Consider the following 227,374-nt stretch of genomic DNA (forward strand, 5'->3'; position numbering starts at 1 on the left):
TGCTGCCGTTCTTCTCGTTCATGACGTTCCTCATCGCGGTCCCGACCGGTGTGAAGTTCTTCAACTGGATCGGCACGATGTGGAAGGGGTCCCTGTCCTTCGAGACCCCGATGCTGTGGGCGACCGGCTTCCTCATCACCTTCACCTTCGGCGGCCTGACCGGCGTCATCCTGGCCTCGCCGCCGATGGACTTCCACGTGTCCGACTCGTACTTCGTGGTGGCGCACTTCCACTACGTCGTCTTCGGCACCGTCGTCTTCGCGATGTTCTCCGGCTTCCACTTCTGGTGGCCGAAGATGACCGGCAAGATGCTCGACGAGCGCCTCGGCAAGATCACGTTCTGGACGCTGTTCATCGGCTTCCACACCACGTTCCTGGTGCAGCACTGGCTGGGCGCGGAGGGCATGCCCCGTCGTTACGCCGACTACCTGGCGGCCGACGGCTTCACCGCCCTGAACACGGTCTCGACGATCGGCTCGTTCCTGCTCGGCATGTCGATCCTGCCGTTCCTCTACAACGTGTGGAAGACCGCCAAGTACGGCAAGCCGGTCGGCGTCGACGACCCGTGGGGCTACGGCCGTTCGCTGGAGTGGGCGACGTCCTGCCCGCCCCCGCGGCACAACTTCCTCACCCTGCCGCGGATCCGCAGCGAATCCCCGGCGTTCGACCTTCACCACCCGGAGATCGCCGCTCTCGACCAGCTCGAGAACGCGCCTCACGGTGAGAAGGCTCTGGCTGGTGGCAAGGAGGCCGGCAAGTGAAGATCCAGGGCAAGATGTTCATGTGGCTGAGCGTCTTCCTGCTCGTCATGGCGGTCGTCTATGGCGTGTGGTCGAAGGAGCCGGCCGGCACCACGGCCCTTTTCCTGGCCTTCGGTCTGAGCATCATGGTCGGCTTCTACCTGGGCTTCACGGCCCGGCGGGTCGACGTGGGCGCGCAGGACAACAAGGAGGCCGACGTCGCGGACGACGCCGGCGAGGTCGGGTTCTTCAGCCCGCACAGCTGGCAGCCGCTCGCCCTCGGCGTGGGCGGTGCGCTGGCCTTCCTGTCGGTCGCGATCGGCTGGTGGCTGCTGTACTTCTCGGCGCCGATCATCATGGTCGGCCTGTACGGCTGGGTCTTCGAGTACTACCGCGGTGAGAACCGCACCCAGTAGCACGCGAAGAACGCGTCAGGAGCCCGGACACTCCGTCAGGAGCGTCCGGGCTCCTTCGTTTGCAGCAATACCGTTCCCCCGTACGCCTCACCCGGCGCGCCGTGCTCGACCCCGCTCCCTAGCGTCGAGGTCATGAACACATCTCCGCGCACCCGCACCGTCTGCAGCTGCACGCTGCTGGTGATCGCCCTCGGCGCGGGCGTCACCGCTTGCGGCAGCGGCGGCAACCCGCTGACCTCGAAGCCGTACGACGCGTCGGACGAGATCTCCTTCAACGGGCCCTCCGGCGACCGGAAGAAGGCCGACCCGGACAAGCCCCTGGAGGTCACCACCGACGGCGACGGCCGCATCACCGACGTCACCGCCGTGGACGCCACAGGGCGCTATGTGACGGGCGAACTCTCCGCCGACGGCACCCGGTGGCACAGCACCTCCCCGCTGGCCGCCAACGCCCACTACACGGTCCGCGTGAGCACCGAGGACGACGACGGGGCACCCGGCCGCAAGGTCCTCGCCTTCGACACCAGCCGGCCGACGACCAAGAAGCGGCTGACGGTCGCCTTCGGACCCGACTCGGGCACGTACGGGGTGGGCCAGCCCATCACCGCCAAGCTGAACAAGCCGGTCGCGGACAAGGCGCAGCGGGCCGTCGTCGAACGGGCCCTCAGGGTCGACTCCGTGCCCGCCGTGCAGGGCGCCTGGCACTGGGTGGACGACAAGGAGCTCCACTACCGCCCGAAGGACTACTGGCCCGCCCACGCCACCGTCTCGGTCAAGAGCGACCTCGACGGCGTCAAGATCGGCGACCGGCTGTGGGGCGCGAAGTCCAAGCCCCTGAAGCTCACCATCGGCGACCGCGTCATCGCCGTGACGGACGCCTCGTCGCACTCCCTGACGTTCTACAAGAACGATGAGGTGGTCAAGCAGATCCCGGTCACCACCGGCAAGCCCGGCTTCGACACCCGCAACGGCGTCAAGGTGGTGCTGGAGAAGCAACAGTACGTACGTATGCGCGGTACCACCGTGGGCATCGCCGAGGGCTCGGCGGACTCCTACGACCTGCCCGTGTACTACGCCACGCGCGTCACCTGGAGCGGCGAGTACGTGCACGCCGCCCCCTGGTCGGTGGGCTCCCAGGGCTACGCGAACGTCTCCCACGGCTGCACCGGCATGAGCACCGACAACGCCGAGTGGTTCTTCGACCACGTCCGCGAGGGCGACGTCGTCAAGGTCGTCAACTCCGAGGGCGACACGATGGAGCCCTTCGGCAACGGCTTCGGCGACTGGAACCTGGCCTGGACGAGCTGGCGCAAGGGCAGCGCGCTGGTCGCCGGGACACCGGACGGGCCGAGCCCGGCCGAGCGGGCCCGGCTGCGGCCGGAGAACGTTTGAGGAGGACCGGTTTCCTACGCGCTCTGCCGAAGGCTCCTGCCGCGCATCAGGGAGGCCAGGGCGGAGGCGAACTCCACGGGATCCACCGGCAGCGTCACCGCCGCGTCCGCGCGGCTCCACGTGGCCAGCCAGGCGTCCTGCGGCCGGCCGATCAGCAGCAGCACCGGCGGGCAGTCGAAGACCTCGTCCTTGATCTGCCGGCACAGGCCCATGCCGCCCATCGGCACGGCCTCGCCGTCCAGGACGCAGACGTCGATGCCGCCCTTGTCCAGCTCCGTGATGACGGCGGCCGGGGTCGCGCACTCCACGAACTCCACCACCGGGACGTCCGGCGCGGGCCTGCGCCCGGTCGCCAGCCGAACCTGCTCGCGAGTGTTGGAGTCGTCGCTGTAGACCAGCACCGTGGCGGTCGGCTGCATTGTTCCTCCGAGACGTCTGCGTCGTACGGAAAGGCCCGTTGCGGCGGATGTTACTCCGTTCAACACCACGTCAACACCGGTATCGACGGGAGCAACACTCCGAACGGCACCCCCCGGAGTGAGGGCGGGATAAGCGACCGACATAATGTCGGTCGTGGCGACAGCAACGACAGTAGAAACCGGGCACGCGCACCCGTCGGTCAACCGGCCGAACCTCACCAGCGTCGGAACCATCATCTGGCTGAGTTCCGAGCTGATGTTCTTCGCGGCCCTCTTCGCGATGTACTTCACCCTTCGATCGGTGACCGGTCCGGATCACTGGAAGGAGATGGCGAGCCATCTCAACCTTCCGTTCTCCGCGACCAACACCACGATCCTGGTGCTCTCCTCCCTGACCTGTCAGCTCGGCGTCTTCGCCGCCGAGCGCGGGGACGTGAAGAAGCTCCGGGGCTGGTTCATCATCACCTTCGTCATGGGTGCGATCTTCATCGGCGGTCAGATCTACGAGTACACGGAGCTGGTGAAGAAGGACGGGCTCTCCCTGTCCTCCGACCCGTACGGCTCGGTGTTCTACCTGACCACCGGCTTCCACGGCATGCACGTGACAGGCGGCCTCATCGCCTTCCTGTTCGTCCTCGGCCGCACCTACGCGGCCAGGAGGTTCACCCACGAGCAGGCGACCGCGGCCATCGTCGTGTCCTACTACTGGCACTTCGTCGATGTCGTGTGGATCGGCCTCTTCGCCACGATCTACCTGATCAAGTAGCCGGGCCCGTCCCGCGTGCGCCCGCGCGGCGCACAACCCAAAAGCATCGACGCAGAAGATCCTGACACCGGGGTAATCCGTGAAAAAGCTCTCCGCACGACGACGCCATCCGTTGGCGGCGCTCGTCGTCCTACTCCTCGCGCTGGCATGCACCGGGGGGCTGTACGCCGTGTTCGCGCCCGCGAGCAAGGCGCAGGCCGATGACACCGCCCAGTCCCTTGCCATCGACGAGGGCAAGAAGCTCTACTCCGTGGGCTGCGCAAGCTGCCACGGAACCGGCGGTCAGGGCACCACCGACGGTCCGAGCCTGGTGGGTGTGGGCGCCGCGGCCGTCGACTTCCAGGTCGGCACCGGCCGTATGCCGGCCCAGCAGCCGGGCGCGCAGGTCCCGAAGAAGAAGGTCATCTACACGCAGGCCGAGATCGACCAGCTCGCCGCGTACATCTCCTCCCTGGGCGCCGGCCCGTCCGTCCCGACGAAGGCGCAGTACGGCCCCGACGGTGCCGACATCGCCAAGGGCGGCGAGCTGTTCCGCACCAACTGCGCGCAGTGCCACAACTTCACCGGCAAGGGTGGTGCGCTCACGCACGGCAAGTTCGCGCCGAGCCTCGAGGGTGTCGCGCCGAAGCACATCTACGAGGCCATGCAGACCGGCCCGCAGAACATGCCGTCGTTCCCCGACACCACGCTGTCGGAGCAGAACAAGAAGGACATCATCGCGTACCTGAACGCGGTCAACGGAGACGACACCGAGAGCCCCGGCGGCCTTGAGCTGGGCGGTCTGGGCCCGGTCTCCGAGGGCCTGTTCGCCTGGATCTTCGGACTCGGCGCGCTGATCGCGGTCGCCGTCTGGGTCGCCGCTCGGACCGCAAAGGCCAAGAAGTCATGAGTAGCCAAGACATTCCAGAAGAGAACCTGCCCGCTGAGCAGGACGCGCACGGCGCCGTAGGCATCGCGGACGAGAAGGACCCGTTCGCCGACCCCGGTCTGCCGCCCCACGAGCACCGGATCCAGGACATCGACGAGCGGGCCGCCAGGCGGTCCGAGCGCACGGTGGCCATGCTGTTCACGGTCTCGATGCTGGCCACGATCGGCTTCATCGCCTCCTACGTGGCGATCCCGCACGACAAGGCCATCTACGTCTTCCCGATCGGCCACATCAACGCGCTGAACTTCGCGCTCGGCCTGACCCTCGGTCTGGCCCTGTTCGCGATCGGCGCGGGCGCGGTCCACTGGGCCCGCACCCTGATGTCCGACGTGGAGATCGCCGACGAGCGGCACCCGATCGAGGCCTCGCCCGAGGTCAAGGCCAAGGTCATGGCCGACTTCAAGCAGGGCGCCAAGGAGTCCGCGCTCGGCCGTCGCAAGCTGATCCGCAACACGATGTTCGGCGCGCTGGCCCTGTTCCCGCTCTCCGGCGTCATGCTGCTGCGCGACCTCGGTCCGCTGCCGGGCACCAAGCTCCGCCACACGCTCTGGTCCAAGGGCAAGCTCCTCGTCAACATGAACACCAACGAGCCGCTGCGTCCCTCCGACGTCGCGGTCGGCTCGCTCACCTTCGCCAAGCCCGAGGGCCTGGAGGAGAAGGACGAGAACTTCCAGACCGAGATCGCCAAGGCGGCCCTGATGATCGTCCGGCTGCAGCCGGAGAACATCAAGGACAAGCAGGAGCTCGACTGGTCGTACCAGGGCATCGTCGCGTACTCGAAGATCTGCACCCACGTCGGTTGCCCGATCTCCCTGTACGAGCAGCAGACGCACCACGTGCTGTGCCCCTGCCACCAGTCCACCTTCGACCTCTCCGACGGTGCCCGGGTGATCTTCGGCCCCGCCGGTCACGCCCTGCCGCAGCTGCGCATCGGCGTGAACAGTGACGGTTACCTCGAAGCGCTCGGCGACTTCGAGGAGCCCGTCGGTCCTGCCTTCTGGGAGCGCGGATGAGCACCAACCAAAACAACGAGGCCCGGCGCGGCAAAGCGCCGGCGGGCGAGCGCGTCGCCGACTGGGCCGACGGCCGTCTGGGGATCTACTCCCTGGCCAAGAGCAACATGCGCAAGATCTTCCCCGACCACTGGTCGTTCATGTTGGGCGAAGTGTGCATGTACAGCTTCATCATCATCATCCTCACGGGTGTGTACCTGACGCTGTTCTTCCACCCGTCGATGAACGAGGTGGAGTACCACGGCAGCTACATCCCGCTGCAGGGCCAGATGATGTCCGAGGCGTTCAACTCGACCCTGCACATCTCCTTCGACGTGCGCGGTGGTCTGCTGATCCGGCAGATCCACCACTGGGCCGCGCTGATCTTCCTCGCGGGCATGTTCGTGCACATGATGCGCGTGTTCTTCACCGGCGCGTTCCGCAAGCCGCGTGAGGTCAACTGGCTGTTCGGCTTCCTGCTGTTCGTCCTGGGCATGTTCACCGGCTTCACCGGTTACTCGCTCCCGGACGACCTGCTCTCCGGCACCGGTGTCCGCTTCATGGAGGGCGCGATCCTGTCCGTGCCGGTCGTCGGCACGTACCTGTCGTTCTTCCTCTTCGGCGGCGAGTTCCCGGGCGGCGACTTCGTGGCCCGCTTCTACTCGATCCACATCCTGCTGCTGCCGGGCATCATGCTCGGCCTGATGGTGGCGCACCTGATCCTGGTCTTCTACCACAAGCACACGCAGTTCGCGGGTCCCGGAAAGACGAACAACAACGTCGTCGGCATGCCCCTGCTGCCGGTGTACATGGCGAAGGCCGGCGGCTTCTTCTTCCTGGTCTTCGGCGTCATCGCGGCCATCGCGGCGATCGCCTCGATCAACCCGATCTGGGCCATGGGCCCCTACCGTCCGGACCAGGTGTCGACCGGCGCCCAGCCCGACTGGTACATGGGCTTCTCCGAGGGCCTGATCCGTGTGATGCCGGGCTGGGAGATCAACCTCTGGGGCCACACGCTCGTCCTGGGCGTGTTCATCCCGCTGGTGATCTTCCCGCTGGTCCTGGTCTCGATCGCGGTCTACCCGTTCATCGAGGCCTGGGTCACCGGCGACCGCCGGGAGCACCACATCCTGGACCGTCCGCGCAACGCCCCGACGCGTACCGCCTTCGGTGCGGCGTGGATCGCCTGGTACTTCGTGCTGCTCGTCGGTGGTGGCAACGACCTGTGGGCCACGCACTTCCACCTGTCGATCAACGCGATCACCTGGTTCGTCCGGTGTGCGTTCTTCGTCGTGCCGGTGCTGACCTTCGTCGCCACCAAGCGGATCTGCCTCGGCCTGCAGCGCCGGGACAAGGACAAGGTGCTGCACGGTCGCGAGTCCGGCATCATCAAGCGCCTGCCGCACGGTGAGTTCATCGAGGTGCACGAGCCGCTCAGCCAGGAGGCGCTGCACACCCTCACGGCGCACGACCAGTACAAGCCGCTCGAGCTCGGCCCGGCGGTCGACGAGAACGGCGTCGAGCGCAAGGTGAAGGGCTCCCAGAAGCTGCGCGCCAAGCTCAGCGAGGCGTACTACGGCGAGGAGTCCCAGATCCCGAAGCCGACCGTCGAGGAGTACAAGGAGATCACGAGCGGCCACGGCCACCACTGATCGCTGCGCTCGCCACGCGCACCCGAAGGGCCCCCGTCCGATCTTCGGACGGGGGCCCTTCGCGGTGCCCCGGCCTGGATAGGGTGGGGCACACACTGCGTTACGTACACGACACGTCTACGACCATCAGGAGCGGCCCCATGAGCGCTGTGACCCCCGCTGGAGGCGACACCGCGGCGGGCCGTTCCTGGCCCCTGCTGCTGAACGGCCTGCTGACCGGCAAGGACCTGTCCACCGACGACACCGCCTGGGCGATGGACCTCATGATGCGCGGCGAGGCGACCGACGCGCAGATCGCCGGCTTCGTGGTGGCGATGCGGGCCAAGGGCGAGACGGTCGAGGAGATCAACGGCCTGGTCCGCACGATGTACGAACACGCGAACGTCATCGAGGTGCCGGGCCCGACCGTGGACATCGTCGGCACCGGCGGCGACGGCGCGAAGACGGTGAACATCTCCACGATGTCGTCGATCGTCGTCGCGGGCACCGGTGCGCGGGTGGTCAAGCACGGCAACCGGGCCGCCTCCTCGGCCTCCGGGGCGTCCGACGTCCTGGAGAAGCTGGGCGTCAACCTGGAGCTGCCCGTGAAGCGGGTTCCCGAGGTGGCCCAGGAGGCCGGGATCACCTTCTGCTTCGCCATCAAGTTCCATCCGGCGCTGCGTCATGTGGGCGCCGCCCGCGGCCAGTTGGGTATCCGCACGGTCTTCAACGCGCTCGGCCCGCTGACCAACCCCGCGAAGGTGCGGGCGCAGGCGGTGGGTGTGGCCGATCCGCGCATGGCGCCGATCGTGGCCGGCGTCTTCGCCGAGCGTGGCAACTCCTCCCTGGTCTTCCGTGGCGACGACGGCCTCGACGAGCTGACGACGACGGCCACCTCGCGCGTCTGGATCGTCCGGGACGGCAAGGTCACCGAGGAGTCCTTCGACCCCCGTGACGTCGGCCTCGACCTGGTGCCGGTGGAGGCGCTGCGGGGCGGGGACCCGTCGTACAACGCGGAGGTCGCCCGGCGGCTCCTGGACGGCGAGACGGGCCCCGTGCGGGACGCCGTCCTGCTGAACTCGGCGGCCGCCCTGGTGGCCCTCGAGCCGACGGAGGCCTCCCTGGCCGACCAGTTGAGGGCCGGCATGGCGAAGGCCGCCGAGTCCATCGACTCCGGTGCGGCCAAGCGGGCGCTGGAGCGCTGGGTGGCGGCCAGCAACGCGTAGGGAGTGCGTCGAGCGCGGTCCCGTCATCCGGACGCGGGTTGCGGGACCGCGATCACTTCACGTACGTTCCTGTACCAGGTCATGAGTGACAGTCATGAGGCCCCGGCCGACTGTCCGGCAACCCTCCGTCCGTGGCGGGGTGCCCCGGGTGAAGACCAGGCCGTAGGCAGCGAGGTCTGCGGCAAGCGCGGATCCCTCACGAGCCGGGGATCCTGGTCGTCGAGGAGTCTTCCGTGAGCAAGCGAATGCGATAGGGCCGCAGAGCCCCGCCTCCGCGCACCCCTTTTCTCTTTCCGGCCCGCACGCGCGCGCCCTTTCACGGGAGTTCCCCATGTCTGTCTCCACCGCTGCCTCCGCCCAGACCGTTTGTGCCCCTCTGCCCGTTCTGGGCAGGGATGTCACCGTCCCGCTCGTCACCGGTGGCGAGGTGACCTACGCGGCGCTCGACTACGCGGCCAGCGCGCCCGCCCTGCAGCGCGTCTGGGACGACGTCGCGGCCTACGCCCCGTACTACGGCAGCGTCCACCGCGGTGCCGGCTACCTCTCCCAGCTGTCCACCGACCTCTTCGAGAACGCCCGCACGACGGTCGCCGAGTTCCTCGACTGCCGCGCGGACGACCAGCTGGTCTTCACCCGCTCGACGACGGACTCCCTCAACCTCCTCGCCCGCGCCCTGCCCGCCGGCTGCCAGGTCTTCGTCTTCGAGACCGAGCACCACGCGAGCCTGCTGCCCTGGCAGGACGCCTCGGTCACCTACCTCGACGCCCCGCGCACCCCGGCACAGGCCGTGGCGACCCTGGAGCGCGCCCTCGCCGAGCGCGACCCCCACGGCCCGGCCCTGGTCTGCGTCACCGGCGCCTCGAACGTCACCGGCGAGCTGTGGCCGGTGCGCGAGCTGGCCTCGGCGGCCCACGCGCACGGCGCCCGGATCGTCCTGGACGCCGCCCAGCTCGCCCCGCACCACCCCGTCTCCGTCCGTGACCTGGACGTCGACTGGGTCGCCTTCTCCGGCCACAAGCTGTACGCCCCCTTCGGGGCCGGGGTCCTGGCCGGCCGCGCCGACTGGCTGCGTGCGGCCGACCCCTACCTCGCGGGCGGCGGCGCCAGCCGCAAGGTCACCCGCCGCGAGGACGGGGGAGTGGACGTGGAGTGGCACGAGAGCGCGGCCCGCCACGAGGCCGGCTCCCCGAACGTCATCGGCGCCTACGCCGTCGCGTCGGCCTGCAAGGCCCTCACGGAGGCCGGCTTCGACACCCTGGTGGCCCGCGAGCGGTACCTGATCGGCAAGGTGCGTGCGGGGCTGGCCGAGGTCCCGCAGGTGAAGGTGCTGTCCCTCTTCGGCGACGACGCCGACCGGGTCGGCGTCATCTCCTTCGTCGTCGAGGGCTGGAACAGCTCCCACTTCGCCGCCGCCCTCTCCGCCGAGTACGGCATCGGCGTCCGCGACGGCCTCTTCTGCGCCCACCCGCTGGTCCGCACCCTGCTCGGCTCCGACCCGCAGACCCAGGGCGAGTGCGGCGCCCCCGAGGCCGCGCCGGGCGAGAAGTCCCTGAACGCGATTCGGGTCAGCTTCGGCGCGGGCACCCCGGACGAGCACGTCGAGCGCTTCGTCGGCGCCGTGAAGGAGCTGGTGAGCGCCGGCGCGAAGTGGACCTACCGGACTGAGGACGGCCGCTGCGTGCCGGCGGTCTGACCGGACGGGGTCAGGAGGCGGCGCTCAGGAGTCGAGACCGATCGCGAACGCCGCCTCCAGGTCGTGCTGGGAGTAGGTGCGGAACGCGACATGCGTGTCCGTGGCCTCGACGCCGGGGATCTTGCTGATCGAACCCGGGATGACCTCCGCCAGGTCCTCGTGCCGCCGCACCCGCACCATCGCGATCAGGTCGTAGGTACCGGTCACGGAGAAGACCTCGCTGACGGAGTCCAGCGCGGCGATCCGCTCCGCGATCTCGGGGATCCGGTCCACACTGGTCTTGATCAGGACGATCGCGGTGATCACGGCTGGTTCTCTCCCTCGGGTGCCGGAGCTGGGGCGGCCTTCACTTTAGTCGTACGGCGGAAACCCGCCCACGCGCAGACGAAGCCCAGCCCGAAGCCCACCAGGTGGGCCAGGTAGGCCACCCCCGGCCCCTCCGGCGCCCGCCCCGCCGCCAGCCACTGCAGGCTCGCCCAGAACGGCAGCACGACCCACGCGGGGAAGCGCAGCGGGAGGAAGAAGAGGAACGGGAGCAGACTTGTGACCCTGGCCCCGGGGAAGAGGTACAGAAAGGCGCCCAGGACCGCTGAGACCGCCCCGGACGCGCCGACCAGCGACTGCCCGGACGCGGAATTGGCCGCCGCGTACCCCAGCAGGGCCAGGTAGCCGCAGCCGACGTAGAAGACGGTGAACCGCACGCGGCCCATGCGTTCCTCGGTCATCACTCCGAAGACGAACAGGAAGAGCATGTTGCCCAGCAGGTGCACCCAGCTGCCGTGGACGAAGAGGGCCGTAGCGGGGGTCAGGGCGGCCCGGGGAGAGCCCGCGAAGAGCTCGGCGGGCACCACGCCCCAGCGGTGGAAATAGGCGCGCTGTGCGGCGAGCAGCGCGTCGCCGGAGCCGTAGGCGGGATTCAGCCCCGCCGCCGGACCGGTCACGAAGACCAGGCAGCACAGCGCGATCAGCGCGTATGTCACGGGCGCCGAGGGACGCCGGATCGATCTGCTGACGGTCGCGCTCCAGGTGCCGATCATGAACACAGAGCATGACGTAACAGGACGCAGCCGCCCAGACCGCCTCGCCGCCGTGGACGGACCAGCGGCAGGTTGCCGCCAGGCCGTAGGGTTACGGCCACACGCTCCAGGGAAACTGGCGCGTCACGGACACTAGAAGGAAGAGCACAGTCACGATGACGGTTCCCCTGCCGACCGCCACGACGCGGTGGCGCTGCACCCTCTGCGGCAACCTCACGCGCTTCGACGTGACCCGCTCGTCGAAGGTCGTCGAGTACGTCCACCTCGACCTCGCCGGTGAGCCGAAGGTCGAGGAGCGCGAGGTGGTCAGTGAGACCATCGAGTCGGTCCGCTGCCGCTGGTGCAACGCCGTGGATCAGGTGGAACTCGTGGACAGGCCGGGCGCCGACTCCTGACGGGAGCGGCCCGTACAGGTGATGGGGTGTGACGGATGGTGGAGACACAAGGCGGGGGGCCGGGGGACGGCGCCGCCGAGGTGCTCGACCGTCCGCTGCCCGACGGGGTGCGCCGCAGAGTCGTACAGATCGTCTCCGACGGGTTCGGCGGGCTGACCGTCGCGGAACTGCCCGCCCAGCTCAGGCAGTACGCCCGGTTCGCCCCGAACCGGCGGACCAAGTTCGCGGGCAACGCCATGGCGGCCGCGCTGGAGACCGATCCGCTGTTCCGGCAGCGCATCGGGGAGAAGCTGAGAGAGGCCCAGCCGGAGCTCTCCGGCGCCCTCGACTCCGGCTCGCCGCCCCCGGCCGCGGATCCGCTCGACGTGGCGGCCGCGGCCTATGTTCTGCGCCCCACGGGCTGGGTGAAGCTGGTGACCGCGGCCGGCGAGGAGGCCCAGCGGGCCGACGCCGAGCGCGCCGACGAGGAGAGCCGCGCCGAGCTCGAGCGGCTGCGCGAGGAGCTCGCCGCCGCCCGCGATCAGACGCGCGCCGAGACCGAGCGGCTGCGCCTGGAGCTGGAGGCCGCCAAGAAGGAAGCGGAATCGCTTCACCGCAAGCTGCGCGCCGCCCTCAGTGACGTCAAGCGCGGCGAGGCCGCCCTGCGCAAGGTCCAGGGCGAGATCGAGGCCGTGCGCTCCGAGGGGCAGGCGCAGGTGTCCCTCGCCGAGACCGAGAGCCGGCGGCTCAAGGCGCGACTCGGGGAGGCGGAGGCCGCCCTGGAGGCCACGCGCAAAGCAGCGCGGGAGGGGCGCAGTGTCGAGGACATGCGCGTCCGTCTGCTTCTGGACACCGTTCTGGACGCGGCGCAGGGTCTCAGGCGTGAACTGGCCCTGCCTCCGGTGTCCGTGAGACCCGCGGAAACCGTGGATGCGGTCGAACCGGGACGAATGACCCCGAAGGACATCGCCGCGCGCGCCCTGTCCGAGCACGATCCGGCCGTTCTCGACCAGCTGCTGGCCCTGCCGCAGGCGCACTTGGTGGTCGACGGCTACAACGTGACCAAGACCGGCTATCCCCAGATGCCGCTGGAGAAGCAGCGCCTGAGGCTGCTGGGGCAGCTCTCCCAGCTCGCCGCGCAGACCGGCGCCGAGGTCACCTGCGTCTTCGACGGGGCCGAGCTGGCCGCTCCGGTGCTGCTCGCGCCACCGCGGGGCGTGCGGGTGCTGTTCTCCAAACCGGGCGTCACGGCCGACGAGTTGATCCGGCAGCTGGTGCGCGCCGAGCCGCCGGGGCGGCCGGTCATCGTCGCCTCCACCGACCGGGAGGTCGCCGACGGGGTGGCCCGGGCGGGCGCCCGGCCGGTCGCGTCTGCCATGCTTCTGCGGCGGCTGTCCTGAAGGTCGAAGTTGCGGGCTCAATGACCGAATTGGCGGTATCGTCACGCAACGTAGTGTCAACCGCGCATCACTGCATGTGAGTTGTGTGTAAAGAATGCATGCCGTGACGAGATTTTGCTCCTGAGGATTTGAACTGATCACGAGTAGGTCACTAGGGTCTGGCCTCGAACCTCCGAGCGGGTGATCACTCAAAAGAAGGAGTTCACCTCCGTGGCGTCCCACCGTCGACCCAAGCAGCCGAGCCGAGCGCGTGTGACCGTGCTCACCACAGCAGCCGCTGCAGCCGTTGCCTTCAGCGCGAACGCCGCCAACGCGGCGCCGAGCGAGAAGCCCTCCAAGGACGAGGTCAAGGCGAAGGTCGACAAGCTCTACGAGCAGGCCGAGCAGGCCACCGAGAAGCTCAACGGCGCCAAGGAGAAGCAGGAGAAGCTCCAGAAGGAGATCTCCACCATCCAGGACAACGTGGCGCGCGGCCAGGAGGAGCTCAACGAGCTCCGCGACTCCATAGGCCTGGCGGCCGCCGCGCAGTACCGCACCGGCAGCATCGACTCCTCCGTCCAGCTGTTCCTGTCGTCGAACCCCGACGACTACCTGGACAAGGCGTCCACCATGGACCAGCTCAGCGCCCAGCAGGTCGAGGCGCTGAAGAAGATCCAGGAGAAGCAGCGCGAGCTCGCGCAGCAGCGCGCCGAGGCCTCCGACAAGCTCAAGGACCTCGCCGACACGCGCGCCGCGTTCGCCGCCCAGAAGAAGGACGTCCAGGGCAAGCTCGCCCAGGCGCAGAAGCTGCTCAACTCCCTGACCGCCGCCCAGCGTGCCGCCCTCGCCGCCGCGGACCAGCGGGCCAGCCGCAGCGCGAGCGAGCGGGTGGACCTCGGCAACTCGACCTCCGCCTCCAACTGGGCCTCCGCCGCCTTCCACGCCGCGCAGACCCAGATCGGCAAGCCCTACTCTTACGGCGCCACCGGCACCGCCGCCTACGACTGCTCGGGCCTGACCTCCTGGGCCTACGCCCAGGCCGGCGTCACCATCCCCCGCACCTCGCAGGCACAGGCGAACGCGGGCACGAGGATCTACAGCCAGAGCCAGCTCAAGGTCGGCGACCTCGTGCTCTTCTACAGCGACCTGCACCACGTCGGCCTCTACGCCGGCAACGGCATGGTGCTGCACGCCCCCCGCACCGGCACCAACGTGCGCTACGAGTCGATCGGCAACATGCCGTTCCAGTTCGGCGTCCGGATCTGACGCCGGTTCCCCGTCGACCCGGTCACAACACGACCCCCGAACGGGCGAATTACGACAACTTGCGCTGACCCCACGCCCCGCCGATGACCTGCGTCAGAGGCGGGGCGTCACTGTGTGTTGCCGCTGGGGTCTTTGGCCGGGGCCCTTCCGCGGGGCTACTGTCTGCCGCGTTTCCCCGCCACGGCGGAGAGGCAGTTCCTGTCGCCAACGGAAGGAGCGCGGGTCGCGTGGGGTCCCATCGCCGCCTTGCACCGTCGTCCGGGTTCAACCGGGGCGCCGGCGCCGCCCTGTGTGTGCTGTCCGCCGCGGCCGCCGCCCTCGGGGCCGTGCCGGCGAACGCCGCGCCGCACGGCGACACCAAGGCCGAGGTGGACCGTCTCTACGAGGAGGCCGAGAAGGCCACCCAGGCCTACGACAAGGCCGACGAGACCGTCGACACCCTGCGCCGCGAGGTGCGCGACGCCCAGGACCAGATCGCCCGCCGCCAGCTGCGCGTCAACTCCATGCGGGAGACGCTCGGTTCGCTGGCCGGCGCCCAGTACCGCTCCGGCGGCATCGACCCGACCGTCGCCCTGCTCTTCTCCGACGACCCGGCCGACTACCTCGACAAGGCCTCCGTCCTCGACCGGATCAGCTCCCGCCAGGCCGGCCAGCTCAAGGAGCTGCAGTCCGCGATGCGCGAACTCGCCCAGGAGCGCGCGGAGGCCGCCGGCAAGCTCGCCGAACTGGAGCGCAGCCGCAAGGCGGTCATCTTGCACAAGAGGACCGTCGAGCACAAGCTCGCCAGGGCCCGCGAACTGCTCAACTCCCTGCCGTACGCGGAGCGCGCCGCCTACGACCGGGCCTCCCGCTCCGGCCGCGACGACATCCCCGACCTCAGCGGTGTCGTCCCGCCCGACAGCCGGGCGGCGGCCGCCATCGCCGCGGCCCGCTCCGCACTCGGCAAGCCCTACGTCTGGGGCGCCACCGGCCCCTCCGGCTTCGACTGCTCGGGCCTGATGCAGTGGTCGTACGCGCACGCCGGTGTCCATCTGCCGCGCACCTCGCAGGAGCAGCGGTACGCCGGACACCAGGTCCCGCTCTCCCAGGCGCAACCCGGTGACCTGGTCGTCTACCGGTCCGACGCCAGCCATGTGGCGATGTACGTGGGCAACGGTCAGGTGATCCACGCGCCCTATCCGGGCGCCCCCGTGCGCTACGACCCCGTCAACATGATGCCGGTGTCGTCCGTCACCAGGGTCTGACCTCGGCGCCGAATCCGCCTTACGATCGGGAAGTGGCTGGTCGTGGGCGGGTGTCGAGGTGGCGGGCGGTGGCGCTCGTGCTGCTGCTCGTGTGGCTGGCGGCCTGCGCCGGGCAGTCGGCCGGCGACAGCGGCCGGGCCGACCTGCAGCGCGTCCTGGACCGGCGGTCCACCGCCGTCCTCGACCGCGACCGCGCGGCCTTCCTGAGGACGGGCGCGCTCGGCTGGTTCGAGAACCTGCGCGGGGTGCCGCTGGCCTCCTGGTCGTACCGGGTGACCGGCCTGCACCGCAGGGGCGACGAGGCCACCGCCGACGCCGAGTTGCGCTACCGGATCCTCGGTTACGACAACGCCCCCGTCACCGTGGGCCGCACCCTCACCCTGTCCCGGCGGCCGGGCGGGCAGTGGTCCGTGAGCGCGGACGTGCCCGCCACGAAGGCCCCCCAGCAGCTGTGGGACCAGGGCCCGGTGACGGTCGTACGGGGAAAGCGCAGCCTCGTCCTGGGCACCGGCTCCTCCAGCGAGCAGCTGCACATGTACGCGGACCTCGCGGACCACGCCGTACCGGCGGTGTCGGGGGCGTGGGGCACCGACTGGACGCGGCACGTCGTCGTCGAGGCGCCGAAGTCGCTGCAGGGCATGGCGGGGCTGCTCGGCTCGCCCGCCTCCCAGTACCGGGGGATCGCTGCGGTCACCACGGGCGAGGTGGGCGGCCCGCCGAGCGCCCCCGCGGACCGCGTCATCGTCAACCCGGACGCGTACGCCCTCCTCGGCCCCCTCGGCAAGCAGGTCGTGCTCACCCACGAGACCACCCATGTCGCCACCCGCGCCCACACCACCCCCGCCACGCCGCTGTGGCTGTCCGAGGGGTACGCCGACTGGATCGGCTACCTCGGCACCGGCCGCACCCCGGGCCAGGCGGCGCCCGAGCTGGCGCACGCGGTCGACGACGGGCGGCTGCCGTCGGCGCTGCCGACCGACAAGGACTTCGGCTTCAGCGGCGACGCGACGAAGCTCGCCCAGGCCTACGAGGGCGGCTGGCTGGCCTGCCGGCTGATCGCCGCCCGGTGGGGCGAGGCGCGGCTCGGGGAGTTCTACCGCGCGGTCGGCGACCACAAGGTGCGGGCGGGGTCGGTCGAGGGCGCGATGAAGAAGGTGCTCGGGACGACGCCGGAGAAGTTCACCGAGCAGTGGCGGGACTATCTGCGGGTGGAACTCGGCTGAGCCGGGGCTGCCTCAACCGCCCTGCTCCAGGCGGTCGATGGCCTCCCGCAGCCAGGCCCGCTCGGCCTCGCCGGTGGCCCGCGCCACCCGCAGCATGCCCTCCCGGAAGATGTCGCCCGACTCCTCCGCGCGCACCGGCCTGCCGCCGTCGTAGAAGAAGCTGGACGGGGTCTCGAGGAACTCCAGCCGGCGGCGCAGGACGGCCGCCTGCTCGTGCGGGTCGGGCAGGTGGCGCAGGAACGCCAGGTGGGTGTTGAAGCGGACGTGGTCGGTGATCTCCGCCTGCTTGGGGTGGCGCAGGCGTTCCAGCAGATCCTCACGGCCCTTCCCGGTGAGGGAGAGCATGCGGCGCGGGGCCGCGCTCGCGCCAGGCTCGGTGTGCTGGTCGAGCTTGCCGGCGGCGACCAGCCGGGTGAGGGCCGGGTAGAGGGCGCCGTCGCTGACCGGGCGGACGTGGCCGCTGAGCGCCTTGATGCGCTCCTTCAACTCGTAGCCGTGCAGCGGCTGTTCGGCCAGGAAGCCGAGGATCGACAGCTCCAGCAACGTTCTTCCCTCCTTGCGGGCGCGATGACGCCATGATACCTCTTATCGAGCTACCTCTAATCGAGGTAGCTCGTTTCGAGGGGGTCGTCTCATGAACGCTCATCGCCGGCAGCTCGTCACGCTCGCCCGCCCGGTCTACTTCTCGCTCCTCGCCACGGTCGCCGCCGGGATCATCAACACGGTCTGGGTCTCCCGGCTCGGCGGGGCCGCCGTGGCCGCCGTGGCCGTCGCGACCAACACCGAGAACGTGCTGCTCGGCGTCTCGCTGGTGTTCGCCTCCGGCACGACCGTGCTGGTCGCCCACGCCAGGGGCGCCCGGGACCCGGGGGCGGTGCGGGCCGCCGTGCGCGGCGGCTGGGCGCTGTGCGCGGTGGTGACGCCGGCGGTCGTGGTGGCCGGGCTGCTGCTGCGCGAGCCGCTGGCCCGGCTGGTGCTGGGCGGGGGCGACGGCGCGGCCGTCCCGCTCGCCGTGGCCTACTTCGCGATCTCCCTGCCGGGCATCGCCGTCTTCTTCGCGCAGAACCTCCTCGACGGCATCCTCAAGGGCGCCGGTGACACCAGGACCCCGATGCGGCTGGCGCTGCTCGCCAACGGGCTGATCCTGGTCTGCGACCCGTTCCTGATCCAGCTGTACGGGGTGCGGGGCGCCGCCGCCTCGACGGTGCTGTGCCGGTGCGTGGCGCTGGGGGCGGGGCTGGTCGTGCTGCGGCGCAACCCCCTGCTGCGCGACTCCGCGGCGGCCCGGCCCGCCGAGGGGACCGGCAGGGCACTGCGCCGGACGCTCAGAACCGGGCTGCCGATGTCCGCCGACTTCACCGTCCGGCAGGGCGGGGCGCTGGTGCTGGTCGCCGTCGTGGCGCGGCTCGGGGTGACGGCGGTGGCCGCCTACGCGATCGCGTACAAGGTCATGTACGTCGCCACCATGGCGTTCTACTCCGTGCGGCAGGCGGCGTCGATCCACACCGCCCACACGCGGGGAGCGGGCCGGGACGAGCGGCGGGCCATCGGCCGGGAGGCCGTGCTGCTCTCCGGGGCGGTCGCGGTGGCGGCCGTCGCGCTGCTGGGTGTCGCGGGGCCCTGGGTCATGGCCGCCTTCGGCGCCGGGCCCGAGGTCGCGCACGCCGGGGTGCTGTTCCTGCGCTGCGTCGGGCCGTACCTGCTGCTGATGGCCTGCTTCATCGCGCTGGGCGGGGTCTTCGAGGGCAGCGGGGGAGCGCCGGTGCTGCTGCGCGTGACGCTGCTCGGCACGGCACTGCAACTCCCGCTCGCCTACGGGCTGTCCGGGCTCGGCCTGCCCGGCGTGTGCCTGGCGCTGGCGCTCGCGATGGCGGTGCAGTGCGCGGTGGCCGGCACGCTGTTCGTGCGGGCCGCACGGCGCCTCGGGGACGGATCCGGGCGACTGCGAGGACCCTCTTCCGGCCGGGTCGAACCGGGGGAGCCGGCGGCACCCTCGCATGGGGCCCCCGCGTGACGGGGACGGCTGTGGCCTCGGCGCGAGAACGCGCCGGAGCCCGTGCGCCGATCCGTCGCCCGGCCCCGCGTCAGGCGGGGGTCGACGGCTCCTTCGTGCGGCTCGCCTGAGCGGGCACGGAGGGCACGGGCTCGCGGGAGACCGTGGAGCGCCACAGCTCCCGCGCGCCCACCACGGCGGCCACGACCAGCAGGCCGTTGCGCAGCAGCAGCAGGGTGATGCCCCGGGTGTCGCTCGCGACGACGTGCTGGAACCACAGCGGGAACTCCAGCACCGTCACGAAGCACGCGGCGAGCGCGAGGCAGGCGGGCGCCCGCATCCGGCTGCCGCGGAAGCACAGGCAGACGGCGGCCGTGCCGACCAGCCACACCATGTACTGCGGGCTGATCACCCGGCTGGTGACGGTGAACATCAGCACCGCCACGAAGGCCGCGTCGGCGAGGGTGGTCGGCAGGAAACGGGTCGCCATCAGCCGCCACAGCAGCAGCCAGCCGAAGGCGACGCCGGTCAGGAACAGGGCGCCCGTGCTGACGGCGGTGACCCACGGGCCGAGGAACTCGATGGAGCCGTAGTTGAGCAGCACCTGCCCGTCCCAGGCGCCGAAGTGGCGGGCGACGTGGATGACCAGCGAGCCGAGCGACTCGACCTCGGTGCCCCGGTTCTTCTGGAAGGTCAGGAACTCGAACGCGCCCGGCATGAACATCGCGAACAGCCCCGCCACCACGGCGACGGTCCCCGCCGCCCAGCCCCAGGTGCTCCGCCTGCGGACGCCGAGCAGCAGCACCGCCGGCCACACCTTCAGCATCGCCCCGATGCCCACCAGCACGCCCGCCGCCCGCGGATGCCGGGCCCCGGCGAGCAGTGCGGCCACGGCCACCGCGGTCACCATCACGTCGTAGCGGGCGTACACGGTCGGCCCGAGCAGCGGCAGGCCCAGCACCCACACCCAGGCCCCGCGCAGCGTCCTGCCGGGACGCACGCCCGCGTACCCGAGCAGCGACAGGACCACCAGGTCGGCGAGGCAGGCCAGGACGAAGAAGGCCTGCGCGTACTGCAGGAACGGCAGCAGTGCCGGGGAGAGGATCGCCAGGGCGGCGGCGGGCGGGTACTGCCAGGTGACGTCGCCCAGCGGGAACGTTCCGGTGCGCAGGACGTCGTACCAGCCCTGGTAGATCACCGAGACGTCGCTCGTGACGTCGGGGCCCGGGAAGACCCACACCTTGAACACCCACAGCAGCAGCACCAGCCTGGTCAGACCCCAGGTCATCAGCAGGCCTGTGAAAGACCGCCTCGCACCCGCACTGTCCACCTGAGCCCCTGCCTGTCCGCAACCGTCTTGAGGGGAACATGATGTCCTGCCCGGCTGTGTGCTTGCCATAAACGTGGCCGGACGCCGCTGTGCGGACGGGCCGGACCGGCCGGCGTCGCGGCGTTTGGATAGGGTCGGCGGCGTGCGCAAGACCCTGATCGTGACGAACGACTTCCCGCCCCGCCCCGGCGGCATCCAGGCGTTCCTGCACAACATGGCGCTGCGGCTCGACCCCGAGCGGCTCGTCGTCTACGCGTCCACGTGGAAGCGGAGCAGGGAGGGCGTCGAGGCGACCGCCTCCTTCGACGCCGAGCAGCCCTTCACCGTCGTACGCGACCGTACGACGATGCTGCTGCCGACGCCGGCGGCGACGCGTACGGCGGTCGGGCTGCTGCGGGAGCACGGCTGTACGTCGGTGTGGTTCGGGGCGGCGGCGCCGCTCGGGCTGATGGCGCCGGCGCTGCGCAGGGCCGGCGCCGAGCGGCTGGTGGCCACGACCCACGGGCACGAGGCGGGATGGGCCCAGCTGCCCGCCGCGCGGCAGCTGCTGCGCCGGATCGGCGAGGCGACGGACACCGTCACCTACCTCGGCGAGTACACGCGCTCGCGGATTTCCTCCGCCCTGACGCCCGCGGCGGCCGGGCGGATGGTCCAGCTGCCGCCGGGCGTCGACGAGAAGGTGTTCCATCCGGCCTCGGGCGGCGACGCCGTACGGGCGCGGCTGGGGCTGACCGATCGGCCGGTGGTCGTGTGCGTGTCCCGGCTGGTGCCGCGCAAGGGCCAGGACACCCTCATCCTCGCGATGCCGCGCATCCTGGCCGCCGAGCCGGACGCGGTCCTGCTGATCGTCGGCGGCGGGCCCTTCGAGAAGGACCTGCGCAAGCTGGCCGAGGAGACCGGCGTCGCCGGCTCCGTGCGGTTCACGGGAGCCGTGCCCTGGTCCGAGCTGCCCGCGCACTACGGCGCCGGGGACGTGTTCGCCATGCCGTGCCGGACGCGGCGGGGCGGCCTCGACGTCGAGGGCCTCGGGATCGTCTACCTGGAGGCGTCGGCGACCGGGCTGCCGGTGGTCGCCGGCGACTCGGGCGGCGCCCCCGACGCCGTGCTGGACGGCGAGACCGGCTGGGTGGTCCGCGGCGGCTCCGCGGAGGAGGCGGCCGAGCGGATCGTCGTCCTCCTCGGGGACGCGGAACTCAGGCGCCGCATGGGGGAGCGGGGGCGCGAGTGGGTGGAGGAGAAGTGGCGCTGGGACCTGCTGGCGGAAAAGTTGAAGACGCTGCTATAGGCCCCTAGCCGGAACCCGATAATCCGCCCATGCTGCGCGCATGACAGCAAAACTGATGCAGCGTCAGCTGACGAGACGTCACATACTGGGCATGGCGGCCCTCCAGGCCGCCGCCGCGGCCGGTCTCACCCGCATCGGTCTGGAGTCCGCGCATGCCTCCGAGGAAGCGGCGGCCGTCGACAACGCGCCCGCCATCGTGATCGGTTCCGGCTACGGCGGCGCCGTCGCCGCCCTCCGCCTCGCCCAGGCCGGCATCCGCACCCTGGTCCTGGAGATGGGCCGCCTGTGGAACACCCCGGGCTCCGACGGCAAGGTGTTCTGCTCCACCGCCAACCCGGACCAGCGCTCCATGTGGTTCCGCACCCGCACCGAGGCCCCGCTGGCCACCTTCCTGTGGCTGGACGTCGTCAACAAGGACATCAGCCCCTACCCCGGCGCCCTGGACCGCGTGCACTACGACAACATGTCCGTCTACGTCGGGCGGGGGGTGGGCGGCGGCTCCCTGGTCAACGGCTCGATGGCCGTCACGCCCCTGAAGTCGTACTTCGCGGAGCAGTTCCCCACCGTCGACGCGGACGAGATGTACCGCACGTACTACCCGCGGGCCAACTCCATGCTCGGCGTCAACACCGTCGACCCCACGTGGTTCGAGTCGACCGAGTGGTACCGGTTCACGCGCGTGTCCCGCAAGCACGCCCAGAACACCGGTCTGAAGACCACGTTCGTGCCCAGCGTCTACGACTTCGCCTACATGCAGCGCGAGGCGGCCGGCACGGCCACCAAGTCCGCGCTCGGACAGGAGGTCATCTACGGCAACAACTACGGCAAGCGCAGCCTGGACAAGACGTATCTCGCCGCCGCGCTCGGCACCGGGAACGTCACCATCAACACCCTGGAGAAGGTGCGCTCCATCAGCCGGGCGAGCGACGGCAGCTGGGTGCTGACCGCCGACCGCATCGACCTGACCGGCGCGGTCGTGGAGACCAAGCAGTACGGCTGCACGTACCTCTTCCTCGGCGGCGGCAGCCTCGGCACCACCGAACTCCTCGTCCGGGCCCGGGACACGGGGGCGCTGCCCGCGCTGAACTCCAGCGTCGGGGCGGGCTGGGGCACCAACGGCAACACCATGGTGGGCCGCGCCAACCACCTCTGGGACACCACCGGCGCCAACCAGTCGACCATGCCCGTCATGGGCATCGACGACTGGGCCAACGCCGACAACCCCGTCTTCGCCGAGATCGCCCCGCTGCCGACGGGCCTGGAGACCTGGGTCAGCCTCTACCTGGCGATCACCAAGAACCCCGAGCGGGCGAGCTTCACCTACGACTCCGCGAGCGGCAGGGTGAAGCTGGGCTGGACCGCGGCCCAGAGCGCCGTCTCGGTCGCCATGGCCAAGAAGCTGTTCGACCGGATCAACTCGGCCAACGCGACCATCTACCGCTACGACCTGTTCGGCTCCTCCAGCAAGGTCTTCGCCGACGACTTCTGCTACCACCCGCTCGGTGGCTGCGTGCTCGGCAGGGCCACCGACGACTACGGGCGGGTGAAGGGGTACTCGAAGCTGTACGTCACCGACGGCTCGCTGGTGCCGGGCAACATCGGCGTGAACCCGTTCGTCACCATCACCGCGCTCGCCGAGCGCACGATGGCACGGGTCCTCGCCGAGGACACCTGAACCGGCCGGCGCTCTACTTCGCGTAGATCGCCTCGATCTCGCCCGCGTAGTCCTTCGCCACCACGTTCCGCTTCAGCTTCAGCGAGGGCGTCAGGTGGCCCGACTCCTCCGTGAACTGGGAGGACAGAATGCGGAACTTCCGCACCGATTCCGCCTTCGACACCGCGGCGTTGCCGTCGTCGACAGCGTCCTGGATCGCCGCGAGCAGATCCGGGTCCTCGCGCAGCGACGCCGCGGTCACACCCTCGGGCTTGCCGTGCTCGGCGGCCCAACGGCCCAGGAACTCCTCGTCGATGGTGACCAGCGCGCCCACGAACGGCCGCCCGTCGCCCACGACCATGCACTCCGCGACCAGCGCGTGCGCCCGGATGCGGTCCTCGATCACGGCCGGGGCGACGTTCTTGCCGCCCGCGGTGACGATGATCTCCTTCTTGCGGCCGGTGATCCTCAGGTAGCCGTCCTCGTCGAGGGTGCCGATGTCACCGGTGTGGAACCAGCCGTCGGTCAGCGCCTCGGCCGTCGCGGCCTCGTTGTTCCAGTACCCCTTGAACAGGTGCTCGCCGTGCAGCAGCACCTCGCCGTCGTCCGCGATCCGGATCACCGAACCCGGCAGCGGCTGCCCGACGGTGCCGATCTTCGTACGGTCCCAGGGGTTGAAGGCGGTCGCCGCACAGGACTCGGTCAGGCCGTAGCCCTCCAGGACCGTGAAGCCGATGCCGCGGAAGAAGTGGCCGAGGCGTTCGCCCAGCGGGGCACCGCCGGAGATGGCGTACTCGCCGCGCCCGCCCAGCACCGCCCGCAGCTTGCTGAAGACCAGCTTGTCGAACGTCTTGTGCTTGATCTTCAGACCGAGCGAGGGACCCGAGGGGGTGTCCAGCGCCTTGCTGTACGCGATCGCGGTGTCCGCGGCCTTGTCGAAGATCTTGCCCTTGCCGTCCGCCTGCGCCTTGGCGCGCGCCGAGTTGTAGACCTTCTCGAAGACGCGCGGGACGCCGAGGATCAACGTCGGCCGGAAGGAGGCCAGTTCGTCGGTGAGGTTCTTGATGTCCGGGACGCAGCCGAGCTTGATCGGCGCCATCATCGGGGCGATCTGCACCAGCCGGCCGAAGACGTGCGCGAGGGGCAGGAACAGCAGCACCGAACACTCGCCGGTGCGGAACAGGGGCCGCAGACGCTCGACGATGTTGCCGCACTCGGCGAAGAAGCTGCGGTGGGTCAGCACGCAGCCCTTGGGGCGGCCGGTGGTGCCCGAGGTGTAGACGATCGTCGCCGGGTCGTCGGCTCTCGCCAGCGAGCTGCGGTCCTCGACCATCGCGTCGGTGACGCCCTTGCCGAGCTCGCCCAGTTCCTCGACCGCGCCGGCCTCGATCTGCCAGACGTGCTTGAGGGCGGGCAGCCGGTCGCGCACCGACTCGACCGCGGCCGCGTGGTTGTCCAGCTCGACGACGACCGCGGTGGCCCCCGAGTCCGACAGGATCCACTGCACCTGCTCCGGCGAGCTGGTCTCGTACACCGGCACGGTGACGGCGCCCGCGCTCCAGATCGCGAAGTCCAGCAGCGTCCACTCGTAGCGCGTGCGCGACATCAGAGCCACCCGGTCGCCGGGCTGGACGCCCGAGGCGATGAGGCCCTTCGCGGCCGCGCGCACCTCGGCCTGGAAGGCCGTGGCCGTCACGTCCTGCCAGGTACCGCCCACCTTGCGGGCGATGACGGCGACATCGGGGTGCTGCGCGGCGTTTCTGCGGACGATGTCGGTGAGATTGCCGTCCGCAGGGACCTCGTACAAAGCCGGAAGGCTGAACTCGCGCAAGACTGCTGCTCCTCATAGGGCGCCGGCGCCACGACGTTGTGTGATGCGACGGTCGGTCCAAGGCTCGGGCAGGTGCCCGGGCGATCAATGGTTGAAAACCTGGGCACGACTGTGGACTGCCCGGACGTTACCCGCCGGTATGGCTTCTTCGACAGGGGGTCCCGACGAGATGTTCGCTGCGTCACACGGTTTGGTGTTCCTTCGCGTACGGTAGTCCACCCGCTAACTGACTGGCCAGTAACCGCAGGGCGGCTCGCCACTGTTCACGTACACCGCACACGCCTACCCTTGATCGTCATGGCATCCACACCGGACGGCAGGCGCACGACACGCGTCCACGTGGTCAGCGACGTGCACGGCAACGCCCGCGACCTGGCCCGGGCCGGCGAGGGCGCGGACGCCCTGATCTGCCTCGGTGACCTGGTCCTCTTCCTGGACTACGCCGACCACTCGCGCGGCATCTTCCCCGACCTCTTCGGCACGGAGAACGCCGACCGCATCGTCGAACTGCGCACCGCCCGCCGCTTCGAGGAGGCGCGCGAGTTCGGTGCCCGGCTGTGGGCGGGCATCGGCACGGACCGGCGCACCGCGATCGAGAAGGCGGTGCGCAAGCAGTACGCCGAGATGTTCGCGGCCCTTCCGGCGCCGACGTACGCCACGTACGGCAATGTCGATATGCCGACCCTCTGGCCGGAGTACGCCCGGCCGGGAACGACCGTGCTCGACGGCGAACGCGTCGAGATCGGCGGCTGGACGTTCGGCTTCGTCGGCGGCGGCCTGCGCACCGCGATGCGCACGCCGTACGAGATCGACGACGAGGAGTACGCGGCGAAGATCGAGGCCGTCGGCGAGGTGGACGTGCTCTGCACGCACATCCCGCCGGAGGTGCCCGAGCTCGTCTACGACACGGTGGCCCGCCGCTTCGAGCGGGGGAGCGTGGCCCTGCTGGAGGCGATCAGGAGGACCAGGCCCCGCTACGCCCTGTTCGGCCACGTCCACCAGCCGCTGGTGCGGCGCATGCGGATCGGGGTCACCGAGTGCGTGAACGTGGGGCACTTCGCGGGGACCGGCAGGCCCTGGGCGCTGGAATGGCCGGTGAACGCGGGCAGGGGGTGAACTCGGGCGCTCACGTGCGCGGTAGCCTTCACGCTGCACACACGTGCGCACGCAGACCTCTTTACCGGCCCGCATCTGGAGGAGCCACGGCGATGGCGGAACACACCAGCTCGAGCATCACGATCGAGGCGGCACCGGCCGATGTCATGGGGGTGATCGCCGACTTCGCGCGCTACCCCGACTGGACCGGCGAGGTGAAGGAGGCGGAGGTGCTGCAGACCGACGCCCAGGGGCGTGCCGAACAGGTCCGTCTCGTGATGGACGCCGGCGCCATCAAGGACGACCAGGTGCTCGCCTACACGTGGAGCGGGCAGAACGAGGTCTCCTGGACGCTGGTCAAGTCCCAGATGCTGCGCTCGCTCGACGGCTCGTACATCCTCAAGCCGGCGGGGGCCGGCGCGACCGAGGTCACCTACCGGCTGACGGTCGACGTGAAGATCCCCATGCTGGGCATGATCAAGCGCAAGGCCGAGAAGGTCATCATCGACCGGGCGCTGGCCGGTCTGAAGAAGCGGGTCGAGTCCGGGGAGAAGTAGCCGCGGCGGTTTGCCCGGGGCGTGCGCAGGTACCGTTCACCATCATGCGCACCATCCTGATCACCGGTCCTGGCGGCAGCGGTCGTAGCACCATCGCGGCCGCCACCGCCCTGGCCGCCGCCCGCGAGGGCACCCGCACCCTGGTGCTCAGTGCCGACCGCACCGACGCCCTGGGCACGGCCCTCGGCGCGACCACGGGCGCGGCCCCCACGACCGTCGCCCCGAACCTCACCGCCTGGCGTCCCGACGCCACCGCCGGGTTCCGGGACGACCTCACCGGTTTCCAGGAACGCGCGGCCAACGTCCTGAACCTGCTCGGCGCCTCCCGGCTGGACGCCGAGGAGGTCACGCCACTGCCCGGGGCGGAGGAGCTGACCCTGCTGCGGGCGCTGCGCGACGCGGCGCTCGCCGAGGCGCACGACCTGCTGGTCGTCGACCTCCCCGCCACCGCGCAGGCCCTCGCCCTGCTCTCCCTGCCCGAGGAACTGCGCCGCTATCTGCGCCGGCTGCTGCCGCCCGAGCGGCAGGCGGCCCGCGCCCTGCGACCCGTCCTCGGCAGGCTGGCCGGTGTCCCCATGCCCTCGGAGTGGCTGTACGAGACCGCCGCCCGGTGGGACCTGGAACTGGGCGCCGTCGAGGCCGTGCTCGCCGACCGCGGCACCGTCGTACGGCTGGTCGCCGAGCCCGGACCGGCAGGGGCCGACGCCGTACGGAGCGCCACCCTCGCCCTCGCCCTGCGCGGCCTGCGGGCCGACGCCCTGGTCGCCAACCGGGTGCTGCCCGAGTCCGCGGCGGACGGCTGGCTGGCCGGACCCCTCGCCCAGCAGCGCAAGGCACTGGAGGAATGGCGGGAGTCGTACGACGTACGGCCGGTGCACCACCTCGGCCGCGACCCGCGCGGCACCGACGACCTCGCCGCGCTGCCGGTGCCCGGCGTCAACGACACGACCTCCACCGTCGAGTGGCCGGTCGTGGACCGGCTCGCCGCCGACGGCGTGCTCGTCTGGCACATCCCGCTGCCCGGCGCGATACGCGGTGACCTGGACCTGATCCGGCGCGGCGACGAACTCGTCGTCACCGCGGGCGCCTTCCGCCGCATCGTGCCCCTGCCCTCGGCCCTGCGCCGCTGCACCGTCGAGGGGGCCGCGCTGCGCGAGGGCGAGCTGCGGATCCGTTTCGCGCCGGACCCGGCTCTGTGGCCCGCGAGGCAGTGAACGACATACGCCCGTTCGGGTAACGTCGTAGGGACGAACCGTAGTCAGGAGTCCGTCATGAGCGAAGAGCTCCCCCCGTCGGATGCCGGTGAGAAGGACGCCTTCGACGAGGTGCGGGCCACCGACGCCGACGCCTGGGCGACTGCGTGCGCCGAGGACCTCGCCGCGGAGAAGGCCCGCCGCCGGGCCGAGCACGGGCAGCCGCCGGTGTCGGCCACCGAGGAACTGCGCAAGCTCGTCGACGTGGTGTCGGAGAAGCTGTCGTCGATCCAGTCGCCGCTGCTCGGTGCGGTCGCGGGGCCGGCCGCCCAGCAGGTGGTCAAGCAGGTCGTCCAGCAGGCCAAGGCCGCCGTCGAGCCCGTCATAGAGCGCAACCCCGACGTCTTCGACCACCTGGCCGCGGCCGGCGGCGAACTCCTCGCCGCCTACCGCTCCGCCGTCCAGGCCCAGGAACGGCGCTGGACCAGCCGCCCGACCGACCTGCACAAGGACCTGGACGAGAACCGCGGGGGCGACGACGGCACCGGCCCCGGCCAGCGCATCGACCTGGACTGACGCCCCGGGCGTCCCACGGCCTGTCCGCCCGGCGGACGGCGGGAACCCCGGCGCCGGGGCCTCGGGTACGGTTGGCCGTAGCGGGGCTCGACCGAACTGAGGGATTCATGGGACTCACCATCGGCGTCGACATCGGCGGTACCAAGATCGCGGCCGGCGTGGTCGACGAGGAAGGCAACATCCTCTCCACGCACAAGGTGCCGACCCCGGGCACGCCCGAGGCGATCGTGGACGCCATCGCCTCCGCCGTGGAGGGCGCGCGCGCCGGGCACGAGATCGTCGGTGTCGGCATCGGCGCGGCCGGTTACGTCAACCGGCAGCGCTCCACCGTCTACTTCGCGCCGAACATCGACTGGCGCCAGGAGCCGCTGAAGCAGAAGGTCGAGGCCCGCGTCGGCCTCCCCGTCGTGGTCGAGAACGACGCCAACGCGGCGGCCTGGGGCGAGTACAAGTTCGGCGCCGGCAAGGGCCACCGCAACGTCATCTGCATCACCCTCGGCACCGGCCTGGGCGGCGGCATCATCATCGGCAACAAGCTGCGCCGCGGACACTTCGGCGTGGCCGCCGAGTTCGGCCACATCCGGATGGTCCCGGACGGCCTGCTGTGCGGCTGCGGCTCGCAGGGCTGCTGGGAGCAGTACGCCTCCGGGCGCGCCCTCGTCAGGTACGCCAAGCAGCGCGCCAACGCCACCCCCGAGCGGGCCGACACCCTCCTCGCCCTCGGCGACGGCACCCCCGACGGCATCGAGGGCAAGCACATCTCCATCGCCGCCCGCCAGGGCGACCCGGTCGCCGTCGACTCCTACCGCGAGCTGGCCCGCTGGGTCGGCGCCGGCCTCGCCGACCTCGCCTCCCTGTTCGACCCCTCCGCGTTCATCGTCGGCGGCGGCCTCTCCGACGAGGGCGAACTGGTCCTCGACCCGATCCGCAAGTCCTACAAGCGCTGGCTGGTGGGCGGCAACTGGCGCCCGGTGGCCGACGTCATCGCGGCCCGGCTCGGCAACGAGGCGGGCCTGGTGGGCGCGGCGGACCTGGCCCGGGAACCCGACCCGATCATGTAGCCGACCGGACCATGTACGAGATGAGCCCGCCGCGCCCCGCCTCGGGACGGCGGGCATCGTCGTATGTTGATCTCATGGAGACGAGCGAGCAGCTGCCCAACTCCCACACCGAGCCGGACGGTTCGGCCGTCATCCGGGTCCTGAGCTACAACATCCGCTCGATGCGCGACGACACCGACGCCCTCGCCCGGGTGATCGGCGCCTGTGCCCCCGACCTGGTCCTCGTCCAGGAGGCCCCGCGGTTCTTCCGCTGGCGCAAGAAGCTGGCCCGCCTCGCGGCCGCCTCCGGCCAGGTCGTCCTCACCGGGGGTGCCACGGCCGCGGGACCGGCGATCCTGTGCCATCTGCGCGCCACCGTCGAGCGCACCGAGGACGTGCTCCTGCCCCTCACCCCGGGCCAGCACCGCCGGGGCTTCGCCACCGCCGTCGTCCGGTTCGGCGCGGCCCGCGTCGGCGTACTGAGCTGCCACCTCTCCCTGCAGCGGGACGAGCGCCACGAGCAGGCGGGCATGCTCCTGGACCGACTCGCGGGCCTGGGCGTCGACCACGCCATCGCCGGGGGCGACCTGAACGACCGGCCCACCGGACACGCCTTCACCCGCCTCACCGAGGGCCTGCAGGACTGCTGGGCCACCGCTCCCTGGGGCGGCGAATACACCTTCGCGCCGGCCGCGCCCTTCCAGCGCATCGACGCGATCTTCGCGACCAAGGGCGTCGAGGTCCTCGGCTGCGGCGTTCCCCTGGGCGTCCCCGGCGTGACGGAGACGGACCTGAGGGCGGCCACGGACCACCTCCCGGTCCTGGCCGCCCTCAGGGTGCCCGCCGCCTAGTTACGGCCGCTGCTTCACCTTGTCCACGACGGCCCAGCTGTCCAGGTACGACAGCTGGGTGTACGTCTTCATCGCCGCCCCGTCACCCGATGTACGGGTGTCGCGGAAGCCGAGGAAGCGGTACGTGACCGGGTCGAAGACGAAGTAGCCGCCGAAGCCCGCGGTCCCCTTCGGCAGTGTCGGGTCGTCGTAGGTGATGGCCACGCCGACGCGGCCCTTGGCGTCCTTCTGGTGCGGGACGACCTTCACCCCGGGCACCATGCCGAGCGCCTCGTACGCCGCCGGCCGCAGCCCCTCGGGCATCACCGGGACGAGCTTGAGCAGCCCGGCGAGACTGAAGTGGATCTGCGACCACTCCTGATCGCCGATGTCGTCGAGAGACCGGACGTGCAGGCCGAAGAACCTGTTCTCGATCGCGAGGATCAGCTTCTCCGGGTCCGTCGGCAGCTTGCGCAACGTGCCCCAGTCCTGCGGCGGCCAGACGCTCTCGTCCGCCTTCAGCGGCGGCGACCACCAGCCCTTGCCGATCTCCATGATCCAGGACCGCCGGGAGCCGTCCACCGAGCGCCAGTCCTCGTCGACGTAGCTCTTCGTGGCGCCGGTCTTCTGGTTCGTCTCCTTGATGATCTCCTTGGTGTAGATGAACTGGTCGTCGCGCGGGGTGACCGTCCGCTCGTGCTCGCGCTCGTACGCGGCGGCCTTGTTGAGCACCAGCTGCGCGCTCACGTTCCGCATGGGCGGGGCGCTGGTGGCCGGTGCGTTGGTGGCCGGCGGGTTGGCCGTGCGGTGCGCGCCGGTGCCGTCGTCGTGCCGCACCGCCACCAGGACACCGGCGGCCACCGCGGCGGCGAGCGCGCCGGTCAGGGCGACGCGCAGGACGGGGCGGCGGCGCGGCCGGACGGCCGGGGCGGGGTCGCTCATCGCGGCGACCAGGCGCGAGCGCACCCGGCGCCGGGTCTCCTCGTCGAGCGGGGGAGCCCCCGCGTCGAAGTCGCGCAGTTCGCGCAGTTCGTCGATGTCACGCATGGGCGTCTGCCTCTCGGAAAGCCGTGGGATCGGTTCCGCCCAGTGCTTCGCGCAATCTGCTGCGAGCCCGGTGCAGCCGGGATCTGATCGTGCCGACCGGGACGCCGAGGGCCTCGGCGGCCTCCTCGTAGTCGAGGCCGGCCCAGGCCACCAGCAGTACGACGTCGCGGTGCCGGGCGGACAGCCCGGCCAGCGCGGCCGCCAGTTCCCGGCGCACCCCCGTGGCACCGGCCCTGGCGACCGCGCGTTCCGCGACCGGCTCCTCGTGCTCCACCGGCTCCGGCAGCCGGGCGAGCGCCTTGTAGCGGCGCGCCTCGGCCCGGCGGTGCCGGCCCACGAGGTTGGTCGCGATGCCGAACAGCCACGGGCGGGCGTCGGCACGCGTGAGGTCGTACGTATGGCGTCGCTGGAAGGCGGTCACGAAGGTGTCCGCCATCAGATCCTCCGCCGCCTCGGGACCGAGCCGCCGCGCCGCGTAACGGTGTACGGCGTGGGCGTGCCGGTCGTAGAGCGCGGCGAACTGCTCGGGCTCGTCCCGGGACCGCGCGATCACGCGGGCGTCGCTGTCCTCGCGATCCTCGTCGCGGGTGCCGGTGCCCGGTGGTCCGTCGGTCATCGGGGCTCCTTTCGTTCGTCCGAACGTCTCGAAGGCTTGGGCTCGTTCAGGGTGTTCACCCCTCCTTCGCCGATCGGCGGAGTCGAGTTCCCTTTCGGCGCCCGAGGCGCGTCCGGACGTGCGAGGGCCCGTCCGGAACATCTCCGGACGGGCCCTGCCGTCTCTGTGCGGACCGCGTCAGACCACGGCGCCCCGCCCCGGGTCGCCGTCGTCCTCCTCGTCCGTCCGCATCCGCATCACCAGCGTGGCGAAACCGCCCAGGAAGCCGCCGACGCCGAGCGTGGCCAGCCACCACGTCATGTCCCAGCCGAGGATCACCGCCAGCAGGAGCAGCACCGGGCCGCCGACCACACCGAGCCAGGCGAACTTGGCGGTCGCGTCGGCCGTCGGCAGCGGCGGCGGCTCCGGCGGTTCGAAGTGGCCCTCGTCGTCCTCGTCGAAGTCGTCCTCGGACGGCTCCGGCGCCGAGTGGTCGCGCGGGCCGACGCCGGGCGCGAAGGAGACCGAGCCGCCGAGCGGCTTCACGGGCTTCTCCGGCTTCGGCGCCGTCGCGGCCCCGGAGTCGTTCGGCTCGGGCTCCAGCAGCGCCAGGTCCTCCACCGACTTGAACGGCTTCGTGCCCGGCGGGTCCTTCGGCTCCTCGCCGTACCCCGCGACGATCGCCGCCCAGGCCGCCTCCTCGTCGAAGGGGACGCCCTGCTCCTCCGGCTCGCGGTCCTCGCGGTCCGAGTCGTGCTCAGCCACCTGCGGCCGTCCCTTCCTTGCCGACACCGGTTGCGAGCCGGCCGATGAACGCGAGGCTCTCCTCGAAGATCCGGTCCGCGTCATGGTCCAACGTCGCGACGTGGTAGCTCTGTTCCAGCAGGACCTCGCGCACGTCCCGGGACGAGACCCGGCCGAGGATGCGCGCCGAGTCGACCGGCGGCACCACGTGGTCCTGCGGGCTGTGCAGAAGCAGCAGCGGCTGGGTGACCTGCGGCAGCTCGGAGTCGACCAGCCGGAAGAAGTTGCGCAGGGAGTGGGCCGCGTGCAGCGGCACCTTGTCGTACCCCAGCTCCGTGCTGCCCTCCTTGGCGATGTCGCTGGCGATCCCCTTCGTCGTCCGCACGAGGTGCCGGGCCACCGGAAGGGCGTAGGCGGACAGGCCGTGCACCTTGTTCGCCGGGTTGACGACCACGACGCCGCTGACCGCGTCCCCGTGCTTCGCGGCCAGCCGCAGGGCCAGCGCGCCGCCCATGGACAGGCCGGCCACGAAGACCTGCTCGCAGCGTTCGACGAGGGCGCGCAGTTCGCGGTCCACCTCCGCGTACCAGTCCTGCCAGCCGGTGAGCTGCATGTCCTCCCAGCGGGTGCCGTGGCCCGGCAGCAGAGGCAGCGAGACCGTGAGGCCGCGCTCGGCCAGATACTCCGCCCAGGGGCGCAGCGACTGGGGTGACCCGGTGAAGCCGTGGCAGAGGAGGACGCCGACCTCGCCGCCTTCGTGGCGGAACGGCTCGGCTCCAGGAAGGACCGGCACCATCGGTCTCCTGTTCATGAGAGGGACGGTTCATGAGAGTGGCGTGAAGTCCAGGTTGTGCTTCACCGTACGCGACCGCACTGACACCGACCAGGGCCGTCGGCGCCTTTGACGGCGGGCCGGGTTAAGGTCTGATCGACGGAAACTGGAGGCACACGGGTGTTGTACGGCGCGATGAAGGTCGCTATCGGGGGACCGCTCAAGGTCGCCTTCAGGCCTTGGGTGGAAGGCCTGGAGAACATCCCCGCCGAGGGGGCCGCGATCCTGGCGAGCAACCACCTCTCCTTCTCGGACTCGTTCTTCCTGCCCGCGGTGCTCGACCGCAAGGTCACCTTCATCGCCAAGGCCGAGTACTTCACCACGCCCGGTGTGAAGGGCCGCCTGACGGCCGCCTTCTTCAAGGGCGTCGGCCAGCTCCCGGTGGACCGCTCCGGCGCGCGCGGCGCGGGCGAGGCGGCGATCCGCAGCGGCCTGGAGGTCCTGGAGCGCGGTGAGCTGTTCGGGATCTATCCCGAGGGCACGCGCTCGCCCGACGGCCGGCTCTACCGCGGCAAGCCCGGCGGCCTCGCGCGCGTGGCGCTCGCCTCCGGCGCCCCGGTCATCCCGGTCGCCATGATCGACACGGAGAAGATCCAGCCGCCGGGCAAGGTCATGCCCAAGCTCATGCGGCCCGGCATCCGCATCGGCAAGGCCCTGGACTTCAGCCGCTACCAGGGCATGGAGCACGACCGGTTCGTGCTGCGCGCGGTGACCGACGAGGTCATGTACGAGATCATGAAGCTCTCCGGCCAGGAGTACGTCGACATGTACGCGACGGCCGCCAAGCGGCAGATCGCGGAGGCGGCGAAGGCCGAGAAGGAACTGGCGAAGGAACAGGCCAAGGAGCAGGAAAAGGAATCGGCCGACGAGGAGAAGCCCGAGGCCTAGGCTTTCGGTCGAGGGGGGTGGGGGACGTGCCAAAGCGTGAGCGCGTCATGCGCATGTCGGTCGAGCAGCCTCTGTGGCGCGCGCTGACCGCGTACCGGGTGCTGACGATGCTGTACGCGGTCGGCCTGTTCGCGACCGCCTACGACGAGTACGACCACGCGGGCGTCGCCATCGGCTACTACGCCGTGCTGTTCGTCTGGACGCTCGCCACCCTGCCCCGCGTCCAGAACGCGGCCGCCTGCACCAAGCGCTTCCTCGCCGTCGACCTCGCCATCGCCCTCACCGGCATCCTGCTGACCCCGATCGCCGTCAACGACCACCACATCCAGAACGGCGGCCCCACCCTGCCGTCGATATGGACCGCCGGCTCGGTCCTCGCCTACGCCATCAAGGGCGGCTGGCGCTGGGCGGCGTTCGCCTCCACGCCGGTCGCCGTCGCCAACCTCGTCGAGCGCGGCGCCCCGGCCCGCGACACCGTCCACAACGTGATCCTCGTCTGGGTCGCCTCCATCGCCATCGGCTACGTCGTCGAGGTCGCCCGCGCCTCCGAGCGCACCCTCGCCCGCGCCCTGGAGATCGAGGCCGCCACCCGCGAACGGGAGCGGCTCGCCCGGGACATCCACGACGGCGTCCTGCAGGTGCTGGCCATGGTGCAGCGCCGCGGCGCGGTCCTCGGCGGCGAGGCGGCCGAGCTCGGCCGGATGGCCGGCGAGCAGGAGGTCGCCCTGCGCACCCTGGTCTCCGGCGGCCTGCTGCCGGTGTCGCGGGTGTCGGAGGACGCGGCCGAGGGCGCCGTCGTACGGGCCGTGGACGAGCCGTCGTACGACGAGGAGGGCCCGGTGGACCTGCGGGCGCTGCTCGCCCCGTACGCCGCCGCGAAGGTCGCCCTCGTCGAACCCGGCGCCCCGGTGCTGCTGCCGGCGCCCGCCGCGAAGGAGCTGGCCGCGGCCGTCGGTGCCGCCCTGGACAACGTCGGCAGGCACGCCGGCGAGGACGCGCGCGCGTGGATGCTCGTCGAGGACGAACCCGACGAGGTCGTGGTGACCGTCCGGGACGACGGGCCCGGCATCCCCGAGGGGCGGCTCGCCCAGGCCGAGGGGGAGGGGCGGCTCGGGGTCGCCCTGTCGATCCGGGGCCGGCTGCGCGACCTCGGCGGCAGCGCCGAGCTGATCTCGACTCCGGGGCAGGGCACGGAAGTCGAGCTGAAGGTACCCAAGAACGCGAAGGCGGGGCACAGATGACTGAGCAGCAGGGCCCGATCAGGGTCATGGTGGTCGACGACCACCCCATGTGGCGCGACGCCGTCGCCCGCGACCTGACCGAGTCCGGCTTCGACGTGGTCGCCACCGCGGGCGACGGCGAGCAGGCCGTGCGCCGCGCCCGGGCCGCCGGCCCCGACGTCCTCGTCCTGGACCTCAACCTGCCGCTCAAGCCCGGCGTCCAGGTCTGCAAGGAACTCGTCGGCCACAACCCCGCCCTGCGCGTGCTGGTCCTGTCCGCGAGCGGCGAGCACGCCGACGTGCTGGAGGCCGTGAAGTCGGGCGCGACCGGCTATCTGCTGAAGTCGGCGTCCACGGAGGAACTGCTGGACGCGGTCCGCCGCACGGCCGTCGGCGACCCGGTCTTCACGCCGGGCCTGGCCGGACTCGTCCTCGGCGAGTACCGCCGCCTCGCCTCCGAGCCCGGCCCCGCCCCGGGCACCGACGAGCCGGGGGCCCCGCAGCTCACGGACCGCGAGACCGAGGTGCTGCGCCTGGTCGCCAAGGGCCTGAGCTACAAGCAGATCGCCGAACGCCTGGTCATCTCCCACCGCACGGTCCAGAACCACGTGCAGAACACCCTCGGCAAGCTGCAACTGCACAACCGGGTGGAACTCGTTCGGTACGCCATAGAACGCGGACTTGACGACGAGTAAACCAACCGCCCGGTGATTCACCGGAATTGCCGCTCCGACCCATCCCTGTGTGACCTGGATCACCATTAGCGTGGCTGCACCAGGCAACCGCGGCGAAGGGACATTTCCATGCGTGTCGGAGTACTGACCGGAGGCGGCGACTGCCCCGGGCTCAACGCCGTCATCCGGGGCATCGTTCGCAAGGGCGTACAGGAGTACGGCTACGACTTCGTCGGCTACCGGGACGGCTGGCGCGGTCCGCTCGAAGGCGACACCGTTCCCCTCGACATCCCCGCGGTGCGCGGCATCCTGCCCCGCGGCGGCACCATCCTCGGCTCCTCGCGCACCAATCCGCTCAAGCAGGACAACGGCATCCGGCGGATCAAGGAGAACCTCGCCAAGCAGGAGGTCGAGGCGCTCATCACGATCGGCGGCGAGGACACCCTCGGTGTCGCCGCGACGCTGTCCGACGAGTACGGCGTGCCGTGCGTCGGCGTGCCGAAGACCATCGACAACGACCTGTCCGCCACCGACTACACCTTCGGCTTCGACACCGCGGTCGGCATCGCCACGGAGGCCATCGACCGCCTGCACACCACCGCCGAGTCCCACATGCGCGTCCTGGTCTGCGAGGTGATGGGCCGTCACGCCGGCTGGATCGCCCTGCACTCGGGCCTCGCCGGCGGCGCCAACGTCATCCTCATCCCCGAGCAGCGCTTCGACCTCGACCAGGTCTGCGCCTGGATCACCTCCCGCTTCAAGTCCTCCTACGCCCCGATCGTGGTCGTCGCCGAGGGCGCCATGCCCAAGGACGGCCACCTGGTGCTCAAGGACGAGTCGCTGGACTCCTTCGGGCACGTCCGGCTGTCCGGCGTCGGCGAGTGGCTCGCCAAGGAGATCGAGAAGCGCACCGGCAAGGAGGCCCGCACGACCGTCCTCGGGCACATCCAGCGCGGCGGCACCCCGAGCGCCTTCGACCGCTGGCTCGCCACCCGCTTCGGCCTGCACGCCATCGACGCGGTCCGCGACGGCGACTTCGGCAAGATGGTGGCGCTGCGCGGCACCGACATCGTCCGCGTCCCGATCGGGGACGCCACCGCCAAGCTGAAGACGGTGGACCCGAAGCTGTACGAGGAGGTCGGCGTCTTCTTCGGCTGAACCTGCCGAGCCGGCTGAACCGGCTGAACCGGCCGAACCGGCACCCTGGGGTTATGGGTCGTATATTCGGCCCATAACCCATCGCAACGGGAGCGGTTCGTGGAGATCCTTGCCTTCGGTGTCCAGGCGGACGAGAAGCCCCTGCTCGAGCGGGCCTTCGAGGGACATCACGAGGTCCGGTGTCTCGACGTCTTCCTCAACGAGGACACAGCCCCGATCGCGGCGGGCTACGAGATCGTCTGCACCAGCGTCAACTGCGGCCTGGGCAACCGTGTCCTGCAGACCCTCACGGTCGGCGGCACGCAGATGATCGCCCAGCGCTCCACCGGCTTCAACAACATCGACCTCCAGGTCGCCGAGCGGCTCGGCATGACCGTCGCCCGCGTCTCGTACTACTCGCCGTACGCCGTCGCCGAGTTCGCCTGGACGCTCGCCATGGCGGTCAACCGCCGCATCGTGCGCGCCTCCACGCGCACGCGTGACTTCGACTTCCGCCTCGACGGGCTGATGGGCCGCGACATGCACGGCCGCACCGCGGGCGTCCTCGGCACCGGCAAGATCGGCGAGGCCTTCGCCCGGATCGCCCACGGCTTCGGCATGCGGCTGCTGGGCTGGGACGTCGCCGAGAACCCCGCCTGCGTGGACCTCGGCATGCGGTACGTCCCCAAGGAGCAGCTCCTCGCCGAGTCGGACCTGATCACCCTGCACGTTCCGCTGATGCCGCAGACCCAGCACCTCATCGACGCCGACGCGCTCAAGGGGATGAAGGACGACGCGATCCTGGTCAACACCAGCCGCGGCGGCCTCATCGACACCGCGGCCCTCGTCGCCGAACTGCGCGAGGGCCGCTTCACGGGCGTCGGCCTCGACGTGTACGAGGCGGAGGCGGGCCTGTTCTTCGTCGACCGCTCCCTGGAGGCGATCGAGGACGACACCCTGGCCCGCCTGGTCACCTTCCCCAACGTCCTCGTCACCTCGCACCAGGCGTACTACACCCGGGACGCCGTCGGCCAGATCATCGAGGCCACAGTGCGGAACGTCCTCGACTACCGGGCGGGCCGCCGCTCGGAGAACGTGCTCGTGCCGCGCACCTGAGCGACGAGGTCACGGACGACCGAGGCGCCGTTCAGCGTCAGGACCGACTCCGGGTGGAACTGCACGCCCGCGAAGCCCGGCCCGCGCAGGGCGTGCACCTCGCCGTTGCCGGCCCGGGCCACCTCGACGCCGTGCGCGGCCAGCTCCCTGGCCGCCTCGTCGGCGCAGTGCGCCACGAAGCTGTTGTAGAAGCCGACCGTCTCCTCCCTCCCGAACAGGTCGATCACCGTCTGCGCGCCCTGGTAGGGCACCTCCTTGCGGACGATCTCCAGCCCCAGCTCGGCCGCGATCAGCTCGTGCCCGAGGCAGACGCCGAGCACACCGCTGCGGTGCGTGCCGATGACCTCGGCGGTCAGCTCGCGCAGGAACCGCATCTTCGGGTCGTCCAGGTCGCGGGGGTCGCCGGGGCCGGGCCCGAGCACGACGGGCCCCGCGTGCGCGAGAACGGCCTCCCTCAGGCCCGGCTCGTCGTAGCGCCGGACCGTCACGTCCAGTCCGCCGGCGCGCAGCATGTGCGCGAGCATCGCCGTGAAGGTGTCCTCGGCGTCGACGACCAGGGCGTGCCCGGCCGGCTCGTCGGCCTGCTGCTGCATCCGCAGCCAGAAGGGGGCGAGCGAGGCCCGGCGCCCGTCGAGCGCGGCACGCACGCGTGGGTCGTCGGCGAGACGCGCGCGCGTGTGCTCGGTACGCGGCCGGGAGGGACGTACGCCCAGCGCCGCCAGCACTCCCGCCGCCTTCGCGTGGGTCTCCGCCACCTCGCTCGCCGGGTCCGAACCCCGTACGAGGGTGGCGCCGACCGGCACCCGCAGCCGGCCGTCGGCGCCGATGTCGGCGGTGCGGATGAGGATGGGGGAGTCGAGGGTCTGGGCGCCGCCGGAGTCACGGCCGAGCAGCGCCAGCGCGCCCGCGTAGTAGCCGCGCCCCCCGACCTCGTGCCGCTCGATGACGCGGCAGGCGTTCTGCACGGGCGAGCCGGTCACGGTCGCCGCGAACATGGTCTCCCTGAGCACCTCGCGCACGTCCAGCGAGGACTTCCCGCGCAACTCGTACTCCGTGTGCGCGAGGTGGGCCATCTCCTTCAGCCGCGGCCCGATCACGACCCCGCCCATGTCACCGACGGTGCACATCATCTTGAGCTCCTCGTCGACGACCATCGACAGCTCCTCGATCTCCTTGGAGTCGGCGAGGAAGCCGAGCAGGTGCTCCGGGGTGGGGCCCTCGGCGGGATAGCGGTACGTCCCGCTGATCGGGTTCATCACGACCGTGCCGCCGGACATCCGGACGTGCACCTCCGGGCTGGCCCCCACCAGGGTGCGCTCCCCGGTGTGCACGACGAACGTCCAGTACGCGCCGCGCTCGCCCTCCAGCAGGCGCCGGAACAGCGCCAGGGCGTCGGCGCGGGAGAACCCCGCGATCTCCCCCTCGTACGTCCGCCGGATGACGAAGTTGGCGCCCTCGCCCTGCCCGATCTCCTCGCGCAGCACGCGCCCGACGATCTCGGCGTACTCCTCGTCGGCCACGTCGAAGCCGCCGCGGTCGACGCGGACGTCGTGGGAGGGCAGGGTGGCGAGCACCTCGTCCAGTGGCATGTCACACACCACCTCGGGCGTCAGCACCGCAAGCGGCGTGCCGTCGTCCCGCACGTCGAAGCCGCGCTCGCGGATCTGCCGGAAGGGGACGAGCGCGAGGCCCTCGTCCGGGAGGTCGGCGAGCCGGTCGTACGTGCGGACCGGGCCGAGCAGCACCTCCACGGTGTTCTCGTCGTGGCCCGGCGTGCGGCGGCGCAGCAGGGCGAACGGTCGGGGATCGTCGAGCAGGTCGACCAGATGCATGGGTCCGTTTTCCTTCTCGCTGGAGAGGAACGAACCCCCGGGAAACGCCGAAGGCCGCCCCTCGGGCGGCCTTCGCGAAGTCTTGCGTACGCGCAGTCAGTGGGCCGCCGGATGAGCGGTCCACCACCAGTTCTGGGTCGAGTGCGCGAACATGCGACGCACCCTACCCCATGTCCGTACCGCGTACGTGGTGTCTCATTTGTTGGGCATGGTCCTGGAGCCGTGACACGACCCCGTAATGTTTGGGGGGTGACCGTGAACGCTAAGACCAGCGCGAGCGCTGGCAACACCTGGCGAGATCTGCCCGCGGCGCAGCAGCCCGAGTACCCCGACCTTGAGGCTCTGCGCGCAGTCGTTGCGGACCTCGAGTCGTATCCGCCGCTCGTCTTCGCGGGCGAGTGCGATCAGCTGCGCGCCCGGTTGGCGGCCGTCGCCAAGGGAGAGGCGTTCCTCCTCCAGGGCGGCGACTGCGCCGAGGCCTTCGACGCGGTGTCGGCCGACCACATCCGCAACAAGCTCAAGACGCTGCTGCAGATGGGCGCGGTCCTGACGTACGCCGCCTCGGTGCCGGTCGTCAAGGTCGGCCGTATCGCCGGCCAGTACTCCAAGCCGCGCTCCAAGCCGACCGAGACCCGCGACGGCGTGACCCTGCCGACCTACCGCGGCGACTCCGTCAACGGCTTCGACTTCACCGAGGCCGCCCGCATCCCGGACCCCGAGCGGCTGAAGCGGATGTACCACGCGTCCGCCTCCACGCTGAACCTGGTGCGCGCCTTCACCACCGGCGGCTACGCCGACCTGCGCCAGGTGCACGCCTGGAACCAGGACTTCGTGAAGTCGTCCCCCTCCGGCCAGCGCTACGAGCAGCTCGCGCGGGAGATCGACAACGCGCTGAACTTCATGCGGGCCTGCGGCACCGACCCGGAGGAGTTCAAGACCGTCGAGTTCTACTCCTCGCACGAGGCGCTGCTGCTCGACTACGAGTCGGCGCTGACCCGCGTCGACTCGCGCACCGGCCAGCTGTACGACGTCTCCGCGCACATGGTGTGGATCGGTGAGCGCACCCGGCAGCTGGACCACGCGCACATCGAGTTCGCCTCGAAGATCCGCAACCCGATCGGCATCAAGCTCGGTCCGACGACGACGGCCGAGGAGGCGCTCCAGTACATCGAGCGTCTGGACCCCGACCGCGAGCCCGGCCGGCTGACCTTCATCGTCCGCATGGGCGCCGACAAGGTCCGCGACAAGCTGCCCGAGCTGGTCGAGAAGGTCACCGCCTCGGGCGCGACGGTGGCCTGGATCACCGACCCGATGCACGGCAACACCTACGAGGCGGCCTCCGGTCACAAGACCCGCCGCTTCGACGACGTGCTCGACGAGGTCAAGGGCTTCTTCGAGGTCCACAAGGCCCTCGGCACCCACCCGGGCGGCATCCATGTCGAGCTCACCGGCGACGACGTCACCGAGTGCGTGGGCGGCGGCGACGAGATCTTCGTCGACGACCTGCACCAGCGCTACGAGACGGCCTGCGACCCGCGGCTGAACCGCAGCCAGTCGCTCGACCTGGCGTTCCTGGTCGCCGAGATGTACCGGGACCAGTGACGGCGGCACCTGTCCCGAGGGCATGAAGTGGGGCGCGGATCACATACGATCCGCGCCCCATCCCACTTTTGCGGTCTCCGGACGCCGGGTAAGGTTAGGTTAGCCTTATCGATCTAGGTGGGAGGTGAGTCCGCGTGTACGTTTGCAGCTGTTTCGGCGTGACCGAGGCGCAGGTCCAGCAGCACGCGGACGGCGGTGCCTGCACCCCCCGCCAGATAGCCTCCGCCTGCAAGGCGGGCACGGACTGCGGCTCGTGCGTGCGCCGGATCCAGGCGATCCTCGGCCGGGGCGCCGTCCCGCGGCGGGAGGCGGCGGACCAGGGCCGACCGGTCCTCGCCGAGCTCGCGGACCTCGACGAAGCGGCCTAGCTCAGCTCTCCGGCTGTTCGATCAGCTGGGCGACGTACAGCGCCTCGCCGAGCTTCTCCACCAGTTCCAGCTGGGTGTCGAGGTAGTCGATGTGGTGCTCCTCGTCCTCGAGGATCGACTCGAAGATGTTCGCGGACGTGATGTCGCCCTTGTCGCGCATCACCTTGATCCCGCGCCTCAGGCGGTCGATCGCCTCGACCTCGATCTGCCGGTCGGCCTCGAACATCTCCTTGACGGTCTGGCCCACCCGCACGTGGAACAGCCGCTGGTAGTTGGGCAACCCCTCCAGGAAGAGAATCCGGTCGGTGAGCACCTCGGCGTGCTTCATCTCGTCGAACGACTCGTGCCGGGTGTACTTCGCGAGTTTCGTCCAGCCGAAGTTCTCCTGCATCTTCGCGTGCAGGAAGTACTGGTTGATCGCGGTCAGCTCGCCGGTGAGCTGCTCGTTGAGGAATTCGATGACCTCGGGGTCGCCCTGCATCGCAGAGGCTCCTTCCGACCGGGGGGAACAGGCAGGTTGCGCCGCATGATTCCACCGGCCCGCGAGGCCGTCCAGTAAGTTCACGCTTAGTAGGAGTTGCCCGAATCGGGCGGAGGCCGGTCATGGGCATCGCCGCGGGTCTGTCAGGATGGAGGCATGGGTCAGCCGGTGGAACGCGCATCAGGAGAAACCGGAGATTCCGTGCACCCGGGGCTTCCCCCCGGCCAGCGCCTGCAGCGCGGCTGGCCGGTCACGCACTACGGGCCCGTCCCCAAGTTCCGGCCCGAGCGCTGGGAGTTCAGGGTCTTCGGCGCCACCGCGGACGATGAGAAGCACTGCTGGAGCCACGAGGAGTTCACGGCGCTGCCGTACACCTCGGTCGTCGCCGATCTGCACTGCGTGACGAAGTTCAGCATGCTCGGCGCCGAGTGGGGCGGCATCCCCGCCTCCGCGATCCTGGAGATCGCCCCGCCCGCCCCCGCCGTCACCCATGTGATGGTCTGGGCCGAGTACGGCTTCAGCTCCAACCTCCGCCTCGACGACTTCGCGTCCGACCGCACCCTCTTCGCCACCCACAAGGACGGCGAGCTCCTGACCGCGGAACACGGTTTCCCGCTGCGCCTGGTCGTCCCGCACCTGTACGCCTGGAAGGGCCCGAAGTGGGTGCGCGGCGTCGAGTACATGACCGCCGACCGCCGCGGCTTCTGGGAGGAGCGCGGGTACCACAACATCGGCGATCCGTGGAAGGAGCAGCGCTACTCCTACCAGGAGGAGCCCGGGGAGGGGCCCGAGCTCTGAGCCCGTCCCCGGCCGCTCAGTGGTGTGCGTGGACCACGGCGTGGCCCTTGCCGCGCCCGATCATCCACTTGTTGACGGGTGTGGTGACCGCGAACGCGATCACCAGGGAGATCGCCAGCGAGATCCAGAAGAGCGTGTCACCGAGCCCGGCGTCCATGGCGTCCGGCCACAGCACGATCACGCCGTTGTCGATGAGCTCCATCACGGCGATCGACAGGGTGTCCGCGGCCAGCGCCACCCGGAACGCGGTGCGGAAGCCGACGCCGGCCCTCAGGACCCCGCGCAGGGTGAGCGAGTAGCCGAAGAAGAAGGCGAGGACGATCGCCAGGACCATCGTCGGGACGTTGCCCCAGCCGAGCGCGGTGCCGATCACCATGCCCAGCACCTCTCCGATGGCGCAGCCGGTGAGGCAGTGGAGGGTGGCCTGCGCGGCCATGGACCAGCTCGCGGGGCCGTGCCCTTGGGGGGCGTGGCTCTCCTGCCCGTGGACGTGTTCGGTGTGTGCCTGGTGCTGCATGGGTGCCCCCAATGCCGGATGACGGTTCCTGTACCGGACAGGAACCGTCATACCCCCTGGGGGTATTCCGGAACGGGTCAGGAATCCCGCAGTTTCTTCAGCCGCTCCACGTCCGCCGCGTGCCCCTCCTTGCCGCCGGGGGTCTCGATGATCAGCGGGACGCCCTCGGTGGCGGGGTGGGTCATCAGGGCGCGGAAGGGGTCCTCGCCGATGTGACCGGCGCCGATGTTCTCGTGCCGGTCCTTGTGGGCGCCGACGACGTCCTTGGAGTCGTTGGCGTGGATCAGCTTCAGCCGGCCCTCGCCGACCGTCTCCACCAGCAGGTCGAGCGTCTGGTGCATGCCGCTCGGTCCGGTCAGGTCGTGCCCGGCGGCGAAGATGTGGCAGGTGTCCAGGCAGACCCCGAGCTTCGGATGGGCGTCCAGCGCCTCGAAGTACGGGCCGAAGTCCCAGGTCCGCGAGCAGAGGGAGGCGCCCTGGCCGGCGGTCGACTCCAGCAGCAGGAACGGGTCGTCGTCGTGGGTCAGCTCGTCGAGCAGCGGAAGCAGGTGTTCGCGCACCTGCTTCAGGGCCACGGACCGCTCCCGGCCGCCGGTCGCGCTGCCGGTGTGCACGACCACGCCGAGCGCCCCGATCTCCCGCCCGCGCCGCAGCGAGTGCCGCAGCGACTCCACCGACCTCTCGACCGTCGCCTCGGTGTGCGAGCCGAAGTTGATCAGGTAGGGAGCATGGACGTACGCCGGAATCGCCTCGGCCGCGCAGGCCGCGCGGAACTCCTCGTCCTGCCGCGGATTGCCGACAGGCGTGGCCCAGCCCCGCGGGTTGGCGACGAAGACCTGCACGGTCTCGGCCCCGAGGTCGCGGGCGTAGGTCAGACCGACGGAGTTCAGGCCGCCGGCCACGGGCACGTGGCCGCCGACGGGGTTGCGGGGGAGGGAGGGGTACCGGCTCATCACCCGTTCAGGGTGTCATGCCTCCGCGGCCCTCCGTCACCGGATCTTGATGGTGATCGTCGAGCCCTTCGGCGCCGACTGACCACCCTTCACGGACTGCGCCTTGACCGTGTCGCCGAACAGGCCGAGCAGACCGCGGTCCTCGTCGACCTTGAATCCGGCGCCCTCCAGGGCCTTGTGCGCGTCGTCGACGCTGTCGCCGGTGACGTCCGGGACCTCGACCATCACCGGGCCCTTGGACAGCGTCAGCGTCACCATGTCGCCCTCGGCGGCCCGGCCGTCGCCCTGCGGGGTCTGCGCGGCGACCTGGCCCTTGTCGTAGTCCGAGTTGATCCGCTCGGCGGCGACCTTCACGTTGAGGCCGGCGTCCTCCAGGTCGGACCTCGCGGAGTCGAGGTCCTCGCCGGTGACGTCCGGGACGTCCACCGCGCTGCCCTTGCTGACGGTCAGCGCGACCGCCGAGCCCGCGTGCCGCCGCACGCCCGTGCCCGGCTCGGTGGAGATCACGGAGCCCCGCTCGACGCTGTCGCTGAACTCCCGGGTCACCATGCCCGCCTCGAGCCCGCTCTTCTTGAGCTGCGCCCTGGCCTCGGCCAGGGTCCGCCCCTGTACGTCGGGCACCTTCACGGTCTCGGGGCCGTCGGAGAGGGTGATCGACACGGAGGCGTTGTCCCGGACCCGGGCGCCGGGCTCGGGGTCGGAGCTGATGATCGTGCCCCGGGCCACCGTGTCGCTGTAGGCGTGCTTGACCGTCCCAAGGTCCAGCCCGGCGTGGTTCAGCTGCTTCTCGGCCTGCGTCCGGGTCTTCGCCAGCACCGGCGGGACCTTGGTGAACTGGCCGGAGTTGATGTACCACACGCCCGTGCCGACGCCGAGGATCAGCAGCACCGCGACGACGATCGCCAGCGGCCCGCGCCGGGAGCGCCCGTCCCGCGGGCGGGGCGGCAGCGGCGGGGGAGACTCCAGCCGGCTGGTGCGGTGCAGCGCCGGCTCCTCGTTCACCGGCAGCGGCCGGGGTGTGTGCAGCGCGCGCGGGATGACGCTCGTACGGTCCTCGGAGATGTCCCGGTGCTCCGCCGCGACCGCCCGTGGCGGCACCGCGTCCAGCTGGTCCGGGCCGAGGGCGGCCCGCACCTCGCGGGTCTGCGCGAGCAGCGCCACCGCGTCGTACGGACGGACGTCCGGGGTCCGGGCGGTCGCCGACGCGACCAGTTCGTCCAGCTCGTACGGCAGCCCCGGGACGACCGCCGACGGGGGCGGGACGTCCTCGTGGAGGTGCTTGTAGAGGACCGTGGCGGGGGAGTCCCCCTCGTGCGGCCGGTCGCCGGTGAGCATCTCGTACAGGACGACACCGCACGCGTACACGTCGACCCGGGGGTCGGCCGTGCCGTGCTCGATCTGCTCCGGCGCGAGGTAGGAGACGGTGCCGAGCACGGTCCCGGTGGTGTTGGTGACCGTGTCCACGGAGCGCACGAGCCCGAAGTCCGCGACCTTCACCCGGCCGTCGTCCCCTATCAGGACGTTCTCCGGCTTCATGTCCCGGTGCACGAACCCGGCCCGGTGCGCGGCGCCGAGGGCGGCGAGCACCGGCTCCAGGATGTCCAGGGCGGCGCGCGGCTGCAGCGCCCCGCGCTCGCGCAGCACGTCGCGCAGGGTGCACCCGGCGACGTACTCCATCGCGAGATAGACGTACGACCCGTCGGTGCCCTGGTCGAAGACCTGCACCACGTTCGGGTGGGCGAGCCGGGCGACCGACTTCGCCTCCCGGATGAACCGCTCGACGAAGGAGCCGTCGGCGGCGAGAGAGGGGTGCATCACCTTCAGCGCGAGCACGCGGTCGAGGCGGGTGTCCAGGGCCCGGTAGACCGTGGCCATCCCGCCGACCGCGATCCGCGCGTCCACGCGATAGCGGCCGTCGAGCACCTGCCCGACCAGAGGGTCCTGAAGGGTCGTATCCACGCAGGTGAGTGTACGAGCCGAGACTGACAGGGCCGTGGGTTCGGGTGAGATCGGGGCGTTACTGCAGCCGAGCTGTGACGGACCTCGCACCGCCGTCCGGATCTGATCGAACAGGCGTTCAGAACGCGGGGCGCTCCGGATCGAGGTGCGCGCGCCCCTCGTGCGGCGAGGACGCCTCCGCGAAGTGCCGGCGCGGAATGCGCCCCGCCCGGAACGCCAGCCGGCCCGCCTCCACCGCGTGCCGCATCGCCTCGGCCATCAGCTGCGGCTCCTGCGCCCGCGTCACCGCCGAGGCGAGCATCACGCCCGCGCACCCCAGCTCCATCGCGAGGGCCGCGTCCGACGCCGTACCGGCGCCCGCGTCCAGGATCACCGGCACGCGCGCGTGCTCGGTGATCAGCTGGAAGTTGTGCGGATTGCGGATGCCGAGCCCGGAGCCGATGGGCGAGCCGAGCGGCATGATCGCCGCGCATCCGACGTCCTCCAGCCGACGCGCGAGGACCGGGTCGTCGTTCGTGTACGGCAGCACGGTGAAACCGTCGTCGACCAGCGTCTCGGCGGCGTCCAGCAGCTCGATCGGGTCGGGCAGCAGGGTGCGCTCGTCGGCGATCACCTCGAGCTTGACCAGATCGGTGCCGAGCGCCTCGCGCGCGAGGCGTGCGGTCAGAACGGCCTCCTGGGCCGTGAAGCAGCCGGCCGTGTTCGGCAGGACTCGGATGCCCAGCCTGTTCAGCACCGACAGCACCGAGCCGTGCACCGACGGGTCCACCCGCCGCATCGCGACCGTCGTCAGCTCCGTGCCGGACGCCACCAGCGCGCGCTCCAGCACCTCCAGGCTGGGGGCACCTCCGGTGCCCATGATCAGGCGGGACGTGAAGGACGTACCGCCGATGACAAAGGGGTCGTCGGCCATGGGTCAGCCTCCTTGGACGGCGGTGAGGACCTCGACGCGGTCCCCCTCGGAGAGGGGCGTCGCGGGCCACTGCGCGCGCGGGACGACGGTTTCGTTCAGGGCGGCGGCCACTCCGGAGGGGGCCGGGGTCAGGGTGCGTACGACGGCGTCCAGGGCCGTGCCGGGAGCGAATTCGCGCCGCTCCCCGTTGACGGAGACGTTCATGCGGGCTGCTCCACGCGCGCGAAGCGCTTCGGGGTGAACGGGCGGGCCTCTTCGGGCAGTTCACCGGTGGCCAGGACATGCGCCATGGCGTCGCCGGTGACCGGCGTCAGCAGCACGCCGTTGCGGTAGTGGCCGGTGGCCAGCAGGAGCCCGGGCAGCTCGGTCGGGCCGAGCAGCGGCGCGTTGTCGGGGGAGCCCGGGCGCAGACCCGCCCGCGTCTCCGTCAGTGGCAGCTCGGTGATCCCGGGGACCAGCTCGTGCGCGTCGCGCAGCAGCTCGTACACCCCGCCGGCGGTGACCGTCGTGTCCCAGCCCAGCTCCTCGCTGGTGGCGCCGACGACCAGCTCGCCGTTCTCCCGGGGCACCAGGTAGACCTGGCTGCCGCGCACCACCGCCCGCACGGTACGGCTCAGGAACGGCGCGTACCGCTTCGGCACCGTCAGCCGGAGCACCTGCCCCTTCACCGGCCGCACCGGCGGCAGCACGTCGTCCGGCACGCCCGGCAGCCGCCCGCTGAGGCTGCCGGCCGCCAGCACCACCTGGCCGGCGGACAGCTCGGTGCCGTCGGCCGCTACGACGCCCGCGGCCCGGTCCCGCGCGACGCGGAAGCGCTCGGCCCACACCCGGTGGAACACCACGCCGGCCCGCTCGCACGCGGCCACCAGCGCGTGCGCCAGCCGCCGCGGATCGATCTGATGGTCGCCGTCGACCCGGAGCCCCCCGCGCACGCCCGGCGCGAGCATCGGCTCCAGGCGCCGGCAGTCACGCCCGGACAACCACTCGGACTCCAGCCCCGACTGCCGCTGCAGCGCGTGCAGTTCGCGCAGGTGCGCGCGGTCGTCGGCGTCGAGCGCGACGGCGAGCGTGCCGCACCGGCGGTAGCCGAGGTCGTGGCCGGTGGCCTCGGTGAGCTCGGCCACGAAGTCCGGGTAGCGGCGCGCCGAGGCCAGGTTGAGGCCGAGCAGGGTCTGCTCGCCGTAGTGCAGCTCCGTGACGGCGGCCAGCATCCCGGCGGCCACCTGGGCGGCCCCGCCGCCCGGCTCGGGATCGACCACGACTGTCGCGAGACCGCGCTGCGCGGCCCGCCAGGCCGTGACCAGACCGATGATCCCGCCCCCGATGACGAGGACGTCTGACGTACGTGACGACATGGGCGTCCAGCCCCTCCCTTCGCCGGCATGACCCGGATCAGGTTCGTACGGTCGGAGGCCGCCAGCCTCCCTCTCAGCCCGGTGCGTCCGGGCTCCCGCGAGTGCTTGTACGAGGGCCACCCTAGCCCGACCCCTCGCGCCTCGGTAAGAGAGCCTCCGGCCGCCGCCGTCGCTCACCGACGGTGTGGAACAGCTCACGGAGCACGACCCCTGACTGACACATAGTCAGTGTCTATGGTGATCAGGTGAGCGAGCAGACGACGCAGTCGCAGCGGCGGGTGGTCGTGGTCGGCGCCGGCATGGCCGGTGTACAGACCGCGGTCGCACTGCGGGAACAGGGCTTCACCGGCACCGTCACCCTGATCGGCGCCGAGCCCCACCAGCCGTACGACCGGCCGCCGCTGTCCAAGGCCGTCCTGCTCGGCAAGTCCGAGGGCTCCGCCTTCGACGTCGACTTCGAGGCACTCGGCATCGAACTGCGACTGGGACGCCAGGTGCTGGGCGTACGCCCCGACGAGCACCGGCTGGACACCGAGGCCGGGCCCGTCCCCTACGACGTCCTCGTCCTCGCCACCGGAGCCGAACCCATCATGCTGCCGGGCGCCGAGGGCGTGCCCGGCGTGCACCTGCTGCGCACCCTGGACGACGCCGAACGGCTGCGGCCCGTGCTCGCCCGGCAGCACGACATCGTGGTCGTCGGCGCGGGCTGGATCGGAGCCGAGTTCGCCACGGCCGCGCGCGAGGCGGGCTGCGCGGTGACCGTCGTCGAGGCCGCGGACCGGCCCCTCGCGGGCGCGCTCCCCGCCGAGGTGGCCGACCCCATGGCCGCCTGGTACGGGGACGCCGGAGCCGAGCTGCGCACACGCGCGCGCGTGGCGAGCGTCGAGCCCGGCGCGGTCGTCCTCGACGACGGCACGCGCGTGCCCGCGGGCGCGGTCGTGGTCGGCATCGGCGCCCGCCCCGCCACCGCCTGGCTCGCCGGCTCCGGCGTCGAGCTCGGCGCGCACCGCGAGGTCCTGGCCGACGACCGCCTGCGCGCCTCGGTGCCGGACGTCTACGCCGTCGGCGACTGCGCCTCCTTCCCCTCGGCCCGGTACGGCGAGCGCCTGCTCGTCCACCACTGGGACAACGCCCTCCAGGGCCCCCGCACGGTCGCCGCGAACATCGTCGGCGAGGCCACCGGCGAACCCCCGGCGGTCTACGACCCGGTCCCGTACTTCTGGTCGGAGCAGTTCGGCCGGTTCGTGCAGTACGCCGGGCACCACGCGTCCGCCGACACGACCGTATGGCGGGGCGACCCCTCCGGACCGGCCTGGTCCGTCTGCTGGCTGCGGGAGGACCGCCTGGTGGCGCTGCTCGCGGTCGGCAGGCCGCGTGACCTGGCCCAGGGGCGGCGGCTGATCGAGGCGGCCACCCCGATGGACGCCGGGCTGCTGGCGGACCCGGCGAAGCCCCTGAAGGCGGCGACGGCGTAGCCCGTACGCCGCTCGTCGGGCGGGCCCGACTTCCGACTGTCAGTCCCGGATGGCAGGCTTGATTCCGTGACCGAGATTGACGCAAAGATCGATGCTCTCGTCCCCGCCTGGCTCACCCTGCCCGACATCGCCGAAATGCTCGACGTGGAGGTGACGCGTGTGCGGCAGCTGGTCAAGGAGGGCCAGCTCATCGCCGTACGCCGTGGGGAGAACCGCGCGCTGCACGTTCCCGCCGCCTTCATCGACGGGGACAAGGTCGTCAAGGGCCTGACCGGCACCCTGACGCTCCTGCGGGACGACGGCTTCACCGACGAAGAGATGCTCGAGTGGCTCTTCACCCCCGACGACAGCCTGCCCGGCACCCCCGCGCAGGCCCTGAGCGAGAATCGCGGCACGGAGGTGAAGCGCCGGGCCCAGGCGCTCGCCGTCTGAACCGACCAGAACGACCCGAACACCGTCCGGAGTACGGGCCGTGGCCGGTGGTGGCCACGGCCGCGGAGCACCGCGGCCTGCCGCACCGGTCCGCGGCCCGTACACCATCCACACCCGGGGGACACCCGCATGCCCGTCACGTCCGGCGCCGACGCCCGCGCCCGGCTCTCCGACGCCCGGCTCTACCTCTGCACGGACGCCCGTAAGGCCCAGGGCGACCTGCCCGAGTTCCTGGACGCCGTCCTGGCGGGCGGGGTCGACATCGTGCAACTGCGCGACAAGGGCATGGAAGCGGCCGAGGAGCTGGAGCACCTGGAGGTCCTCGCCGAGGCCTGCGCCCGCCACGGCAGGCTTCTCGCGGTCAACGACCGGGCGGACGTCGCCCACGCGGCCGCCGCCGACGTCCTCCATCTGGGCCAGGGCGACCTCCCGGTCCCCGCGGCCCGCGCGATCCTCGCCGAGGACGTGCTCATCGGCCGCTCCACGCACGCGGAGGCGGAGGCCGAGGCGGCCGCCGTCCAAGAGGGCGTCGACTACTTCTGCACCGGCCCCTGCTGGCCGACCCCCACCAAGCCCGGCCGCCACGCCCCGGGCCTCGACCTGGTCCGGCACACCGCCGCCCTGGGCACCGACCGCCCCTGGTTCGCCATCGGCGGCATCGACCTCGGCAACCTCGACGAGGTGATCGAGGCCGGAGCCCGCCGGGTCGTGGTCGTCCGGGCCGTCACCGAGGCGGACGACCCCGGAGCGGCCGCCGCGGAGTTCGCGAAGCGGCTGCGGCAGCCCTGACGGACCCGGATGTCCAAGGGGTGGACAACAGCACGACAAAACGGTCAAATACCCGGTCTTCGGTTGGGGGACCGGGCGCCCCTGGTTAACCTGCGAGTATGGCCCTCGGAACCGCATCCACCAGGACTGATCGCGCACGCACCGTGAGCGACATGCTCGCCACGGGCAAGACGACGTACTCCTTCGAGTTCTCGGCGCCCAAGACGGCCAAGGGCGAGCGGAACCTGTGGAGCGCGCTGCGCAGGGTCGAGGCGGTGGCTCCCGACTTCGTCTCCGTGACGTACGGCGCCGGCGGCTCCACGCGCGCCGGCACGGTCAAGGAGACCGAGCAGATCGTCGCCGACACCACGCTGACGCCGGTCGCCCACCTCACCGCCGTCAACCACTCCATCGCCGAGCTGCGCAACATCATCGGCCAGTACGCGGACGCCGGCATCCGCAACATGCTGGCCGTGCGCGGCGACCCGCCCGGCGACCCCATGGGCGACTGGGTGCCGCACCCGCAGGGCCTGACGTACGCCGCCGAACTCGTCCAGCTCATCAAGGAGTCGGGCGACTTCTGCGTCGGCGTGGCGGCCTTCCCCGAGATGCACCCGCGCTCCGCGGACTGGGACACGGACGTCAGCCGCTTCGTCGACAAGTGCCGGGCCGGCGCCGACTACGCCATCACGCAGATGTTCTTCCAGCCGGAGTCGTATCTGCGGCTGCGCGACCGGGTCGCGTCGGCGGGCTGCGAGACCCCCGTCATCCCGGAAGTGATGCCGGTGACGAGTGTGAAGATGCTGCAGCGGTTGCCGCAGCTCAGCAACGCTCACATCCCTTCCGCCCTGAAAGAGCGGATCCTCACAGCAAAAGACGATCCGGCCGCTGTACGCTCCATTGGCATCGAATTCGCCACGGAGTTCTGCGCGCGACTGCTCGACGAGGGAGTGCCCGGACTGCACTTCATCACGCTCAACAACTCCACGGCGACGCTGGAAATCTACGAGAACCTGGGCCTGCATCACCCCCCGCAGGCCTAGACCGGCCGCACGGGTATACGACACACTGCGTAGCGGCGACTGGGAGAGGGGCGTACATGGGCTGGACGGTCCTCTACATCGCGTTCGGCATCGTCGCGCTGTGGCTGCTGGGCGAGGTGCTGCTGCAGTACAAGGCGCGGCTGCGCTGGCGACTGCTCGCCTTCGCCGGCTTCCTCGGCGTCGTGCTCGGTGTCCTCATCCCCTCGGTGATCGTCATCGGCCTGGGCGCCGCGGCGTTCGCGGTCGGCCAGACCTACGTCACCCTGTCGTTCCGCCGCGGCTTCTCGGCGGGCTGGGCGGTCAAGCGCCCCGAGGGCGACGGCCTCGGCGCCGGCCTCAAGGGCCGCCGCGGGAAGGCGGAGCGCCAAGACCCGACCCTGGAGGTGTCCGAGCTGGAGCCGGAGACCGACACGGACTACGGCCCGGAGCGTGCCGCCTACACCCAGGGCGCCGCCTACGGCGCGGACGACGACTACGACCGCGACGACGTCTTCACCCCCGCCCGCCCCACGGCCGCCGAGTCCACCGCGGTCTACGAGCCGCAGCCCCTGCCCGACGACACCGGCTCGTACGGCATATACAGCGAGTCCTCGTACGCCGCCGCAGACCCGTCGTACGCCAACGCCGGCCAGGCCCAGGACCAGTACGCGACGGCCGCCCAGGGCGCCGACCAGACCTACGGGTACGACTACTCCGGCTACGGCCAGCAGCAGTACGGCTACGACACCACCGGCCAGCAGCAGTACGCCGCCTACTCCGACCCGTACATCGGCACCCAGACCTACGGCGGCGGCGGCTACGACGCGAACTACGACCAGTACGCCCAGCAGGGCTACAGCCAGGAGCAGTACGCCACCGGCGGGTACGGCGAGACGCCGTCCGGCGGTGTCTGGGTCCCGCAGCAGCGCACCGACGAGACCTACGGCGGCGAGCTCCCGCCGGAGCAGCAGTACCCGTACCAGGGCAACGGCCAGCAGCAGCAGGGCGGCGCCGGGTACGACGAGCAGCAGTACCGCTTCTGAGGCCGTTCAGCCGCTCACTGCGATCCCCGGAACTCCGGCCCCTCCACGATCAGGCCGGCCACCAGCGCGCCCGACATGCCCGCGTGCGGAAGCCCGCCGCCGGGATGCGACCAGCCGCCGACGGTGAACAGGCCGGGAACCGCGGTGGTGTTCGCCGGGTGCAGCAGGCCTCCCTCGCCCGCGGCGAGCGCCGGCGGCGGCACCGCACCTCCCTCGGCGCCGGTCGCCTCCGCGATGTCGGCCGGGGTGCGCACCTCGTGCCACAGCAGGCGCTCGCGCAGATCCGGTACGGCCCGCTCGGCCACGGTGATCAGCTTCTCGGCCAGCTCGGCCAAGACCTCAGGCTCCGCCCAGCGCCGGTCGGGCTGTGCCGGCACCACCGAGGTGAGCGTGATCGCCTCGTGGTCGGCATCCGGGACCAGCCGCGGGTCGTCGGGCCGTAGGACGGTGACCGTCGGGCGGTCGGCCACCCCGGACGGTGTGCCGAACAGGGCGTCCAGCTCGGCCTCCCGGTCGGCCGCGTGCACCACGGTCCGGTGCGCCGTCCCCTCCGGGCGGCCGCCACGCAGCGCCAGCAGCACCGTGAGACGGCTCGGCAGCCCGTGCCGCGGCGGGACCTCGCCGTCGCCCCGGACGGCCGAACCCCGTACACAACGGCTCAGCGTCCCGGGCGCGACACCGGCGACCACGAAGTCCGCCTCCGCGACCGTCCCGTCCGCAAGCTCCACCCCTGTCACCCGGCCGTCCTTCTCCAGCACCCCCGTCACCTCGGCGCCGAAGCGGAACTCGACCCTGCGCGCCACGCACCGCTCGTGCACGGCGCGCGCCAACTCCCTCATGCCGCCCCGCACGGACCAGACGCCGAAGGCGTGTTCCATGTACGGCAGGACGGCCGCGCTCGCCGGCGTGACGCGCGGGTCGAGGCCGTAGGCGAGGGCGTGGCTCTCCAGGAGCGCCGCGAGCCGGGGGTCCCGCAGCTCCCAGGCGCCGACCTCGGCGAGGGTGCTCGCCCGCCGGGTGCGCAGCAGCCGCTTGTGCGCCACCGCCGGATAGGGCTCGCGCTCGGCCAGCACCGACCAGTTGGGCCACAGCGGCTCCTCCAGCAGCGGCCGCCGGGTGCGGTCCCAGGCCTCGCGGGCCCGCACCAGGAAGTCGCCCCAGCGCTCGCCCGCGGCCGCCCCGAGCGCCTCGTCCAGGGCGGCGACGACGCCCGCGCGCGAGGCGTTCGGCAGGGACACGCGTGTGCCGTCCGCGAAGAAGTGCCGGGAGGACGGGTCGACCTGGACCAGCTCGACGCGGTCCTCCAGCGGCTCCTTGCCGGTCTTGACGAACAGATCGCGCCAGACGGCGGGCAGGGTCAGCAGTCCGGGGCCGGTGTCGAAGCCGAAGCCGTCGCGCTCGAAGCGGCGCACCGCGCCGCCGTACGTCTCCGTACGCTCGTACACCGTCACCCGGTGGCCCGCGACGGCCAGCCGGGCGGCGGCCGCCATCGCGCCCATCCCGGCGCCGATCACCGCAATCCGTCCCATGCCCGCGACTTTATCGACCGCCACCGACAGTCACGGAACGGGAGGTGGCTCCGGCTGCGCGGCGAGCCGCCGCTCCTCCCGCCGCTGGGCCCTGCGCCGCAGGAACCGCCGGATCCGGGAGACCAGGAAGACCAGCACCACAAGACCGGTCAGCAGCAGCACGCCGGCGAGCGAGGCCGCCGCGAGCGGATGGAACATCGCGAACGTCACGATGCCGCCGACCCCGAGGTCCTCGGCGATGCTGATGACGATGTTGCTGAACGGCTCCGGCGAGGTGTTGACCGCCATCCGCGTCCCGGCCTTGACGGTGTGGCTGGCCAGCGCCGTGGAGCCGCCGACCAGGCCCGCGACCACGTCGTTCAGCGAACCGCTGTGCCCGGCGAGCAGCGCCCCGACCCAGGCGCCCGCGACCGGCCGGACCACGGTGTGCACCGAGTCCCACACCGAGTCGACGTACGGGATCTTGTCGGCGACGGCCTCGCACAGGAACAGCACGCCCGCCGCGACGAGGACCTCGGGCCGCTGGAGCGCCTCGGGGACGTCGTCGCTCACCCCGGTGGCACCGAACACGCCGAGCAGCAGCACGACGGCGTAGGCGTTGATACCGCTGGCCCAGCCGCTGGTGAAGACGAGAGGGAGTACCGACACGGACGCGATCGTAACCAGTGGGCGACGCGGCGTCCTGGGGGTGAGCACACAGACCTGAGTATCCGTACCTAGTGGGCGAGATGAGTACGCGCGCGGATGGGGGCCGACCTGCGCGAACGAGAAGGTGGAGACACGGAAAGGGGCGCGGCTCCGGCACCGGCGACACGGGGCGCCGGAACGGAGCGGCCCGCGATCCGCTCCTTCCGCCGGCCGCGGTCGGCGGGAGCGAGGCACGGGGGAACCCGGGGGAACGACCGCAACGGGGGTCCCGACGGGGGGACACGGGGGAGTACGGGGAAGCGCCGGTTCGAGGTGGCCCGCGGGGGACGCGGCCACAACGGACCGGCGCTTTTCGTCGTGCTCAGTCCCGGACGCGGCCGCTGACGCGGCCCTGCAGCAGCCGGGACAGGGCGGCGTGGACGTCGTCCAGGGAGCGCTCCGGCTGGAAGGACTGCCAGTCCAGGGCGGCCACCAGGACCATGCCGACCAGCGCCGACGCGGTCAGCGGCACATCGATCTCGTCGCTGAACTCGCCACCCTCCACGCCGTCCCGGAGCACGCCCTCCACGACGGCCACCGCCTGCTGGCGCACCACCATCAGCGTGGACTGCCAGGCCCGGTTGGTGCGCCACAGCTCGGCCACGTAGAGCTGGGTGAAGGCCGGATAGCGCTCGATGAAGACCAGGCCCGCCCGGATCATCGCGTCCAGGGCGTCGACCTTGCTGCCGCCGTCCCGTGCCGTCTGCTCGGCCGCCTCACGCAGGGAGGCGGTCAGCAGTCCGACGCCGTGCCGCAGCAGCTCCTCGAACAGGACGGACTTGCTCGCGAAGTTGTAGTAGACGGTGCCCTTCGCTACCCCGGCCCGCTCCGCGATCTCGTCCACGGTGGTGGCGGAGAACCCCTGCTCGGCGATGAGCGTGACGGCCGCCTCGTAGAGCTTCTGCCGGGTGGCCTCGCGGCGCGTGCTGCCGCCCGTCGTGGGACTGCTGCTTTCCATGGCCCCGATTGTCACAGGTACGCGCGTGCGCAGCGCCTTCTTCGGGATCACAGCGTCAGCTCCGGGTGCAGCCGGTCCAGCGTCCACACCTGCCGGCGGCGCGCCGACAGCGCCGTCAGCGCGAGGGAGCCGGCCGTGAAGGCGACGAGCACCACGCACGCATGCCAGACGGGCACGAGACCGCCTCCGGTGATGAGCCTGCGGAGGGCTTCCACGATGTAGCTCATCGGCAGGAAGGGGTGGATCGCATTGAAGAACCCGGGGCTGGTCTGCACCGGATACGTGCCGCCCGCGGACGTCAACTGCAGCATCAGCAGGGCCAGTACGAGGATCCGGCCCGCCGCCCCGAAGCGCGCGTTCAGCCACTGCACGATCGCCGCGAAGCACGCCGTCACCAGGAACAGGAAGCCCACCGTGCCGGCCGCCCGGGCCATCTCCAGGCCGATCGCCCAGTGCAGGACGGACATCAGGGCCACCGTCTGCAGCACGCCGACGGCCACCACCGGCAGCCAGCCGGCCAGCGCTATCCGCCAGGCGGGCGCGCCCGTGGCGAGCGCGCGCCGGTTCATCGGCGGGATCAGCATGTACGCCACCATCGAGCCCACCCACAGGGAGAGGGGGATGAAGTACGGGGCGAACCCGGTGCCGTAGTTGGGCGCCTTGTGCAGGTCCTTGGAGACCAGCCCGACCGGATCGGCCATCACCTCGGTGCGCCGGTCGCGGTCCTTCTTGTCGTAGTCGGGGATCTTGCCCGCGCCGTCGTGCAGGCCGCCCGCGAGCTTCCCGGAGCCGTCGGCGAGCTTGTACATGCCGCCGTTGAGGGTCTGGGCACCGGTCTCGAGCTCGCCGATGCCCTTGTCCAGGGCGGAGGCGCCGGAGCCGGCCGTGCCGAGCCCCTGGTGCAGCTTCTTGGCGCCGGCCGCGACCTTCCCGGCGCCCTCGTTCAGCTTGTTGATCTTGGATACGGCGTCGGTGAGGTTCTCCGACAGGTGCGGCGCACGGTCGGCGAGCGCCTGGGCCTGCCTCTGGAGGGTGGCGAGGTTGGCGTCGAGCTTCTTCAGGTCGCCGTCCTGGTCGCCGATCAGCGTGTTCAGGTCGTCGGCGATCGTCGCCACGTCGGCGGCGGCGACCTTGGCCTTCTTCAGGTCCGAGCAGGCCGGGTCCGGCAGCACGGGGTCCTCGCAGCGCGCCCGGTAGACGGCGTCGAGCGCGTCGGAGGCGGTGTGGGCGCCCTTGGCGGCGGCCGGGGCCGTCCGCACGAGGACGTCGAGGTTGTCGCGGATGCCCTTGGCGGAGTGGGCGACCAGCCGGGCGGTGTCCCCGATGGTCTGCTCGTTGTCCTTGAGGAACGGGCCCACCTTCTTGTCGATCCCGTTCACCTTGTCCGCGAGCGCCTGCGTGCCGGCCGCGACCTGCCGCGAGCCGTCCGCGAGGTCGCCGGCGCCCTTGTGAAGCTTCGTCAGCCCCTTGACGAGCTTTCCGCTGCCGCTCTCGGCGTCCTGCAGCCCGTCGGCGAGGTCCTTGGAGCCCTTCTTCGCCTTCCCTATGCCCCCGTTGAGCTGGTCGGCGCCCTTCGCGGCCTTCACGGTCGCGCCGTGGATGTCGGAGAAGGAGATGAAGATCCGGTCCAGGAAGGAGCGCGAGGCCTTCGTGGACGCGGCCGTGCGCACCTCGTTGAAGACCGTCTTGGAGATCTGTCCGACGATGTAGTTGTTGGCGTCGTTCGTGCGCACCCGGAGCGCGCCGGTCTCGGGGGAGTCTCCCGCGCTGGAGGCGATCCGCCTGCTGAAGTCGGCCGGCATGGTCAGCGAGAGGTAGTACGTGCCGTTCTCCACGCCCGCGCGTGCCTGCTCGTCGCTGACCTCGTGCCAGTCGAAGACCTCGCTGTCGCGCAGTCCCTTGGTGAGGTCGTCGCCCGCCGTGATCCGCTTCCCGTCTGCGGTGGCCCCCTTGTCGTCGTTGACGAGCGCCACCGGGATGCGGTCGAGCCGGCCGTAGGGGTCCCAGAACGACCACAGGTACAGGGCGCCGTAGAGCAGCGGCAGCACCAGCAGGGCGACGAGCGCGGCGCGCGGCAGTTTCCCCCTGCCGAAGCGCCGCAGCTCAAGAGCGGCCAGTTTCGGCGAGCGCATCGGCCTTCTCCTTCCCCGACGTGCTCACGGCCACGGTCTCCTCCGGGGCCTGGCTGCAGACGGCCAGCACCGTGGTCCCGGCCGCGGCGACGGACCGCAGCAGCGCCCAGACCTCGGCCTGTTCGGCGTCCGAGAGCTTGAGGTCGGTGTCGTCGACGCCGAGCAGCCGCGGGCCGCCGATGAGCGCCAGGGCGACGGACAGGCGCAGCGCCTCCAGCCGCTCCAGGTCGCGTACGGCGGTACGGGAGCCCTTGGGCAGGGTCTCCGTGTCCAGCCCGGCGGCGGCGAGGGCGGCGTCGATCCGCAGCCGCGCCTCCAGCAGGCGCTCGGCCCGCGGCCGCAGCAGCTCCCGCAACGAGTCGCCGAACCGGCGCTGCAGCAGGGCCCGTTCGCGCAGGTGCTCGCCGACGGTCAGGGCCGGGTCGAGGTCGGTCACCCCGGCGACGTTGGCCACCGCGCCGACGCGGCGGACGGCCGCCAGATGCTTGGGCAGTTTGGAGTCGCCGACCGTGGCCACTCCCTCGGTGGACCTCATCCGGCCCGTGAGTGCCAGCAGCAGGCAGGTGCGGCCGGACCCGGACGGACCCTCGATCGCGATCAGCGAGCCGGGCTCCGCGTCGAACGTGACGTCGCGGAAGGCCCAGCCGCGTGGGCCCTTGAGCCCGAGTCCGCGGGCCGTGACACCGATTCCGGGCACGGTTTCCCCCATCCCTGGATGTGTACTTCAATTGAACTGACTGGTCAGTGCAAAAACTACTCCGAACTTTCGATCGAAGCAAAAGCCCAGGTCGGAACGGATTGTCAGTGCCATACCCCACGATGGGCACATACGACATCCCGTATGTGGGCATGCCGTCACGCAGACGACAGGAGGTTCGTCATGGCCAGTTACCACGCAGCAGCCGCCCGTCGGCGCCGCGCCACCGGCCCTGCCCCCTCACTGACCGGACCGGCCAGCGACGTGCACCCGGTGCTCCGCCGGGCCGCCGCCCCGCCCGCCGCCCTCGACCTGCTCGCCCAGGCCCGCGCCGGACTGGACGAGGCGGCGGTCCTCGAGACGCCCAACGAGCGCTACGCCACGGCCCACCTCGCCGCCCTGCGCACGGCCGCCGCGGTCCTCGCCGCGCGAGGCCGCCCGGAGCCCACCCCTAGGCGCCGGGCCCGCATCCGGAGCGCTTGGGAAGTGCTCCCCGAGATCGCGCCCGAACTCGCCGAGTGGAGCGCGCTGTTCGCCTCCGGGGCCCGGCGCCGCGCCCGGGCCGAGGCCGGCATCCAGGGCGCGGCCACCCGCCGGGACGCCGACGACCTCATACGCGACGTGGCGATGTTCCTGCGCCTCGTCGAGCGGATGCTCGTCCTCCAGCCGGTCCTGCCGCAGCCCCGCCAGGACGCGGACCACCCGGGGACGGACCCGGACGCAGGCCGGGACTTCCCCGACACCGGGTGACCGGCACGGGTGACCGGGCCCGCCACGCGAGACGTTCCGCAGGGCACACCGCACGGTGACCAGGCAGGGCGTCCGAGGCAATAGGGTGGAGAACGCCTGAAGTCTTCCCCGCCGCGCGTGCGGGCCGGGAAGGCAGCCCGTTCGCTCCGCCGTGCAACAGGCGGTGCCGCGCCGAGGAGTCAACTGCCGTGTCGGACCCGCTACGACCTCGCGCCTCTCTCCGTACCGCCGTGGTCTGGGAAGTCCTCCAGGACGCCCTCGACCGGCGGGTCAAGGCCACGGGCCGCGACGCGCTGGACGTCCTCGACACCGGAGGCGGCAGCGGCAACTTCGCGGTGCCCCTCGCCCGCCTCGGCCACCGCGTGACCGTCGTCGACCCCAGCCCGAACGCGCTGTTCGCGCTGGAGCGCCGCGTCGCCGAGGCCGGCGTCGCCGACCGGGTGCGGGGCGTCCAGGGCGACGCGCACGGCCTCTTCGACGTGGTCGAGCGCGGCAGCCACGACGTGGTGCTGTGCCACGGCGTCCTGGAGTACGTCGACGACCCGGCCGAGGGCCTGCGCAACGCGGTCGCCGCCCTGCGTCCCGAGGGCGTGCTCAGCCTGCTGGCGGCCGGACTCGGCGGCGCCGTGCTCGCGCGGGCCCTGGCCGGCCACTTCAAGGAGGCCCGGCAGGCGCTCGGCGACCCGAACGGCCGGTGGGGCGAGGGCGACCCCGTGCCGCGCCGGTTCACCGCCGAACAGCTCACCGCCCTGGTCGAGGGCGCGGGCCTCCGGGTCGGCGCCGTGCACGGCGTACGGGTCTTCGCCGACCTTGTGCCGGGCGTGCTCGTCGACACCGAGCCCGGTGCCCTGGAGGCTCTGCTGAAGCTGGAGGAGGCGGCGGCGGAACTCCCCGCCTTCCACTCCGTGGCGACCCAGCTTCATGTGCTCGGTGAGACGCGAGGGGCCGACGAGGCCTGAGTCTCCTCCCGAGACGCGCCGCTGATCAGCGCGTTGGCTGCGCATGGAGTACGCCACAGGCCCCCCGTTCGGGGGCTCGGAGCCGTATGATCGAAGGAGATCACCCGGCATGACGGGCCGGTCGCTGGGGAATGGAAGATTCAGCGAGCCGGGACGTCGATGGCGGATTCCGGTTGGCCAATTGGCGCAGAGGGGCGGGTTTCACGGGGGCGATTCCCTGCCTATCCTGAAGGGACCCCCGGGTCGCCCCGGCGACTGCACGATGAGGAGGACTCCGTGCCGCTCTCGGAGCACGAGCAGCGCATGCTCGAGCAGATGGAGCGAGCGCTGTACGCCGAAGATCCCAAGTTCGCGTCGGCGCTCGAGGGAAGCGGGCTGCGTACGTACACCCGGCGGCGGGTCTACCAGGCGGTCGCGGGCTTCCTCGTGGGTATCGCGCTCCTCATGGCTGGAATGGTCGCCAAGCAGGTCTGGCTCAGCGTGGTGGGTTTCCTCGTGATGCTGGGCTGTGCCGTACTGGCCGTGACCGGTTGGCGCAAGGCTCCCAAGCCGGGTGAACAGCCCGCCGCGGGCGCCCCGCACGCGCGCCGCCAGGGAAGGCCGAAGCGCTCAGTGATGGACCGCATCGAAGAGCGCTGGCAGCGGCGCCGCGACGAGCAGGGCCACTAGCGCTCCCCATACCGATGAGGGGGTGACCACCACGGGTGGTCACCCCCTCACGTATGCCCGACGACGAGGCCTCGCATGTACGCCGGTGCCCGACGGTCCCGCATCGCCGGTGCCCGGCGGGAGGGCTCAACCCATCTGCGTCCGACGGTCGGCCGTCAGGCGGTGCGCTGTGGCCGCGGGCCGGCTGGCAGGGGGCTGTCCTGCGCCTGCGGGGCGGCTGGCAGGGCGCTCGCCTGTTGCCGTGGGGCGGCTGGCAGGGTGCCGCTCTGCGCCTGCGGGGCGGCTGGCGGGCGCTCACTGGCGCCCGCGTGCTGCCCTCTAGGCGCTCACCTGCGCCCGCGGCTCGACCGGCAGGGCGCGCTCCGCCTGCGCCCCGCGTGCCGGCTCTCAAGGCGCGCGCCTGTGCCCGAGGGTCGGGTGGCAGCGGCGCTCGCCCTGCGCCCGCGTGTGGGTCCTCAGCGCACTCACCTGCGCCCCGCGTGCCGGCTCTCAAGGCGCTCACCTGCGCCCGCGGCTCGACCGGCAGGGCGCTCGCCCTGTGCCCGTGACCCGGGCACGGGACGCTCGCCCTGCGCCCTGTGCCCGGGGCACAAGACGTTCGCTCGCCCTGTGCCCGGGGCCCCGGGCCTCAGCCGCTCTGCTGTCCCGACGGGCGTCGTAGCAGTGCGGTCCAGCGTTCCGTCGTGCGGTTCTTGAAGGCGTTCCAGCGGTCCGAGGTGTCCCAGAGGGCGCGGACCGCCGACCGTGGTGCGAGGACCGCGCGCACCCGGGTCGTCCAGCTCGCCCGTGAGCGCAGTGCCGCCCGCAGGGTGCGGACGTCGTCGGCCAGCCCGGGCGTGGCGTGCGGCCGTGGCGCGAACAGCACCTGTTCGACCGCGCTCGCCACCCGGTGCACCGACTCCGCGGCGACCGGTTCCAGTTCCCCGAGCCGTACGATTCGCGCCGCCGCCTTCCGCGGGGTCAGCGCGTCGTCCGGCACGATGCCGTAGTCCCAGGCGGTGTCGGTGAGCTCACGCCAGACGGCCAGCACATGCCCGGCGGCGACCTCGGCGGCGTACTGCGCCTCCGCCTCGACCGTCGTGGAGCTGCCCGTCAGTGTGACCTCACCGGCGGCGAGGCCGTCCGCGGACCGCTCCCTGCGGCCGCGTGCCGACACCGTGCCGGACGCGGAGTGCTGGGCCGAGGCCAGCCGCACCGTGCGCCGGCGGATGCGCCACAGCATGGGCAGCAGCGGCACGACGAGCGCGAGCAGACCGAGGAGCGTCCACCCGGCGACGTACCAGGCAGGACCGCCGCCTCCTGGCTTGGCCGCGTCCACCGGGAGGGCGTTGCCGCACTCCTGGAGCTTCTTCTGCTGCACCCCGCAGCTCGTGCTCGCCGACGGCGCCGCCGACGCGGACGCGCCCGCCGACTGCGAGCTCCGCGGCAGGTCGGGAAGGCTGCTGCCCGGCGTGTCCGACTGCGTGTACGACGGCGTCACGCCCCGGTTGGGGGTCGGCTCGAAGCGGGTCCAGCCCACGCCCTCGAAGTACAGCTCGGGCCAGGCGTGGGCGTCCTTCAGGCCCACCGACACCGAACGGTCCGACTGCGGGGTGCCGGGCGCGAAGCCGACCGCGACCCGGGCCGGGATGCCCAGGCTGCGGGCCATCGCCGCCATCGCGAAGGAGAAGTGGACGCAGAAGCCCTCCTTGTCCTTCAGGAACTTCGCTATCGCCTGCGGGCCGGTGCCGACCTGCACCTGGGTGCTGTACTGGAAACCGCCGTTGACGGCGAACCAGTCCTGGAGCTTGACCGCCTGCTCGTAGTGGCTCGTCGAGCCCTCGGTGACCTTGCGGGCGGTCGTCCGCACCACGTCGGGCAGCGACTTCGGCAGCTTGGTGTACTCGTCCTTCAGCGCCTTGGGCGGCTCCGGCGCCTCGGCCAGCTGCTCCGCCGTCGGCTGCACGTCGAGGCTCTTGACCAGGTACGTCTTGCCGCGGGTGGTCTCGCCGTGGTCGCCGACGAGCGTCATGCCCACCGGTTCGTAGCGCCACTTGCCGCCGACCTCCACGCCGCTGGGCGGGTAGGGCATCGGCAGCCAGTCCTGGGCGTACCAGTCCGCGGCCGAGACACGGGTCTCGATCTCCGCGCGCTTGACGTCCGGGCCGAGGCCCGTCGGGGTGGGGAGCTTGTCCGGCACGCCGGTGACATGCCGCTTGGACGGCTTCCAGGTGCTGCCGTCGAAGTCGTCCAGGGACACGATCCGCAAGTACAGGTCGGCGACGTCGCCGTTGGTCTTCAGGGACAGGACCTGACGGTCCTCGTCCACGTTCAGGCTGTCGCGCAGCGACACCAGGGGGTTGACCGCGGAGATCGTGCCCCCGCTGCCGTTGCCGGCCCCCACGCCCGTCCCGGCGCCGTCCAGCAGACCGCCGCTCATCGAGGGCAGAACGACCGGCACCACGAGGGCGAGCCCCAGGGCGAGCACCCCGATGCGCCGTCCGGTACGCACCGGCGCCATCGCGCCCGGCTCCCCGCCCGGGGTGCGCGGCGCCCCGCCGAACACCCGCCCCCACTGCGAGAGCCGGTCCCGGCCCTCCGCGAGGAGCAGCATCAGATAGCCGGCCGCCGCCACCAGGAACCACAGCCAGTCGGTACCGCCGTCGGACAGTCCCGCGGCGACGGAGTACAGCGCGAGCAGCGGCAGCCCGGCGGGGGCCGCGCTGCGGAAGGTCACCGCGAGGGTGTCCACCGCGAGCCCGATGATCATGACACCGCCGAGCAGCATCAGCCGGATGCCGTGCGACTCCAGCGGCGCCGGTATCGCGTACCGCGCGATGTCGTCGCCGCCCTGCTGCAGCAGATCGGCGAAGTGCCGGAAGGCCTCCGGCCCGGGCACGATCCCGATGAACGCCTGCTGCCGGGCGAAGACCAGTGTGAGCATCAGCAGGGTCACGAGGGCCTGCGCCGCCACCGTCAGCGGCCGGGCCAGCGGCACCCGCCGGGTCGCCGCGCCCACGCCGGTCTGCACGCCCAGCATGAGGGCCGCCTGCAGGATCCAGGTGGCGGGCGTGACCAGGGGCAGCAGGGCGCAGGACGCCATCAGCGTGGCCGCCCAGGTGCACAGTGCCAGTCGTGCCCGCCCGCTCATGAGCCCGCCCCCTCACCGTTCGCCCCGCTCGCCGCGGCCACGCCCAGACCCGCGCGCTCGCGGTCCGCCTGCCGCCACAGCTCGCTCAGCGCGGTGCCGCGCGGCACGCTCAGGGCCGTCCAGCCCGCCTCCCGCAGCATCCGCAGCCGCTCCTCACGCCGGTTCAACGGCCCGGGCACATCGGTCGGTTCCCGCACCCACGCGTCACTGTCCAGCAGGAAGGCGACCGCGCCCCCGCTGCGCTGGCGCATCTTGGCGACGATCGTGGCCTGTTCCTCGTCCAGGTCGCCGAAGAAGGCCACCAGCAGCCCCTCGTTGCCGCCGCGCAGCACGTCGTACGCCCTGGACAGGCCCGCGCCGTCCGAGTGGTCGACTACCGCGAGGGTGTCCATCATCAGCCCGGCCGCGTCGGCCGTCTCCTGGCTCGCCCCGGCGAACCCGTCGGCGCCCTCGCCGGGCACGGAGTTGCCGGTGTCGGTCAACAGCCGCACGGAGAAGCCCCGTTCCAGCATGTGCACCAGGACGGACGCGGCGCCCGAGACGGCCCACTCGAAGGCCGAGTCGGGGCCCGCGCCCCGGAAGCCGATGCCCCGGGTGTCCAGCAGCACCGTGCACCGGGCGCGCTGGGGCTGCTCCTCGCGGCGCACCATCAGCTCGCCGTAGCGGGCGGTGGAGCGCCAGTGCACACGGCGCAGATCGTCGCCGTAGCGGTAGCCGCGGGGAATCACGTCGTCCTCGCCGGCCAGGGCCAGCGAGCGCTGCCGCCCGTCGCCGTACCCCTTGGACTCGCCGCTGAGGCGCACCGGCGGCAGCGCCTCCACGCGCGGGATCACCGTCAGGGTGTCGTACGAGGAGAAGGAGCGGGTCAGTTCGCACATGCCGAACGGGTCGGTCAGGCGCAGCTGGAGCGGGCCCAGGGGGTAGCGGCCGCGCAGGTCGGAGCGGACGCGGTAGGAGACCTCGCGGCGCCCGCCCGGCTCGACGCGGTCCAGCACGAAGCGCGGGCGCGGGCCCAGGACGTAGGGCACCCGGTCCTGGAGCATCAGCAGGCCCGTGGGCAGCCGGGAGACGTTGTCCATCCGCAGATGGACCCGGGCCTCGCTGCCGGCGGGCACGCGCTCGGGGGAGAGGCGGCGGCTGCCCGCGACCCGGTAACGCGTGCGGTAGAGGAAGACCGCGCAGACCAGGGGCAGCGCGGCGAGCAGCAGGCCGACCCGCAGCAGATCGCTCTGGCCGAGGACGTAGGCGCAGATCGCGGCCGCGATGCCGGCCGCCAGGAAGGAGCGCCCACGGGTGGTCAGACCCGCCAGGGCGGTGCGGATGCCGCCCTTCTCACCGCGGTCGGCGTCCGCGGGCCCGCCCGCCCCGGTGGTCATCACAGCCTCCGCGGCGGCTGCTGGCCGTATGCCGGCGTGCCACGCCCGAGGGCGCCCTGCTGGGGCGTCGCGGGCACCGGCGTGCGCTGCAGGATCTCCTGGACGACCTGCTCGGCGGTGCGGCGGTTGAGCTGGGCCTGGGCGGTGGGCAGCAGCCGGTGTGCCAGGACGGCCACGGCGAGCGCCTGGACGTCGTCCGGCAGGGCGTACTCCCGGCCGCTCAGGGCCGCGGAGGCCTTCGCCGCGCGCAGCAGGTGCAGCGTCGCGCGCGGGGAGGCGCCGAGTCTGAGGTCGGGGTGGGTACGGGTGGCCGTGACCAGGTCGACCGCGTAGCGCCGGACCGTTTCGGCGACGTGCACCGAGCGGACGGCCTCGATCAGCTTGACCATGTCGTGCGCGTGCGCCACCGGCTGCAGGTCCTCCAGCGGGGACACACCGCCGTGCACGTCGAGCATCTGCAGCTCGGCCTCCACGCTCGGGTAGCCCACCGAGACCCGGGCCATGAAGCGGTCGCGCTGGGCCTCGGGCAGCGGGTAGGTGCCCTCCATCTCCACCGGGTTCTGCGTGGCCACCACCATGAAGGGGCTCGGCAGCTCGTACGTCTGCCCGTCGATGGTGACCTGGCGCTCCTCCATCGACTCCAGCAGCGCGGACTGGGTCTTGGGCGAGGCGCGGTTGATCTCGTCGCCGATCACGATCTGCGCGAAGATCGCTCCGGGCTTGAACTCGAAGTCGCGGCGCTGCTGGTCCCAGATCGACACGCCCGTGATGTCCGAGGGCAACAGGTCCGGGGTGAACTGGATGCGTCGCACCGAACAGTCGATGGACCTCGCCAGGGCTTTGGCGAGCATGGTCTTGCCCACGCCGGGGACGTCCTCGATCAGAAGATGTCCCTCGGCGAGCAGTACGGTCAGCGAAAGCCGTACGACCTCGGGCTTGCCCTCGATCACTCCTTCCACCGAACTGCGGACCCGCTCCACAGTGGCAGTCAGATCACTAAGGCTCGCTCGATCGTCATAGGTCGTCACCCGGCCCTCCTCGGCCCGTTCTTTCATGGGCCGATGCACAGACGTACGCCCCGGCCCACCCCGAATCACGGACACCACGCGGGAAAAGTTCCGCGCGGCGCCACACCCCGCATTCTTGCTGCCGTTACCGTTTCGTGTCACTCGACTGTGGACAAGTGGCCGCGATATGTCGGGTTTTACGGAGCTTGGGCTCCAGCATGCGCGCGTTCTGAGAAGAACGAGAAGGGCCGGGGACCGATCACACGGGGTCGATCTCGCGCAGCAGGCCGGTCTTCACGTCGAAGACGAAGCCGCGCACGTCGTCCGTGTGCAGCAGGAACGGCGAGGTGCGCACCCGCTGCATGGACTGGCGGACGTCCTGGTCGACGTCCGCGAAGGCCTCCGCCGCCCAGGCGGGGCGCTGGCCGACCTCCTCCTCCAGCTCGGTGCGGAAGTCCTCCGTGATGGTCTCCATGCCGCAGCCGGTGTGGTGGATGAGGACGATGCTGCGGGTGCCGAGCTTGCGCTGGCTGATGGTGAGCGAACGGATCACGTCGTCGGTGACCACGCCGCCCGCGTTGCGGATGGTGTGGCAGTCGCCGAGCTGCAGACCGAGCGCCTTGTGCAGGTCGATACGGGCGTCCATGCAGGCCACGACCGCCACGTGCAGCACGGGGCGGGCGTCCATCCCGGGGTCGGTGAACGCCTCGGCGTAGCGTTCGTTCGCCTCGACCAGGCGGTCGGTGACCGTGCCGCCTCGTATGGCGCCTTCGGATTCGGTGGAAACGGATGCGGAAGTCGTCATAGTCATGACGTTACTGGTCACCGCCGATTCGGTCTGCGTGTGAGGGTGGGAAAAGAGCGTCATCACGGTCCTCTTGTGAGGTAACCCACATAGGTGGCGGACGGAAAGCCGTACGGGTGATTTTCCCCGGTATGCCGCTTCGCACGCACCTCGGGGCGCGACGCGCAGGCCGGTTGATTGACCGCGAGACACCGTGGACTAAAGTGGCGCGAAGCGGGAGGCGAGGCTCTCCCTGCTGGACTGACATCCCCGGAGACCCGGCGATTTTCCGGGCTCTCCCCACGTGCGCGGCGCGTACGTACGGCTCGGCCTCCTCCCGCTCACGGCCGGCTGACGCTTCCGGCGCCGGCAGGCCTCCCCTTCACGAGCGGGCGGGGACCCGGCGGTGCGTACGGCCCAGCCGGACCTGAGAGGGCCCCTTGAGCCAGAGTCGACACGTCCCGGTGATGCTCCAGCGGTGCCTGGATCTGCTGGCGCCCGCGCTGGAGCGGCCGGGAGCGGTGGTCGTCGACTGCACCCTCGGACTCGGCGGTCACAGCGAGGCCCTCCTCCAGCGGTTCCCCGAGGCCCGGCTCGTCGCCCTCGACCGCGACAAGGAGGCGCTGCGCCTGTCCGGCGAGCGGCTCGCGCCCTTCGGCGAGCGCGCCACCCTGGTGCACGCCGTCTACGACGAGCTCCCCGACGTACTGGACCGGCTCGGTATCGCGCGCGTGCAGGGCGTCCTGTTCGACCTCGGCGTCTCCTCCATGCAGCTCGACGAGGCCGACCGCGGCTTCGCCTACGCCCAGGACGCCCCGCTCGACATGCGCATGGACCAGACGACCGGGATCAGCGCCGCCGAGGTCCTCAACACCTACCCGCCCGGCGAACTCGTCCGCATCCTGCGCGCCTACGGCGAGGAGAAGCAGGCCAAGCGGATCGTGTCCGCCATCGTGCGCGAGCGCGCGAAGGAGCCCTTCGACAACAGCGCGCGGCTCGTCGAACTCATCCGGGACGCCCTGCCGCAGGCCGCCAAGCGCACCGGCGGCAACCCGGCCAAGCGCACCTTCCAGGCCCTGCGCATCGAGGTCAACGGTGAGCTCTCCGTGCTGGAGCGGGCGATCCCGGCGGCCGTGAAGGCGCTCGCCGTGGGCGGACGGATCGCCGTCCTGTCGTACCACTCGCTGGAGGACCGGCTGGTCAAGCAGGTGTTCGCGGCCGGTGCGGCCACCACCGCGCCTCCCGGGCTGCCGGTCGTCCCCGAGCGGTACCAGCCCCGGCTCAAGCTGCTCACGCGCGGTGCCGAACTTCCCACCGAGGAAGAGGTCGCCGAGAACCGGCGGGCGGCACCGGCGCGGCTGCGCGGGGCCGAGCGCATCAGGGAGGACGCCGAACAATGAGGGGCGTGAGTGAGTTGGGAAACCGCACTCACTGGAGGCCGTGTGAGTAGGAAACCCGAACTGAGGGGGCGGGCCGCTCGTCTCGCCCGGCTCTTCCCCGGCCCGGGAAGCTCCGGGCAGGCGGCCCGCACCCCCTTCGTGCTTCTCGTCGTGCTCCTCCTCGGCGGCGGTCTGATCGGTCTGCTGGTGCTGAACTCCGCGCTCAGCGAGGGCTCGTTCAAGCTGGACGACCTGCAGAAGGACACCAAGAACCTCACCGACGAGGAACAGGCGCTCCAGCGGGACATCGACGCCTACTCCGCGCCGGACGCCCTCCAGCGCCGCGCCCGGGAGCTCGGCATGGTCCCCGGCGGCGACCCCGCCTTCCTCGCCCCCGACGGCACGGTCAAGGGGGTCCCCTCGGCCGCCGCCCAGCAGTCCGCCGCACAGATCCCGCTGGTCCTGCGCCCGCCGGAGACCCTCGCCCAGTCACCGGCCGACACCGTCTCGCAGGCCGGCACCCCCACGGCGGTCCCCACGCCCGCGCTCACCCCCACCACGATCCCCGGCAGGTGACGGAAGTGTCCGACAGGGAACCGCCGCGCCGCCGCGTGCCCGGCCCCGCGCGTCCCGTCCGCCCCGCCGCCGGCCGGCAGCGCCCCGGCCCCGGCGCCCGCCCGGCCGCCCGCCGCCCGGCACCGGCCCGCCCGGCGGCCCCCAAGCCGCTGCGCCTGGGCAGCCCGCGCCCCCGGCTGCGCCTGGTCGGCCTGGCCCTCGCCATCGTCCTGATCGCCTTCGTCGTACGACTGCTGCAGGTCCAGGCCGTCGACGCGAGCACCTACGCCGCCATGGCCGACCAGAACCGCTACGTCGGCCAGGTCCTGCCCGCCGAGCGCGGCGGCATCACCGACCGCGACGGCGTGGCCCTCGCGACCAGCGTGGACGCCTACGACATCACCGCCGACCCCACGATGTTCACCCGCGAGCAGCTGAAGATCGACGACGGGCCCGAGCAGGCGGCGGCACTGCTCGCGCCCATCCTCGGCGTGGACCAGGACGCCCTGGTCAAGAAGCTCCGGCCGAAGAACAAGGCGCTGCGCTACACCCTGCTCGCCCAGCGGCAGACGCCGCAGGTGTGGACGCAGATCAAGGACCTGAAGGCCGCGCTGGCGAAGAAGTCGGACACCGCCGACGTCCTGGCCGGCGTCTTCTCCACCCCCAGCAGCAAGCGGATCTACCCCAACGGCGCCCTCGCCGCCGGGATACTGGGCTGGGTCAACGCCGACGGCAAGGGCGGCGGCGGCATCGAGCAGGAGCTGAACAGGGAACTGTCCGGCAAGGACGGCAAGATCCGCTACGCCCAGTCCGGCGGCCGGCTGGTGCCCACCGCGGGCTCCACGGAGACCCCCGCGGTGCCCGGCAGCGACGTCGAGCTCACCATCGACCGCGACATCCAGTGGGCCGCCCAGAGCGCGATCAGCGAGCAGGTGAAGAAGTCCGGGGCGGACCGCGGGTACGTGATAGTGCAGGACACCCGCACCGGCGAGATCCTCGCGATGGCCAACTCGCCCGGCTTCGACCCGAACGACCTGTCCAAGGCGAACCCGAACGCCCTGCACAACTGGGCCGTCGAGGACGCCTACGAGCCCGGCTCCACCGCCAAGATCATGTCGATGGCCGCCGTGCTGCAGGAGAACGTGGCCACGCCGCTGACCCACGTCGTCGTGCCCAACCGGCTGCACCGCGGCGACCGTCTGTTCAAGGACGACATCGACCACAAGACCTGGGACCTCACGCTCAACGGCGTGCTCGCCAAGTCCAGCAACATCGGCACCATCCTGGCCACCGGCCAGCTCGGCAAGACGCAGGCACAGGCCAACCAGGTCCTCTACAAGTACCTGCGCGGGTTCGGCCTCGGCAGCTACAGCGGACTGGACTTCCCCGGCGAGACCAAGGGCATCCTCGCCCCGCCCGACAAGTGGTCGACCTCGCAGCAGTACACGATTCCTTTCGGCCAGGGCATGTCGCTCAACGCGCTCCAGGCGGCGTCGGTCTACTCGACGATCGCCAACGGCGGCGTCCGCGTCGCACCCACCCTCGTACGCGGCACGAAGGGACCCGACGGACGGTTCGTGCCGGCCGCGGAGCCCAGGAAGACAAGGGTCGTGAGCGCGAAGACGGCGAAGACGCTCGCCCAGATGCTGGAGTCGGTCGTGGACGACCAGGAGGGCACGGGCGCCAAGGCGCGCATCCCCGGCTACCGGGTGGCGGGCAAGACGGGTACGGCCAACCGCGTGGATCCGGCCACCGGCAAGTACCGCGGATACACGTCCTCGTTCGCCGGGTTCGCCCCCGCGGACAACCCTCGCGTGACCGTCTACTGCGCCATCCAGAACGCCACGAAGGGCAACTACTTCGGCGGCCAGATCTGCGGACCCATCTTCAAGGAGGTGATGGAGTTCGCACTCAAGACCCTCCAGGTCCCGCCGACGGGCGCCCAGCCCGCGCGACTGCCCGTCACCTTCACTCCCTGATCAGCGCAACCAGTCAGGAACGCTCCGTGACCATGATCACTCCCGACTCCGGCAACCCGGACACCCCCCGCCCCTCGCTTCGCCCGCAGGCGGGTGCGCCCGGTACGCTCACCGCCGTGCCACACGCTGATCAGTCCCAAACCACCCAGAAGGGCGTTTCCGTGACATACCCGGGGCCGCCGCGACCGGTTCAGGTCTCCGCCACACCCCTGACGGAGCTCGCCGATCAGCTGGGTGCCGCCGCGCCGGAGAGCGCCGCCGAGGTCACGGGCATCACCCATGACTCGCGCGCCGTCCGCCCCGGCGACCTGTACGCCGCCCTGCCGGGCGCCCGGCTGCACGGCGCCGACTTCGTGAAACAGGCCGCAGGCCTCGGCGCGGTCGCGGTGCTGACGGACCCGACCGGAGCCGAGCGCGCCGCCGCGACGGGCCTGCCGGTCCTGGTCGTCGACGACCCGCGGGCGCGGATGGGCGAGCTGGCGGCGACGATTTACGGCCACCCGGGCCGTGACCTGCTCCAGATCGGCATCACCGGCACCTCCGGCAAGACCACCACCGCCTATCTCGTCGAGGGCGGTCTCAAGACCAAGAACAACACCGGCCTCATCGGCACGGTGGAGATGCGCATCGGTGACGAGCGCATCAAGTCCGAGCGCACCACCCCCGAAGCCACCGACCTGCAGGCCCTGTTCGCCGTGATGCGCGAGCGCGGGGTCGAGGCGGTCGCCATGGAGGTCTCCAGCCACGCGCTGGTCCTCGGCCGGGTCGACGGCTGCGTCTTCGACATCGGTGTGTTCACCAACCTCAGCCCGGAACACATGGAGTTCCACTCCGACATGGAGGACTACTTCCGGGCCAAGGCGCAGCTGTTCACGCCGCGCCGCAGCAGGCTCGGCGTGGTCAACGTCGACGACGAGTACGGCCGCCGGCTGGCCAGGGAGGCCACCGTCCCGGTCGTCACGTACTCCGCCGAGGGCCACCCGGACGCCGACTGGCGGGCCGAGGACGTCCGAGTCGGTCCGATGGACTCGACGTTCACCGTCGTCGGCCCCGAGGGCGAGCGGATCGAGGCCAGGTCGCCCCTGCCGGGCGGCTTCAACGTGGCCAACACCCTCGCCGCGATCGCCGCCCTCGCCACGGCCGGGCTCGACCCGCAGGCGGCCGCCGACGGCGTCGCCGCCGTACCCGGTGTACCGGGCCGTCTGGAGCGCGTGGACGCCGGACAGCCGTATCTCGCGGTCGTCGACTACGCCCACAAGACGGACGCCGTCGAGTCGGTCCTGCGCGCCCTGCGCAAGGTCACCGAGGGCAGGCTGCACGTCGTGCTCGGCTGTGGCGGCGACCGCGACAGGACCAAGCGGGCGCCGATGGGCGCCGCCGCGGCCCGCCTCGCCGACACCGCCGTACTGACCTCCGACAACCCCCGCTCCGAGGACCCCCTCTCGATCCTTGCAACCATGCTCGAGGGCGCCGCGTCCGTACCAGCACACGAACGCGGTGAGGTGCAGGTCTTCGAGGACCGGGCCGCCGCGATCGCCGCAGCCGTCGCCCGCGCGCAGCCCGGTGACACCGTGCTCGTCGCGGGCAAGGGCCACGAGCAGGGCCAGGACATCGCCGGTGTGGTCCGTCCCTTCGACGACCGCCAGGTGCTTCGAGAAGCCATCCAGCAGACCCAGGGATGAACTTGTGATCGCCCTCTCTCTCGCCGAGATCGCAGCAGTCGTCGGCGGGCAGACGCACGACATACCGGATCCGTCCGTCCAGGTCACCGCTTCGGTCGTCCGGGACTCCCGCGAGGTGCGGCCCGGCAGCCTGTTCGTCGCCTTCGTCGGCGAGCGCGTCGACGGCCACGACTTCGCCCGGCAGGTCGTGGAGGCGGGCGCGGTCGCCGTCCTCGCGTCCCGGCCCGTCGGCGTCCCCGCGATCGTCGTCGACGACGTCCAGAGCGCCCTGGGCGCCCTCGCGCGGCACGTCGTACGACGGCTCGGCGCGACCCTCGTGGCCCTGACCGGTTCCGCGGGCAAGACCAGCACCAAGGACCTGATCGCCCAGGTCCTGCAGCGCAAGGCGCCTACGGTGTTCACGCCCGGATCGCTCAACAACGAGATCGGCCTGCCGCTCACCGCCCTGTCCGCCACCGAGGAGACGAAGTTCCTCGTGCTGGAGATGGGCGCCCGCGGCATCGGCCACATCCGCTACCTCACCGAGCTGACCCCGCCGCGGATCGGCCTCGTGCTCAACGTCGGCAGCGCCCACATCGGCGAGTTCGGCGGACGCGAGCAGATCGCGCAGGCCAAGGGCGAACTCGTGGAGGCCCTTCCGGAGGACGGCGCCGCGATCCTCAACGCGGACGACCCCCTCGTACGCGCCATGGCGTCCCGTACGAAGGCCAAGGTGATCCTCTTCGGTGAGACCGACGAAGCGGACGTACGGGCCGAGAACGTGCGACTCACGGACACGGGACAGCCCGCGTTCAGGCTCCACACACCCTCCGGTGCAAGCGACGTGACCATGCGCCTGTACGGTGAGCACCACGTGTCGAACGCGCTCGCCGCGGCCGCCGTCGCCCATGAGCTGGGCATGTCCGCTAGTGAGATCGCCACCGCGCTCTCCGAGGCGGACTCCCTCTCCCGCTGGCGCATGGAGGTCACCGAGCGACCGGACGGCGTGACCATCGTCAACGACGCCTACAACGCGAACCCCGAGTCCATGCGAGCCGCCCTGCGCGCGCTCGCGGCCATGGGCAAGGGACGTCGGACCTGGGCGGTGCTCGGCAAGATGGCCGAGCTCGGGGACGAGGCGCTCGCCGAGCACGACGCGGTCGGACGGCTCGCCGTCCGGCTCAATGTCGGCAAGCTCGTCGCGGTCGGGGGCAGGGAAGCGTCCTGGCTGCAACTGGGCGCATATAACGAGGGTTCGTGGGGTGAGGAGTCGGTGCACGTGTCCGACGCACAGGCGGCGGTCGACCTGTTGCGCAGCGAGTTGCGCCCGGGGGACGTCGTGCTCGTGAAGGCGTCCCGGTCGGTGGGGCTCGAAAGCGTGGCGCAGGCGCTGCTCGAGACCGGTGCCGCGGGTGGGGCTGATGCCCGATGATGAAGCAGATCCTGTTCTCGGGCGTCATCGGTCTCTTCCTGACGCTGGTCGGCACCCCGCTGCTGATCAAACTGCTGGCGCGCAAGGGCTACGGCCAGTACATCCGTGACGACGGCCCGCGCGAGCACGCCAGCAAGCGCGGTACGCCGACGATGGGCGGTATCGCCTTCATCCTGGCCACCGTCGCCGCGTACTTCCTGTCCAAGGTGATCACCGGTCAGCCGCCCACGTACTCGGGCCTGTTGGTCCTCGGCCTGATGTGCGGCATGGGCCTGGTCGGCTTCCTGGACGACTACATCAAGATCGTCAAGCGGCGTTCGCTGGGCCTGCGGGCCAAGGCGAAGATGGCCGGCCAGCTGATCGTCGGCATCAGCTTCGCGGTGCTCGCGCTGCAGTTCTCCGACGCTCGCGGCAACACCCCGGCCTCCACCAAGCTGTCCTTCATCACGGACTTCGGCTGGACCATCGGCCCGGTGCTGTTCGTGGTCTGGGCGCTGTTCATGATCCTCGCGATGTCCAACGGCGTGAACCTGACGGACGGTCTGGACGGCCTCGCCACCGGCGCCTCCGTGCTCGTCTTCGGCGCCTACACGTTCATCGGCGTCTGGCAGTTCCAGGAGTCCTGCGCCAACGCGCAGACCCTCACCAACCCGGGCGCCTGCTACGAGGTGCGCGACCCGCTGGACCTCGCGGTCATCGCCTCCGCGTTGATGGGCGCCTGCCTCGGCTTCCTGTGGTGGAACACCTCGCCGGCCAAGATCTTCATGGGCGACACCGGTTCGCTCGCGCTCGGCGGTGTCCTGACCGGCCTCGCCATCTGCTCCCGCACGGAGCTGCTGGTGGCCATCATGGGCGGTCTGTTCGTCCTCATCACCATGTCGGTCGTCATCCAGGTCGGCTCGTTCCGGCTCACCGGCAAGCGCGTCTTCCGGATGGCGCCACTGCAGCACCACTTCGAACTCAAGGGCTGGTCCGAGGTCCTGGTCGTGGTCCGCTTCTGGATCATCCAGGGCATCTGCGTGATCGTCGGACTGGGCCTCTTCTACGCGGGATGGGCAGCGGACAAGTGACCTCCTCGGTGCCTGAAGGATTCTCGGAGTTCCAGGGCAAGCACGTCACCGTCGCCGGGCTCGGAGTCTCCGGCATCCCGGCGGCCAAGGTGCTGCACGCGCGCGGGGCGATCGTCACGGTCGTCAACGACGGCGACGACGCTCGCGCGCGTGAACAGGCCGCGGAGTTGGAGGCGCTCGGCATCACCGTGCGCCTCGGCGACGGCGCGACCCTGCCGGACGGCACCGAACTCGTCGTCACCGCGCCCGGCTGGAAGCCGGACAAGCCGCTCTTCGAGGCGGCGCGCGAAGCCGGCCTGGAGATCTGGGGCGACGTCGAACTCGCCTGGCGGCTCCGGGGCCCCGACGCGGCCCCCTGGCTCGCCGTCACCGGCACCAACGGCAAGACCACCACCGTGCAGATGCTGGCGTCGATCCTGAAGGCGGCGGGCCTGCGCACGGCCGCCGTCGGCAACATCGGCGTCTCGCTGCTGGACGCAGTGCTCGGCGAGGAGCACTACGACGTCCTGGCCGTGGAGTTGTCGAGCTACCAGCTCCACTGGGCGCCGTCCCTGCGCGCCCATTCGGCGGCGGTGCTCAACCTCGCCCCCGACCATCTCGACTGGCACGGCTCCATGGAGGCGTACGCCCGGGACAAGGGCCGTATCTACGAGGGCAATCGGGTCGCCTGCGTCTACAACGTCGCCGACAAGGCCACCGAGGACCTGGTCCGCGAGGCCGACGTCGAGGAGGGCTGCCGGGCCATCGGCTTTACCCTCGGCACCCCGGGACCCTCCCAACTCGGCGTCGCCGAGGGCATCCTGGTCGACCGCGCCTTCGTGGAGAACCGGCACAAGAACGCCCAGGAGCTCGCCGAGGTCTCCGACGTCAACCCTCCGGCCCCGCACAACATCGCCAACGCCCTTGCCGCGGCGGCCCTCGCGCGCGCCTTCGGGGTGCCGCCCAAGGCCGTACGCGACGGCCTGCGGAACTTCACGCCGGACGCGCACCGCATCGCGCACGTCGCCGACGTCGACGGGGTCGCCTACGTCGACGACTCCAAGGCCACCAACACGCATGCCGCGGAAGCCTCGTTGGCGGCGTACGAGTCCATCGTGTGGATCGCGGGCGGGCTCGCCAAGGGCGCCACCTTCGACGAGCTGGTCGCCAAGTCGGCAAAGCGACTTCGCGGCGCCGTGCTCATCGGCGCCGACCGCGCTCTCATCCGCGAAGCGCTCGCGCGACACGCCCCGGAAGTACCGGTCGTCGACCTCGACCGGACCGACACTGGGGCGATGCTCGCGGCTGTCCAGGAGGCCCAGCGGCTCGCGGTCGAAGGCGACACGGTGCTGCTGGCCCCCGCCTGTGCCTCGATGGACATGTTCGCCAACTACAACAAGCGCGGTGACGCGTTCGCGGAGGCGGTTCGCGAACTCGGCGCCTGACCGACGTAGCGGAGGCGTCTGATGCCCAGTAGCCGTACCGGACGGCCGCCCGTACAGCGGGCCGTCGGACGCCCCGCCCGCCCGCGGCCGCCCCGCGACAACCCGGTGCTGCGCGCGTACCTGAACGCCAAGCGCGCCTGGGACCGGCCGCTGACCGCCTACTACCTGATCGCCGGCGGCAGTTTCCTGATCACCGTGCTCGGTCTGGTGATGGTCTACTCGGCCTCCCAGATCACCGCGCTGCAGATGTCCCTGCCGGGCTCCTACTTCTTCCGCAAGCAGCTGCTCGCGGCCGTCATCGGCGGCGTCCTGCTGCTCATCGCCTCCCGGATGCCGGTCAAGCTGCACCGCGCGCTGGCCTATCCGATCCTCGCGGGCGCCGTCTTCCTGATGGCGCTGGTGCAGGTGCCGGGGATAGGGATGTCGGTCAACGGCAACCAGAACTGGATCTCGCTCGGCGGTTCCTTCCAGATCCAGCCCAGCGAGTTCGGCAAGCTCGCCCTGGTCCTGTGGAGCGCCGACCTGCTCGCCCGCAAGCAGGACAAGAACCTGCTCAACCAGTGGAAGCACATGCTGGTGCCGCTCGTGCCGGTCGCCTTCCTGCTGCTCGGGCTGATCATGCTCGGCGGCGACATGGGTACGGCGATCATCCTCACGGCGATCCTGTTCGGCCTGTTGTGGCTGGCCGGGGCGCCCACCCGGCTCTTCGTCGGCGTGTTGTCGATCGCCGCCACCCTCGGTGTGATCCTGATCAAGACGAGCCCGAACCGCATGGCGCGCCTCGCCTGCATCGGCGCCACGGAGCCCAAGTCCGGCGTCGCCGACTGCTGGCAGGCCGTGCACGGGATCTACGCGCTCGCATCCGGCGGAATCTTCGGATCCGGGCTCGGTGCGAGTGTGGAAAAATGGGGTCAACTCCCCGAAGCGCACACGGACTTCATCTTCGCCGTCACCGGTGAGGAACTGGGCCTGGCGGGGACGCTGTCGGTACTCGCCCTCTTCGCGGCTCTAGGCTATGCGGGTATCCGCGTGGCCGGACGCACGGAGGACCCCTTCGTCAGGTATGCCGCGGGAGGCGTGACCACCTGGATCACCGCTCAGGCGGTGATCAACATCGGTGCGGTGCTCGGCCTGCTGCCGATCGCCGGAGTCCCGCTCCCGCTGTTCTCCTACGGGGGATCCGCCCTGCTGCCGACCATGTTCGCCATCGGGCTGCTGATCGCGTTCGCGCGTGACGAGCCCGCTGCGCGGGCGGCGCTTTCCATGCGGCAACCCCGCTTTGGTAGAAAGCGGGCGGGAGGCGCCGTGCGGGACCGGGGGCCTCGGAGATGGAACACGATGCGACGGCGTGCCTCGGCGGCGCGCTCGTCCGGAGAGCGGTGAATTTCGGTGCATGTCGTACTCGCCGGTGGGGGGACCGCCGGCCACATCGAGCCCGCGCTCGCCCTCGCGGACGCCCTGCGCAGGCAGGACCCGACCGTGGGGATCACGGCCCTGGGCACGGAGCGCGGCCTGGAGACCAAGCTCGTTCCACAGCGGGGCTACGAGCTCGCGCTGATCCCCGCCGTACCCCTGCCGCGCAAGCCCACCCCAGAGCTGATCACCGTCCCGGGCCGGCTGCGCGGCACGATCAAGGCGACCGAGCAGATCCTGGAGCGGACCAAGGCGGACGCCGTGGTCGGCTTCGGTGGTTACGTCGCGTTGCCCGGCTATCTCGCCGCCAAGCGCCTCGGCGTGCCGATCATCATCCACGAGGCCAACGCGCGCCCCGGCCTCGCCAACAAGATCGGGTCCCGGTACGCCGCCCAGGTGGCCGTCGCCACCCCCGACAGCAAGCTGCGCAACTCCCGCTACATCGGGATCCCGCTGCGCCACACCATCGCCACCCTGGACCGGGCCGCCGCCCGCCCCGAGGCCCGGCACATGTTCGGCCTCGACCCCAACCTGCCCACGCTGCTGGTCTCCGGCGGCTCGCAGGGCGCCCGCCGCCTCAACGAGGTGGTCCAGCAGGTCGCGCCGTGGCTGCAGCAGGCCGGCATCCAGATCCTGCACGCGGTCGGCCCGAAGAACGAACTGCCGCACGTGCAGCAGATGCCGGGGATGCCCCCCTACATCCCGGTAAGTTACCTGGACCGGATGGACCTCGCGTACGCGGCGGCCGACATGATGCTCTGCCGCGCGGGCGCGATGACCGTCGCCGAACTCTCCGCCGTCGGGCTCCCGGCCGCCTACGTCCCGCTGCCCATCGGCAACGGCGAACAGCGGCTGAACGCCCAGCCGGTGGTCAAGGCCGGCGGCGGACTGCTGGTCGACGACGCGGAACTGACGCCCGACTGGGTCCGGGCGAACGTCCTGCCCGTGCTCGCCGACCCGCACCGGTTGTACGAGATGTCCCGCGCCGCCGCCGAGTTCGGCCGCCGGGACGCCGACGACCTCCTCGTCGGCATGGTGTACGAGGCGATCGCCGCCCACCGTGCACAGCACTAGGACCGCATGAGCGAAGGGCAGGGAGCGTGGCCGGACCGACCACCACCGAGCGTGGTGAACGTCAGCAGGAGTCGTCCGGCCCGCCCCTCGCCCGGCGGTGGGGGCGGCTGAAGCCGCCACGCGTTCGTACGATCATCATTCTCGCCGTGGTGCTGGTCCTCCTCGGCGCGGGCACCGTCTGGGTGTTGTACGGCTCCTCGTGGACCCGGGTGGAGCGGGTGTCCGTCTCCGGCACCAGGGTCCTGACGCCCGCGCAGGTGCGGGCGGCCGCCGAGGTTCCCGTCGGGGCACCGTTGATTTCCGTCGACACCGACGAGATCGAGACGAGGCTGCGCGCGAAACTGCCCCGAATCGACACGGTTGACGTAGTCCGTTCCTGGCCCCACGGAATCGGCCTGAAAGTGGTTGAGCGCACTCCGGTTCTGATTGTCCAAAAGGGCGGAAACTTCGTCGAAGTGGACGATGAAGGTGTCCGTTTCGCCACGGTTTCCCGGGCTCCGAAAGGCGTGCCGGCACTGGAATTGAGGCTCTCCCGGGGTTCCGCCGCCGCGAGCCTGCGGCGCTTCGGCGAGGACCGTCTGGTGCGCGAGGCGGTGCGGGTCGCCGACGCCATTCCGGCGGCCGTCGCGCGGCAGGCCGCGACCGTCAAAGTGCGTTCCTACGACGACATCCTGCTGGTGTTGAGCGGGGACCGGACCGTGGCGTGGGGGAGTTCCGAGAGGGGCGCGCTGAAGGCCCGTACGCTCACCGCTCTCATGAAAGCTGCGCCCGATGCGCGGCACTTCGACGTCTCGGTTCCCACCGCCCCGGCGTCATCGGGGAGTTGACGCACATCCGCGCAGGCCAGCACCCTGGTTGGGCACCGCTATGGCTGATCACATAGGGTGAAAAGAAAAACGGGAGGTTCGGCGTGTTCGTTGAACGTGCGCCACTTGTCGACTTAGTGTCCTGTTCGGAAGACTCCAGCGAACAGTCACACTGGTAACCCTAAACTTCAACGTTAGGGTTCGGGTCGGCGCTACGGACCGTCCCAATCGGCATCAGTCGTCGGATCGCACTCACCCGCGAAACGGCGACACGTAACTCGAGGCGAGAGGCCTTCGACGTGGCAGCACCGCAGAACTACCTCGCAGTCATCAAAGTCATCGGTGTCGGCGGCGGTGGTGTCAATGCCATCAACCGGATGATCGAGGTCGGTCTCAAGGGCGTCGAGTTCATCGCCATCAACACCGACGCGCAGGCGCTGTTGATGAGCGACGCCGACGTCAAGCTCGACGTCGGCCGCGAACTCACCCGCGGACTCGGCGCCGGAGCCAACCCGGCCGTCGGCCGCAAGGCCGCCGAGGACCACCGCGAGGAGATCGAGGAGGTCCTCAAGGGGGCCGACATGGTCTTCGTGACGGCCGGTGAAGGCGGCGGCACCGGCACCGGCGGCGCCCCCGTCGTGGCCAACATCGCCCGCTCCCTGGGCGCCCTCACCATCGGCGTGGTCACCCGCCCGTTCACCTTCGAGGGACGGCGCCGCGCCAACCAGGCCGAGGACGGCATCGCCGAACTCCGCGAAGAGGTCGACACCCTCATCGTCATCCCGAACGACCGGCTGCTGTCCATCTCGGACCGCCAGGTCTCGGTGCTCGACGCCTTCAAGTCGGCCGACCAGGTCCTGCTCTCCGGTGTCCAGGGCATCACCGACCTCATCACCACCCCAGGCCTCATCAACCTCGACTTCGCCGACGTCAAGTCGGTCATGTCCGAGGCCGGTTCCGCGCTCATGGGCATCGGCTCGGCCCGCGGCGACGACCGCGCGGTGGCCGCGGCCGAGATGGCGATCTCCTCGCCGCTGCTGGAGGCGTCCATCGACGGCGCCCGCGGTGTGCTGCTCTCCATCTCCGGCGGCTCCGACCTCGGTCTGTTCGAGATCAACGAGGCGGCCCAGCTGGTCAGCGAGGCCGCCCACCCCGAGGCCAACATCATCTTCGGCGCGGTCATCGACGACGCGCTCGGCGACGAGGTCCGGGTCACGGTGATCGCGGCCGGTTTCGACGGCGGCCAGCCGCCGGCCCGCCGGGAGACCGTCATGGGCTCGTCGGCGTCCTCGGCCCGCCGCGACGAGCCCACTCCGGTACGGCAGCCCGAGTCCCGTCCGAGCTTCGGCTCGCTCGGCAGCGTCACGCCGAAGGAGGACCCGGAGCCCGCTCCCGAGCCGGCCGCCGACCTCCCGGTCGCCCCGCCGGTCCCGCCGTCGCGGTCCTACACCGACAGCGCCGCCGAGGAGCTGGACGTACCGGACTTCCTCAAGTGATCCTTCTGACGTGACAAAGCAGCGCGAAACCGTGAGCGGCGCGCACTTCGCCTTCACCGACCGGTGGGGCGGGGTGAGCGCCGTTCCGTACGAGGAGCTCAACCTCGGCGGAGCGGTCGGCGACGACCCCGACGCCGTACGCACCAACCGGGAGCTGGCGGCCAAGTCCCTCGGCCTCGACCCGGCGAACGTGGTCTGGATGAACCAGGTGCACGGAGCGGACGTGGCCGTGGTCGACGGGCCGTGGGGCGAGAGTCCCGTGCCCGAGGTCGACGCGATCGTCACCACGCGGCGCGGCCTCGCCCTCGCCGTCCTCACCGCCGACTGCACGCCCGTCCTGCTCGCCGACCCGGTCGCCGGAGTCGTCGCCGCGGCGCACGCGGGACGGCCCGGCATGGTCGCCGGCGTCGTCCCGGCCGCGCTACGCGCGATGACCGAGCTGGGCGCCGACCCCGCCCGGATCGTCGCCCGCACCGGACCGGCCGTCTGCGGCCGGTGCTACGAGGTGCCCGAGGAGATGCGCGCCGACGTGGCCGCGGTCGAACCGGCGGCGTACTCCGAGACGAGCTGGGGCACGCCCGCGGTCGACGTGACCGCCGGAGTGCACGCGCAGCTCGACCGGCTCGGGGTGCGCGACCGGTGGCAGTCCCCGGCGTGCACGCTGGAGTCGGCCGATCACTTCTCGTACCGACGCGACCGCACCACGGGGCGACTCGCGGGATATGTCTGGCTGGACTGAGGGACATGACGGACCGTAAGGACGAACTCGCCGCGAACCTGGCGAAGGTGGAGCGTCGTATCGCCGACGCCTGCGCGGCCGCCGGCCGGGGGCGGGACGAGGTGACCCTGATCGTGGTCACCAAGACCTACCCGGCGAGCGATGTGCGGATCCTGTCGGAGCTCGGCGTGCGGCACGTCGCCGAGAACCGGGACCAGGACGCCGCCCCCAAGGCCGCCGCTTGTTCGGATCTGCCGTTGACTTGGCACTTTGTTGGCCAGTTGCAGACCAACAAGGTTCGATCCGTGGTCGGTTATGCCGATATGGTGCAGTCCGTCGACCGTGCCCGGCTGGTCACCGCACTCTCCAGGGAGGCGGAGCGGCAGGGGCGCGAGCTGGGCTGTCTGATCCAGGTCGCGCTCGACGCGGGGGAGAACGGGCGCGGGGAGCGCGGGGGTGTGGGACCGGACGGAATCGAGGAGTTGGGCGAACTCGTGGCAGGGGCGCCCGGGCTGCGGCTGGCGGGTCTGATGACCGTCGCACCGCTCACCGGACCCTACGCGGGACGCGAACAGGCGGCGTTCGAGCGGTTGATGGATTTGTCGACCGACCTGCGCCGGGCCCATCCGGCTGCGAACATGGTCTCGGCAGGAATGAGTGCGGACCTCGAACAGGCCGTGGCGGCCGGAGCGACACATGTACGCGTCGGCACTGCGGTACTCGGAGTCCGCGCACGGCTCGGGTAACGTCGCCAGGAAGTCGGACCACAGCAGAAAATATGGTCAATGCCGCCGAAAGGCGGGCACAACGGCCTCGTGGATCGCGGGCACTTGGCAGTCGTCAGTCGATCCACCACAGAGCGGAGGACTCAGAGCATGGCCGGCGCGATGCGCAAGATGGCGGTCTACCTCGGCCTCGTGGAGGACGATGGGTACGACGGCAGGGGATTCGACCCCGATGACGACTTCGAGCCCGAACTGGACCCCGAGCCCGAGCGGGACCACCGACGGCACGAGCCGTCGCACCAGTCTCACGCCGCACATCAGTCCCAAAGGGACGAAGAGGTGCGAATCGTGCAGCCTTCCGCTCCGCGCGAACCGGTCGCCCGTTCCGCTTCGCTACCCGCGGAATCCGGCCGTCCGGCGCGCATCGCGCCCGTGGCGTCCATCACACAAGAACGCGCAAGCCTGGAGAAGAACGCACCGGTGATCATGCCCAAGGTCGTGTCCGAACGAGAGCCTTACCGGATCACCACGCTTCACCCGCGGACCTACAACGAGGCCCGTACCATCGGGGAACACTTCCGTGAGGGCACCCCGGTGATCATGAATCTGACTGAGATGGATGACACAGACGCGAAGCGACTTGTCGACTTTGCGGCCGGTTTGGTGTTTGGTCTTCACGGCAGCATCGAGCGGGTGACGCAGAAGGTGTTCCTGTTGTCGCCTGCTAACGTCGATGTCACGGCGGAGGACAAGGCCCGCATCGCAGAGGGCGGGTTCTTCAACCAGAGCTGAGACGCACGACCGGAAACAGCAGTACGAGCAGGACCCAGCAGCACGGAAACAGGGGAGAGGGAAGCACCAGCAATGAGCGTGGTTCTGGATGTCGTCTACATCGCGCTGATGTGCTTCCTCATCGTGCTCATCTTCCGGTTGGTCATGGACTACGTCTTCCAGTTCGCCCGCTCATGGCAACCCGGCAAGGCGATGGTGGTCGTTCTGGAGGCCACCTACACTGTCACTGATCCACCGCTCAAGCTTCTGCGGCGGTTCATTCCGCCGCTGCGTCTCGGGGGCGTGGCGCTCGACCTGTCCTTCTTCGTACTGATGATCATCGTCTACATCCTGATCTCGATCGTGAGCCGGCTGTGAGCGATGTGACCTACCGTCTTGCCGAATGCCGACGACTACGTTGAGGTGAAGAGATGCCGTTGACCCCCGAGGACGTGCGGAACAAGCAGTTCACGACCGTCCGCCTCCGAGAAGGCTATGACGAGGACGAGGTCGATGCCTTCCTCGACGAGGTCGAAGCCGAACTGACCCGCCTGCTCCGCGAGAACGAGGACCTGCGCGCCAAACTGGCCGCGGCCACGCGCGCTGCTGCCCAGAACCAGCAGAACATGCGCAAGCCGCCGGAGGGTCCCGGCGGTCCGCAGGACCAGCAGGGCGGTATGCCGCAGGGCGGAATGCAGCAGCAGGGTGGCATGCCCCAGCAGGGCGGTATGCCCCAGCAGGGCATGCGAGGCCCGGGCGCCCCGGTGCCCGCGGGCATATCGGGCCCGCCGCAGCAGCAGATGGGTGGCCCCATGGGTGGCCCGCCCCAGCTGCCGAGCGGTGCGCCGCAGCTGCCCGCCGGTCCCGGTGGACAGGGCGGCCCGCAGGGTCCCGGCCCGATGGGCCAGGGTCCGATGGGTCAGGGCCCCATGGGCCAGGGCCAGATGGGCGGCCCCATGGGTCAGCCCCCCATGCAGCAGCAGATGGGTGGCCCGATGGGCGGCCCCATGGGCGGTCCGATGGGCGGCCCCGGTCAGGGCCCCGGTGGCGACAGCGCCGCCCGTGTCCTCTCGCTGGCCCAGCAGACCGCCGACCAGGCGATCGCCGAGGCCCGTTCCGAGGCCAACAAGATCGTCGGCGAGGCGCGTTCGCGTGCCGAGGGTCTCGAGCGTGACGCCCGTGCCAAGGCCGACGCGCTGGAGCGGGACGCGCAGGAGAAGCACCGCGTCGCGATGGGCTCCCTGGAGTCCGCCCGCGCCACGCTGGAGCGCAAGGTCGAGGATCTGCGCGGCTTCGAGCGCGAGTACCGCACGCGTCTGAAGTCCTACCTGGAGTCGCAGCTGCGCCAGCTGGAGACCCAGGCCGACGACTCCCTCGCCCCGCCGCGCACCCCGGCCACGGCTTCCCTCCCGCCGTCCCCGGCGCCCTCCATGGCACCGGCCGGCGCGAGCGCCCCGTCCTACGGCGGCAACCAGTCCATGGGCGGTGCGCCGAGCCCCGCTGCCCCGTCCTACGGCGGCCAGCAGCAGATGTCCCCGGCGATGACCCAGCCGATGGCTCCGGTCCGCCCGCAGGGCCCGTCCCCGATGGGTCAGGCGCCGTCGCCGATGCGTGGCTTCCTGATCGACGAGGACGACAACTGAGGGCCGCGGCACGGTGAGTAGTACGCCGTAGTCGTCGGCAGCGTTCAAAGGGGCGAGCCCCGGACCCAGGTCCGGGGCTCGCCCCTTTTACGCGGGTTGATCGCGTCGGCCCCGAAGGTCGCGGGGAGCTGTGCGACCAGCTCCCCGCGACCCGTGGTCGTGAACGCTGAGGACTACGCCTTCCGGAGGCGGAACGTCAGCGACAGCCCTTCGTCGGTGAACGTCTCGCCGTAGGAGTCGTCCGCCTCGCCCTGGGCGAAGTCCGTCGCGAGGACCTCGTCCGAGATCAGATCGGAGTGCTCGCTCAGCGCCGCGATGACCGCCGGGTCCGTGGACGTCCAGCGCAGCGCGATCCGGTCGGCCACATCCAGCCCGCTGTTCTTCCGGGCCTCCTGGATCAGCCGGATCGCGTCACGGGCCAGACCGGCCTGCCGCAGCTCCTCCGTGATCTCCAGGTCCAGGGCCACCGTCGCACCGGAGTCCGACGCCACGGACCAGCCCTCGCGCGGGGTCTCCGTGATGATCACCTCGTCCGGTGCGAGGGAGATGGTCTCCCCGTCGACCTCCACCGACGCCGTGCCCTCGCGCAGGGCCAGCGACAGCGCGGCCGCGTCGGCGCTCGCGACGGCCTTGGCGACGTCCTGCACCCGCTTGCCGAACCGCTTGCCCAGCGCACGGAAGTTGGCCTTCGCGGTGGTGTCCACCAGGGAGCCGCCGACCTCGGAGAGCGAAGCCAGCGAGGAGACGTTCAGCTCCTCGGTGATCTGGGCGTGCAGCTCGGTGTCGAGGGACTCGAACCCGGCCGCCGCGACCAGCGCCCGCGACAGCGGCTGCCGCGTCTTCACGCCCGACTCCGCGCGCGTGGCGCGGCCGAGCTCCACCAGCCGCCGTACCAGAAGCATCTGCTTCGACAGCTCGGGGTCGATCGCCGTCAGGTCCGCCTCGGGCCAGGAGGCCAGGTGCACCGACTCCGGCGCGCCCGGGGTCACCGGCACGATCAGGTCCTGCCAGACCCGCTCGGTGATGAACGGCGTCAGCGGGGCCATCAGCTTGGTGACCGTCTCCACGACCTCGTGCAGGGTGCGCAGCGCCGCCTTGTCGCCCTGCCAGAAGCGGCGGCGCGAGCGGCGGACGTACCAGTTGGACAGGTCGTCGACGAACGCCGACAGGAGCTTGCCGGCGCGCTGGGTGTCGTAGGCCTCCAGAGCCTGTGTCACCTGGTCGGTCAGGGCGTGCAGTTCGGACAGCAGCCAGCGGTCCAGGACGGGGCGGTCGGCCGGGGCCGGGTCCGCCTCGCTGGGCGCCCAGTCGGAGGTGCGGGCGTACAGGGCCTGGAAGGCGACCGTGTTCCAGTAGGTGAGGAGCGTCTTGCGGACGACCTCCTGGATCGTGCCGTGGCCCACGCGCCGCGCGGACCACGGCGAGCCGCCCGCCGCCATGAACCAGCGCACGGCGTCCGCGCCGTGCTGATCCATCAGCGGGATCGGCTGCAGGATGTTGCCCAGGTGCTTGGACATCTTGCGGCCGTCCTCGGCGAGGATGTGGCCCAGGCAGACGACGTTCTCGTACGACGACTTGTCGAAGACCAGGGTGCCGACGGCCATCAGCGTGTAGAACCATCCGCGGGTCTGGTCGATGGCCTCGGAGATGAACTGCGCCGGGTACCGGCTCTCGAACAGCTCCTTGTTCTTGTACGGGTAGCCCCACTGCGCGAACGGCATCGAACCCGAGTCGTACCAGGCGTCGATGACCTCCGGCACGCGCGTGGCCGTCTTGCGGCACTTCGGGCAGGCGAAGGTGACGTCGTCGATGTACGGGCGGTGCGGGTCCAGTTCGGACTGGTCGGTGCCGGTCAGCTCGGTGAGCTCGGCGCGGGAGCCGACGACCGTGAGGTGGTCGTCCTCGCAGCGCCAGATCGGCAGCGGGGTGCCCCAGTAGCGGTTGCGGGACAGCGCCCAGTCGATGTTGTTGTTCAGCCAGTCGCCGTACCGGCCGTGCTTGACGGTGTCCGGGAACCAGTTGGTGTTCTCGTTCTCCTGCAGCAGACGGTCCTTGATGGCCGTGGTGCGGATGTACCAGGACGGCTGCGCGTAGTAGAGGAGCGCGGTGTGGCAGCGCCAGCAGTGCGGGTAGCTGTGCTCGTACGGGATGTGCTTGAAGAGGAGGCCGCGCTGCTGGAGGTCCTCGGTGAGCTTTTCGTCCGCCTTCTTGAAGAAGACGCCGCCGACCAGCGGGACGTCCGCCTCGAAGGTGCCGTCCGGGCGGACCGGGTTCACCACGGGCAGGCCGTAGGCGCGGCAGACCTTGAGGTCGTCCTCACCGAAGGCGGGGGACTGGTGGACCAGGCCCGTACCGTCCTCGGTGGTGACGTACTCGGCGTTGACGACGTAGTGGGCCGGTTCCGGGAACTCGATCAGCTCGAACGGACGTTGATAGGTCCAGCGCTCCATCTCGGCGCCGGTGAAGGTCTGGCCGGTGGTCTCCCAGCCCTCGCCGAGCGCCTTGCCGACGAGCGGCTCGGCGACGACGAGCTTCTCCTCGCCGTTCGTGGCGACGACGTAGGTGACGTCGGGGTGGGCGGCGACGGCCGTGTTGGACACCAGCGTCCAGGGGGTCGTCGTCCAGACCAGGAGCGCCGCCTCACCGGCGAGCGGACCGGAGGTGAGCGGGAAACGGACGTACACGGACGGGTCGACGATCGTCTCGTAGCCCTGCGCCAGCTCGTGGTCCGACAGGCCCGTCTCGTCGCGCGGGCACCAGGGGGCGACGCGGTAGTCCTGCACCAGCAGGCCCTTGTCGAAGATCTCCTTGAGCGACCACCACACGGACTCGATGTACTCGGGGTCCATGGTCCGGTAGGCGTCGTCCAGGTCGACCCAGTAGCCCATGCGGTGGGTCAGCTCGGAGAACGCGTCGGTGTGCCGGGTCACGGACTCGCGGCACTTGGCGTTGAACTCCGCGATGCCGTACGCCTCGATGTCCTGCTTGCCGGTGAAGCCGAGCTCCTTCTCCACCGCCAGCTCCACCGGGAGGCCGTGGCAGTCCCAGCCGGCCTTGCGCCCCACGTGGTAGCCGCGCATGGTGCGGAAGCGGGGGAAGACGTCCTTGAAGACGCGGGCCTCGATGTGGTGGGCGCCGGGCATGCCGTTGGCGGTGGGCGGGCCCTCGTAGAACACCCACTCGGGGCGGCCCTCGGACTGCTCCAGGGTCTTGGCGAAGATCTTCTGCTCGCGCCAGAAGTCGAGCACGGCGTGCTCGAGGGCGGGCAGGTCGACCTGGGCGGGCACCTGGCGGTACGTCGGCGTTGTCATCAGCGAGCTTCCTCCGGCGGACTTGCTGCCTTCCGTCCGGAGGGACGAGAGCCGAATCTTCCCTGCGCCGGTTTCGGCGCGCTCCCGCGGTACCACCCTCCTTGGCCCGCCGGCGCGGGGTGTGCGCCGATGAGCCCCCTCATTGGGGTCGCGATGCCGGTTCTACCGGCCGCGGCTGCTCGGCTGCGGCTTTCTTCCGGCGGCTCCGGGGTGATCTTCACGTCGCGCTCGCCCCCGGGCTTCCACCGTCCCCGGGTCGCTCTGGGCTGCGTACGGCGCTACTCGTCCCCATCCACGCTTTTCGCTCCGCCCAGTGTACGGCGCCGCGCGGACAGCGGCCGACCGGTTTTCGGTGCTTCCGTGGCGGGGGTGCCGGGGGAGCGGAGATGACCCGAATGGAGCGGTACGCGTGTTCGGATTCTGGGACGCACGGTCCGGCGGATTATGCCGCGAGGAGGTGGGCACAACGGATGCAGGCTCGCGGAGCGGCGTGCGCGAGCCGGGCGAATCGGGCGGTGTGCCCCGTTGCCGCGGGACTCAAGTCGATTTATCGTCCCAGCACGATTCGCGTGCAAGATCACAATATGTGAAGGGGCCGCGGCCATGGTGGCGAAGAAGACCGCCGTACAGCAGTCGGCGTCCGGCAGGTCCACACAGGCCTCGGGCGGTGCGGCCAAGGATGTGAGCGGGAAGAAGAGCGCGCGGGGAGGGGCCGGCGGGCGTGCGGGCGGGGCGGCGAAGGCGGAGCAGAGCGCGGAGCCGGTGAAGCGGGTGCGGGGGGCGGCCGCGGCGGCGAAGGGCGCGGCCGCGAAGGCTGCCCGAAAGGGCGCGGAGCCCGAGGTGGCCGCTTCGGCGAAGGCCGCGGCGTCCAGGGCGGCCCCGCCGGGGAAGGCTGCCGAGGCGGAGGGTTCCGAGCGGCCCGCGAGCGCCGAGCCGACGCCCACGGGGAGGACGCCGAGGAAGCGGACCGCGGGGGAGGCGACGGGGGCCGGGAAGGCGAGTGCGCGGAAGACGGCGGCCGGAAAGGCCGCCGCGGCGAAGGCTGCCGGAGCTGCGGAAGCGGCGGTCGGGAAGGCGGCCGCGGGGAAGGCGGCGGTCGGCGAGATGGCTGCGGGGAAGGCCGCGGGGGCTGCGGAAGCGGCGCCTGGTAAGGCGGCGGTCGCCAAGAAGACCGCGGTGAAGAAGACGGCGGCCAAGGCAGCCGCGGCGAAGAAAGCGGTGGCGAAGAAAGCGGTGGCCAAGGAGGGGGCCGGGAAGAGCGCCGCCAAGAAGGCCGCCTCGGGGAAGGGTGCCGCCGAGGAGGCGGTGGCCGGGAAGGGCGTCGCCAAAGCGGCGGTGGCTGGGAAGGGTGCCGTCAAGGAGGCGGTGGCTGGGAAGGGTGCCGTCAAGGAGGCGCCGGGCGGGGAGGGCGTCGCCGAGGAGGCGGTGGCCGGGAAGGGTGCCGCCGAGGAGGCGGTGGCCGGGAAGGGCGTCGCCAAAGCGGCGGTGGCTGGGAAGGGTGCCGTCAAGGAGGTGGTGGCTGGGAAGGGTGCCGTCAAGGAGGCGCCGGGCGGGGAGGGCGTCGCCGAGGAGGCGGTTGCCGGCAAGGGCGTCGCCAAAGCGGCGTCGGGTGGGAAAAGTGCCGTCAAGAAGGCGGTGCGTGGGGGAGGGGGCGCCGGGAAGGCGGCGGCCTCTGTGAGTGCGGGCGACAAGAACGAGAGCACGGCCAAGAAGGCGGGCGCGGCGCAGGCCGCGGAGCAGACGGGAGCCACGACGGTGGTTGCGAAGAAGACTCCTGGCACGGCCACGGCGGCGAAGACCGCCGTACCCAAGGCACGCCTCGCCGCGGCGGTGGAGCCGGGCGAGCTGGCGGTGCGCCCCGGAGAGGACCCCTGGACGACGGAGGAGGTCGAGGAGGCGCGCGCCGAGCTGCAGTCCGAGCAGCAGCGGCTGAGCGACGAGATCTCGTCCTCCGAGGCCGCCCTGCAGGGCCTGATGCGGGACTCCGGCGACGGCGCGGGCGACGACCAGGCGGACACCGGCACCAAGAACATCACGCGCGAGCACGAGATGGCGCTCGCCGCCAACGCGCGCGAGATGCTCACGCAGACCGAGCACGCCCTGCAGCGGCTGGACTCGGGCACGTACGGTCTGTGCGAGAACTGCGGCAACCCGATCGGAAAGGCCCGTATGCAGGCCTTCCCGCGGGCCACCCTGTGCGTGGAGTGCAAGCAGAAGCAGGAACGCCGGTACTGAGGGCGTACGCGCGCGTGCCGTACCCTCGTCCTCAGTCGGACACCAAGGTTGAGGGACTCACGTGGCAGAGGCGGAGCGCATCATCGGTACGCCGGATACCCCAGAGGCGGCGGGGTCCGAATCGCGGCAGGACACGGTCGCGCGCCCCGAGGGCAAGCGCAGGATCGCCGTCCTGTTCGCGGTGGCCGCCTTCGCGTACCTCCTCGACCTCGGCAGCAAGCTGCTCGTGGTCGCCAAGCTGGAGCACCACGCCCCGATCGAGGTCGTGGGGGACTGGCTGAAGCTGGAGGCGATCCGCAACGCGGGCGCGGCCTTCGGCTTCGGCGAGGCGTTCACCGTGATCTTCACGGTGATCGCGGCGGCGGTGATCGTGGTGATCATCCGGCTCGCCCGCAAGCTCTACAGCCTGCCCTGGGCGATCGCGCTGGGCCTGCTGCTGGGCGGTGCGCTCGGCAACCTCACCGACCGGATCTTCCGCTCCCCGGGCGTCTTCGAGGGCGCGGTCGTCGACTTCATCGCGCCCAAGGGCTTCGCCGTCTTCAACCTGGCCGACTCGGCGATCGTCTGCGGCGGTGTGCTGATCGTGCTGCTGTCCTTCAGGGGGCTCGACCCGGACGGGACCGTCCACAAGGACTGAGCCCCGGTTTTCCACAGGCCCGGTCGGGGCGCCCGGCGGTGTCCGGCATACTCGACGGGTGAGCACGATTCCCGAGATCCGTACCCTGCCCGTGCCCGACGGCCTGGAGGGCGAGCGCGTCGACGCCGCCATCTCCCGCATGTTCGGCTTCTCCCGGACCAAGGCGGCCGAGCTCGCCGCGGCCGGAAAGGTCATGGTCGACGGATCGGTGGTCGGGAAGTCGGAGCGGGTGCACGGCGGCGCCTGGCTCGAGGTCGAGATGCCGCAGGCGCCCGCGCCCGTACAGGTCGTCGCGGAGCCCGTCGAGGGCATGGAGATCGTGCACGACGACGACGACGTGGTGGTGATCGGCAAGCCGGTGGGCGTGGCCGCGCACCCGTCGCCGGGCTGGACCGGACCGACGGTCATCGGGGGCCTGGCCGCGGCCGGCTACCGCATCTCCACCTCCGGCGCCGCCGAGCGCCAGGGAATCGTGCACCGCCTCGACGTCGGCACCTCCGGCCTGATGGTCGTCGCCAAGTCCGAGTACGCGTACACCTCGCTCAAGCGCCAGTTCAAGGAGCGCACGGTCGACAAGCGCTACCACACGCTCGTGCAGGGCCACCCGGACCCGACCAGCGGCACCATCGACGCTCCCATCGGTCGCCACCCCAACCACGACTACAAGTGGGCGGTCACGGCCGACGGCAAGCCCTCCGTGACGCACTACGACCTCATCGAGGCGTTCCGCGCGGCCTCCCTGCTCGACGTGAAGCTGGAGACCGGCCGCACCCACCAGATCCGCGTCCACATGTCGGCCCACCGCCACCCGTGCGTCGGCGACCTCACCTACGGAGCCGACCCGACTCTGGCGAAGCGGCTGCACCTGACCCGGCAGTGGCTGCACGCCGTCCGGCTCGGCTTCGAGCACCCCGGCGACGGACAGTGGGTGGAGTTCGCCAGCGACTACCCGGCGGACCTGCAGAAGGCGCTGGACCTGGTCCGCGAGGAGACCTACGGATGAGCGGCACCCCCGCCTACCGGGTGCGGGTCGCCGAGGACCCCGCCGACCTGGAGGCCTGCTTCGCCGTACGCAAGGAGGTCTTCGTCGGCGAGCAGGGCGTGCCCGAGGACATCGAGTACGACGAGTACGACGCCGTGGCCGTGCATGTGCTGGCCGTTCGGGAGGACGGGTTCACGCTCGGCACCGGGCGACTGCTGCACGGGCAGGCGGCCGCGGCCAAGGTCGGCGGCGACCTGTCCGTGGGGTCGCTCGGGCGGCTCGCGGTCGCCCGTGAGGCGCGCGGGCTGGGGGTCGGCGTCGCGCTGGTCCGGGCCATCGAGGACGCGGCACGCGCGCTGGGACTGACGGCGGTGGACCTGCACGCGCAGACGCACGCCCTGGGGTTCTACGAGCGGCTGGGGTACGAGGCGTACGGGCCGGAGTACCAGGAGGCGGGCATCCCGCACCGGGCGATGCGGCGCGCGCTGTAGCAGGCAGCCGAAAGACCTGGTGGGGTCGGCGCCGTGGCAGGCTGGAGGTCTGCCCGTCCGACGTCGATCTTTCGGAGCGCTGACCGTGGATCAGTTGGCCCTGCTGTTCGTGCTGTTGCTCGGGGCCGTGCTGAGCGTGCCGGTGGGGGACCGGTTCGGGCTGCCCGCGCCGGTCCTGATGACCCTGCTCGGCATGGTCCTCGCCGTCGCCGACTTCGTCCCGGACGTCAATGTCCCACCGGACCTCATCCTGCCCCTGCTGCTGCCCCCGCTGCTGTACGCGGCGGTACGGCGGACCTCGTGGCGGCAGTTCGCGGCGAACCGCCGGCCGATCTTCCTGCTGGCGGTGGCGCTGGTCTTCGTCACCACCGTGTGCGTGGCCGTGGTGGCCAACGCCGTCGTGCCGGGGCTGCCCGTCGCGGCCGCCGTCGCCCTCGGCGCCCTGGTCGCGCCGCCCGACCCGGTCGCCGCCACGGCGGTCGCGGGGCAGCTCGGGCTGCCGCGCCGGCTGGTGTCCATCCTGGAGGGCGAGGGCCTGTTCAACGACGTGACGGCGATCGTGCTCTATCACGTGGCGGTGGCCGCCGCCGTCAGCGGGGAGTTCCACGCGGGGCGGGCCGCGCTCGACCTCGTCCTGTCCGCCGTGGTCGCGGTCGCGGTGGGCGTCGGCCTGGGCTGGGGCGCCAACAGGCTCCTCGACCTGCTCGGCGACGCGACCCTCCAGGTCAGTCTGACGCTGCTCGTGCCGTACGCCTCGTACGTCCTGGCCGAGGAGATGCACGGCTCCGGTGTGCTCGCCGTGCTCACCACCGCGCTGTTCCTGGCCGAGTACGCCACCGACCCGGACGACGTGATGACCCGGCTCGCCGGGCACACCTTCTGGGACATCGTCGACACCCTCGTCACGGGCGTCGCCTTCGGGCTGATCGGCCTGGAGCTGCACAACGCCATCCGCACGGCGTCCGGGCGGTGGGGCGAGCTGCTGGCCTGGTCGGCCGCGATCCTCGGCGTGGTCGTCCTCGTACGCCTGGTGTACCTGCTGCCGGCGACATGGCTCGCCCGGCGGCTGCACGCCAAGCGGGACCACGACGAGGACATTCCGACGAGCTGGCAGGAGACCGTCGTCATGTGGTGGTCCGGCATGCGGGGCGTGGCCTCGGTCGCGCTGGCCCTGGCGATCCCGCTGAAGACGGACGACGGTTCGGCCTTCCCCGACCGGGACGAGATCATCTTCATCGCCTTCGGCGTGATCATGGGGACGCTGGTGCTGCAGGGGCTGACCCTGCCGTGGCTGGTCAAGAAGCTCGACGTGCAGGCCGACACCGAGCGCGAGAAGAAGTTCGAGCGGGAACTCGCCGTGCGTGCGGCCAAGGCGGCCAAGCACCGGCTGCGGGAGATCGAGGAGGTCGAGGAACTGCCGGAGGAGCTGTCCGAGCAGATGCTGCGGCGGGCCTTCGAGATCGGGGTGCGGATCAGCCCGGATCTGGGCGAGGAGGAGCGGCGCGAGGCGCACGAGATGCGGGTGCGCAGGCTCAAGCGGATGCGGCGGATCCAGGCCGAGCTGCTGAGCGCGGCGCGGCACGAGGTGCTGGCGGCGCGGAACGAGCCGGGGGCCGATCCGGAGGTCGTGGACCGGGTGCTGCGCCATCTCGACGTACGCAGCCTGCGGTGACGGCAATGCGGTTGCGGGACGGGGGCGTTCGGTGCCTAGGGTCGGATCATGTCTCGCAACGTGGTGATCAGCGGTGGTGGTACGGGGATCGGGCTCGCGGCGGCCCGGTTGTTCGCGGCGGACGGGGACCGGGTGCTGCTGCTCGGTCGGCGCGCCGAGGTGCTGAAGAGGGCCGACGTGCCCGGCGCCTCGACGTACGCCGCCGATCTCGGTGACCCGGCCGCCGTGCGTGGTGTCGCGGACTTCGTGGCACGGGAGTTCGGGACGGTGGACGTCCTGGTCAACGGCGCCGGGGGCAGCGGACAGTTGGAGCCGCCGGCCGAGAGCGGGGATCCGCTCGACCGGGTCGCCCACGCCTGGACCGTCAACTTCCGCATCAACACCCTGACCGCCGCGCTCCTGACCGAGGCTCTCAAGGACCGCCTCGCCTCTCCGGGCGGGCGGGTGCTGTTCGTCAGCTCCATCGCCGCCTACCGGGGGTCGGGCAGCGGGGCGTACGGGGGTGCCAAGGCGGCGCTGCATCCGTACGCCCATGATCTGGCGCGGGAGTTGGGGCCGCGCGGGATCACCGCGAACGTGGTCGCGCCGGGGTACATCGAGGACACCGAGTTCTTCGGGCCGCGGATCGACCCCGCCCGGCGCGAGCGGCTCGTCGCCGACACCTCGACCAAGCGCGCCGGTACCCCCGGTGACGTGGCCGCGACCCTGCACTGGCTCGCGTCACCGGGAGCCGGCCATGTGACGTCGCAGGTCGTCCAGGTCAACGGGGGCGCCGAGCGCGGTCACTGAACGGCCGGCCCGCGCGGGGCCGGCCGGGTGTGCCACGCGCGGTGTCAGCCGCGTCCCGTCCGCGGCGTCTCGTGGGCGTAGTGGCGGTGACGGGCGCCGTCCTGGGACGGCAGCAGACCCGGCGGCAGGACCGCCTCCGCCGTGTTGACGCGGGGCAGGGCGTGCGGATGGCGTTCGTTCAGCCAGCGGATCATCTGCTCGCGGACGCTGACCCGCACCGTCCAGATGTCGTCCGCGTCCTTGGCCGTCACCAGGGCGCGGACCTGGATGGTGTTCGGCGTCGAGTCGGTGACCGCGAGGCCGTAGTCGCGGCCGTCCCAGGCGGGGCACTCCCGCAGGATGTCGCGGAGCCTGTCACGCATCTCCTCGACCGGCGCCGAGTGGTCCAGGTGCCAGTAGACGATGCCGGTCATCTGCGGGGTGCCGCGCGACCAGTTCTCGAACGGCTTCGAGGTGAAGTACGACACGGGCATGGTGATCCGCCGCTCGTCCCAGGTCCGCACGGTCAGGAAGGTCAGCGTGATCTCCTCGACGGTGCCCCACTCGCCGTCCACCACGACCGTGTCGCCCAGGCGCACCATGTCGCCGAAGGCGATCTGCAGCCCGGCGAACATGTTGCTCAGCGTCGACTGGGCGGCGACACCGGCGACGATGCCGAGGATGCCGGCCGAGGCCAGCAGCGAGGCGCCGGCCGCGCGCATCGCGGGGAAGGTCAGCAGCATCGCGGCCACGGCGACCACGCCGACGATCGCCGAGACCACCCGCATGATCAGGGACACCTGGGTGCGCACCCGGCGGACCCGGGCGGCGTCGTGGTGGGCGCGGGCGTAACGGGTGTAGGACGTCTCGACGATCGCCGCCGCGATCCGGATCACCAGCCAGGCCGCCGCCCCGATCAGCACCAGGGTCAGCAGCTGCCCGACGGCCACCCGGTGTTCCCTGGTCAGCCGGGCCTGGTCGTAGGAGCCTCTGAGCAGGGCGGCGCACAGCACGAGCTGGTAGGGGAACCGGCCGCGCCGCAGCAGTCCCCACAGTTGTGTCTCGCTGTCACGTTCGTCGGCCTTGCGCAGCAGCAGGTCGGTGGCCCAGCCGATGAGCAGCGTGAGCACGACCGACCCGCCGATCACGATCAGAGGGCGGAGTACGTTCTCCATGCCTGCGAACCTAACCGGCCTCGCGGGGTCATGAACATGTGACTTCCCGCGGGAAACGGGTACGGCCGCCGGACGGCGCCGTCGGTCCCGGCTGGCACCATGGCCTCATGAACATCATGCTCTTTCACTCGACCTACGGCCTGCGGCCCGCGGTGCGCGAGGCCGCGGACCGGCTGCGCGGCGCCGGACACGAGGTGTGGACCCCGGACCTCTTCGACGGACGCACGTTCGAGACGGTCGAGGAGGGCATGGCCTTCAAGGACGAGATCGGCAAGGACGAACTGCTCAAGCGGGCCGTGCTGGCCGCCGCGCCCTACTCGGAGCGGGGCCTGGTGTACGCCGGCTTCTCGCTCGGCGCCTCCATCGCGCAGACCCTCGCGCTCGGCGACGACAAGGCACGCGGGCTGCTGCTTCTGCACGGCACGTCGGACATCGCGCCGAACGCCTCGGTGGACGAGCTGCCCGTCCAGCTGCACGTGGCCGAGCCGGACCCGTTCGAGACGGACGACTGGCTGAGCGCCTGGTATCTGCAGATGGGCAGAGCGGGCGCGGACGTGGAGATCTACCGGTACGCGGGTGCAGGCCACCTCTACACCGACCCCGAACTGCCCGACTGGGACGAGGAGGCCGCCGAGGCCACCTGGCGGGTGGCGCTCGGCTTCCTCGAAACGCTCTAGCCGGAGGTCTCAGCCCGGGAAGCACTCCTTGGGGTTGTGCACCAGCGACTCGAAGTGCCCGGACCACACCCAGGTCGTCGGCTTGGAGTCGTAGAGCCGGAACCACAGTGCCCCCGAGGGGGTCTTGGTGGTCGAGCACTGGATCCGCAGGGTCGTCTTGAACGGCTCCGTGCGGAATCTGGTCGACGAGGACGTGGGCTTGGCGTACAGGGGCGCGCCGTGAATGTCCAACACCGTCAGGTTCACGTACGCCGGTGCCGCCGAGGCTTCCTGCGCCTGGGCGGTGGCGGTGATCCCGGCGAGGGCCAGGGCGGCGCCGAGCACCGCGGTCTTCTTCAGGACACTCTGGGGGGTGGCCATGTGACTCCAATCTGTACGGAACTGACGGGCCACCGGCTCAGCGGCCCGCCAGTTTGTTCGATGGAATCAAGATCCGCTCGGTTGCTCCGGACGCCGGTTTTTCTTACACCGGGTCGTAGGTCCGCTCGACCTTCTGCGTACCGGAGCGCGTGCGGTAGGAACGCACCCAGGTCGAGGTCGCGTTCCTGTCCGTGCGGTCGGACAGGACGTAGTAGTCCATCTGCGCGCGGTCGGCGGTGATGTCCAGGACGCCGTAGCCGTGGCGGTCGGTGTCCACCCAGTGGACGTGCCGGTTGGCCGCCTTGATGACCGGCGCGGCGACCGCGGAGACGGTGCCCTCGGGGACCTTCACGATGTCGTCCAGGTTGTCGGAGGTCACCGAGGTGACGACGAACTCCGTGGCGGCCGAGGCCGACAGCGGGTAGGTGCCGGCGTCCACCGGCACGTCGTTGGCCCACGCCATGTGGATGTCGCCGGTGAGGAACACGGTGTTGCGGATCGCGTTGGACCGCAGATGGGCGAGGAGTTCGCGCCGGTCGTCGGTGTAGCCGTCCCACTGGTCGGTGTTGACGGCGAGGCCCTCCTGGGGCAGGCCGAGCAGCTTGGCCAGCGGCTTGAGCAGGTCCGCGGAGAGCGAGCCGACGACGAACGGCGCGATCATCACCGAGTTGCCGACCAGCCGCCAGGTGGTGTCGGAGGCCTTCAACCCCGCCTTCAGCCAGTCGAGCTGGGCGCGGCCCGTGATCGTGCGGTCCGGGTCGTCCACCGAACCGGAGCCGGAGGCCGCCTGCTGGGAGCGGAAGGAGCGCAGGTCGAGCAGCGACAGGTCGGCCAGCTTGCCGAAGCGCAGCCGGCGGTAGGTCGTGCCCGCGATCGCCGGGCGCACCGGCATCCACTCGAAGTAGGCCTGCTTGGCGGCCGCCTTGCGGTCGGTCCATGCGCCCTCGGCGCCCTCGGTGTGGTTGACCGCGCCGCCGGACCAGGCGTTGTCGGCGAACTCGTGGTCGTCCCAGATCGCGACGACCGGCGCCTTCAGGTGCAGGGCCTGCAGATCCGGGTCGGTCTTGTACTTGCCGTGCCGGGTGCGGTAGTCGGCGAGCGTGATGATCTCGTTGGCGGGCGCGTGCGGACGGACGACCGTGCCGCGGGCCGCGTACTCGCCGGACTTGTACTCGTAGACGTAGTCGCCGAGATGCAGCCAGGCGTCGAGGTCGCCCCGGTCCGCGAGATGGCGGTACGAGGCGAAATAGCCGCCCTCCCAGTTGGCGCAGGAGACCACGCCGAAGCGCAGGGAGCCCACGGCCGCGTCCGCCGCCGGCGCGGTGCGGGTGCGCGCCACCGGGGAGTCGGTGCCGCCGGCCGAGAAGCGGAAGTAGTAGTCGGTGGCCGGGCGCAGGCCCCGTATGTCCGCCTTGACGGTGTGGTCGGAGGCGGCGGTCGCCGTGACGGAGCCCTTGGCGACGATGTTCGTCAGCGCCCGGTCCGTGGCGACGACCCAGCCGACCTCGGTGTCCGGGCCGACGCCGGAGCCGGGCGTCGCCTCGGAGGTGGGCGTGACGCGGGTCCACAGCAGGACGCCGTCGGGCAGCGGGTCGCCGGACGCGACGCCGTGCAGGAACTGCGGGGTCTCCGCGGCGGCCCGGGCGGGCAGGGCGGCGGTGAGCGGGCCGGCCAGGACAGCGGTCGCCGCCGCGGCCTTGACGACCGTACGGCGGCGGGGCGAGAGCGAGTTGGGAGGCTGGGACGCCTCGGAGGTTCTGTATCGACTGGTCACGGGCGATCAGGTTACTGATCGGTACGCGGGAGAGCGGGCGAACCCCGAAAGTTCGCCCGCTCTTCACGCGGAGGTGAGATTCCCTGTGGGGTCAGCCCTTGAGGGCCGCGTCGACCGCCTGGGTGAACGTGGCGACGGTCCACCCCTGGTTGGGGTCGGAACTCGTGAGCTGCTTGCCGTTCATGACGAAGCCCGGCGTGCCGGTCACACCGTCCTTGTTGTTGTCGAAGGTCTTCGACATGGCCACCGCCCAGGCGTCGTAGGTGCCCTTCTTGACCGCGTTCTGGAACTGGGTGTTGTTCTTCAGCGCGGGAACGGTGTTCGCGATCTTGATGAGGTAGCTGTCGTCCTTGAACTTGTCGGTGGTCTCGTCCGGGTGCCACTTCGCCGAGTACATCGCGGACTTGTACTGGAGGAAGGCCTCGTCGCTGACGTTCAACGCGGCGCCCAGGGCGCTCAGCGCGTTCTTGGAGCCCTGTCCGTTGTCCTTGTTGTCGATGAAGGTGGCGCCGATGTATTGGATCTTGTACTTGCCGCCGTCGATGGCCTTCTTCACGGTCGGACCGACGGTCTGCTCGAACGAGGCGCAGATCGGGCAGCGCGGGTCCTCGTAGACCTTGAGGGTCTTGGCGTTCGACTTGCCGATGACCACGGTGGTGCCCTTGGTGCCCGTGGTGTGGGCCGGGGCGACGACCTTGGCGTCCTTCAGGCCCTCCCAGTAGCTGGGCTTGTTGGCCTGGACGACGGCGTAGCCTATGCCGCCGGCCGCCGCCAGCACGGCGACGATCGAGCAGGCCACGATGACCTGCCGCTTGACCTTGGCCTTCTTGGCCTGGCGCTCGCGCTCGACCCGCAGCCGCTCTCGGGCCGCCGTCTTCGCCGTCTGGCTGTTCCGCTTGCTCATGTTCGTCTACTCCATGTGGGACGCGCACACGTCGTACGCGGGATACGTGTGGGGGACTGATCGTGCTCAGGAGGTCGCTCAGGCGACCGGGACGGATCGCTCAGACCAGAGCGACCGAGCACGGCGGTCCACGCCGTCCCAGGGAGTGCGCGAGAAGCCGGTCGCGGACGACGGCGGCGGGCAGGCGGGGGCGCCGGATGCGCCGCACCGCCGGGGCGGTCCGGACGGCCACCGCGGCGACGGCCAGCAGGAGCGGACGGAACGTCGTCGCGGCGACCGCGCGCACCAGCTGGGTCAGCGCCCGCTCGCCGCGGCGCAGCCAGGCGGCCGCGAGGAGGCCGACGCCGACGTGCGCGCCGAGCAGCAGCCAGGCGGTCGCCGGGTCGGCATGGGCGAGCAGGGCCGCCAGGCGGTCGGTGCCGGTGTCGGTCACTCGGACCAGGGGGGTGCCGACCTGGGTGTTGCTGCCGCAGAGCAGGTCCCAGCCGACGGAGCGCAGGGGGCCGGCGACGGGGCCGCCCGCGCGGCCGTAGCAGACGTGCTGGCCGGTGGTGAAGACGGTGTCGGCGGCCAGCTCCAGCGGGATCAGCAGGCCGGCGATCCGCGCGAATCCGCGCTCACGGCCGGCCAGGGCGTAGGCGGCCGCGAACACGGCGGCGGCGACCGCGGCCACCGTGTTCACCGGCAGCGGGACCTGTGACAGCAGCACGTGCGACGCGGAGCTGAGCGTCACGACGAGTGCCGTGAACAGCGCCGCGCGTGCGGCTCTGAGCTGGATCCCGGATATGTCCATAGCGTGGAGAGTGTGTCACGTGCCGCGGTAAGGGACCCCTAAAGGCTCCCTGTGAGCGGCCGGTCGGTTACAGACCCGGAATCCGTCCGTTGCGGAACAGGTCCACGAAGGTCTGGTGGTCCGCACGCGCGCGTGCGCCGTAGTCGTGCGCGAAGTCGACCAGGAGGTCCGCGAAGCCCGCCTCGTCGGCGGCGATCGCCGCGTCGATGGCCCGCTCCGTGGAGAACGGCACCAGGGACTCGCCGGAGGTGTCGTCGGCCGCCGCGTGCATCGTCGCGGTGGCCCGGCCGAGGTCGGCGACCACGGCCGCGATCTCCTCCGGGTCGTCGATGTCGCCCCAGTCCAGGTCGACCGCGTACGGCGACACCTCGGCGACCAGCTGTCCCGCGCCGTCCAGCTCGGTCCAGCCCAGCCACGGGTCGGCGTGGGCCTGCAGGGCGCGCTGCGAGATCACCGTGCGGTGGCCCTCGTGCTGGAAGTAGTCCCGGATCGCCGGGTCGGTGATGTGCCGGGAGACGGCCGGGGTCTGGGCCTGCTTGATGTAGATCACCACGTCGTTCTCCAGGGCGTCGCTGTGCCCCTCGAGAAGGATGTTGTACGACGGCAGCCCGGCCGACCCGATGCCGATGCCCCGGCGCCCGACCACGTCCTTGACGCGGTAGGAGTCGGGGCGGGCCAGCGAGGAGTCCGGCAGCGTCTCCAGATAGCCGTCGAAGGCCGCGAGGACCTTGTAGCGGGTGGCCGCGTCCAGCTCGATGGAACCGCCGCCCGGGGCGAAGCGGCGCTCGAAGTCGCGGATCTCCGTCATGGAGTCCAGCAGCTCGAAGCGGGTCAGCGAGCGGGCGGCGCGCAGGGCGCCCAGCAGCGGGCCCTCGGCGGTGTCCAGCGTGAAGGGCGGCACCTCGTCGCTCTTGGCGCCGGTCGCCAGCGCGTGGACGCGCTCGCGGTACGCGCCCGCGTACACCCGCACCAGCTCGGTGATCTGGTCGTCGCCGAGGGCCTTCGCGTACCCGATCAGCGCGACGGAGGCGGAGAAGCGCTTCAGGTCCCAGGTGAAGGGCCCGACGTAGGCCTCGTCGAAGTCGTTGACGTTGAAGACCAGGCGGCCGTTGGAGTCCATGTACGTGCCGAAGTTCTCCGCGTGCAGATCGCCGTGGATCCACACGCGCGAGGTGCGCTCGTCGAGGTACGGGCCGCCGCGCTTGTCGGCGTCGAGGTCGTGGTAGAAGAGGCACGCCGTGCCCCGGTAGAACGCGAACGCGGACGCCGCCATCTTGCGGAACTTCACTCGGAACGCGGCCGGGTCGGCGGCCAGGAGCTCGCCGAAGGCGGTGTCGAAGACGGCGAGGATCTCGTCGCCGCGCTGCTCGTCGTTGAGCTGGGGTACCGACATCGCGAGGTGCCTCCTGGTGCATGGATGTGTACGACAGCGTTTCTGTCGTCTCCAACGGTCGAGGGTGCGCGGAAGTGCCCGCGACCCTCGCTGTGAAGGTACGCGGGGGAGGCCCTCGAGTGTCAGTGCCGAGGCATAGACTTCGACGCTGACCCCAGAACTGTCCGAGCGCCCGTCACCGACCGTTTTCCATGGAGGCCACACCGTGTCAAAGCCGCCGTTCACGCACCTGCACGTCCACACCCAGTACTCGCTGCTGGACGGTGCCGCGCGGCTCAAGGACATGTTCAACGCCTGCAACGAGATGGGCATGACGCACATCGCCATGTCCGACCACGGCAACCTCCATGGGGCGTACGACTTCTTCCACTCGGCGAAGAACGCAGGGGTCACCCCGATCATCGGCATCGAGGCCTATGTCGCCCCGGAGTCCCGGCGCAACAAGCGCAAGATCCAGTGGGGCCAGCCGCACCAGAAGCGGGACGACGTCTCCGGTTCCGGCGGTTACACCCACAAGACCATGTGGGCCGTGAACTCGACGGGTCTGCACAACCTCTTCCGCCTCTCCTCGGACGCCTACGCCGAGGGCTGGCTGCAGAAGTGGCCCCGGATGGACAAGGAGACCATCTCCCAGTGGTCGGAGGGGATCGTCGCCTCCACCGGCTGCCCCTCCGGCGAGGTGCAGACCCGGCTGCGCCTGGGCCAGGAGGAGGAGGCCCTCAAGGCGGCGGCCGACTACCAGGACATCTTCGGCAAGGACCGCTACTTCCTGGAACTGATGGACCACGGCATCGACATCGAGCACCGGGTCCGTGACGGTCTGCTGGAGATCGGCAGGAAGCTCGGCATCCCCCCGCTGGTCACCAACGACTCGCACTACACGTACGCGCACGAGGCGACCGCCCACGACGCCCTGCTGTGCATCCAGACCGGCAAGAACCTCTCCGACCCCGACCGCTTCAAGTTCGACGGCACCGGCTACTACCTGAAGTCCACGGACGAGATGTACGCCATCGACTCCTCGGACGCCTGGCAGGAGGGCTGCCGCAACACCCTCCTGATCGCCGAGATGGTCGACACCGCCGGCATGTTCGAGGCCAAGAACCTCATGCCGAAGTTCGACATCCCCGAGGGGTACACCGAGGTCACCTGGTTCAAGGAGGAGGTCCGCCGCGGCATGGAGCGCCGCTTCCCCGGCGGCATCCCCGAGGACCGCCAGAAGCAGGCCGACTACGAGATGGACGTCATCATCTCGATGGGCTTCCCCGGCTACTTCCTCGTCGTCGCCGACTTCATCATGTGGGCCAAGAACAACGGCATCGCGGTCGGCCCCGGCCGAGGCTCCGCGGCCGGCTCGATCGTCGCCTACGCCATGGGCATCACCGACCTCGACCCCATCCCGCACGGCCTGATCTTCGAGCGCTTCCTCAACCCCGAGCGCATCTCCATGCCCGACGTCGACATCGACTTCGACGAGCGTCGGCGCGTCGAGGTGATCAGGTACGTGACCGAGAAGTACGGCGCCGACAAGGTCGCCATGATCGGCACCTACGGCAAGATCAAGGCCAAGAACGCGATCAAGGACTCCGCGCGCGTGCTGGGCTACCCGTACGCGATGGGCGACCGCATCACCAAGGCCATGCCCGCCGACGTCCTCGGCAAGGGCATCGACCTCAACGGCATCACCGACCCGTCGCACCCCCGCTACTCGGAGGCGGGCGAGGTCCGGGCGATGTACGAGAACGAACCGGACGTGAAGAAGGTCATCGACACCGCCAAGGGCGTGGAGGGCCTGGTCCGGCAGATGGGCGTGCACGCCGCCGGCGTGATCATGTCCAGCGAGACCATCACCGAGCACGTGCCGGTCTGGGTGCGGCACACCGACGGCGTGACCATCACGCAGTGGGACTACCCGAGCTGCGAGTCGCTCGGCCTGCTGAAGATGGACTTCCTCGGCCTGCGCAACCTGACGATCATGGACGACGCCGTCAAGATGGTGAAGTCCAACAAGGGCATCGACCTCGAGCTGCTGAGCCTCCCGCTGGACGACCCCAAGACCTTCGAACTGCTCCAGCGGGGCGAGACCCTCGGCGTCTTCCAGTTCGACGGCGGCCCCATGCGCTCACTGCTGCGCCTGATGAAGCCGGACAACTTCGAAGACATCTCCGCCGTCTCCGCGCTCTACCGTCCCGGCCCGATGGGCATGGACTCGCACACCAACTACGCCCTGCGCAAGAACAAGCTCCAGGAGATCACCCCGATCCACCCCGAGCTGGAGGAGCCGCTCAAGGAGGTCCTGGACGTCACCTACGGCCTGATCGTCTACCAGGAGCAGGTGCAGAAGGCCGCCCAGATCATCGCCGGCTACTCGCTCGGCGAGGCCGACATCCTCCGCCGCGTGATGGGCAAGAAGAAGCCCGACGAACTGGCGAAGAACTTCACCATCTTCCAGGCCGGCGCCCAGAAGAACGGCTACAGCGACGAGGCGATCCAGGCCCTGTGGGACGTGCTGGTGCCGTTCGCCGGCTACGCCTTCAACAAGGCGCACTCGGCCGCGTACGGCCTGGTCTCGTACTGGACCGCCTACCTGAAGGCCAACCACCCCGCCGAGTACATGGCCGCCCTGCTGACCTCCGTCAAGGACGACAAGGACAAGTCGGCGATCTACCTCAACGAGTGCCGCCGCATGGGCATCAGGGTGCTCCCGCCGAACGTCAACGAGTCGGTGCACAACTTCGCCGCGCAGGGCGACGACGTGATCCTCTTCGGCCTGGAGGCCGTCCGCAACGTCGGCACGAACGTCGTCGAGTCGATCATCAAGTCCCGCAAGGCCAAGGGGAAGTACGCCTCCTTCCCGGACTACCTCGACAAGGTCGACGCCACCGCCTGCAACAAGCGCACCACGGAATCACTGATCAAGGCCGGCGCCTTCGACACCCTCGGCCACACCCGCAAGGGGCTCACGGCCCAGTACGAGCCGATGATCGACAACGTGGTCGCGGTCAAGCGCAAGGAGGCCGAGGGCCAGTTCGACCTCTTCGGCGGGATGGGCGAGGAGGAGAGCAACGAACCCGGCTTCGGGCTCGACGTGCAGTTCACCGACGAGGAGTGGGACAAGACCTATCTGCTCGCCCAGGAGCGCGAGATGCTCGGTCTGTACGTCTCCGACCATCCGCTCTTCGGCCTGGAGCACGTGCTGTCCGACAAGGCCGACGCGGGCATCGCCCAGCTCACCGGCGGCGAGCACGCGGACGGCGCGGTCGTCACCATCGGCGGCATCATCTCCGGCCTGCAGCGCAAGATGACCAAGCAGGGCAACGCCTGGGCGATCGCCACCGTCGAGGACCTCGCCGGCTCCATCGAGTGCATGTTCTTCCCGGCGACCTACCAGCTGGTGTCGACCCAACTCGTCGAGGACGCCGTGGTGTTCGTCAAGGGCCGCCTCGACAAGCGCGAGGACGTGCCCCGGCTCGTGGCGATGGAGCTGCAGGTCCCCGACCTGTCCAACGCGGGCACCAACGCGCCCGTGATCCTCACCATCCCGGCCACCCGGGTCACCCCGCCGATGGTCAGCCGCCTCGGCGAGATCCTCACCCACCACAAGGGCGAGAGCGAGGTCCGCATCAAGCTCCAGGGCCCGACCAAGACGACCGTGCTGCGGCTGGACCGGCACCGGGTGAAGCCCGACCCGGCGCTGTTCGGCGATCTGAAGGTGCTGCTCGGCCCGTCCTGCCTGGCCGGCTGAGCACGACATGGACGCGCAAGGGGCGCACTCCGTACGGAGCGCGCCCCTCGACGTGTGCCTGGGTCTCAACAACCCGTTACGCAGATGTCAGTTGTGACCGAAGCTCTTCTGCCGCCCCTTGCGGGCCATGTGGCTCGGGGTGACCTGCTGGACGTCCTGCTCGGCCGGCGACTCCATCGAGATGTGCTCGGCCGACTGCTGACCACGCCCGGTCTGCGGCTGCTTACGGTTCTGCTTCTTGTTCTTGGCCATGGTGATCTGCCTCCTGTGGGGGATCTAGGGGCCAGGGCCGGGACCAGATTCACATAGGCTGACAACAAGCGCATGTCGGATAATTACCGTGTGTGACAGGGCTTGTCGGGGAGCGAGGTCGGGGGCCGCACTCCGAAACGCCACGCCGAAGATCGAGTTCGGGCCGTTAACACCTGCGTAGTCGGGCAGACTCGAAGGAAGCCCGAAGCAAACCTCCCGGAAAGAGGGTGGATCGCGTGGACCGCTGCATCGTCCTGGTGGACGCCGGGTATCTGCTGGGGGCCGCCGCCAGTCTCCTTGCCGGGGAGCCCTCCCGATCCCGTATCACCGTCGACCACACCGCCCTCATCCAGGGCCTGCGTGAACGCGCCGAGTCCGACACCGAACGGCCCCTGCTGCGCATCTACTGGTTCGACGGCGCCCCCGACCGGGTGCCCCAGCCCGAGCACCGCCGGCTGCGGGTGATGCCCCGCGTCACCGTCCGGCTCGGTGCTCTGACCCGCAGCGACGGACGCTGGGCCCAGAAGGGCGTGGACGCGGCCATGCACGCCGAGCTCACCGAGCTGGCCCGCAACCGCGCCTGCTCCGACGTCGTCCTGGTCACCGGCGACGGCGATCTGCTGCCGGGCATTATGGCGGCCAAGGAGCACGGGGTCGCCGTACACCTGTGGGCGGTGCAGGCCGCCGACGGGGACTACAACCAGTCGGAGGACCTGGTCGCCGAGGCGGACGAGCGGCGGGTGCTCGACCGGACGTGGATCACCAAGGCCGTACGGGCGAAGGAGCTCGGCGGGATCTGCGCGCCGCCGCCCGTGCCCCGGCCCGAGATCGCCGCGATCCTCTCCGCGCCGCTGCCGGACTCCGCGCTCACCGCCGAGCGGCCCGCCGAGGAGCGCGAGCACGCAGCGGCGGCCACCGTCGCCGACAACGGCACGCAGGAGCGGGTGCCCGCGCCCAAGGGCGTGCCCACCCCCAAGGACCTCGCCGCCCTGCGGGCCCCCGGCGTCCAGCCGAGCCCGCAACCGGCCAACGCGACCCTGCGCTGGTCCTCCGACAAAGGGTGGGTCGACCGGCCCGTCGCCGAGCCCCCGGAGGCCGCCTCGATGCCGACGCTGGCCCAGCTGACCTCGGCCGAGCAGCGGTGGGCCGACCGGGAGGAGGACATCACGACCGTCGGCGGAGACCCGTTCGAGGTCGGTCAGGTGTTCGCGCGGCGCTGGATGGAGCGGCTGGGGGACCAGAGCCATCTGCAGAAGCTGTCGGCCATGTACCCGCGGATCCCGCACCGCATCGACGGCGAGCTGCTGCGGTACGCGGCCCGCTTCGGGCTGCTGGCCCACAAGGACGACCAGATCGACGAGCACGACCGTTACGCCATCCGGGCGGGGTTCTGGCGGGAGATCGACGTACGGACGGCTGCCGAGCACGCGCCCGCCGGCGAGTGAACCCCGGGCGGCGGTGCGGGGGGTGACGGGCGGCCCCAAGGGCGGGTAAAGGCCTTCGACCCCGTACCCTCGTCCTTTGTGAGTACGCGCGCGGCACAGGCACATCGGCACGGTGGCGATGTCGTGTGCGCGGTGCGCGGGCTGACCAAGACCTATCCGGCCGTCCGAGGACGCAGGGGCGTCCCCGGCGCGCCCGCGGTGCGGGCCACCGACGACGTGCGCCTGGACGTGCGCCGCGGTGAGATCTTCGGACTGCTCGGGCCGAACGGGGCCGGCAAGTCCACCCTGGTGCGGCAGCTGACCGGGCTGATGCGGCCCGACGCGGGCAGTGTCGAGATCCTCGGGCACGACATCGTGCGGCATCCCGAGCGGGCCTCCCGGATCCTCGCCTACCTCGGCCAGGAGTCGACCGCCCTCGACGAGCTGACGGTGTCGCTGGCCGCCGAGACGACCGGGCGGCTGCGCGGCCTGGAGGCACGGCGGGCCCGGGCCGAACGGGACGCCGTCCTGGAGGAGCTCGGGCTCACCGGCATCGCCGGGCGGGCCCTGAAGAAGCTGTCCGGCGGGCAGCGCCGGCTGGCGTGCTTCGCCGCCGCGCTGGTCGGCGAGCGGCCGCTGCTGGTGCTGGACGAGCCGACCACCGGGATGGACCCCGTCGCGCGGCGGGCCGTATGGGCGGCCGTGGACCGGCGGCGGGCCGAGCGCGGGACGACCGTGCTGCTGGTCACCCACAACGTCATCGAGGCGGAGACGGTCCTGGACCGGGTCGCCGTGCTCGACCAGGGGCGGGTGATCGCCTGCGACACCCCCGCCGGGCTGAAGGAACAGGTCGCCGACGAGGTCCGGGTCGAGCTGGTCTGGCGCGAGACGGCGCCGCTGCACGTCCCGGAGGTCGCCGCGCTGCGCGAGCGGGCCGTCGAGGCCGGGCGGCGCTGGACGCTGCGGCTCGCGCCCGAGGAGGCCCGCGCGGCCGTCGCCACCGTCACCGGCGGGGCCGCCTTCGCCGCCCTGGACGACTTCACGCTCGCGACGCCCAGCCTGGAGGACGTGTACCTGGCGCTGGGCGGCGCCGCCCGAGGGCTGGTGAAGGCGTGAGCGGGAGACAGACCGTGTCCGTACAGGTACGAGAGAGCGCGTCCGTGGGGGACGGCGTGCGCGCCGCAGGGAAGGAGCGCAGCTCGTCGTGAGTGTCGTACCCGCCGAGATTCTGACCGGCTCCGTCGCCGACGAGGACGACGCCGCGCGCGGGGCCGCCGAGCTCGGTCCGCGCGCGCGGATGTGGCCGTCGCTCGTCGCCGTCTACCGGGCGCAGCTGTCGCGGGCCCGGGTCGCGCGGATTCCGCTGCTGTTCGTGGCGACCTTCCAGTCGGTCGGCATCCTGGTCATGATGCGCGGGGTCGTGGACGCGGGCGGCCACGACGCCCGGTTCGTGGTCGCCGGGTCGTCGGTGCTGGTCGTCGCCTACGTCGGGCTGAACCTGCTCGCGCAGTACTTCGGGCAGCTGCGGGGCAGCGGCGGGCTCGACCACTACGCGACGCTGCCGGTGCCGCCCGCGGCGGTCGTGCTCGGGGCGGCGGGCGCCTACGCCTCCTTCACGGTGCCCGGGACCGTGGTGACCGCCGTCTTCGGCGGGGTGCTGTTCGGGCTGCCGCTGTCGCATCTGTGGGTGCTGGCGGCGGTGATCCCGCTCGCGGGCGCCGCCCTGTCCGGACTGGGCGCGGCCCTCGGGCTGCTCGCGCCGCGCCCCGAACTGGCCACGCTGCTGGGCCAGCTGGGGATGTCGGCCGCCCTGCTGCTGGGGGTGCTGCCGGCCGACCGGATGCCGGAGGCCGTGCGGTTCACGCGGGACCTGCTGCCGTCGACGTACGGCGTCGAGGCCTTCGCGCGGACCTTCGGGCCGCATCCCGACTGGGCGTTCGTGGCCGGTGACCTCGCCGTGTGCGCGGGCGTGGGCGTCGCTTCGCTGGCCGCGGCCACCTGGGCGTACCGCCGGGCGGCCGTCCGGTGACGCGCCGCACAGGCGGGCCTGGCACGATGTCAGGGTGACCGCACCGTTGACGCCGCCTCCACCGCCGCATGAACAGTCCGCGCAGAACGCGTGGCAGCCCCCGGCTGCCGGGCATTCGGCTCCCGCGCCGCATGACGCCGCCTGGCACGGTACGTACGGACAGGACGGGCCCGGAATGAAGACGGAAGTGCGCGAGGCCGCCGTCGTCACGGTGGCGGTGGCGCTCGGCGGGGTGCTGCTCGGGCTGCTGTGGTGGTGGCTGGCGCCGCACGTGCCGCTGGTCGGCGACGTCGTCGACAAGAGCTGGGTGGTCTACCTCGCGGACAGCGAGGGGGAGCAGGCCATCGGGGTGGACGGAACGTTCACGCTGCTCGCGCTCGCCTTCGGCGTCGTCAGCGCCCTGGCCGTCTTCCTGTGGCGCCGGCGCGGCGGAGTGCCGCTGGTCGTGGCCCTGGGTGTCGGGGGACTGCTCGCGTCCCTGCTGGCCTGGCGGCTCGGCGTCTGGCTCGGCCCCGAGCAGGACGTCATCGCCCACGCCCGGCAGGTGGGCAAGGGTGTGACGTTCTCGGCGCCGCTCAAGCTGGGTGCCAAGGGGGCGCTGCTGACCTGGCCGCTGGCCGGGCTGATCGTGCACCTCGGCCTGACCGCGCTGTTCGGGCCCCGGGACCCGGAGCCGTACCAGCAGGGTCCCCTCCCGAAGGATCCGTACGGGGCCCCGCTGTCGTAGAAGCGCGGGACCCCGCTGCCGTAGGGACTTACGCCGGACGGTGGCCGTGGTTGGAGCGGCCCTTCTTGACGCGCCACTTGCGTTTGCGGGTTTTCTTCGACATGTCCCTCGTTCTTAACCGAGCGGGGGACGGCCGTCGAGGGGTCACGCACGCCCGACGGGGGCCACCACCGCGTCGGTGAGCCTCGCCAGGTCCTCGGGGGAGAGTTCGACCTCCAGGCCGCGGCGCCCCGCCGACACGCAGATCGTGCCGTGGGCGGAGGCGGAGGAGTCCAGGACCGTGGGCAGCCTCTTGCGCTGGCCGAGCGGGGAGATGCCGCCCCGGACGTAGCCGGTGGTGCGTTCGGCGAGGGCCGGGTCCGCCATGGCCGCCCGTTTGCCGCCCACCGCGGAGGCCAGCGCCTTGAGGTCCAGGCTGCCCGCCACCGGGACCACCGCCACCGTCAGGGTCCCGTCCACGTCGGCCACCAGCGTCTTGAAGACGCGGTCGGGGGAGACGCCCATCGCCTCCGCGGCCTCCTCGCCGTAGGACGGGTGGGAGGGATCGTGGTCGTAGGCGTGGACCGTGAACGCGACGCCCGCGGCGGTCAGGGCCACCGTCGCGGGCGTGCCGCCCTGCTGTTGCTTCTTCGACTTCTTCGCCATCCCGGCCTTCGCAGTGACGTCAGTTGAGGCTCGTACGGCCGCGGGTCAGGTCCGCGGCCGGCAGTGACGGCAGATTACGGATGATGGCCGTCTCGGAGCGAAGGAGTTTCAGTTCGTCGCGCAGCCGGGACGCGGTGTCCGGGGCCTGGAGCAGCCGCTGCTTGGTGGGGGTGTCCAGCATCATCGCCGCCGCGACCAGGTAGGAGACCACGGAGGGCTCGTCCGGGAGTTCCGCGCCGGTCGACAGGGAGCGTTCGCGCGCGCCCGCCAGCCGCTTCTGGTACTGGCGGAAGGCCCGCAGCACGCCCTCCGCGAGCGCGCCCGCCTCCTCGCCCTGCTCCTCTTCGAGCCCCTCCAGCTCGGCCGTGAGGAACGGGCCCGAGGCGTCCACCGAGAGCAGCCGTACCCGGGACGTCCCGGTGGCCAGCACCTCGAAGGTGCCGTCCTCCCGTTCCCGGATCGTCGCGGCGTCCGCCACGCAGCCCACGTCGTGGAAGGAGATCGCCGGGTCGGCGCCGAAGCCGGCGGCCGGGCCGAGGTCGGGCACGGACGTGGGATCCGGCATGCCGGGGGCGCTCGGCGCCACCTCGTGGCCGTCGCGGATCGCCACGACGGCGAACCGGCGCGACTCCTCCTCGGGGGTCTTCAGCAGCTCACGCATCATGGCGCGATAGCGCTCCTCGAAGACGTTGAGCGGCAGTACCAGCCCGGGGAACAGCACCGAGTTCAGGGGGAAGAGCGGAAGACGGACGGTGGTCACGGCGCAAGAGCCTAATGGTCGCCGGAGCCGACGCGTCCGCCGCGCTCACTTCGTGGATCGCGCGGCACCGGGCCGGCCCCCGCCCGGCACCGGCCGACGACGTCGGCGCGCACCTTCAGGAACAGGGCCAGCGGGTCCTCCGACAGCTGGCCCCAGGGGAAGGACGTGGCGTACGGGCCGATGAGCCGCAACTGGCCGAGGGCGTCCTGCCAGCGCTCCAGGCCGACGAGGACGTACGTCAGCTTGTTGCGGATCTCGGCAGGCCACGGCGTGGCCGCCGGGAAGCGGGCCGAGAACGCGATCGCCCGGTCGGCGGACGCGTGCAGCCGCTCCCGCGGCACAGCCGGGCCGGCGCCACCGGTGAAGCACGCGAGGGCCGCCCGCGAGGGCAGCGCCTGGAGGAGCGAGTCGTCGGGGGCGTCCTGCGCGGCCCGGTCGGCGAAGTCGAAGCACTCGCGGTACGAGCCCTGCCAGGAGGTGGCCAGATAGCGCAGGGCGGCCACATGGCAGCCGTAGTGGTGCGGGGCGCGGCGCAGCGCCGCCTCCCACAGCTCGCCGAAGTACTTGTGGCCGGCGCCCGTGCCGCGGGCGTGGTCCAGCGCGATCCGCCAGGGCACCGGGTCGCGGTCGGTGGCCCGCGCGGCGGCCGTGACCAGGGAGCTCACCTCGCGCAGCAACTCGGCGCGGGCCGGGGAGTCCCAGGCGCGGTCCACCGCGAGCTGGGCCCGCAGCAGCAGCACGTCCGGGTCCTGCGGCGCGTCCGCGTACCACCGCTCCAGCCACTCGACCCGGGCCCGGGCGAAGGCCGACAGCCGTCTGGCGTACCGGTCGCGGTACTCCCACTCGGCACGCGCGCGGGTCGCCGCGAGCAGTGCGGAGACGGGGGCGTACTCGCCGTCCGCCGCCGCGACGAGCGTCGGTCCGAGGCGGTCGTCGGGCGCGTCGAGGAGCACCTCGTCGTCGGCGGGCAGCCCGGGGGCGTCCGCGGGCGGCGCGGAGCGGTGGCGCGGCGCGGAGCGGGCGGTCCGGGCCGCGCGGTTGAACGGGTGCAGCAGTGCCATGGTGTCGACCATTGAAAGGCCGCAGGTCAGGCGTGCGCCAGCCGGAGGGGACAACTCACGGAAAGTTGTACGCCGGGCGGTCAAGAGCCGGTAAAGGTCGAATGTTGAACAAATGGCCGATGTGTGCAGGCCTTGTGATGATCAGTTGCGGCGCAGCATGCGCGTCGCCCCGGCGGCCACCGTCGTCGCCAGCACCCAGCCCAGCAGGACCATGACCGCGGCCAGCCACTGCCAGCCGCCGCTGAGCTGCCAGACGCCGACCTGGCCCAGGTCGATGACCGGCAGCAGCAGGTCCAGGGCGAACAGGGCCGGGTTCCACGGCGGATGCGCCGACCCGGGCTGCAGCGGCGGATGGCTCGCGTGCGCGAAGGCCAGTGAGCCTGCCGCCCACAGCACCGCCATCCACACCGCGGCCCGCCCCGGCCGGTACCCGTAGGCCACCGTCCAGTCCTGCGCGTACCCCCACAGCTTCGCGGCGAGCGGCAGGCTCTCGCGGCGCCGGCGCTGCTTGGCCAGCAGCACCTCGCGGGCGTCCTCGTCCTCGCCGCCGGCCCGCAGCACGGCGGCCAGGCGCTCGTACGGCTCCGGGTTGTACTCGGCGGTCGCCGCGGCCACCCAGTCCAGCCGCTCCGCCAGCGGGAAGGGCCCCAGCGGTACGAGGTTCTCGTACTGGAAACCGCCCATGTGCAGGTTGCCCGGGCCCGGCCAGGCGCTCGCCCGGTCGACGAGGTTGACCACCCGCGCCCCCGACAGGGCGACCTTGCCGCGCTGCGGCCGCTCGCCGAGGAAACGCAGCTCCGGCGTCTGCACCCGGCGCAGCGACAGCTCCTGGTCGTCGGTGAACGCGAACCGCGCCCGCTCCAGGTCGACGGCGTCCCCGAACCGCCCGTCGTCCAGCCGCACCCCGCCCCGGCACTCGAACCGCTGGATCCGGGTCCCGCGCGCCGGCGTCGCCCCGCTCGGCGTCGACGCGCCGACGCCCGCCGGGGTCAGGTACAGGGTGCGCCCGACGGTCAGCTGGGGCGCGTTCAGCGCGTGCCGGCCGTACGGGTTGCTCAGCCGGGCGCCGCGCAGGCTCAGGCTGACGCCCACCTTGGCGCTGCGCAGGCTCAGCTCGCCCTCCGCCTCCAACAGCTCGGCCTGCAGGTCCTGGCCGACGGTCATGCCGTCCGCTGCGATCGAGCGGCCGGCGCGGTCGGGATGGACGATCGCCTGGTTGAGCATCAGGTCGGTGCCGATGTGGGCGTCGGTGAGCCGTACGCCGCCCGGGAACCGGCAGCGCGGCAGGTGCAGATCGCCCTCGGTGTGCACCCGGGCCGCCTCCAGACGCGGCACCGAGCAGTCCACCAGCCGCACGGTGGTGAAGCGGGCCTCCGGCACCAGCAGCTCCCGCTCGAACCGGCAGCCGCGCATCTCCACGTACGGCACCACGACGCCGCCGGAGAGCTCCAGGGTGCCGCTGACCTGCACCCCGCGCAGCTTCAGCGCGGAGACGCGGCCCGCGAGCGCGGGCGGGCCGTCCAGCAGCAGCCAGGCCACGATGCGTGCCCGCACGGTCCGCTCCGGTCCCCAGCGGTGGCCGCCGTGCGGATCGTCGACGGCCGCGTCGCCGCTGCTGAGGTCGTACGTACTGCCGTTGCGGAAGGCCTGCCACATGCCGGCCTCGGCCGCGGTCAGGTCGTCCGGCAGGTCTCCGGCGTGGATGCCGGCCCCCTCGGTCACAGCTCCTCCAGTCCCGTGTTCGCACAACTGTTCATGCCCGTTGCGTCACACCCGAATCACTGGACGTACTGTGCCGTGCGAGGCGAAGCGGTGGTTCTGTATCAGCCATTGATACGCGCGGACGACGGCTGACCCGGGTCTGAGAGAATTGACCCCGTGATCTCCCGAATCGATCTGCGCGGCGACGCCCTTCCCGAGGGCCCCGCCCTGCGCGACCTGCTGCCCCGAGCCGACTTCGACGTTCAGGCCGCCTTGGAGAAGGTGCGTCCGATCTGCGAGGCCGTGCATCATCGGGGCGACGCGGCGCTGATCGACTTCGCCGAGAAGTTCGACGGCGTCCGGCTCGAGCAGGTGCGGGTGCCCGCCGAGGCCCTGGCGAAGGCCCTGGACGAACTCGACCCGGCCGTGCGCGCGGCTCTGGAGGAGTCCATCCGGCGTGCCCGCATCGTCCACCGCGAGCAGCGCCGCACGTCCCGCACGACCCAGGTCGTGCCCGGCGGCTCGGTGACCGAGAAGTGGGTGCCGGTCGAGCGCGTCGGCCTGTACGCGCCGGGCGGCCGGTCGGTCTACCCGTCCTCCGTGATCATGAACGCCGTCCCGGCCCAGGAGGCCGGCGTCGAGTCGATCGCCCTCGCCTCCCCGGCGCAGGCCGAGTTCGGCGGCCTGCCGCACCCGACGATCCTCGCCGCCTGCGCGCTGCTCGGCGTCGACGAGGTCTACGCCGCCGGCGGCGCCACCGCGGTCGCGATGTTCGCGCACGGCACCGAGTCCTGCCCGCCCGCCAACATGGTCACCGGCCCCGGCAACATCTGGGTCGCCGCCGCCAAGCGCTACTTCACCGGCCGGATCGGCATAGACGCCGAGGCCGGCCCGACCGAGATCGCGATCCTCGCCGACGACACGGCCGACCCGGTGCACGTCGCCTCCGACCTGATCAGCCAGGCCGAGCACGACCCGCTCGCCGCCGCCGTCCTCGTCACCGACTCCCTCGCGCTCGCGGACGCCGTCGAGAAGGAGCTGGAGCCCCAGGTCGCCGCCACCAAGCACATCGAGGACCGCATCCGCCCGGCGCTCGCGGGCCGTCAGTCCGCGATCGTGCTCGTCGACGGCGTCGACGAGGGCCTGCGGGTGGTCGACGCCTACGGCGCCGAGCACCTGGAGATCCAGACGGCCGACGCCACCGCGGTGGCCGACCGGGTGAAGAACGCGGGCGCGATCTTCATCGGCCCCTGGGCCCCGGTCTCGCTCGGCGACTACGCGGCCGGCTCCAACCACGTGCTGCCGACCGGCGGTTGCGCCTGCCACTCCTCCGGCCTGTCCGTGCAGTCCTTCCTGCGCGGCATCCACATCGTGGACTACACCGAGGACGCGCTGGCCGAGGTCGCGCACCACGTGGTCACGCTGGCGGAGGCGGAGGACCTCCCGGCACACGGCGCGGCGATCAAGGCACGGTTCGGCTGGAAGGTACCCGAGAGCAAGTGACCGGCATCGACGATCTTCCCGTACGGGACGAGCTGCGCGGCAAGTCCCCTTACGGCGCGCCCCAGTTGGACGTCCCCGTACGGCTGAACACCAACGAGAACCCCTACCCGCTGCCCGAGCCGCTGGTCGAGCGCATCGCCGAGCGCGTCCGTGAGGCCGCCCGCAACCTCAACCGCTACCCGGACCGGGACGCGGTGGAGCTGCGCACCCAGCTCGCCAAGTACCTGACGGACACCTCCGGTCACGAGGTCGGCCCGGCCAACGTGTGGGCGGCCAACGGCTCCAACGAGGTCATCCAGCAGCTGCTGCAGACCTTCGGCGGACCGGGCCGCACGGCGATCGGCTTCGAGCCGTCGTACTCGATGCACTCGCTCATCGCGCGCGGCACCGGCACCGGCTGGATCTCCGGTCCCCGCAACGAGGACTTCACCATCGACCTCGCGGCGGCGGAGAAGGCCATCGCCGAGCACCGGCCGGACGTCGTCTTCGTCACCACCCCCAACAACCCCACCGGCAACGCGGTCCCGCCCGAGACGGTCCTCGCGCTGTACGAGGCCGCGCAGGCGGCCAAGCCGTCGATGGTGATCGTGGACGAGGCGTACATCGAGTTCAGCCACGGCCGCTCGCTGCTGCCGCTCATCGAGGGCCGGCCGAACCTGGTCGTCTCCCGGACGATGTCGAAGGCCTTCGGCGCGGCGGGCCTGCGCCTCGGCTACCTCGCCGCGCACCCGGCGGTCGTGGACGCCGTCCAGCTCGTACGGCTGCCCTACCACCTGTCCGCGGTCACCCAGGCGACCGCCCTGGCCGCCCTGGAGCACACCGGCACGCTGCTGAAGTACGTCGAGCAGCTGAAGGCGGAGCGGGACCGGCTGGTCGACGAGCTGCGCGCGGCCGGCTACGAGGTCGTGGAGTCCGACGCCAACTTCGTGCAGTTCGGGCGGTTCGAGGACTCCCACGCGGCCTGGCAGCGGATCCTCGACCGGGGTGTGCTGGTCCGCGACAACGGCATTCCGGGGTGGCTGCGGGTGTCCGCGGGAACCCCGGCGGAGAACGACGCGTTCCTCGACGCGGTACGTGCGATGAAGAAGGAGCAGAGCTCATGAGCCGCGTGGGACGCGTGGAGCGAGTCACCAAGGAAACCTCGGTGCTCGTCGAGATCGACCTCGACGGGTCCGGCAAGGTCGACGTGTCGACGGGCGTCGGGTTCTACGACCACATGCTCGACCAGCTCGGCCGGCACGGTCTGTTCGACCTCACCGTGAAGACCGAGGGCGACCTGCACATCGACTCCCACCACACCATCGAGGACACCGCCCTCGCGCTCGGCGCCGCCTTCAAGCAGGCGCTCGGCGACAAGGTGGGCATCTACCGCTTCGGCAACTGCACGGTCCCGCTGGACGAGTCCCTCGCCCAGGTCACCGTCGACCTCTCCGGCCGCCCCTACCTCGTGCACACCGAGCCCGAGAACATGGCGCCGATGATCGGCGAGTACGACACCACCATGACCCGGCACATCCTGGAGTCCTTCGTGGCCCAGGCCCAGATCGCGCTGCACGTGCACGTGCCGTACGGTCGGAACGCGCACCACATCGTGGAGTGCCAGTTCAAGGCGCTGGCACGGGCCCTGCGATACGCCTCCGAGCGCGACCCGCGCGCGGCCGGCATCCTCCCCTCCACGAAGGGCGCGCTGTGAACGGCCTGTCGACCCTCCTGATCGTCGTCGGCCTCTTCCTGGTCGGCGGCATCATCTCCTTCGTCAAGCAGGGCATGCCCAAGCAGCTCGTCGTGCTGCTGTCGATCGGCGCCGCGATGTGCCTGGTCGCGGGGATCATGAGGCTGGAGGTGTGGAATTGAGCGCACCCAAAAAGGTCGTGGTCTTCGACTACGGCTTCGGCAACGTCCGCTCCGCCGAGCGCGCCCTCGCGCGCGCGGGAGCCGACGTCGAGATAACGCGTGACTTCGACCGGGCCATGAACGCCGACGGCCTGCTGGTGCCCGGCGTCGGCGCCTTCGCCGCCTGCATGAAGGGCCTGAAGGAGGCCCGCGGCGACTGGATCATCGACCGCCGGCTGTCCGGCGGGCGCCCGGTGATGGGCATCTGCGTCGGCATGCAGATCCTCTTCGCGCGCGGCATCGAGCACGGCGTGGAGACCGAGGGCCTCGACGAGTGGCCCGGCTCCGTCGAGCCGCTGCAGGCCGAGATCGTGCCGCACATGGGCTGGAACACCGTCGAGACGCCGGCCGACTCCGAGCTGTTCGCCGGCCTGGACGCGGACGCCCGCTTCTACTTCGTGCACTCCTACGCCGTTCACGACTGGGCGCTGGAGACGCACAACCCGACCATGCACACCCCCAAAGTGACCTGGTCCACGCACGGCAAGCCCTTCGTGGCCGCCGTCGAGAACGGCGCTCTGTGGGCCACCCAGTTCCACCCCGAGAAGTCCGGCGACGCCGGAGCCCAGCTCCTCACCAACTGGATCGGAACACTGTGAGCAAGCTCGAACTCCTCCCCGCCGTCGATGTGCGCGACGGCCAGGCCGTCCGCCTCGTCCACGGCGAGTCCGGCACGGAGACCTCGTACGGCTCCCCGCTGGAGGCCGCCCTCGCCTGGCAGCGGTCGGGCGCCGAGTGGCTGCACCTGGTCGACCTGGACGCCGCCTTCGGCACCGGCGACAACCGCGCGCTGATCGCCGAGGTGACGAAGGCGATGGACATCAAGGTGGAGCTGTCCGGCGGCATCCGCGACGACGACACCCTCGCCGCCGCGCTCGCCACCGGCTGCACCCGGGTCAACCTCGGCACGGCCGCCCTGGAGACCCCGGAGTGGGTCGCCAAGGTCATCGCCGAGCACGGCGACAAGATCGCGGTGGGCCTGGACGTCCGCGGTACGACCCTGCGCGGCCGCGGCTGGACCCGCGACGGCGGCGACCTCTACGAGACGCTGGAGCGCCTCAACAAGGAGGGCTGCGCGCGGTACGTCGTGACCGACATCGCCAAGGACGGCACGCTGCAGGGCCCGAACCTGGAACTGCTGAGGAACGTCTGCGCCGCGACGGACCGCCCGGTCGTGGCGTCCGGCGGCGTGTCGTCGCTCGACGACCTGCGCGCCATCGCCGAACTGGTGCCCCTCGGTGTCGAGGGCTCCATCGTCGGGAAGGCCCTGTACGCGAAGGCGTTCACCCTGGAAGAGGCCTTGGAGGCGGTAGCCAAGTGAGCGATGTACGCCGGGTTGCGACCGGTGCCCCCTGGGAGGACACGTTCGGCTACTCCCGTGCGGTGGAGCTGCCGAACGGCTTGGTGCTGGTCTCGGGCTGCACGTCCATAGTGGACGGCGAGATCGCCGGGGGCGGCCCGTACGAGCAGGCGATCAACGCCTTCAACGTCGCCCTGGCGGCGCTGGGGCAGGTGGGTCTCGGCCGTGAGGACGTCGTGCGTACGCGCATGTACATCACGCATGCCCGGGATGTGGAAGACGTCGGGCGCGCACACAAGGAGCTGTTCGACGACGTCCGGCCCGCCGCTTCGATGATCATCGTCTCCGGTTTCGTGGACCCCAGCCTGGTCGTCGAGGTCGAGGTGGAGGCGTTCCGAGGAGCAACCTCATGACCCTGGCGGTCCGAGTCATCCCCTGCCTGGACGTGGACAACGGCCGGGTCGTCAAGGGCGTCAACTTCCAGAACCTGCGCGACGCGGGCGACCCGGTCGAGATGGCCAAGGTGTACGACGCCGAGGGCGCCGACGAGCTGACGTTCCTGGACATCACCGCGTCGTCCGGAAACCGCGATACGACGTACGACGTGGTGCGCCGCACGGCCGAGCAGGTCTTCATCCCGCTGACCGTGGGCGGCGGCGTGCGCACCGCCGAGGACGTGGACAAGCTGCTGCGCGCCGGCGCCGACAAGGTGGGCGTCAACACGGCTGCCATCGCCCGTCCCGACCTCATCCGGGAGATCGCCGAGCGGTTCGGCCGGCAGGTGCTGGTGCTGTCGGTGGACGCGCGCCGCACGCCGGAGGGCACCTTCGAGGTCACCACCCACGGCGGCCGGCGCGGCACCGGCATCGACGCCGTCGAGTGGGCGCACCGGGCGGCCGAGCTGGGCGCCGGCGAGATCCTGCTGAACTCGATGGACGCGGACGGCACCAAGGACGGCTACGACCTGGAGATGATCGCCGCGGTCCGCAAGCACGTCACGGTCCCGCTGATCGCCTCGGGCGGCGCCGGCAAGCTGTCCGACTTCCCGCCGGCCATCGCGGCGGGCGCGGACGCGGTCCTGGCCGCGTCGGTCTTCCACTTCGGCGATCTGCGGATCGGCGAGGTGAAGCAGACGCTGAAGGAGGCGGGGCACCCCGTGCGGTGAGGCCCCGGAAGACGGCGCGTGAGCGCCGATCACGGCGGCGTGTAAGCCCCGGTCACCAGGTGATCGGGGCTTACTCATGGCCAGATGCGAAAGAGAAGTTGCGCAAAATTCGTTGTGCAATTTTCCTTTCCTTTCTAGGGTGGGCGCATGGCAGACAGGGAGAGAGACCGCCGGATCCAGGACGTGGGCACCCTCAAGGCGCTCGCCCACCCGCTGCGGATGCAGCTGTACCGGGGCCTGACCATCGCGCGCGTGGCGACGGCGTCCCAACTGGCCGAACAGGTGGACGAGGCCGTCTCCCTGGTCAGCTACCACCTGCGCAAGCTCGCCGAGCACGGCCTCATCGAGGGGGCCGAGACCCAGAGCGCGGACGGCAGGGAGCGCTGGTGGCAGCCCGCCTCCGACGGCGTCAGCGTCCGCGACGAGGACTTCCGCGACGCCCCCGAGAAGGCCGCCGCGCACACCGCGGCCAGCCGCCTCTTCTTCGAGCAGCGCGCCGACATGTACCGCCGCTTCCTCGACGAGCGCGCCCATTGGAGCGCCGCCTGGGCCACGGCCCACGAGTCCTCCGAGTGGCTGCTCAAGCTCACCCCGGAGGAACTGGCCGCACTGGCCAAGGAGATGCACGCCCTCGTCCGCAGGTACGAGGAGCGCGGCCGCGCCGCCGACGCCGCAGGCGACACCGAGGGCCGCGAGAACGTCGCGGTGCACACGTACGGCTTCCCTTTCCGTGTCTGAGAGGACGGACCGCGTGCCCACCACCCTCGCCCCCACGGCCGACCCGGTCACCGGCCCGGCCCACCGCGACGCCAACGTGCTGCGCTGGCTCGGCGCGTACGTCTCGTCCGCGATCGGCGACAACGTCTACTACATCGCCCTGTCCTGGGCCGCCGTCCAGTCCGGCACCCCGGCCCAGGCCGGACTGGTCACCGCGGCCAGTGCGCTGCCGCGCGCCGTGCTGATGCTCGGTGGAGGCGTGATCGCCGACCGCTACGGCCCGCGCCCGACCGTCCTGGTCAGCACCGTGGCGCGCGGCGCCCTCGTGCTGACCGCGGCGGCCCTGCTGCTCGCCGCCAGCCCCGGGCTGTGGCTGCTGGGTGCGGTCGCCGTGCTGTTCGGTGTCGTCGACGCCGTCTTCCTGCCCGCCGCCGGCGCCCTGCCCGCGCGGATCACCACGCGCGGCCAACTCGCCCGCGTCCAGGGGATGCGCGGTCTCGCCACCCGGCTCGCCAACGTCCTCGGCGGTCCGCTGGGCGGTCTGGGCGTCGCCCTCGGCGGTACGGCGGGCGCGTTCGGACTGGCCGCGCTGCTGGTCGGGGCCTCCCTGCCGCTGCTGCTGACCGTGCGGGTCGGCACACCGGCCCCGGACGACACCCAAGAGCGGGCCTCGGCCCTGGCCGAACTGCGCGCCGGGCTGTGTCACGTCGGACAGGACAAGGTGCTGCGCCCGCTGGTGCTCGCCGCGGCCCTCAGCGACCTCGGTTTCGTCGGCCCGATGAACCTCGGCCTGACCCTGCTCGCCCAGGACCGCGGTTGGGGTTCCTCCGGCATGGGCTGGGTGCTGGCGGGCTTCGGCACCGGCGCCGGGACCGCCTCACTGCTGCTCACCTGGCGCGGCCGGGTGCCCCGGGCCGGCATCGTGGCCGCGAGCACGAACCTCCTGGGCGCCGTGGCCATCGGCTCGCTCGCCCAGACCTCGTCCGTCGCCGCGGGGACCTGCGTGGCCGTGTGCATCGGACTGCTCGCCGGGCTGGCGGGGGCCGTGACCGGGGCGCTCATACAGAGCGCGGCGGGCCCGGCCTACGTCGGCCGGGTCACCGCCGCCTCCACGCTCGTCGGCTTCGGCGTCGCGCCGCTCACCTTCCCCGTGGTCGGCTGGGCGGCAGACCTGTGGGGTGTGGGGCCCGTCTTCGCGGTGTGCGCCGCGGTCAGCGCCCTCGGCGGAGTCGTCGCCCTGTGCTCGGGCTCCCTGCGCCGGGCGGAGCTGCCCCGGTGACCGGCCGGCTCAGATGCCCAGCTGCTTGGCCTCGTGCAGCTTGCTGATGGCGTCCTTGTCGCCGTCCAGATCCACCTTGGCGGTGCTCTGCCGCCCCATCGAGAACAGCATCAGCTCCGACGGCTCCCCGGTCGCCGTCACGACCGGAGTGCCGCGGTGCGCCACCACCGTCTGGCCGTCGTGGCGGCGCAGCACCAGCCCTGTGGGGATGTTGCGGCCGATCAGCCGGGCGGTCCGCTCCAGCCGCGACCACAGTGCGTCCTGGAAGACCTGGTCGAGCTCGCGCGGCGTCCAGTCCGGCTGCGCCCGGCGCACGTCCTCGGTGTGCACGTAGAACTCGACCGTGTTCGACATCTCGTCGACCTGCTTGAGCGAGAACGGCGAGAAACGCGGCGGCCCGGTGCGGATCAGCTGGATCAGTTCCTCGTACGGCTTTTCCGCGAACTCCGCCATCACCCGCTCCAGGCGGGGTGCGAGCTGTTTGATCAGGATGCCGCCGGCGGCGTCGGGGCGGCGTTCGCGCACCACCACGTGCGCGGCCAGTTCACGGGTCCGCCAACCCTCGCAGAGGGTCGGGGCCTCCGGGCCCTCCGCCTCCAACAGGTCGGCCAGAAGAAGTCGTTCACGCTTGGCGAATGTCGACATGCAGCCAGCCTACGACCGGACGACGGGTCCGCGTAGTGGACACCACGCGGTCATTCGGTTGCGCACGGCACAATGGCCCCCATGACCAGTACGCCCCCGCCCAGCCCCCTCGACCCGGCGCTCGCCGCACGCCTGAAGCGCAGCCCCGACGGGCTCGTCCCCGCCATCGCCCAGCAGTACGACACCGGTGAGGTGCTGATGCTCGGCTGGATGGACGACGAGGCGCTGCACCGCACCCTCACCACCGGCCGCTGCACCTACTGGTCGCGCAGCCGCCAGGAGTACTGGGTGAAGGGCGACACCTCGGGGCACTTCCAGTGGGTCAAGTCGGTCGCCCTGGACTGCGACGCCGACACCGTGCTGGTCAAGGTCGACCAGGTCGGCGCCGCCTGCCACACCGGCGCACGCACCTGCTTCGACGCGGACGTACTCCTCAAGGACGCCGACTCCGGTGTCCCCGGCCCGGCTCAGTAAGGTCATCCGCCATGGACCTCGAGACCTTCCGCAAGCTCGCCACCGACCGCCGCGTCATCCCGGTCACGCGCAAGCTCCTCGCCGACGGCGACACCCCGGTCGCGCTCTACCGCAAACTCGCCGCCGAGCGGCCCGGCACCTTCCTGCTGGAGTCCGCGGAGAACGGCCGCTCCTGGTCCCGCTACTCCTTCGTCGGCGTCCGCTCCGCGGCCACCCTGACGGCCCGTGACGGACAGGCCCACTGGCTGGGCACCCCGCCCGTCGGCGTTCCCGTGGACGGCGATCCGCTCGCCGCCCTGCGCGCCACCATCGAGGCGCTGCACACCCCGCACCAGGAGGACCTGCCGCCCTTCACCGGCGGCATGGTCGGCTACCTCGGCTACGACATCGTGCGCCGCCTGGAGAAGATCGGCCCCGGCGAGCGCGACGACCTCAAGCTGCCCGAGCTGACCATGCTGCTCACCAGCGACCTCGCCGTGATGGACCACTGGGAGGGCTCGGTCCTGCTGATCGCCAACGCGATCAACCACAACGACCTCGACACGGGCGTGGACGAGGCCCACGCGGACGCGATGGCCCGCCTCGACGCCATGGAGGCCGACCTCTCGCGCCCGGTCGCCCAGCCCCCGGCCCACCTGCCGCCGTCGGAACTGCCCGAGTACACGGCCCTGTGGGGCGGCCCCGACTTCCAGCGGGCCGTCGAGGACGTCAAGGAGCGCATCCGCGCGGGCGAGGCCTTCCAGGTCGTGCCCTCGCAGCGCTTCGAAACGCCGTGCACGGCGAGCGCGTTGGACGTCTACCGGGTCCTGAGGGCGACCAACCCCTCCCCGTACATGTACCTGTTCCGCTTCGACGGCTTCGACGTCGTCGGCTCGTCCCCCGAGGCCCTGGTCAAGGTCGAGGACGGACGCGCCATGGTCCACCCGATCGCCGGCACCCGGCACCGAGGGGCCACCCCGCAGGAGGACCAGGCCCTCGCCGACGAGCTGCTCGCCGACCCCAAGGAGCGCGCCGAGCACCTGATGCTGGTCGACCTCGGCCGCAACGACCTGGGGCGGGTCTGCGAGCCGGGCTCCGTCGAGGTCGTCGACTTCATGTCCGTCGAGCGGTACTCGCACGTGATGCACATCGTCTCGACCGTCACCGGCAAGGTCGCCGCCGGCCGCACCGCCTTCGACGTCCTGACGGCGTGCTTCCCGGCGGGCACCCTCTCCGGTGCGCCCAAGCCGCGCGCGATGCAGATCATCGACGAACTGGAGCCGTCCCGGCGCGGGTTGTACGGCGGCTGCGTCGGATACCTGGACTTCGCTGGCGACTCCGACACCGCCATCGCCATCCGTACGGCCCTGCTGCGGGACGGCACCGCGTACGTGCAGGCCGGAGCCGGCATCGTGGCCGACTCCGACCCGGTCGCGGAGGACCAGGAGTGCCGCAACAAGGCGGCCGCGGTCCTCCGCGCGGTGCACACCGCGAACAGGCTGGGCTCGTAGGGCGGTTCAGCCGGTGAAGGCGGCGGTCCCGTTCGGCACGCCGAGGCCGGACGGCCCGTCGTATCCGGTGGTGCCGGTGCACCGGTAGGTGCCGCCGCATGCCGTCGGAGCCGCTGGTCACGTCGTACAGCGCCGAGGTGTGCGCACAGGGGAACGACGCGGGGCAGGAGCCGGCGGACGGGGCGCCCGCCGGCGCGTGGGTCGCCGCGATCAGCGGGGCCGGTGTGACGTGCCTGAGGTGTGCATGGCGGAACCGTGGCCTGGCCATGGGTTGACAGCCCCGGGTGACGCGTCCGGTCGAAGGCAGGCGATAGTGGAGTACGTGACTGCCGTACCGCACCCCCGTTCCCAAGCCGCAGGACCCGCCCGGGCCGGCCGCGTCTCCCTCGCCCTGGCCCTGTCGGCCGGCGCGCTCGGCGCGGCCGTGGCACTGCTGGCCACCCGGCAGCGCTGGGCGGAGGGCACCGCGACCGTGGCGGGCGCCCCCTTCTCGCTGACCGCCAAGGGCAGCGACGTCACGGGCGTCCCCGCGGCCCTCGCCATAGTGGGCCTCGCCGCGCTCGTCGCCGTCTTCGCCGTCCGCGGGGCCGGCCGCACGCTGGTCGCGGCCCTGCTCGCGCTCTGCGGCGCGGGCACCGTCGTAGCAGCCCTGCTGGGCGTCTCCGACAGCTCCGCGCTCGACGAGAAGGCCGCGCGGGCCGCGGGCGACACCTCGGCGACCGTGCACGCCCTCGCTCACACCGCCTGGCCCTATGTCGCGGCCGGCGGCGGCGCGCTGATCCTGCTGGCCGGGCTGCTGGCGCTGCGCTACGGGCGGCACTGGCCGGCGATGTCCGGCCGCTACGAGCGGGGCGGCGCGCCCCGGCCGCGCCGGGCGGCCGCGGCGGTCGACCCCGACCGGCCCGAGGAACTGTGGAAGGCGCTGGACCGCGGCGAGGACCCCACGGGGGCGTAGCGATCCGCGGAACCGGCGCTCGGGTCGTCCGGGCGGTCCCGCGCCGTGGCCGCAGGCCGAAGCCGCAGAGGCACTAGGAGTACGAGGCCATGTAGGCCCCGTCGGTCGGCGGCGTGGCCGGCGGCCTAGGGGGTCGAGTCCGCCCGGAAGGGCCGTGGGGGTTCGGGGGTCACTTGACCGGCCGGGACACTGGGGCCACCCCCGAGGAGCGCACGCGTGCGCGTGCGGGACAATGTTGTGGAGCATCCGGCTCAGACACGTAAACAGCAACGAGGAGCAAGTCATGGCGGGCAGCAGCCACGGTCACACCCCGGCCGCCTGGACCGGTGTCATCATCGCCTTCATCGGTTTCTGCGTTTCGGGTGCCTTCATGGTGATGGCTCAGCCCGTGGGCTTCTGGGCCGGTATGGCGCTCGTGGTGATCGGCGGCATCGTCGGCTGGGTCATGAGCGCCATGGGCCTCGGCCAGCCCAAGGACACGCACGAGAAGTTCCAGGCCGCGCTGGCCGACAGCCAGGCCACCGCGGTCGCCAAGGGCTGACGCGCGCACGGGTCCGCGCACCGGACCGACGGAGGGGCGATCCGCATCCGGATCGCCCCTCACGCGTGCGTGGCGGCCTTCCGGGGGGAGAATGCGAGACGTGAACGCCGAGACTCAGACCGTGACACCGACCGGCACCGGATCCGCGCTCGCGCGCCTCGCCGTGCCCGCCGGCATCATGGCGGCCGTCGCCGGGGCCTTCGCGTACGTGGGCGCGGTGAACCCGAACGAGCCCGGCCACTACCCCGTCTGCCCGCTCTACCGCGTCACCGGCCTCTACTGCCCGGGCTGCGGCGGCCTGCGCAGCGCCCACGCGTTCGTCCACGGGGACTTCGTGGCGGCGCTGCACGACAACGCCCTGGCCACCGTCGGCTATCCGCTCTTCGCGGTGCTGTGGACCGTATGGGTGGTGCGCGCCGCGCGCGGGCGCCCCTCGCGGCTCACGCTCGGCCCGGTGCACATGTGGGCGCTGGGGGCATTGCTGCTGGTCTTCAGCATTGTCCGGAACCTGCCGTCGGGTGGCTGGCTGCGCCCTTGATCGACCTGTGGGCGTCCGGATAGAGGGACCGGCGTCAACCGGATGCGAGGCCTTCGCCCTCCTGCGGATACCATCGCAGTGACCACCGGTTTTCCGCCGGTCGAATGTTTTGACTGTCAACCGTCTGGAAGGGGGCCGCTCGCGTGAGTGTGCTCGACGAGATCATCGACGGAGTACGTGCCGACCTCGCGGAGCGGCAGGCGCGCGTCAGCCTCGACGAGCTCAAGGAGCGCGCGGCGAAGGCACCCGCGGCCAAGGACGGGGTGGCCGCCCTGCGGGGCGACGGCGTCAAGGTGATCTGCGAGGTCAAGCGCTCCAGCCCCTCCAAGGGCGCGCTGGCCGCCATCGCGGACCCGGCCGGCCTCGCGGCGGACTACGAGGCGGGCGGTGCGGCCGTCATCTCCGTCCTCACCGAGCAGCGCCGCTTCGGCGGCTCGCTGGCCGACCTGGAGGCCGTCCGCGCGCGCGTGGACATCCCGGTCCTGCGCAAGGACTTCATCGTCACGTCGTACCAGCTGTGGGAGGCTCGCGCGTACGGCGCCGACCTCGCGCTGCTGATCGTCGCGGCCCTCGAACAGCCCGCCCTGGAGTCCCTCATCGAGCGCGCCGTCTCCATCGGCCTCACCCCGCTCGTCGAGGTGCACGACGAGGACGAGGTCGAGCGTGCGGTGGACGCGGGCGCCAAGATCATCGGCGTCAACGCGCGCAACCTGAAGACCCTGGAGGTGGACCGCTCCACCTTCGAGCGCATCGCCCCCGAGATCCCCGACCACCTCGTCAAGGTCGCCGAGTCCGGCGTCCGCGGACCCCACGACCTCATCGCCTACGCCAACGCCGGCGCCGACGCCGTCCTGGTCGGCGAGTCCCTGGTCACCGGCAAGGACCCCAAGACCGCGGTGTCGGACCTGGTGGCGGCGGGCGAGCACCCCGCTCTGCGGCACGGGCGCGGCTGATCCTTCGGTAGAGTGGCGCCGATGACTCTGACCCTGACGACCGTGGACCGGTACGCCCGCCTCGCGCGCGGCTGCCGCCCTCGGGGCTGCCGTGCCCCGGCCCGCAGGGTGCACGGCCGCAGGGTCCGCTACGTCATCGGTGACGAACCCGGGCAGGTCAACGGCCGCCGATGGCAGCGCGCCCCTCAGGGGCGCGGGGAACTGCGCGACCGGCCGCACACGGCCTGAGGTCGCAACGGCAGGCTCCGCCCCCACGGCGAACAGTGTCTTTTTCACACACTCACCGTGAGGTTTTCGCATGCCCAACGAGTTCTTCTTCCCTGACCCCACCGGTCAGGTGCCCACCGCCGAGGGCTACTTCGGCGCGTTCGGCGGCAAGTTCATCCCGGAGGCCCTCGTCGCCGCCGTCGACGAGGTGGCCGTCGAGTACGACAAGGCCAAGCACGACCCCGAGTTCGCCCGCGAACTCGACGACCTGCTGGTCAACTACACCGGCCGCCCCAGCTCCCTCACCGAGGTGCCGAGGTTCGCCGAACACGCCGGCGGGGCGCGGGTCTTCCTCAAGCGGGAGGACCTCAACCACACCGGCTCCCACAAGATCAACAACGTGCTCGGCCAGGCCCTGCTCACCAAGCGCATGGGCAAGACCCGAGTGATCGCCGAGACCGGCGCCGGCCAGCACGGCGTGGCCACCGCCACCGCCTGCGCCCTCTTCGGCCTCGACTGCACGATCTACATGGGCGAGATCGACACCCAGCGCCAGGCCCTGAACGTGGCCCGCATGCGCATGCTCGGCGCCGAGGTCATCGCCGTGAAGTCGGGCTCGCGCACGCTCAAGGACGCCATCAACGAGGCGTTCCGCGACTGGGTCGCCAATGTCGACCGCACCCACTACCTCTTCGGTACGGTCGCGGGCCCGCACCCCTTCCCGGCCATGGTCCGCGACTTCCACCGGGTCATCGGCGTGGAGGCCCGACGCCAGCTGCTGGAGCGCGCCGGCCGCCTCCCCGACGCCGCGATCGCCTGCGTCGGCGGCGGCTCCAACGCCATCGGCCTCTTCCACGCCTTCATCCCGGACGAGGGCGTCCGCCTCATCGGCTGCGAGCCGGCCGGCCACGGCGTCGAGACCGGCGAGCACGCGGCCACCCTCACCGCGGGCGAGCCCGGCATCCTGCACGGCTCCCGGTCCTACGTCCTGCAGGACGAGGAGGGCCAGATCACCGAGCCGTACTCGATCTCGGCCGGCCTGGACTACCCGGGCATCGGCCCGGAGCACTCGTACCTCAAGGACAGCGGTCGCGGCGAGTACCGCGCGGTCACCGACGACGCGGCGATGCAGGCGCTGCGCCTGCTGTCGCGCACCGAGGGCATCATCCCGGCGATCGAGAGCGCCCACGCCCTCGCGGGCGCCCTGGAGGTCGGCAGGGAGCTGGGCGAGGACGGCCTGATCGTCGTCAACCTGTCCGGCCGCGGCGACAAGGACATGGACACCGCCGCGCGCTACTTCGGCCTGTACGACACCGACGCCGAGGTCGCTGCCAACGCCGCCGACACCGCCGAGATCGAGGGGGACGTCAAGTGAGCGGGAACATTCAGCTGCTGTCCGACACCCTCGCGGCCGCCAAGGCCGAGGGCCGCGCGGCGCTCATCGCCTACCTCCCGGCCGGTTTCCCGACCGTGGACGGCGGCATCGAGGCGATCAAGGCCGCCCTGGACGGCGGGGCGGACGTGGTCGAGGTCGGCCTGCCGCACAGCGACCCCGTCCTCGACGGTCCCGTCATCCAGACCGCCGACGACATCGCCCTGCGCGGCGGCGTCAAGATCGCGCACGTCATGCGCACGGTCAGGGAGGCCCACCAGGCCACCGGCAAGCCGATCCTGGTCATGACGTACTGGAACCCCATCGACCGCTACGGCGTCGAGCGCTTCACCGCCGAACTCGCGGAGGCGGGCGGTGCCGGGTGCATCCTGCCCGACCTGCCCGTCCAGGAGTCGGCGCTGTGGCGGGAGCACGCCGAGAAGCACGGGCTCGCCACGGTCTTCGTGGTCGCGCCCAGCAGCAAGGACGCACGGCTCGCCGAGATCACCGCGGCCGGCAGCGGCTTCGTGTACGCCGCCTCGCTCATGGGCGTCACCGGAACCCGTGCGTCCGTGGGCGCCCAGGCCCACGACCTGGTCGAGCGCACCCGCGCCACCGGCAGCGGCCTGCCCGTCTGCGTCGGGCTCGGCGTCTCCAACGCCGAACAGGCCGCCGAGGTGGCCGGCTTCGCCGACGGCGTGATCGTCGGGTCCGCCTTCGTGAAGCGGATGCTCGACGCGCCGGACGAGGCGGCCGGCCTGGAGGCCGTGCGCGAGCTCGCCGGGGAGCTGGCGAAGGGCGTGCGCCGGCAGGCGTGATCCGGCCGGAACAGAACGCAAGGGATCGTTCGGTCACTCGAACGGGTGGACCTGGGACCGGGGAGGCGCGCTGCGCCTCCCCGGTTCGTTCTGGGGGTGTGAGCGAGAAGAACCATGAGCGAAAGCGCACCGCCCGGGAGCGGCTGGCGGCCGAGCGCGAGAAGCAGAAGGCCGCCGAGAAGCGGCGGCGGGCCCTGATCGTCGGCGCGAGCGTGGTCTGCGTGCTGGGGCTCGCGGCGGTGATCGGCCTGGCCGCCGCGAACGCCGGAAAGGACAAGGGCTCCAAGGCCTCCGGCCCGGCCACGGCGCCGTCCGGGGCACAGGGCAAGGACGGCCTCGCGGTCCCCGTCGGCAAGGACGGCGCCAAGTCCACGCTCACCGTCTGGGAGGACTTCCGCTGCCCGGCCTGCAAGGCCTTCGAGACGGCGTACCGCCCCACGCTCCACGAACTGGCGGACTCCGGCCGGCTCAGGATCGAGTACCACCTGGTCAGGCTGATCGACGGCAACCTCGGCGGCACCGGCTCCCTGCGCGCGGGCAACGCCGCTGCCTGCGCCCAGGACGCGGGGAAGTTCCGCGACTTCCACGACGTGCTCTACGACAACCAGCCCGAGGAGACCAACGACGCCTTCAGCGACAACGCCAAGCTGATCGAGCTGGCCGGCAAGGTGGGCGGGCTCGACACGGCGGCCTTCCGCGCCTGCGTCGACAAGGGCACGCACGACGGCTGGGTGGACAAGTCGAACGCCGCCTTCAAGTCGAGCGGCTTCACCGGCACCCCGACCGTCCTGCTGAACGGCAAGAACATCTACCAGGACCAGTCGATGACCCCGGCGAAGCTGAAGCAGCTGGTCCAGCAGGCCGACAAGGGGTAAGTCGCGACGGGCGCATTCACACCCGCCCGTTATGGACCCGTAGCCGGGCTGCCTGCCGTGGGCCCGGTCCGGCACGGTAGCGTCGACCCTGCCATGGAAGAACTTGCCTACATTCCGAGCCCGTCACGCGGGGTGCTGTACCTCGGCCCCATTCCGCTGCGCGGCTATGCCTTCTGCATCATCATCGGCGTCTTCGTAGCGGTCTGGCTCGGCAACAAGCGCTGGATCGCCCGCGGCGGGCGGGCCGGAACGGTGGCCGACATCGCTGTCTGGGCGGTGCCCTTCGGCCTCGTCGGCGGCCGGCTCTACCACGTGATCACGGACTACGAGCTGTACTTCAGCCAGGGCCGTGACTGGGTGGACGCCTTCAAGGTGTGGCAGGGCGGCCTCGGCATCTGGGGCGCGATCGCGCTCGGTGCGCTGGGCGCCTGGATCGGCTGCCGCCGCCGGGGCATCCCGCTGCCCGCATACGCCGACGCCGTCGCACCCGGCATCGCCCTCGCGCAGGCCTGCGGCCGCTGGGGCAACTGGTTCAACCAGGAGCTGTACGGCAAGGAGACGCACGTCCCCTGGGCGCTGCACATCACGTCCTCGACGGACGGCCGGGTGCCCGGGTACTACCACCCCACCTTCCTCTACGAGTCCCTGTGGTGCATCGGCGTGGCGGTGCTGGTCATCTGGGCCGACAAGCGCTTCAAGATGGGGCACGGGCGGGCGTTCGCGCTGTATGTCGCGGCGTACTGCGTGGGGCGCGCGTGGATCGAGTACATGCGGGTCGACGACGCGCACCACATCCTCGGGCTGCGGCTGAACGACTGGACCGCGGGGATCGTGTTCCTGCTGGCGGTGACGTACATCGTGGTCTCGGCGAAGAAGCGGCCGGGACGGGAAGCGGTGATCGAGCCGGGCGTGACCGACGGCGCCACTGATGCCTCCGGCGGTGAGAAGGCCTCCGGCGGTGAGGCCCACGTCGAGGCGAAGGACGAGGCGTCCGACGGGGACAAGGACGAGGACGAGGTCAAGGACGAGACCGAGGACGAGGTCAAGGACGACGCCGAGTCGGCCAAGAAGGCCTGAACCGATTGTTCGACGGCGGGTCCCGGTGCGTATGGCACCGGGGCCCGCCGTCTTGGTTCTCGCCGTCGCGGCGGAAGAACGGTCGAGAGTCAGCGGCGGTTCGTCAGGGACAAGGTGCGCTGGGCCGCTGCCACCACCGCCGCGTCGATGAAGCGGCCGTCCGGTAGCGCCTGGGCGCCCTTTTCCCGTGTCGCCGCCTTCACGATCGTCTCCGCCTCCTCGATCTCCCGCTCCGTGGGGAGGTAGGCGCGTTCGATGATCGGGAGCTGGCGGGGGTGGATGGCGGCGCGGCCGAGGAAGCCGAGGGCGCGGCCGTGGGTGCAGGAGGCGGCCAGGCCCTCCAGGTCGCGGATGTCCGGGTGGACCGACTGGGGAGGCGGGGGCAGCCGCGCCGCCCGCGCCGCGACGATCACCCGGGAACGGGACCAGTCGAGACCCGCGTCCTCGCGTACGCCGAGATCGGCGCAGAGATCCGACTCGCCGAGGGAGATGCCGCGCAGGGACGGGTGGGAGGCGGCGATGGCGTAGGCGTGCTCCACGCCGAGCGCCGTCTCCAGCAGGGCGTACAGGGCGGGGGCCGCCCCGGAGACCGAGGCGCGGGCGGTGGCCGCGGCGATGCGGGTCACCTGGGCCGGGGACGTCACCTTGGGCAGCCGTAGACCGGCCAGGCCCGGGAGCGGCGCGATCGCCTCCAGGTCCCGGGCCGCCAGGGGGCCGTCCAGGGCGTTCACGCGGACGTGGACCGGGACGGGCTGGCGGCAGGACAGCAGGTCGGCCGTGGCCTCGCGGGCGTAGGCCTTGCGGTCCGGGGCGACCGCGTCCTCCAGGTCGACGATGACGACGTCCGCGCCGGAGACCAGCGCCTTGGCGACCACGCGGGGGCGGTCGCCGGGCACGTACAGCCAGGTGAGCGGGGTCGGTGACGTCATACGGCACCCTCCTCTCGCAGGGCCGTCAACTCGGCCGCCGTCAGGCCCAGTTCGGTGAGGACCTCCGTCGTGTCCGCGCCGTGCGCACGTCCCGCCCAGCGGATCGCGCCGGGCGTGTCGGAGAGCCGGAAGAGGACGTTCTGCATGCGCAGCGGGCCCAGGTCCGGGTCGTCGAGGGTGGTGACGGTGTCGAGGGCCTGGTACTGCGGGTCGGTCAGCACGTCCCGCACGTCCTGGATGGGGGCGACCGCCGCCTCGGCCTTCTCGAAGGCCGCCAGCACCTCGGTGCGGGTGCGGGCGGCGATCCAGGTGCCGACCGCCTCGTCGAGGACGTCGGCGTGCGCGGCGCGCTCGGCGCCCGTCGCGAACCAGGGCTCGTCGATCAGGTCGGGCCTGCCCACCAGACGCATCAGGCGTTCCGCGACCGACTGGGCCGAGGTGGAGACGGCGACCCAGGTGCCGTCGGCCGTGCGGTAGGCGTTGCGCGGGGCGTTGTTGGCCGAGCGGTTGCCGGTGCGCCGCTGGACGTAGCCGAGCTGGTCGTACCAGGTCGGCTGCGGGCCGAGGACGGTGAGGATCGGCTCGATGATCGCCATGTCGACGACCTGGCCCTCACCGGTGCGGTCGCGGGCGGCGAGGGCCGTCATGACGGCGTACGCCGTCGCCAGACCGGCGATGGAGTCGGCGAGGCCGAACGGCGGCAGCGTCGGCGGGGCGTCGGGCTCGCCGGTGATCGCGGCGAAGCCGCTCATCGCCTCGGCGAGGGTGCCGAAGCCGGGACGGTGGGCGTAGGGGCCGAACTGACCGAAGCCGGTGACGCGGGTGAGGACCAGACGGGGGTTGGCGGCGGAGAGCTCCGGCCAGCCGAGGTCCCATTTCTCCAGGGTGCCGGGGCGGAAGTTCTCGATCAGCACGTCGGCCTCGGCCGCGAGCCGCAGCAGCGTGGCGCGGCCGCCCGGCTTGGACAGGTCGAGGGTGATCGTGCGCTTGTTGCGGCCGAGGATCTTCCACCACAGGCCGATGCCGTCCTTCGACGGGCCGTGGCCTCGCGACGGGTCGGGCTTCCCGGGGTGCTCGACCTTGATCACCTCCGCGCCGAAGTCGCCGAGCATGGTGGCGGCGAGGGGACCGGCGAAGAGGGTGGCGAGGTCGAGGACGCGCACACCGGTGAGCGGGGCGGTGCGGGGGGCGGGGGTCGTGGTCATGACGTGTACTGCGCCTCGATCTCTGAGCGGTACGGCATCGACGCGGAGGCGCCGGGGCGCTGGACGGAGAGGGCGGACGCGGCGGCGGCCCACCTCAGGGCCTCGCGGATCGGCCGTTCCTCGCCGAGGGCCGTGGCGAGCGCGCCGACGAAGGTGTCGCCCGCGCCGGTGGAGTCCACGGTGGTCAGCTGCGGCGCGGGAACGGCGAGGGGTTCGGCGCCGCGCGCGACGTACAGGCTGCCCGCCGCGCCGAGCGTGACGACCACCGCCGGGACGCTGTCCAGCAGGGCGACGGCCGCCTCGACGGCGTCGGTGCGGCCGGTGAGGGTGATCGCCTCGTACTCGTTGGGCACCAACAGGTCGGTGGCGGCGAGGAGTTCGGCCGGCAGGGGCTGGGCGGGGGCGGGGGTGAGGACGGTGCGGACGCCGTTGGCGCGGGCGGCCCGCGCGCCCGCGACGACCGCCGGCATCGGGACCTCCAGCTGGAGCAGCAGGGTGTCGGCGGAGGCGATCAGGGCCTCGTCGCCGGGGGCGAGGTGGTCGACGGTGCCGTTCGCGCCGGGGATCACGACGATCGCGTTGCCGCCCTCGTCGTCGACGACGATGTGGGCGGTGCCGGAGGGGCCCTCGATGGTGCGCAGCAGATCGGTGTCGACACCCATGGGGGTCCCCCCGCCCGAGCGAAGCCGAGGGTGGGGGAGTTCGAGGGTGGCACGCAGCCGGGGGCCGTAGGAGTCGGTGCCGACCGCGCCGATCATCGAGACCGAGGCGCCCGCGTGGGCCGCTGCGATCGCCTGGTTGGCGCCCTTGCCGCCGGGGATCGTGCGGAGCTCCCGTCCCGTCACGGTCTCTCCGCGCTGCGGCGGCTTCTCGACGTAGGTGACGAGGTCCATGTTCGTGCTGCCCAGCACGACGATGTGGGTCATGGGCGGGATGCCTCCCGGTGGGTGAGGTGGGCCAGGGTGTCGAAGCCGATGCCGTTGAAGTCGCCGACGGAGGTGGCGAGCCGGTTCTTGAGGGGGGCCGTCCAGTGGTGGGGGAGCGCGGTGGGGGTGCCGGCGAGGAGGGCGGCGATGCCGCCGGCGGTGGCGCCGTTGCTGTCGGTGTCCCAGCCGCCGCCGACGGCGCGGGAGACGGTGCCGGTGAAGTCGCCGTCGGCATGGGTGAGGGCGGCGGCGATCAGGGCGGTGTTGGGGACGGCGTGGACCCAGTGGTGGGTGTCGCCGTAGGTGGCGTGGAGTTCGTCCACGACGGTGTCGAAGTCGGCGTGCTCGTGGGCGAGTCGGACGGCGTGGCGGATCGCCTCGGACAGCCGGGAGCGGGGTGGGATCACGGTGAGGCCGGTGCGCAGACAGGTGTGGACGTCGTGGGTGCCGGTCGCCGCACACGCGATGGCGGCCGCCGTGAACATCGCCGCGTAGACGCCGTTGGCGGTGTGGGTGAGGGTGGCGTCCGTGTGGGCCTGTTCCGCCGCGGCGGCCGGGTCGCCGGGGTTGGTCCAGCCGTGGACGTCGGCGCGGATGAGGGCGCCGATCCATTCCCGGAAGGGGTTGCGGTGGCGGGCGGTGTGCGGGGGTTCGATGCCGCTGAGGAGGTTGCGGCAGGCGATGCGCTCGGCCGTGAAGGTGCGGCCGGCCGGGAGCTCGTCGAGCCAGAGTCGCGCCACGTCGTCGAGGGTGAAGCGGCGGCCGTGGCGTTGCAGCAGAAGCAGGTTGAGGAGCGGGTAGTTCAGGTCGTCGTCCTCCGGCATGCCGTCGATGTTCTCGGCCAGTGAGGTGGGGGCGGAGCGGCGGTTCCAGGGGTGGGCGCGCAGGAGGTCCTCGGGGACGCCCTTGGCCGTGAAGTACGTGCCGAGGGGCCAGTTGCCGGTGGACCGGGCCAGGCGGCGGATGGCTTCGAGGGGGAGTTTCTCCACGGGCTTGCCCAGGAGGCAGCCGACGGCCCGGCCGAGCCAGGCGGCTTCGAGGCCGGTCGGTGTGGGGGTCAGGTCGCTCACCGGTGCCGGCCAGTCCGGGCACAGGGCTCTGATCGCCGCCAGGTCCGTCGGCTCGTCTTCCGCCAACCGGTCGGGCAGATCGGCGAGTTCGTCGAGCAGGTCCTCCGCGAGTTGTCTCAGGTAGCGCGAGGGCCGGTCGGCGGAGGCGCCCGCCGCGGCCGGGGCGTCCGGGCCGCCCGCCGCCTTCCAGCGCGCGGCGATCGCCGCGGGCTCCCGGCCGTCCAGTCGTGCCTGGTTCAGTTCGTGGCCGAGCAGGTCCTCCGGCTGGACCCAGGTCAGTCGGAGCATCTCAGGCCTCCGATCTCGGTGAAGGCCGACTCGTGGGCCCTGCGGCGGCGCACGTCCCGTTGGAAGATCTCGCGGGTGACGTCGGTCAGGGCCGCGGCCGGCTCCCACAGGTCCAGCCGGCTCGCCTCCGCCACCGTCTTGGACCAGGCCTCCGGGACCGGGGAGCCGAGGGCACCGGCCAGCGCGCCCGCCATCGTCGCGATGGAGTCGCAGTCGCGGCCGTAGTTGACGGCGCCGAGGACCGCGTGCTGGTAGTCGCCGCCGGACACCAGCAACATGCCCAGTGCGACGGGGAGTTCCTCGATCGCGTGGAGGCGGGAGGGGCGGCGTGCGCCGAGGGAGGGCCGGCGGTAGTCGGGGCCCACGGTGTCGTACGGGGTGATCGCCTCGCGGAGGGGGACCAGGGCGGACTCGAAGTCCGTGTGCCGGGCGGCCACTTCGCAGACCTGCTCGATCGCCGTGCGGGTGCCGTCCTTCGCCAGGGAGAGCGCCGCGGCGACGATCGAGTCCGGGCTGGCGTCCGGGGCGCAGGCGGCGGCCACCGCCGCCGCGAAGACGCCCGCCGCCTCCCGTCCGTACGACGACTGGTGGGCGCCCGCGATGTCGATCGCCTCGGCGTAGGCGCCCGGCGGGTTGGCCGCGTTGACCAGGCCGACCGGAGCCATGTACATCGCCGCGCCGCAGTTGACGATGTTCCCGACGCCGGCCTCGCGCGGGTCAGCGTGGGCGTAGTGGAGGCGGGTCACCAGCCACTTCTCGGCGAGGAAGATGCGGTGCAGGGGCAGGGCCTCCTGCTCGAGTTCCGGAATCCAGCGGGAGTTGTTCATCAGGTCCGGGACCAGGTGGTCGGCGATCGCGTAGGCGTCCAGGTGGTCGCGGACGCTCGCGTAGACCCGTACCAGGGCGTGGGTCATCAACGTGTCGTCGGTGACGTGGCCGTCGCCCTTGTGGTACGGCGCGAGGGGGCGGGCCGTACGCCAGGCGTCCCCGTTCCAGGGACCGACGACGCCGTGCACGCGGCCGCCGTGGCGTTCGAGGATCTGGGCGGGGGAGTAGCCCTCGACCGGGCCGCCCAACGCGTCGCCGACCGCGGCGCCCACGAGGGCTCCGGTGATGCGGTCCTCTAGATTCGTTTCTGGGTGTTTGGGCGTCATGCCCCGAATCATCCACCCGGCGGGGCCGGTTGTGCGGCTTCCAGGAGTTCGGCGAGTTCCACGAGGTCGGTACCGGTGAGGCGGGGCAGCGCGCAGCCGGAGAGCGTGCGGCAGGCGTCCCGCCAGCCGGCGGGGATCGACGCGCCGCCGCCCAGCGCGCCGGTCAGGGCGCCCGCCAGCGCGGGGGCGGAGTCGGCGACCCGGGACAGACAGGCCGCGGCCGGTACGGCCTCGGTGATACGGCCCCGGGCGGCGACGGTCAGGGCCAGGGCCACCGGGACCGTCTCGGCCGCCGCGATGCCGTAGCTGTAGACGTGGTCGACGATCTGGTGTTCCAGGAGGGGGACCAGGGCGAAGGCCGACTCGGTGTCGTGGGCCAGCTTCAGGGCGTGGCGGGCGTTGCGGCCGATCTCGGTGCCCTCGGGCAACTGGGCCAGGGCAGCCGAGACGCAGGTCGCCGCGTCCGCGCCTGTCAGGGCGAGGGAGACGGCCGCCGCCATCGCGCGGGCGCCGTGCACCCCGTCGCCGTCCTGGGTGTAGCGGGCGTCGAACTCGGCCAGGTCCGCGGCGAGTCGGGGGTCTCCCCGGTGGGCGACGGCGAGGACGCAGGCCCTGACGCAGGCCGCGTCGTCGAAGTAGTGGGGGTTGTCGTGGCCGGTGGCGGGTGGGCGCAGGCCGGCGGCGAGGTTGCCGAGGCCGGCGCGGACGGAGATGCGGGCGCGGAGGGGGAGCACGGCGGACTCGACCTCGGGGGCGCGCTGCGCAGCCGCGGCCACCTCGGCGGCCAGGGCGTTCCAGGTGAGGTCGATGGCGGCCCTCGTACGGCGTTCCCGGCCGAGGTCGGCGAGGACGGTGTCGTCGCCGGCGCGGAGGAGGGCCTCCGCGGCGAAGGCCGCCCACTCCGCGTCGTCGGAGGGCCCGAGGTGGAGGGGTTCGGGGGGCTGGTTGAGTGCGAGGGGGACGGGGAGGGTGGTCGTGGCGTTGGTCTCGGCGAAGGTGTCGAGTTCGCGGGTCAGGCGCCGGGTCCAGTCGGGCATGCGGGCGGCCCTGTGGCGGGCGGCGGGCCAGCCGGCGGCGTCGCCCGCGGCCAGGCCGAGGAGGAGGCCGACGGTCCTTCGGGCCGGGACGCCGGTGCCCGCCTCGGCTTCGCCTTCGGCGGATCGGTACCCACCCGCGCCACGCGCGCGACTTTCGTCGTCGGATGCGAGTGGCGCCTGCGGGGCGTCCGCGCCGTCGGCGGCCGCGGGTTCGGGACTCCTTGCGGCGATCGTCGGCTCGGTGGTGATCGTGCCCTCGTCCCAAGGGCTCGGTGGCGTCATGGCGTCGCCTCCGACAAGGTCGTCGTCAGCAGGTCGGCCACGTCCAGTACGTGGTGGCCCGCCATCGCCGGCAGGCAGCTTCCCCGTACCGGGCCGATCGCCGCCGCCCACTCCCGCGGGATCTCCGCCTCTCCCCGCGTGGCCCCCGCCAGTGCGCCCGCGACCGCGGCCGTGGTGTCGGCGTCGCGGCCCATGTTCACCGCGGTGAGGACCGCGTCGCGGAAGTCGCCGTCGGCCGCCGCGTACGCACCGAAGGCCAGGGCCACGGCTTCCGGGGCCAGGTCGGTCCAGGGGTAGCCGCCGATGACGACCGCCGAGCGGACCGCCCGTTCGCCGCGGTGGGCCACCGTGACCGCGCGCCGCAGGGAGCGGGCCGTCCAGGAATCGTCGGGGACGACCGCCAGGGCCGAGGCCACCACGGCGGTCGGCGGCGCTCCCGCCATCGCCGCGGCCACCCCGGCCGCCACCGCCTGGCCGCCGTAGATGCCCTCGCCCTCGTGGCTCACCGAGCCGTCGATCGCCGCCAGCCGGGCCGCCTCGGCCGGGCGGCCCGCCGCGAAGACGCCGAAGGGGGCCGCGCGCATGGCCAGACCGTCGCTCCAGGCGTGCCGGTGCTGGGCCGAGATGGGGGCCGCGAGGCCGCGGCGGAGGTTCTGCAGGGTGCCGCGTTCGCTGAAGCCCGCTCCGCGGAAGGGGCCCTCCGCGCGGTCCGCGATCCACTCGTGCCAGGCCGCCTCCACGTGGCCCGGGGTGAGGGCCGAGCCGTGGCGGGCCAGGAGCAGACCGGAGAAGATCGCGTACTCCGTGTCGTCCGTGCCGGCGGGTTCGTCCGTGACGTAGCCGGTGATACGGCCCCAACGGGCCCGGATCTCCGAGGGTTTCAGGTTCTCGGCGGGGGCCCCGAGGGCGTCCCCGACCGCCAGACCGAGCAGTGCGCCGCGTGCGCGTTCGCGGATAGATGCCATACGGGGCCTCTCCGGGAGGGGGTCCGTACAGGGCGCTGAGCCCTTCGTCCGTTCAGGACGCGGAACCCTTTGCGGATGAGTCCCACCATCGGCGGTTGACCCCAGCCTCCAAGGGCTTCATGTCACCCGGTCGACACCGCAAAAGCGCAGGTTAGCCGAGCCTTTCCTTGCTGGCGGACGGGAATACGAAGGCGTAGGTTCCCTGTTGTCGAAGAGTAGACATTGTCCAAAGTTAGCTTTGGCTTAGCTTCCTTGGGGGACCCCCGCTATGGCGATCATCGAGACCGAGGCCACTCTCCACGAGGCGCACCGTGACAACCACACGCACCGGGACGTCAACGGGGGATGGCTGCGGCCGGCCGTGTTCGGGGCCATGGACGGGCTGGTCTCCAACCTCGCGCTGATGACCGGTGTGGCGGGCGGGGCCGTGAGCCCGAGCACCCTCGTGCTGACCGGCCTCGCCGGACTCGCCGCGGGTGCCTTCTCGATGGCCGCCGGAGAGTACACCTCCGTCGCCTCCCAGCGCGAGCTGGTCGAGGCCGAGCTGGCCGTGGAGCGTGCCGAGCTGCGCAAGCATCCGGCCGACGAGGAGGCCGAGCTCGCCGCGCTGTACGAGGCCCGGGGGGTCGAGCCCGCGCTGGCCCGCGAGGTCGCCCGGCAGCTGTCGAAGGACCCGGAGCAGGCCCTGGAGATCCACGCCCGCGAGGAGCTCGGGATCGACCCGAGCGACCTGCCCTCCCCGCTCGTCGCCGCCGTGTCGTCGTTCGGCTCCTTCGCGCTGGGCGCCCTGCTGCCCGTACTGCCGTATCTGCTCGGTGCGACCGCGCTGTGGCCGGCTCTGCTGCTCGCGCTGTTCGGGCTGTTCGGCTGCGGTGCGGTGGTGGCCCGGGTGACCGCGCGGAGCTGGTGGTACAGCGGGCTGCGGCAGCTCGCCCTGGGTGGTGCCGCGGCGGGTGTGACGTACGCCCTGGGCAGCTTCTTCGGAACGGCCGTAGGATAGGGCGGCTGGTACTTATGCGTCGGACCGCATAAGTACCCGTTACTCGCTGGTTTCGAATGCTTAACCACCGGGCATGAGCCGTAAGCGCTGTGGGCAATGAAGCCTGCCGCGCACTCGCGGGAAGGGCGACGCAGCCCTCCCCGCCTTTCGGGTCGACGGACACCGATCTGTCCCGTTCGGCCCCCCATAGCCTCCACCGCAGGCGCGGCACCCGCTCCGCAGCCGCGCGGTGTCCGCATGTTGGAACGGTCTATCCCGGTTCCCGAGAACCGCTCCATCATGTAACCTGCACGAAATTTTGCACTCCGCAGAGGGCCAACGTCGTCCCTCGGCAATCTGCATGCCACTTGAGACGACGACGGGAGAGCCGATGCGTACGCCGCGCCAGCCGTCCCAGCATTCCGCGAATGGCCAGAACTGGTCCTTCATGGATGCTCGCCCTGCTGCGCAGGGTATGTACGACCCCCGCTTCGAGCGCGACGCGTGCGGCGTCGGCTTCGTGGCCACCCTCACCGGCGAGGCGTCCCACAACCTGGTCGAACAGGCCCTGACCGTCCTGCGCAACCTGGAGCACCGCGGTGCCACCGGCTCGGAGCCGGACTCCGGCGACGGCGCCGGCATCCTCTCCCAGGTGCCCGACGCCTTCTTCCGCGAGGTGGCCGGATTCGAACTGCCCGCGGCGGGCGGCTACGCCGTCGGCATCGCCTTCCTGCCCGAGGACGGGCTCGCCGAGGCCGTCTCACAGATCGAGACGATCGCCGCCGACGAGGGCCTCACCGTGCTCGGCTGGCGCGAGGTCCCGGTCGCCCCCGAACTGCTCGGTGCCACCGCCCGTTCGACGATGCCCGCCTTCCGGCAGATCTTCGTCACGGACGGCGCGTCGCAGGGCATCACCCTCGACCGCAAGGCGTTCGCGCTGCGCAAGCGCGCCGAGCGCGAGGTCGGCGTCTACTTCCCGTCGCTGTCGGCCCGCACCATCGTCTACAAGGGCATGCTGACCACCGGCCAGCTGGAGCCCTTCTTCCCGGACCTGTCCGACCGCCGTTTCGCCTCGGCCATCGCCCTGGTCCACTCGCGCTTCTCCACGAACACCTTCCCGTCGTGGCCGCTCGCGCACCCCTACCGCTTCGTCGCGCACAACGGTGAGATCAACACCGTCCAGGGCAACCGCAACTGGATGCGCGCCCGCGAGTCCCAGCTCGTCTCCGACCTGTTCGGCGACAAGGGCCTGGAGCGCGTCTTCCCGATCTGCACGCCGGACGCCTCCGACTCCGCGACCTTCGACGAGGTGCTCGAACTCCTGCACCTGGGCGGTCGTTCGCTGCCGCACTCCGTGCTGATGATGATCCCGGAGGCGTGGGAGAACCACGACTCCATGGACCCGACCCGGCGTGCCTTCTACCAGTTCCACTCCACGATGATGGAGCCCTGGGACGGCCCGGCCTGCGTCACCTTCACCGACGGCACCCAGGTCGGCGCGGTCCTCGACCGCAACGGCCTGCGCCCCGGCCGCTACTGGGTCACCGACGACGGCCTCGTCGTCCTCGGCTCCGAGGTCGGCGTCCTCGACATCGACCCGGCCAAGGTCGTCCGCAAGGGCCGCCTGCAGCCCGGCCGCATGTTCCTCGTCGACACCGCCGAGCACCGCATCATCGAGGACGACGAGATCAAGGCCGGCCTCGCCGCCGAGCACCCGTACGCCGAGTGGCTCGAGGCCGGGGAGATCGAACTCTCCGACCTGCCCGAGCGCGAGCACATCGTGCACACGCACGCCTCGGTCACCCGCCGCCAGCAGACCTTCGGCTACACCGAGGAAGAGCTGCGCGTCATCCTGGCGCCGATGGCCAAGGCCGGTGCCGAGCCCATCGGTTCGATGGGCACGGACTCCCCGATCGCCGCGCTGTCCTCGCGCCCGCGCCTGCTCTTCGACTACTTCACCCAGCTGTTCGCGCAGGTCACCAACCCGCCGCTGGACGCGATCCGCGAGGAGCTCGTCACCTCGCTGCGCTCCTCCCTGGGCCCGCAGGGCAACCTGCTCGACCCGACGGCCGCCTCCTGTCGCTCGGTCACCCTGCCCTTCCCGGTGATCGACAACGACGAGCTGGCCAAGCTCATCCACATCAACGCCGACGGCGACATGCCCGGCTTCAAGGCCGCGACGCTCTCCGGCCTGTACCGGGTCTCCGGCGGCGGCGACGCCCTCGCCGCCCGCATCGAGGAGATCTGCGCCGAGGCCGACGCGGCCATAGACAACGGCGCCCGCCTGATCGTGCTGTCGGACCGCCACTCCGACGCCGAGCACGCGCCGATCCCCTCGCTGCTGCTGACCGCGGCCGTCCACCACCACCTCATCCGCACCAAGCAGCGCACCCACGTGGGCCTGCTGGTCGAGGCCGGCGACGTCCGCGAGGTCCACCACGTGGCCCTGCTCATCGGCTACGGCGCCGCGGCCGTGAACCCCTACCTGGCGATGGAGTCGGTCGAGGACCTGGTCCGCGCCGGCACCTTCCTGTCGGACATCGAGGCCGAGCAGGCCATCCGCAACCTGATCTACGCCCTCGGCAAGGGCGTACTGAAGGTCATGTCCAAGATGGGCATCTCGACCGTCGCCTCCTACCGCGGCGCCCAGGTCTTCGAGGCCGTCGGTCTCGAGGACGCCTTCGTCGAGAAGTACTTCAACGGCACGGCCACCAAGATCGGCGGCGTCGGCATCGACGTCATCGCCAAGGAGGTCGCCGCCCGCCACGCCAAGGCCTACCCGGCCTCCGGCATCGCCCCCGCGCACCGCGCCCTCGACATCGGCGGCGAGTACCAGTGGCGCCGCGAGGGCGAGCCGCACCTGTTCGACCCGGAGACGGTCTTCCGCCTCCAGCACTCCACGCGCTCCGGCCGCTACGACATCTTCAAGAAGTACACCGAGCGGGTGAACGAGCAGTCCGAGCGCCTGATGACGCTGCGCGGCCTGTTCGGCTTCAAGTCGGACCGGCAGCCGATCTCCATCGACGAGGTCGAGCCGGTCTCCGAGATCGTCAAGCGGTTCTCGACCGGCGCCATGTCCTACGGCTCCATCTCGCGCGAGGCGCACGAGACCCTCGCCATCGCCATGAACCAGCTGGGCGGCAAGTCCAACACCGGTGAGGGCGGCGAGGACGCGGACCGCCTGTACGACCCGGCCCGCCGGTCCGCCATCAAGCAGGTCGCCTCCGGCCGCTTCGGCGTCACCAGCGAGTACCTGGTCAACGCGGACGACATCCAGATCAAGATGGCGCAGGGCGCCAAGCCCGGCGAGGGCGGCCAGCTGCCCGGCCACAAGGTCTACCCGTGGGTCGCCAAGACGCGTCACTCGACGCCGGGCGTGGGCCTGATCTCCCCGCCGCCGCACCACGACATCTACTCCATCGAGGACCTGGCCCAGCTGATCCACGACCTGAAGAACGCGAACCCGCAGGCGCGGATTCACGTCAAGCTGGTCTCCGAGGTCGGCGTCGGCACGGTCGCCGCGGGTGTCTCCAAGGCCCACGCGGACGTCGTGCTGATCTCCGGCCACGACGGCGGCACGGGCGCCTCCCCGCTGACCTCGCTCAAGCACGCGGGCGGCCCCTGGGAGCTCGGTCTCGCCGAGACCCAGCAGACCCTGCTGCTCAACGGCCTGCGCGACCGGATCGTGGTCCAGACGGACGGCCAGCTCAAGACCGGCCGTGACGTCGTCATCGCCGCGCTGCTGGGTGCCGAGGAGTTCGGTTTCGCGACCGCGCCGCTCGTCGTCTCCGGCTGCGTCATGATGCGCGTCTGCCACCTGGACACCTGCCCGGTCGGCATCGCCACCCAGAACCCGGTCCTGCGCGACCGCTTCTCCGGCAAGGCCGAGTACGTCGTCAACTTCTTCCAGTACATCGCCCAGGAGGTCCGCGAGATCCTCGCCGAGCTCGGCTTCCGCACCATCGAGGAGGCCGTCGGCCACGCCGAGGCGCTCGACGTGACCCGCGCGGTGAACCACTGGAAGGCGCAGGGCCTGGACCTGGAGCCGCTGTTCCACGTGCCCGAGCTGCCCGAGGGCGGGGTGCGCCACCAGCTGATCGAGCAGGACCACGGTCTGGCGAAGGCGCTCGACAACGAGCTGATCAGGCTCGCCGCCGACGCGCTGGCCGCGGACTCCGCGACCGACGCCCAGCCGGTGCGCGCCCAGGTCGCGATCCGCAACATCAACCGCACGGTCGGCACCATGCTCGGCCACGAGGTGACGAAGAAGTTCGGTGGCGCGGGCCTGCCCGACGACACCATCGACATCACCTTCACCGGTTCCGCGGGCCAGTCCTTCGGCGCCTTCCTCCCGCGCGGTGTCACGCTGCGTCTGGAGGGCGACGCCAACGACTACGTCGGCAAGGGCCTCTCCGGCGGCCGCGTGATCGTGCGCCCCGACCGGGCCGCCGATCACCTCGCCGAGTACTCGACGATCGCGGGCAACACCATCGCCTACGGCGCGACCGGCGGCGAGCTGTTCCTGCGCGGTCGTACCGGTGAGCGGTTCTGTGTCCGCAACTCCGGTGCGCTGGTGGTCTCCGAGGGCGTGGGCGACCACGGCTGCGAGTACATGACCGGCGGTCACGCGGTCGTGCTCGGCCCGACGGGCCGGAACTTCGCGGCCGGCATGTCCGGCGGCATCGCCTACGTGATCGACCTCGACCGCGACAACGTCAACGTCGGCAACGTCGACGCCGTCGAGGCGCTGGACGACACCGACAAGCAGTGGCTGCACGACGTCGTGCGCCGGCACCAGGAGGAGACCGGCTCCACGGTCGCCGAGAAGCTGCTGGCCGAGTGGGACACCGCCGTGGACCGCTTCAGCAAGATCATCCCCAGCACGTACAAGGCAGTGCTCGCCGCCAAGGACGCCGCCGAGCAGGCGGGACTCTCCGAGTCCGAGATCACCGAGAAGATGATGGAGGCGGCGATCAATGGCTGACCCGAAGGGCTTTCTGAACCACGGCCGCGAGGTCGCCAAGTCCCGTCCCGTCGAGGAGCGCGTCAAGGACTGGAACGAGGTCTACGTCCCCGGCTCCCTGCTGCCGATCATCAGCAAGCAGGCCGGCCGGTGCATGGACTGCGGCATCCCGTTCTGCCACAACGGCTGTCCGCTGGGGAACCTGATCCCCGAGTGGAACGACTACGCCTACCGCGAGGACTGGACGGCGGCCTCCGAGCGCCTGCACGCCACGAACAACTTCCCGGAGTTCACGGGCCGTCTGTGCCCGGCTCCGTGCGAGTCGGCGTGCGTGCTCGGCATCAACCAGCCGGCTGTCACCATCAAGAACGTCGAGGTCTCGATCATCGACAAGGCGTGGGACGCCGGCACCGTCGCCGCGCAGATCCCCGAGCGCCTGTCGGGCAAGACCGTCGCCGTCATCGGCTCGGGCCCGGCCGGCCTGGCCGCCGCCCAGCAGCTGACCCGGGCGGGCCACACGGTCGCCGTGTACGAGCGGGCCGACCGCATCGGCGGTCTGCTGCGCTACGGCATCCCCGAGTTCAAGATGGAGAAGCGGCACATCAACCGCCGTATCGAGCAGATGCGCGCGGAGGGCACCCGCTTCCGTACCGGCGTCGAGATCGGCCGCGACCTCAAGGCGACCGATCTGAAGAAGCGGTACGACGCGGTCGTCATCGCCGCCGGTGCCACCACCGCCCGTGATCTCCCCGTCCCCGGGCGGGAGTTGAAGGGCATCTACCAGGCGATGGAGTACCTGCCGCTGGCCAACAAGGTCCAGGAGGGCGACTACGTCACCTCCCCGATCTCGGCCGAGGGCAAGCACGTCGTGGTCATCGGCGGTGGCGACACCGGCGCCGACTGCGTGGGCACCGCCCACCGCCAGGGCGCGGCCTCCGTCACCCAGCTGGAGATCATGCCCCGCCCGGGCGAGGAGCGGAACAACGTCACCCAGCCGTGGCCCACGTTCCCGATGCTGTACAAGGTGACGTCCGCGCACGAGGAGGGCGGCGAGCGGGTCTACTCCGTCTCCACGACCCACTTCGAGGGCGACGAGGACGGCAACGTCCAGTGGCTGCACCTCTCCGAGGTGGAGTTCATCGAGGGCAGGCTGACCCCGAAGCCGGGCACCGAGCGCAAGATCCCGGCCCAGCTGGTGACGCTGGCCATGGGCTTCACCGGCACCGACCGGGAGAACGGCCTGGTCGAGCAGTTCGGCCTGGAGCTCGACGAGCGCGGCAACATCGCCCGCGACGCCGACTTCCAGACCAACGTGCCGGGCGTCTTCGTCGCCGGTGACGCCGGCCGCGGCCAGTCGCTCATCGTGTGGGCGATCGCCGAGGGCCGCTCCGCCGCCCGCGGCTGTGACCGCTTCCTGACCGGTGCCAGCGACCTGCCGGCCCCGATCCGCCCGACGGACCGCGCCCTGATGGTCTGACGGTCCGTCACAAGAACGTCCCGCACAAAGGCGTGCGGAACACTGACGGCGCTTGCCCAGTCCCCGACCGGACTCAGGGCAGGCGCCGTCGCCTTTTCTCAGCCCGAACTCGCCTTCAGGCCATCGAACTTCACGGTGGCGTCCTCGGTGTACGCCCCCACCCTGCCCCGGTTGTAGGGCCGTTCGGTGTCCGTGAACGTCACCAGTGGCTTGCCGCCCACCGACACCGACAGCACCGCGGCCCGCTGCTCGACCGTCACGTCGTACCACCGGCCGACCGGATACGGCGTCCGGCCCGTGGCGAGGAACCGCTGGCCGCCCGGATACGCGGGGTCCCGCTTGCCGAGCTCCCAGCCGTTCGGCTTGAGGGTGATGTAGTAGAAGTGCTCCGGGTCGGTGTACGCCCAGACCAGCCACGGCACTTCCCACGGGTTCGGCCTGGGGGAGCGCAGCTGCTTCACCGTCCGCATCCGTGCCTCGTACGTCACGTCCGTGTAGGAGGCGGTGGTCACCACCAGGCCGGCGTGCGTGGTCCCCGGGTCCTCGGCGGTCATGGGGGAGAGGGACAGTGACGAGTCGTCACCGACGTTCCGGCCCATGCCGTTGAAGACCGACAGCCAGCGGCCGTGGGTCGTGCCGTCGACCCACGGCCTCGGCGGCGGGGAGCCGTCGCCCTGGCACCGGCTCACGGTGATCGCGACGACCGCGGCCAGCCCGAGAGCCAGTGCCAGCCTGGTGACGGTACGGCCCCTGCGCGTCATGCCGTCGAGTATGGCCCGGACGCCGTGAGCCCGACGGGGACATCGGCCGCGAAGTCCTCGGCCAGCTGCGCCAGGATGCGGGCGGCGGCCCGGCCGTCGCCGAAGGGGTTGCCCGCGCTCGCCATCTTCCGGTACTCGGCCGGGTCGTCGAGGAGCTGGACGGCGTTGCCGACGACGGCCTCCGGGTCGGTGCCGATCAGCCGGGCCGCGCCCGCCTCCACCGCCTCGGGCCGCTCGGTGGTCGTCCGCAGCACCAGCGCCGGCTTGCTCAGGCTCGGGGCCTCCTCCTGGATGCCGCCGGAGTCGGTGAGGACCAGGTCGCACTCGGCGAGCGTGGCGGCGAAGTCCAGGTAGCCGAGGGGCTCGACGAGCCGGATGCCGGCGTGCCCCTCGAGCTCGGGCAGCAGGGCGTCGCGCACGGCCGGGCTCTTGTGCAGCGGCAGCACGATCTCGACGTCCCCGCGCGCCGCGAGCCGGGTCAGCGCCCTGCCCATGCCGCGCATCCGCTCGCCCTGGTTCTCCCGGCGGTGCAGGGTGACCAGGACGCGTTTGGCGCCGGTGCGGAACGCCGAGGTGCCGTTGCCCTCGGCCAGCACCCACAGCAGGTTGTCGATGACCGTGTTGCCGGTGGTGAACACCTGCTCCGGCGCGACCCCTTCGTCCGTCAGGTGCCGGGCGGCGGCCGGGGTCGGCGCGAAGTGCCAGCGGGTCATCCGGCTGATCAGGCAGCGGTTGAGCTCCTCCGGGAACGGGTTGTCCAGGACGCCGGTGCGCAGCCCGGCCTCCACGTGGGCGACCGGGATCTTCTCGTAGAAGGCGGCCAGCGCCCCCGCGAGCGCGGTCGTGGTGTCCCCCTGCACGACGACCAGGTCCGGCCGGTGTTCCCGCATGACCTCGCCGAGCTCCCGCACGAGCCGGGCGGTCAGGTCGGACAGCTGCTGGCGGCTGCGCATGACGTCGAGCGCGATGCGGGCGTCGACGCGCAGCATGCCGAGCATCTGGTGGAGCATCTCGCGGTGCTGGCCGGTGGTGACGACGATCGGCTCGAACTGCGGGCTCGCGGCCATCGCCCGCGCCACGGGCGCCAGTTTGATCGCTTCCGGCCGGGTGCCGAGCACGAGCATGGCGCGTACGGGCACGGCTGACGGGTGAGTGGACATGGGTGCCCCCCTTGGGCGTGCGCGGTCGCAGCGGTGGACCGCGTGATGAGAGGTGGTGCGTGATGAGAGATGAGGACCCGCGCGGGTGCCGGCGCGGCCTGAACGTCCTCGGGTGCGGCCGCGTTCGTTACGCGGCCTCAAGGTGCGTGGGTACGGCCGCGGTTCAGGTACGGGCCGTCTTCAGCCAGCCCCGCTGGCCGGTGAGCATCCGCCAGAAGCCCCACCAGCCCGCCGCGAACCAGATGTAGCCGTAGAGGACGAAGACATGGGCGATCAGCACCGAGCGCACGAGTCCGAGGTCCCGCTCACGCTTGGCGTACACGAAGCCGTACGCGTAGGCGGTGGTGAACGACAGCAGATACGGGCCCAGCAGCCACATGGGCGACACCAGCGGGTGGCCGACCTGGACGGAGGCCACGGTGGTGGCGCCCAGAGCGACGAGGAACGACACCGGCAGCAGCGAGGTGAGCAGGATCAGCACCGGGCTGGAGAGGTGGTACAGCAGGTCCAGCGCGGCCCGGGTCGGCACGTCCCTGAGGATGAGCGGGACGAGCCCGGCCGACTGCAGATGCCCCTGGAACCAGCGGGAGCGCTGGCGCACCAGGCGGCGCAGGCTGAGCACGGCCTGCTGGGAGACCGCGGCGGTGGTGCAGTGCTGGTTGGTCCAGCCCTTGGCGATCAGCCGGACGCCGAGATCGAGGTCCTCGGTGAGGCTGTCGCTCCACGGACCGTCGCCGTCCAGGGTGTCCAGCGCGGCGAGCCGCATGAACTGGCCGTTGCCGCCCATGCCCACGCTGCCGATGAAGCGGCGCGCGCTCTGGAAGACATCGCCGTAGACGACGAACTCCATGTCCTGCATGCGGGCGAGCAGTCCGAGGTGGCGGTTGTACATCCGCACGCAGACCTGGACCGCGCCCGTCGCCGGGTCGTCGAAGTACGGGTCGACCGACTGCATGATGTGCGGATCGAGCCGCCCGTCGGCGTCGACCACGCAGAGGATCACGTCCTCGGGAGCGCGGCCGTCGAGCAGCCCGGATTCCCTGATGTACCGCACGCCGTCGTTGAGCGCGGCGCCTTTACCGCGGCGCGCGTTCGGCGGATTGCGCCGGTGCAGTCGGACCAGTTCCGGATCGGCGGCCAGGGCTATCTCGGAAGTTCGGTCGTCCGAGCCGTCATCGATCACCAGTGCCATGAAATTGCGGCCGGGAAGTGACGTGATGCGCGCCAGGCTTTCCGAAAGGACTTTCTCCTCGTTGAGACAGGCGAGCAGATATATGTAGAAGCGCTCTCGCCGGTCGATCCGAGAACGGCGAATTCTGCGTCTCGAGAGCACGAATAGGCTCGTGTTGTAACAGCCGGCGGCCACGATCAAAGCGATGCTCGACCATAGCAGCAGTTCAATGATCATGACTGCTCCAGGCTTCCAGCTGCGCTTTCAGCGCCTGGCGGCGCAGTCGTATCCGGGCCAGCAGGATCACACATGCCGTCAGGCAATAGAACAGAAATCCGGCCCCGGCTGCGGCTTGTAGTGTTTTGGCCAGAGGTAGCCCTGGAATGGCTTCCGGCGCGGCCATCGCCCCTGCAAGAGGCAGCAGTGCCCCCAGGGCGGGTCGTCCGTACACGTTGTCCCCCCATATTTGAACGCGCGTCCCCATCGCGCGAAAGTGAACCTAGCAGATGTCCAGGGCGGGTCAGAACACTATTCAGAAAAAGGACATGTCCGATCTTCCAGTAGGGTCTGATGGCACTGCTGGAATTCACTCTTCGGCCCATTGACACCTTTGTCGGTCCGCCGTGAGAATCAGTGGCTTCCTGCAAGAAAAACCTTTGCCAAGAATCGGCAAAGTGGGGGGAACAACCGTGAGATCAATGATTCACCGCCGCAGGCGACGAGGCTCGAAGCTCTCCGTGCTTCTGCTGCTCGTCGCCGCCCTGGTCAGCGGCACCTTCCTGGCCGTGGGGGCCCAGGGGGCGCAGAACGCGGGCCGGGGGCACGGCCATGGACACGAGGCCGTGGGCGCCGGGTCCGGGCTCGGTCACGTCGACCTCAAGGGCTGGGCGAGCGCCCAGATCAAGGCCGACAAGGCGCGGCACGACAAGCCGCATCCGAAGGCGCCGGCGGCCGCCGGCCCGTCGCTGTCCACCCAGCTGACCACCGTCGGACCGGTCCGCGCGGCGAAGGCCGTGACCCGGCAGACGACGCTGCTGAAGCCCGCGGACGCGGCCGCAGACCCGAGCGCCCTCGTGCTCTACGACACGGCGGGCCCGTACGGGCAGTTGGGCGAGCTGTACGCCATGGCCGCCGCCAACCTGGCCGGTCACTTCGGCAGCGTGACCGCCAAGCCCGTCCAGCAGTACACCGCCCGCATGATCGACTCCTACTCGGCCGTGATCTACATCGGCTCGACCTACTACGGCGGCGGCATCCCGGACGCCGTGCCGGCCGCGTTCTACTCGGACGTGGCCGCGAGCGCCAAGCCGGTGATCTGGATGGGCGCCAACATCTGGAACATGGCCAACGCGACGGGCGTGGCCGCCTTCACGCAGAAGTACGGCTGGGACCCGACGACGTCGTACTACGAGGACGGCGGCTCGGTCGGCACCGTGACGCAGGTGACGTACAAGAACCAGGCCCTGACCCGGAAGATCCCGGCGGGCCAGGACGGCGGTGTGCTGCGCCCCAACGTCCTCACCGGTACCGGCTATCCGGCGGTCACCACGCTCGCCCAGGGCCTGGACTCGTCCAACGGCCACACCTTCGGATGGGCCGTGCGCTCCTCGAACCTCACCTACATCGGTGAGATCCCGTTCGCCTACGTCTCCGAGAGCGACCGCGTGGTCGCCTTCGAGGACCTCCTCTTCGACGCCCTCGCGCCGGCCACCGCCGAGCGGCACCGCGCGATGGTGCGCCTGGAGGACATCAGCCCCGAGGCGGACCCGGCACAGCTGAAGGCGATGGCCGACTACCTCAAGTCGCAGAACATCCCCTACGGCATCAACGTGATCCCCGTCTACACCGACCCCAACGGCACCTACAACAACGGCGTCCCGCAGACGATCACGCTCTCGCAGCGCCCGCAGGTGGTCAGCGCCCTGAAGTACATGCTCGCCAGGGGCGCGGTCCTGATGGACCACGGCTACACGCACCAGTACGGCAAGGTCGCCAACCCCTACAACGGCGTCACGGGCGACGACTTCGAGTTCTACCGGGCGCACGTCGACTCGGCGGACAACGTCGTCTACGACGGCCCGGTCGCCGAGGACTCCGCCCTCTGGGCGCAGGCCCGGGTGACCAGCGCGCTCCTCGAGTTCACCAAGGCGGGCCTGCCGAAGCCGACGCTGTGGACCACCCCGCACTACGCCGGCTCGGCCGCCGACTACAAGGTGTTCAGCTCCAACTTCTCGGCCCGTCTTGAGCGTTCGCTGTACTTCTCCGGGACGCTCAGCGGCAACTCGGCCGGTGCGAACACCTTCATCGGCCAGTTCTTCCCGTACGTGGTGAAGGACGTCTACGGCACCAAGGTGCTGCCCGAGAACATCGGCAACTACGAACCGGAGGCCTTCAACAACCACCCGGCGCGGCTGCCCGCCGACCTCGTCGCCTCGGCCAAGGCCAACCTGGCCGTCCGGGACGGGTTCGCGAGCTTCTTCTACCACCCGTACTACGCGCTCCAGCCGTTGAAGGACACCATCGACGGCATCAAGGCCCTGGGCTACACCTTCGTCAGCCCGAGCGGCCTGTGAGGGCGAACGCCCCGAAGAGGAGGACCGTCGCCGCAGCCGCGGTGGCGGTCCTCCTCGCCGCGACGGGGTGCACGACGAACGGCGGGGCCGCCAAGGGCAACGGCGGTTCCGGCAGGGGCAGTTCGGTCATGCGCGGCATCACCCTGCCCTCCTGGTACCGCACCGACTACGACAGCCCGGCCGCCGACCGCTATCTGCGCGGCATCCGGGCCACCGGCGCCGAATGGGTCACCTTCACCCCGACCTGGTACCAGAAGCACCACACCGACGACTCCCTGCACACCACCGAGGAGACCGCGAGCGACGGCAGCCTGCGCCGGATCGTGCGCCGCGCCCACGCGCTCGGCCTGAAGGTGATGATCAAGCCGCACGTCGACCTGCCGGGCGACGAGGACCGCGCCGACATCCGGCCCCGCGACCGCGCCGCCTGGTTCACCTCGTACCGCCGCTTCATCACCCACTACGCCGATCTGGCCGCCGACACCGGTACCGAACGCCTCGCGGTGGGCACCGAACTCGCCGGTGTCTCCGGTGACCGCGCCGACTGGCGGTCGGTCATCCGGGCCGTCCGCGACCACTACGACGGCCCGCTGACCTACGCCGCCAACTACGACGAGTACCGCCGGATCCACTTCTGGAAGGACCTCGACCTCATCGGCGTCGACGCCTACTGGCCGCTGTCCGCCAGACCGACCACCGACCCGGCACGCCTGAGCCGCGCCTGGAAACCGATCAAGGACGAGCTCGCCGCGTACGCGCACGCACAGAACCGGCGGATCCTGTTCACCGAGGCCGGGTACGTCAGCCAGCGCGGAGCCACGACCGCCCCGTACTCGTGGACGGTCAGCCATGACCCCGCGCCCGCCGAACAGGCCGCCGCCTACCGGGCGTTGCTGGACTCCTTCACCGGTGCGCGCTGGTGGGCAGGGGTGTGCTGGTGGATGTGGGACGACTGGCCGGACAGCGGCGAGACACCGGTGAAGCTCGCCTACACGCCTCGCGGAAAGCCGGCCGAGGAGGTGCTGCGGGAGGAGTGGGGGCCCTGAGCCGAACGCTCAGATCGTCAGCTCCGCGACCTTCGCCATCGCCAGGATCACCAGCAGCGCCAGCAGGGCGAGGCAGGCACCGACCTGGACGAGGGTGCGGCGGCTGTCGCGCGGGGCGTAGGCGTACGCCAGTGTCACCACGCCGCCCGCCAGCAGACCGCCGAGGTGCCCCTGCCAGGAGGTGAGCCACGCCGAGATCACCAGCCACAGCAGCAGGCCCGCCATGAAGCGGTTGACGGCGTCCATGTCGGCGCCCAGGCGCCGGGCCATGACGTAGTAGGCGGCCCCGAGCCCGAAGATCGCGCCGGACGCGCCCAGCGTGGGCGTGGTCGGCGCGATCAGCAGGACGAGGACCGAACCGCCCAGCGCCGACAGCAGGTACAGGGCGAGGTAGCGGACCCGGCCGAGCTGCATCTCGACCACCCGGCCGATGTTCCACAGCGACACCATGTTCATCACGATGTGCAGGATCCCGAACGTGCCGTCGGTGGGCGGCAGATGCAGGAACGCTCCGGTCAGCAGGCGGTACCACTCGCCGTGGGCGACGCCCTCGGGGAGGTAGCCGGCGGGCACGGTGCCCAGCATGTCGAACCGGTCCACGATCGACGGCCGCACCATCTCGCCCAGATACGCCAGCACGTTCAGCGCGATCAGCACGTACGTCACTGTCGGCGCCGAGGTGACGCGGCCGCCGAACGCCGTACGGGCCTGCCGTACCGACCGGGCCCCCTCCCGCACGCACTCCGGGCACTGGTGGCCGACGGCCGCCTCCCGCATGCAGTCGGGGCAGATGTAACGGTCGCAGCGGGTGCAGCGGACGTGGGACTCCACCTTGGGATGGCGGTAGCAGGTGGTGACGGCGGACTCGGACTCCACGGCCGGCTCCTCGGAAGCGCAACGGGACGGATGGTGAGCCGGTGGGGTCGGCGGCGAACAAAATAACGAACGGATGTGACGGATGGGAGAGTAGGGGCCATGGTTGCGATCAGTCTGAAGAAGGTCGAGGAGACCGCCCCCGCCCTGGTCAGCCTCTACAAGAGCGCCGGGGTGTCGCTCGAGAAGCACGGGCTGGGCGGGCTGCGGGCCGCGGTGTACCTCGTGGTCGACTACTCGGGGTCGATGAAGCCGTACTACAAGGACGGCAGTGTGCAGGCCCTCGCCGACCGGGTGCTCGGCCTGTCCGCGCACCTCGACGACGACGGGCGGGTGCCGGTCGTCTTCTTCTCGACGGACGTCGACGCCGAGACCGACATCGCGCTCGCCGGCCACCGGGGCCGGATCGACGAGATCGTGGCCGGACTCGGGCACATGGGCAAGACCAGCTACCACCTGGCCATGGACGCGGTCATCGACCACTACCTCGACAGCGGCTCGACCCACCCCGCCCTGGTCGTCTTCCAGACCGACGGCGGCCCGATCAACAAGCTCGCCGCCGAGCGGTATCTGTGCAAGGCGGCCCGGCTCCCGCTGTTCTGGCAGTTCGTGGGCTTCGGGGACCCGGGCAGCAAGCAGTTCGACTTCCTGCGCAAGCTCGACGAGCTGGCGGTGCCGCACAAGCGGGTGGTGGACAACGCCGGGTTCTTCCACGCGGGGGCGGATCCGCGGAAGGTGTCGGACGCGGAGCTGTACGACCGGCTTGTGGCCGAGTTCCCGAAGTGGCTGGTGGCCGCCCGGGACCTGGGGATCCTGCCGCCGGTCTGAACCGCACCGTTGGCCCGGCGGGGCCGGGCGTGCCACCCTGAGGATGATCCGACGGGGAGGCGACGAACGTATGGACGGCGCACGTGCGGACAACGACAGGGCTTCCGGCGGCCGGGGGCCCGCGAGCAAGGGCGAGAAGGTCGCCGACTGGGCCGACGGGCGGCTCGGTCTCTACGCGCTGGCCAAGGCCAACATGCGCAAGGTCTTTCCGGACCACTGGTCCTTCATGCTCGGCGAGGTCTGCCTCTACAGCTTCATCATCCTGATCCTCACCGGTGTCTACCTGACCCTGTTCTTCGAGCCCAGCGGAGTCGAGGTCGTCTACCACGGCTCGTACGTGCCGCTGAACGGCGTCAGCATGACCCGGGCGTACGAGTCCACGCTCGACATCAGCTTCGACGTGCGCGGCGGACTGCTGATCCGGCAGATCCACCACTGGGCGGCGCTGGTCTTCGTCACCGGCATGCTGGTGCACATGATGCGGGTGTTCTTCACCGGCGCCTTCCGCAAGCCCCGCGAGGTCAACTGGCTGTTCGGCTGGACCCTGCTGATGCTCGGCATCATCACCGGCCTGACCGGCTACTCGCTCCCCGACGACCTGCTCTCCGGCACCGGCATCCGCTTCGCCGACGGCGCGATCCTGTCGATCCCGATCGTCGGGACGTACCTGTCGATGTTCCTGTTCGGCGGCGAGTTCCCGGGCCACGACATCATCTCGCGGCTCTTCCCGGTCCACGTCCTGCTGCTGCCCGGGCTGATGCTGGGACTCGTGGTCGCCCACCTGATCCTGGTCTTCTACCACAAGCACACCCAGTACCCGGGGCCCGGACGCGACGAGAAGAGCGTGGTCGGCATGCCCTTCCTGCCGGTCTACATGGCCAAGGCGGGCGGCTTCTTCTTCCTCGTCTTCGGCGTGCTGGCGGTCATGGGCGGCATCGCGAGCATCAACCCCGTGTGGGCCTTCGGGCCCTACCGCCCGGACCTCGTCACCACGGGCGCCCAGCCCGACTGGTACCTCGGCTTCTCCGAGGGCCTGATCCGGGTGATGCCGGGATGGGAGATCAACGCCTGGGGCCACACCCTGGTGCTGGGCGTCCTCATCCCCTTCTCGCTCTTCCCGCTGCTCCTGCTCGTCCTGGGCCTGTATCCCTTCGTCGAGGCGTGGATCACCGGCGACCGGCGCGAGCACCACATCCTGGACCGGCCGCGCAACGCGCCCGTGCGCACCGGGCTGGGCGTGGCCTGGCTGGCGCTGTACGTGGTGCTGCTGATCGGCGGCGGAAACGACATCGTGGCCACGCATCTGCACCTGTCCATCAACGCGATCACCTGGTTCGTGCGGGTCGCCTTCTTCGTGGCGCCGATCGTCGCCTTCGTCGTCACCAAACGGGTCTGCATGGGCCTGCAGCGCCAGGACCGGGACAAGGTGCTGCACGGCAGGGAGACCGGCACCATCACCCGGCTGCCGCACGGCGAGTTCGTCGAGGGGCACGAGCCGCTTCCGCAGGACGAGCTGTTCACCCTCACCCAGCACGAGCAGAACCCGCCCTACGAGATCGGGCCGCGCGTGGACGCCAACGGGGTGCGCAGGCCGGTGAGCGTGTCCCAGCGGGTCCGGGCCCAGCTGGCCCGCGCCATGTTCGGGCCCGGGTCGCATGTCGAGAAGCCGACGCGGGAGGAGTACCGGGAGCTCACCGGCGGCGACCACCACCACTGACGACCAGCTCGCGGCACTCGCGCGGGCCGCCCCAGGCGGTGCGCAGCGCGCGGGCCTTGGTCAGCCACAGGGACAGGTCGTACTCGGCGGTGTACCCGATCGCGCCGTGCAGCTGGAGGGCCGTCCGGGCGGTGGCGTACGCCGCCTCGCACGCGCCGACCTTGGCGGCGGCGGCATCGGCCGGATCCAGGGTGAGCGCGGCCCCGAACAGCAGGGGGCGCGCGAACTCCAGCGCGATCTTCGCGTCCGCCAGCCGGTGCTTGACGGCCTGGAAGGAGCCGACGGGGACGCCGAACTGGGTGCGCTGCCCGACGTACGCCACGGTCCGGTCGAGGAGGGCGAGACCGACACCGAGGGCCTGGGCGGCGGTGGCCAGACGGGCGTGCACGAGGGCCGGGCCGAGCGGAGGACCGTCGGTGAGGAGTTCGCCGCCCGCCGTCAGGGGGGTGAGGCGGCGGGCGGGGTCGAGGGAGCGGCGGACCGGGCCGTGACCGGGGGCGAGACGCAGACCGTCGGACGCCAGGGCGAGGCGGGTGTCCGCCACGTCACCGTCCAGGGCGTGCGCCCCCTCGTACGCCACCGTCGCCATCGCCTCCCCGGAGGCCAGCGCGGGCAGCAGACGCTTGGCGGGACCGGTGTCCTCCAGGCCGGCGAGCAGCACCGCGGCCGCGACGGTCTCCACCAGCGGCCCCGGCACCGCGTGCCGGCCCAACTCCACGAAGGCGACGACCAGTTCGACGGGCCGCAGGCCGAGTCCGCCGTACTCCTCGGGAACCGCGAGCCCGAACACGCCCGCGTCGGCGACCCGGCCCCACAGCGCGTGTCCGCTCCCGTGCTCGCCCCGGCTCCACTCCCGTACCACCGACGGCGTGTCCGCGGCCGTCAGCATGGCGTCCAGGGACCCGGCGAACGCGCGTTGCTCGGCGTCGAGGAGGAAGCGCATCACCGGCGTCCCTTCGGCAGGCCCAGCAGGCGTTCGGCGACGATGTCGCGCTGGATCTCGTTCGTGCCCGCGTAGATCGGGCCGGCGAGGGAGAAGACGTACCCCTCGGACCAGGCGGTGTCCGCCAACTCGCCCTCCTCGCCCAGCAGATCGAGTGCCGTCTCGTGCAGTGCGATGTCGTACTCGGACCAGAACACCTTGTTCATGCTGGACTCCGCCCCGAGGGAGGCCCCCTCCAGGAACCGGGTGGCCGCCGCGTGGGTGAAGAGCTGGTAGGCGCGGGCGCCGATCAGGGCGTCGGCCACCCGCGCGCGGGTCTCCTCCGGGCTGCCCCGCTCCTTCCAGAGCGCGTGCAGCCGGTGCGCCGCGGCGAGGAAGCGTCCGGGGGAGCGCAGCATCAGCCCCCGCTCGTTGCCCGCCGTCGACATCGCGATCCGCCAGCCCTCGCCGGGCGCCCCGATCACGTCCTCGTCGGGCACGAACACCTGGTCCAGGAACAGCTCCGCGAAGGCCGGTCTCCCGTCGAGCCGTCCGATCGGGCGGACGGTGACCCCGGGGGCCCGCAGGTCGAACATCAGGTAGGTCAGGCCCTGGTGCGGCTTCGGGGTGTCCGGGTCGCTGCGGAACAGCCCGAAGGCACGGTCGGCGAAGGCGGCCCGCGAGGACCACGTCTTCTGGCCGCTCAGGCGCCAGCCGCCGGCCACCCGCACGGCCCTGGACCTGAGGGAGGCCAGGTCCGAGCCCGCCTCCGGCTCCGACCACGCCTGCGCCCACACCACCTCACCGGTCGCCATCGGCGGCAGCACCCGGGCCCGCTGTTCGGGGGTGCCGTGGTCGAAGAGGGTCGGCGCGAGCAGGCTGACGCCGTTCTGGCCGACCCGACCGGGCGCGCCCGAGGCCCAGTACTCCTCCTCGAACGCCAGCCAGCGGATCAGGCCCGCGTCCCGTCCGCCGTACTCCACCGGCCAGTCGACGACCGACCAGCGGTCCGCGGCCAGTTCGGCCTCCCAGGCGCGATGGGCCGCGAAGCCCTCCTCCGTCTCCAGGGACGGCAGCGGGTCACGCGGCACATGGGCCGCGAGCCAGGCCCGGGCCTCGGCGCGGAAGGCCTCGTCGGCAGGCGAAGCGGTGAGGTCCACGGTCGTCACGCTCCTTCCCTAACAAGCATTTGGTAGATTAGCGTGGCCCTATGACAACGGTCGAGACTCCGGCCTACGTGCCCGGGCACGGGCTGCTGACGGGCCGCACCGCCGTCATCACCGCCGCGGCGGGCGCGGGCATCGGCGGCGCGACCGCGCGGCGCTTCCTGGAGGAGGGCGCGCGCGTGCTGATCAGCGACGCGCACGGGCGCCGGCTGAAGGAGTACGAGGCCGAGCTGGCCGGGGAGTTCGGTGCGCGCGCGGTCGACGCGGCCGTGTGCGACGTGACCGACGAGACGCAGGTGCGGGCGCTGTTCGACACCGCCGTGCGCCGGCACGGACGGCTGGACGTCGTCGTCAACAACGCCGGTCTGGGCGGCACCTCGGACCTCGTCGACATGACCGACGAGCAGTGGTCGAGGGTGCTGGACGTGACCCTGAACGGCACCTTCCGGTGCACCCGGGCCGCCTTGCGGATCCTGCGCGAGCAGGGCGCGGGCGGGGTCGTCGTCAACAACGCCTCCGTCGTGGGCTGGCGCGCCCAGGCCGGGCAGGCGCACTACGCCGCCGCGAAGGCCGGGGTGATGGCGCTGACCCGGTGCGCGGCGATCGAGGCCGCCCAGTACGGGGTACGGGTCAACGCGGTCTCGCCGAGCCTCGCCATGCACCCGCACCTGGTGAAGGTGACGACGCCCGAGCTGCTCGGGGAGCTGACCGCGCGCGAGGCCTTCGGGCGGTACGCCGAGCCCTGGGAGGTGGCCAACGTGATCGTGTTCCTGGCGTCCGGCTACTCCTCGTACATGACCGGCGAGGTCGTCGCCGTCAGCAGCCAGCACGCCTAGGACGAGAATGTACCCGTGCCGACCAAGAAGAAGCCCCAGGTGACCGCCGCTCCCGAGCGGCGCCGCGAACTCCTCGTCACCGCCGCCGAGGTGTTCGCCGAACAGGGCTACAACGCCACGACCGTACGCAAGATCGCCGACCACGCGGGCATGCTCGCGGGCAGCCTCTACTACCACTTCGACTCCAAGGAATCGATGCTGGAGGAGATCCTGCGCACCTTCCTCGACGAGCTGTGGGCCGGCTACGACGCCGTGCTCGAAGCCGAGTCGGGGCCGCGGGAGACGCTGGAGGCCCTGGTCACGGAGTCGTTCCGGGAGATCGACCGGCATCGCGCCGCGGTCGCGATCTACCAGAAGGAGAGCCGCCAGCTGGTGGCGCAGGAGCGGTTCGCGTTCCTCGCCGAGTCGCAGCGCAGGTTCGAGAAGGCGTGGCTGTCCACGCTGGAACGCGGAGTCGCCGCCCGGGTGTTCCGGGCCGACCTGGACGTCCGCCTGACCTACCGGTTCGTGCGCGACACCGTGTGGGTGGCCGCGTCCTGGTACCGGCCGGGCGGACAGCACAGCCCGGAGGAGATCGCCCGGCAGTACCTGTCGATGGTGCTGGACGGGATCGCCGTACGCACCTGACCCAGTGGGGAGTCGCCATGGCCGAGGCCTACATCGTCGAAGCGGTCCGAACGCCCGTGGGGCGGCGCGGAGGTGGGCTGAGCGGGGTCCACCCGGCCGATCTCGGCGCGCACGTGCTCAAGGAACTGGTGACGCGGGCGGGCGTGGACCCGGCCGCCGTCGAGGACGTCGTCCTCGGCTGTCTGGACGCGGTCGGGCCGCAGGCCGGGGACATCGCGCGGACCTGCTGGCTGGCGGCCGGGCTGCCCGAGGAGGTGCCGGGCGTCACCGTCGACCGGCAGTGCGGCTCCTCGCAGCAGGCCGTGCACTTCGCCGCGCAGGGCGTGCTGTCCGGTACCCAGGACCTGGTGGTCGCGGGCGGGGTGCAGAACATGTCGATGATCCCCATCGCCTTCGCCACCCGGCAGGCCGCGGAACCCCTCGGACTGACGCAGGGTCCCTTCGCCGGCAGCGAGGGCTGGCGGGCGCGGTACGGGGACCAGCCCGTCAACCAGTTCGTGGGCGCCGAGATGATCGCCGCGAAGTGGGGGATCACCCGGCGCGACCAGGAGGAGTTCGCCCTGCGCTCGCACCGGCGGGCGCTGCGCGCCATCGACGAGGGGCGGTTCGAGCGGGAGATCGTCTCCTGCGGCGAGGCCGCCGTCGACGAGGGGCCGCGCCGGGACACCTCGCTGGAGAAGATGGCCGGGCTGAAACCGGTCCTCGACGGCGGCACCATCACCGCCGCCTGCTCCTCCCAGGTCTCCGACGGGGCCGCGGCCATGCTGCTGGCCTCGGAGCGGGCGGTGCGCGAGCACGGACTCACGCCACGCGCCCGCGTGCACCACCTCTCCGTGCGCGGCGAGGACCCGATCCGCATGCTCTCCGCGCCGATACCGGCCACGGCCCACGCCCTGAAGAAGACCGGCATGACCATCGACGACATCGACCTCGTCGAGATCAACGAGGCCTTCGCACCGGTCGTCCTGGCCTGGCTGAAGGAGACCGGCGCCGACCCGGACAAGGTCAACGTCAACGGCGGCGCGATCTCCCTCGGCCACCCCCTCGGCGCGACCGGCACCCGGCTGATGACGACCCTGCTGCACGAACTGGAGCGCACCGGCGGCCGGTTCGGCCTGCAGACCATGTGCGAGGGCGGCGGACAGGCCAACGTGACGATCATCGAACGGCTGTGAGCCGCTCCCGTACCCCGTCCGCCTCCTTCATGATCCGCTCCACCAGCTCGGCGCACGACGGCAGGTCGTCGATCACCCCGGCGACCTGCCCGGCCGCCATCACCCCGAGGTCGGTACGGCCGTCCACCATCGCCGACCTCAGCAGCATCGGGGTGTTCGCGGCGAGCAGCACCTGACTCCAGGACAGCTCCTTGCCGTGTTTCAGGGCGAGCCCGTCGCGCACCATCTGCCGCCAGGTGAGCCGGGACAGCTTCCGGAAGCCGGACGCCCGGCGCACCGCGTGGAACAGCGCCCGCGCGCGCCCGGCGTCCTCCAGGTCGCCGACCAGGTCCGTCCGCAGCATCCGGTGCGGCAGCCCGTCCACCGCCCTGGTCACGGTGACGTCCTTGACGCTCGCCGCGAGATACCGCGTCTTCACCGCGTCCGGGACGGTGGAGTCGGAGGTGAGCAGGAACCGCGTGCCCATCGCGACCCCCGCCGCCCCGTACGCCAGCGCCGCGACCAGCCCCCGCCCGTCGAAGAAGCCCCCCGCGGCCACTACCGGTATCCGCACCGCGTCCACCACCTGCGGCAGCAGCACCGTCGTCGCGACCTCGCCGGTGTGCCCGCCGCCCTCGCCGCCCTGCACGATGACGGCGTCCGCACCCCAGGCGGCGACCTTCTCCGCGTGCCGCCGGGCACCGACGGAGGGGATGACGACGACGCCCGCCTCCTTGAGCTCGGCGATCAGTCCGGGGGAGGGCGCGAGCGCGAAGGAGGCGACCCGGACGCCCTCCTCGATCATGACGCGGACCCGGTCGGCCGCGTCCGACGCGTCGGCGCGCAGATTCACCCCGAACGGCGCGTCCGTGCGGGAGCGGACCTCGCGTACCGCCTCCCGCAGCCGGTCGACGGTCATGGTCGCGGAGGCCAGGATGCCCAGCGCGCCCGCGTTGGCCGTCGCGGCGACCAGACGGGGGCCGGCCACCCAGCCCATGCCGGTCTGCACGATCGGATGCCGGACCCCGACCAGCCGGGTCAGCGCCGTGTCCATGGCTAGGAGACCTCCCGGGCACGGGCGCCGGCCGGGTCGAGGACCTCGCGGACGAGCCGCAGTTCCTCCGCGGTGGGCTCGCGCGTGCGCGGTACGTCGTCCGGGACGGCCAGGTCGAACGAGGTCGCCTCCCTGACCTCCTCCACCGTGACCCCCGGATGCAGGGAGGTCAGCCGCATCGAGTGGTCCGGGGTCGCGAAGTCGAAGACGCCCAGGTCGGACACGACACGCGGGACCCGGTGGAAACGCGCGCCGCCCGCGTGGTCGTACCCCACCCCGCACACCATGTCGACCTTCTCGACGAAGACCCGGCGCGAATGCCGGGGGATCCAGTAACTGGTCGGGTTGTTCAGGGTGTTGACCGGCGCTCCCCGCACCCCGAGCAGCTGCCGCTTCGGCCGCTCCCAGTCGCCGATGCAGGAGATGTTCTGGTTGCCGAACCGGTCGATCTGGCTCGCGCCCATCATCACGTGCCGCCGGCCGCCGGTGACGAACTCCAGATGCCGCCGGTACGGCAGCCAGCCCTCCGGCGTCCCGTCGGGGCGGACCAGCGTCGCCTCGCCGTCGGTCAGCAGCAGGTCGGGCGCGAAGGTGAGCCGGGCCAGCCGGGCGCCGAGGGCGGGGATCAGGCCCATCGGACTGGCCAGCACCTCGCCCTCGCCCCGCCAGGCCTCGGCGCACGCGATCACGCAGTACTCGGCGCGGGTGACGGTCATGATCCCTCCCTCGCGGGCGGGTCGAGCAGGCGCTCGGCGTACTCGGGCCAGGGTGTGGTGGCGTACTCCCTCTGCGCGGCCTCGTCCCGGCCGTAGTCCGGCACGCAGGACGTGAAGTGCGCGCCGCCCGGGGCCTCGACGACCCCGGTGACCGTATGCCGCCCGATCAGCAGCGTCTGCGACGGCGCCTCCTTGGTCAGCTCGGCGGTGTCGACGATCCGTTCGCACGACACGTACGCCTCGTCGGCCGCCTCGCAGAACAGGTCGTCGAAGTACGGGTCCGGGCCCAGGTACTGCCCGTTGCCCAGCCGGTCGGCGCGGTTGACGTGCACCAGGGCCGCGTCCAGGCGCAGGGCGGGCATCGCCACGAACGTCTCCCCGTCGTCGTAGGGCGAAGTGACCGTGCGCAGGCCGGGGTTGACCCGCATCACGTCCGAACCGAGTCCGGCCCGCACCGGAAGGAAGGGCAGCCGGTTCGCCGCCGCGCGCAGCCCCCACATGAACATCGCCTCGTCGATCTCCATGAGTTCGATCGCGCCGCGCTCGCGGGCCGCGCGGTAGTGCGGTTCGAGGGGGATGGAGTCGAGGGTGACGAAGGCGGCGACCAGCTTCCGGATCCGCCCGGCGGCCGCCAGCATGCCGACGTCGGGGCCGCCGTAGGAGACGACCGTCAGATCCCTGACGTCGGTCCGCAGCAAGGCCCTGACCAGGGCCATCGGTTTGCGGCGCGAGCCCCAGCCGCCGATGCCGAGGGTCATGCCGCTGCGCAGCCGCGCGACGGCCTCGTCCGCCGTCATGGTCTTGTCGCCCACTCAGCCGCCCTCCTTGCCGAACCCGTCCCGGACCCGGTCGGCGACCCCGACCGTGCTCGCCTCGTATGTGAAGCCCTGCTCGAAGCGGTAGCTGCGGCGCACGTCGACGGGGTCGATGCCGTTGATGGCGGCCTTCGCCAGCCGCAGCAGCTCCCCGTCCTTGGCGGCGATCTCCCGCGCCAACTCCAGTGCGGCGTGGTGGAGTTCGGCGCGCGGCACCACCCGCCACACCGAGCCGTGCGCGTGCAGCTCCGCCGCGGTCGCCGTACGCGAGGTGTAGTACAGGGCGCGCATCAGGTGCTGCGGGACCAGCCGGGCCAGGTGCGTGGCGGCGCCCAGGGCGCCCCGGTCCAGCTCGGGCAGCCCGAAGGTGGCGTCCTCGCTCGCCACGATAACGTCCGCGTTCCCCACGAGCCCGATGCCGCCGCCCAGGCAGAACCCCTGCACGGCCGCCACCACCGGCACCTCGCACTCGTAGACCGCCGCGAACGCCTCGAAGCAGCCCCGGTTCGCGCCCACCAGCGCGCTCGCGCCCCGGGCCTGGATCTCCTTGATGTCCACGCCCGCGTTGAAACCCCGCCCCTCGGCGGCGAGCACCACGCACCGGACCCGCGGGTCGCGCCCGGCCGTGCGCACGGCGTCGGCCAGGGCGAACCAGCCCTGTACCGGAAGGGCGTTCACCGGCGGGAAGTCGACCGTGACGACGGCGATCGCGTCGTCTTCCGGTCCGTGCGAACCTTCCGGCCCCTTTTCCGGGGACGAGGTGGAGACACCCATGGAAGCATCAGCTACCTTTCCACCAAACGTTTGTTAGGTGGAGGGTAGCGGCGAATGGAGTGGGACGGGAAGGTCGCGGTCGTCACCGGCGGCACGCGGGGCGTCGGCGCCGGGATCGCGCGGGCCTTCGCGGAGGCCGGCGCCCAGGTCGTGGTCTGTGCCCGCAGACCACCCGAAATGCCCCTCAAAGGGGCCGAGTTCATGCCGCTGGACCTGCGTGACGCGGATGCCGTGCACGACTTCTTCGCCGCGCTCGCCCGCGTCGACGTCCTCGTCAACAACGCGGGCGGCACGCCCTACCGGCGGCTGACGGACGCGGACGCCCGGCGGCACGCCCGGGTGATCGAGCTGAACCTCGTCGCTCCGCTGACCGCGTCCCTCGCCGCGTACGGGCGACTGCGGAGCAGCGGAGGGTCGGTGGTGATGATCGGCAGTGTCAGCGGCGGCCGGCCCTCGCCCGGCTCGGCGGCCTACGGGGCGGCCAAGGCGGGGCTGGAGAGCCTCGCCCGCTCCATGGCCGTGGAGTTCGCGCCCGAGGTGCGCGTCAACACCCTCGTCGTCGGCATGGTCCGCACCGAGCTGTCCCATCTGCACTACGGCGGCGAGGAGGGCGTCCAGGCGGTCTCCCGCACGGTGCCGCTGGGCCGGCTGGCGAGACCCGCCGACGTGGGCGCGGCCGCCGTCTTCCTCGCCTCCGACGCCGCCGCCTACATCACCGGCGCAAGCCTGCTGGTGCACGGGGGCGGGGAGCGGCCCGCCTTCCTCGATGCCGCGACCGCCAACAAGGAGACGTGAGATGAGCGGAATCTGTCAGGGCAGGGTCGTCGCCGTCACCGGTGCCGGGCGCGGGCTCGGGCGCGCGCACGCGCTGGCGTTCGCCGCCGAGGGAGCGCGAGTCGTCGTCAACGACCTGGGGGTCGGCCTGGACGGCACGCCGGGCCCCGACAGCCCCGCGGGGCGGGTCGTCGACGAGATCCGCGCGGCGGGCGGCGAGGCGGTCGCCCACGGCGGCGACATCGCGACCACCGAGGGCGCGGCCTCGCTCGTCACGACCGCCCTGGAGGCCTACGGCCGTCTCGACACCCTCGTCAACAACGCGGGGTTCCTGCGCGACCGGATGCTGGTCAACCTCGACGAGGACGACTGGGACGCCGTGATGCGCGTGCACCTCAAGGGGCACTTCCTGCCGCTCAGGCACGCCGCCGCACACTGGCGGGCGGAGGCCAAGGCGGGCCGGACGCCGGTGGCCAGGGTCGTCAACACCAGCAGCGGAGCGGGCCTGTTGGGGTCGGTCGGGCAGGGCAACTACAGCGCCGCGAAGGCCGGCATCGTCGGGCTGACGCTGGTCGCCGCGGCCGAACTCGCCCGCTACGGCGTCCAGGTCAACGCGATCGCGCCCGCCGCCCGCACCCGGATGACGGAACGCACGTTCGCCGGGACCATGGCCGCCCCCGAGACCGGCTTCGACGCCATGGCCCCCGAGAACGTCTCACCCCTCGTCGTCTGGCTCGGCTCCGCCGCGAGCGCCGGGGTGACGGGCCGGGTCTTCGAGGCGGAGGGCGGCCGGATCACCGTGATGGAGGGCTGGCGGCCGGGACCGAGCGCCGACAAGGGGGCGCGCCGGACCCCCGCCGAGGCGGGGGAGGAGGCTCTGAAGCTGCTCGCGCTGGCCGAGGCGCCGGGGGCGGTGTACGGCGCCTGAGCGCGCTCGGCCGGACATCCGGGCGGCGGCCCTGCACCGGCGCCCGGCCGCTGGTGCCGGGGCTGGTGCTCGCCGGGGCCGGGCTGGGGCTGCTGGTGGTGCCGCTGGTGGACGTGGTGCTGTCCGCGGTGCCGGGCGTGCGGGGCGTCGGGGATCTTCGCCACGGCCCAGCAGTTCGGGGGTGCGCTCGGGGCGGCCGTCGTGGGGACCGTGTTCTTCGACCACGCCGCCTCGGGCCTGCGGGACGTGCTCGGGGCGGCGATGCCCTGGGTGGTCGGCGGGTTCGTGGTGAGCGCGGCACTGAGCGGGGCGCTGCCACGCCGGTCCGTCGCCCCCTGACGCCTACGTGTCGCACTCCAGAACGGTCCTGCACAACCCGCACCGCGCCCGCACCCGCCCCTTCACCGGCACCCTGATCCGCTGGTGGCAGGTCGGGCAGGGGAACGACACCCGCAGGGGGCCGTGGCCGTCGGGGGTGAAGCTGTAGGGGACCTCCGGGGGAGGGGGGCCGTCGGCCCGGTCCTGGGCGTGGCGGCGGTCGCGGGCGTAGCGGCGGCGGCCCGCCCAGCCGGCCGCCGTCAGCGGGGGCTGCTGCTCGTCGCGGCGGGCCCGGGCCATGCCTTGGGTGTAGGCCTCGTAGGCCTGGGGGCTGGTGAACCACACGGACGGGTCCTCGTGGAAGACCAGGGCCCGTTTCGCCAGGACGTAGCCGAACTCCTCAGGCGTCAGATAGCCCAGCTTCTGCGAGGAGGCCGCGTCCTCGCGGTAGGCGTCCAGCAGCAGCCAGCCCGCGCCCAGGTAGGTCGTCGCCGTGTCCGTGAGGATCTCGTTGTCGCGCGTGCCGGGGAAGGACAGGTCCAGGCGGTGCAGATAGACGTGCATGATCTCGTGGGCCAGGGCGGCGCCGATGTCCCGGCGGTGGGTGCGGAAACGGTCGTTCAGCTCCACGAAGTACTCCGGGCCCGCGGCCAGTTCGACGTTCGCCGCGTGTGTCATCTCGCGGAAGCCGACGATCATCCGGGCGTCCGGGAGCCGGTAGTGGCGCACCAGCTCGCGGGCCACGCGCTGGGTGCCCAGATGGAGGTCGTCGGTGTCGCTGAAGGCCACGTCGGCCGGGAGCACGCTGGCCGAGAAGGTCTGGATGGTGTCGTAGGACAACCGCTTGTAGAGCGCGGTGACGGCGGCCCGCACCGTCTCCAGGTGTGGGTAGCCGTGCTCGACCGGTCCGCCGTTCGCCACGCCTGAACCCCCAAGACGCCCTGAACCCGATTCCACTCTACGGTGAGGAGAGCGGATTTTCGCTGGTCGGGTTCCCGGTGCCGGGCGGCGGGACCGGCCCCAGCCGTACGGCCTCCGCGGACGCCTCCTCCAGCTCCAGCAGCCACACCTCGTTCTCGCCCTCGCGCAGCACCGGTCCCGGCACGTACAGGGACCGCTGCGGGCCCACCGACCAGTAGCGGCCCAGGCAGAAGCCGTTGATCCACGCGAAGCCGCGGGTGCGGCCCGGTAGTTCGAGCAGCGCGTCCCCGGCGCCGCGCACCGTGACGGTGCCCCGGTACAGGCCGGGGGCGCCGTCTCCGGCGTACGGCTCGAAGGGCACGTCCCCGATGTCGTCCAGGGCGTCCAGGCGCAGCCCACGCGCGCGTACCCCGTGCAGATACTGCCGCTCGTGCAGCAGGCCCCCGGTGATGCCCTTGGGCTCACCGCTGCGGGGCCCGTAGTTGACGCGGCCCAGGGACTCCACCCACAGCTCCACGCGCGCGTGCCCGGCGACGGGCTCCTTGAGCTGCTCGTCGCCCTCGGCGAGCACCCCCGCCCGCTCCCCGTCGACGTACACCACGGCCAGGTCCCGCAGGCCGCGCGCGATCAGCGGGTGGGGCTGCCGGGGCCCGGGCACCGTCACCGCGTACCGCACCAGGCCCCGGTCCACGTCCAGCTCCTCGAAGGTGGGCGGCACGGGCGTCGCCGTCTCCGGGCCGCCGCGCGCCTCCAGTACGGCGTCCAGGGACGCCCGGCCGGTCAGCCGCACCTCGGCCGGCGCGCCCAGGACCGGGGGAGCGGGCGGCACCTCGGGCAGCGGGCCCCCGGCGTACTCGGCGAGCACCTCCCGGAACCGCCGGAACTTCTCGGTCGGACGGCCGAACTCGTCGACGGGGGCGTCGTAGTCGTAGGACGTGGTGTCCGGCTCCAGCGGGCCGTCGTGCAGGGCGCCGCCGCCCCGGTTGGCGCCCGCCCAGCCGGCGAAGCTGGTGCCGCCGTGCGCCATGTAGAGGTTGACGGAGGCGCCGCACTCCAGGATCTCGCGCAGCGCGGCCGTCGCGTCCCCGGCGTCCCGGGTGACATGCGTGCCGCCCCAGTGGTCGAACCAGCCGCACCAGAACTCCATGCACATCAGCGGCCCCTCGGGGCGCGACCGGCGCAGGGCAGCGAACGCCTCGCGCGCGTGGGAGCCGAAGTTCACGGTGGCGAGGACGCCCGGGACCGAGCCACCGGACAGCATGTGGTCCTCGGGACCGTCCGAGGTGCACAGCGGGACCGTGACGCCGAACTCGCGCAGCAACTCGGTCAGCCGGCGCAGATAGACGGCGTCCGAGCCGTAGCTGCCGTACTCGTTCTCGACCTGGACCATGATCACGGGGCCGCCGCGGTCGATCTGCCGGGACGTGATCTGCGGCAGCAGCGCGGCGAACCAGCGCCGCAGATGCTCCAGGAACCGCTCGTCGCGGGTACGCGCGCGCGTGCCCAGCTCGCCCGTCAGCCAGTGCGGCAGCCCGCCGTTCTCCCACTCGGCGCAGATGTACGGCCCCGGCCGCACGATCGCCCACAGCCCCGCCTCCCGGGCCGCGTCCAGGAACCGGCCGAGGGCGGCCACGTCGTCGTGGACGCCGGGCCTCGGCTCGTGCAGGTTCCACGGCACGTACGTCTCCACGCAGTTGAGGCCCATCGCCCGCAGCATCGCCAGCCGGTGCCCCCAGTGCGCCTCGTGCACCCGGAAGTAGTGCAGCGCCCCCGACAGCACCCGCACCGGCCGACCGTCCAGCAGGAAGTCCGCTTCCCCCACCGTGAACTCGCTCATGCGCCCCAGCCTCACCCCTGGCGGCGATCACGTCCATGGACAAAGATCGACGCTGCTTGGACGAAAACGACGCCACCGGCGGGGGAGCGGGAGGAGCGCGCCGATGTACCACACCTGGATGCGGTTCTTCAGCCCCGGCCCGGCCCACCACCGGCTCGGCCTGGTCTGCCTCGGCGTCGGCCTCCAGTACGGCGCGCTGCCCACCGTCGGCCCCCGTACCCTCGACCACCACGTCGCCGTCGTCATCAACGCCGGCACCGGCTGGTACCGCGCCCCCGACGGACGCCGTACGACCGTCACCGCACCCGCACTGCTGTGGCTCACCCCCGGAGTGCCCCACCACTACGCGCCCGACCCCGACGGCGGCTGGGACGAGGGCTTCGTCGACTTCACCGGGCCCGCCGCCGCCACGTACACCGAACTCGGCTACATAGAGCCGCACCGTCCCGTGGTGCCCCTCTCCGACGCCACCGGCCCGCGCGCCGTGATCGGCCGCATGGCCCGCGCCGCCCGCCGCGGAAACCCCCTCCTGGAGGTCGAGACCGGCGCCGCCGTCCACGAACTCCTCGTGGCCCTGCGCCGCGCCCGCGCCGACCTCGCGCCCGACGGCGACGACGTCCTCGGGGCTCTCGCCCGCGACGCCTGCCTGCCGCTGACGGTCGCCGACCACGCGGCCCGGCACGGCATGACCCCCGCCGAACTGCGCACCGCCGTCCGGCGCGGCGCCGGGTGCAGCCCCAAGGACTACCTGCTCGGCATCCGCCTCGGCCGCGCCAAGGAACTCCTCGCCGCCACCGAACTGCCCGTCGCCGCCGTCGCCCGCCGCGTCGGCTACGACGATCCGGCCTACTTCTCGCGCCTGTTCACCCGCCGCGTCGGCACCGCGCCGATCCGCTTCCGTGCGCAGCAGTACCGCGCCGTCCCCGGCGGCTGGAGCGACCAGGTGCCCGATCCCGAGGATCCGCCCATGATCGAACGCGCCCCCGCCCCGTAGGCTGTGCGCCCATGACCACCAGCAACAACGCGGCCGGCGACGTCGACCCGGCCGTCCTCGCCGAACTGGCCCGGCTGCGCGCCAGCATCGACAACATCGACGCCGCCGTCGTCCACATGCTCGCCGAACGCTTCAAGGCCACGCAGCAGGTCGGCCACCTCAAGGCCGCCCACCAGCTGCCCCCCGCCGACCCGGCCCGCGAGGCCCGCCAGATCGAGCGTCTGCGGGGCCTGGCCGAAAGCGCCAAGCTCGACCCGGGCTTCGCTGAGAAGTTCCTGAATTTCATCATCGCGGAAGTCATCCGCCACCACGAGCGCATCGCGGAGGACGCCGTCAACGGCAGCGCAAAAACGGCGAATTGACCTCGGTCGATGCGGCAAAGGAGGTGACAGGCGGGCCGCCGGGGGGCATGCTGCGCTGTGCACTGCATGTCAGCTGACGGACACGTCCCGTCAGCGGTTCGGTCCTAAGCTGGTTGTCCCACGCGGGAGGGACGTCGGGCCATGCCGGATGCCAAGATCCTCATCGTCGACGACCACGAGGACACGCTGTACGCGCTGGAGAGCGCCCTGGCCCCGCTGGGCTACCAGCTCGGCCGCGCCACCAGCGGCGACGAGGCGCTCAAGCAGGTGCTGCGCGGGCAGGTCGGCCTCCTCGTCCTCGACGTCCGCATGCCCCGGGTCAGCGGCCTCGAGGTGGTGCGCTACATGCGCCGCGTGGAGCAGACCCAGCACATCCCGGTCATCCTGGTCACGGGCTTCGGCCCGGACCACGAGCTGACCGCCGCCGCCTTCGGCCTCGGGGTCGCCGACCTCGTCATGAAACCGGTGGACCCGTGGGCCCTGCGCACCAAGGTCCGCTACCTCTACGACGCCCACCGTGCCCGGCTCGCCCTCGAACAGGAGATCCGCGAACTGCGCGCCCTCGTCAAGGAGCACCCCGGCACCACCGGAACGGACGAGCCCGCGCCCGGCGCCGCCCTGCCCCACCCGGACGCCCGGGTGCCCCCGCAGCGGGCGTCCGAGGCGCACGACGGGGAGCTCGAGCAGGACCGGACATAGGTCGCGTACCGGTCCGCCTCTGTGCCCTGTCAGCGCCATCGGGCAGCATTACCCGCATGTCCGTACTGACGCGCGACGAAGCGCAGACCCGTGCCAGGCTCCTCGACGTCCACCGCTACTCGATCGAGCTCGATCTGACGACCGGCGACGAGACCTTCGACTCCCGCACCGTCATCCGCTTCACCGCGCGCACGGACGCCGCCACCTTCGTCGAGCTCAAGCCCGCCGAGCTGCTCGCCGCAACCCTCGACGGTCAGCCGCTGGACCCGGAGAGCCTGGACGGCAACCGTCTGCCCCTGGACGGCCTCGCCGCCGGCGAGCACGAGCTGCGCGTCGAGGCCCGCATGCGCTACTCCCGCACCGGCGAGGGCATGCACCGCTTCACCGACCCCACCGACGGCGAGACCTACGTCTACACCCAGCTCTTCATGGACGACGTCCAGCGCGTCTTCGCCGCCTTCGACCAGCCCGACCTCAAGTCCGTCTTCGAGCTGACCGTGACCGCCCCCGACGGCTGGACGGTCCTCGCCAACGGCATCACCGAGCGCCTCGACGACGGCCGCTGGCAGGCCGCCCCCACACCCCTGATCTCCACCTACCTCGTCGCCGTCGCCGCCGGCCCCTGGCACTCCGTGCGCACCGAGCACCGCGGGCTGCCCTTCGGCCTGCACTGCCGCCGCTCGCTCGCCCCCTACCTGGACACGGACGCCGACGAGCTGTTCGACATCACCCGGCGGTGCTTCGACCGCTACCACGAGAAGTTCGAGGAGCCCTACCCCTTCGACTCCTACGACCAGGCGTTCGTCCCCGAGTTCAACGCCGGCGCCATGGAGAACCCGGGCCTGGTCACCTTCCGCGACGAGTTCGTCTACCGCTCCGCCGTCACCGACACCGAGCGCCAGACCCGCGCCATGGTCGTCGCCCACGAGATGGCCCACATGTGGTTCGGCGACCTGGTCACCCTGCGCTGGTGGGACGACATCTGGCTGAACGAGTCCTTCGCCGAGTACATGGGCTACCAGACCCTCACCGAGGCCACCCGCTTCACCGACACCTGGACCGACTTCGGCGTCGCCCGCAAGGCCTGGGGCTACGACGCCGACCAGCGCCCCTCCACCCACCCCGTCGCCCCCGAGAACGTCGACGACACGGCCTCCGCCCTCCTCAACTTCGACGGCATCTCCTACGCCAAGGGCGCCTCCGCGCTGCGCCAACTGGTCGCCTGGCTCGGCGAGAAGGACTTCCTGGCCGGCATCAACACCCACTTCGCCCGCCACCGGTTCGCCAACGCCGGCCTCGCCGACTTCATCGACTCCCTCGCCTCCGCCACCGAGCGCGACGTCCACGCCTGGGCCGACGCCTGGCTGCGCACCACCGGCGTCGACACCCTCAGGCCGGTGGTGACCCGCGGCGACGAGGGCACGTACACCCTGGAGATCGAGCACACGGGCAGCCGCCCGCACCGCGTCGCCGTCGGCCTCTACGACCAGGACGTCGCCGACGAGAGCCGCCACCTGGTGCTGCGCCGACGCCTCGACCTCGACGTCCCGCAGACCGAGCCCCACCCCCTCGGCAAGCGCCCCGCCCTGCTCGTGCTCAACGACGGCGACCTCACCTACGCCAAGATCCGCTTCGACGCGGAGTCCTTCGAGACGGTGCGGGCCAACCTGTGCGGCCTGCCCGACCCGCTCACCCGCGCGGTCGTCTGGAACGCCCTGCGCGACAGCGTCCGCGACGGCGAACTCCCGCCCACCGCCTACCTGGAGGCGGCCCGCGCCCACCTGCCGCACGAGACCGACCTCGCCCTCGTCCAGGGCGTCCTCGCCTTCGCCACCGCCCAGATCGCCGGCCGCTACGTGACCCCCGAGGGCCGCCCCGCGGCCCTGGCCACCCTCTCCTCCCTCTGCCGCGACCTCATCCGCCGCACCGAGGACGGCGACAACCCCGGCCTGCGCCTGATCGCCGTGCGCCACTTCATCGACGTCGCCGCCCAGCCCGACACGATCGCCGCCTGGCTCGCCGACGGCACCGTCCCCGGCGGCCCGGAACTCGACCCCGAGCTGCGCTGGCGGGTCCTCGCCCGCCTCGCCGTCCTCGGCGCCGTCGACGAGGCCCGGATCGCCGTCGAACTCGACCGCGACCTCTCGGCCACCGGCCAGGAGGGCGCCGCCCGCTGCCGGGCCGCCCTGCCCGACGAGGCGGGCAAGGCCAAGGCCTGGGAGGCGATGTTCGGCAGCGACGACCTGTCCAACTACCTCTTCATCGCCACCGCGCAGGGTTTCTGGCAGCCGGAACAGGCCGACCTTGTCGGCGCGTACGTCCCTCGCTACTACGAGGACGCCGTCGCCGTCTCCGCGCGCCGCGGCCCCGCCATCGCCGACGCCGCCGGCCGCTCGGCCTTCCCGGTGCACGCGGTGGACGCGGAGACGCTGCGCCTGGGCGAGGCGTGCCTGCGCGACGCCGAGCCCATCCCGGCACTGCGCCGCAAGCTCGTCGACCAACTCGACGACCTGCGCCGCGCACTGCGGGTGAGGGAGGGGTAACACAGGCGGACGCCGGCGGGAGGGCGGCGAACCTCCCCACCTCCCGCCGCCGGTCCAACACCTTTTCCCCGCACGGGAGTACCCCCTTTCGGGTTCCGATCGTTGAACTTTTCGGGCACGCGCACCCATCCACGTACAAGCTGGAACTCCCTCTGCTCGCGCGTCCCGGAGGAACCCATGAGCACACCGAGCCTCGCCTCGGGTCCCGGAGGCCCGAACGCCCTGCGCCCCCTGCTCGAGACCGTGCTCGACGCACTCGCCCTCGGCGCACGCGCACGCGGCGGACCGCTGCCGGCCGGGGGGCCCGACGCCGTCGCCGCACGGGTGCGGGCCGCCGTGGGCGACGTACTGCCGCGGGACGGCGATCCGGACGCCCTGCACACTCTCGTGCAAGCCCTCGCGGAGGGCGCCGCCGACCCGGCCGACCCGCTGTGCGCCGCCCATCTGCACTGTCCGCCGCTGGCCGTCGCCGTGGCCGCCGACCTCGCCGCGAGCGCGCTCAACCCCTCCCTGGACTCCTGGGACCAGGCGCCGGCGGCCTCGGAACTCGAAGCCCTCGTGACCGGGGCGCTCGCACGGGAGGTCTACCCGGGCCCGCCCGAGGCGCACGGCCCCGACGCCCTCGTCACCACCGGCGGCACCGAGTCCAACCAGCTCGCCCTGCTCCTCGCCCGCGAGACCCTCGGCGCCGGCGTCCGGCTCGTCTGCGGGGCCAACGCCCACCACTCGCTGCCCCGCGCCGCCCGGCTGCTCGGCCTGCCCGAGCCGGTGATCGTGCCCGCCCCCGCCGGCGCCCTCGACCCGGCCGCCCTCGACGAGGCCCTCACCGCCGTTCCCGGACCGTGGCTCGTCGCCGTCACCGCCGGCACCACCGACGCCGGCCTCATCGACCCCCTCCCCGAGCTCGCCGCCCTGTGCCGGGCGCACCGCGCCCGTCTGCACGTCGACGCCGCCTACGGCGGAGGCCTGCTGTTCAGCGCCCGCCGCCGCGGCCTGCTCACCGGCCTGGCGGCCGCCCACACCGTCACCCTCGACCTGCACAAGCTCGGCTGGCAGCCGGTCCCGGCCGGCTTCCTCGCCGTACGCGACGCCCGCGACCTCGGTGCCCTGCACCAGCGGGCCGACTACCTCAACGCCGCCGACGACACCGAAGCCGGCCTCCCCGACCTCCTCGGCCGCTCCCTGCGCACCTCCCGCCGCCCCGACGTCCTGAAGACCGCCGTCACCCTCAAGGCCCTGGGCCGCGCCGGTCTCGGCGCCCTTGTCGACCAGGTCTGCGAGCGGGCAGGGGAGTTCGCGGAGCTCGTCCGGAACGACGCCCGCTTCGAGCTCTACGACCGCCCCACCATCAGCACCGTCCTGTTCCGGCCCGCCGACGCCCCCGACGACGCGGTGGCCGCCGTCCGCAGGCACCTCCTCGAACAGGGCCGCGCCGTCCTCGGCCGGGCCCGCCTCGACGGCCGCCTCTGGCTCAAGGCGACGATCCTCAACCCCCACACCCGCCCGGCCGACCTGACCAGCCTGCTCACGGCCGTCGCGCAAGCCCTCCGAGCAGGAGAAGCAAGCCAAGCACGCGCGAAGGACCTCGCGGAAGGAAACACCCCCCGATGAGCACCACCCCCAACCCCCACCCCCCGCACCACGAGCCCGACGCCCCCCGCGACCTGGTCGGCATCGGCATCGGCCCCTTCAACCTCTCCCTGGCCGCCCTCGCCCAGCCCCTCACCGGACTCGACACGGTCTTCTACGACCAGCGCCCCGCCTTCGACTGGCACCCGGGCCTGCTCATCGACGGCGCCCGCATCCAAGTCCCCTTCCTCGCCGACCTGGTGACCCTCGCCGACCCCACCAGCCCGTGGACCTTCCTCAACTACCTCAAGGACCGCGGCCGCCTGTTCCCCTTCTACTTCGCCGAGCGCTTCCACATCCAGCGCGCCGAGTACGACGCCTACTGCCGCTGGGTCAGCGAGCGGCTGCCCGGCCTGCGCTTCGGCCACCAGGTCGACGCCGTCCGCTGGAACCCCGAACGCGACCTCTTCGAGGTCGACTTCACCCAGCTCGACAGCGACGGGGAGGCCGAGGCCCTCGGCCGTACCTACACGCGGAACGTCGTCCTGGGCATCGGCACCGAGCCGTACGTGCCCGACCCCCTCAGGCCGCTCGTCGAGGCCCCGGCCGTCCCGGTGTTCCACGCCGCCGACTACCTCGCCCACCGCGACACGATCCTCGCCGCCGGTCACGTCACGGTGATCGGCGCGGGCCAGTCCGGCGCCGAGATCTTCCTCGACCTGCTGCGCACCCGCCCCGCCGGCCGCGAACGGCTGCACTGGCTCGGCCGTACCGAGGCCTTCGCGCCGATGGAGTACTCCAAGCTCGGCCTCGAACACTTCACGCCCGACTACACCAGCTACTTCCACGCCCTCCCCGAAGGCGTCCGCGACCGCCTGGTCACCACCCAGTGGCAGCTGCACAAGGGCATCGACGCCGACACCCTCGCCGCCATCCACGACGAGCTCTACCGCCGCACCCTGCACGGCGGCTGGCCCGACGCCGTCCTCACCCCCGGCGTCCGCGTCCGCACGGCGGGCAGGATCGCCACGACCAAGGTCGAACTCCATCTGGAGCACACCCAGCAGAACACGCGATCCCGCCTCACCACCGACGCCGTGGTCCTCGCCACCGGCTACCGCGAACGCCCCCTGGACCGCATCCTCGCCGGCCTCGACCCCTACCTGCGCCGCGACAGCCGCGACCGCCCCCGCGTCGACGAGTCCTTCCGCCTGGTCTGCGACCCCTCGGTCACCGGCTCGGTGTACGTCCAGAACGCCGGACGCCACACCCACGGCGTCGGCACCCCCGACCTCGGCCTCGCCGCCTGGCGCAGCGCCGCCATCCTCAACGCCCTGAGCGGCGAGGAGGCCTACCCGCTGCCCGGGCGGACGGCGTTCACCACCTTCGGACTCGACGAACAGCGGCCGACCACGCCCGTCGTGCCGCAGGCCCGACAGGCGCAGGTCCTCACCCCGCTCGTGGACGGCAGGCAGGAGACGTTCCGGACGACGATCTAGAAGACCGGCGTGCCGTTCCTGGTCAGCTTCCAGTCCACCGACGCGAAGTCCTCCGGGTCCAGCACGCCCTTCGCCGTCACCCACTCCGCGATCCGCGTACGGATCTCCGTCGACTCCGACCACAGCTCCTGCGCGGACGCCACATGCGGGAAGGCGCCGCCGCCGTTGGCGCGGTAGTTGTTGACCGCGAACACGAACTGCTGCGCGTCGTCCAGCGCGGCGCCGCGGTACGTGAGGTTCTTGATCCGCGAACCGGCCGCCTGGGCGATGTCGATGTCGTACGACAGCCCCGACACGTAGTCGTAGTTGTAGTCCGGGCGGTTGCCGGCGTTGGTCAGCTTCTCCACGTCGACGACCGCGTCCGGCGCGGTCTGCACGAAGTACTCCGCCGAGTACTCCAGGTACGCCCGGATCTGAGCACCCGTCAGCAGCTTGGCGACCAGCGTGTTGTCGTACACGTAGAGGGACGACAGGTCCCGGATGGTGATGTCGCCGGCCGGGATCTCCGACGTCCGCGAGAACGGCGAGGCCTGTGCGATCACCGGCAGCGAGGCGTACTGCGTGCCCGCCAGCGCCGACTTGACCACGTCCTCCTGCACCCTGGTGATCAGGTCGATGATCGGCGCGTCCTTGTAGCGCGCCTCGACCGTCGTCAGCGTCTCGGTCGCCCGGCCGACGACCTGGTTGACGTACTCGACGACCTTCGCGTGCTCGTCGGTCAGCAGCTTGGTGATCTTCGGGTCGTCGGCGACGGTGTTGGAGTTCAGCACCTTCGACGACACCGACTCGACGGCCCAGCTGCCCTTGGCGAAGACCAGCTCGACGTCGAACACGGACAGGCGCTCCGCGTACGCCAGCGGCTCCGACAGCACCACCGGCTTCCCGGTGGTGGTGTTGGTGACCTTCAACTCCGGGATCTCCACGTGCGCGTGGCCCACCAGGATCGCGTCGATGTCCGGCACCTGCTGCGCGACCAGCGCGGCCGAGTTCTCGACGTACGGCACCTGGTCACCGTAGGAGGACGTGCCGGACGAGCCGCTGTGCGCGGACACGATCACCACGTCGGCGCCCATCGACTTCAGCTTCGGCACCCACTTCGCGGCCTGCTCCTCGAGCCCAGGGAACTGAAGCTTCCCCTGCACATAGGCCTTGTCCCAGATCGCGATGCCCGGGTTCGTCAGACCGAGCACCGCGACCTTCACCGGCGGCGCCCCCGGCACCCGGAACTTCTTGATGAAGTACGGCGGGAAGGCGGGCCGCTGCGTCTTCGCGTCCACCGCGTTCGCCCCGAGCAGCGGGAAGCGCAGCTGCTCCTCGAACTTCCGCAGGGTCTCGATGCCGTAGTTGAACTCGTGGTTGCCCAGTGCCGCCGCGTCGTAGCCGATCGCGTTCATGGCCTGCGCCATCGGGTGCACCGGTCCGCCCTCGGCGGTGATCGGGTCCACCTTCGCGTAGTAGTACGTCAGCGGGGTGCCCTGGATGGTGTCGCCCGCGTCCAGCAGGAGGGTGTTGCAGCGGCCCTTCTCCTCGCGCAGCTGGTTCACGAGCGTCGAGATCCGGGCCAGGCCCTGCGCGTTGCCGGCCTTGTCGGAGTACTCCGCGTCTTTGAAGTAGTCCCAGTTGAAGACGTGCCCGTGCAGGTCGGTGGTGCCCATGACGGTCAGCGAGTAGCGCTTGGCGGGCTTCTTCGCCGGCGTGCCGGGCGCCGCCTGCGCCGCCGGAGCCGCCACCGCGCTCGCGATCGCCACCCCCGCTCCGGTCGCGGCCGACTTCTTCAGGAACTTCCGCCGGTTCAAGGGCATGTCTCGATCTCCTCGGGAAACGGTCAACAACGCGCGTAGATTCTGACCCGAGCATGGCAACCGGCAACAGGCCCGCCAGGTTTCGATCCGGTGACCTCTCTCGCCCCGACCCACCCCGGCGGCGGACGGGGGAGTGACAGAGTGGGGCGTATGACCACGCCCGCATCGGACGACCCGCGCCCCGCCCCCTACGGCACCCCGGACGCCCCCCGCATCGCCGTCCGCGGCGAGGCCCACCTCGAAGTCGACCCCGAGATCGCCCGCATCGGCGTCACCGTCGCCTCCCGCGGCAAGGACCGCCGCGCCGCCCTCGACGACCTCACCCGCCGCAACGCCACGGCCCTGGACCTGATCAAGTCCTACGGCGAGGCCGTGGAGCGCGTCGAGACCGGCGCCTTCTCCATCAGCCCCGAACTGAAGGAAAAGGGGCGCGGGGAGCGCGTCCACGCCTACCACGGCCGCGTCCACATCACCGCCGAGCTCACCGACTTCACCGCCCTCGGCGAACTCACCACCCGACTGGCCGACCTGGAACTGACCCGGGTGGACGGCCCCTGGTGGGCGCTGCGTCCCGGCTCCCCGGCCCACCGGGAGGCCCGGCAGCAGGCGGTGCGGGAGGCCGTGCAGCGGGCGAGGGAGTACGCCGAGGCGCTCGGCACATCGCTCGTCGCCCTGGTGGAGCTCGCGGACATCGGCGCCGAGGAGGCCCAGCCCTACCGCGGCCGGATGCGCTCCATGGCCTACGCGGCGGGCGCCGAGGACGCCCCTGCCGCGCTCGACCTCGAACCGCAGCGGCAGACCGTCGAGGCCATGGTGAACGCCCGGTTCACCATGTCTCCGCCGACGCTCTAGAAGGCCGCGGAATGCTCATCGGAGCATCCCCGCGCACAATTCAATACTTGTCAACGACCTTTCACTCAGAGGTTGTTGAGTAGTCATCCACGACCAATTCCCTACCCGCCGGTAAGGCCTAGGGTCGAATCATGCGCCGAGCAAAGATCGTTTGTACTCTGGGACCCGCAACCGATTCGTACGACCAGATCAAGGCCCTGGTCGAAGCCGGAATGGACGTCGCCCGGCTCAATCTCAGCCACGGCACGCACGCCGAGCACGAGGAGCGGTACCGGCGCGTCCGCAAGGCCGCCGACGAGACCGGCCGCAGCGTCGGCATCCTCGCCGACCTTCAGGGCCCGAAGATCCGTCTCGGCCGTTTCGCCGAAGGTCCCGTACTCCTTGAACGCGGCGACACCTTCACCATCACCGTGGAGGAGGGTGCCGAGGGCGACGGCCACTCCTGCGGCACCACCTACGCCGGCCTCGCCGCCGACGTCACCGCCGGTGAGCGCATCCTCGTCGACGACGGCAAGGTCTGCCTGGAGGTGACCTCCGTCGACGGCCCCCGCGTCCGCACCAGGGTCGTCGAGGGCGGGATGGTCTCCGACCACAAGGGCCTCAACCTCCCCGGCGTCGCGGTCTCCGTCCCCGCCCTGTCCGAGAAGGACGAGGAGGACCTGCGCTGGGCCCTGCGCACCGGCGCCGACGTCATCGCGCTGTCCTTCGTGCGCAGCGGCCGGGACGTCGAGGACGTGCACCGCATCATGGACGAGGAGGGGCGCCGGCTGCCCGTCATCGCCAAGGTGGAGAAACCGCAGGCGGTGGACGCCATCGACGACATCGTCGCCGCCTTCGACGGGGTCATGGTCGCCCGCGGCGACCTGGGTGTCGAAATGCCCCTGGAGCAGGTTCCGATGGTCCAGAAGCGGGCCGTCAAGCTCGCCAGGCGCAACGCCAAGCCGGTGATCGTGGCGACGCAGATGCTGGACTCGATGATCGACAACTCCCGCCCGACGCGCGCGGAGGCCTCGGACGTCGCCAACGCGGTCATCGACGGCACGGACGCGGTGATGCTCTCCGGCGAGACCAGCGTCGGCAAGTACGCCGTCGAGACGGTCCGGACCATGGCGAAGATCGTCGAGGCCGCGGAGGAGGACGTCCTCGCCAAAGGCCTGCCGCCGCTGACCGAGAGCAACAAGCCCCGCACCCAGGGCGGCGCGGTGGCCCGCGCGGCCGCCGAGATGGGGGACTTCCTGGGCGCCCGGTTCCTGGTCGCCTTCACCCAGTCGGGCGACACGGCCCGCCGCCTCTCCCGCTACCGCTCGCCGATCCCGCTGCTGGCCTTCACCCCGGAACAGGCCACCCGCTCCCAGCTCAGCCTGACCTGGGGCGCGGAGACCTTCCTGGGCCCCCACGCGGACTCGACGGACGCCATGGTCGACCAGGTGGACGAACTTCTGCTGAAATACGGCCGCTGCGAAAAGGGCGACATCGTGGTCATCACCGCGGGCTCACCGCCCGGTGTTTCGGGCGCTACGAACATGGTGCGGGTGCATCACATCGGAGAGGACGACAGTCCCAAATAGAAAAGGCGCCCGAAAAGGCGACCTTGGAATAGAAGGAAAAGTACCCCGGGTCGGATTCGAACCGACGCTGGATGGTGTTTGAGACCATTGCCTCTACCGCTGGGCTACCGGGGCTCCCTGTGAAACAAAGGTCGGCGGTCACCCGCCGTGCCCCCACCTTACCGCAGCTGGGTACGCTCTTGTCAGCAGTACCCCTGCCCTGAACAAGGAGCCCCCGTGACCTCCCCCGAGTCGCCCCAGCCCGTAGACGCGCCCGACGACGACAAGTCGCACGTGCCTCCGCTGACGACCCGTGTCGTCATCGCCGAGGACGAGGCCCTCATCCGGCTCGACCTCAAAGAGATGCTGGAGGAAGAGGGCTACAGCGTCGTCGGCGAGGCGGGCGACGGCGAGCAGGCCATCGAACTCGCCCGTGAGCACCGGCCCGACCTCGTCATCCTGGACGTGAAGATGCCCCGCCTCGACGGCATCTCCGCCGCCGAGAAGATCGCCGAGGAGCGGATCGCCCCGGTCCTGATGCTCACGGCCTTCTCGCAGCGGGACCTGGTCGAGCGGGCCCGGGACGCCGGCGCCATGGCCTACCTCGTCAAGCCCTTCAGCAAGAGCGACGTCGTACCGGCGATCGAGATGGCCGTGTCCCGGTTCACCGAGCTGAAGGAGCTGGAGAAGGAGGTCGCCGACCTCACCCAGCGCCTGGAGACCCGCAAGCTCGTCGACCGCGCCAAGTCGATCCTGCAGACCGAGTACGGCCTGACCGAGCCGGCCGCGTTCCGGTGGATCCAGAAGACCTCCATGGACCGCCGCATGTCCATGCAGCAGGTCGCCGAGGCGGTCATCCAGGACGCCGACGAGAAGAAGGCCGGCAAGGGCTGACCTCCGTACGACAGCGGTGAGGCCCGCGTCCCCGGAGAACCGGGGGCGCGGGCCTCGTCGTACCGCCCGAAGGCCTCAGTCCTCGCCGAGGTAGGCCTTGCGCACCGACTCGTCGTGCAGCAGGTCCTGACCGGTGCCGGACAGGACGATGTTGCCGACCTCCATGACATGGCCGTGGTCGGCGAGCGAGAGCGCCGCCTGAGCGTTCTGCTCGACCAGCAGGATGGTCGTGCCCTGGGACTTCAGCTCGGCGATCGTCGCCATGATCTTCTGCATCATGATCGGCGACAGACCCATGGAGGGCTCGTCGAGCATCAGCAGCTTCGGCTGGGACATCAGCGCCCGGCCCATGGCGAGCATCTGCTGCTCACCGCCGGAGAGGGTGCCCGCGGCCTGCTTGCGACGCTCTCCCAGGATCGGGAAGAGCTCGTAGGCGCGCTGGATGTCCTTCTCGATGCCCGCCCGGTCGCTGCGCAGGAACGCGCCGAGGCGCAGGTTGTCCTCGATCGTCATGCGGGGGAAGATGTGCCGCCCCTCGGGGGAGTGCGCGAGGCCGAGGGAGACGATCTGGTGGGCCGGGGTCTTCTTGAGTGACTTGCCGTCGAACCTGATCTGCCCGCCCACCGGCTTGAGCAGCCCGGACAGGGTGCGCAGGGTGGTGGTCTTGCCGGCGCCGTTGGTGCCGATCAGGGTGACGACCTCGCCCGCGTCGACCTTGAAGGAGATGCCCTTCACGGCCTCGATCTTGCCGTAGGCGACGCGGAGGTCCTCGACCTCCAGGAGTGCGGTCATCGGTCGTTCTCCTTGCCGGGCGCGGCGTCCGTCGGGGCGTCGGCGGGTACTTCGGCGGCCTCGTCGTCGGGGGAGCCCTCGAAAGGCTCGCCGAGGTAGGCGGCGATCACGCGCTCGTCGCCCTGCACCGTCGCGCTGTCGCCCTCGACGAGCTTCTCGCCCTGGACGAGCACGGCGACGCGGTCGCAGAGGTTGAAGATGAACCGCATGTCGTGCTCGATGACCAGGACGGCGATGCCCATGTCACGGATGGCGAAGACGAGTTCCTCGGTGGCCCGCGTCTCCTGCGGGTTCATGCCGGCGGTCGGCTCGTCGAGCAGGAGCAGTCCCGGCTCGCTCGCGAGGGCGCGCGCGATCTCCAGCTTGCGCTGCTCGCCGTAGGGGAGGTTGCGGGCGAGGTGGTCCGCCTTGCTCGCGAGGCCGACGAACTCCAGCAGCTCCATGGCCCGTTCCCGGGAGGCGTTCTCCGCCCGGTGGAAGCCGGGGCCGCGCAGGACCGCGGACCAGAAACCTTCCTTCGTCCGGGTGTGACGGCCGACGAGCACGTTCTCCAGGACCGTCATGTTGGCGAACAGACGGATGTTCTGGAAGGTGCGCGCGATACCGGCCGCGGTGACCTTGAAGGACTTCGGAGGCAGGACGTCGCCCTTGTAGCGGACCTCGCCCTCGGTGGGGATGTAGAGGCCGGTCAGGCAGTTGAAGAAGGTCGTCTTGCCGGCGCCGTTGGGGCCGATGAGGCCGACGATCTCGCCGCTGTTGACGGTCAGGTCGACATTGCGCACGGCGGTCAGACCGCCGAAGCGCATCGTCACGCCGCGGGCGTCGAGGACGACCTGGCCGGGGGCGGTGGCGCCCGGGGTGGTGCCCTGGGTGGTGGTGTCGGTGGTCATGTGTGGTCAGGCCCCTGTCTTGCTGAGGACTGTGGGCGCTTCGGCCTCTTCGTGGAACTCCAGCTGGCGGCGCCGGTTGGCGACGAGGCCCTCCGGGCGGAAGCGCATGAGCAGGATGAGCGCGACACCGAAGGCGAAGAGCTGGTAGTCGCCGAGGAACTGGAGTTTGTTCGGGATCAGGTAGAGCAGGGAGGCGCCGATCAGCGGACCGCCGATGGTGCCCATGCCGCCGAGGACGACCGCGGCGAGCAGGAAGGCGGAGTTCGGCGGGATGGGCCCGGCGAACTGGTACTGCTCGGGGGTGACGGTGTATGTCACGTGGGCCTGGACAGTACCGGCGAGACCGGCGAGGGAGGCGCCGACGGCGAACGCGATCAGCTTCACGCGGAAGCCGTTGATGCCCATGGCCAGCGCGGCGGTCTCGTCCTCGCGGATGGCGACCCAGGCGCGGCCGATACGGGAGTCGCCGCTGCGCCGGAAGACGAGGACGACGACGGCCGTGATGAGCAGCATCAGCAGGAAGTAGTTGGCGAACCGGCCGATGGTGAAGCCCGCGATGGTGTGCGGCGCACCGAGGTCGAACCCGAGGATGGTGAGGTTCGGGATCGAGGAGATGCCGTTGGAGCCGTTGGTCAGGCTCGGTCCGGAGGTGCCGTCGAGGTTGTTCGCCGTGATGCGGAAGATCTCACCGAAGCCGAGCGTCACGATGGCCAGGTAGTCGCCGCGCAGTCGCAGGGTCGGGGCGCCGATGAGGACACCGAAGACCAGCGAGGCCACGGCGCCGACGAGGACGGCCGCCCAGAACGGGAAGTGCACACCGAACGGCGAGCTGGGGGAGCCGGAGACCAGGGCCGCGGCGTAGGCGCCGACACCGAGGAAGGCGACGTAACCGAGGTCGAGGAGGCCGGCGAGGCCGACGACGATGTTCAGGCCCAGGGCGACGGTGGCGAAGATCAGGATGTAGACGCCGATGGTCGCGTACTGGTCGTCGGTCTGCGTGAACGGGAACAGCGCCGCCGCGATGAAGGCGCCCCAGACGGTGATCGTCTGGTGCCGCGAGGTGATCTCGGTGGCCTGAGCGACGAGACCGGACTTGTTCAGGGCGGCGAAGCCGAAGCCGGCCGTGATCAGGAAGCCGACGAAGAGCTCGTCGTACTGGGTGCCGATGCCGTACGTGAAGACGAGCAGGCCGAGCGCCATGACGACGGCGATGACCAGGATCTCGACGTAGGTCGGGAGCTTGCCCACGGGCCGCGGGGGGCGGGCCGAGAAGGCGGCCTTGACGGTCTCCCACTTGTGGGAGGACTTGTTCTTGAACTTCTCCCAGGAGTCGTCGTCGGGGTCGATCGGGTCGGGCTCGGGCTGCTCGAAGGGCAGGGCCAGGGCGCCGACGAACGCGGCGAGCGTGGCGATCGCCACCAGGTAGCCGCCCGGGTCGAGGTTGACGACGCCGCCGAGCTCGACGCTGATCGCGATGACCGTGTACCAGGCGGTGGCGAAGGCGGCCAACGCGGCGAACTTGAGCGCCGCGTCACCACCGGAGGGGACGATGTACCGCAGTCCCTTGACGCCGTAGCCGGCCAGCGCGAACAGGGTGGTCAGCAGGCCGCCGATGAGGACGAGGACCTGCAGGCCGCCGGGGTAGCCGTAGACCGTGAGGTCGCCGGGGAAGGCGGAGGTCCAGGTCCACGACATGAAGGTGGAGATGATGGTGAGGACGCCGCCGCCGACGGCGAGTGCGCGGCCGATGTGCGGCGGGATGCCGATGAGGCCGGCCGGGGCGGGAGCGGCGGGGGTGCCCGGGGTCTCGGGCGCGGTGGTCTGTGTGGTCATCGGTGTCACGCCCTGTCCGCGACGCGCTCGCCGAGCAGACCCTGAGGCCTGAAGAGGAGCACAAGGATGAGGAGTACGAAGGCCCAGACGTCGGCCCAGGACTGGCTGCCGAACTTTTCCATGCCCGGGATGTTGGAGATGTAGGCGGAGGCGAGGGTCTCGGCGATGCCGAGGACGATTCCGCCGATCATGGCTCCGTAGATGTTGCCGATACCGCCGAGCACGGCCGCGGTGAACGCCTTGAGGCCCAGGATGAAGCCCATACGGAAGTTGACCTCGCCGTACTTCAGGCCGTACGCGACGCCGCCGATGGCGGCGAAGGTGGCGCCGAGGGCGAAGGCGATCACGATGATGCGGTCGGTGTTGACACCCATGAGCTTGGCGGTGTCGGGGTCCTGGGCGGTGGCCTGCATACCGCGTCCGGTGCGGGTCTTCATGACGAAGTACGCGAGGACGGCCATGCTGATGGGCGCGGCGACCAGCAGGAAGATGTCGCCGGTCTGGATGGTGACGTCACCGATGTGGAACGGTCCGCCGTCGATCTGCGGGAACGTCACGGAGGACTTCGCGTCGGGGTACCAGGCCCAGACCGCCTGCTGGAGGGCGAGCGAGAGGCCGATGGCGGTGATGAGCGGGGCGAGACGGGGCGCGTTGCGCAGGGGACGGTAGGCGAACCGTTCCGCTCCCACGGCGACCGTGACGGCGACGATGATGGCACCGACGATCATCAGCGGCAGTGCGACCCCCATGGAGGTGCCGTCCGGCAGGACGTAAAGGTAGACCGTCAGAGCGCCGAACGCTCCGGTCATGAAGATCTCGCCGTGGGCGAAGTTGATGAGCTGGACGATGCCATAGACCATCGTGTAGCCGATGGCGACCAGCCCGTACATGGATCCCAGTAGCAGGCCGTTGACCAGCTGCTGCGGCAGTTCGTTCACCGCATGTCCTCCGAGACTATTCGGATGATTTTCGACGGATGGAGCCGGATGCGAGAACGCGCGGGGCGCCAGTGGAACAGCGCCCCGCGCGGCTCGTGAGTGGTGCGGGAGTGGGGTCAGCCGGTGAAGGTACCGGACTTGACGGCCGCCCAGGCACCGTTCTTCACGGCGTAGACGGTGAGCTGCTTGTTGGTGGCGTCACCGAACTCGTCGAAGGAGACCTTGCCGGTCACTCCGTCGAAGGAGACGTTCTGCATGGCGGCGGTGACCTTGGCACGGGCGTCCGAGGGCAGCTTGCCGTTGTTGTCGTCGACGACCTTCTTCACGGCCTGGATGATCGCCCAGGTCGAGTCGTAGGAGTAGCCGCCGTAGGCGCCGTACTCCTCCGAGTAGCCGCCCGCCTTGTAGTCCGAGACGAACTTCTTGGCGGAGGGCAGGGTCTCGACCGGGGCACCGACCGAGGTGGCGAGGTCGCCGGTGGCCTTGGCCCCGGCCAGCTTGATGAAGGTCGGGTCGAAGATGCCGTCGCCGCCGGCCAGCGGGATGTTGGCACCGGCGGCCTTGATCTGCTTGCTGAGCGGGCCGGCCTGCGGGTACTCACCGCCGTAGTACACGGCCTCGGCACCGGAGTTCTTCACCTGGGTGGCGACCGAGGAGAAGTCCTTGGTGTCGGGGTTGATGTGCTGCGTGCCGACGACCGTACCGCCGAGCTTCTTGAACTCCTGCGTGAAGGTCGCGGCGAGGCCGGCGCCGTAGGTCTTCTTGTCGTCGATGACGAAGACCTTCTTCTTCTTGGCCGTGTTGTAGATGTACTCGGCGGCGAACGGGCCCTGGATGGCGTCCGTGGTCGCGGTGCGGAAGTACGACTTGAACGGGCGGGCCTTCTTGGTCTGCCAGGCGTCGCCCTGGGTGAGCGCCGGGTTGGTGTTGGCCGGGGAGACCTCGACCAGCTTCGCGTCGTCGAACACCTTCTGCATGGACTGTGCCACGGAGGAGTTCAGCGGGCCGACGACGCCCAGGACGCTCTTGTCGGCGACGAAGGCCGAGGCGTTCTGCTGGCCGGACGACGCCTGAGCCTGGTCGTCCTTGGCGACGAGTTTGAAGGTGACCCCGTTGACGGTCTTGTCCTTGTTGGCCGTCTTGACGGCGAGGTCGGCGGAGTTCTTGATACCCAGGCCCAGCGCGGACAGGTCGCCGGTCAGCGGGGCGTCGACTCCGATGGTGACGGTGGTGCCGCCGCTGCCGCTGCTCTTGTCGCCGCTGTCGCGCGAGCCGCAGGCGGTGAGGGTGAGTGCTCCCGCCGCCAGCGCGGCGGTGATGGCGATGAGCGAACGTTGACGCACGATCAGTCCTTTCCCTGGCACGGCCCTTCCCCCTGGAAGTGGCCGAGTCCCTGCGCCCTGCCGAAGTGCTTTTTCGGCTGCACGGTGACTGGCCGTGACTCTAAGCGGGTGGGGGAACCCGGGAGGAGGGTCTGGGGGAGGCTGTGACTCCTTCGTTATGACACGAGGTAATGCAGAGCGGTGCTCTGTGGGCAGTACAGCAGAATTCAGGCCGATTCGCCCAGTCCGCATTCTGAGAACCTGCAGGACCCGACGGGATCTGTCATGCGCTTCGAGGGTTTTGGTAATTACCTGGAAGTGTGCTTGCAGATGCCTTGCAGGGCGGTGGAGAGATGCTGTGCATAGCGCTGTCCGAGGATGTAACTGTGGACTTCTATTGCGCGCGTATTACGCAGAGTTACGTCCAGGAAAGGCAGTCCGGCGCTTTCTGGCGCTTTCCGGCAATCCGTGACGTGCATGGTGATCACGACGTTCCGTGTCCCGCCCGCCCGGGCGCGGAAGGGGGCAAGCGGTTCCGAGGTCAGTGAGATGCCGGGGTAGGGCTGGCTGATGGAGCGCACCGTCACCGGGGGACCGGACTCGACACTCAGAGCGACCGCGAAGCTGAAGCTGCGGGGGCGCACCCCCTTCGGCGTGGCCACCGGTTCGAGGTAGGTGACGTCCACGACCTGAGACGGATACGGCGCCGCCGCGGGCGCCGGTGCGTGCGGCCGGGTCAGATACAGATACCCGCCGGCCGCGAGCAGGACCGTCGCCGCGGCCGCGGCGAGGGCCCCACGGCGGTGCCGGTCGTACCACTGCCCGAACCGGCCACGCGGGCGGCGGGGAAGCGAGGGGGAGTACTCCTCCGCGAGGTCCCGGGCCCGGGTGCCCTCGCCGGGCTCGACGGGGCCGACGCCGCTCATGACCAGGGCCCGTTGCTCGGGCCGCCGGTGCGGTACCAGTCGCGGCAGCCCGCGCGCGCCTCGCGGCCGATCAGCTGGTCGGCCGCGCGGGCGCCGTGCGCCTTCTTCTCCGCCCGGGCGGAGTCGACGACCTCGCGCAGGATGTCGTACTGCCCGTTGGACAGGCCCATCGTCTGATAATCACCGTAGGTGCCGCTGTCGAGCACCTCGCGGGACCAGTGGGCGACGACGCGGGTGCACAGGTCCTCGGGCGAGGTGGTCGCAGGGGTCGGCGTGGACGAGGGCGTGCGCCCGGCGGCCGAACCTCCCGCGGAGCCCGACCCGCCGCACCCGGCGCACAGCCCGCCCGTCACCAGTACCAGCGCCAGCCCGCAGCCGAGCACGAGCCCCGGCCGGGTGGCTCCTCCCGTTCTCATGGCACGACGCTATGGCCTGATCGCCGGGTGCGGCCAGAGGCGGGCCGCCGTCAGCCCGCGGTGCCCGTCGGCACCTCGTCGCCCTGCCGCACGTCCCGCAGCAGGCAGGTCAGCCGCGCGGTGCACACGCGCCGCCCCTCCTCGTCGCTGATCACGATCTCGTACGTCGCCGTCGACCGCCCGCGGTGCACGGGCGTGGCCACCCCGGTCACCATCCCGGACCGCGCGCCCCGATGGTGCGTGCAGTTCAGGTCGACGCCGACCGCGATCTTGGAGCTGCCGCCGTGCAGCATCGAGCCGACGGAACCGAGCGTCTCGGCGAGCACGGCGGAGGCGCCACCGTGCAGCAGCCCGTACGGCTGGGTGTTGCCCTCCACCGGCATGGTGCCGACGACACGGTCGGCGGAGGCCTCCACGATCTCCACGCCCATGCGCGTCCCGAGATGTCCCGCGGAGAAGAGGGCCGGCAGGTCCACGCCGAGGGCGGCGTACTCGTCGATGACCTCCTGCGGGAACCTCACATGCTGCTGTTCGCCCATGGGCCGTGCTCCGTTCGTCCGTGATCAGTCGTGCGGCCTGACTGAGCAAACGCTCAGTCGGTCGACGATTGTTCCAGACGCACCACCACGGACTTGCTGGCCGGGGTGTTACTGGTGTCGGCGGTATGGTCCAGCGGGACCAGGACATTGGTCTCCGGGTAATAAGCGGCCGCACATCCCCGCGCCGTCGGGTAGTGCACCACCCGGAAGCCCGGCGCCCGCCGCTCCACGCCGTCCCGCCACTCGCCGACGAGATCGACGTACGAACCGTCGGCGACCCCCAGCCTCCGGGCGTCCTCCGGGTTGACCAGGACCACCCGGCGGCCGTTGCGGATGCCCCGGTAGCGGTCGTCGAGGCCGTAGATCGTGGTGTTGTACTGGTCGTGCGAGCGCAGCGTCTGCAGCAGCAGCCGGCCCTCGGGCAGCTCCGGGTACTCCACGGGGGCCGCGGTGAAGTTGGCCTTGCCCGTCTTCGTCGGGAAGCGGCGCTCGTCGCGCGGGGCGTGCGGGAGCGCGAAGCCGCCGGGACGGGACACGCGCGCGTTGAAGTCCTGGAAACCGGGGACCACGCGCGCGATGCGGTCACGGATGGTGGCGTAGTCCTTCTCGAACTCCTCCCACGGCACCGTGCTGCCCTCGCCCAGGACGCGGCGGGCCAGCCGGCACACGATGGCGGGCTCGGACAGCAGATGCCCGCTCGCCGGCTCCAGGCGGCCGCGGGAGGCGTGCACCATGCCCATGGAGTCCTCGACCGTCACGAACTGCTCCCCGCCGCCCTGCAGATCCCGCTCGGTACGGCCGAGGGTCGGCAGGATCAGGGCACGCGCGCCCGTGACCACGTGCGACCGGTTCAGCTTCGTCGACACGTGCACCGTGAGGCGGGCGCGCCGCATGGCGGCCTCCGTGACCTCGGTGTCGGGGGAGGCGGAGACGAAGTTGCCGCCCATGGCGAAGAAGACCTTCGCCCGGCCGTCGCGCAGCGCCCGGATGGCCTCGACGACGTCGAAGCCGTGCTCCCGCGGCGGCGCGAAGCCGAACTCCTTCTCCAGCGCGTCCAGGAAGGCGGGCGCGGGCCGCTCGAAGATGCCCATGGTCCGGTCGCCCTGCACGTTCGAGTGACCGCGCACCGGGCACACGCCCGCGCCCGGGCGGCCGATGTTGCCGCGCAGCAGCAGGAAGTTGACCACCTCACGGATGGTCGGCACCGAGTGCTTGTGCTGGGTCAGCCCCATCGCCCAGCACACGATGGTGCGCTTCGAGGCGAGCACCATGCCGAGGGCCCGCTCGATCTCCTCGCGCGTGAGACCGGTCGCGGCGAGCGTCTCGTCCCAGTCGGCGGCCTCGGCCGCGGCCGCGAACTCCTCGTAGCCGTGCGTGTGTTCGCGGACGAACTCCTCGTCGACCGCGCCCTGCGTCTGGAGGATCAGCTTGTTCAGCAGCCGGAACAGGGCCTGGTCGCCGCCGATGCGGATCTGCAGGAACAGATCGGTGAGGGCGGCCCCCTTGAGCACGCCCTGCGGCGTCTGCGGGTTCTTGAACCGCTCCATACCGGCCTCGGGCAGCGGGTTGACGGTGATGATCCGGGCACCGCCCGCCTTGGCCTTCTCCAGGGCGGTGAGCATGCGCGGATGGTTCGTGCCCGGGTTCTGCCCGGCCACGATGATCAGGTCCGCCTTGTACAGGTCCTCCAGCAGGACGCTGCCCTTGCCGATGCCGATCGTCTCCGACAGCGCCGACCCGGACGACTCGTGGCACATGTTCGAGCAGTCCGGCAGGTTGTTGGTGCCGAGCTCGCGCGCGAACAGCTGGTAGAGGAACGCCGCTTCGTTGCTGGTGCGCCCCGATGTGTAGAAGACGGCCTCGTCCGGGGAGCCGAGCGCGGCGATCTCCTCGGCGACGATGTCGAAGGCCCGCTCCCAGCTCACGGGCTCGTAGCGGTCCCCGCCCTCGGGCAGGTACACGGGATGCGTCAGCCGCCCCTGCTGGCCCAGCCAGTACCCGCTCCGGCCCGCCAGGTCGGCCACGGTGTGCGCGGCGAAGAACTCCGGGGTGACCCGGCGCAGAGTGGCCTCCTCGGCCACCGCCTTCGCGCCGTTCTCGCAGAACTCCGCCGTGTGCCGGTGCTCCGGCTCCGGCCACGCGCAGCCCGGGCAGTCGAAGCCGTCCTTCTGGTTGACGTTCAGCAGCGTCAGCATCGTGCGCCGCACGCCCATCTGCCGCTGTGCCATGCGCAGGGTGTGCCCGATGGCCGGAAGGCCGGCCGCCGCGTGCTGCGGCTCGGCGACCTGCGGCGCGTCCTGAACCGGATCGCTCTTGGGCGGCTTCGAGGCCATGACGCCATCTCCTTCACCTGCGCATGTGGGTATGCCTTCGATCCTCGCACGCGCCGCCGACAGGGCAGCCGAAGGTGCGGCCACCCCCGATGGCGGCCGACTGTCAGTGGCACGTGGCAGGATCGGGTCCGTGGCAGAGACAGCATCGAAGAAGACCGAGACGACCTCCGGCGGCAAGCGGCCCCGCCTCATGCTCATGGACGGGCACTCGCTGGCGTACCGCGCGTTCTTCGCGCTGCCCGCGGAGAACTTCACGACGGCGACGGGCCAGCCGACGAACGCGATCTACGGCTTCGCGTCGATGCTGGCCAACACCCTGCGTGACGAGGAGCCCACGCACTTCGCGGTGGCCTTCGACGTCTCCCGCAAGACCTGGCGCTCCGAGGAGTTCACCGAGTACAAGGCGAACCGCTCCAAGACGCCGGACGAGTTCAGGGGCCAGGTCGAGCTCATCGGCGAGCTGCTGGACACCATGCACGTCTCGCGCTTCGCGATCGACGGCTTCGAGGCCGACGACGTCATCGCCACGCTCGCCACCCAGGCCGAGGCCGAGGGCTTCGACGTGTTGATCGTCACCGGCGACCGCGACTCCTTCCAGCTGGTCAGCGAGCACACCACCGTGCTGTACCCGACGAAGGGCGTCTCGGAGCTGACCCGGTTCACTCCGGAGAAGGTCTTCGAGAAGTACGGCTTGACGCCGGCGCAGTACCCGGACTTCGCGGCCCTGCGCGGCGACCCGTCCGACAACCTGCCGGGCATCCCCGGCGTCGGCGAGAAGACGGCCGCGAAGTGGATCAACCAGTTCGGCTCCTTCGCCGACCTGGTCGAGCGTGTCGACGAGGTCAAGGGCAAGGCCGGGCAGAACCTCCGCGACCACCTGGAGTCCGTCAAGCTCAACCGCCGCCTGACCGAGATGGTGCGCACGGTGGAGCTCCCCAAGGCGGTCACCGACCTGGAGCGGGCCCCGTACGACCGCAAGGCCCTCGCGATGGTCCTGGACACCCTGGAGATCAGGAACCCCTCCCTGCGCGAGCGGCTGCTGGCCGTCGACCCGGGTGCCGCCCAGGCGGAGGAGACGCCGGTGATCGCCGACGGCGTGGAGCTGGACGGCACGGTCCTCGGCACCGGCGAGCTCGCCCCCTGGCTCGCCGGGCACGCGGACGGGCCCCTCGGTGTGGCCACCGTCGACACCTGGGCGCTCGGCACCGGCTCGGTCGCCGAGGTCGCCCTCGCGACGGCCGACGGCCCCGCCGCCTGGTTCGACCCCTCCCAGCTGGACGAGGCCGACGAGCGGGCCTTCGCGGCCTGGCTCGCGAGCGACACGAGCCCCAAGGTCCTGCACAACGTCAAGAGCGCCATGCGCGTGTTCGCCGAGCACGGCTGGAGCATCGCCGGCGTCTCCATGGACACCGCGCTCGCCGCCTACCTGGTCAAGCCGGGCCGCCGCTCCTTCGACCTGGACGCGCTGTCCCTGGAGTACCTGGGCCGCGAGCTGGCCCCGGCCGCGGCCGCCGACGGCCAGCTGGCCTTCGGCGCTGACGACGGCGCCGAGGCCGAGGCCCTGATGATCCAGGCCCGCGCCGTCCTCGACCTCGGCGAGGCCTTCACCGGCCGCCTCCAGGAGGTCGGCGCCGCGGATCTCCTCCAGGACATGGAGCTGCCCACCTCCGCTCTGCTGGCCCGCATGGAGCGGCACGGCATCGCGGCCGACCGCGCCCACCTCGAGACGATGGAGCAGATGTTCGCGGGCGCCGTCCAGCAGGCGGTGAAGGAGGCGCACGCGGCGGCCGGACACGAGTTCAACCTGGGCTCGCCCAAGCAGCTCCAGGAAGTCCTCTTCGGCGAACTGGCCCTGCCCAAGACCAAGAAGACGAAGACCGGCTACACCACCGACGCGGACGCCCTCGCCTGGCTCGCCACCCAGACGGACAACGAACTCCCGGTGATCATGCTCCGCCACCGCGAGCAGGCGAAGCTCCGCGTCACGGTCGAGGGCCTGATCAAGACCATCGCCGCGGACGGCCGCATCCACACCACCTTCAACCAGACCGTCGCCGCGACCGGCCGCCTCTCCTCCACCGACCCGAACCTGCAGAACATCCCGGTCCGCACGGACGAGGGCCGGGCCATCCGCCGGGGCTTCGTCGTAGGCGAGGGCTTCGAGTCCCTCCTGACGGCCGACTACAGCCAGATCGAACTGCGGGTGATGGCGCACCTCTCCGAGGACGCGGGCCTCATCGAGGCCTTCACCTCCGGTGAGGACCTGCACACCACGGCCGCCTCCCAGGTCTTCGCGGTCGAGCAGTCCGCGGTCGACGCGGAGATGCGCCGCAAGATCAAGGCGATGTCGTACGGCCTCGCCTACGGCCTGTCGGCCTTCGGCCTCTCCCAGCAGCTGAACATCGAGGCCGGCGAGGCCCGGGCCCTGATGGACGCCTACTTCGAGCGCTTCGGCGGTGTCCGGGACTACCTGCGCCGGGTCGTCGACGAGGCGCGGGCCACCGGCTACACGGCCACCCTGTTCGGCCGCCGCCGCTACCTGCCCGACCTCAACAGCGACAACCGCCAGCGCCGCGAGGCGGCCGAGCGCATGGCCCTCAACGCCCCCATCCAGGGGACGGCGGCCGACATCGTCAAGATCGCCATGCTCCGCGTGGACGGTGCCCTGCGCGAGGCCGACCTCAAGTCCCGCATGCTCCTCCAGGTCCACGACGAAATCGTCCTGGAGATCGCCCCCGGCGAGCGCTCCCGCGTCGAGGAACTGGTACGCCGCGAGATGTCCGACGCGGTCCACCTCAGGGTCCCCCTGGGCGTCTCGGTCGGCGCGGGCCCGGACTGGGAATCGGCAGCCCACTGACGAGACCGGGTCACAGAGGCAGTACCCACCCCACCCCACGACCCGCACTCGCCCACGGGCGGGTGCGGGTCGTGGGGTGCGGCGGTCGTGGGGGGCAGCGGGTCGCGGGGGTGCGACCGGCCGCGGAGGTGCGACCGGCCGCGGAGGTGCGGCGGGCCGTGGGGTGCGGCGCAGCCCCGACCCCGACCCACCCCCAGCCCCACCGTCACCCACGTGGCCCCCGCGAACACGCCCTCCGCCACCCCCGCAGTCAGGATGCGGGCATGGGTATACGCATGCTCAACCGCCGCACGGCGAAAGCGCAGGCTGATGCCGAACCGGCGGCCGCCGAGCCGTCCACGCCGGTCCCGGTCTTCGCGGCCGACGCGAGCACCGCCCGCATCCCCACGGACCTCGTGGCAACCCTGCACCGCACCGCGGCACGTCTCACCGGCCCGCTCACCGGCCGCCTTCGGCACCGCTGGGCCCCACGCTGACCGGCTCCGGGCCGCTGTCCCCGCCCCGGACCGGACGCCGCACCCGCACGCAGACCGCGTACAGCAGCACCCCCAGCACCAGCCCGGCCCCCACCCCGAAGCACAGCGTCGGAACCAGCTCCCAGGGCCGAGCCCGCGCCCCCCATTCCCCCCACCACACGGTCGCCCGCCGCACCCCCGCCACGACCGCGCACCCCGCGATCAACCCCGCGGCCCACCACCGATCCCGCCTCGCCAGCACAGGCACCCCCACCGGACCGGGAACATCGACCCGCACCCGCCGTAGAGCCCGAGCCCCCCATACCCCGATCACGACGGCCGCCACCACCGACCCCCCGTACTGCAGGTACCAGTACAGCGGCGACCCGGCGATCTCCGTCCCCAGCGCGGGAAACCACCGCATCCCCCACCGGTCGGCATGCGTGAACGCATCCCACACCACATGCGTCAGCGCCCCCAGGACCGCCGACGCGTACCACCGCACCGCCGCCCCCGTCCCGACCCGCGAGCGCGCCACCCCGCACCGCAGCAGCACGGCCGGCCGCGCCTGCCAGGCCCGCGGAAGCAACGCCACCACCGGCTCGCGTACCAGCAGCCACAGCCCGACCAGCACCCAGGCCACGACCACGTCGACCGTGAACACACCGGCGAACGAATGGGTGAAGCCGCCGAACTCCATCGCACCGGGCACGGCACTCGCCGCGAAGTAGGTCATGTCGGGGGAGAAGGATCCGGCCACGAGCACAGCCGGAACCAGCCGCCCCCGCCCGCTTCCGTCGCCGCGCACAACGGGCAGTACGGCCGCCGCATGGCTCAGGGTGAACGGCAACAGGGCTCCTCTTGAGTGACGTCGACCGGTCTGCCACCGGCCGTAGATGGCCATCTGGTGAATGGCGGGCACGAACGGGTGCCCATGGCAAGCAAGTTGTCGTAGGGTCGCCTGGGTCACAGCACGGGGCACCGGGCTGCTCGGCAGAACAAGGAACCGGAAAACACAACAGAACCACAGAACGCCGACACCGAGCCGACGAAAAAAGAACAAGCAATCGCCCCACAAGGGCAACCAGCCCCGTGGGTCGATCGTCACATCAAGGCGAGCAGGCAGACAGAGAAGGGCGCTCGGGCGTCCACGGGAGGGGTTCACTCTATGGCGGCGCAATTCGGCAGGAGGCTGGCCAAGGGAGCGGCGACCACCGCCGTGGCAGCGCTGGCGGTCGCGGCCCTGTCCGCGTCGCAGGCGCCCGGAGTCACGGTCGACGGCCACGGCAGACAGACCGCCTCGGACGCCACGCCGTCACCCGACGCGACCGCCGACGCCGGTTCGGCGACCGGCAACTCGCCGTACTACACGGACCTGCCGCCGCTCAACAGCCCCAACCCCAGCCCCTCACCGTCCGCGTCCGGCACTCCCGTGGTCCAGGGCAGCGGCGAGGCGGGCATCCCCGCCACCGTCCTCGACGCCTACAAGAAGGCGGAGACGGCCATGCGCGCGGCCAAGCCGGGCTGCAACCTGCCGTGGCAACTCCTCGCCGCCATCGGCAAGGTCGAGTCGGGACAGGCCCGCGGCGGCCGCGTCAGCGCGGACGGCACCACGCTCTCCCCGATCCTCGGCCCGCAGCTCGACGGCAACGGCTTCGCGCTGATCAAGGACACCGACGGCGGCAAGTACGACGGCAACAGCTCCTACGACCAGGCCGTCGGGCCCATGCAGTTCATCCCGTCCACCTGGGCGTGGGCGGGCCGCGACGGCAACGGGGACGGCAAGAAGGACCCCAACAACGTCTACGACGCCGCCCTCGCCGCCGCCCACTACCTGTGCCGCGACAACTGGGACCTGTCGAACCAGACGGACCTCAACAGCGCGATCCTCAGCTACAACAACTCGCAGGACTACCTGAACACCGTCCTTTCGTGGCTGGAGTTCTACCGCAAGGGCACGCACTCCATCCCGGACGGCACCGGCACGGTTCCGTCGAAGCGCAGCGACAGCGGCGGCAGCGGGAGCCCCTCCAAGCCGCCGACGTCCAAGCCGCCGACCCACAAGCCCTCCACGCCGGGCACCAGCCCCAGCCCGACGCCGGGCGGCGACAGCGGCGGCAGCCCGAGCCCGTCCACCCCGCCGTCCCCGCCCGCCACGCCCACCGACACGGTGGACCACCTGGCGGACGCGGGCACCGCGAAGCTCACCGCGACGGCGGGCGACGAGTTCGCCAAGAAGATCAGCACCAAGGCCGTCACCAAGGCGGGCAAGGCCGTCGCCAAGGTCCGGGTCCGCTTCACGATCGTCGGCGACACCGACACCACCTTCGCCGGCGGCGAGAGCGTGGCCACGGTCGTCACCAACAGCTCCGGCGTGGCCGTGGCACCCGCGCTGCAGGCCGGTGAGAAGACCGGTGACTTCACCGTCCGCGCGACGGTCGTCGGCCGCGCGGTCGCCGCCCTGGACTACGCGGCCACCGTCACCGAGCGCGTCGCCGACACGCTCGTCCGCACCGGCGACACACCTCTCACCTGCACGCCGGGCGGCGAGTTCGCCGACCGGGTCGAGGTGAAGGCCACCTACAAGAGCGAGGTCGCGGACAAGGTCGCGGTCACCGCCACGCTGATCAAGTCCAAGGACGACGCGACCGCGAACGACAAGGGCCCCTACTTCAAGGACGCGGACGGCAAGACCGTACGCACCCTCACGGGCCTGACGACGGACGCCGACGGCAAGCTCCAGCTGCCCAAGATGTACGCGGACGACACCACCGGCACCTTCGTCCTGCGCGTCACCACCGCGGGCGGCGCCACGCTCGACGTCCAGCTGACGGTGGCGGCGGCCGACACCTCCCCGAGCCCGTCGCCCAGCCCGTCGGCGAGCGCGAGCTCGTAAGCGGCGTACCGGCCCGTTCCTCCACGACGACTACGGCGTCCCTCTGCGGAGGGGCGCCGTAGTCGTGTGCGACCTGTTCTCATCTCGGCCGCCCGTTGCTACGGTGCCGGATCTGACGAGGTATCAGTTCCAGGTTCCTCTGCAGTCCGTCGGGAGGCAGGCATGCGCGCCCTGATCGCCGCCGCGACCGGTCTCGCCGTCGCGTTCGCGCTGGTCCTCACGATCACCGCGATGGGGACCCCGCCGGGAAAGACGTCGCCGAAGCCGCTGCTGACGACGGTGCCCGCACACCCGTAGCCGTCCGCCCGGGAGGCCGAGATGCGCCGCAAGGCCAGTCTGGTCCTGCTCGCCTTCGCCGTGTTCTTCGCGGCACTGTCCCCGCTGCTGCGCTGGTACGCCTTCCCGCGCCTGGCCAAGATCCCGGCCGGCCAGTACCAGGACATGGTCCTGGAGGCGAAGGACGCGACCCTCCTCGACTACGGCACGATGAAGGCGAGGAAGGTCTCCAAGGTCACCATCGTGCAGACCCTCAAGGGCGACGTGGAGGCCGCGAAGAAGATCGGGAAGACGGCCGGCCGGGACGTCGTCGTCTGGGACGGCCTGTCCTACGTCCAGGGGCCCGACGGCAAGATGGTCTCCGAGATCCCCGAGCGCTACATCTTCGACGCCCACAGCCAGGCCCCGGTCCACGCCACCGGCGAGATGGTCGACGGCGACCCGGTGAAGCGGACCGGCATCGAGTTCAAGTGGCCCTTCCTGACGCAGAAACGGGACTACGAGTACTTCGACGCGCAGACCCGCACCACCAACCCCATCCACTACAAGGGCACCCAGGACTTCCGTGGCGTGAAGGTCTACTACTTCGAGCAGACCATCCCCTGGACCAAGGTCGCCTTTCCCAAGACCATGCCGGTCAAGGGCATCACCCCCGAATCGGTCGCCAAGACCGGCACCACCCGCTGGTACACCACCGTCCGCAAGTTCTGGGTCGAGCCCGTCACCGGAGCCCCCGTCTACGGCGAGGAGATCCACAAGGAGGAGCTGCGCGGCGGCACCCTGCTCGGCGGCCGGGACAAGGTGACGGCCTTCGCCGGCCACGTGAAGATGCGCGAGGACTACATCGAACACACCGTCGCGCTGGTCAAGTCCAACCGCACCCTCGTCCTGCTGATGGTGTCGTACCTCCCGTGGGGCTTCCTGATCCTCGGCACCCTGCTGCTCGCCCTCTCCCTGTGGCTGGAGGCCCGCAGCCGCCGCCCGGCCGACCCGGCACGCGCCGAGTCCGCCGCGCCGGAACCCGTCAGCGCCTGAGCCGCGCGTTGGTGTGCCGCGTCGGCTCGGCGGTCGCCGGGTCCTCGGGCCACGGATGCTTCGGGTACCGGCCGCGCAGCTCGGCGCGCACGCCCTTGTAGCCGTCCTTCCAGAAGGAGGCGAGGTCGGCGGTGACGGCGACGGGCCGCCCGGCGGGGGAGAGGAGATGCACCAGCAACGGCACGCCCGCCACCGCGGGCGACTCGTGCAGACCGAACATCTCCTGCAACTTCACGGCGAGAACGGGCTGTCGGGGATCGCCGTAGTCGATCCGGATCCTGGACCCACTCGGTACGGTGATGCGCTCCGGCGCCAGCTCGTCGAGCCGTCCGGCCTCCCCGGACGCCCAGGGCAGCAGACGGGCGAGCGCCTGCCCCGCGTCGATCCGCCCCAGGTCCGCCCGCCGCCGGGCCCGACCCAGCTCGGGCTCCAGCCACTCGTCCACGCGCGCGTGGAGCGCGTCGTCGCCGACGTCGGGCCACGGCTCCCCGAGACGCAGCCGCAGAAAGGCGAGCCGCCGACGCAGTACGACAGCCTCGGGCGACCACCGCAGCAGCCCGAACCCCTCCTCCCGCAGCCCCTCCAGAAGCGCATCCCGTACGAGACCGGGGTCGGCGTCCGGCAAGGGCCGCACCGCGAGCTCGATCGCCCCCAGCCGCCGCACACTCCGCGCCACGACGTCCCCGTCGGCCCAGTGGACCTCCTGCGCCTCGGAGTACAGGGAGCCGGCGGCCCGCCGGGCCAGGTCCTCGTCGATCACGGCCGCGAGCCGCACACGCGCGTGCCCCTTGCCGACGGGCCGATCCGCCACGGCGACCGCGATCCAGGGCGCCCCCCGCAGCGGACTGCCGTCGGCGAGCTCGGCCCGGGTACCGGAGGCCATGAGATAGGAACCCCCATCGGCCTTGGCAACCCGCTCGGGAAACGCAAGCGCGGCCACGAGCCCCACGAGGCGGTCCTCCACCCCCACCACCGACACGCCCGGGGCGCCCGGGCGTGTGCGGTCGTCTGTGCCGGGCGTCGCTGTGGCCTTGCGGTCCGGCCGGGTGCCGTTGCCCGTGCCGGTCGTCGGCGTGGCCGTGCCGCCCGCTCGCGTGCGGTCGTCCGTGCCGGGCGCCGCTGGGGCCTTGCCATCCGCACTGGTGCCGGTGCCCGTGCCGGGCGTCCGCGTGGCCTTACCGCCCGCGCGGGCGCCATTGCTCGTGCCGGGCGGCGGCGCGGTCTCGTCGGTCGTTCGCGTCCGGTCATCCGCAGTCGTCGTCGAGGCGCTCGCTTCGCTCGTCCGCAGGCGTCGTACCTCCGTGCGCCAGCGGGCGGCGTACGGGTCGCCGCCTCGTCGGGCGGTTCTTAGGGCGGCTGTGAGGTCGTCGCCGTATTCGCGGGGCGGTTCCTCCGACAGGAGGGCCACCGCCTCGGCGCCCTGTCCGGAGGTGTCCAGGAGTGCCCGGCCCAGTCGGGGGTGCAGGCCCAGGCGGGCCAGGGCGGCTCCCCGCCGCGTGGCGCGGCCGTCGGCGTCCACCGCGCCCACCGCCGTCAGGACGGCCCGCGCCGCCGCCATCGCCCCGCCCGGCGGCGGATCCAGCAGCGCCAGCCCGGACGCGTCCGGGTCGCCCCAGCACGCCGTCTGCAGCGCGAACGCCGTCAGGTCGGCCACCTTGATCTCCGGTGCCGGGAAGCGCGGCAGCCGCGCGTCCTCGACCTCCGCCCAGCAGCGGTACACCGCGCCCGGCGCCTCCCGTCCGGCCCGCCCCGCCCGCTGCCGCCCGGCGGCCTGCGAGGCCCGTACCGTCGTCAGCGCGCTCAGCCCGCGCGCGTGGTCGACGCGCGGCTCACGCGACAGCCCGGAGTCGACGACCACCCGTACGCCCGGAACCGTCAGCGACGACTCCGCCACCGAGGTCGCCAGCACCACCCGGCGCCGGGTGCCGGGGGAGAGCACCGCGTCCTGCACGGCGGCAGGCGCGCGCCCGTGCACCTGGAGCACCTCGGCGCCGCCCAGGTCCCCCAGCTGCCCGGCCACGCGCGCGATCTCGCCCACGCCCGGCAGGAAGCACAGCACGTCCCCGTCCCGCTCGGCCAGCGCCCGCCGTACCGTCGACGCCACGTGCGCCAGCAGCGCCGGGTCCACCCGCATGCCGTGCGGCGGCCGTACGGGCCGGGCCGGCGGCGACCAGATCACCTCGACCGGATACGACACGCCCTCCGCCTCGATCACCGGCGCCCCGCCCAGCAGCCGCGCCCAGCCCTGCGCGTCCGTGGTCGCCGACGCCGCCACCAGCCGCAGCTCCGGCCGCAGCGTCTCCCGGACGTCCCACAGGAACGCCGCCGCGGTGTCGGCGTCCAGGTGCCGCTCGTGGCACTCGTCGAGCACCACCACGTCCACCCCGGCCAGCTCCTGGTCCCGCTGCAGCCGTTGGAGCAGCACACCGGTCGTGACGACCTCCACGCGCGTGTGTCGCCCGGCCACCCGCTCGCCGCGCACCGTGTAGCCGACGCTCTCGCCCGTCTTCTCGCCCAGCAGCCACGCCATCCGCCGCGCCGCGGCCCGGACGGCGATGCGGCGCGGCTCCGCCACGACCACGCGACGGGCCCCGCCCCGCCCGAGCAGCCCGGCCAGCTCCAGCGGCACCAGCGTCGTCTTGCCGGTGCCCGGAGGCGCCACGAGAACGGCCGTGCCGTGCCCCTCAAGGGCGTCGTCGAGAGCGGGCAGCGCCGCGCGTACGGGCAGCGCGTCCAGGGCGTCGTAACGGATCACACGCTCAGTCTCGTACGCAGACGAAGATCGCCGTCCCCGGGATCAGGTTCCCGCGCAGCGGCGACCAGCCGCCCCACTCGGCGGTGTTCCAGGCCGGCCACTCCGGCTCGACCAGGTCGACGAGCCGGAAGCCGCCCGCCACCACGTCCCGCACCCGGTCGCCGATCGTCCGGTGGTGCTCCACGTAGACCGCGCGGCCCTCCTCGTCCTGCTCGACGTACGGAGTGCGGTCGAAGTAGGAGGCCGACACGCTCAGCCCCTCCGGCCCCGGCTCGTCCGGGAAGGCCCAGCGGATCGGGTGGGTCACCGAGAAGACGAAACGCCCGCCCGGACGCAGCACCCGCCGCACCTCCTTCAGCACCCGTACCGGCTCGGCGACGAACGGCAGCGCCCCGTACGCCGAGCAGGCCAGGTCGAACGACTCGTCCGCGAAGGGCAACTCGCCGGCGTCCGCGCACACCAGGGGGAACGCGCCGCCGATGCGCAGGGCGTGCTGCAGCTGGCGGTGCGAGATGTCCAGGGCCACCGGGCGGGCGCCCTGCGCGGCCAGCCAGCGCGAGCACTGGGCGGCGCCCGCGCCGATCTCCAGTACGTCCCGGCCCTTCAGGTCCTCCGGCGGGCCCAGCAGCTCGGCCTCCACCTCGTCGAGGCCCTCGGGGCCCCACACGAACCGGTCGTCGCCGAGGAACGTGCCGTGCTCGACCTGGTACTCGTCGGCGTTCCGGTCCCACCAGCCCCGGTTGGCCCGGGCGCTCTCCGCGACACCGGCAGTGCGCCGGGTGGCCTCGGGCTCGGCGTCGTGCTCCGCGTCGTGCCCGGACTCGTGCCCCGCCTCGGGCCCGTACTCGTGCTCGGAAGAAACGGACTCTTGGATGATCGGCTCCCTCGTCGTACTCTTCCCTCCAACCCGACGCCCACGGGTGTCACGGAAGGGGTGTCGCAGGCCTGCGTGGCCTCGCGAGACAGTTCTTGTGCCGGGTATGGGGCGATCCGCCCCGGGTGTGCGCCTTCGCGCATTGACCCTGCCTGGCTGCCCCCGTATGCTACAAGTTGCGCTGCGGGCCTGCGCACCTCAGACGTAGCAGGCTGCGCTCGCATCTGTTGTATGTCCCCTCGGTTGTCGAGGCGCCATCACCGATTCCGGTGGGGCGCTTCCTTGGCTGTCCGGCTTCTTCAGAGCGAAACGGGCTCCCGGCGTAAGCAGTACCTACGACTTCAATGTCCGTACCGGAGCCCTTTCCCACATGACGAGCAGCACCGAGACCACCGCCACCACCCCGCAGGTAGCGGTCAACGACATCGGTAACGAGGAAGCCTTCCTCGCCGCGATCGACGAGACGATCAAGTACTTCAACGACGGCGACATCGTCGACGGCGTCATCGTGAAGGTCGACCGGGACGAGGTCCTGCTCGACATCGGTTACAAGACCGAAGGCGTTATCCCGAGCCGCGAGCTCTCGATCAAGCACGACGTCGACCCGAACGAGGTCGTCGCCGTCGGTGACGAGATCGAGGCCCTTGTCCTCCAGAAGGAAGACAAGGAAGGCCGCCTGATCCTCTCGAAGAAGCGCGCCCAGTACGAGCGTGCCTGGGGCACCATCGAGAAGATCAAGGAAGAGGACGGGATCGTCACCGGTACCGTCATCGAGGTCGTCAAGGGTGGTCTCATCCTCGACATCGGCCTCCGTGGCTTCCTCCCGGCCTCCCTGGTCGAGATGCGCCGCGTTCGCGACCTCCAGCCCTACGTGGGCAAGGAGCTCGAGGCCAAGATCATCGAGCTGGACAAGAACCGCAACAACGTGGTCCTGTCCCGCCGTGCCTGGCTGGAGCAGACCCAGTCCGAGGTCCGCCAGACGTTCCTCACGACCCTGCAGAAGGGTCAGGTCCGTTCCGGTGTGGTCTCCTCGATCGTCAACTTCGGTGCCTTCGTGGACCTGGGTGGCGTCGACGGTCTGGTCCACGTCTCCGAGCTTTCCTGGAAGCACATCGACCACCCCTCCGAGGTCGTCGAGGTCGGCCAGGAGGTCACGGTCGAGGTCCTCGACGTCGACATGGACCGCGAGCGCGTCTCCCTGTCGCTGAAGGCGACCCAGGAAGACCCGTGGCAGCAGTTCGCCCGCACCCACCAGATCGGCCAGGTCGTGCCCGGCAAGGTCACGAAGCTGGTTCCGTTCGGTGCGTTCGTCCGCGTGGACGAGGGCATCGAGGGTCTGGTCCACATCTCCGAGCTGGCCGAGCGCCACGTGGAGATCCCGGAGCAGGTCGTCCAGGTCAACGACGAGATCTTCGTCAAGGTCATCGACATCGACCTCGAGCGCCGTCGCATCAGCCTCTCGCTGAAGCAGGCCAACGAGTCCTTCGGTGCCGACCCGGCCTCGGTCGAGTTCGACCCGACCCTGTACGGCATGGCCGCGTCCTACGACGACCAGGGCAACTACATCTACCCCGAGGGCTTCGACCCCGAGACCAACGACTGGCTCGAGGGTTACGAGAAGCAGCGCGAGGAGTGGGAGCGCCAGTACGCCGAGGCGCAGACCCGCTTCGAGCAGCACCAGCAGCAGGTCATCAAGAGCCGCGAGGCCGACGCTGCCGCTGCCGCCGAGGGTGGCGACACCGCCGGTGCGGCTCCGGCCGCGGGTGGCGGTTCGTACTCCTCCGAGGGTGCGGACACCTCCGGTGCGCTGGCTTCCGACGAGGCGCTTGCCGCGCTTCGCGAGAAGCTCGCGGGTGGCCAGAGCTGAACGCTTGCCGCTGAGGCATAGCTGGTAACTGAGGGGCCGTACCTTTCGAGGTGCGGCCCCTCGGCGTTGTCCCGGCTCGGAGTTCGGCTGCCGGCCGGTGGGGGCTTGTCGCGCAGTTCCCCGCGCCCCCTTGGGGCGCCTTCCACCGCAGCCCCGCCATGAAAAGGGCCTGAGATGCGGCTGATCAGGGGCCTGAGCGGGAATGCCCCTGCTCCAGGGGGCGTTGATGTGTACGAACACGAGGAGGAGCGGTCACTGTGCTTGATCCGCAGGGTTTGTACGCATGGGAGCCGAAGGGCCTGGCAGTCGTCGACATGGCGCTCGCCCAGGAGTCGGCCGGCCTTGTCATGCTCTACCACTTCGACGGATACATCGACGCGGGCGAGACCGGCGACCAGATCGTCGACCGGCTGCTCGACTCGCTGCCCCACCAGGTCGTGGCCCGCTTCGACCACGACCGGCTCGTGGACTACCGCGCCCGCCGTCCGCTGCTGACCTTCGAGCGCGACCGGTGGACCGACTACGAGGAGCCGAGCATCGACGTGCGGCTCGTCCAGGACGCCACCGGGGCGCCCTTCCTGCTGCTCTCCGGCCCCGAGCCGGACGTGGAGTGGGAGCGCTTCGCCAAGGCCGTCGAGCAGATCGTGGAGCGGCTCGGCGTCCGCCTCGCCGTGAACTTCCACGGCATCCCGATGGGCGTCCCGCACACCCGCCCCGTCGGCCTGACCCCGCACGGCAACCGCGGCGACCTGGTCCCCGGGCACCGCAGCCCCTTCGACGAGGCGCAGGTTCCCGGCAGCGCGGAGTCCCTCGTGGAGTACCGCCTGATGGAGGCCGGGCACGACGTCCTGGGCGTCGCCGCGCACGTCCCGCACTACATCGCCCGCTCCCCGTACCCGGACGCGGCCCTGACCGTCCTGGAGGCCATCACGGCCGCCACCGGCCTGGTCCTCCCGGGCATCGCGCACGGCCTGCGCACCGACGCCCACCGCACCCAGACCGAGATCGAACGGCAGATCCGCGAGGGCGACGAGGAGCTCACCACCCTGGTCCAGGGCCTGGAGAACCAGTACGACGCCGTCGCCGGCGCCGCGAGCCGCGGCAACATGCTCGCCGAGCCGGTGGACATCCCGTCCGCCGACGAGATCGGGCAGGAGTTCGAGCGCTTCCTGGCGGAGCGGGAGGGCGACAACTGACTCCCCAGGGTCCGGCACGCGGCGCCGGCGGCGGGCCGTAAGCTTCTGGGCATGCTGAAGGTGGGCCTGACCGGGGGCATCGGTGCCGGTAAGAGCGAGGTGTCGCGGCTGCTCGTGGCGTGCGGGGCCGTACTGATCGACGCGGACCGCATCGCGCGCGAGGTCGTCGAGCCGGGCACGCCGGGACTGGCCGATGTCGTCGACGCCTTCGGCCCGGACGTCCTCACCGCGGACGGCACCCTGGACCGTCCCAAGCTGGGCTCGATCGTCTTCGCGGACCCGGAGAAGCTGGCGGTGCTGAACTCGATCGTGCACCCCCTGGTGGGCGCGCGGTCCCGGGAACTGGAGGAGGCCGCCGCCGAGGACGCCGTCGTCGTCCACGACGTGCCGCTCCTCGCCGAGAACGGCCTGGCCGGGCTGTACGACGTCGTGATCGTCGTCGACGCGAGCCCCGAGACCCAGCTCGACCGGCTCGTGCGGCTGCGCGGCATGACCGAGGAGGACGCCCGCGCCCGTATGGCCGCCCAGGCGACCCGGGAGAAGCGCCGGGAGATCGCGGACGTCGTGATCGACAACGACGTACCGCTGGAGGAGCTGCGGCGCCGGGTGCGGGACGTATGGGCCGATCTCGAGCGTCGGGCGCACGCCGCGGGGGACTCGTCCCGGCAGCCCCGGGAATAGCACGCCCCTCCAGGCGCGTTGAACCCCTCCAGTGAGGGAAGGACTCTGCCGTGCCCGAGACCAGCGGTTCGACCGGACGTACTCCGGAGACGCACGTCATCGACTTCCGTGCCGCCGAGCAACTGCTCAACGCACGGGACCCGCGGGGCGCGGTGAAGCTGCTCGACGGTGTCATCGCCGCGCACCCCGAGAACACCGCCGCTCGACTGCTGCGCGCGCGTGCCTTCTTCGCCGCCGCGCAACTGCGGCCCGCGGAGCTGGAGTTCACGATCGTCCTGGAGCGCGAGCCGGACAACTCGTTCGCGCACTTCGCGCTCGCCCGCACCTACGAACGCCAGGGCCGGGGCGACCAGGCCAAGCGCCACTTCCGCCTGGCGGCCGCGCTGGACCCCAACCCCCAGTACCTGAAGGCGGCCCGCTTCGACGAGTCGGCCTGAGCCAGGGCCTGCCGTTCGGCTCGGCTCGCGCGTCCTATCGCCTGCCCGGCGGCCGGTACGGCGGGACGTCCGGGCCCGGCTGGTAGTGCGGGCCCTGGCGCATGTGCCTGAGGATGAACGTCAGGTCGACGGTGATCACCAGCCACAGCACTCCGCAGGCCGCCGCCCATCCGGGCCGTCCCACGAGCGCGAAGGCGACCGTGCCGAAGACCGCCCAGACCAGCCCCCACACGCTCAGCCAGAACCGCGCCCGCAGGGCACTGCGCGCGGTCGTGGGTTCACTGCCGGTACGCATCGCCTGATCACCGTTCCTTCCTGCAACGTACTCTTCGATGCGGACGTTCACCAAAGGGGGTTCCTGTGCTGCCGGCTGCGGACGAACTGGCCGAGGTGCTGCTCGATCTCGCGGTACCCCATGAGGACATCGGCGAACTCGTACGGATGAGCCGACGGGTGACCGACGACCCCGAGCTGCGGCAGGCGCTGGAGGCGTCCGTGGCGGAGCTCGTCCGGGGGGTCGGGGAGATCGGCACCGGCCTCGACCTGCCCGAGCTCGACTGGGCCTCGGGCCCGCTGCAGCGCTGCTTCCCCGTGTACGTGTTCGTGGCGGCACTGCCGTACACGCGCGCCTACCACCGCGAGCGGGGCGTCCCGGACGAGGTGTCCCGGCGGACCCTGGCCGACCTCGGGCGGCACATGGCGGTGCACCGGCGGCGGTACGGCGTGGCGGGCGTGCACGCCGTCTGGTGGTTCGGCCACCACTTCCGCGGCGAGCTGTACCAGCTGGGCCGGCTCCAGTTCGAACGGGCACGGCTGGGCCGGCGCACGGGCACCGCGCTCGCGGCGGCGGGACTCGACGTCGGTCCGGGCACACCGTGTCTGAACCTCCACATCCCCGACTTCCTCGGCCCGCTCACCCCGGCCGCCTGTGACCGCTCGCTGGCGCTCGCCGCGGAGTTCTTCGCCCGCTGCTTCCCCGAGGAGAAGTACCGGGTCGCGACCTGCCACTCCTGGCTGCTGGACCGGCAGTTGACGCACTACCTGCCGGCCGGCTCCAACATCGTCCGCTTCCAGCAGCGGTTCCGGCTCGCCCGCGAGGACAAGGAACCGGCGGACACCGACCCGGTGGAGTTCGTGTTCGGCGACCCGGGACTGCCGGTGGAGACCCTGCCCCGGCGCAGCGCCCTGGAACGGGCCGTCGGAGACCATCTGCGGGCGGGCGGCCACTGGTACCACGGGCACGGCTGGTTCGAACTGTGAAAGCGGCGCGGACGGCGATGAGTTCGGGCGGGCGCCGGGGTCTACCCCTGCGACAGCGACACCCACCGCTCACCGCTCACCGCAGGAGAACCTCATGTCCGAGACCACCGTCCCCGTCACCTCCACCGCTTCCGCCGCCTCCGGCTCCGTCCGCGGCCGCCGCGCCCGGATCGCCCTGCGCACCGTGCAGGTCCTGCTCGCCCTCTTCTACGGTGTCGCGAGCGCCCTGCCGAAGCTGATCGGCAACCAGTACGCCGTCGACGCCTTCGACAGGATCGGCTGGGGCGGCGTGGGGATGTACACCATCGGCGCGCTCGAACTCGCCGGTGCCGTGGCCCTGTTGATCCCGGTGCTGCAGTCCGTCGCCGCGGTCGCGCTGAGTGCGCTGATGGTCGGCGCGTTCTTCGTCCAGATGATCGTCTTCGGCGGTGAGAACGCCGCGACGCCGCTGATCCTGATCGTGCCGCTCGCCGTGATCGCCTGGGCGCGGCGCGACTCGAACAGGGATCTGCTGGATCTCGTACGACGACGGGGGTGAGCCCCGGCGGCGAAGGGGGCGTCCGGCCCGCGCCGGACGCCCCCCTCCGTGTGCCCCGGAGTCAGTGCCCGCCCGGTCGTCCCGTGCCGCCGCCCATGATCCCGCGCAGCCGTTCCAGCTCCCGGCGGTCGCGCTTGGTCGGGCGCCCGGTGCCGCGGTCGCGGATGCCGATCGGGGCGACGGCCTCGCGCGGCGGCGGAGGAGGCGAGTTGTCGACGTAGCACTGGACCGCCACGGGGGCGCCGACCCGCTTGCGGATCAGCCGCTTGACGATCACGATCCGTTCCCGGCCCTCGTGGCGCAGCCGCACCTCGTCGCCGACGCGGAGGCTGTGCGAGGGCTTCACGTTCTGGCCGTTCACCCGCACGTGCCCGCCCTTGCAGGCGGAGGCGCCGAGCGAACGGGTCTTGATCAGGCGGACGGCCCAGATCCAGCTGTCGACGCGGACGCTCTCGCCGCTCGCCGGCCCGGCCGCCTCGGCCGCGGCGATCGCGGCGGCGACCTTCGGATCGGCGGCCTGCCCGGTGTCGGCATTCGATTCGGCGGCCTGCTCGGCGTCGGCCTTGTGGACGGTGTTCTTCGGATCGGCGGTGTCGTCCTGGTCAGCGTGCGGAGCCATGTCCCCGACCTTAGCTCCCTCGGGCCGGGTGTTCCGCGCGGATTTCCGACGGGACCGGCGACGTACCGTTGATCCATGGACAGCCTGGTCGAGCTCGACTCCCGGATCGCCGGATGTGTCGCGTGTCCTCGGCTCGTGGAGTGGCGGGAGGAGGTCGGGCGGACCAAGCGGGCGGCCTTCCGGGACTGGACGTACTGGGCGCGGCCGGTGCCCGGGTTCGGTCCCTCCGACGCCTCGCTGCTGATCGTCGGCCTCGCACCCGCGGCCCACGGCGGCAACCGCACGGGCCGCATGTTCACCGGGGACCGCTCCGGGGACGTGCTGTACCGGGCGCTGTACGACGTGGGGCTGGCCTCCCAGCCCACCTCTGTCACCGCCGACGACGGCCTCGAACTCCACGGTGTCCGCATCACCTCGCCGGTGCACTGTGCCCCGCCCGAGAACAAGCCCACGCCCGCGGAGCGGAACACCTGCCGGTCCTGGCTGGTCCAGGAGCTGCGGCTGCTGCGGCCGACGCTCCGCGCCGTGGTCGTGCTCGGCGCGTTCGGCTGGCAGGCGGCGCTGCCGGCGTTCGCCGAGGCGGGCTGGGCGGTTCCCCGGCCACGGCCCGTCTTCACGCACGGTGCCCGCGTGCCGCTGGACGGCCTCGACCTCTTCGGCTGCTTCCACGTCAGCCAGCGCAACACCTTCACCGGCAAGCTCACCCCGGACATGCTGCGGGACGTGTTGCGCACGGCGGGGGAGGCGGCCGGCCTGCCCGTGAAATGAGGAGGCGGTCACGGCCGCGGGGGAGTTACCGTGCCCGGATGCCCCTCTACCCGGAGATCGAACCGTACGAGCACGGCATGCTCGACGTCGGCGACGGAAACCGCGTGTACTGGGAGACCTGCGGAAACCCGAGGGGCAAGCCCGCCCTGGTCCTGCACGGCGGACCCGGCTCCGGCTCCAGCCCCTACTACCGGCGCCTGTTCGACCCGGCCGCCTACCGGATCGTTCTGCTCGACCAGCGTGGCAGCGGACGCTCCACACCGAGCGCGAGCGCCTACGACACCGACATGAGCGTCAACACGACCGCTCACCTCGTCGCCGATCTGGAGCTGCTGCGGCGGCACTTGGGGATCGGGCGGTGGCTGGTGTGGGGGGTGTCGTTCGGTTCGGTGCTGGGGCTGCGGTACGCGCAGACCCATCCGGGCGCCGTGTCGGAGGTGGTGGTGACCGGGGTCGCGACCGGTTCCGACGCCGAAGTAGCCCTGCTGACCAGGGGAGTCGGCCGGTTCTTCCCGGAGGCCTTCGACCGGTTCCGCGCCGGCCTGCCCGCCGCGGAACGGGACGGCAACCTCGCCGCCGCCTGCAACCGGCTGCTGGAGTCGCCCGACCCGGAGGTGCGGGCGAGGGCGGCACGGACCTGGACCGACTGGGAGACGGCGACGATACCCGCGCCGCCGAGGTCCGTCCCGCGGTTCGAGGACCCGGCGTTCCGCTACGGCTTCGCCCGCACCGTCACGCACTACTGGGGCAACGACCACTTCCTCGGCGAGGGCAACGACGAGGGCGTCGTCCTGCGGGACGCCCCTCTGCTGAAGGGCGTGCCGGGCACCCTCGTCCAGGGCAGCCTCGACTTCGGCAACCTGCTCGGCATCTCCTGGCGGCTCCATCACGCCTGGCCCGGAAGCGAGTTGGTGATCGTGGACGACGTGGGCCACAGCGTGGGCGGCCCCGGCATGGCCGAGGCACTGGTGGCGGCGACGGACAAGTACGCCCGCCGCTGATCCCGGGACTGCGGGTCAGGCCTCCGCGTCCCCGAACAGATGCCGCACCGTGGAGCGGTAGTTGGTGCGCACATGGGCCAGCGCGTGCGTGCGGGCCCGCTCGGGGTCGCCGGAGGCGATCGCCTCGTACAACTCGCGGTGTTCCACCAGGAGTTGTGGCCACTCCTCGTTCCGCCGGGTCATCCAGCGCAGCCGACCGGCGACCGGCTCCAGGGCGGCCGTCAGCAGGCTGTTGCCCGCCATCGCCACGATGCGGTCGTGCAGACGGCTGTTGATGTCCGTGATCAGCTCGGCGTCCCCGGCCTCGGTCGCGGCGGCCGCGCGCTCCAGGAGTTCCTCCACCTCGGCCAGATCCTCCGGGGTGGCGTTCGACGCGGCGAGCCCGGCCGCGTAGACCTCCAGCGCCTCGCGCAGTTCGAACAGCTCCCGGACGTCGTTCGGCGTGAGTCTGCGCACGACCGTGCGGCGCGGGGTCTCGAAGTGCACGAACCCCTCGGCGACCAGCGCCCGGATCGCCTCGCGGACCGGCACCCGGGAGACGCCGTAGCGGTCCGCGAGCTCCCGCTCGACCAGCCGGTCGCCGGGCAGGAGGCGGCCCGCGATGATCTCCTGCCGCAGGTTCGCCAGGACGCGTTCACGGACCGCGCCCAGGGGTTCGATCTTCGTGGGGGAGCTCATGGAGCCATTGTCCTCGTGGCGGCGCCCGCTCCGGGCCATGGGGTGTTTTACGGAGCGTTAACGACGGCGACATCGGTCGGAACCCTTGACGGGGGGACCATGACCGCAGTTTGGTATACCAAACGGCCGCACCCGTTCCTCCCTCCCCCGTTCTGGAGGCCCCGTGTCCCTCGCCGACCGCGCCGCAGCCACCGGCGCCCCAGCGTTCGTCCCCGATCCCCGCCTCACCAACGAAGACCTCGCGCCCGCCGGGAAGAGGAACTGGAAGGTCTTCGACCTGTTCGCCATGTGGATGTCCGACGTCCACAACCTCGGCAACTACACCTTCGCCGCCGGCCTGCTGGTCCTCGGCATGAACGTGTGGCAGGTCTTCACCGCCCTGCTCATCGGCTTCGTGCTCATCTACATCGGCATGAACTGGATGGGCCGGATCGGCCAGCGGCACGGCGTGCCCTTCCCGGTCGTCAGCCGCATCAGCTTCGGCGTCTGGGGCGCCAACATCCCCGCCCTGATCCGCGCCGTGATCGCCATCATGTGGTACGGCATCCAGACCTATCTGGCCTCCGTCGCCGTGAACGTCATGCTGCTGGCCGCCTGGCCGGGCCTGGAGTCCTGGACGCACCACTCCTTCCTGGGGCTCGACGCCCTCGGCTGGTGCTCCTTCGTCTCCCTGTGGCTGATCCAGGCGCTGATCATCAGTCAGGGCATGGAATCGGTACGGAAGTTCCAGGACTTCTGCGGTCCCGCGATCTGGCTGGTGATGATCGCGCTGGCGGTGTGGGTGCTGTGGAAGGCCGACTGGAGCATCTCCCTCACCTCCACCCCGCACCCGGTGCCGGTCGGCGAGCAGTGGCGCCAGTGGTTCGGCGCGATCGGCCTGATCCTCGCGACCTATGGCACGCTGATGCTCAACTTCTGCGACTTCTCCCGCTTCGCGCCGGACTACCGGACCGTGCGCCGCGGCAACTTCTGGGGCCTGCCCGTCAACTCCACGGCGTTCGTGGTCGTTTCGGTGATCGTCACGGCCGGCTCGCTGAAGGTGTTCGGCACCGCCATCACCGACCCGGCCGAACTCGTCGCCAAGATCGGCAACACCTGGGTGCTGGTCGTCGCGGCCTTCACCTTCGCCGTGGCCACCATGGGCGTCAACATCGTCGCCAACTTCGTCTCACCGGCGTACGACCTGGCCAACGTGTGGCCGCAGAAGATCACGTTCAAGGTCGGCGGCATGATCAGCACGGTCGCCGCGCTGGTCGTCACGCCCTGGAACCTCTTCTCCAACCCGACCGTCGTCAACTACTTCCTCGGTGGCCTCGGCGCCTTCCTGGGCCCGCTGTTCGGCGTGATCATGGTCGACTACTACCTGGTCAAGCGCGGCCGCGTGGACGTCGACGAGCTCTTCGACGCCCGCCCCGGCTCCCGCTACTACTACCGCAAGGGCGTCAACCCCAAGGCGCTGTGGGCGTTCCTGCCCTCGGCCGGGGTCGCGGCGGTGCTCGCGCTGGTGAAGACCTTCAGCGACGTCGCCCCGTACTCGTGGTTCATCGGCACGGCCCTGGCGGCCGGGCTGTACCTGCTGATCTGCCGGGCCGAGCGCGCGTCCGAGCCCGCTGCCGTGGAGGTCTGACGGACGTGCGGATCGTCGTCACCAACTGCAACACCACGCAGGAGATGACCGAGGAGATCGTACGAGGTGCCCGGGCCGCCGCAGGCCCGGGCACCACCGTGCTCGGACTCACCCCCGCCTGGGGACCGGAGTCCGCCGAGGGCTGGCTGGACAGCCACCTCTCGGCCGCGGCCGTCATCGACCTGCTGCGGACGTACGAGGGCCCGGCGTACGACGCCGTCGTGATGGCCGGCTTCGGGGAGCACGGGCGCGAAGGTGTCCGGGAGTTGGTGGACGTGCCCGTCGTGGACATCACCGAGGCCGCGGCGCACCTGGCCTGCCTGCTCGGGCGGCGCTACGGGGTCGTCACCACGCTGGAGCGGTCCTGCGGGCAGATCGAGGACAGCCTCGAACTGGCGGGCGTGGCCCGCAACTGCGCGGCGGTCGTCGGCACCGGCCTCGGCGTGCTCGACCTCGGCGACGCCGACCGCACGCAGGCCGCGTTCCTGACGGCCGCCGAGCGGGTGCGGGAGGCCGGCGCCGAGGTGCTGGTGCTCGGGTGCGCGGGGATGACGGGACTGCAGCGGGCGGTCGGGGAGAAGCTCGGGCTGCCGGTGGTGGACGGGGTCGGCGCGGCGGTGAAGCTGGCGGAGTCGCTGGTGGGGCTGGGCCTGACGACGAGCCGGGCGGGCAGCTACGCGAAGCCGGTGCCGAAGCGGCGGGTGTGGGGGCGGGCGGGGGAGTGAGGTGGTGGGGTCCGGGGGCGGCCGCAGGGGTGGCAATGGGGGTGGCCCCCGGCGGGTGATCACCCTCGCCCACAATGAGCGGCATGAACCTTCCCGACGCACTCACCCCGGTGGCCGACGGCCTCCACCTGTGGGCCCCGCCGCACACGGGTACCTGGGGCTTCGCCAACTGCCTGCTCATCACCTCCGGCGAGCAGGCGGCCCTGGTCGACACGCCCTACGACCGGCCGATGACCGAGGCGCTGATCGCCGCCGCCCGCCCGGTCCTGCCGGCCGGCGCCGCGGGGGTGGGGACGATCGTCAACACCCACGTCAACGGCGACCACACCTTCGGCAACGGCCTCTTCCCGGGCGCCGAGATCATCGCCACCAAGGCGAGCGCGGAGCACCTGTGCCGGGAGCCCTCGCCCCAGCAGATGCACTTCCTGACGCATGGGACGCCCGCCGACCAGCCCTTGGGCTGGTACGCCCGCGAACACTTCGGCCGCTACCGGTACGAGGACACCGAGACCGTGCCGCCGACGGTCACCTTCAGCGGCCGCCACGACCTCCGGGTCGGCGACATCGAGGTCGAACTCATCGAGGTGGGCCCCGCGCACTCCGCGGGCGACCTCATCGTCCACCTGCCCGCGCAGCGGGTGGTCTGCGCCGGGGACGTCCTGTTCGCCGACGACCACCCCGTGCACTGGGACGGCCCGCTCGCCCGGATCGCCGCGGCCTGCGAGACGATCCTGGCGCTGGATCCGGACACGATCGTCCCCGGCCACGGTCCGGTGATGAGCCCCCAGGACGTCCGGGACCACATCACGTACCTACGGCGGCTCGAAGCCCTCGTCCACACCCGCCACGCGGCCGGTGTCCCGGCGGGCGACGCGGCCGCCGACATCCTGGACACCGGCTTCTACGACGACCTCGGCCTGCGGGAACGGATCGTCATCCTCACCGCGGTCGAGTACCGGCACCTGAACGGCGAGACCGGCGAACCGGACCTCGTGGCTCTGGCGGCACAGGCCGCGGGCTGGGCGTTCGGGCGCCGGGAGGTCGCGCCCTGAGTCACGGTCGTGAGGCGTTCGGGCGTCGGGGGGCGCACCCGGACTCACGCCGTCAGGCGTTAGGGCGTCCGGAGGTCGCCCTCTGACTCACGGCCGCCAGGCGTACCGCACGTCCGGCTCCCGCTCCTCGTTGCCGCTGCCGTCCGTGTACTCGACGGCGACGAAGCCGTGCCGCTCGTAGAACCGGTGGGCGGGCTTGTTGACCTGGAAGGTCCACAGCTCCAGGCCCTTGGGACTGCGCTCCTTGGCCAGCGCCACGAAACGGTCGCCGATGCCGCGCCCCCGCCAGTCGGGGGAGAGGTAGAGCTGGGAGAGCTCGTCACCCGAGAGCACCATGACTCCCACGATCCGGTCGGCGACCTGGGCCACCCAGGTCTCGCGCGACGGCACCACCACGTCCCGGAAGTACGCCCGCACTTCGTCGGCGGAACGCGGACTGACCACTGTCGGCAGCGCGGCGGCGACGGACTCCAGCCAGACGTCGGCCGCGGCGCGGGCATCGGGAGCGGTGGCCCGGCGGAGGACCGCGGGCGCCTGCGACGCACTCACGAAGACACCGCCTCGGGCACGACCGCCGTGGCGGTGATCTCCACCAACTGGCCGCTGTAGCCCAGGCAGTTCACGCCGAGCAGCGTCGAGGAGTGCGGTCCGAGGCTGAGCCCGGACGCCTCCACGACCTCCCAGACGGCGGACAGCACGGAGGTGTCATCGCTCACCACGTACACGTCGGTCGCCACGACATGCGCGAAGTCGCTGCCGACGGCGCGCAGTTGCTCCCCCAGATTCGCCAGGACCTGCTCGGCCTGCCGCACGGCGTCCCCCTCCCCGACCAGCTTGCCGGCGGCGTCGAGCGGCACGGTTCCGGCGAGAAACGCGAGCCTCGTCCCTGCCTCGACGACGGATGCGTGGGAGTAGCGGGGTGGGGGGAAGAGGGCGGGGACGGTGACGCGGCGGATCACTAGGTCGGCTCCTTGGGGTGGACACGGGACGGCCGCATCGATGGTCGAGGCTCAATTGCCGACAGCGCATCCCATTTTCCCGCCCGCCTCAGTCCGGACCGCACGGGTCACGCGTGCCGGGCGCCCTTCGCGTCCGTCGTCCGGCGAAGGAGCGGCAGCAGCCCGATCGCCACGAGCACCGAGGCGAGACCGACGGCGGCGACGGCGGCGGTGAGGCCACCGGTGACGGACTCCAGGGCGATGACGGCGAGCGGGCAGAGGAACTGCCCGAGGAAGAACGACGCGGTCCACAGGCCGGTGCCGCGGCCGCGGTTGCCGTACTCCAGCTTGGACATCGCCCAGGTGACCAGCGAGGGCAGCAGGAAACCGGTGCCGATGCCGCTGAGGAAGGTACCGATGATCAGAACCGCCACGTCGTGGGCCAGGCCGATCACCACGAGCCCCGCCCCGCAGAGGGCGAAGATCGCGGGGAGTCTGCGCTCGGGCCGCCCGATCAGCGAGGCGAAGATGACGCATCCGGTGACGGTGGCGGCGCTGGCGATCGCGGTGACCATGCCGATCAGGCCGCTGGACCCCACCCCCAGGCCGTTCATCAGATAGGCCGTTTCCGCCGGGACGATGTAGAAGACGATGCCGCCGAACACCGAGAGCAGGCAGATGCCTGCCAGCCGTAGCCCCGACGAGCCTCGCCGGCCGACCGCGGCCGCCTCGTCCGCGGTCACGTCCGGCAGCGGCTGCCGCAGGAACGCGGCCATCGCGGGGGCGAGGAGCAGCCCGACGGCGTAGAGCTGGAACGGGGCCCGCCAGTCCGAGGAGCCCATCCCGCCGCCGAGGATGAAGAAGGCGGTGGCGGAGACGGTGGCGCACACCGACTGCAGCGCCAGGTACCGGTCGCGCGCACGGCCCGTGTAGTAGTCGCCGATCAGTGTGGTGCAGCAGGTCATGATGAACGCCTCGGCCACACCGAGGAGGGCGCGGGCGACCACGATGGCATCGAGCGAGTCCAGCCACAGCGGGGCCGTGCCGAACAGCGCGTACAGGACGCTCGCCACGACCAGCGGGGCTCTGCGTCCCAGACGGTCGATCAGGACACCCGCCAGGGGTGCCAGCAGGGCGAGCGCGAGCGCGGGGATCGTCAGGATCATCGGGACCAGCGCGTCCGCGTCCGCCACCGTCGCGAACTGGTCCTGGAGCTTCGGCAGCACCGGAGCGAGGAGCACCGCGCCGAGAACGGGCAGACAGCTGCCGGCCATCAGGACCACCAGGCGCAGCCGGCCCCCGGATGCGGATCCGGGTCCGGCCCCGGGCACGGGCTCGGTGCTCTGGGCGGCGAAACCGTCGGCGGGCACGGATGGGTACGCGAAACCGGGCACGCAGGGCCTCCACAAGGGCGGTGACGGGCTACGCGGCTGAGCACCGATGCACGCTCGCCGGCCCCGAGGGGAATGCGCCCTTCGAGAGGGGCGTCAGGACTTGCACGACTATGGGACAGGGCGCTCCCGGTGCCTACCCTCTGCGCCATCGCATTCCCGGATCACGTTCATCCACCCTGTGGATGGGCGAGGTTCGCTCGTCCGAGGCTCACGCGTGGTGACCGGCTCACGGGCGGCGGCCCCTTAAAGCGTGGCGTCGGCGGGGGAGCGTGGGGCAGGCTGGCCCACATGCCCGGGACGGACAGAGACGACGACCAGGAATTCCTCGACACCGTGGCCGACCGCCTGGCCGCCCTTCCCACGGTCCGGGCCGTCGCACTCGGCGGCTCTCGCGCCCAGGGCACGCACAAGCCCGACAGCGACTGGGACCTGGCCGTCTACTACCGCGGCCCCTTCGACCCCGATGACCTCCGCGCCATCGGCTGGCAGGGCGAGGTCTCCGAGGTCGGCGGCTGGGGCGGCGGCGTCTTCAACGGCGGAGCCTGGCTGACGATCGACGGTCGGCGCGTCGACGTGCACTACCGCGATCTCGACGTCGTGGAGCACGAGTTGGCGGAGGCCGAGGAGGGGCGGTTCCGGGTGGAGCCGTTGATGTTCCATCTCGCCGGGATTCCGAGTTACCTGGTCGTGGCGGAGCTCGCGATCAATCGGGTGCTGCGCGGAGAACTCCCTCGTCCGGCCGCGTACCCGGAGAGACTCCGCACCCGCGCCGCCGACCGCTGGCGCGGCACCGCCCTCGCCACCCTCGCCTACGCCGAGGCCAACCACGCCCCGGCGGGCCGCCTCACCGAGGCCGCCGGCGCCATCGCGACGGCCGCGGCGCAGATGGCACATGCGGTGCTCGCGGCGCGGGGGGAGTGGGTGACGAACGAGAAGCGGTTGCTGGAGCGGGCGGGACTGCGAACCGTGGACGGCATCATCGCGTCGCTGTCGGCGGAGGCAGACGGCAACCTCACCCGCCTGATCACGGAAGCCCGGGAACTCTTCGAAACGACGTGGCTGGAAGAGGAGTTGGACCTGTAGGCGAGAATGGATCACATGCTGCGGGTTCTCATATCACCGTCGTATGGCAGCCCCGAGACGCGGCGCCACTGGGCGGACACGGTCGACCACGAGGTGGAATTCACTGAACCGCGGTATGACAGCCTGCTCGTTGCCGAGCAGCGGAGGATGTTGATGAGACCGAGCCTGGTCCGAGAGACTTCCCGCATTGGCCTCCGAGTGACTGTCGTCCTACGGCTTATTGCCGCTTCCCAAGCATCCGGCGATGCGCTCCACCGCCCTCAGGATGCGCGACGGGTCCTCGTCGAGCTCCAGCGCATGCTGGATGATCATCGTGCCGGCGCCGCGGACCATGTGCCGAGCCTGCGGCTCGTTGCCCTTCGCGTAGATCAGGTGTCCGACAGACAGGCCGAGTGCAGTGCAGTAGGCGAGCATCTGGTAGAGGTCCGCCTCGGGATAGCCCTCCGGTCGTACTGCTTTGTATTTGGCGTCGGCCACGGCGAGTGGAGTCCCGTCATCCGCATAGTGCACCAGATCGGGTTTCAGAAGGACGTCACCGGCCTCGTCCAGGTAATGTCGCGCCTGCGTTCGACACCTGCCGCCGTAGGGGCGCAGTGCCTCCGAGAGGGCGGTGCAGACGAAATCCTCGAAGACCTTGGCGAGGTCGAAGAGGAAGCCGTCAATACGGACGTCACCGCGCCGGTGCTCGACAGAGATGCCGTTGAGGATCAGTTCCGCGAACCGGCACGGCGCCTGGTAGTGGACATTGAGGCGGTTCGGCTGCCATCTGGGCAGGGGGCGGCCGGGCACCAGCCGGCTGACCTCGGCGAGCCGGGTGCGCAGGCGCAACAGCCGATGCCGCACGGGAACGGGGACCCCGGGCAGCCGCAGCAGACGATCGGCTCCGGCGAGGAGCAGCTGGTTCTCCGGAATGTCGGTACTGAACTCGTCGTAGCCCACTTCCATCGGGAGCGGAATACCGTGCCGGCGGCGCATCTGGTCGGCGGTGCGGATGCGTCCTCGAACGATGGGAAGCGCGTCCTCAACCGCGTGGTACCCCTGCAGTAGCCCCTGTCGCAGTGCACGGTCGGCGAGTCGCTCAAAGACGTGCGCCAAGGCCGGTACGACTCCCTTGTGCGCCCCGGCATCTACGGGTTCGTCTTCGACGCGCCACCCGCGCGTCGGATCGGCCGCGTAGCCGAGGAGGAAGAACAGCCGCCCGATCGGGATCTTCGGCGCGATGGACATCTCCACTCCGGCGATCCGTACCGCTCCGACCTTGGTCAGCGCCCGCACCTGCCAGTGCGTGGGATCGAAGGCTTCGGGCCGCACCTCGACGACGCCGGAGTCCGCGAGGAGCTGTCCGGTCTCAGGAGTCAGCCGGGCAGGGACCCAACCGCCGCGTTCCGTGAGGTCGAGGCGCTCGGTGTAGGTCACTGAGGGGGCTCGGCTTCCGTTGCCGCGGCGCGGCGGATCGCCGCCAGGCCGTAGCGCCGGCCGATATCGGTACCGTCGCCGTAGTGGTGCTCCTCGAGGAGCGGCAGGATCGCGGTACGCCAGACCCGTTCGAGGCCGCCGTCCTGGTAGACCGAGGCATGCATGAGGTACGACGGGCCGATCTTGAAGTCCTTGTCCTCGATCCGGGAGTTAAGGGTGCGGTGTAGCAACGCCACGTCCTCCCCGAAATCGGGATGCTCGCGAGCGATCCAGCCCGTGAGCAGATCGCGGGTCGGGGCGTCGTCCGGGTGGAGAGGAAGAAAGGCGAAGCGACGGCGCATCGCTGCGTCCACGAGGGCGATGGAACGGTCCGCGGTATTCATTGTGCCGATGACGAAGACGTTGGACGGCATCGTGAACTCGCCCGAGTACTGCAGGTCTATCGGTCGCTTGCGGTATTCCAGGACGAAGTACAGCTCACCGAACACCTTCGCCATGTTGGCCCGGTTGATCTCGTCGATGACGAGGAAATGCGCGGTGCTCGGATTCGCCCTGGCCGTTTCGACCAGGTTGAGGAAAGGACCGTTGCGCAGTTCGAACCCAAGTGCCCCCTGCCCAGCTTCTCCTGCGGAATACGGGACGGGGCGATAGCCCTGGATGAAGTCCTCGTAGGCGTACGACGGATGGAACTGCACCAGTTTGACCGCGCGCCGGTCGCCTGCCAGGTGCTCGGCGATGTGGAGGGCGAGGAACGTCTTTCCGGTGCCGGGAGGGCCGTAGAAGATCAACTGCTTGCGCTCAGCCAGGAGTTCCACCACTTCCTCGAGCCAGTCCGTGGTCACGAGGAGTTCGTTGGCGAGGGCCTCGGTCGGCAGGGGCAGGGTGACACCGGGAGCGAGAAGGGGCTTGGGTGCCTCCTCCTCCGGTCCGACGTCGGCGGCGTCGGCGAGGGCCTGGACCTTGTCTAGGAGCTGGGTCAGATCCACGACGTCGTGCTCACTGGAGAGTTGGGCCTGAAGTTCCTCCGGCAATGCGTTCTCGTCGAAGGGAACGGTGAGCCACTGCACAGGGCGCCGCAGTCGATTGCCGTCCTCCTTGGGGTGATGTTCGATCTCCGCATCACCTGTGATCGTGCCCAGCCAGAGCTTGTCGTCGCCGACGACGGCGATGTGGTCGTCAGGGTGCATGAGGTTGAGGAACCGGTCGAAGTCCTGTGCCAGGCGAGCGCGTTGCGGCTTCGAGCGGATACGCGCGTATCGGTTCTCGACCATGACCGCCAGTTCCTCGGGCGAGATGGTCCCGGGCAACCCGTCCAGGTCGGCGGAGAGCGAACAGAAGCCTTCGTCCAGCCACTCCTGGACCTGTTCTGCACCCGACAAGGTGTCTGCGCTGATCAGCCAGGCGCTCTGACCGCTGCCGCGGCGCGCATTCTCAGCTGCCAGTACGTGCTTCAGATCAGCGATGGCCACCTCGGTGCCCCAGGTCCCGGCACCAGTCGCCCCTCCTTCGCTGCGGAAGTGGCTCGCGTACTCCTCCACTTCGCGATCGCTCGCGTGGATCTCCTCCGGTACGCGGCCGTCCTCGTCGAGCACTCGGTGCCATCCCTTGGGACGCGTACCCCACAGCCAGGCTGCGAGCCGAGACCGGTCCAGTCCGGCTTCGGCGGCGAGGCTTCCGAGCTCCACCCAGTGCCCCGGGCGGACGGCACCGCAGAGCCGGGCTGCGAAGGCGTAGCCGGCTCGATGGGACTGCCAGTAGGAGAAGGCCTGCCGTGGAACCTCGTGGAACGTCAGAGGGTCCCCGTGAGCCTCCAACTGGTGCCGCGCCAGGCTGGTGGCCGACCAGATGCCATTGCGCTTGACGACCATCCCCGCGTACACACAGTCGGACGTCTGCCACATCCACGTGTTCTGGCCCTTGGTTTCGTTCGACGCCTGGCGTATCTCCGTCTCGTCCGGATCGAGCGGGAATTCGGTGACCACACGCTGCCACAGCTCACTGAAGTGCAGCCCGCCCTCCTCCGCCGCGAGGATCTCCATCGCCCGACGCAGGCGGGGCTTGGCGCGTGACAACAAGGTGGGCGGTGTGCTCAACGACGGGCTCCTTGACACCACGGGGACGGAGTACGAGAACGCAGCTCACTAGACTGCCGCAAAGGCGTGACATGAGCGACGCACTTGACAAGGGGGAGGCCGACCGCCCGCGGAACCACTGTAGGAAGACGACCCGGTGGTCATCAGCGGCTACACAGTGCGGGACCGGATGAGCGTCGGCCTCGCGGCCCCGAGTGGACTGCAAGTCCCGAGCCCCTCGCCGAGTGCGGCCGGGAACTTCTCCTCGTCAACGCGCTCGCCCATCTGCGGGAGGTGGTTACCGTTGTGTCGCTGGGCCGCCTCGTGCTGCCTGACAAGACCGTCCGCGCCGAGCTGGATCTGGGCCCGGTTGACCGGCGTATGTCGTATCCGTCGGTTCAATGAGCCTATAGGAGCCTGGATCTGACATCGCTTTTGCGGTCTGGCGCGGACCCTCGGCAGTCGGGAAAATACTCACCTGCGGGCTGGTCCGGGGGCGGGGGGTGGCGTGTGGTTCTGCCGTCGTGGAAGAACGACAAGAGCGGGAGACCGCGCAGGCTGTCCAAGGCGCAGAGCGCGAAGCCGATGCCCGCTGTGCCGGTTACCCAACCCAACCCGTGGCGCACCGTCTATGCGGAGCGGGATCCCATACCCGACACCGCGGTCACGCGCCAGTTGGCCGCGTCCGTTCACGATCGTCCGCACCGGTTGAAGCAACTGAAGGCATTCCTGGGCCGGATGCAGGACCGTGCGCTCGGCCGACCGAAGCGGGCTATCCCGCAGCTCAGTCAGTTCGCGGGCGAACAACTGGCACGCTGGGCCTTACGGGAGGTGCTGTTCGCCGACAAGCGGCCCGTGCCGTCCTTCGGATACGAGCTGGCGCCCGTGCTCAGTCACTGTGTTGCCGCGCGCAGGCAGTGGCGTGTGCGTGCCACCGTACTCGTGGCGGTGGTGGTACTGACCGGCTTCCGGTATCCGTTCGGCGTGGGGACCATCGCCGTCCTGGGCCTGCTGCACATATGGCTCAGGGGCGGCAAGCTTATGAGGATTCTGAAATGGGGGACGACGTCGGTCGTCTCGTTCATCCTGCTCGGTGGTGCACTCTTCGGCCTCTACAAGCTGGCGGGCGCGCACGCGCCGTTGTTCCGTGACGCAGTGCGGCAGGGGGAGCGGGCAATGGTCCTGCTGGCCCTGGCCATCACTCTTGTCCATGTCCTGGACCGATGGCTCGCCTGGGGCTACGTCCTCGCGGTCCGGCCGGGACGCGAGGAGATCGGCGACCAGCCGTACGCCGCACCGCTCTCCGCCCGGCGGATCCGCGGCATCGAGGTGACCGAGACCTGGCAGACCATCGCCTACCAACGGGAGTACCGCCGAGACCGGTTCGTCGGCGCGGGCCCGCTCCTCTTCGAGAAGGGCTCGTCACGCATCCAGCTCAAGGCGGCCGGGGCGGAGGTCGGGGAGAACGGGGAGAAACGGCAGCACCACGAGCTCGAGGGGCTGCGCGAGTTCGAGGCCGACGAGCTGATGGATCACCTGCGGGACGAGCTTGAACAACTGCGTGAAGTCCTCATCGAGACCCACTCCCTGCCCAACTGCGATGTCTCGGAGATGCTCGCCGTACCTGAGGAGCAGTGGGCGAAGTTGCCGTTCGCCGGGGCCGGGCAATGGCCCGAGGCGGACGAGATGATCCGCGGGGCGCGTGGTGCGCCGACTAGCGCGGTGGCCCGCCGCTATCTCTGTGCGCAGGTGGTCAGCTGGGACGGGCAGATCGTCGTTACCGTGCTCGCCCACGCGGCACTTGAGGGCCGCACCCTGCACTTCGTCACACGGCCCCACGTCATGACGCCCCTCC

At 71.3% G+C, this 227,374-nt stretch carries 211 protein-coding genes, 1 tRNA gene and 2 riboswitches (1 of these 214 cut by a window edge); of the genes, 128 read left to right on the plus strand and 84 right to left on the minus strand.

Annotated features, from left to right (window positions below; genetic code table 11):
• The 3 genes from ACIGDI_RS34925 to ACIGDI_RS34935 all read left to right on the plus strand — a co-directional run.
• Window positions 1-761 (plus strand): cbb3-type cytochrome c oxidase subunit I (locus ACIGDI_RS34925; protein ID WP_399905340.1); only part of this gene is annotated, 761 nt, incomplete at its 5' end.
• Window positions 758-1,156: a cytochrome c oxidase subunit 4 gene (locus ACIGDI_RS34930; RefSeq protein ID WP_200698914.1), complete on the plus strand. Its 399-nt coding sequence runs from the start codon at window positions 758-760 to the stop codon at window positions 1,154-1,156. The genes ACIGDI_RS34925 and ACIGDI_RS34930, both read left to right, overlap by 4 nt.
• A 132-nt stretch (window positions 1,157-1,288) precedes the next feature.
• Entirely contained in the window at window positions 1,289-2,548 is a 1,260-nt protein-coding gene (locus ACIGDI_RS34935) for an Ig-like domain-containing protein (protein WP_399905343.1), read from the plus strand.
• Between the two features lie 14 nt (window positions 2,549-2,562).
• Here ACIGDI_RS34935 and ACIGDI_RS34940 read toward each other — a convergent pair whose 3' ends face one another.
• A complete protein-coding gene (locus ACIGDI_RS34940; RefSeq protein ID WP_399905346.1) occupies window positions 2,563-2,967 on the minus strand; it encodes a hypothetical protein in 405 nt (134 codons plus the stop codon).
• A 145-nt stretch (window positions 2,968-3,112) separates the two neighbouring features.
• Between ACIGDI_RS34940 and ACIGDI_RS34945 the strand changes: the two genes are divergently transcribed.
• The 6 genes from ACIGDI_RS34945 (at window position 3,113) to ACIGDI_RS34970 (ending at window position 10,203) form a co-directional block, all read left to right on the plus strand.
• Window positions 3,113-3,733 carry a heme-copper oxidase subunit III gene (locus tag ACIGDI_RS34945; RefSeq protein WP_200698917.1) on the plus strand — a complete coding sequence of 207 codons (621 nt, stop codon included), beginning with the start codon at window positions 3,113-3,115 and terminating at the stop codon, window positions 3,731-3,733.
• A 79-nt stretch (window positions 3,734-3,812) separates the two neighbouring features.
• Window positions 3,813-4,622: a c-type cytochrome gene (locus ACIGDI_RS34950; RefSeq protein ID WP_399905349.1), complete on the plus strand. Its 810-nt coding sequence runs from the start codon at window positions 3,813-3,815 to the stop codon at window positions 4,620-4,622.
• A complete protein-coding gene (locus ACIGDI_RS34955) occupies window positions 4,619-5,674 on the plus strand; it encodes a ubiquinol-cytochrome c reductase iron-sulfur subunit (protein WP_200698919.1) in 1,056 nt (351 codons plus the stop codon). The genes ACIGDI_RS34950 and ACIGDI_RS34955 overlap by 4 nt, the downstream gene beginning before the upstream one ends.
• Window positions 5,671-7,305 carry a cytochrome bc complex cytochrome b subunit gene (locus ACIGDI_RS34960; RefSeq protein ID WP_200698920.1) on the plus strand — a complete coding sequence of 545 codons (1,635 nt, stop codon included), beginning with the start codon at window positions 5,671-5,673 and terminating at the stop codon, window positions 7,303-7,305. The genes ACIGDI_RS34955 and ACIGDI_RS34960 overlap by 4 nt, the downstream gene beginning before the upstream one ends.
• A 140-nt stretch (window positions 7,306-7,445) precedes the next feature.
• Window positions 7,446-8,510 (plus strand): anthranilate phosphoribosyltransferase, encoded by a 1,065-nt coding sequence (gene trpD, locus ACIGDI_RS34965; protein ID WP_399905353.1) that lies wholly within the window; start codon window positions 7,446-7,448, stop codon window positions 8,508-8,510.
• Window positions 8,511-8,587: 77 nt separating this feature from the next.
• Window positions 8,588-8,704: riboswitch (SAM riboswitch) on the plus strand.
• Between the two features lie 137 nt (window positions 8,705-8,841).
• Window positions 8,842-10,203: an aminotransferase class V-fold PLP-dependent enzyme gene (locus tag ACIGDI_RS34970; protein WP_399905356.1), complete on the plus strand. Its 1,362-nt coding sequence runs from the start codon at window positions 8,842-8,844 to the stop codon at window positions 10,201-10,203.
• Window positions 10,204-10,227: 24 nt separating this feature from the next.
• Here ACIGDI_RS34970 and ACIGDI_RS34975 read toward each other — a convergent pair whose 3' ends face one another.
• Complete coding sequence (locus ACIGDI_RS34975) at window positions 10,228-10,509, minus strand: Lrp/AsnC family transcriptional regulator (protein WP_399905359.1); 282 nt, start codon at window positions 10,507-10,509, stop codon at window positions 10,228-10,230.
• A complete protein-coding gene (locus tag ACIGDI_RS34980; RefSeq protein ID WP_399905362.1) occupies window positions 10,506-11,240 on the minus strand; it encodes a rhomboid family intramembrane serine protease in 735 nt (244 codons plus the stop codon). Before ACIGDI_RS34980 ends, ACIGDI_RS34975 begins: the two co-directional genes overlap by 4 nt.
• A 155-nt stretch (window positions 11,241-11,395) precedes the next feature.
• Here ACIGDI_RS34980 and ACIGDI_RS34985 point away from each other — a divergent pair, with 155 nt between their 5' ends.
• The 5 genes from ACIGDI_RS34985 to ACIGDI_RS35005 all read left to right on the plus strand — a co-directional run bounded on the left by ACIGDI_RS34985 (window position 11,396) and on the right by ACIGDI_RS35005 (window position 16,726).
• Window positions 11,396-11,635: a hypothetical protein gene (locus tag ACIGDI_RS34985; protein WP_009309707.1), complete on the plus strand. Its 240-nt coding sequence runs from the start codon at window positions 11,396-11,398 to the stop codon at window positions 11,633-11,635.
• 35 nt (window positions 11,636-11,670) lie between these two features.
• On the plus strand, window positions 11,671-13,014 hold the full coding sequence (locus ACIGDI_RS34990) for an NYN domain-containing protein (protein WP_399905365.1): 1,344 nt from the start codon (window positions 11,671-11,673) through the stop codon (window positions 13,012-13,014).
• Between the two features lie 210 nt (window positions 13,015-13,224).
• Window positions 13,225-14,259 carry an NlpC/P60 family protein gene (locus tag ACIGDI_RS34995; protein WP_390629332.1) on the plus strand — a complete coding sequence of 345 codons (1,035 nt, stop codon included), beginning with the start codon at window positions 13,225-13,227 and terminating at the stop codon, window positions 14,257-14,259.
• A gap of 227 nt (window positions 14,260-14,486) precedes the next feature.
• The gene (locus ACIGDI_RS35000) at window positions 14,487-15,503 is read left to right on the plus strand and encodes an NlpC/P60 family protein (RefSeq protein WP_399905368.1); all 1,017 of its coding nucleotides are present in this window, start codon (window positions 14,487-14,489) and stop codon (window positions 15,501-15,503) included.
• 32 nt (window positions 15,504-15,535) lie between these two features.
• The gene (locus ACIGDI_RS35005; protein WP_399905371.1) at window positions 15,536-16,726 is read left to right on the plus strand and encodes a hypothetical protein; all 1,191 of its coding nucleotides are present in this window, start codon (window positions 15,536-15,538) and stop codon (window positions 16,724-16,726) included.
• Between the two features lie 12 nt (window positions 16,727-16,738).
• Here ACIGDI_RS35005 and ACIGDI_RS35010 read toward each other — a convergent pair whose 3' ends face one another.
• Window positions 16,739-17,269 carry a PadR family transcriptional regulator gene (locus tag ACIGDI_RS35010; protein ID WP_399905374.1) on the minus strand — a complete coding sequence of 177 codons (531 nt, stop codon included), beginning with the start codon at window positions 17,267-17,269 and terminating at the stop codon, window positions 16,739-16,741.
• Window positions 17,270-17,360: 91 nt separating this feature from the next.
• Between ACIGDI_RS35010 and ACIGDI_RS35015 the strand changes: the two genes are divergently transcribed.
• Entirely contained in the window at window positions 17,361-18,740 is a 1,380-nt protein-coding gene (locus ACIGDI_RS35015) for an MATE family efflux transporter (protein ID WP_399905377.1), read from the plus strand.
• Window positions 18,741-18,810: 70 nt separating this feature from the next.
• Here ACIGDI_RS35015 and ACIGDI_RS35020 read toward each other — a convergent pair whose 3' ends face one another.
• A complete protein-coding gene (locus ACIGDI_RS35020; RefSeq protein ID WP_399905380.1) occupies window positions 18,811-20,049 on the minus strand; it encodes a glycosyltransferase 87 family protein in 1,239 nt (412 codons plus the stop codon).
• Window positions 20,050-20,191: 142 nt separating this feature from the next.
• Here ACIGDI_RS35020 and ACIGDI_RS35025 point away from each other — a divergent pair, with 142 nt between their 5' ends.
• The gene (locus ACIGDI_RS35025) at window positions 20,192-21,334 is read left to right on the plus strand and encodes a glycosyltransferase family 4 protein (RefSeq protein ID WP_399905383.1); all 1,143 of its coding nucleotides are present in this window, start codon (window positions 20,192-20,194) and stop codon (window positions 21,332-21,334) included.
• Between the two features lie 40 nt (window positions 21,335-21,374).
• Window positions 21,375-23,009, plus strand: a complete 1,635-nt coding sequence (locus ACIGDI_RS35030; RefSeq protein WP_399905386.1) for a GMC oxidoreductase — start codon at window positions 21,375-21,377, stop codon at window positions 23,007-23,009.
• A gap of 13 nt (window positions 23,010-23,022) precedes the next feature.
• Here the strand turns inward: ACIGDI_RS35030 and ACIGDI_RS35035 are convergent, their stop codons facing one another.
• Complete coding sequence (locus ACIGDI_RS35035; RefSeq protein WP_399905389.1) at window positions 23,023-24,819, minus strand: AMP-dependent synthetase/ligase; 1,797 nt, start codon at window positions 24,817-24,819, stop codon at window positions 23,023-23,025.
• 297 nt (window positions 24,820-25,116) lie between these two features.
• Between ACIGDI_RS35035 and ACIGDI_RS35040 the strand changes: the two genes are divergently transcribed.
• From ACIGDI_RS35040 to ACIGDI_RS35065, 6 genes are all read left to right on the plus strand, one after another.
• On the plus strand, window positions 25,117-25,935 hold the full coding sequence (locus ACIGDI_RS35040; RefSeq protein WP_399905391.1) for a metallophosphoesterase: 819 nt from the start codon (window positions 25,117-25,119) through the stop codon (window positions 25,933-25,935).
• Between the two features lie 92 nt (window positions 25,936-26,027).
• Window positions 26,028-26,471, plus strand: coding sequence for an SRPBCC family protein (locus tag ACIGDI_RS35045; protein WP_200698935.1), 444 nt, complete (start codon window positions 26,028-26,030; stop codon window positions 26,469-26,471).
• Between the two features lie 44 nt (window positions 26,472-26,515).
• Window positions 26,516-27,685: an ArsA family ATPase gene (locus ACIGDI_RS35050; protein WP_399905395.1), complete on the plus strand. Its 1,170-nt coding sequence runs from the start codon at window positions 26,516-26,518 to the stop codon at window positions 27,683-27,685.
• Window positions 27,686-27,742: 57 nt separating this feature from the next.
• Window positions 27,743-28,240, plus strand: coding sequence for a DUF5304 domain-containing protein (locus tag ACIGDI_RS35055; protein ID WP_399905398.1), 498 nt, complete (start codon window positions 27,743-27,745; stop codon window positions 28,238-28,240).
• A 107-nt stretch (window positions 28,241-28,347) separates the two neighbouring features.
• Window positions 28,348-29,301: an ROK family glucokinase gene (locus ACIGDI_RS35060; protein WP_200698938.1), complete on the plus strand. Its 954-nt coding sequence runs from the start codon at window positions 28,348-28,350 to the stop codon at window positions 29,299-29,301.
• A 74-nt stretch (window positions 29,302-29,375) separates the two neighbouring features.
• Window positions 29,376-30,131, plus strand: a complete 756-nt coding sequence (locus ACIGDI_RS35065; RefSeq protein ID WP_399905402.1) for an endonuclease/exonuclease/phosphatase family protein — start codon at window positions 29,376-29,378, stop codon at window positions 30,129-30,131.
• Here ACIGDI_RS35065 and ACIGDI_RS35070 read toward each other — a convergent pair whose 3' ends face one another.
• From ACIGDI_RS35070 to ACIGDI_RS35085, 4 genes are all read right to left on the minus strand, one after another.
• On the minus strand, window positions 30,132-31,157 hold the full coding sequence (locus ACIGDI_RS35070) for a CU044_5270 family protein (RefSeq protein ID WP_399905404.1): 1,026 nt from the start codon (window positions 31,155-31,157) through the stop codon (window positions 30,132-30,134).
• Window positions 31,150-31,773, minus strand: a complete 624-nt coding sequence (locus ACIGDI_RS35075; RefSeq protein WP_399905407.1) for an RNA polymerase sigma factor — start codon at window positions 31,771-31,773, stop codon at window positions 31,150-31,152. Before ACIGDI_RS35075 ends, ACIGDI_RS35070 begins: the two co-directional genes overlap by 8 nt.
• Before the next feature lie 177 nt (window positions 31,774-31,950).
• Window positions 31,951-32,517 carry a hypothetical protein gene (locus ACIGDI_RS35080; protein ID WP_200698940.1) on the minus strand — a complete coding sequence of 189 codons (567 nt, stop codon included), beginning with the start codon at window positions 32,515-32,517 and terminating at the stop codon, window positions 31,951-31,953.
• The gene (locus tag ACIGDI_RS35085) at window positions 32,510-33,289 is read right to left on the minus strand and encodes an alpha/beta hydrolase (RefSeq protein WP_399905935.1); all 780 of its coding nucleotides are present in this window, start codon (window positions 33,287-33,289) and stop codon (window positions 32,510-32,512) included. Before ACIGDI_RS35085 ends, ACIGDI_RS35080 begins: the two co-directional genes overlap by 8 nt.
• A gap of 174 nt (window positions 33,290-33,463) precedes the next feature.
• Here ACIGDI_RS35085 and ACIGDI_RS35090 point away from each other — a divergent pair, with 174 nt between their 5' ends.
• The 5 genes from ACIGDI_RS35090 to ACIGDI_RS35110 all read left to right on the plus strand — a co-directional run bounded on the left by ACIGDI_RS35090 (window position 33,464) and on the right by ACIGDI_RS35110 (window position 38,363).
• On the plus strand, window positions 33,464-34,216 hold the full coding sequence (locus tag ACIGDI_RS35090) for a lysophospholipid acyltransferase family protein (RefSeq protein WP_399905409.1): 753 nt from the start codon (window positions 33,464-33,466) through the stop codon (window positions 34,214-34,216).
• Between the two features lie 26 nt (window positions 34,217-34,242).
• Entirely contained in the window at window positions 34,243-35,457 is a 1,215-nt protein-coding gene (macS, locus tag ACIGDI_RS35095) for a MacS family sensor histidine kinase (RefSeq protein WP_399905412.1), read from the plus strand.
• On the plus strand, window positions 35,454-36,131 hold the full coding sequence (locus ACIGDI_RS35100; protein ID WP_399905415.1) for a response regulator: 678 nt from the start codon (window positions 35,454-35,456) through the stop codon (window positions 36,129-36,131). The genes macS and ACIGDI_RS35100 overlap by 4 nt, the downstream gene beginning before the upstream one ends.
• 108 nt (window positions 36,132-36,239) lie before the next feature.
• Entirely contained in the window at window positions 36,240-37,268 is a 1,029-nt protein-coding gene (locus ACIGDI_RS35105) for a 6-phosphofructokinase (RefSeq protein ID WP_399905418.1), read from the plus strand.
• A 99-nt stretch (window positions 37,269-37,367) separates the two neighbouring features.
• Entirely contained in the window at window positions 37,368-38,363 is a 996-nt protein-coding gene (locus tag ACIGDI_RS35110) for a 2-hydroxyacid dehydrogenase (RefSeq protein ID WP_399905421.1), read from the plus strand.
• On the opposite strand, the gene ACIGDI_RS35115 is transcribed toward ACIGDI_RS35110, so the two are convergent.
• Both ACIGDI_RS35115 and ACIGDI_RS35120 read right to left on the minus strand, forming a co-directional pair.
• Entirely contained in the window at window positions 38,315-40,195 is a 1,881-nt protein-coding gene (locus tag ACIGDI_RS35115) for an anthranilate synthase family protein (RefSeq protein WP_399905424.1), read from the minus strand. The genes ACIGDI_RS35110 and ACIGDI_RS35115 overlap by 49 nt on opposite strands.
• A 96-nt stretch (window positions 40,196-40,291) precedes the next feature.
• Window positions 40,292-40,348 carry a trp operon leader peptide gene (locus ACIGDI_RS35120; protein ID WP_071528813.1) on the minus strand — a complete coding sequence of 19 codons (57 nt, stop codon included), beginning with the start codon at window positions 40,346-40,348 and terminating at the stop codon, window positions 40,292-40,294.
• Window positions 40,349-40,444: 96 nt separating this feature from the next.
• Between ACIGDI_RS35120 and ACIGDI_RS35125 the strand changes: the two genes are divergently transcribed.
• Window positions 40,445-41,797, plus strand: a complete 1,353-nt coding sequence (locus tag ACIGDI_RS35125) for a class II 3-deoxy-7-phosphoheptulonate synthase (RefSeq protein ID WP_399905427.1) — start codon at window positions 40,445-40,447, stop codon at window positions 41,795-41,797.
• A 134-nt stretch (window positions 41,798-41,931) separates the two neighbouring features.
• Window positions 41,932-42,165, plus strand: coding sequence for a bacterioferritin-associated ferredoxin (locus ACIGDI_RS35130; protein ID WP_399905430.1), 234 nt, complete (start codon window positions 41,932-41,934; stop codon window positions 42,163-42,165).
• 1 nt (window position 42,166) lies between these two features.
• On the opposite strand, the gene bfr is transcribed toward ACIGDI_RS35130, so the two are convergent.
• Window positions 42,167-42,646 carry a bacterioferritin gene (gene bfr / locus ACIGDI_RS35135; RefSeq protein WP_399905433.1) on the minus strand — a complete coding sequence of 160 codons (480 nt, stop codon included), beginning with the start codon at window positions 42,644-42,646 and terminating at the stop codon, window positions 42,167-42,169.
• A 156-nt stretch (window positions 42,647-42,802) separates the two neighbouring features.
• Here bfr and ACIGDI_RS35140 point away from each other — a divergent pair, with 156 nt between their 5' ends.
• Window positions 42,803-43,444, plus strand: a complete 642-nt coding sequence (locus ACIGDI_RS35140) for a sulfite oxidase-like oxidoreductase (protein ID WP_399905436.1) — start codon at window positions 42,803-42,805, stop codon at window positions 43,442-43,444.
• A 16-nt stretch (window positions 43,445-43,460) separates the two neighbouring features.
• On the opposite strand, the gene ACIGDI_RS35145 is transcribed toward ACIGDI_RS35140, so the two are convergent.
• From ACIGDI_RS35145 to thiO, 6 genes are all read right to left on the minus strand, one after another.
• Window positions 43,461-43,961 carry a DUF4396 domain-containing protein gene (locus ACIGDI_RS35145; protein WP_399905439.1) on the minus strand — a complete coding sequence of 167 codons (501 nt, stop codon included), beginning with the start codon at window positions 43,959-43,961 and terminating at the stop codon, window positions 43,461-43,463.
• A gap of 77 nt (window positions 43,962-44,038) precedes the next feature.
• The gene (locus tag ACIGDI_RS35150; protein ID WP_399905440.1) at window positions 44,039-44,914 is read right to left on the minus strand and encodes a deoxyribonuclease IV; all 876 of its coding nucleotides are present in this window, start codon (window positions 44,912-44,914) and stop codon (window positions 44,039-44,041) included.
• Between the two features lie 36 nt (window positions 44,915-44,950).
• A complete protein-coding gene (pknB, locus tag ACIGDI_RS35155; RefSeq protein ID WP_399905443.1) occupies window positions 44,951-46,873 on the minus strand; it encodes a Stk1 family PASTA domain-containing Ser/Thr kinase in 1,923 nt (640 codons plus the stop codon).
• A 118-nt stretch (window positions 46,874-46,991) separates the two neighbouring features.
• Complete coding sequence (locus ACIGDI_RS35160) at window positions 46,992-47,786, minus strand: thiazole synthase (protein ID WP_399905446.1); 795 nt, start codon at window positions 47,784-47,786, stop codon at window positions 46,992-46,994.
• Window positions 47,787-47,789: 3 nt separating this feature from the next.
• Window positions 47,790-47,990 carry a sulfur carrier protein ThiS gene (gene thiS, locus ACIGDI_RS35165; RefSeq protein WP_200698954.1) on the minus strand — a complete coding sequence of 67 codons (201 nt, stop codon included), beginning with the start codon at window positions 47,988-47,990 and terminating at the stop codon, window positions 47,790-47,792.
• Window positions 47,987-49,141: a glycine oxidase ThiO gene (gene thiO, locus ACIGDI_RS35170; protein ID WP_399905449.1), complete on the minus strand. Its 1,155-nt coding sequence runs from the start codon at window positions 49,139-49,141 to the stop codon at window positions 47,987-47,989. The genes thiS and thiO overlap by 4 nt, the downstream gene beginning before the upstream one ends.
• Window positions 49,139-49,250: riboswitch (TPP riboswitch) on the minus strand. It overlaps the preceding gene by 3 nt.
• Before the next feature lie 136 nt (window positions 49,251-49,386).
• On the opposite strand from thiO, the gene ACIGDI_RS35175 reads away from it, so the two are divergent.
• The 5 genes from ACIGDI_RS35175 to ACIGDI_RS35195 all read left to right on the plus strand — a co-directional run bounded on the left by ACIGDI_RS35175 (window position 49,387) and on the right by ACIGDI_RS35195 (window position 53,881).
• Window positions 49,387-50,616 (plus strand): NAD(P)/FAD-dependent oxidoreductase, encoded by a 1,230-nt coding sequence (locus ACIGDI_RS35175; RefSeq protein ID WP_399905451.1) that lies wholly within the window; start codon window positions 49,387-49,389, stop codon window positions 50,614-50,616.
• 66 nt (window positions 50,617-50,682) lie between these two features.
• The gene (locus ACIGDI_RS35180; RefSeq protein ID WP_142151406.1) at window positions 50,683-51,048 is read left to right on the plus strand and encodes an Rv2175c family DNA-binding protein; all 366 of its coding nucleotides are present in this window, start codon (window positions 50,683-50,685) and stop codon (window positions 51,046-51,048) included.
• Between the two features lie 129 nt (window positions 51,049-51,177).
• A complete protein-coding gene (thiE, locus tag ACIGDI_RS35185) occupies window positions 51,178-51,837 on the plus strand; it encodes a thiamine phosphate synthase (RefSeq protein ID WP_399905454.1) in 660 nt (219 codons plus the stop codon).
• Window positions 51,838-51,935: 98 nt separating this feature from the next.
• On the plus strand, window positions 51,936-52,859 hold the full coding sequence (gene metF, locus ACIGDI_RS35190; protein ID WP_399905457.1) for a methylenetetrahydrofolate reductase [NAD(P)H]: 924 nt from the start codon (window positions 51,936-51,938) through the stop codon (window positions 52,857-52,859).
• A 56-nt stretch (window positions 52,860-52,915) separates the two neighbouring features.
• Window positions 52,916-53,881, plus strand: a complete 966-nt coding sequence (locus ACIGDI_RS35195; protein WP_399905460.1) for a hypothetical protein — start codon at window positions 52,916-52,918, stop codon at window positions 53,879-53,881.
• 14 nt (window positions 53,882-53,895) lie between these two features.
• On the opposite strand, the gene ACIGDI_RS35200 is transcribed toward ACIGDI_RS35195, so the two are convergent.
• The 5 genes from ACIGDI_RS35200 to ACIGDI_RS35220 form a co-directional block, all read right to left on the minus strand.
• Window positions 53,896-55,410, minus strand: a complete 1,515-nt coding sequence (locus ACIGDI_RS35200) for a phytoene desaturase family protein (RefSeq protein ID WP_399905463.1) — start codon at window positions 55,408-55,410, stop codon at window positions 53,896-53,898.
• 30 nt (window positions 55,411-55,440) lie between these two features.
• Entirely contained in the window at window positions 55,441-56,058 is a 618-nt protein-coding gene (locus ACIGDI_RS35205) for a DUF4126 domain-containing protein (RefSeq protein ID WP_399905466.1), read from the minus strand.
• A gap of 361 nt (window positions 56,059-56,419) precedes the next feature.
• The gene (locus ACIGDI_RS35210; protein WP_200698962.1) at window positions 56,420-57,055 is read right to left on the minus strand and encodes a TetR/AcrR family transcriptional regulator; all 636 of its coding nucleotides are present in this window, start codon (window positions 57,053-57,055) and stop codon (window positions 56,420-56,422) included.
• A 47-nt stretch (window positions 57,056-57,102) separates the two neighbouring features.
• Window positions 57,103-59,187, minus strand: a complete 2,085-nt coding sequence (locus tag ACIGDI_RS35215) for a YhgE/Pip family protein (protein WP_399905469.1) — start codon at window positions 59,185-59,187, stop codon at window positions 57,103-57,105.
• Entirely contained in the window at window positions 59,159-59,896 is a 738-nt protein-coding gene (locus ACIGDI_RS35220; protein ID WP_399905471.1) for an ATP-binding cassette domain-containing protein, read from the minus strand. The genes ACIGDI_RS35215 and ACIGDI_RS35220 overlap by 29 nt, the downstream gene beginning before the upstream one ends.
• A gap of 171 nt (window positions 59,897-60,067) precedes the next feature.
• Between ACIGDI_RS35220 and ACIGDI_RS35225 the strand changes: the two genes are divergently transcribed.
• The 3 genes from ACIGDI_RS35225 (at window position 60,068) to ACIGDI_RS35235 (ending at window position 62,262) form a co-directional block, all read left to right on the plus strand.
• Complete coding sequence (locus ACIGDI_RS35225; protein ID WP_399905474.1) at window positions 60,068-60,634, plus strand: SAV_6107 family HEPN domain-containing protein; 567 nt, start codon at window positions 60,068-60,070, stop codon at window positions 60,632-60,634.
• A gap of 188 nt (window positions 60,635-60,822) precedes the next feature.
• Window positions 60,823-61,593: a methyltransferase gene (locus tag ACIGDI_RS35230; RefSeq protein WP_399905477.1), complete on the plus strand. Its 771-nt coding sequence runs from the start codon at window positions 60,823-60,825 to the stop codon at window positions 61,591-61,593.
• Window positions 61,594-61,869: 276 nt separating this feature from the next.
• Window positions 61,870-62,262, plus strand: a complete 393-nt coding sequence (locus tag ACIGDI_RS35235; RefSeq protein ID WP_200698967.1) for a DUF3040 domain-containing protein — start codon at window positions 61,870-61,872, stop codon at window positions 62,260-62,262.
• A gap of 628 nt (window positions 62,263-62,890) precedes the next feature.
• Here ACIGDI_RS35235 and ACIGDI_RS35240 read toward each other — a convergent pair.
• The 4 genes from ACIGDI_RS35240 to ACIGDI_RS35255 form a co-directional block, all read right to left on the minus strand.
• On the minus strand, window positions 62,891-65,392 hold the full coding sequence (locus tag ACIGDI_RS35240; RefSeq protein WP_399905480.1) for a DUF3488 and DUF4129 domain-containing transglutaminase family protein: 2,502 nt from the start codon (window positions 65,390-65,392) through the stop codon (window positions 62,891-62,893).
• Entirely contained in the window at window positions 65,389-66,768 is a 1,380-nt protein-coding gene (locus ACIGDI_RS35245) for a DUF58 domain-containing protein (protein ID WP_399905482.1), read from the minus strand. The genes ACIGDI_RS35240 and ACIGDI_RS35245 overlap by 4 nt, the downstream gene beginning before the upstream one ends.
• Window positions 66,768-67,796, minus strand: a complete 1,029-nt coding sequence (locus tag ACIGDI_RS35250) for a MoxR family ATPase (protein WP_200698970.1) — start codon at window positions 67,794-67,796, stop codon at window positions 66,768-66,770. The genes ACIGDI_RS35245 and ACIGDI_RS35250 overlap by 1 nt, the downstream gene beginning before the upstream one ends.
• Window positions 67,797-68,034: 238 nt before the next feature.
• Window positions 68,035-68,580 (minus strand): beta-class carbonic anhydrase, encoded by a 546-nt coding sequence (locus tag ACIGDI_RS35255; protein WP_399905485.1) that lies wholly within the window; start codon window positions 68,578-68,580, stop codon window positions 68,035-68,037.
• A 419-nt stretch (window positions 68,581-68,999) separates the two neighbouring features.
• Here ACIGDI_RS35255 and rsmH point away from each other — a divergent pair, with 419 nt between their 5' ends.
• The 16 genes from rsmH (at window position 69,000) to ACIGDI_RS35335 (ending at window position 86,705) form a co-directional block, all read left to right on the plus strand.
• Window positions 69,000-69,959, plus strand: coding sequence for a 16S rRNA (cytosine(1402)-N(4))-methyltransferase RsmH (rsmH, locus tag ACIGDI_RS35260; RefSeq protein WP_200698972.1), 960 nt, complete (start codon window positions 69,000-69,002; stop codon window positions 69,957-69,959).
• Window positions 69,960-70,001: 42 nt separating this feature from the next.
• Window positions 70,002-70,514, plus strand: a complete 513-nt coding sequence (locus ACIGDI_RS35265) for a septum formation initiator family protein (RefSeq protein WP_399905488.1) — start codon at window positions 70,002-70,004, stop codon at window positions 70,512-70,514.
• A gap of 5 nt (window positions 70,515-70,519) precedes the next feature.
• Window positions 70,520-72,472 carry a peptidoglycan D,D-transpeptidase FtsI family protein gene (locus ACIGDI_RS35270; RefSeq protein ID WP_399905491.1) on the plus strand — a complete coding sequence of 651 codons (1,953 nt, stop codon included), beginning with the start codon at window positions 70,520-70,522 and terminating at the stop codon, window positions 72,470-72,472.
• Window positions 72,473-72,633: 161 nt separating this feature from the next.
• Window positions 72,634-74,154 carry a UDP-N-acetylmuramoyl-L-alanyl-D-glutamate--2,6-diaminopimelate ligase gene (locus ACIGDI_RS35275; protein ID WP_390629307.1) on the plus strand — a complete coding sequence of 507 codons (1,521 nt, stop codon included), beginning with the start codon at window positions 72,634-72,636 and terminating at the stop codon, window positions 74,152-74,154.
• Between the two features lie 4 nt (window positions 74,155-74,158).
• Window positions 74,159-75,565, plus strand: a complete 1,407-nt coding sequence (gene murF, locus ACIGDI_RS35280) for a UDP-N-acetylmuramoyl-tripeptide--D-alanyl-D-alanine ligase (protein ID WP_399905495.1) — start codon at window positions 74,159-74,161, stop codon at window positions 75,563-75,565.
• Entirely contained in the window at window positions 75,562-76,635 is a 1,074-nt protein-coding gene (gene mraY / locus ACIGDI_RS35285; protein WP_174267309.1) for a phospho-N-acetylmuramoyl-pentapeptide-transferase, read from the plus strand. The genes murF and mraY overlap by 4 nt, the downstream gene beginning before the upstream one ends.
• Entirely contained in the window at window positions 76,617-78,059 is a 1,443-nt protein-coding gene (gene murD, locus ACIGDI_RS35290; RefSeq protein WP_399905498.1) for a UDP-N-acetylmuramoyl-L-alanine--D-glutamate ligase, read from the plus strand. The genes mraY and murD overlap by 19 nt, the downstream gene beginning before the upstream one ends.
• Before the next feature lie 21 nt (window positions 78,060-78,080).
• Window positions 78,081-79,442, plus strand: coding sequence for a putative lipid II flippase FtsW (ftsW, locus tag ACIGDI_RS35295; RefSeq protein WP_399905500.1), 1,362 nt, complete (start codon window positions 78,081-78,083; stop codon window positions 79,440-79,442).
• 6 nt (window positions 79,443-79,448) lie between these two features.
• Entirely contained in the window at window positions 79,449-80,546 is a 1,098-nt protein-coding gene (gene murG / locus ACIGDI_RS35300) for an undecaprenyldiphospho-muramoylpentapeptide beta-N-acetylglucosaminyltransferase (protein ID WP_272175664.1), read from the plus strand.
• Between the two features lie 26 nt (window positions 80,547-80,572).
• A complete protein-coding gene (locus tag ACIGDI_RS35305) occupies window positions 80,573-81,373 on the plus strand; it encodes a cell division protein FtsQ/DivIB (protein ID WP_399905503.1) in 801 nt (266 codons plus the stop codon).
• Between the two features lie 278 nt (window positions 81,374-81,651).
• A complete protein-coding gene (gene ftsZ / locus ACIGDI_RS35310) occupies window positions 81,652-82,848 on the plus strand; it encodes a cell division protein FtsZ (protein ID WP_399905506.1) in 1,197 nt (398 codons plus the stop codon).
• A gap of 10 nt (window positions 82,849-82,858) precedes the next feature.
• Entirely contained in the window at window positions 82,859-83,587 is a 729-nt protein-coding gene (gene pgeF, locus ACIGDI_RS35315; RefSeq protein ID WP_399905509.1) for a peptidoglycan editing factor PgeF, read from the plus strand.
• A gap of 5 nt (window positions 83,588-83,592) precedes the next feature.
• Window positions 83,593-84,312, plus strand: a complete 720-nt coding sequence (locus ACIGDI_RS35320; protein WP_200698982.1) for a YggS family pyridoxal phosphate-dependent enzyme — start codon at window positions 83,593-83,595, stop codon at window positions 84,310-84,312.
• A 129-nt stretch (window positions 84,313-84,441) separates the two neighbouring features.
• Window positions 84,442-85,083: a cell division protein SepF gene (locus ACIGDI_RS35325; RefSeq protein ID WP_200698983.1), complete on the plus strand. Its 642-nt coding sequence runs from the start codon at window positions 84,442-84,444 to the stop codon at window positions 85,081-85,083.
• Window positions 85,084-85,155: 72 nt separating this feature from the next.
• Window positions 85,156-85,440, plus strand: coding sequence for a YggT family protein (locus ACIGDI_RS35330; protein ID WP_007448661.1), 285 nt, complete (start codon window positions 85,156-85,158; stop codon window positions 85,438-85,440).
• Between the two features lie 53 nt (window positions 85,441-85,493).
• A complete protein-coding gene (locus ACIGDI_RS35335) occupies window positions 85,494-86,705 on the plus strand; it encodes a DivIVA domain-containing protein (RefSeq protein ID WP_399905513.1) in 1,212 nt (403 codons plus the stop codon).
• Window positions 86,706-86,878: 173 nt separating this feature from the next.
• Here the strand turns inward: ACIGDI_RS35335 and ileS are convergent, their stop codons facing one another.
• Window positions 86,879-90,016 (minus strand): isoleucine--tRNA ligase, encoded by a 3,138-nt coding sequence (gene ileS / locus ACIGDI_RS35340; protein WP_399905516.1) that lies wholly within the window; start codon window positions 90,014-90,016, stop codon window positions 86,879-86,881.
• 1,104 nt (window positions 90,017-91,120) lie between these two features.
• On the opposite strand from ileS, the gene ACIGDI_RS35345 reads away from it, so the two are divergent.
• The 6 genes from ACIGDI_RS35345 to ACIGDI_RS35370 all read left to right on the plus strand — a co-directional run bounded on the left by ACIGDI_RS35345 (window position 91,121) and on the right by ACIGDI_RS35370 (window position 96,822).
• Window positions 91,121-92,251 carry a TraR/DksA family transcriptional regulator gene (locus ACIGDI_RS35345; RefSeq protein WP_399905938.1) on the plus strand — a complete coding sequence of 377 codons (1,131 nt, stop codon included), beginning with the start codon at window positions 91,121-91,123 and terminating at the stop codon, window positions 92,249-92,251.
• Between the two features lie 61 nt (window positions 92,252-92,312).
• A complete protein-coding gene (lspA, locus tag ACIGDI_RS35350; RefSeq protein WP_384821326.1) occupies window positions 92,313-92,888 on the plus strand; it encodes a signal peptidase II in 576 nt (191 codons plus the stop codon).
• Between the two features lie 58 nt (window positions 92,889-92,946).
• Window positions 92,947-93,891, plus strand: coding sequence for an RluA family pseudouridine synthase (locus tag ACIGDI_RS35355; protein ID WP_399905518.1), 945 nt, complete (start codon window positions 92,947-92,949; stop codon window positions 93,889-93,891).
• Window positions 93,888-94,361 carry a GNAT family N-acetyltransferase gene (locus ACIGDI_RS35360; protein WP_200701106.1) on the plus strand — a complete coding sequence of 158 codons (474 nt, stop codon included), beginning with the start codon at window positions 93,888-93,890 and terminating at the stop codon, window positions 94,359-94,361. Before ACIGDI_RS35355 ends, ACIGDI_RS35360 begins: the two co-directional genes overlap by 4 nt.
• Window positions 94,362-94,446: 85 nt before the next feature.
• Window positions 94,447-96,033, plus strand: a complete 1,587-nt coding sequence (locus tag ACIGDI_RS35365) for a Na+/H+ antiporter (protein WP_399905521.1) — start codon at window positions 94,447-94,449, stop codon at window positions 96,031-96,033.
• Between the two features lie 48 nt (window positions 96,034-96,081).
• A complete protein-coding gene (locus ACIGDI_RS35370; RefSeq protein ID WP_399905524.1) occupies window positions 96,082-96,822 on the plus strand; it encodes an SDR family NAD(P)-dependent oxidoreductase in 741 nt (246 codons plus the stop codon).
• Between the two features lie 44 nt (window positions 96,823-96,866).
• Here ACIGDI_RS35370 and ACIGDI_RS35375 read toward each other — a convergent pair whose 3' ends face one another.
• Window positions 96,867-97,976, minus strand: a complete 1,110-nt coding sequence (locus tag ACIGDI_RS35375; RefSeq protein WP_399905526.1) for a mechanosensitive ion channel family protein — start codon at window positions 97,974-97,976, stop codon at window positions 96,867-96,869.
• Between the two features lie 107 nt (window positions 97,977-98,083).
• Between ACIGDI_RS35375 and ACIGDI_RS35380 the strand changes: the two genes are divergently transcribed.
• Window positions 98,084-98,653 (plus strand): dienelactone hydrolase family protein, encoded by a 570-nt coding sequence (locus ACIGDI_RS35380; protein ID WP_272175657.1) that lies wholly within the window; start codon window positions 98,084-98,086, stop codon window positions 98,651-98,653.
• A gap of 9 nt (window positions 98,654-98,662) precedes the next feature.
• Here the strand turns inward: ACIGDI_RS35380 and ACIGDI_RS35385 are convergent, their stop codons facing one another.
• The 5 genes from ACIGDI_RS35385 to ACIGDI_RS35405 form a co-directional block, all read right to left on the minus strand.
• Window positions 98,663-99,013, minus strand: a complete 351-nt coding sequence (locus ACIGDI_RS35385; RefSeq protein WP_399905529.1) for a hypothetical protein — start codon at window positions 99,011-99,013, stop codon at window positions 98,663-98,665.
• A 103-nt stretch (window positions 99,014-99,116) separates the two neighbouring features.
• On the minus strand, window positions 99,117-100,787 hold the full coding sequence (locus ACIGDI_RS35390; RefSeq protein ID WP_399905532.1) for an alkaline phosphatase D family protein: 1,671 nt from the start codon (window positions 100,785-100,787) through the stop codon (window positions 99,117-99,119).
• A gap of 91 nt (window positions 100,788-100,878) precedes the next feature.
• The gene (locus ACIGDI_RS35395; RefSeq protein WP_399905534.1) at window positions 100,879-101,691 is read right to left on the minus strand and encodes a thioredoxin domain-containing protein; all 813 of its coding nucleotides are present in this window, start codon (window positions 101,689-101,691) and stop codon (window positions 100,879-100,881) included.
• A gap of 100 nt (window positions 101,692-101,791) precedes the next feature.
• Window positions 101,792-102,484, minus strand: a complete 693-nt coding sequence (locus tag ACIGDI_RS35400; protein ID WP_399905537.1) for a hypothetical protein — start codon at window positions 102,482-102,484, stop codon at window positions 101,792-101,794.
• A gap of 67 nt (window positions 102,485-102,551) precedes the next feature.
• On the minus strand, window positions 102,552-103,877 hold the full coding sequence (locus ACIGDI_RS35405; protein ID WP_399905540.1) for a DUF2252 domain-containing protein: 1,326 nt from the start codon (window positions 103,875-103,877) through the stop codon (window positions 102,552-102,554).
• 205 nt (window positions 103,878-104,082) lie between these two features.
• Between ACIGDI_RS35405 and dnaE the strand changes: the two genes are divergently transcribed.
• On the plus strand, window positions 104,083-107,622 hold the full coding sequence (gene dnaE / locus ACIGDI_RS35410; RefSeq protein ID WP_200701115.1) for a DNA polymerase III subunit alpha: 3,540 nt from the start codon (window positions 104,083-104,085) through the stop codon (window positions 107,620-107,622).
• 87 nt (window positions 107,623-107,709) lie between these two features.
• On the opposite strand, the gene ACIGDI_RS35415 is transcribed toward dnaE, so the two are convergent.
• Window positions 107,710-107,874 (minus strand): hypothetical protein, encoded by a 165-nt coding sequence (locus tag ACIGDI_RS35415; protein WP_399905543.1) that lies wholly within the window; start codon window positions 107,872-107,874, stop codon window positions 107,710-107,712.
• Window positions 107,875-108,110: 236 nt separating this feature from the next.
• Between ACIGDI_RS35415 and ACIGDI_RS35420 the strand changes: the two genes are divergently transcribed.
• The 4 genes from ACIGDI_RS35420 (at window position 108,111) to ACIGDI_RS35435 (ending at window position 112,054) form a co-directional block, all read left to right on the plus strand.
• The gene (locus ACIGDI_RS35420; RefSeq protein WP_399905546.1) at window positions 108,111-109,319 is read left to right on the plus strand and encodes an NYN domain-containing protein; all 1,209 of its coding nucleotides are present in this window, start codon (window positions 108,111-108,113) and stop codon (window positions 109,317-109,319) included.
• Between the two features lie 78 nt (window positions 109,320-109,397).
• Entirely contained in the window at window positions 109,398-110,414 is a 1,017-nt protein-coding gene (locus tag ACIGDI_RS35425; protein ID WP_200701118.1) for an ABC transporter ATP-binding protein, read from the plus strand.
• Between the two features lie 88 nt (window positions 110,415-110,502).
• The gene (locus tag ACIGDI_RS35430; RefSeq protein WP_399905548.1) at window positions 110,503-111,327 is read left to right on the plus strand and encodes an ABC transporter permease; all 825 of its coding nucleotides are present in this window, start codon (window positions 110,503-110,505) and stop codon (window positions 111,325-111,327) included.
• A 34-nt stretch (window positions 111,328-111,361) separates the two neighbouring features.
• Complete coding sequence (locus ACIGDI_RS35435; protein ID WP_399905551.1) at window positions 111,362-112,054, plus strand: AAA family ATPase; 693 nt, start codon at window positions 111,362-111,364, stop codon at window positions 112,052-112,054.
• Between the two features lie 144 nt (window positions 112,055-112,198).
• Here ACIGDI_RS35435 and ybaK read toward each other — a convergent pair whose 3' ends face one another.
• The 4 genes from ybaK to ACIGDI_RS35455 all read right to left on the minus strand — a co-directional run bounded on the left by ybaK (window position 112,199) and on the right by ACIGDI_RS35455 (window position 116,242).
• Window positions 112,199-112,699, minus strand: a complete 501-nt coding sequence (gene ybaK / locus ACIGDI_RS35440; RefSeq protein ID WP_399905554.1) for a Cys-tRNA(Pro) deacylase — start codon at window positions 112,697-112,699, stop codon at window positions 112,199-112,201.
• 19 nt (window positions 112,700-112,718) lie between these two features.
• On the minus strand, window positions 112,719-113,459 hold the full coding sequence (locus ACIGDI_RS35445) for an LON peptidase substrate-binding domain-containing protein (RefSeq protein WP_390629293.1): 741 nt from the start codon (window positions 113,457-113,459) through the stop codon (window positions 112,719-112,721).
• 11 nt (window positions 113,460-113,470) lie between these two features.
• Window positions 113,471-114,532, minus strand: a complete 1,062-nt coding sequence (locus ACIGDI_RS35450; protein WP_399905557.1) for a hypothetical protein — start codon at window positions 114,530-114,532, stop codon at window positions 113,471-113,473.
• A 129-nt stretch (window positions 114,533-114,661) separates the two neighbouring features.
• Entirely contained in the window at window positions 114,662-116,242 is a 1,581-nt protein-coding gene (locus ACIGDI_RS35455; RefSeq protein ID WP_399905560.1) for an oxidoreductase, read from the minus strand.
• Window positions 116,243-116,398: 156 nt separating this feature from the next.
• On the opposite strand from ACIGDI_RS35455, the gene hisD reads away from it, so the two are divergent.
• The 10 genes from hisD (at window position 116,399) to ACIGDI_RS35505 (ending at window position 124,078) form a co-directional block, all read left to right on the plus strand.
• Complete coding sequence (gene hisD / locus ACIGDI_RS35460) at window positions 116,399-117,724, plus strand: histidinol dehydrogenase (RefSeq protein ID WP_399905563.1); 1,326 nt, start codon at window positions 116,399-116,401, stop codon at window positions 117,722-117,724.
• Window positions 117,721-118,827 carry a histidinol-phosphate transaminase gene (locus ACIGDI_RS35465; protein ID WP_399905566.1) on the plus strand — a complete coding sequence of 369 codons (1,107 nt, stop codon included), beginning with the start codon at window positions 117,721-117,723 and terminating at the stop codon, window positions 118,825-118,827. Before hisD ends, ACIGDI_RS35465 begins: the two co-directional genes overlap by 4 nt.
• Window positions 118,824-119,417 (plus strand): imidazoleglycerol-phosphate dehydratase HisB, encoded by a 594-nt coding sequence (hisB, locus tag ACIGDI_RS35470; RefSeq protein ID WP_030932889.1) that lies wholly within the window; start codon window positions 118,824-118,826, stop codon window positions 119,415-119,417. The genes ACIGDI_RS35465 and hisB overlap by 4 nt, the downstream gene beginning before the upstream one ends.
• The gene (locus ACIGDI_RS35475; protein ID WP_058925873.1) at window positions 119,414-119,578 is read left to right on the plus strand and encodes a hypothetical protein; all 165 of its coding nucleotides are present in this window, start codon (window positions 119,414-119,416) and stop codon (window positions 119,576-119,578) included. Before hisB ends, ACIGDI_RS35475 begins: the two co-directional genes overlap by 4 nt.
• Window positions 119,575-120,216, plus strand: a complete 642-nt coding sequence (gene hisH, locus ACIGDI_RS35480) for an imidazole glycerol phosphate synthase subunit HisH (RefSeq protein ID WP_399905569.1) — start codon at window positions 119,575-119,577, stop codon at window positions 120,214-120,216. The genes ACIGDI_RS35475 and hisH overlap by 4 nt, the downstream gene beginning before the upstream one ends.
• The gene (gene priA / locus ACIGDI_RS35485) at window positions 120,213-120,938 is read left to right on the plus strand and encodes a bifunctional 1-(5-phosphoribosyl)-5-((5-phosphoribosylamino)methylideneamino)imidazole-4-carboxamide isomerase/phosphoribosylanthranilate isomerase PriA (protein ID WP_200701129.1); all 726 of its coding nucleotides are present in this window, start codon (window positions 120,213-120,215) and stop codon (window positions 120,936-120,938) included. Before hisH ends, priA begins: the two co-directional genes overlap by 4 nt.
• Window positions 120,935-121,330, plus strand: coding sequence for a RidA family protein (locus ACIGDI_RS35490; protein ID WP_399905573.1), 396 nt, complete (start codon window positions 120,935-120,937; stop codon window positions 121,328-121,330). Before priA ends, ACIGDI_RS35490 begins: the two co-directional genes overlap by 4 nt.
• Window positions 121,327-122,082, plus strand: coding sequence for an imidazole glycerol phosphate synthase subunit HisF (hisF, locus tag ACIGDI_RS35495; RefSeq protein ID WP_399905576.1), 756 nt, complete (start codon window positions 121,327-121,329; stop codon window positions 122,080-122,082). The genes ACIGDI_RS35490 and hisF overlap by 4 nt, the downstream gene beginning before the upstream one ends.
• A gap of 147 nt (window positions 122,083-122,229) precedes the next feature.
• Window positions 122,230-122,820 carry an ArsR/SmtB family transcription factor gene (locus ACIGDI_RS35500; RefSeq protein ID WP_399905579.1) on the plus strand — a complete coding sequence of 197 codons (591 nt, stop codon included), beginning with the start codon at window positions 122,230-122,232 and terminating at the stop codon, window positions 122,818-122,820.
• A 13-nt stretch (window positions 122,821-122,833) separates the two neighbouring features.
• On the plus strand, window positions 122,834-124,078 hold the full coding sequence (locus tag ACIGDI_RS35505; protein ID WP_399905582.1) for an MFS transporter: 1,245 nt from the start codon (window positions 122,834-122,836) through the stop codon (window positions 124,076-124,078).
• A gap of 9 nt (window positions 124,079-124,087) precedes the next feature.
• Here ACIGDI_RS35505 and ACIGDI_RS35510 read toward each other — a convergent pair whose 3' ends face one another.
• Window positions 124,088-124,723: a TIGR03085 family metal-binding protein gene (locus tag ACIGDI_RS35510; RefSeq protein ID WP_399905585.1), complete on the minus strand. Its 636-nt coding sequence runs from the start codon at window positions 124,721-124,723 to the stop codon at window positions 124,088-124,090.
• 81 nt (window positions 124,724-124,804) lie between these two features.
• Between ACIGDI_RS35510 and hisI the strand changes: the two genes are divergently transcribed.
• From hisI to lgt, 11 genes are all read left to right on the plus strand, one after another.
• Window positions 124,805-125,197: a phosphoribosyl-AMP cyclohydrolase gene (gene hisI, locus ACIGDI_RS35515; RefSeq protein WP_399905588.1), complete on the plus strand. Its 393-nt coding sequence runs from the start codon at window positions 124,805-124,807 to the stop codon at window positions 125,195-125,197.
• Between the two features lie 11 nt (window positions 125,198-125,208).
• The gene (locus tag ACIGDI_RS35520; RefSeq protein WP_399905590.1) at window positions 125,209-126,687 is read left to right on the plus strand and encodes an anthranilate synthase component I; all 1,479 of its coding nucleotides are present in this window, start codon (window positions 125,209-125,211) and stop codon (window positions 126,685-126,687) included.
• 313 nt (window positions 126,688-127,000) lie between these two features.
• Window positions 127,001-127,642, plus strand: coding sequence for a TIGR02234 family membrane protein (locus tag ACIGDI_RS35525; protein WP_399905593.1), 642 nt, complete (start codon window positions 127,001-127,003; stop codon window positions 127,640-127,642).
• 283 nt (window positions 127,643-127,925) lie between these two features.
• Entirely contained in the window at window positions 127,926-128,183 is a 258-nt protein-coding gene (locus ACIGDI_RS35530) for an HGxxPAAW family protein (RefSeq protein ID WP_390629287.1), read from the plus strand.
• 91 nt (window positions 128,184-128,274) lie between these two features.
• Window positions 128,275-128,721 carry a DUF2752 domain-containing protein gene (locus tag ACIGDI_RS35535; RefSeq protein WP_399905596.1) on the plus strand — a complete coding sequence of 149 codons (447 nt, stop codon included), beginning with the start codon at window positions 128,275-128,277 and terminating at the stop codon, window positions 128,719-128,721.
• Window positions 128,722-128,864: 143 nt separating this feature from the next.
• Window positions 128,865-129,674, plus strand: coding sequence for an indole-3-glycerol phosphate synthase TrpC (gene trpC / locus ACIGDI_RS35540; RefSeq protein WP_399905599.1), 810 nt, complete (start codon window positions 128,865-128,867; stop codon window positions 129,672-129,674).
• Window positions 129,675-129,695: 21 nt separating this feature from the next.
• Window positions 129,696-129,902, plus strand: a complete 207-nt coding sequence (trpM, locus tag ACIGDI_RS35545; RefSeq protein ID WP_399905602.1) for a tryptophan biosynthesis modulator TrpM — start codon at window positions 129,696-129,698, stop codon at window positions 129,900-129,902.
• A 70-nt stretch (window positions 129,903-129,972) separates the two neighbouring features.
• Window positions 129,973-131,256: a tryptophan synthase subunit beta gene (gene trpB, locus ACIGDI_RS35550; RefSeq protein ID WP_399905605.1), complete on the plus strand. Its 1,284-nt coding sequence runs from the start codon at window positions 129,973-129,975 to the stop codon at window positions 131,254-131,256.
• Complete coding sequence (gene trpA, locus ACIGDI_RS35555; protein WP_399905608.1) at window positions 131,253-132,071, plus strand: tryptophan synthase subunit alpha; 819 nt, start codon at window positions 131,253-131,255, stop codon at window positions 132,069-132,071. Before trpB ends, trpA begins: the two co-directional genes overlap by 4 nt.
• Before the next feature lie 98 nt (window positions 132,072-132,169).
• Window positions 132,170-132,946, plus strand: a complete 777-nt coding sequence (locus tag ACIGDI_RS35560; protein ID WP_399905611.1) for a DsbA family protein — start codon at window positions 132,170-132,172, stop codon at window positions 132,944-132,946.
• Window positions 132,947-133,039: 93 nt separating this feature from the next.
• Window positions 133,040-134,023 (plus strand): prolipoprotein diacylglyceryl transferase, encoded by a 984-nt coding sequence (gene lgt, locus ACIGDI_RS35565; protein ID WP_399905614.1) that lies wholly within the window; start codon window positions 133,040-133,042, stop codon window positions 134,021-134,023.
• A gap of 89 nt (window positions 134,024-134,112) precedes the next feature.
• Here the strand turns inward: lgt and ACIGDI_RS35570 are convergent, their stop codons facing one another.
• From ACIGDI_RS35570 to ACIGDI_RS35600, 7 genes are read right to left on the minus strand one after another with little or no spacing between them, the layout of a single operon-like run.
• Window positions 134,113-134,952, minus strand: a complete 840-nt coding sequence (locus tag ACIGDI_RS35570) for an HpcH/HpaI aldolase/citrate lyase family protein (protein ID WP_399905617.1) — start codon at window positions 134,950-134,952, stop codon at window positions 134,113-134,115.
• Entirely contained in the window at window positions 134,949-136,157 is a 1,209-nt protein-coding gene (locus ACIGDI_RS35575) for a CaiB/BaiF CoA-transferase family protein (protein WP_200701147.1), read from the minus strand. The genes ACIGDI_RS35570 and ACIGDI_RS35575 overlap by 4 nt, the downstream gene beginning before the upstream one ends.
• Window positions 136,154-137,083, minus strand: coding sequence for a ribokinase (locus tag ACIGDI_RS35580; protein ID WP_399905620.1), 930 nt, complete (start codon window positions 137,081-137,083; stop codon window positions 136,154-136,156). The genes ACIGDI_RS35575 and ACIGDI_RS35580 overlap by 4 nt, the downstream gene beginning before the upstream one ends.
• Window positions 137,080-138,441, minus strand: a complete 1,362-nt coding sequence (locus ACIGDI_RS35585; RefSeq protein ID WP_399905623.1) for an ADP-ribosylglycohydrolase family protein — start codon at window positions 138,439-138,441, stop codon at window positions 137,080-137,082. Before ACIGDI_RS35585 ends, ACIGDI_RS35580 begins: the two co-directional genes overlap by 4 nt.
• Window positions 138,429-139,595, minus strand: coding sequence for an ADP-ribosylglycohydrolase family protein (locus ACIGDI_RS35590; RefSeq protein ID WP_399905626.1), 1,167 nt, complete (start codon window positions 139,593-139,595; stop codon window positions 138,429-138,431). Before ACIGDI_RS35590 ends, ACIGDI_RS35585 begins: the two co-directional genes overlap by 13 nt.
• Window positions 139,596-139,603: 8 nt before the next feature.
• The gene (locus ACIGDI_RS35595) at window positions 139,604-140,914 is read right to left on the minus strand and encodes an ADP-ribosylglycohydrolase family protein (RefSeq protein WP_399905629.1); all 1,311 of its coding nucleotides are present in this window, start codon (window positions 140,912-140,914) and stop codon (window positions 139,604-139,606) included.
• Complete coding sequence (locus tag ACIGDI_RS35600; protein WP_399905632.1) at window positions 140,911-141,879, minus strand: ADP-ribosylglycohydrolase family protein; 969 nt, start codon at window positions 141,877-141,879, stop codon at window positions 140,911-140,913. Before ACIGDI_RS35600 ends, ACIGDI_RS35595 begins: the two co-directional genes overlap by 4 nt.
• A 268-nt stretch (window positions 141,880-142,147) precedes the next feature.
• On the opposite strand from ACIGDI_RS35600, the gene ACIGDI_RS35605 reads away from it, so the two are divergent.
• From ACIGDI_RS35605 to ACIGDI_RS35615, 3 genes are all read left to right on the plus strand, one after another.
• Entirely contained in the window at window positions 142,148-142,879 is a 732-nt protein-coding gene (locus ACIGDI_RS35605) for a VIT1/CCC1 transporter family protein (protein WP_399905635.1), read from the plus strand.
• Window positions 142,880-143,249: 370 nt separating this feature from the next.
• A complete protein-coding gene (gene gltB / locus ACIGDI_RS35610; RefSeq protein ID WP_399905638.1) occupies window positions 143,250-147,842 on the plus strand; it encodes a glutamate synthase large subunit in 4,593 nt (1,530 codons plus the stop codon).
• On the plus strand, window positions 147,835-149,298 hold the full coding sequence (locus ACIGDI_RS35615) for a glutamate synthase subunit beta (RefSeq protein WP_272175634.1): 1,464 nt from the start codon (window positions 147,835-147,837) through the stop codon (window positions 149,296-149,298). The genes gltB and ACIGDI_RS35615 overlap by 8 nt, the downstream gene beginning before the upstream one ends.
• A gap of 98 nt (window positions 149,299-149,396) precedes the next feature.
• Here the strand turns inward: ACIGDI_RS35615 and ACIGDI_RS35620 are convergent, their stop codons facing one another.
• The 4 genes from ACIGDI_RS35620 to ACIGDI_RS35635 form a co-directional block, all read right to left on the minus strand.
• Entirely contained in the window at window positions 149,397-150,059 is a 663-nt protein-coding gene (locus tag ACIGDI_RS35620; protein WP_399905641.1) for a calcium-binding protein, read from the minus strand.
• The gene (gene wecB / locus ACIGDI_RS35625; RefSeq protein WP_399905644.1) at window positions 150,056-151,219 is read right to left on the minus strand and encodes a non-hydrolyzing UDP-N-acetylglucosamine 2-epimerase; all 1,164 of its coding nucleotides are present in this window, start codon (window positions 151,217-151,219) and stop codon (window positions 150,056-150,058) included. The genes ACIGDI_RS35620 and wecB overlap by 4 nt, the downstream gene beginning before the upstream one ends.
• 163 nt (window positions 151,220-151,382) lie before the next feature.
• On the minus strand, window positions 151,383-152,627 hold the full coding sequence (locus tag ACIGDI_RS35630) for a glycosyltransferase (protein ID WP_399905647.1): 1,245 nt from the start codon (window positions 152,625-152,627) through the stop codon (window positions 151,383-151,385).
• Window positions 152,617-152,793 carry a hypothetical protein gene (locus ACIGDI_RS35635; protein WP_399905650.1) on the minus strand — a complete coding sequence of 59 codons (177 nt, stop codon included), beginning with the start codon at window positions 152,791-152,793 and terminating at the stop codon, window positions 152,617-152,619. Before ACIGDI_RS35635 ends, ACIGDI_RS35630 begins: the two co-directional genes overlap by 11 nt.
• 295 nt (window positions 152,794-153,088) lie before the next feature.
• On the opposite strand from ACIGDI_RS35635, the gene ACIGDI_RS35640 reads away from it, so the two are divergent.
• On the plus strand, window positions 153,089-154,963 hold the full coding sequence (locus tag ACIGDI_RS35640) for a DUF2334 domain-containing protein (protein ID WP_399905941.1): 1,875 nt from the start codon (window positions 153,089-153,091) through the stop codon (window positions 154,961-154,963).
• On the opposite strand, the gene ACIGDI_RS35645 is transcribed toward ACIGDI_RS35640, so the two are convergent.
• Window positions 154,944-155,093, minus strand: coding sequence for a hypothetical protein (locus ACIGDI_RS35645; protein WP_234491423.1), 150 nt, complete (start codon window positions 155,091-155,093; stop codon window positions 154,944-154,946). The two genes, ACIGDI_RS35640 and ACIGDI_RS35645, sit on opposite strands and share 20 nt — an antisense overlap.
• On the opposite strand from ACIGDI_RS35645, the gene ACIGDI_RS35650 reads away from it, so the two are divergent.
• Window positions 155,092-156,009, plus strand: coding sequence for a glycoside hydrolase family 113 (locus ACIGDI_RS35650; RefSeq protein ID WP_399905652.1), 918 nt, complete (start codon window positions 155,092-155,094; stop codon window positions 156,007-156,009). The genes ACIGDI_RS35645 and ACIGDI_RS35650 overlap by 2 nt on opposite strands.
• Before the next feature lie 9 nt (window positions 156,010-156,018).
• Here ACIGDI_RS35650 and ACIGDI_RS35655 read toward each other — a convergent pair whose 3' ends face one another.
• Window positions 156,019-156,885: a rhomboid family intramembrane serine protease gene (locus ACIGDI_RS35655; protein ID WP_399905655.1), complete on the minus strand. Its 867-nt coding sequence runs from the start codon at window positions 156,883-156,885 to the stop codon at window positions 156,019-156,021.
• Window positions 156,886-156,984: 99 nt separating this feature from the next.
• Here ACIGDI_RS35655 and ACIGDI_RS35660 point away from each other — a divergent pair, with 99 nt between their 5' ends.
• Both ACIGDI_RS35660 and ACIGDI_RS35665 read left to right on the plus strand, forming a co-directional pair.
• The gene (locus ACIGDI_RS35660; RefSeq protein WP_272175630.1) at window positions 156,985-157,710 is read left to right on the plus strand and encodes a VWA domain-containing protein; all 726 of its coding nucleotides are present in this window, start codon (window positions 156,985-156,987) and stop codon (window positions 157,708-157,710) included.
• A 70-nt stretch (window positions 157,711-157,780) separates the two neighbouring features.
• Window positions 157,781-159,427 carry a cytochrome bc complex cytochrome b subunit gene (locus tag ACIGDI_RS35665; protein ID WP_399905658.1) on the plus strand — a complete coding sequence of 549 codons (1,647 nt, stop codon included), beginning with the start codon at window positions 157,781-157,783 and terminating at the stop codon, window positions 159,425-159,427.
• Here the strand turns inward: ACIGDI_RS35665 and ACIGDI_RS35670 are convergent.
• Window positions 159,402-160,370 (minus strand): acyl-CoA dehydrogenase family protein, encoded by a 969-nt coding sequence (locus ACIGDI_RS35670; protein WP_399905661.1) that lies wholly within the window; start codon window positions 160,368-160,370, stop codon window positions 159,402-159,404. The genes ACIGDI_RS35665 and ACIGDI_RS35670 overlap by 26 nt on opposite strands.
• Window positions 160,370-161,509: an acyl-CoA dehydrogenase family protein gene (locus ACIGDI_RS35675; protein WP_399905944.1), complete on the minus strand. Its 1,140-nt coding sequence runs from the start codon at window positions 161,507-161,509 to the stop codon at window positions 160,370-160,372. The genes ACIGDI_RS35670 and ACIGDI_RS35675 overlap by 1 nt, the downstream gene beginning before the upstream one ends.
• 50 nt (window positions 161,510-161,559) lie before the next feature.
• On the opposite strand from ACIGDI_RS35675, the gene ACIGDI_RS35680 reads away from it, so the two are divergent.
• The 3 genes from ACIGDI_RS35680 to ACIGDI_RS35690 are packed head-to-tail and all read left to right on the plus strand — an operon-like array spanning window position 161,560 to window position 164,153.
• Complete coding sequence (locus ACIGDI_RS35680) at window positions 161,560-162,351, plus strand: SDR family oxidoreductase (RefSeq protein WP_399905664.1); 792 nt, start codon at window positions 161,560-161,562, stop codon at window positions 162,349-162,351.
• A 15-nt stretch (window positions 162,352-162,366) separates the two neighbouring features.
• Window positions 162,367-162,978: a TetR/AcrR family transcriptional regulator gene (locus ACIGDI_RS35685; protein ID WP_200703112.1), complete on the plus strand. Its 612-nt coding sequence runs from the start codon at window positions 162,367-162,369 to the stop codon at window positions 162,976-162,978.
• A 17-nt stretch (window positions 162,979-162,995) separates the two neighbouring features.
• Window positions 162,996-164,153, plus strand: coding sequence for an acetyl-CoA C-acetyltransferase (locus ACIGDI_RS35690; RefSeq protein ID WP_399905667.1), 1,158 nt, complete (start codon window positions 162,996-162,998; stop codon window positions 164,151-164,153).
• On the opposite strand, the gene ACIGDI_RS35695 is transcribed toward ACIGDI_RS35690, so the two are convergent.
• From ACIGDI_RS35695 to ACIGDI_RS35710, 4 genes are read right to left on the minus strand one after another with little or no spacing between them, the layout of a single operon-like run.
• Window positions 164,137-165,186 (minus strand): NAD(P)H-dependent flavin oxidoreductase, encoded by a 1,050-nt coding sequence (locus ACIGDI_RS35695; protein WP_399905670.1) that lies wholly within the window; start codon window positions 165,184-165,186, stop codon window positions 164,137-164,139. The genes ACIGDI_RS35690 and ACIGDI_RS35695 overlap by 17 nt on opposite strands.
• Window positions 165,187-165,188: 2 nt before the next feature.
• Window positions 165,189-165,902: a CoA-transferase subunit beta gene (locus ACIGDI_RS35700; protein ID WP_399905673.1), complete on the minus strand. Its 714-nt coding sequence runs from the start codon at window positions 165,900-165,902 to the stop codon at window positions 165,189-165,191.
• Entirely contained in the window at window positions 165,899-166,714 is an 816-nt protein-coding gene (locus tag ACIGDI_RS35705) for a CoA transferase subunit A (RefSeq protein ID WP_399905676.1), read from the minus strand. Before ACIGDI_RS35705 ends, ACIGDI_RS35700 begins: the two co-directional genes overlap by 4 nt.
• Window positions 166,715-167,491, minus strand: coding sequence for an enoyl-CoA hydratase family protein (locus tag ACIGDI_RS35710; RefSeq protein ID WP_399905677.1), 777 nt, complete (start codon window positions 167,489-167,491; stop codon window positions 166,715-166,717).
• A gap of 54 nt (window positions 167,492-167,545) precedes the next feature.
• Here ACIGDI_RS35710 and ACIGDI_RS35715 point away from each other — a divergent pair, with 54 nt between their 5' ends.
• From ACIGDI_RS35715 to ACIGDI_RS35725, 3 genes are all read left to right on the plus strand, one after another.
• A complete protein-coding gene (locus tag ACIGDI_RS35715; RefSeq protein WP_399905679.1) occupies window positions 167,546-168,286 on the plus strand; it encodes an SDR family oxidoreductase in 741 nt (246 codons plus the stop codon).
• A 1-nt stretch (window position 168,287) separates the two neighbouring features.
• A complete protein-coding gene (locus tag ACIGDI_RS35720) occupies window positions 168,288-169,193 on the plus strand; it encodes an SDR family oxidoreductase (RefSeq protein WP_399905682.1) in 906 nt (301 codons plus the stop codon).
• A 201-nt stretch (window positions 169,194-169,394) separates the two neighbouring features.
• Window positions 169,395-169,532, plus strand: a complete 138-nt coding sequence (locus ACIGDI_RS35725; RefSeq protein WP_399905685.1) for a hypothetical protein — start codon at window positions 169,395-169,397, stop codon at window positions 169,530-169,532.
• A gap of 3 nt (window positions 169,533-169,535) precedes the next feature.
• On the opposite strand, the gene ACIGDI_RS35730 is transcribed toward ACIGDI_RS35725, so the two are convergent.
• Both ACIGDI_RS35730 and ACIGDI_RS35735 read right to left on the minus strand, forming a co-directional pair.
• Complete coding sequence (locus tag ACIGDI_RS35730) at window positions 169,536-170,432, minus strand: hypothetical protein (RefSeq protein ID WP_399905687.1); 897 nt, start codon at window positions 170,430-170,432, stop codon at window positions 169,536-169,538.
• 37 nt (window positions 170,433-170,469) lie between these two features.
• Window positions 170,470-172,269, minus strand: coding sequence for a beta-galactosidase family protein (locus tag ACIGDI_RS35735; RefSeq protein WP_399905689.1), 1,800 nt, complete (start codon window positions 172,267-172,269; stop codon window positions 170,470-170,472).
• A 103-nt stretch (window positions 172,270-172,372) separates the two neighbouring features.
• Between ACIGDI_RS35735 and ACIGDI_RS35740 the strand changes: the two genes are divergently transcribed.
• From ACIGDI_RS35740 to ACIGDI_RS35765, 6 genes are all read left to right on the plus strand, one after another.
• Complete coding sequence (locus ACIGDI_RS35740; protein WP_399905692.1) at window positions 172,373-173,263, plus strand: helix-turn-helix domain-containing protein; 891 nt, start codon at window positions 172,373-172,375, stop codon at window positions 173,261-173,263.
• 11 nt (window positions 173,264-173,274) lie between these two features.
• Entirely contained in the window at window positions 173,275-173,625 is a 351-nt protein-coding gene (locus tag ACIGDI_RS35745) for a chorismate mutase (protein ID WP_200705176.1), read from the plus strand.
• Between the two features lie 141 nt (window positions 173,626-173,766).
• A complete protein-coding gene (locus tag ACIGDI_RS35750; RefSeq protein ID WP_399905695.1) occupies window positions 173,767-174,324 on the plus strand; it encodes a two-component system response regulator in 558 nt (185 codons plus the stop codon).
• A 56-nt stretch (window positions 174,325-174,380) separates the two neighbouring features.
• Entirely contained in the window at window positions 174,381-176,867 is a 2,487-nt protein-coding gene (gene pepN, locus ACIGDI_RS35755) for an aminopeptidase N (RefSeq protein ID WP_399905698.1), read from the plus strand.
• Window positions 176,868-177,044: 177 nt separating this feature from the next.
• Entirely contained in the window at window positions 177,045-178,478 is a 1,434-nt protein-coding gene (locus tag ACIGDI_RS35760; RefSeq protein ID WP_399905700.1) for a pyridoxal phosphate-dependent decarboxylase family protein, read from the plus strand.
• Window positions 178,475-179,935, plus strand: coding sequence for a lysine N(6)-hydroxylase/L-ornithine N(5)-oxygenase family protein (locus ACIGDI_RS35765; RefSeq protein ID WP_399905702.1), 1,461 nt, complete (start codon window positions 178,475-178,477; stop codon window positions 179,933-179,935). The genes ACIGDI_RS35760 and ACIGDI_RS35765 overlap by 4 nt, the downstream gene beginning before the upstream one ends.
• Here the strand turns inward: ACIGDI_RS35765 and ACIGDI_RS35770 are convergent.
• The gene (locus ACIGDI_RS35770) at window positions 179,932-181,737 is read right to left on the minus strand and encodes a bifunctional metallophosphatase/5'-nucleotidase (protein ID WP_399905705.1); all 1,806 of its coding nucleotides are present in this window, start codon (window positions 181,735-181,737) and stop codon (window positions 179,932-179,934) included. The genes ACIGDI_RS35765 and ACIGDI_RS35770 overlap by 4 nt on opposite strands.
• Before the next feature lie 150 nt (window positions 181,738-181,887).
• On the opposite strand from ACIGDI_RS35770, the gene ACIGDI_RS35775 reads away from it, so the two are divergent.
• A complete protein-coding gene (locus ACIGDI_RS35775; protein ID WP_399905707.1) occupies window positions 181,888-182,589 on the plus strand; it encodes an SIMPL domain-containing protein in 702 nt (233 codons plus the stop codon).
• Window positions 182,590-182,720: 131 nt separating this feature from the next.
• The gene (gene pyk, locus ACIGDI_RS35780) at window positions 182,721-184,157 is read left to right on the plus strand and encodes a pyruvate kinase (protein WP_399905710.1); all 1,437 of its coding nucleotides are present in this window, start codon (window positions 182,721-182,723) and stop codon (window positions 184,155-184,157) included.
• A 41-nt stretch (window positions 184,158-184,198) separates the two neighbouring features.
• On the opposite strand, the gene ACIGDI_RS35785 is transcribed toward pyk, so the two are convergent.
• A tRNA-Leu gene (locus ACIGDI_RS35785) sits at window positions 184,199-184,271 on the minus strand.
• A gap of 102 nt (window positions 184,272-184,373) precedes the next feature.
• On the opposite strand from ACIGDI_RS35785, the gene ACIGDI_RS35790 reads away from it, so the two are divergent.
• Window positions 184,374-185,030, plus strand: a complete 657-nt coding sequence (locus tag ACIGDI_RS35790; RefSeq protein WP_399905712.1) for an ANTAR domain-containing response regulator — start codon at window positions 184,374-184,376, stop codon at window positions 185,028-185,030.
• 75 nt (window positions 185,031-185,105) lie between these two features.
• Here ACIGDI_RS35790 and ACIGDI_RS35795 read toward each other — a convergent pair whose 3' ends face one another.
• From ACIGDI_RS35795 to ACIGDI_RS35835, 9 genes are all read right to left on the minus strand, one after another.
• Window positions 185,106-185,822 (minus strand): ABC transporter ATP-binding protein, encoded by a 717-nt coding sequence (locus tag ACIGDI_RS35795; protein WP_200704792.1) that lies wholly within the window; start codon window positions 185,820-185,822, stop codon window positions 185,106-185,108.
• Window positions 185,819-186,712 (minus strand): ABC transporter ATP-binding protein, encoded by an 894-nt coding sequence (locus ACIGDI_RS35800; RefSeq protein ID WP_200704793.1) that lies wholly within the window; start codon window positions 186,710-186,712, stop codon window positions 185,819-185,821. Before ACIGDI_RS35800 ends, ACIGDI_RS35795 begins: the two co-directional genes overlap by 4 nt.
• A 6-nt stretch (window positions 186,713-186,718) precedes the next feature.
• Window positions 186,719-188,545, minus strand: a complete 1,827-nt coding sequence (locus ACIGDI_RS35805) for a branched-chain amino acid ABC transporter permease (protein ID WP_399905716.1) — start codon at window positions 188,543-188,545, stop codon at window positions 186,719-186,721.
• A 5-nt stretch (window positions 188,546-188,550) separates the two neighbouring features.
• Complete coding sequence (locus tag ACIGDI_RS35810; protein ID WP_399905719.1) at window positions 188,551-189,483, minus strand: branched-chain amino acid ABC transporter permease; 933 nt, start codon at window positions 189,481-189,483, stop codon at window positions 188,551-188,553.
• A 116-nt stretch (window positions 189,484-189,599) separates the two neighbouring features.
• On the minus strand, window positions 189,600-190,826 hold the full coding sequence (locus ACIGDI_RS35815; protein WP_399905722.1) for a branched-chain amino acid ABC transporter substrate-binding protein: 1,227 nt from the start codon (window positions 190,824-190,826) through the stop codon (window positions 189,600-189,602).
• A gap of 287 nt (window positions 190,827-191,113) precedes the next feature.
• A complete protein-coding gene (locus ACIGDI_RS35820; RefSeq protein ID WP_399905724.1) occupies window positions 191,114-191,731 on the minus strand; it encodes a Tat pathway signal sequence domain protein in 618 nt (205 codons plus the stop codon).
• A complete protein-coding gene (locus ACIGDI_RS35825; protein WP_399905727.1) occupies window positions 191,728-192,147 on the minus strand; it encodes a hypothetical protein in 420 nt (139 codons plus the stop codon). Before ACIGDI_RS35825 ends, ACIGDI_RS35820 begins: the two co-directional genes overlap by 4 nt.
• A 50-nt stretch (window positions 192,148-192,197) precedes the next feature.
• Complete coding sequence (locus tag ACIGDI_RS35830; RefSeq protein ID WP_399905730.1) at window positions 192,198-192,686, minus strand: PaaI family thioesterase; 489 nt, start codon at window positions 192,684-192,686, stop codon at window positions 192,198-192,200.
• Between the two features lie 53 nt (window positions 192,687-192,739).
• A complete protein-coding gene (locus tag ACIGDI_RS35835) occupies window positions 192,740-195,019 on the minus strand; it encodes an FdhF/YdeP family oxidoreductase (RefSeq protein WP_399905733.1) in 2,280 nt (759 codons plus the stop codon).
• 130 nt (window positions 195,020-195,149) lie between these two features.
• On the opposite strand from ACIGDI_RS35835, the gene polA reads away from it, so the two are divergent.
• Together polA and ACIGDI_RS35845 are read left to right on the plus strand one after the other, a co-directional pair.
• Window positions 195,150-197,876: a DNA polymerase I gene (polA, locus tag ACIGDI_RS35840; protein ID WP_399905736.1), complete on the plus strand. Its 2,727-nt coding sequence runs from the start codon at window positions 195,150-195,152 to the stop codon at window positions 197,874-197,876.
• A gap of 263 nt (window positions 197,877-198,139) precedes the next feature.
• Complete coding sequence (locus tag ACIGDI_RS35845) at window positions 198,140-198,352, plus strand: hypothetical protein (protein WP_399905737.1); 213 nt, start codon at window positions 198,140-198,142, stop codon at window positions 198,350-198,352.
• On the opposite strand, the gene ACIGDI_RS35850 is transcribed toward ACIGDI_RS35845, so the two are convergent.
• Entirely contained in the window at window positions 198,315-199,181 is an 867-nt protein-coding gene (locus ACIGDI_RS35850; RefSeq protein WP_399905740.1) for a DUF4184 family protein, read from the minus strand. The genes ACIGDI_RS35845 and ACIGDI_RS35850 overlap by 38 nt on opposite strands.
• A 318-nt stretch (window positions 199,182-199,499) precedes the next feature.
• Between ACIGDI_RS35850 and ACIGDI_RS35855 the strand changes: the two genes are divergently transcribed.
• From ACIGDI_RS35855 to ACIGDI_RS35865, 3 genes are all read left to right on the plus strand, one after another.
• Entirely contained in the window at window positions 199,500-201,227 is a 1,728-nt protein-coding gene (locus ACIGDI_RS35855; protein WP_399905743.1) for a lytic transglycosylase domain-containing protein, read from the plus strand.
• A gap of 162 nt (window positions 201,228-201,389) precedes the next feature.
• Entirely contained in the window at window positions 201,390-201,524 is a 135-nt protein-coding gene (locus tag ACIGDI_RS35860) for an SPW_0924 family protein (RefSeq protein ID WP_399905746.1), read from the plus strand.
• A 21-nt stretch (window positions 201,525-201,545) separates the two neighbouring features.
• Window positions 201,546-202,538, plus strand: coding sequence for a DUF3068 domain-containing protein (locus ACIGDI_RS35865; RefSeq protein WP_399905749.1), 993 nt, complete (start codon window positions 201,546-201,548; stop codon window positions 202,536-202,538).
• Here ACIGDI_RS35865 and ACIGDI_RS35870 read toward each other — a convergent pair.
• Both ACIGDI_RS35870 and ACIGDI_RS35875 read right to left on the minus strand, forming a co-directional pair.
• The gene (locus ACIGDI_RS35870) at window positions 202,528-205,293 is read right to left on the minus strand and encodes an ATP-dependent RNA helicase (RefSeq protein ID WP_399905752.1); all 2,766 of its coding nucleotides are present in this window, start codon (window positions 205,291-205,293) and stop codon (window positions 202,528-202,530) included. The two genes, ACIGDI_RS35865 and ACIGDI_RS35870, sit on opposite strands and share 11 nt — an antisense overlap.
• A gap of 4 nt (window positions 205,294-205,297) precedes the next feature.
• Window positions 205,298-206,236: a class I SAM-dependent methyltransferase gene (locus ACIGDI_RS35875; protein WP_399905947.1), complete on the minus strand. Its 939-nt coding sequence runs from the start codon at window positions 206,234-206,236 to the stop codon at window positions 205,298-205,300.
• A 301-nt stretch (window positions 206,237-206,537) separates the two neighbouring features.
• On the opposite strand from ACIGDI_RS35875, the gene rpsA reads away from it, so the two are divergent.
• The 4 genes from rpsA (at window position 206,538) to ACIGDI_RS35895 (ending at window position 210,348) form a co-directional block, all read left to right on the plus strand.
• Window positions 206,538-208,034: a 30S ribosomal protein S1 gene (gene rpsA, locus ACIGDI_RS35880; RefSeq protein WP_031487881.1), complete on the plus strand. Its 1,497-nt coding sequence runs from the start codon at window positions 206,538-206,540 to the stop codon at window positions 208,032-208,034.
• A 257-nt stretch (window positions 208,035-208,291) separates the two neighbouring features.
• Window positions 208,292-209,230, plus strand: a complete 939-nt coding sequence (locus ACIGDI_RS35885; protein WP_142151290.1) for a PAC2 family protein — start codon at window positions 208,292-208,294, stop codon at window positions 209,228-209,230.
• A gap of 51 nt (window positions 209,231-209,281) precedes the next feature.
• Window positions 209,282-209,911 carry a dephospho-CoA kinase gene (coaE, locus tag ACIGDI_RS35890; RefSeq protein ID WP_399905756.1) on the plus strand — a complete coding sequence of 210 codons (630 nt, stop codon included), beginning with the start codon at window positions 209,282-209,284 and terminating at the stop codon, window positions 209,909-209,911.
• Between the two features lie 50 nt (window positions 209,912-209,961).
• The gene (locus ACIGDI_RS35895) at window positions 209,962-210,348 is read left to right on the plus strand and encodes a M48 family metallopeptidase (RefSeq protein ID WP_200704669.1); all 387 of its coding nucleotides are present in this window, start codon (window positions 209,962-209,964) and stop codon (window positions 210,346-210,348) included.
• Window positions 210,349-210,382: 34 nt separating this feature from the next.
• On the opposite strand, the gene ACIGDI_RS35900 is transcribed toward ACIGDI_RS35895, so the two are convergent.
• Window positions 210,383-210,643, minus strand: a complete 261-nt coding sequence (locus tag ACIGDI_RS35900; RefSeq protein WP_200704668.1) for a DUF6343 family protein — start codon at window positions 210,641-210,643, stop codon at window positions 210,383-210,385.
• A gap of 65 nt (window positions 210,644-210,708) precedes the next feature.
• On the opposite strand from ACIGDI_RS35900, the gene ACIGDI_RS35905 reads away from it, so the two are divergent.
• Window positions 210,709-211,608 (plus strand): acyltransferase domain-containing protein, encoded by a 900-nt coding sequence (locus ACIGDI_RS35905; RefSeq protein WP_399905761.1) that lies wholly within the window; start codon window positions 210,709-210,711, stop codon window positions 211,606-211,608.
• A 94-nt stretch (window positions 211,609-211,702) separates the two neighbouring features.
• Window positions 211,703-212,146, plus strand: a complete 444-nt coding sequence (locus tag ACIGDI_RS35910; RefSeq protein ID WP_399905763.1) for a DoxX family protein — start codon at window positions 211,703-211,705, stop codon at window positions 212,144-212,146.
• 61 nt (window positions 212,147-212,207) lie between these two features.
• On the opposite strand, the gene ACIGDI_RS35915 is transcribed toward ACIGDI_RS35910, so the two are convergent.
• Window positions 212,208-212,765, minus strand: coding sequence for an RNA-binding S4 domain-containing protein (locus tag ACIGDI_RS35915; protein ID WP_399905765.1), 558 nt, complete (start codon window positions 212,763-212,765; stop codon window positions 212,208-212,210).
• Window positions 212,766-212,840: 75 nt separating this feature from the next.
• On the opposite strand from ACIGDI_RS35915, the gene ACIGDI_RS35920 reads away from it, so the two are divergent.
• Both ACIGDI_RS35920 and pip read left to right on the plus strand, forming a co-directional pair.
• Window positions 212,841-213,533 carry a uracil-DNA glycosylase gene (locus ACIGDI_RS35920; RefSeq protein WP_399905768.1) on the plus strand — a complete coding sequence of 231 codons (693 nt, stop codon included), beginning with the start codon at window positions 212,841-212,843 and terminating at the stop codon, window positions 213,531-213,533.
• A 38-nt stretch (window positions 213,534-213,571) separates the two neighbouring features.
• A complete protein-coding gene (gene pip, locus ACIGDI_RS35925; RefSeq protein ID WP_399905771.1) occupies window positions 213,572-214,534 on the plus strand; it encodes a prolyl aminopeptidase in 963 nt (320 codons plus the stop codon).
• Window positions 214,535-214,549: 15 nt separating this feature from the next.
• On the opposite strand, the gene ACIGDI_RS35930 is transcribed toward pip, so the two are convergent.
• Window positions 214,550-215,212 (minus strand): GntR family transcriptional regulator, encoded by a 663-nt coding sequence (locus ACIGDI_RS35930; RefSeq protein ID WP_399905774.1) that lies wholly within the window; start codon window positions 215,210-215,212, stop codon window positions 214,550-214,552.
• A gap of 163 nt (window positions 215,213-215,375) precedes the next feature.
• Here ACIGDI_RS35930 and ACIGDI_RS35935 point away from each other — a divergent pair, with 163 nt between their 5' ends.
• From ACIGDI_RS35935 to ACIGDI_RS35945, 3 genes are all read left to right on the plus strand, one after another.
• Complete coding sequence (locus ACIGDI_RS35935) at window positions 215,376-216,839, plus strand: NCS1 family nucleobase:cation symporter-1 (protein WP_272175597.1); 1,464 nt, start codon at window positions 215,376-215,378, stop codon at window positions 216,837-216,839.
• 5 nt (window positions 216,840-216,844) lie between these two features.
• Window positions 216,845-217,564: an aspartate/glutamate racemase family protein gene (locus tag ACIGDI_RS35940; protein ID WP_399905777.1), complete on the plus strand. Its 720-nt coding sequence runs from the start codon at window positions 216,845-216,847 to the stop codon at window positions 217,562-217,564.
• Between the two features lie 83 nt (window positions 217,565-217,647).
• Window positions 217,648-218,616: an MBL fold metallo-hydrolase gene (locus ACIGDI_RS35945; protein WP_399905780.1), complete on the plus strand. Its 969-nt coding sequence runs from the start codon at window positions 217,648-217,650 to the stop codon at window positions 218,614-218,616.
• Window positions 218,617-218,703: 87 nt separating this feature from the next.
• Here ACIGDI_RS35945 and ACIGDI_RS35950 read toward each other — a convergent pair whose 3' ends face one another.
• From ACIGDI_RS35950 to ACIGDI_RS35960, 3 genes are all read right to left on the minus strand, one after another.
• Window positions 218,704-219,165 carry a GNAT family N-acetyltransferase gene (locus ACIGDI_RS35950; RefSeq protein WP_399905783.1) on the minus strand — a complete coding sequence of 154 codons (462 nt, stop codon included), beginning with the start codon at window positions 219,163-219,165 and terminating at the stop codon, window positions 218,704-218,706.
• The gene (locus ACIGDI_RS35955) at window positions 219,162-219,575 is read right to left on the minus strand and encodes a RidA family protein (protein WP_399905786.1); all 414 of its coding nucleotides are present in this window, start codon (window positions 219,573-219,575) and stop codon (window positions 219,162-219,164) included. The genes ACIGDI_RS35950 and ACIGDI_RS35955 overlap by 4 nt, the downstream gene beginning before the upstream one ends.
• 107 nt (window positions 219,576-219,682) lie before the next feature.
• Entirely contained in the window at window positions 219,683-220,948 is a 1,266-nt protein-coding gene (locus ACIGDI_RS35960; RefSeq protein WP_399905788.1) for an MFS transporter, read from the minus strand.
• Between the two features lie 288 nt (window positions 220,949-221,236).
• On the opposite strand from ACIGDI_RS35960, the gene ACIGDI_RS35965 reads away from it, so the two are divergent.
• Window positions 221,237-222,031, plus strand: coding sequence for a nucleotidyltransferase domain-containing protein (locus tag ACIGDI_RS35965; protein WP_399905791.1), 795 nt, complete (start codon window positions 221,237-221,239; stop codon window positions 222,029-222,031).
• Between the two features lie 210 nt (window positions 222,032-222,241).
• Here ACIGDI_RS35965 and ACIGDI_RS35970 read toward each other — a convergent pair whose 3' ends face one another.
• Entirely contained in the window at window positions 222,242-223,447 is a 1,206-nt protein-coding gene (locus tag ACIGDI_RS35970; protein WP_399905794.1) for an McrC family protein, read from the minus strand.
• Window positions 223,444-225,540, minus strand: coding sequence for an AAA family ATPase (locus tag ACIGDI_RS35975; protein ID WP_399905797.1), 2,097 nt, complete (start codon window positions 225,538-225,540; stop codon window positions 223,444-223,446). The genes ACIGDI_RS35970 and ACIGDI_RS35975 overlap by 4 nt, the downstream gene beginning before the upstream one ends.
• Window positions 225,541-226,029: 489 nt before the next feature.
• On the opposite strand from ACIGDI_RS35975, the gene ACIGDI_RS35980 reads away from it, so the two are divergent.
• Window positions 226,030-227,374 carry the 5' portion of a hypothetical protein gene (locus ACIGDI_RS35980; protein WP_399905800.1) on the plus strand. It continues 482 nt past the right edge of the window, so 1,345 of the gene's 1,827 nt are visible here — the first part of the coding sequence; its start codon is at window positions 226,030-226,032; its stop codon lies beyond the right edge, outside the window.

This window comes from Streptomyces sp. NPDC085900 (genome assembly GCF_044540925.1).
Classification (GTDB): Bacteria; Actinomycetota; Actinomycetes; order Streptomycetales; family Streptomycetaceae; genus Streptomyces; species Streptomyces gilvifuscus.

Excerpts from the sequence above, each read along its gene's own strand:
- ACIGDI_RS35405 (WP_399905540.1), bottom strand. The coding sequence starts at position 103,877 with ATGTCGGTACCCCAGCTCAACGACGAGCAGCGCGGCGACGAGATCCTC.
- murD (WP_399905498.1), top strand. The coding sequence starts at position 76,617 with ATGGGCAGCGGACAAGTGACCTCCTCGGTGCCTGAAGGATTCTCGGAG.
- ACIGDI_RS35710 (WP_399905677.1), bottom strand. The coding sequence starts at position 167,491 with ATGGGTGTCTCCACCTCGTCCCCGGAAAAGGGGCCGGAAGGTTCGCAC.
- ACIGDI_RS35220 (WP_399905471.1), bottom strand. The coding sequence starts at position 59,896 with ATGGGGGAAACCGTGCCCGGAATCGGTGTCACGGCCCGCGGACTCGGG.
- ACIGDI_RS35600 (WP_399905632.1), bottom strand. The coding sequence starts at position 141,879 with ATGGCATCTATCCGCGAACGCGCACGCGGCGCACTGCTCGGTCTGGCG.
- ACIGDI_RS35240 (WP_399905480.1), bottom strand. The coding sequence starts at position 65,392 with ATGAGCGGGCGGGCACGACTGGCACTGTGCACCTGGGCGGCCACGCTG.
- hisI (WP_399905588.1), top strand. The coding sequence starts at position 124,805 with ATGACCAGTACGCCCCCGCCCAGCCCCCTCGACCCGGCGCTCGCCGCA.
- ACIGDI_RS35415 (WP_399905543.1), bottom strand. The coding sequence starts at position 107,874 with ATGGCCAAGAACAAGAAGCAGAACCGTAAGCAGCCGCAGACCGGGCGT.
- ACIGDI_RS35805 (WP_399905716.1), bottom strand. The coding sequence starts at position 188,545 with ATGACCACACAGACCACCGCGCCCGAGACCCCGGGCACCCCCGCCGCT.
- lgt (WP_399905614.1), top strand. The coding sequence starts at position 133,040 with ATGGAAGAACTTGCCTACATTCCGAGCCCGTCACGCGGGGTGCTGTAC.
- ACIGDI_RS35765 (WP_399905702.1), top strand. The coding sequence starts at position 178,475 with ATGAGCACCACCCCCAACCCCCACCCCCCGCACCACGAGCCCGACGCC.
- ACIGDI_RS35385 (WP_399905529.1), bottom strand. The coding sequence starts at position 99,013 with ATGGCCACCCCCCAGAGTGTCCTGAAGAAGACCGCGGTGCTCGGCGCC.
- coaE (WP_399905756.1), top strand. The coding sequence starts at position 209,282 with ATGCTGAAGGTGGGCCTGACCGGGGGCATCGGTGCCGGTAAGAGCGAG.
- ACIGDI_RS35795 (WP_200704792.1), bottom strand. The coding sequence starts at position 185,822 with ATGACCGCACTCCTGGAGGTCGAGGACCTCCGCGTCGCCTACGGCAAG.
- ACIGDI_RS34955 (WP_200698919.1), top strand. The coding sequence starts at position 4,619 with ATGAGTAGCCAAGACATTCCAGAAGAGAACCTGCCCGCTGAGCAGGAC.
- ACIGDI_RS35195 (WP_399905460.1), top strand. The coding sequence starts at position 52,916 with ATGGGCTGGACGGTCCTCTACATCGCGTTCGGCATCGTCGCGCTGTGG.
- ACIGDI_RS35105 (WP_399905418.1), top strand. The coding sequence starts at position 36,240 with ATGCGTGTCGGAGTACTGACCGGAGGCGGCGACTGCCCCGGGCTCAAC.
- ACIGDI_RS35930 (WP_399905774.1), bottom strand. The coding sequence starts at position 215,212 with ATGAGCTCCCCCACGAAGATCGAACCCCTGGGCGCGGTCCGTGAACGC.
- ACIGDI_RS35570 (WP_399905617.1), bottom strand. The coding sequence starts at position 134,952 with ATGACGTCACCGACCCCGCTCACCTGGCTGTACGTGCCCGGCGACCGC.
- pip (WP_399905771.1), top strand. The coding sequence starts at position 213,572 with ATGCCCCTCTACCCGGAGATCGAACCGTACGAGCACGGCATGCTCGAC.
- ACIGDI_RS35060 (WP_200698938.1), top strand. The coding sequence starts at position 28,348 with ATGGGACTCACCATCGGCGTCGACATCGGCGGTACCAAGATCGCGGCC.
- ACIGDI_RS35150 (WP_399905440.1), bottom strand. The coding sequence starts at position 44,914 with ATGAGCCGGTACCCCTCCCTCCCCCGCAACCCCGTCGGCGGCCACGTG.
- ACIGDI_RS34945 (WP_200698917.1), top strand. The coding sequence starts at position 3,113 with ATGTCGGTCGTGGCGACAGCAACGACAGTAGAAACCGGGCACGCGCAC.
- ACIGDI_RS35665 (WP_399905658.1), top strand. The coding sequence starts at position 157,781 with ATGGACGGCGCACGTGCGGACAACGACAGGGCTTCCGGCGGCCGGGGG.
- ACIGDI_RS35830 (WP_399905730.1), bottom strand. The coding sequence starts at position 192,686 with ATGGGCGAACAGCAGCATGTGAGGTTCCCGCAGGAGGTCATCGACGAG.
- ileS (WP_399905516.1), bottom strand. The coding sequence starts at position 90,016 with ATGACAACGCCGACGTACCGCCAGGTGCCCGCCCAGGTCGACCTGCCC.
- ACIGDI_RS35735 (WP_399905689.1), bottom strand. The coding sequence starts at position 172,269 with ATGAGCGAGTTCACGGTGGGGGAAGCGGACTTCCTGCTGGACGGTCGG.
- ACIGDI_RS35115 (WP_399905424.1), bottom strand. The coding sequence starts at position 40,195 with ATGCATCTGGTCGACCTGCTCGACGATCCCCGACCGTTCGCCCTGCTG.
- ACIGDI_RS35210 (WP_200698962.1), bottom strand. The coding sequence starts at position 57,055 with ATGGAAAGCAGCAGTCCCACGACGGGCGGCAGCACGCGCCGCGAGGCC.
- ACIGDI_RS34985 (WP_009309707.1), top strand. The coding sequence starts at position 11,396 with ATGACGGTTCCCCTGCCGACCGCCACGACGCGGTGGCGCTGCACCCTC.
- thiE (WP_399905454.1), top strand. The coding sequence starts at position 51,178 with ATGCCCGTCACGTCCGGCGCCGACGCCCGCGCCCGGCTCTCCGACGCC.
- ACIGDI_RS35200 (WP_399905463.1), bottom strand. The coding sequence starts at position 55,410 with ATGGGACGGATTGCGGTGATCGGCGCCGGGATGGGCGCGATGGCGGCC.
- ACIGDI_RS35380 (WP_272175657.1), top strand. The coding sequence starts at position 98,084 with ATGAACATCATGCTCTTTCACTCGACCTACGGCCTGCGGCCCGCGGTG.
- ACIGDI_RS35920 (WP_399905768.1), top strand. The coding sequence starts at position 212,841 with ATGGACAGCCTGGTCGAGCTCGACTCCCGGATCGCCGGATGTGTCGCG.
- ACIGDI_RS35650 (WP_399905652.1), top strand. The coding sequence starts at position 155,092 with ATGCGCGGCATCACCCTGCCCTCCTGGTACCGCACCGACTACGACAGC.
- pepN (WP_399905698.1), top strand. The coding sequence starts at position 174,381 with ATGTCCGTACTGACGCGCGACGAAGCGCAGACCCGTGCCAGGCTCCTC.
- ACIGDI_RS35660 (WP_272175630.1), top strand. The coding sequence starts at position 156,985 with ATGGTTGCGATCAGTCTGAAGAAGGTCGAGGAGACCGCCCCCGCCCTG.
- ACIGDI_RS35715 (WP_399905679.1), top strand. The coding sequence starts at position 167,546 with ATGGAGTGGGACGGGAAGGTCGCGGTCGTCACCGGCGGCACGCGGGGC.
- ACIGDI_RS35800 (WP_200704793.1), bottom strand. The coding sequence starts at position 186,712 with ATGACCACCGACACCACCACCCAGGGCACCACCCCGGGCGCCACCGCC.
- ACIGDI_RS34940 (WP_399905346.1), bottom strand. The coding sequence starts at position 2,967 with ATGCAGCCGACCGCCACGGTGCTGGTCTACAGCGACGACTCCAACACT.
- ACIGDI_RS35750 (WP_399905695.1), top strand. The coding sequence starts at position 173,767 with ATGCCGGATGCCAAGATCCTCATCGTCGACGACCACGAGGACACGCTG.
- ACIGDI_RS35040 (WP_399905391.1), top strand. The coding sequence starts at position 25,117 with ATGGCATCCACACCGGACGGCAGGCGCACGACACGCGTCCACGTGGTC.
- ACIGDI_RS35335 (WP_399905513.1), top strand. The coding sequence starts at position 85,494 with ATGCCGTTGACCCCCGAGGACGTGCGGAACAAGCAGTTCACGACCGTC.
- bfr (WP_399905433.1), bottom strand. The coding sequence starts at position 42,646 with ATGCAGGGCGACCCCGAGGTCATCGAATTCCTCAACGAGCAGCTCACC.
- ACIGDI_RS35450 (WP_399905557.1), bottom strand. The coding sequence starts at position 114,532 with ATGGTCGACACCATGGCACTGCTGCACCCGTTCAACCGCGCGGCCCGG.
- ACIGDI_RS35400 (WP_399905537.1), bottom strand. The coding sequence starts at position 102,484 with ATGGACATATCCGGGATCCAGCTCAGAGCCGCACGCGCGGCGCTGTTC.
- trpM (WP_399905602.1), top strand. The coding sequence starts at position 129,696 with ATGACTCTGACCCTGACGACCGTGGACCGGTACGCCCGCCTCGCGCGC.
- ACIGDI_RS35065 (WP_399905402.1), top strand. The coding sequence starts at position 29,376 with ATGGAGACGAGCGAGCAGCTGCCCAACTCCCACACCGAGCCGGACGGT.
- ACIGDI_RS35050 (WP_399905395.1), top strand. The coding sequence starts at position 26,516 with ATGCGCACCATCCTGATCACCGGTCCTGGCGGCAGCGGTCGTAGCACC.
- ACIGDI_RS34990 (WP_399905365.1), top strand. The coding sequence starts at position 11,671 with ATGGTGGAGACACAAGGCGGGGGGCCGGGGGACGGCGCCGCCGAGGTG.
- ACIGDI_RS35345 (WP_399905938.1), top strand. The coding sequence starts at position 91,121 with ATGGCTGCGGGGAAGGCCGCGGGGGCTGCGGAAGCGGCGCCTGGTAAG.
- ACIGDI_RS34980 (WP_399905362.1), bottom strand. The coding sequence starts at position 11,240 with ATGATCGGCACCTGGAGCGCGACCGTCAGCAGATCGATCCGGCGTCCC.
- ACIGDI_RS35395 (WP_399905534.1), bottom strand. The coding sequence starts at position 101,691 with ATGAGCAAGCGGAACAGCCAGACGGCGAAGACGGCGGCCCGAGAGCGG.
- ACIGDI_RS35775 (WP_399905707.1), top strand. The coding sequence starts at position 181,888 with ATGACCACGCCCGCATCGGACGACCCGCGCCCCGCCCCCTACGGCACC.
- ACIGDI_RS35330 (WP_007448661.1), top strand. The coding sequence starts at position 85,156 with ATGAGCGTGGTTCTGGATGTCGTCTACATCGCGCTGATGTGCTTCCTC.
- ACIGDI_RS35645 (WP_234491423.1), bottom strand. The coding sequence starts at position 155,093 with ATGACCGAACTGCCCCTGCCGGAACCGCCGTTGCCCTTGGCGGCCCCG.
- ACIGDI_RS35770 (WP_399905705.1), bottom strand. The coding sequence starts at position 181,737 with ATGCCCTTGAACCGGCGGAAGTTCCTGAAGAAGTCGGCCGCGACCGGA.
- ACIGDI_RS35740 (WP_399905692.1), top strand. The coding sequence starts at position 172,373 with ATGTACCACACCTGGATGCGGTTCTTCAGCCCCGGCCCGGCCCACCAC.
- ACIGDI_RS35910 (WP_399905763.1), top strand. The coding sequence starts at position 211,703 with ATGTCCGAGACCACCGTCCCCGTCACCTCCACCGCTTCCGCCGCCTCC.
- ACIGDI_RS35845 (WP_399905737.1), top strand. The coding sequence starts at position 198,140 with ATGGGTATACGCATGCTCAACCGCCGCACGGCGAAAGCGCAGGCTGAT.
- ACIGDI_RS34960 (WP_200698920.1), top strand. The coding sequence starts at position 5,671 with ATGAGCACCAACCAAAACAACGAGGCCCGGCGCGGCAAAGCGCCGGCG.
- thiS (WP_200698954.1), bottom strand. The coding sequence starts at position 47,990 with ATGAACGTCTCCGTCAACGGGGAGCGGCGCGAATTCGCTCCCGGCACG.
- ACIGDI_RS35590 (WP_399905626.1), bottom strand. The coding sequence starts at position 139,595 with ATGACGCCCAAACACCCAGAAACGAATCTAGAGGACCGCATCACCGGA.
- ACIGDI_RS35620 (WP_399905641.1), bottom strand. The coding sequence starts at position 150,059 with ATGACGCGCAGGGGCCGTACCGTCACCAGGCTGGCACTGGCTCTCGGG.
- metF (WP_399905457.1), top strand. The coding sequence starts at position 51,936 with ATGGCCCTCGGAACCGCATCCACCAGGACTGATCGCGCACGCACCGTG.
- ACIGDI_RS35760 (WP_399905700.1), top strand. The coding sequence starts at position 177,045 with ATGAGCACACCGAGCCTCGCCTCGGGTCCCGGAGGCCCGAACGCCCTG.
- ACIGDI_RS35640 (WP_399905941.1), top strand. The coding sequence starts at position 153,089 with ATGATTCACCGCCGCAGGCGACGAGGCTCGAAGCTCTCCGTGCTTCTG.
- ACIGDI_RS35695 (WP_399905670.1), bottom strand. The coding sequence starts at position 165,186 with ATGGACACGGCGCTGACCCGGCTGGTCGGGGTCCGGCATCCGATCGTG.
- ACIGDI_RS35510 (WP_399905585.1), bottom strand. The coding sequence starts at position 124,723 with ATGTCGACATTCGCCAAGCGTGAACGACTTCTTCTGGCCGACCTGTTG.
- hisB (WP_030932889.1), top strand. The coding sequence starts at position 118,824 with ATGAGCCGCGTGGGACGCGTGGAGCGAGTCACCAAGGAAACCTCGGTG.
- wecB (WP_399905644.1), bottom strand. The coding sequence starts at position 151,219 with ATGTCCACTCACCCGTCAGCCGTGCCCGTACGCGCCATGCTCGTGCTC.
- ACIGDI_RS35615 (WP_272175634.1), top strand. The coding sequence starts at position 147,835 with ATGGCTGACCCGAAGGGCTTTCTGAACCACGGCCGCGAGGTCGCCAAG.
- ACIGDI_RS35585 (WP_399905623.1), bottom strand. The coding sequence starts at position 138,441 with ATGCTCCGACTGACCTGGGTCCAGCCGGAGGACCTGCTCGGCCACGAA.
- ACIGDI_RS35635 (WP_399905650.1), bottom strand. The coding sequence starts at position 152,793 with ATGGCCGCGCCGGAAGCCATTCCAGGGCTACCTCTGGCCAAAACACTA.
- trpB (WP_399905605.1), top strand. The coding sequence starts at position 129,973 with ATGCCCAACGAGTTCTTCTTCCCTGACCCCACCGGTCAGGTGCCCACC.
- ACIGDI_RS35160 (WP_399905446.1), bottom strand. The coding sequence starts at position 47,786 with ATGGCCGACGACCCCTTTGTCATCGGCGGTACGTCCTTCACGTCCCGC.
- gltB (WP_399905638.1), top strand. The coding sequence starts at position 143,250 with ATGCGTACGCCGCGCCAGCCGTCCCAGCATTCCGCGAATGGCCAGAAC.
- ACIGDI_RS35820 (WP_399905724.1), bottom strand. The coding sequence starts at position 191,731 with ATGAGCGGCGTCGGCCCCGTCGAGCCCGGCGAGGGCACCCGGGCCCGG.
- ACIGDI_RS35375 (WP_399905526.1), bottom strand. The coding sequence starts at position 97,976 with ATGGAGAACGTACTCCGCCCTCTGATCGTGATCGGCGGGTCGGTCGTG.
- ybaK (WP_399905554.1), bottom strand. The coding sequence starts at position 112,699 with ATGGCGAAGAAGTCGAAGAAGCAACAGCAGGGCGGCACGCCCGCGACG.
- ACIGDI_RS35215 (WP_399905469.1), bottom strand. The coding sequence starts at position 59,187 with ATGCGCTCGCCGAAACTGGCCGCTCTTGAGCTGCGGCGCTTCGGCAGG.
- ACIGDI_RS35225 (WP_399905474.1), top strand. The coding sequence starts at position 60,068 with ATGGCCAGTTACCACGCAGCAGCCGCCCGTCGGCGCCGCGCCACCGGC.
- ACIGDI_RS35825 (WP_399905727.1), bottom strand. The coding sequence starts at position 192,147 with ATGAGAACGGGAGGAGCCACCCGGCCGGGGCTCGTGCTCGGCTGCGGG.
- ACIGDI_RS35530 (WP_390629287.1), top strand. The coding sequence starts at position 127,926 with ATGGCGGGCAGCAGCCACGGTCACACCCCGGCCGCCTGGACCGGTGTC.
- ACIGDI_RS35680 (WP_399905664.1), top strand. The coding sequence starts at position 161,560 with ATGACAACGGTCGAGACTCCGGCCTACGTGCCCGGGCACGGGCTGCTG.
- pyk (WP_399905710.1), top strand. The coding sequence starts at position 182,721 with ATGCGCCGAGCAAAGATCGTTTGTACTCTGGGACCCGCAACCGATTCG.
- ACIGDI_RS34970 (WP_399905356.1), top strand. The coding sequence starts at position 8,842 with ATGTCTGTCTCCACCGCTGCCTCCGCCCAGACCGTTTGTGCCCCTCTG.
- ACIGDI_RS35855 (WP_399905743.1), top strand. The coding sequence starts at position 199,500 with ATGGCGGCGCAATTCGGCAGGAGGCTGGCCAAGGGAGCGGCGACCACC.
- ACIGDI_RS35360 (WP_200701106.1), top strand. The coding sequence starts at position 93,888 with ATGAGCGGCACCCCCGCCTACCGGGTGCGGGTCGCCGAGGACCCCGCC.
- ACIGDI_RS35835 (WP_399905733.1), bottom strand. The coding sequence starts at position 195,019 with ATGGCCTCGAAGCCGCCCAAGAGCGATCCGGTTCAGGACGCGCCGCAG.
- trpD (WP_399905353.1), top strand. The coding sequence starts at position 7,446 with ATGAGCGCTGTGACCCCCGCTGGAGGCGACACCGCGGCGGGCCGTTCC.
- ACIGDI_RS35520 (WP_399905590.1), top strand. The coding sequence starts at position 125,209 with ATGGACCTCGAGACCTTCCGCAAGCTCGCCACCGACCGCCGCGTCATC.
- ACIGDI_RS35140 (WP_399905436.1), top strand. The coding sequence starts at position 42,803 with ATGGGTCAGCCGGTGGAACGCGCATCAGGAGAAACCGGAGATTCCGTG.
- ACIGDI_RS35965 (WP_399905791.1), top strand. The coding sequence starts at position 221,237 with ATGCCCGGGACGGACAGAGACGACGACCAGGAATTCCTCGACACCGTG.
- ACIGDI_RS35915 (WP_399905765.1), bottom strand. The coding sequence starts at position 212,765 with ATGGCTCCGCACGCTGACCAGGACGACACCGCCGATCCGAAGAACACC.
- ACIGDI_RS35325 (WP_200698983.1), top strand. The coding sequence starts at position 84,442 with ATGGCCGGCGCGATGCGCAAGATGGCGGTCTACCTCGGCCTCGTGGAG.
- ACIGDI_RS35015 (WP_399905377.1), top strand. The coding sequence starts at position 17,361 with ATGAACGCTCATCGCCGGCAGCTCGTCACGCTCGCCCGCCCGGTCTAC.
- rpsA (WP_031487881.1), top strand. The coding sequence starts at position 206,538 with ATGACGAGCAGCACCGAGACCACCGCCACCACCCCGCAGGTAGCGGTC.
- ACIGDI_RS35605 (WP_399905635.1), top strand. The coding sequence starts at position 142,148 with ATGGCGATCATCGAGACCGAGGCCACTCTCCACGAGGCGCACCGTGAC.
- mraY (WP_174267309.1), top strand. The coding sequence starts at position 75,562 with ATGATGAAGCAGATCCTGTTCTCGGGCGTCATCGGTCTCTTCCTGACG.
- ACIGDI_RS35075 (WP_399905407.1), bottom strand. The coding sequence starts at position 31,773 with ATGACCGACGGACCACCGGGCACCGGCACCCGCGACGAGGATCGCGAG.
- ACIGDI_RS35860 (WP_399905746.1), top strand. The coding sequence starts at position 201,390 with ATGCGCGCCCTGATCGCCGCCGCGACCGGTCTCGCCGTCGCGTTCGCG.
- ACIGDI_RS35055 (WP_399905398.1), top strand. The coding sequence starts at position 27,743 with ATGAGCGAAGAGCTCCCCCCGTCGGATGCCGGTGAGAAGGACGCCTTC.
- ACIGDI_RS34935 (WP_399905343.1), top strand. The coding sequence starts at position 1,289 with ATGAACACATCTCCGCGCACCCGCACCGTCTGCAGCTGCACGCTGCTG.
- ACIGDI_RS35535 (WP_399905596.1), top strand. The coding sequence starts at position 128,275 with ATGCGAGACGTGAACGCCGAGACTCAGACCGTGACACCGACCGGCACC.
- ACIGDI_RS35255 (WP_399905485.1), bottom strand. The coding sequence starts at position 68,580 with ATGACGACTTCCGCATCCGTTTCCACCGAATCCGAAGGCGCCATACGA.
- ACIGDI_RS35070 (WP_399905404.1), bottom strand. The coding sequence starts at position 31,157 with ATGCGTGACATCGACGAACTGCGCGAACTGCGCGACTTCGACGCGGGG.
- ACIGDI_RS35145 (WP_399905439.1), bottom strand. The coding sequence starts at position 43,961 with ATGCAGCACCAGGCACACACCGAACACGTCCACGGGCAGGAGAGCCAC.
- hisF (WP_399905576.1), top strand. The coding sequence starts at position 121,327 with ATGACCCTGGCGGTCCGAGTCATCCCCTGCCTGGACGTGGACAACGGC.
- ACIGDI_RS35580 (WP_399905620.1), bottom strand. The coding sequence starts at position 137,083 with ATGACCCACATCGTCGTGCTGGGCAGCACGAACATGGACCTCGTCACC.
- ACIGDI_RS35370 (WP_399905524.1), top strand. The coding sequence starts at position 96,082 with ATGTCTCGCAACGTGGTGATCAGCGGTGGTGGTACGGGGATCGGGCTC.
- ACIGDI_RS35100 (WP_399905415.1), top strand. The coding sequence starts at position 35,454 with ATGACTGAGCAGCAGGGCCCGATCAGGGTCATGGTGGTCGACGACCAC.
- ACIGDI_RS35945 (WP_399905780.1), top strand. The coding sequence starts at position 217,648 with ATGAACCTTCCCGACGCACTCACCCCGGTGGCCGACGGCCTCCACCTG.
- ACIGDI_RS35595 (WP_399905629.1), bottom strand. The coding sequence starts at position 140,914 with ATGACGCCACCGAGCCCTTGGGACGAGGGCACGATCACCACCGAGCCG.
- ACIGDI_RS35090 (WP_399905409.1), top strand. The coding sequence starts at position 33,464 with ATGAAGGTCGCTATCGGGGGACCGCTCAAGGTCGCCTTCAGGCCTTGG.
- ACIGDI_RS35045 (WP_200698935.1), top strand. The coding sequence starts at position 26,028 with ATGGCGGAACACACCAGCTCGAGCATCACGATCGAGGCGGCACCGGCC.
- ftsW (WP_399905500.1), top strand. The coding sequence starts at position 78,081 with ATGCCCAGTAGCCGTACCGGACGGCCGCCCGTACAGCGGGCCGTCGGA.
- ACIGDI_RS35630 (WP_399905647.1), bottom strand. The coding sequence starts at position 152,627 with ATGATCATTGAACTGCTGCTATGGTCGAGCATCGCTTTGATCGTGGCC.
- ACIGDI_RS35500 (WP_399905579.1), top strand. The coding sequence starts at position 122,230 with ATGGCAGACAGGGAGAGAGACCGCCGGATCCAGGACGTGGGCACCCTC.
- ACIGDI_RS35670 (WP_399905661.1), bottom strand. The coding sequence starts at position 160,370 with ATGCGCTTCCTCCTCGACGCCGAGCAACGCGCGTTCGCCGGGTCCCTG.
- ACIGDI_RS35745 (WP_200705176.1), top strand. The coding sequence starts at position 173,275 with ATGACCACCAGCAACAACGCGGCCGGCGACGTCGACCCGGCCGTCCTC.
- ACIGDI_RS35900 (WP_200704668.1), bottom strand. The coding sequence starts at position 210,643 with ATGCGTACCGGCAGTGAACCCACGACCGCGCGCAGTGCCCTGCGGGCG.
- ACIGDI_RS35030 (WP_399905386.1), top strand. The coding sequence starts at position 21,375 with ATGACAGCAAAACTGATGCAGCGTCAGCTGACGAGACGTCACATACTG.
- ACIGDI_RS35575 (WP_200701147.1), bottom strand. The coding sequence starts at position 136,157 with ATGACCACGACCCCCGCCCCCCGCACCGCCCCGCTCACCGGTGTGCGC.
- thiO (WP_399905449.1), bottom strand. The coding sequence starts at position 49,141 with ATGTCGTCACGTACGTCAGACGTCCTCGTCATCGGGGGCGGGATCATC.
- ACIGDI_RS35245 (WP_399905482.1), bottom strand. The coding sequence starts at position 66,768 with ATGACCACCGGGGCGGGCGGGCCCGCGGACGCCGACCGCGGTGAGAAG.
- ACIGDI_RS35700 (WP_399905673.1), bottom strand. The coding sequence starts at position 165,902 with ATGACCGTCACCCGCGCCGAGTACTGCGTGATCGCGTGCGCCGAGGCC.
- ACIGDI_RS35320 (WP_200698982.1), top strand. The coding sequence starts at position 83,593 with ATGACGGACCGTAAGGACGAACTCGCCGCGAACCTGGCGAAGGTGGAG.
- ACIGDI_RS35865 (WP_399905749.1), top strand. The coding sequence starts at position 201,546 with ATGCGCCGCAAGGCCAGTCTGGTCCTGCTCGCCTTCGCCGTGTTCTTC.
- ACIGDI_RS35720 (WP_399905682.1), top strand. The coding sequence starts at position 168,288 with ATGAGCGGAATCTGTCAGGGCAGGGTCGTCGCCGTCACCGGTGCCGGG.
- ACIGDI_RS35690 (WP_399905667.1), top strand. The coding sequence starts at position 162,996 with ATGGCCGAGGCCTACATCGTCGAAGCGGTCCGAACGCCCGTGGGGCGG.